The following is a 230,686-nucleotide window of genomic DNA, read 5'->3' as shown; positions in this document are numbered from 1 at the left end:
GCGCGGACGCGCGGTCGCGCGTGTAGCCCGTGGTGGCGGGTCCGTCGCCGAGGACACGGGCGATCCGCCGGCCGGACGCGGCGGCGAGGGCCCAGTCCACCTGCGCGCGCGGCTCCGTCGACCTCCCCATGGCGATCAGCGGCACCCGCAGCCGCGCAGCGCTGCGGTCACGGCGTCCATCGCCGGACGGGCCACGTCGACCGGCGTCCCGGAGGACATCAGAGTGAAGGTGAGGACGGCACCGTCGCGCGTGGCCACGTACCCGGCGAGCGTGGAAACGCCCGAGAGGCTTCCGGTCTTGGCCCGCACGTAGCCCGCGCCGGGCCGGTTGACGGTGACGTACCGGTCGGCGAGGGTGCCGGTGGCGCCGGCGACGGGCAGCAGGTCGAGCAGGGGGCGCAGTTGCGGCTTGCCGGTGCCGGCCGCGGCGGTGAGGATCCCGTCGAGCACCCGGGCGGGGATGCGGTTGAAGGTGGACAGGCCGTCGACGTCGGAGAGCTCGACGCCGGTCAGGTCGAATCCCGCGGTGCGGAGCGTGTCGATCACGGCGCGCGTGGAGCCGTCGAAGGACAGGGGCTGCCCCGCGGCGGCGGCGACCTCGCGGCCGATGCTCTCGGCGAGGACGTTGTCCGAGTGCACCAGCGCATCGTGCAGGCGGACGCTCAGCGGCGCGCTCTGCACGGCGGCGAGCCGGGTGGCGCCCTGCGGCGCGGTGCCCGCGGAGACGGCTGTGGGCGGCAGGCCGAGCGCGGACGCCAGCGCGCGGCCCGCGGCGAGCGCGGGATCGGGAACGCGCGGCGAGTAGTCCTCGCCGGGCCGGATACGACCCGAGTCCACGATGAGGGACTGGAGCGGCGTGATGTCGCCCCCGGCGATGTCGGCGCGGTCCCAGCCGCGGCCGAAATCGGTGCCGGTGAACAGGGAGGTGTCGACCACGACGTGCGTGATCGCCGTGCCGGACCGGCGGAGCTGGGCGGCCAGGTCCTCGACCTTCGGTGCGTCGGTGAAGATCGACGCCGTGCCGGAGCGCAGGGTCGGATCGCCCGCGCCGACGAGGACCGCCTCACCCGGGGCCGAACCGGCGACGACCGTGGTGGTGATCCGCTTGTCGGCGGGCAGGGTCAGCAGCGCGGCGGCCGCGGTGAGGACCTTGGTGGTGGAGGCGGGAGTGCGGGGCCGCGCGGCGTCGCGCTGCCAGAGCACGGTCCCGGTGGTGGCATCGGCGATCACGCCGGTCAGGTCGCCCAGATCCGGGTTGCGCAGTGCGGCGGCGATCTGCGTGGTCACACCGGCCGAGCTGGGCTGATTCGATGCCGTCACCGCACCGATCGCAGGGCTGTAGGCGGCCTCTGCGGGGCGGGGCGGGACGTGCTCGGAGAGGTCCTGCCGGTCCCGGTAGACCCCCCACCCGAGAGCAGCGGCGACGGTGCCGACGACGACGAGCGCCAGCACGATCACGGTGACCGCGAGGCGCGTGAGGGTTCGTCGGATCCGCGAGCGTCGCACCGTACCAGCCTAACGGCATCCCGACACGGGTATCCTCGGCGTGCATGGTTGAGCGCAGCGAAGGGAAACAATGAGCGTGGAATTCGAGGTCACCGTCGAGATCGCGAAGGGCTCGCGGAACAAGTACGAGGTGGACCACAAGACGGGTCGCCTCAAGCTGGACCGCTACCTCTACACGGCGTTCGGCTACCCCACCGACTACGGCTACATCGAGGACACCCTCGGCGAGGACGGCGATCCGCTCGACGCGCTGGTCCTGCTGCAGGAGTCGGTGGTCCCCGGGGCGCTCGTCGACTGCCGCGCGATCGGCATGTTCAAGATGGAGGACGAGAAGGGCGGCGACGACAAGGTTCTCGTCGTGCCCGCCGGCGATCCCCGCTGGGATTCGGTGCAGGACATCAGCGACATCGACAAGTTCGAGCTGGACGCCATCGAGCACTTCTTCGTGCACTACAAGGACCTCGAGCCCGGCAAGTTCGTCAAGGGTTCGACCTGGGTGGGCAAGAAGGAGGCCGAGGAGGAGATCGCTCGGTCCGTGGCCCGCGCCGAGACGGCCGGTTCCGACGCGCACTGACGACTGAACCGACGAAGCGGCGGCGAGGATCACCTCGCCGCCGCTTCGCGCGTTCTCGGACTACAACTTCGCTGCTAGTCGCTTGACGACGTCCTCGAACGCCGCTCGGTCGACGGTGCCGTCGGGCCCGGGGTTGGCGTTGACCATCGCCATCACGCCGCCCTTGGTGAAGTACGCCGACGAGGCGTGCACCGTGTCGTTGCCCGCGACGCGGGCGATCTCGAAGACGAAGCCGGTGGCTCCCTGGACGCCCGCGGGAAGCTCCGCGCGCGTGGTGGTCTGCTTCATCGTCCCGTTGAGCGTGACCGCGGCGCACTCGCCGATCCCGGCCGCCTCGAACGTGGCCGGTTTCACGTCGGACGGCAGCAGGGTGATGCTGTAGATGCCGGTGGCTCCCTTGCCCACGGTCTGCTGCACGCCGGACTTGATCGTCTCGGCGACCTCCTGCTGAGCCTTGATGTTCTTGTCCTTACAGGCGGCCGGATCCACCTGGATGTTCTCGAACTGCTGCACCGACTGCAGCGCCGCCATCAGCGCGGCGTCCGAGGCCACCTCTTTCACGCTGTAGCCCGCCGGGAGGTCGGCCTGGGTGAGCGCCTTCGCCGCGTCGACGGGGGCCGCGTCCGCCGCGGGCGACGACGGGGCGGCATCGCCTCCGCCGCCACCGCACGCGGTGAGCGCGAGGCCCACCGCGGCGGTCGCCGCGAGGATGCTCAAGGAGCGGTTCAGGTCATTGCGGCGCAACGGCTTTCTCCTGCCGATAGGAGGACGGGGATCGGGCTAGACCTTACCGAACCCCCGGAGGAATGACGTCGTGAACTCGGAATAACCTCCATTGAGGATGGCTTTCCGTGCTGCCGCTGCGAGGCCGACGAAGAAGTGCTCGTTGTGCAACGTGCACAGCGTGACCGCGAGGCCCTCGTTCGCCGCGAACAGGTGGTGCACGTACGCCCGGGTGAACTCGTCCACCCGGTTCCCACCGAGCAGGCCCGGCCCCGCCGGGTCCAGGGGCCGGAAGTCCGCTCGCAGGGACGGATCCGTGACATCCAGGACGCCCGTCGAGGTGAACACGCGCCCCTCCGCGCCCGCGCGCGCCGGGGCGGTCCCATCGACCAGGTCGACTCCCGCCTCGATCGCCGCCAGTAGCTCCGCCGGGCCGTCGACCGCCGCCACGTACCGAGGACGGTCCGCCTCCAGCTCACCGACCGCGGCCCTCAGCGCCGCCGGGTTCTCCACGCCTTCGAGCCGGTAACCGCCGAATCCGAGGCCGCCGGCGCGACGGTCCTCGTCGGCCAGGCGCCGCACCGCGCGGGCGGCGGACCGTCGAACCTCCGGATCCGGACCGCCGGCCACGACGGCCCACAGCGAGACGGCGTCGTGCCGATCAGCGGTCTGCCAACCGTGCTCGGCCAGGGCGCGCCGCGCCCACCGCTCCGTTCGGCCCGGATCCGTGGGGTCGGCCAGGGCGAACGCGACGTCGAAGCCCATCCGGTGCGCCAGGCGCACCGCTTCCTCGGCGTCCCAGCGGCGCGGGGAACCATCGAGCCGGCTCCGGAAGGCGATGCCCTCGTCGGTGATCCGCGTCTTGGGCTGTGCCGCGATCGCGGCCACACCGGTGTCCGCGACGATCGGCGCCGGCCAGGCCATCGCCCGACCGATACCGCCGATCCCCTCGATCACGTCCGGTCCGGGCTGCAGGTACAACTCGTGCAGGTCGACGGTCAGCGCCTGCGTCCCCAGGTCCGTCAGCTCCCGCGGCGTGAGTCCTGCGATCGCGCCCCGCCCCGCGACCGGAACGAACGCCGGCGTGGCGATCTCGCCCCGCGGCAGCACCAATCGACCGGCGCGCGCCCCGGCGGGCGCCGTGCCCTCGACGGTGAACCGCACCGGATCCGTGATGCCCGAAGCGCGCAACCGCGTACTTCCCGCGATCGCCCGGTACCCCGTTCGCAGCTCCGCGAGCTCCGCTGCGAGGGAGGCGTTCTGAGCCCGCAGCTCGTCGATCTCCGTGCGCGAGGGCGTCGGGGGCGCGACCGGGAGAAGGGGCGTCGGCGTCGGCTCCGGGGCCGACCCTCCGGGCCGGACGGGGACGGTCGGCGGCTCGGTCACGGTCTCCTCCTTCGGCGCCGTACCGGCCACGGACGCCGCGGCGGCGGTGATCTCGGCGGCCTCCATCGTCGCCGATGCGGCCGCCGACGGCGACTCGGCGCCCGCGGCGGCCTGCTCGATCGCGGGAGCGGCGCGCAGCGGCACGGACTTCCAGAACAGCACCAGCACCAGGCCGATCGCGGCGAGGACGGTCACGAACAGGAAGACCACGTCCATCGAGTCGGCGAATCCGGCCTTGAGCGGGTGCACCAGAGTCGCGGGGAGCTGCTCCAGGACCGACGTGTTGTCCATGACTCCGCTCACCGTGCGGGGGTCGCCGTGCACCAGCCCCGTGGCGAAGTCCTGCGCCTGCTGTCCGTCGTGGCCCGCGGCGGCGTGCTGGACGGCGGCGGTGTAGTTCGGATCCGACGAGGCGTCACTGAGCCGCCCCTTCATCTTCTGCGGCATCTGCGCGAACAGGACCGAGAGGAACACCGCGACGCCGAGCGTCGCGCCGATCTGGCGGAAGAAGGTCGCGGCGGCGGTCGAGACGCCCATGTCACGCGGCGGCAGGATGTTCTGCAGCGCCAGCGTGAGCGGTTGCATGAGATTGCCCAGGCCGAAGCCGATCACGGCCGCACCACCCATGACCCAGCCGATCTGCACATCGGCGGTGATGTAGTGCATGCCGAACATGCCCGCGGTGAGCAGGACCGCGCCGATGATCGGATAGATCCGGTACTTGCCGGTGCGGGAGATCATCTGGCCCGCGAGGATCGAGCCCGTCATCATGCCCGCGACCATCGGCAGCATCAGGAAGCCCGCCTTCATCGGGCTGGCGCCGTGGACCACCTGGAAGTACTGCGGCAGCAGGGAGATCCCGCCGAACATGGCGGCGCCCACCACCATCGAGATGACGATGCCCTGCGCGAAGATGGTGTTCGTGAAGATGCGCAGCGGGATGATCGCGTCCTCGCCCATGACCTTCTCGATCACGATGAAGGCGACGATGCCGGCCGCACCGATGCCGTAGCAGATCAGGGCGTTGGTGGAGCCCCAGCCCCACTTCTGGCCCTGCTCGGCGACGATGAGCAGCGGCACCAGGCCCACCGCGAGGGCGACCGCGCCGAACCAGTCGATCCGCACGCCCGTGCGCCGGGTGTGCGGCAGCCGCAGTACGCGGTACACCACTGCCAGCGCGATGATGCCGATCGGCACGTTGACGAGGAACACCCAGCGCCAGCCGGAGATGCCGAGGATGTGGTCGGCGCCGGAGAACAGGCCGCCGAGAACCGGTCCCAGGACCGAGCTCGAGCCGAACACCGCGAGGAAGTAGCCCTGGTACTTGGCTCGCTCGCGGGGCGGCACGATGTCGCCGATGATGGTGAGCGCCAGGGACATCAGGCCGCCGGCGCCGAGCCCCTGCACGGCGCGGAACGCGGCCAGCTCGTACATGGACGTCGAGGTACTGCACAGCAGCGAGCCGATCACGAACACCGTGATGGCGAACATGAAGAAGGGCTTGCGGCCGTAGATGTCCGAGAGCTTGCCGTAGAGCGGCGTGACGATCGTCGAGGTGATGAGGTACGCCGTGGTGACCCACGCCTGGAGCTGGTAGCCGTTGAGGTCGTCGGCGATGGTCCGGATCGCGGTGGACACGATGGTCTGGTCGAGCGCCGCGAGGAACATCCCGATCATCAGGCCGGACAGGATGTAGAGGATCTGCTTGTGGGTCAGCGACGGCGCCGGGGTCTCGACGGCATCCGCCGTCATCGTGGTCACTCGCCACCCCGCATGAGCTTGAGCGCCTGCTCGAACTGCAGCAGGGCGCGGTTGCCGAGGACCACGAACTGGTCGATCTCCTCATCGGTCCACTCCTCCATGAGCGGGCGCAGCTTCTCGTTGCGCTGCTCGCGGATGAACGCGACCTTGGCCTCGCCCGCCTCCGTGGCGGACACCAGCGCGGCGCGCCGGTCCGAGGGGTCGGCGGTGCGCTCGGCATAGCCCAGGTTGGTCAGCGTCGTCACGTATCGGCTGGCCGTCGACGGGTCCGTGTGGATCTGCTCGGCCAACGCCGACGATCGCATCGGCCCGCCCTTCACCAGCGCGAACAGCGCGGTGTACGCGGCCAGCTCCACGCCGTCCGGCGCGACCGCGTGCCGGGTCATCACCGCGTGCCGCTCCTTCAGCCGGGTCAGTTCGGCGATCACGCCGACGATCCCCTCGATCCGCTCTGCCCGTTCCTCGTCCGTCATCACGCCTCCGCCGATCCGGTCCGATCACGTCGCCGTGTTCGGACATGCAAAACTACGTGCAGCCTACAATTATTAGTAGGCCTAGTCGACTCGGGCGAAGCGGCCTAACCGGCCGATGTCATGACGATTCTGGCACCCGTGAGCGCGACGAGTGCGGGGAAGTCGGTGCGGAAGATCGTGTCGTGCGTCCCCGCCGCGGCGTACAGGTCCGGATAGTCGCGCAGCGACTCGTCGATCACGGTCACCAGTGGCTCCGGGTGCCCGACGGGCGACACACCGCCGATCACCTGCCCCGTGGCCGCGGCCACGTCGTCCGGCTTCGCACGCGAGATACGGCCCACGCCGAGCCGCTCCGCCAGACCTGCGGTGTCCACGCGGTGCCGACCGCTCGAGAGCACCAGCAGCGGCGCACCGTCGGCGAGGAAGATCAGGCTGTTCGCGATCGCTCCCACCTCGCAGCCCAGGGCGGCTGCCGCCTCGGCGGCGGTCTTGGCACCGTCGGGCACGTGCCGGACGGTGTCGGGGTGGCCCGCCGCGGCCAGGGCCGCGCGGACGGTCTCGGTGCGGGCGGAGTACGGCTCGGTCACGCCGATCAGTATGCCGCGATCGGCCGGGACCGCGCCTACGCGGCGAGGAGGGTGGCGATGAGGTCCTTGGTGCGGGCGCCGCCGACGGGCCGCAGAACCACGGCATCCGCCACCTCGGCCGCGTAGACGTCCTCGATGAGTGAGCGCAGGCCCGACGGGGTGCCCACGTACGTGATGCCCTGCTCCGCCGCAGCATGGTCGGGGGCGTAGCTGGCGCGGGCGTCCGCGGCGCGTTCGTCGATGACGACGTCGACCTCGAGCGCCACCGCGCCGGGCTCCCGCCCCGCGCGCTCATCCTCGGCGCGCAGGTAGCCGCGCTGGCGCTGCGCGAGGCGCAGGTCCGCGGCGCGTACCCGGGTCAGTGCCGCGGCACCGGGCTCACCGTCGACGGTGACCAGCAGTGCGGGACGGGAGACGGTCATGGTTCCTCCAGATTCACTTCGTCCGTGCGGACAGGTCTTCGAGGGCACGCACCAGGCGGCGGACGTCGTTCTCGCCGGTGCCGAGACCGATGCTCGCTCGGACGGCACCGTCCGGGCATCCCAACCGATCAACGACGGGGTGGGCGCAGAACTTCCCGTCCCGCACGCCGATCCCGTAGTCGTCGGACAGGAACTCCGCGACCTCGCGCGGCGTACGGCCGGCCACGGTGAACGCGACGATGCCGACCCGCTCGGTGGAGTCGGCCCAGATCTTCAGCGTGCGGACCCCGTCGATGCCCTCGAGCGAGGTCAGCAGGAGGTCGGTGAGGAAGCGCTCGTGCCGGGCGACTGCGTCCTCGCCGAAGCTCGCGATCGCCTCGCACGCGGCGCCGATCGCGACCGCGCCCAGTACGTTCGGCGATCCGGCCTCGTGCCGTGCGGGGCCCGTGTGCCACGCCACCTCGACCGACTTCGAGACGGGCGTCCCGATCACCTGATAGCTGGCACCTCCGCCGCAGCGGAAGGGCTCGGCCTCGTCGAACCAGTCGGCGCGACCGACGATCACACCGGAACCGAAGGGCGCGTACAGCTTGTGTCCGGAGAACACGAGGTAGTCGACACCGCTCTCGCGCAGGGAGATCCGACGGTGCGGGACCAGCTGCGCACCGTCGACGGCGATCCGTGCGCCGTGCCGGTGCGCGAGCGCCGCGAGCCTGCGAATGGGCAGTATCTCCCCAGTGACGTTGGACGCCCCGGTCACGCTGACCAGCGCTGCCGGGCGGCGGCTCAGTTCCTTCTCGAGCACCTCCAGGGTGCCCTCCACGGACAGCGGCGCGGAGACCACACGGGCCCCGATCCGCTTCCAGGGCAGCAGGTTCGCGTGGTGCTCGCAATCGAGGACCACGACCTCGCCCGGCACGCAGCTCGCCAGCAGGTTGATCGAATCGGTGGTGTTGCCGGTGAAGATCACGTGGTCGTCGGCGCGCGCCCCGACGAAGTCGGCGACGATCTCGCGGGCCCGCTCGTAGCGGGAGGTCGAACGCTGCGACAGGTAGCCGGCGCCGCGGTGCACGCTCGCGTACTCGCCGAGCGCGCGCTGCACCGCCTCCTGCACCTCGGCCAGGGCCGGGGCGCTCGCCGCGTAGTCGAGGTTGGCGTAGCGGACGGTCGCACCGTCGCTGACCGGGACGTACTCGTCCGCGCCGGTCACCCGGGCCAGCGGGCCCAGCGGCAGCGGCGTGCTGCGGGCGGCGGTGAGAGGCGACGTGACGGTCGGGGTGAGGCAGACGGTGCGCTCGGTGGTCGCGATGCTCATGACAGAAGTCCTTCGGTATGAGGACGCGCGACACCGACCTCAGCCGTGCCGCGAATCCGCGCTTGCCGTGCACGGTTCGGCACGACCAGGTCGTCACCCGGAGCACCCCACCGCGGAGGAGGGTTGCCGACCAGCGAGCCGGGGCTTGTCACTGGCACTCATGACCTGCATCGAGAATGCCCCGGGACAAGCCCCGGCGTCAAGGTTGGAATCACGGCGACGCGAAACCCAGCACTACTGGCCCTTCACGTTGACGATCTGGCGGAGGACGGCACGGACCGTCACCAGCTGCTCCGCGTCGGCCATGACGCGATCGATCGGCTTGTAGGCCTGCGGGATCTCGTCGATGAAGTCGGCGCTGTCACGGAACTCGATGCCCGCCATGGCCTCCCGCAGCTGCTCGTGCGTGAACGCCTTCCGCGCCGCGGACCGGGAGTACTCCCTGCCCGCGCCGTGCGGCGAGCTGTTCAGCGACGGCGGGTATCCCTTGCCCTCGACGATGTACGACGCCGTTCCCATGGAGCCCGGAATGAGGCCGAGCTTGCCCTCGGAGGCCTCGATCGCGCCCTTACGGGACACCCACACCTCCTTGCCGAAGTGGGTCTCGCGCTGGGTGAAGTTGTGGTGACAGTTGATCCGCTCCGCCTCGACCACGGGCGTTCCCACCCACTCGCCGAGCTGGCGGATCACCCCGTCCATCATCTCCTCACGGTTGAGCAGCGCGAAGTGCTGAGCCCACTTCAGCTCGGCGATGTACCTGCGGAACTCGCGCGTGCCCTCGACGAGGTACGCGAGATCCGGATCCGGCAGCTCGATCCACCACTGCTTGCACAGGCGGGCCGCCACCGCGATGTGGTGCTGGGCGATCTTGTTGCCCACGCCACGGGATCCGGAGTGCAGGAAGGCCCACACCACGTCATCATTATCTAGGCTAACTTCGATGAAGTGGTTGCCGGATCCGAGCGTTCCGAGCTGCAGCCGCCAGTTCCCCGCGTACTGCCCGGGGTCGAACTCCGCACGCTCGGCGAGCGACTCGAGCTCGGCGATGCGGGGCTCCGCCGTGGCCACGACCTTCTTGTTGTAGCGGCCGGCCGACAACGGGATCGCGCGCTCGATCGCCTCACGGACCGTCGAACGATCCTCGGGCAGATCGTTCTTCGTGAACTGCGTGCGGACCGCGATCATGCCGCAGCCGATGTCGACGCCGACCGCCGCGGGAACCACGGCGCCGAGGCTCGGGATGACCGAACCGACGGTGGCGCCCTTCCCGAGGTGGGCATCGGGCATCAGCGCGATGTGCGGGTAGATGAACGGCAGCTTCGCCGTGGTGATCGCCTGCTCGCGGGTCTTCTCGTCCAGGATGGACGCCCACGAGACCAGGGACTTGTTGATCTTCTCCATGTCTTTCTCGTCTCGATGTGATGGTCACCGGTCCGAGAAGCCATGCGTGTCCTGCATGGCACCGGGCCGGCGGTGGAACGACGGCCCGGGTTGCCGCAGGTTATGCGGGCACACCGAACCGGCGGCAGTAGCACTGCCGCAGCGATTCGGGGAATTTCCGCATATCCATGGGGGACACGCTATTCGACTGCACCTCCGCGGTCCACCGAGTTTCCGGACCACCTCCGCGACTGAGAATCGTTCCCGCGAGGTCAGCGGCGCAGGGCACCGTACTCGCGCGGCGGCGAAATCTTCCCGCGATCACCGTGGCGATCGCGGGAGGCCGGCAGGGTCGCGGGAGTGCACCCGCCGCTGAAGGCCGGGTGATGGCGCTCAAGAATGCACACATCCGGTGAGGCATGCACCCGGAAATCCCTGCGCTGGAAGCCAATCGGTGAACATCCCGGCGATGCGATCCCGCTCCGCTGTCGTCGGCAGAATCAGGTCGGCGCCGCCGTCGTACGGGTGATGCACCCATGTGGCGGCGGGCACGGTGATCATGACGCCGCTGACCACCTCATCGGCGACGAGCCGCAGCAGCCGGGGCAGCTCGGGCCCGTCGCGGCGCACCACCGAGAGGTAGTGGTGGGTCCAGATCCGGTACTCCTCGTCCTCGTCGTCCTCGGTGAAGCTGCGCCACAGGCGCGGCCGAGGGAGCAGCTCGACGAGGGCGGCGGACCGTCGAACCGGCCGGGCGGCAGAGGAGTACGAGGACGTGACCACCCACAGGTCATCCGCACCTGCCCGCAGTTCGTCGAGTTCTGCCAGGTAGCGGGTGAGCATCACGGCGTACTCGGCCTCGGTGTCCGGGTACTGCTTGCTCTCCGGCAGGCTGTGCAGCCGCACCCACCGCTCATGGCACGTCGCCCGAAGCCAGTGTGCGTACGGCAGTTCGGTGCCCGTGTTCCGCGTCCAGGCCGCGTCGAACGCGGCGACCTCCGACGGAGTGGGGCGCCGGACGGCCCCGGGTTCACTCATCGGGTCCGCTCCAGTCGACGTCTTCGATCGCCGGCAGCTGGAGCGGGCCGCTGCCGTAGGAGTAGATCTCGAGGCTCGCGAGATAGCCGTCGAGCAGGAACACGATCATTCCGCCCAACGGTACGTCCCCGTCGCCGGGGATCTCTGCGCCCACCGGGAGCGGACTCGGCGCGGCGGCGGGCGACAACACACGGTCCGCCACAAGATCGACCGTGCCGCAGCCGCACGAACAGGACAGCTCCGGGTTCACGCGGAGGGTCGAAAGCTGGGCGCGGAGCTCATCGACGCCGGGATAGTCGTAGGACAGAAAGCCGTCGAGGATCGCCCGCTCACGATCGGTGAGCGGGCGCAGGCTCGTCGGCGCGGGCGGTTCCATGACCTGAACGGTAGATCGCGTCGCGATTGCGACGCCAGTGAATTCCGCGGCGGTCACAGTCAACCCGCTTGCCCGCCCGTGCACCGCGCCGTAGTCTCCCGACATGCCGCCCATTCACCGCGGCGTCGCGTCCCTGCAGATCACCGGCGACTCCCTCGACCCCTTGATCGTCACCCGGATGCTCGGCGCCACTCCCACGATGTCCTACGCGTGCGGTGATTCGGTGACCACCGGCCGAGTCACGCGGACTGCACGATTCGGCATGTGGGCCCTCCAGGCGGGCGCCACGGAGCCCGCCGACCTCGACATCCAGGTCGCCCAGCTCCTCGGCGCGGTCACCACCGACCTCTCCGTCTGGAGCGAACTGTCCGATCGGTACGCCATCCGAGTGTTCTGCGGCTGGTTCATGCGGGGCGGAAACGAAGGACTGTCCATCACACCGACCACGCTCGCCGCACTCGCCGACCGCGGAATCACCCTCGACCTCGATATCTACGGTTCCCCGCATCGAATCGGCGACCCCGCTTGAGTCCTCTGGAGCGCAGATCGGCTTGCCCCGAGCGCATCTAGGATGGGCGCATGGCACTGCTGGAGGTCATCGCACTCGACGCGCGGGACGCGGCCGCGGCGGAGGAGGGCGGGGCGGATCGGGTGGAGCTCGTCGCCGACATGGCGGCGGACGGGCTGAGCCCCTCGCCCGGCACCATCGCAGCGGTCCTCGCAGCCGTGGACATCCCTGTCCGCGTGATGATTCGACTCACCGACGGCTTCGCACCCGGGAACCTCGGCGAGCTGGTGCGGCGCACCATCGACCTGAGAACCGCAGGGGCGAAGGAGTTCGTGCTCGGATTCCTCTCCCCCGACGGAACCCTCGACCTCGAGGCGACCGGGCGGATCGTGGAGGCGATCGACGGGGCGCCGTGGACCTTCCACCGAGCGATCGATCACTGCGCGGACCGCACCGCCCTCCGCGCGGCCGTCGCGGATCTTCCCGGACTCGACACGATCCTCACCGCGGGCGCACACTCCGGCGTGGACGACGGTATCGACACCCTCGTCACCGAAACCGGAGGGCCCCAGCGGATTCTGGTGGGCGGAGGACTGCGCCTCGATCACCTGCCGCGGCTGCTGGCGGCCGGCATCGACGCCTTCCATATCGGCTCCGCCGCGCGGCCTCACGGATGGGGTGAGCCGGCGTCGGCTGAAGCCGTCACCCGGTGGCGGGCGGCGCTGGATGTGCGGTCATCCGTCTGAACGATCATGAGTACGGATGACCACACATTTCGGCGGACTCAGCCCAGGGCGCGATCCAGGTCGGCGATGAGGTCGGCGACGTTCTCGAGGCCCACCGACAGCCGCAGCATCGAATCGGTGAGGCCGATCTTCGCGCGGCCCTCCGGGCCCGTTGCGCGGTGCGTCGTGGTCGCGGGATGGGTGATCAGCGACTTGGCGTCGCCGAAGTTGTTGGAGATGTCGATGATCTGCAGCCGGTTGAGGAACTCGAACGCGCGGGCCTTGCCGGCCGCGGAGGCCGAATCCGCCAGCTCGAGCGTGATCACCGTGCCGCCGGCCTTCATCTGCCGCTTCGCGAGCTCGTGCTGCGGGTGCGAGGGCACGAACGGGAAGAGCACCTTCGACACCCGGGGATCGGCGTCGAGGAACTCGGCGACCTTCTGCGTGTTCGCGCTGACGCGCTCGGCCCGCAGGTCCAGCGTCTCCAGCGCCTTGAGCAGCACCCACGCGTTGAACGGCGCCATCGCGGGGCCGGTGTGCCGCATCAGCTGCTTCACCGGACCGTCGATGTAGTCCTCGCGACCGAGGATCGCGCCGCCCATGACGCGCCCCTGGCCGTCCATCGTCTTGGTCGACGAGTGCACGACCACGTCGGCGCCCATGCCGAACGAGTCCTGATAGCCGACGGGCGTGAAGCCGGCGTCGAGCACGACCTGCGCGCCGGCGGCGTGCGCGAGATCGGCGACGGCCCGCACGTCGACGAGGCCCTGCATCGGGTTCGCCGGGGTCTCGAAGAAGACGGCCTGGGTGGGGACGCTGAGCGCCTCCTCCCACTGGGAGAGGTCCTCACCGTCCACGAAGACGGTCTCGATGCCCCACCGCGGCAGGATCTCGTTGCACACCACGTAGCAGGAGCCGAAGAGCGATCGCGCCGCCACCAGCCGGTCGCCGGCCTTGAGCAGGGCGCCGAGCGCGGTGAACACCGCGGACATGCCGGACGCCGTCGCGAAGCACGCCTCGGCGCCCTCCAGGAGACGGAGACGCTCCTGGAACATGGCCACCGTCGGATTGCCGTACCGCGAGTAGACGAACCGGTCGATGTCACCGTTGAAGGCCGCCTCGGCCGCCTCGGCGCTCTCGTAGGTGTAGCCCGAGTTGAGGAACAGCGCCTCGGACGTCTCCTCGTAGTTCGTGCGCAGGACGCCGCCTCGGACGGCGTAGGTCTCGGGCGAAAGACCCGCGGGCAGGTCGCTGAACTCCATGCCCGAAGTCTAGAACTGCCGCCAGGGCAGCCCTTCGGCGCGCCATCCGGCGGCGCCGCGATGTCCGAATGCGTCGACCGCGCCCTCGAATCCGTCGAGCACGTTGTAGGCGCGCGCGACACCGGCTGCGGTTGCGGTCTCCGCGGCGCCGATCGAGCGGTGGCCGGAGCGGCAGAGGAAGACCACGGGCGCGTCGTCGGTGATGCCCTTGGCGCGCAACTCGTCGACGAACCGCGGGTTGAGCGCACCGTCGGGATAGCGCTGCCATTCGACGAGCACCGGATGGCGCCCGACCTGCGAGAGCTCAGGGATGCCGACGTAATTCCACTCCGCTTCGGTGCGGCAGTCGACGAGGATCGCGGCCGGATCCTGTTGCAACAACTCCCAGGCCTCGCGGGGCGTCACGTCTCCGGCGTAGGTCATGAGCACTTCTTCCACGTGCCGTCCTCGCGGACGAACTTCGCCTGCTCGGTGCGCTCGCCGGCCTTCTCGTACCGGACGGTGAGCTGCGCGGTCGCGGCGTCGCCGGTGACGGTGAGGTCCTTGACGTCCTTCTCGTCGAGCTTCGCCTCGCCGTCCTTCTCGACGGCGGCCTTGCGCGCGTCGACGAACCCGGCCTCCTTCGGGAAGTCGGCGGCGGCGCGGTCCTTGGCGCAGGTGTTGGCGACGAGGTCCGAGTAGCGGCCCTTGTTCAGCGCCCCGTAGTACTGACCGATGGTGCGCTGCACCTTCGCCTCGTCGCTGAGCGGGTCGGGCCGGATGGCGTTCCAGCCGATGATGCCGCCGATCACCAGAACCGCGACCACCAGAGCGATCAGGAACGGGGTGGCCGTGGTGCCGCGTGCGGGTGCCGGATCGGCGGGGCTCTTGTCTGCGCTCACTGAAGTCTCTACCCTCTGCTACTAGAACGTGTTCCAGTGCCTGGCCGGGTGAAATGAACCACCCGCACTAGGAACGGTCGATAAGTCCGCACTAACCTGGTGGGGACTTCAACCGCGTATGCAGACAAAGGTAGCCGACTTCACATGACCGAACAGAACCGACCGTTGCGCGTAGCGATCGTGGGCGCGGGCCCCGCAGGCATCTATGCGGCGGACGCCCTCATGAAGTCCGACGAGGCGAAGGACCCGGGCGTCAGCATCGATCTCTTCGAGAAGATGCCCGCACCGTTCGGCCTGATCCGATACGGCGTCGCCCCTGATCACCCGCGCATCAAGGGCATCATCACCGCCCTGCACAAGGTGCTCGACAAGCCGCAGGTCCGGCTGCTCGGCAACCTCGACTTCGGCAAGGACTTCACGCTCGAGGACGTGCGCCGCCACTACGACGCGGTCATCTTCTCCACCGGCGCCGTGGCCGACCGCAACCTGGAGATCCCCGGCATCGACCTGGAGGGCAGCTACGGCGCCGCCGAGTTCGTGGCCTGGTACGACGGGCATCCGGACTTCTCCCGCGAGTGGCCGCTGACCGAGGAGAAGGTCGCCGTCCTGGGCGTCGGCAACGTGGGTCTGGACGTGGCCCGCGTGCTGGCCAAGACCGCCGACGAGCTGCTCCCGACGGAGATCCCGCCGAACGTCTACGAGGGCCTCAAGGTCAACAAGGCCAAGGAGGTGCACGTCTTCGGACGCCGCGGCCCCGCACAGGTGAAGTTCACGCCGCTCGAGCTCAAGGAGCTCGACCATTCGCAGACCATCGAGGTCGTCGTGAACCCCGAGGACATCGAGTACGACGAGGGCTCGGCGAAGGCCCGCCGCGAGTCGAAGATCACCGACCAGGTGGCCACGATCCTCGAGAACTACGCGATCCGCGAGCCGAACAACCGCCCGCACAAGCTGTTCATCCACCTGTTCGAGTCGCCGGTCGAGATCCTGGGCGAGAACGGCAAGGTCACGGGCCTGCGCACCGAGCGCACCGAGTTGGACGGCACGGGCAACGTGCGCGGCACCGGGAAGTTCACCGACTGGGAGATCGGTTCGGTCTACCGGGCCGTCGGCTACCTCTCGAACGACCTGCCGGAGATCCCCTTCGACGACCAGGCCGGTGTCATTCCGAACGAGGCCGGCCGCGTCGTCGACGCTGGTCAGCACATCACCGGCGTCTACACGACGGGGTGGATCAAGCGCGGTCCGGTCGGCCTCATCGGCCACACCAAGGGCGACGCCAACGAGACCATCGCCTGCCTGCTCGAGGACTTCCACGCCGGCAAGCTGAACGCCCCGTCGGACCCGTCGACCGAGGGCGTCACGAACTGGCTGGACGACCACGACACGCCGTACACCACCTGGGACGGCTGGTACCGCCTCGACGAGCACGAGCGCAGCCTCGGCGAGGCCGAGGGCCGCGAGCGCGTGAAGGTCGTCGAGCGCGACGACATGCTCGCCGCTTCGGAGCCGGGCAAGGTCGCGCAGGACTAGTCCGGATCCTTCCTACGACGGTGCCGCCGTCCCGATTTTTCGGGGCGGCGGCACTTTTCGCTCACGATGATTCTAATTCGGATGTTCCGCGACGACCGTCCCCGCAGGCGCGACCCGCTCGCCCTCGACGACGGCGGACGCCGATCGCGTCCCCGACGCCGTCGCGGTGACGGTGGTGGTGCTGGTCGTCGTCTTGGTCGTCGTGGTCGTGCTGGTGGTCGTCTTGGTCCGCGTGACGGTCACGGTCACCGTGCGCGCGACCTGCTCGCCCGCCGCGCAGCCGGTGCGCACCGATGCGCCCGTGCAGTCGGCTCCGGCAGGAGCCGCCGTCAGTACCGCTCCGACGGACAGTAGTCCGGCACACACGCCGAGCCCCGCTACAGCTCTCTTCATCATCGTGTCCTCCTCGTATCGATCCGGTTCACGGCCGATTCACTCCCACATGAATCCGTACGGTCCGTGCGTGCAGGTCTGCAGGCCGGTCGGTCCGACCCGCTGGGCTCCGACGGCGGTGCACCGCTCACCGTCCGGAGAGGCCGGCTTGACCGTCCAGATCCCGCCCGAGCAGGTGAGCCGTTGCAAGGGAGCAGTCTCACCGATGGTGCAGGATTTCCCCGGGGTCGGCGGGGTGAAGTCCCGCTGCCAGGTCCCGAAACGGCACTCGTAACCGGGCTTGGTCTCGAACATCCGACACTCGGGCTGCGACGGGTCCGCACTCGCCGAGCCCACCGTGACGAACAGCGGCAGAGCCAAAGCAGCCGCTGCGGCCGTGGCAGAGATACGAGACGTCCGAATCCTCCGATTCTGCCTGCGCAACATCGTAGGCGATGTTTCCTCCGCTACCGGCACACTCGGACGGACTCCGCGCCGACATGAGGCGTGTTCGATAGTGCCCGCCCAGCGGGCACAATCGACCGCAGGGAAGCGGCCACGGAGTACTACTCCCGCGCCCAGTCCCAGACCGGCCAGAGCGCGCGACCGAGGGCCTCACCGCGCTCAGTGAGTTCGTACTGCTTGTCGGGAAGCTTGCGGGCGATGCCCTTCTCGACGAGGTTCGCGAGCCGCGTCGCGAGCACGCTGGAGCTGCAATTGCCCATGCGCCTACGCAATTCGAGGAAGCCGAGCGATCCCGGCTCGAGCTCCCAGACGATGCGCAGCACCCAGCGCTGACCGAGAAGCTCCATGGCCGCGAGCACCTCGGGCTCCGATTCCTCGCGCCGCTGGGGCACCACATCGCGCACTGACACGACCTGAGCCTACTTGCGCTTCTGAATTCGAAGCGTCATGCTGACTGCAGTTCGAAATCAGAAGCATGGAGGTCGACGATGGCTGTTGTGGTCGTGACGGGCGCATCCCGCGGATCGGGTGCGGAGACGGCGGTGGCGCTCGGCGCCCGCGGACACGACGTGGTCGTGAACTACCGCGAGAAGGCACGCCGAGCGGAGCAGGTCTGCCAGCGGGTCCGCGCCGCGGGCGGGCGCGCGATCGCGGTCGGTGCCGATGTCACGGCCGAGCACGGCCCATCCGCGCTGTTCGACGCCGCGATCGCCGAGTTCGGGCGATTCGACGCGGTGGTCCTCAACGCGTCCGGCGGACTGGAACTGGGCGCGGACGAGGGCTACGCGATGCGCCTGAACCGGGACGCGCAGGTCGCGGCCGCGCGGGCGGCCTCGGAGCGTCTCTCCCCCGGCGGCCGCGTGGTCTTCGTGACGAGCCATCAGGCGCACTTCTCCCGGACGCACGCCGTGCCCGAGGGCTACGAGCCCATCGCGGCGAGCAAGCTCGCGGGAGAGCAGGCGCTGCGCGAGTTGGCGGCGACGAGTGGCCTCGACCTCCGCGTCGTCTCGGGCGACATGATCGACGGCACCATCGTGGTCCGCCTCCTCGAGCGCCGCGATCCCGCTGCGGTGCAGGCTCGGCGCGCGCACGGACCACTCCCCACGATCGACGAGTTCGCGGCGGCGATCGCCGATGCCGTCGAGTCCGAGGCACCGTCGGGCGGGACGACGTACGTGGGCGGCGCAGACTACTTAGGGTAGCCTCATTTCATGGGTAGAGGAGTGACCGGCCTGATCCTCAAGGCCATGCGGGCGGACGACTACGTGTTCACGGTCCTCGGAGCGGAGGCCGTCAGCGAGCACTACCACCGCGTCCGCTTCGACGGCGGCGAGTTCCTGCAGCGCAACCCCTGGTTCCCGACCATGTGGGTACGACTCTGGATCCCGAAGAGCGGCACCGCGACCACCGACGAGGACGCGGGCGACCTCGCGCAGCGCGGCTACACGATCATCGAACCGGAAGGTTCGGAGTTCACCATCGAGTTCGCGATCCACGACGGTCCCGCGCCGCGCTGGGCCCTCGACGCCGCGCCCGGCGATCGCATCGCGGCCACCATGATGGGCGCCGATCTGACGATCCCCGAGCACCCGGCACCGTCGGAGTACATCCTCGTGGGCGATGCCGCGTCGATCCCGGCGATCAACAGCATCCTGGGCACTGCGGCGGTTCCGTGCCGCGTCTTCCTCGAGTATCAGCACGACGGTGAGCGCGACCTTCCGGTGCACGCCGACCACGTCACGTGGATCGCGCGGGAGAACCGCGGCGCCGCACTGGTATCAGCGGTCCTCGCGGCCGGGCTCCCCTCCGATGCATTCCTCTTCGTCGTCGCCGAGACGAGGGCGACACGTGAGATCACCCGGACCGCGAAGCGGGACCTCGGCCTCGCCAAGGACCGGATCAAGTCGCAGGCGTACTGGCTCGACCGCGGATAACCACTGGCGCCGCATCCCGACGCGGACCTAGGGTGCACTGGTGAGTTCTTCAGCAGCAGCAGCAGCCGCCGCAGCCGCGGCGGCAGTGGTGGACCGCGGCCGCGCGTAGCGGCGGCGAAGCAGTCCCCCATCACATCCGCTTCACCGCCCCAGCACTTTCCGCTGGGCGGCGATCAACGCTGCCCGGGTGATCCTCGACCCGGAGACCTTTCATGTCCACCCATCGTGGCGGCCGTCATGAGCACGGCCAGAACTTCCTCACCGACCGCGAGGTCGTCGGCACCGTCGTCGACCTCGCCCGCCTCAGCACCGGACCGATCGTCGAGATCGGCCCCGGCGCAGGCGCTCTCACAGTCCCGCTGGCCGGACTCGGGAGTCCGCTGATAGCCGTCGAGATCGACGAGCGGTACGCGCATCGGGTTCGCCGGACGGTACCGCCGGCCAGTGTCGTGCACGGCGACTTCCTGCACTACCGACTACCCGGCCAGCCGCACGCGGTGGTGGGCAACCTGCCCTTCCACCTCACCACGGCGGTCCTGCGCAAACTGCTCCACGCGCCGCACTGGACCGACGCCGTCCTCATCGTGCAATGGGAGGTGGCACGGCGCAGGGCCGGTGTCGGCGGCACGACGATGATGACCGCCCAATGGCTGCCCTGGTACGAATTCCGTCTCGTACGAAGGATTCCCGCCACCGCGTTCGCGCCACGTCCCAGCGTGGACGCCGGGTTGCTCACGATCACGCGCCGGCTCGCGCCGCTGCTCGTGGACGGGCGACGACGCGAGTACGCGGCGTTCGTCCACGCCGTGTTCACAGGGCCTGGCCACGGCCTTCCGGAGATCCTCGCCGGGGTGGCGCGGCGGCACCGTCGGGCGGAGGCACGGAGGTGGGCAGCCGGACGCGGCCTCCGCGGAACCCCACTCCCCCGCGACCTCCGCGGAGAGGACTGGGTGGACGCCTTCGAGCGGTTCGCCTAGTCCTGCGGACGCTGCGGCGGCAGCCCCAGAGAGGTGGGTGGATTGTGGTCGTACTCCTCCGTCTCCGGCGGGTTCTGCTGCGCGGGCGGCTGATTCGAGGGCTGACGGGAGGCCGGCTGGATCGGTCGCGGGGCGGCGGGGCGTTGCCCCGTCGGCTCGGGGCGGCCGCCCGGTGCGCCCTGTTTCGGCGGCACGGGCGGCGCGGGCGGCGCGGGCGGCGCCGGACGAGCGGCGGCACCGGGCGGAATCACCGGCGAGGCGGCGGTGGGCGGAGCCGGCGGGACGGGATCCTGAGCGGGCGGCGCCTGCTGCGACGCGGGCTTGCCCAGCGAGGGCCGCTGCCCGGGGGCCTGCTGCGGCGGCGCGACCCGCGGCGGCTGCGCAGGCCCCTGCGACACCGGCCGCTGCATCGGCATCGCGCGGGTGGACAGGTCCTCCGGCTGCTGTGGTCGCTGGATCGGCACGGCGGTGGTCTCGGGCGCGCCCTGCTCCAGCGGGTCGGTGCTGTCCACGACGACGACACGCCCCGCGGCCTCCGCGGCGTTCGCCCGGGCGACCTCGACGGTGTCCGCGGTCGCGACCGCGACGCCGAGCCGGCGCTTCGCGTAGCCCTGCGGCTTGCCGAACAGGCGCAGGTCGCTCTCCGGCACGTCGAGGGCGCGGGCGACGCTGTCGAAGGCGACGGAGCTGCTGTCCTTCGTGCCGTAGATGACCGCGGACGCGGCGGGCGACATCAGCGAGGTGTCCACGGGCAGCCCGAGGATCGCGCGGGCGTGCAGCTCGAACTCCGAGAGCCGCTGCGAGCCGAGGGTCACGAGGCCGGTGTCGTGCGGGCGCGGCGAGACCTCCGAGAAGTACACGTCGTCGCCCTTCACGAACAGCTCCACGCCGAACACGCCGCGGCCACCGGTGCCGCCGTCGCCGAGCGCCGTGGCGATCCGGCCCGCGACCGAGGTCGCAGCGTCGTACGCGGACTGGCTCATCGCCTGCGGCTGCCACGACTCGATGTAGTCACCGTCGGACTGCCGGTGCCCGATGGGCTCGCAGAACCGAGTCACCACCTTGCCGCGCTCCGCGTCGTAGACGCGCACCGTGAGCAGCGTGATCTCGTAATCGAAGTCGACGAAGCCCTCGACGATGACCCGCTCGTTGCGCACCCGGGCGCCCTCGACCGCGTACTCCCACGCCGCCTCGAGCTCCTCCGCCGATCGGACCACGGACTGCCCCTTGCCCGAGCTGGACATCACGGGCTTGATCACGCACGGGAAGCCGACCTCGCGGGTTCCGGCGCGCACCTCCTCGAGCGAGGACGCGAAGGCGTAGGGCGAGCACGGCAGGCCCAGCTCCTCCGCGGCGAGCTTGCGGATCCCCTCCCGGTTCAGCGTCAGCGAGACCGCCCGCGCGGTGGGGATGACCTCGGTCAGGCCCGCCTCCTCGGCCGCGACGAGCGCGTCGGTGGCGAGCGCCTCGATCTCGGGGACCACGAAGTCGGGCTTCTCCTCCTCGATCACCCGGCGGACGGCCGCGGCATCGGTCATGTCGATGACGTGGCTGCGGTGCGCGACCTGCATCGCGGGCGCGTCGGCGTAGCGGTCGACGGCGATCGTCTCGACGCCGAGGCGCTGGAAGGCGATCACGACTTCCTTGCCCAACTCGCCCGATCCCAGCAGCAGTGCCTTGGTGGCGCCGGGGGTGAGCGCCGTGCCGATCCGCGGGTTGCCACCGGTCTCGCTGAGGTTCGTCATAGCGTCCATCATGGCAAACCCGCACGCCCTTCGGTGCGGCCGCCGACCCGTCGATTCGTGTTTGTTTCCGATCGTTCTGTGGTGGTGAGCGTTTCATTCGTTCTCACCCGAGCCGCGAGCAACCGTGCCAGTGTTCGGACGCATGAAAGCACTCGTGATCAGGAGCGCTGTCGTCGCCGCCACCGGTGGGCTCATCTTCGGCTTCGACACGGCGGTGATCTCCGGCGCCGAGAAGCAGATCCAGGAGCAGTTCTACCTGTCCGACCCGGCCCTCGGCTTCACCGTGACCACCGCGCTCATCGGCACCATCGTCGGCGCACTCGTCACCGGCAGGCTCGCGGACGTCTTCGGACGCAAGAAGGTGCTGTACGCGATCGGCGTGCTGTACGTCGTCAGCGCCATCGGGTGCGCGCTCGCGCCCACGTCGTCGGTGGAGATTCTCCAGGCGTTCCGGTTCCTCGGCGGCCTCGGCATCGGCGCTTCGAGCGTGTGCGCCCCGATCTACACGGCCGAGATCGCTCCACCGAAGTTCCGCGGCAGGCTCGTCGGACTGGTGCAGTTCAACATCGTGCTGGGCATCCTGGTGGCGTACGCGTCGAACGCCGTCATCCGCACCATCCTGGGCGACGACGCGAACGCGTGGCGCTGGATGCTCGGCGTGATGCTGGTTCCGGCAGTGTTGTTCCTGGTCATGCTCCCGACGGTGCCGGAGACGCCCCGATGGCTCGCCGGACACGGGGACCTCACCGCGGCGCGGGCCACCTCCGAGCGACTGTGCTCGACGACGGCCGAAGCCGACGCGCAGATGGCGGAGATCGAGGAGTCGCTGGCCGCCGAACAGGGACAGGCGAGGACGCGGTTCTACACGCGCGGTCACCGGAAAGTGATCCTGCTGGCCGTCGCGATCGCCTTCTTCAACCAGATGTCCGGCATCAACGCGATCCTCTACTACGCGCCGCGCGTGATGCAGGACGCCGGCGCGAGCACGAACGCCGCGTACCTGATGTCCGTCGCGGTCGGCGTGATGAACCTGATCGCGACGATGGCCGCACTCACCGTGATCGACCGGCTCGGCCGTCGCCGGCTGATGCTCATCGGCTCGGTGGGGTATCTGATCTCCCTCGGTTTCATGGCCGCCGTGATGTTCTACTACGAGAGCGGCGACCGCTCGTTCGACAGCACGTCGTCGATCCTGGTCCTGCTGGGACTGATGGTCTTCATCGCCTCACACGCCTTCGGCCAGGGTGCCGTGATCTGGGTGTTCCTGTCGGAGATCTTCCCCAACAGCATCCGCGGGCGCGGGCAGGCGCTCGGCAGCCTCACGCACTGGGTGTGGGCCGCCATCACGAGTTTCGCCTTCCCGCCGATCATCGGGGCGTTCGGCGGCGGCGTCGCCTTCTCCATCTTCTTCGGGTTCATGGTGCTGCAGTTGCTCTGGGTGATAAAGGTTATGCCCGAGACCAAGGGCATTCCGCTCGAGGAGATGGCCGAACGGCTGGGGCTCGAGACGGAGACCGTGGGAGCCACCGATCCGCTTGCCCCGAAAGGACATTGAGATGACCGACCGCACGCTGTGCCTGGGCGAGGCCCTCGTCGACGTCGTGCTGCGCGACGGTGCCGACCCGACCGAGCACGTCGGCGGGAGCCTGTTCAACGTGGCGTGCGGTCTGGCCTCGCTCGGCGACCCGACATCGATCCTGTCGTGGTGGGGCCGCGACGTGCGCGGCCACCGCATCGCCGAGACCGCCGCGCGGGCCGGCATCGACGTGGTGGCCGGCACCGACGGCGCCGCCAACACGCCGCTCGCCTACGCGCACCTCGACGCAGAGGGACGCGCCACCTACGAATTCGACCTGACCTGGGACGTCGGTCCTGTCGGCGACGATCTGGAGCGCTACGGGCACCTGCACACGGGCAGCTTCGCCGCCACGCTCACGCCCGGCGCCGACCGCGTGCACGAGGTGGCCGGGCGGATCCGCGAGCACGCCACCGTCTCGTACGACCCCAACATCCGTCCCGCGCTGATGGGCACACCTGCGGAGGTGCTGCCGCGAGTGACCGAGATGATCGCGATGTCCGACGTGGTCAAGGCCAGCGACGAGGACATCGCCTGGCTGCACCCCGAGGAGCCGGTCGAGGACGTCATGCGCCGTTGGATCGCGGCGGGGCCCGCGATGGTCGTGGTGACCCGCGGGCCGTGGGGCGCGTACGCCCTCCTCGTGGGGAACCGCGACATGCTGCACGTGGACCAGCTGACCGTCGAGGTCGGCGATACCGTCGGGGCCGGCGACTCCTTCATGGCAGGGCTGGTCTCCGGCCTCCTGGACGCCGGGTACCTCGGCTCGCGGTACGCCGCCCGACGGCTCCGGGCCGCCCAGTGGAGCGACGTCCAGCCCGCATTGCACCGCGCCGTGATCACCTCCGCTCTCACCGTGAGCCGCGCCGGCGCCTACGCACCGTCGATGGGCGAAGTGCGGGCCGTGCGGGCGAAGGATCCCTCGCTGCGCTGAGCTTGTGCGCGCGGCACAGGACACAGGCGGCGCGTCATGTGTAGATCCGATTAGCCATGCGCGTCACGCAAACCCCTCAGCCTGAAGAGCCCCCTGAACCAGGACTACCTGGGTATGCGATTCCCGCATAGCCTTTTCGACTGACACCCGCCCCTCAAGGGCAGACACGGAACCGGCCGATCTCGCAGGCGATTGACACCAGATCCCCAGCGGAGCCGCTCATGATCGGATCCACGCGCGGTCGGTAGGACCGCACCGAACCGGAACGAGCACCCCATGACCGAGCCCACCACCCCGTCGCAGCCCGAGAACGGCGCCCCTGCCCAGGCCACCGCCCCGATCCCGGAACTCTCCGCGCCCGCGCCGGCAGCCGCGCCCGAGCCGGCGAAGCCACGCGCGCGAGTCGGCGCCGCGAAGGCGCTCGCGATCGCGGGCATCGTGTTCGGCCTGATCGGACTGACCGGCGTGAGCTTCACCGCCGGGTTCTGGGCCGGACACGACGGAGGCCACCACCGCGGGCACTCGATGCACCAGGGCGGCGGACAGCCGGGAAAGGAGGGCCGGACCGAGCACCGGATGCCGGGGCAGCGCGGTGAGAACGGCTCCCGGCCCACGCGCGAGGCCCAGCCACCGTCGGCCCCGAACTCCGCAGCGTCGACCGCGACGCCCGCGCCGACCCCCTAGCAGGGCCGGCGGGCGCCGGTATCAGACGATCGCGTGCCGGACGATCGTCTCGTCACGCCCCGGGCCGACACCGATGCAGGAGATGCGGGCCCCGGAGAGCTCCTCGAGCCGGAGCACGTAGTTCTGCGCGTTCTGCGGCAGGTCCTCGAACGTGCGGCACTCGGAGATGTCCTCCCACCAGCCCGGCATCGTCTCGTAGATCGGCGTGGCGTGGTGGAAATCGGTCTGGTTGGGCGGCATCTCGTCGTACCGCACACCGTCGATCTCGTAGGCCACGCAGATCGGCACGTTCTCGATGGAGCTGAGCACGTCGAGCTTGGTGAGGAAGTAGTCGGTGATGCCGTTGACGCGGGTCGCGTAGCGGGCGATCACGGCGTCGAACCAGCCGCAGCGACGCGCGCGCCCGGTGGTCACGCCGACCTCGCCGCCGTGCTTGGCGAGGTACTCGCCCCACTCGTCGAACAGCTCCGTCGGGAACGGGCCCGAGCCGACGCGCGTGGTGTACGCCTTGAGGATGCCCAGCACCGTCGTGATGCGGGTGGGGCCGATGCCCGAGCCCACTGATGCGCCACCCGACGTCGGGTTCGACGAGGTCACGTACGGGTACGTGCCGTGGTCGACGTCGAGGAGCGTGCCCTGCGAGCCCTCGAGCAGGATCGTCTCGCCGCGCTCGAGCGCGAGGTTGAGCTCGAGGCGCGTGTCGGCGATGCGGTGCTTGAAACTCTCCGCGAGCTCCAGCGTCTCGTCGACCACCTGGCGCGCGTCCAGCGCACGCCGGTTGTAGATCTTGGTGAGCACCTGGTTCTTGAACTCCAGGGCCGCCTCGACCTTCTGCGTGAGGATCGACTCGTCCAGCACGTCCTGCGCGCGGACGCCGACACGGGCGATCTTGTCCTGGTAGCAGGGGCCGATGCCGCGGCCGGTGGTGCCGATCTTCTTGTTGCCGAGGAAGCGCTCGGTGACCTTGTCGATCGCGACGTGGTACGGCATGAGCAGGTGCGCGTCGGCCGAGAGCAGCAGGTTCGACGTGTCGACGTCGCGGGCCTCGAGGCCGTCGAGCTCGGCGAGCAGGACCGACGGGTCCACCACGACGCCGTTGCCGATCACGTTCTTCACGCCCGGGGTGAGGATGCCCGACGGGATGAGATGCAGTGCGAACTTGTCACCGTTCGGGAGGACGACGGTGTGGCCGGCGTTGTTGCCGCCCTGGTAGCGAACCACCCACTGGAGCTTCTCGCCCAGCAGATCCGTCGCCTTACCCTTGCCTTCGTCGCCCCACTGGGCGCCGATCAGAACGATCGCGGGCATGACAATTCCCCTTCCGGCTCGGTACTCACCGTCAAGAATCACCTGGATAACGTCGAGCCGTGCCGCAACCTTACAGTAGGACCGGTGAGCTCCGTGACCCAGAGCACCGTCGTGGTGCGCGCCCCCGATGTCCGCATCCCGGGCAGCCTCCGCGACCTCGAAACGATCACCGTCGACCTCGACTCCGCGAAGGCGGAACTGAAGCAGAAGCTGACGTTTCCCCGACGGATCGTGGTCGCAGGTCCCGATGACCTGCTCGCGGCGGTGATCGCCCGGCTGATGGCATCGGAACGGCTCGACGTCGAGGTGGCGTACACGCCCACCGAGAACTCGCACGCCTCGGCGATCTACCCGCCCGGCGACCCCCTGACCGGCACTCCACGCTCCGTGCCGCTGATCCGCGACGACCGCGGGTTCGTGCTCGTCGGCAAGGCGAAGATCACCGGACCCGACGGCGGGCCCCTGACCGGGGAGACCTTCGTCGACTCGGAGAAGCTGTTCACGGGCCAGGCGAAGGCAGTGATCGTCGAGCCGACCGGCGAGGGCGACGGCGTGCGTGCCCGGCTCGGAAAGGGTCTGCGGCGCAAGTGGCTCACCGGCCGCGCCGCACAGACCGGCGGGCTCGAGCTGGTGGTGACCCGCGACGGCCGCACGGACCCCAGCGTCGTGACCCGCGCGACCTTCTACCGCAACACGGACGACTGGCTGCTCATCAGCTGACGGGGATCAGTCGCCGCGCCTCAGCCGTCGGCGGGCGGCTCGGCGCGCAGGCGCTCGGTGTGGGCCACCTGGTGCGCAGCGGCGACGCGCATGAAGCGCACGACGGTGGCCAGTTCGTCGGTTGTGAACCGGTCCAGCACGTCGGCACAGGCCGACGCGAGCATGGGCTCCATCGTCGCGTTCACGCGGTCGGTCAGTCTCGGCGTGGCGCGCACCAACACCTTGCGCCCGTCGTCGGGATGCGGGTGACGGGTCACGTACGCGCGCCGGGACAATCGGTCGATCATCGTGGTGACGCTCCCGGTGGTGAACCCCAGCGCATCAGCGATCTCCCGAGGCGTGACACCGTCCGCGCCGAACACCATCTCCAAGCAGGCCAGTTCGCTCGCGCTGACCCCCAGGATCCGAGCCGATTCACGGTCGAAACCCGCCACCGAGGCCTGATAGGCCTGTACCGCCGGTCCGACCTCGGCGTCGATATCGCTTGACATTCAAGCTACCCCTTCGCATGATTGCTTGATAATCAAGCTACATCGATCTGTGGAGAACACCATGAAGGCTCTCATCATCGGCGGCGGCGTCGCGGGCCCCGTCGCGGCAATGGCACTCGCGCGCGTCGGCGTCGACGCCGAGGTCTTCGAGAGGGACGAGCAGGGCGCGGAGCAGCGCGGATCGTGGGTGACCTTCCAGGCCAACGGCATGGACGCACTCCGGTCCATCGACGCCGACGGTCCACTGCACGACATCGGGTACCCCGTCGACGACATCGGTTTCGTCAACGGCAAGGGCCGCCCGCTCGGCACCATCCCACTCGCGGCACGCCGCGCCGACGGCCTGACGTCGCGCATGATGCCGCGCGCGGCGCTGTACACCGCGATGGCCGAGGAGGCCCGCCGTCGTGGCGTCGACGTGCGATTCGGCTCCCGACTGATCGCCGCCACCGTCGACGGAGCGGGAGTGACAGCCGAGTTCGAGGACGGCACCACCGCGCGCGGCGACATCCTGATCGGCGCGGACGGGATCCACTCCACGGTCCGCCGCCTCATCGATCCCTACGCACGGGCACCGCGGTACGTGCCGGTGCTCAACGTCGGCGGATACATCCCGGACTTCCACGTCGACGTCCCGGAGCGGGAGTTCCGCATGCAGTTCGGGATCCGCTGCTTCTTCGCGTGGATGCCGACGCCCGACGGCGGCACCGTCTGGTTCGCGAATCCACCCGCCCCCGTCGAGCCCGAACAGGGCGTCCTGTCGTCGATGACCGACGCCGAGTGGCGGGCGCGCCTGCACGAGCTCATGGACGGCGATGCCGGGCCGGCGCCGAAGATCATCGAAGCGGCGCAGGGGCCGCTCATCGGATGGGCCACCTACGACCTGCCCGTGGTCGACCACTGGCACGACGGCACCGGGCGGATGGTGGTGATCGGTGACGCCGCGCACGCCACCTCGCCGGCCGCAGGGCAGGGCGCGTCGATGGCCCTCGAGGACGCGGTGATCCTCGCTCAGTGCGTGCGCGACCGCGCCACGACGACCGAGGCCTTCGCCGCCTTCGAGGGACTGCGCCGCGCGCGCACCGAGCGGATCGTCGCCGAGGGACGTCGCGCGTCGAACTCGAAGGCCGCCGGCCCGGTGGGGCGAATGGTCCGCGACCTGATGCTGCCGCTGATGTTCCGCCGCGCCGCCAAGGACGGCGGGAGGTCGCTGATGTGGCTGCAGGGCCATCACATCGACTTCGCCACCCCTGTCTGACCCCGGGCTACTCGGGCGGCTTCGCTGTGTCCTTCCGCTTCTGCACGTCGTGCATCTGCGCGACCGCCGAGGTCCGCGACAGGCCCGCGACCTGCAGCAGGTCGACGATGGTCGAGCGCAGCTGGCCGTAGATCATCACCTCGTTGAGCGAGTCGCTGTCGGCCATGTCGTCGTGCATCGGCAGCTTGTTCGCGCGCCGCGCCGCCGAGCGCAGGACCCGCGCCGCCTCGGCCTGGTCGGGCTGCGCGCCCGGCTCGGCCAGCACCACGTCGCGCAGGATCTTGAAGGACTCCGCCAGCCGGCCGATCTCCCTGACCAGGTCAGCGTCGATCCGCTCGCCGTTCTGATTCGACGCCACCGCCCGGCGCGACATCACCCGCACGTTGCGGACCGCGTTGTCGAGCGGATCGGCGATGGCCTGCAGCTTGTCCATCCGCGGCCGGGAGCTCCAGAACATCGGCGAGACCTTCGTGATCTCCAGGCCGCCCGCCAGGTCCGCCGAGAGCTGGTCCAGGTCCGGTTGGGTCGCACGGGCCGTCTCCAGGGCCCACTCCAGCGACGAGATGTCGCGGTCGGTCAGGCCCGCGGCGATCGAGGCCACGACCCGCCGCATCGTGTCCAGCACCTTCGCGGCGTCCTTGCGGGGTCGCCGCGCCGGGCTGTTCGGGATGATCGCGGCGATCACCACACCGACCAGGCCGCCGATGAGCGCATCCAGCATGCGGGTCCAGCCGCCCGTCGACCCCGGCGGGATGAGCGTCGCGACGAGCACCGCCGACGACGCCGCCTGCATCGGCACCAGCGGCCCCCGGTCGGCCAGGAGTGCGACCGACATCGCGATGGCGACGACCAGGCCCAACTGCCAGGGCCCGGTGCCGATCGCGCTGATCAGCAGGTCACCGACGCCGATGCCGAGGGTGACACCACCGACCAGTTCCAGGGAGCGCCGCAGTCGCTGCTGCAGCGAGAGCCCCAGCGAGATGATCGCCGCGATCGGCGCGAAGAACGGCGAGACGTGCCCGATCAGGTCGTTCGCGATGAACCACGCGATCGCCGCGGCGACCGCGCACTGCAGGACCGGCAGTTTCGCGTTCCAGAGGCGCTTGGTCCGGCGCTGGAGCGTCTGCGGCAGCGCGTTGTGCCGCCGCAGCAGGCGCCTACGCGCCGAGTCCGAGAGCGCCCGCGGCTTCGGGGTCACAATCGTTCACCAGGTCGAGGCAGCGCAGGTACTCGTCTTCCTCACCGATCGTCTGCGCGGCTCGGGCCAGCGCGGCGACGGCGCGGAGGAAGCCGCGGTTGTTCTCGTGGCTGTAGGGCACCGGGCCGAAACCGCGCCAGCCCTGACGGCGCAGCTGGTCCAGTCCGCGGTGGTAGCCGGTGCGGGCGTAGGCGTAGGCGGTGACCGCCTGGCCCGCGTCGAGCGCGGCCTCCGCGAGGGTCGCCCACGCCAGCGACGAGGTCGGGAAGTCCGCAGCCACCTCGGCGGCCGCACGTCCCTGATTCAGCTGGAGTTCCGGCTCCTCGTCGAGGTCGAGCAGAACCGGGGGCGGACCGAGCAGATCTCCGAACGACGTCATGCGCTCCAGTGTTCCACGCGGCGAGCACCTGAGGTCCGGGACGTGCATCGCCGCGGCCGCGGCCCGATCCGTCCAGCTGCGGACGGCTAGTCTGTCAGGTGATCCGTGTGCGGCGCGCCGCCGCGGGTGCAGCCGAGCAGACGAACGAGGGGATGGCGGGATCTATGGCGCGGGATGACAACCGGGGGCCCCTGTCGAGACTGCGCGACCTGCGCGGACGGCTCGCGTCCTGGCCCGCGGCACCGCTGCACGACCACGACGACACCGCCGGCACACTCGGCAGCGCACCCGCCGACGCCGTGACGCCCTCCCATTCCGACTCCCTCGCGCAGCTCGTCGGCGCCGCACCGTCGACCGCCCCCAGTGAGGCGGAGACCACCGCGCTCCCTATCGACGGTGCCGCCCCCGCCCCGGAGGGAGGCACTCCGTCCGGGGCGGAGACCCGGGTGCTGCCCGTCGCCGGCCGCCCGGGCACCGAACCGGCCGACGGTTCCGACGACGCCCCGACGAAGGACCGGGCCTCGGAGGACGAGGTCCCCGAGGACGCCGCCTCCGAGGCGGACGCGAGCGGCGGAGCCGCCGCGTCGCCCTTGCGCACGGTGGGGCCCGTGGTGACCACGCCGCCCATCCCCGAGGGCGCCGACGCCGAGACGACCGTCCTGCCCGTCACCGCACGGCCCAGCGCCGCGAAGACCACCGCGTTCGCCGTACCCGAGAGCGCCGCGGTGGAGCAGGCCGACGACACGCCGGCCGATGAGGCCGTGACCGAGGGCGTCGCCATCGAGGCCGAGGCCGCAGCTTCGACGGCCGACGAGGTCGAGAACGCCGAGGCTGAGACTGCCGGCGAGCCGCAGACCGACGACGCGGACGATGCAGGCGATGCGGAAGCCGTCAGCACGGACGCCGCGGTCGCGGAGCCCGCCGAGGCGGAGAGCACCGAGGCACCGGTCTGTGAGGACGTCGATGCAGGGGCACCGGAGGGTCCGACGGCGGAGTCGACGGAGTCGGAGGACGCGGAGCCGGAGGACGCGTCGGCCGACATCGACGGCGAGAACGCCGCCGAGGACCAGGCGGACGACGCATCAGCGTCGCAGGACGCCGAGGACGAAGCCCACGTCGGCGCTGCCGGCGCCGGTGTCGCCGCGGCTGCGGTCGCCGCGGGAGCCGTCGGCATCGTGGCCGCCTCGACCGATGAGGCCGGGGAATCGGACTCGGAAACCGTTGACGAGGACGCGGATTCCACAGCTCCCGACGATGAGCCCTCCGACGATGAGCCCGACGCCGCGCAGGACACCGACGAGGCCGCGACCGTCGACGAAGACGCCGTCGAGGAGGACGCCGACGAGCCGGACGACAGTGCCGAGTCGAACAACGAGGACGATCTCGAGGCGGACGACACCGATGCCGACCTCGCGGGCGAGGCGGACGACGGCGCACCGTCGGGCGACTCCCCGGAGAGCGAGGCTCCGGCGGACGAGGCTCCGGCGGACGAAGCTCCGGCGGACGAGGTGGCACCGTCGCCGCTGCGCACCGTCGGACTGGTGAAGACCGACGCCCCCGAGCCCGAGACGACCACCGACGAGGACGACGCGTCCACGACGGTGCTGCCCGTCGCGTCGCGCCCGGACCAGGCGGTCATCGACACCGAGCAGAACGAGCTGCCGGACGCGACACCCGCGACCGAGGTGCTGCCGCTCGCGCCGCTGCCGTCCCCGCCCGCTCCCCCGGCCGCGCCGAACGCAGCCGCCGTCGCCGCCCCGGAGACGCCGGTCACCCGGCAGTCGCCGGAGTACATCGCCCCGGCCGGACCGCAGACGACTCCCCCGCGGGGTGGTGAGCCCACGGGCGGCGGAAAGCTGAAATGGATCATCGCGGCCGCCGTCGTGGTGATCGCAGCGGTCGTGGCGGTCGTCCTGCTCGTGGTTCCGAAGTCGGGTTCGGGTTCGGACGCGTCGGGCGATCCCCGGCAGGCGGCGGCCAACGCGACCACCTCGTTCGTCGGGGCCGTGAACCGGGGCGACCTGACCGCGCTGCGCGAGCAGACCTGTGGCGGCGCCAAGACCTATTACGACGGCATCGGCGACGGCCAGTGGCAGCGCGTCTACGACAACGCCAAGGCCGACGGCCTGCTCCCGGAGCTCGACGGCCTGCAGGCCGTGGACGTGCGTGGCGACCGCGCAGAGGTCCAGGTCGAGGTGCATTACGCCGGGAACCCCAGCGCGAAGGTCAACCACACGCTGTCGCTGGAGAAGGACGGGGACGCCTGGAAGGTGTGCACCCGCGTCGGAACGCGATGACCTCGCCGTCCGAGGAGCCCACGCTCCGGAACGGGAAGCCGCTCAAGCCGGCCTCGGCACCGTCGGAGCCCAAGCTCGCATACTCCGAGGTCACGAATCCGCCTGCGCCGCGGACCGATCGGATCGCGCGCGGCGCCGGGCGGGTCACCCCGCCTCGTCGCACCGCCACGCCGCCGATGGCGGCCCCGCACCAGATGGCGCCCCGGCCGCACCATCAGCACGGCCACCCGCAGCAGAGGCCGTCGGTCCCGGTGCCCCCGGCGCAGGCCCACCGCGCGGCGCCGCCGCCGGGGCGCGCGCATTCCCCTGCCCCAGCGGGTCACCGGTCCGCCGGACAGCAGCAGGCGATGGGCCCCGCGCCCGCACCGGCCCCGAAACGCACGGGGCCGCGGCTCACCGGCCCGGAGTGGGCGGCGGCCGCGGCCATGATCGTGCTGGTCCTCGCGGTGATCCTGGGACTGGCCCTGGCCTGAGGCCGGGCCGCCCTGCGGCTACCTCGTGCTGGTGGACTTTCCGGCGGAGTGCAGGTCGTTGCACGCCTCCACCACCCGCTCAGCCATCGACGCCTCGGCCTTCTTCAAATACGCGCGAGGGTCATAGGTCTTCTTGTTCCCGACCTCCCCATCGACCTTGAGCACACCGTCGAAATTGCTGAACATGTGCCCGGCCACCGGACGGGTGAACGCGTACTGCGTATCGGTGTCGACATTCATCTTCACCACCCCGTACGACAGAGACTCCTCGATCTCCGACTTCAGCGAACCCGAACCACCATGGAAGACGAACGAGAACGGCTTGCTCCCCGCCGGCAACCCCAACTTCTCCGACGCCACCTTCTGCCCGTCCCCGAGCACCGACGGCCGCAACTTCACATTCCCCGGCTTGTACACACCATGAACGTTGCCGAACGTCGCCGCCAGCAGATAGCCCTCGGTGCCCAGCGCATCGACCGTCTTCGCGAAATCCTCATCCGAGGTGAACAGCTTGTCGTTGATCTCGTTCTCGACACCGTCCTCCTCACCACCGACCACACCGATCTCGATCTCCAGGACGATGTTCGCCGCCTTGCACTTCGCCAGCAGCTCCTGCGCGATCTCCAGGTTCTCCTCCAGCGGGATCGCCGAACCGTCCCACATGTGCGACTGGAACAACGGATTCTCGCCGCGAGCCACCCGCTCGGCGGAGATCTCCAGCAGCGGCCGCACCAGGCCATCGAGCTTGTCCTTCGGGCAATGATCCGTATGCAGGGCCACCGTCACGTCGTACTGCGCCGCCACCACATGCGCGAACTCCGCCAACGCCACCGCGCCCACGACCATGTCCTTGACACCCAGGCCCGAACCGAACTCCGTACCACCGGTGGAGAACTGAATGATCCCGTCACTACCGGCATCAGCGAAACCCTTGATCGCCGCGTTGATCGTCTCGCTGGAGGTGCAGTTGATCGCCGGGTAGGCGAAACCGCCTTCGCGAGCACGATCAAGCATCTCGCGGTAGGCCTCGGGGGTTGCGATGGGCATTGTGTGTCCTCCTGAGCGGTTCTGCGTTTCCAGGTGAAAGACTATCGCCCATGGAGCTTGCAGTTGGGCTGGTCGCTCTGGTGGCCACCGTTCTCGTGGTCAGTGCACTGTGCGACCGGTTCGGTCTGGCCGCGCCGCTCGTGCTCACGGTCGTGGGCATCGGCGTGTCCTTCGTCCCGCAGATCCCCGATGTCCCGCTGCATCCCGACGTCGTGCTGCTGGGTCTGCTGCCGCCGCTGCTCTACGCGGCCGCGTCGAAGGCCTCGCTGGTCGACTTCAAGGAGAACATCCGCCCGATCGGCATGCTGTCGGTCGGGCTCGTGCTGTTCACCGCTGCCGCGGTCGGTGCGGTGGCCTCCTGGCTGCTCGACATCCCGTTCGCCGCGGGGCTCGCGCTCGGCGCGATCGTCGGGCCGCCGGACGCGGTCGCCGCCACCGCTGTCGGGCGTCGGATCGGCCTGCCGCGACGGGTGACCACGCTCCTCGAGGGCGAATCCCTGTTCAACGACGCGACCTCGATCGTGCTGCTCCGCACCGCGATCGCGGCGATCGCGGGCACCGTCGGATTCTGGCAGGTCCTCGGCTCGTTCGCGCTGAGCGCTGTGGGCGGTGTGGTCGTCGGCGTCGTCATCGCACTGATCCTGCGTTTCCTGTTGCGCCGCCTCATCGACCCCGTACTGACCACCGGCATCACCCTGATCAGCCCGTGGCTCGCCTACCTCCCCGCCGAGCACATCCACGGCTCGGGCGTGGTCGCCGTGGTCGTCGCCGGGCTGATCGTCGCCTACAAAGCGCCCACCGACCAGACCGCGATCGGCCGCATGTCCGCGCGGATCAACTGGAACACCCTCCAGTTCCTGCTGGAGAACTCCGTGTTCCTCCTCATCGGCCTGCAGATGCGCACGATCTTCGAGGGAGCCGCGAACTCCTCGGTCGGCTGGCCGCTGATCATCACGACCTGCGCGGCCGTCATGGCGACGGTGATCGTCGCGCGGGTGGTGTGGTGCGCTCCGTCCGCCCTCATCTCGATCCGGGTGGGCGAGCGGAGCGAACGCCTGTCGGCGGGCGAGATGACGGTGCTCTCGTGGGCCGGCATGCGCGGCGTGGTGACCCTGGCCGCCGCGTTCATCCTCCCGGCCGACTGTCCGGACCGGGAGGTCCTCGTGTTCGCCGCCATGGTCGTCGTGGCGGGCAGCCTGCTGATCCAGGGTTCGACGTTGCCGGGGCTGGCCAAGCTGCTCAAGGTCCGGGGGCCGAACGCCCGTACCGACGCGCTGCAGCAGGCGGTGGTCATGCGGGCCGCGATCACGGCCGGGATCGAACGCCTGGACACGATCGCCGCGAGCCCGCAGAACACCGTCCCCGCGCCGGTGATCGACCGGATCCGCGACCTCGCGATCACCCGCGAGCGGTCGTTCTGGGAGCGCCTCGGCCCGGAGTCGAACAACACCCCCGCGGCACAGGTCCGCGAGATCCGGCTGCAGATGATCGAAGCGGAGCGCGACGAGGTGCTGCGGCTGCGCGACACCGGCCAGGGCGACCACGAGGTCCTCGAGCAGGTCCTCAGCAACCTCGACGTCGAGGAGGCGATGCTCACGGTGTCCGCGGTCCGCAGCGAGCGCGTCGCGGTGGCGGAACTCCTCACCCCGCCGTGGTCGCACGAGGAGTGTGACCATCTCCGCGTCTCCGATGCCTTCGCCGACCCGGTACCGCTGAGCGAGACCTGCCTCGAGTGCATCGCCGACGGGGACAACCCCGTCGCCCTCCGACTCTGCCTGACCTGCGGGCACGTCGGATGCTGCGACTCGTCCGAGGGGAAGCACGCGACCGCGCACCACGAGACGACGAACCACCCCGTGATCCGCAGCTTCGAGTCCGGGGAATCCTGGCGATGGTGCTACATCGACGAACTGTTGAAGTAGAACCGGCGTCCGGGCCGGTATTCTGGTCGTCGTGCCTCTCAACGACCTGACTCTGGCCGCCTCGACCACCATGCAGGCGTTCGCCCTCAAGGACATCACCGACCCCATCGCCGTCCTCAACGCCTTCGGCAGCATCGCCTTGATCGGCCTGCTGCTGGTGGTGTTCATCGAGTCGGGCGTCCTCTTCCCGGTCCTCCCGGGCGACTCGCTGCTGTTCGTCGCGGGCCTCCTCGCGGCGGCCGGTACGGCCAGTGCCGCGGCCCAGGACGTGCAGTACGAGGGTTCGGCGATGTCGCTGCCGGTACTGCTCGTCGCGACGCCGATAGCGGCTGTTCTCGGCGCGATCGTCGGCTACTTCATCGGCCGTTTCGGCGGCGAGAAGTTCTTCACGCCCGACGCCCGCTTCCTCAAGACCAAGTACCTCGACGAGTCGCACGCGTTCTTCGAGAAGTACGGCCCCGCCACGCTCGTGCTGGCGCGGTTCGTCCCGTTCGTCCGCACGTTCGCCCCCATCGCAGCCGGCGCGGCCAAGATGACCTTCGCGAAGTTCATCATGTGGACGATCATCGGTGCGGTGGTCTGGGCCGACGGTATCCTGCTGCTCGGCGTGTGGCTCGGCAAGATCACCTGGGTCCGCCAGCACATCGACATCATCTTCATCGTGATCGTCCTGGTCTCGGTACTCCCGATCGCCCTGGGCGCCGTGAAGAAGTACCTCGCGGGCCGCCGCACCGACGCGGCCGCATAGGCCCCAGCAGTGCTCGAATTCGTCCAGAGCGCCGGGCCGGTGATGATCTGGCTCGTCGTGGCCGGATTCGTCTTCTGCGAGTGCGCGTTCATCATCGGACTGTTCCTCCCGGGCGACTCCCTGCTCCTCACCGCCGGCCTCGCGATGGCCACGACGGGGCACTCCTCGATGTCGGTGTGGGGCCTCGCGGTGGCGGCGTTCCTCGCGGCGATCGCCGGCAACCACGTGGGCTACCGGATCGGCGTGAAGATGGGCGATCACGTGCTCGCCAAGAAGGACGGGCGCTACCTCAACGCGCACAACCTGCACCGCGTCAAGGAGCTGATGGACAAGCACGGCTTCTTCTCGGTGCTCATCGCCCGCTGGATCCCGTGGGTCCGGACCCTGTGCCCGCTGGTGGCCGGTGCCGTCGGGATGGACAAGCGCAAGTTCACCTTCGCGTCGGTCCTCGGCTCGCTGATCTGGGCACCCTTCCTCCTGCTCGTGGGCTACTACGCGTCCTCCGCGCTCAAGGACTACAAGTTCGTCCTGGACTGGGCCCTGCGCGGGATGATCGTCATGCTCGTCGTCGGCACGATCATCGGGATCGTCGGCTACCGGCGGGAGATGTCCAAGCAGAACGTCACCGTCGATCTGGAGGACTGATGGCCCCGCTCGCACGTCCGGTGGCCCGACGGTGACCGTGCTGACCGCCCGCGACCTGTCCGTCGCGTACGCCGACCGGACCCTGTTCACCGGCCTCGACCTCGTGATCGCCCCGGGCGAGGTGGTCGGGCTGGTCGGCGCGAACGGCGCAGGGAAGTCGACCCTGCTCACACTCCTCGCCGGCGTCGGCGCGGACGGCGGACCGGACGTCTCCGGCACCGTCGACCTCTCGCCGGCCGACGCGTCCGTGGGGTACCTCGCCCAGGAGCACGAACGCCGGCCCGGGGAGACGGTGGCGCACTTCGTCGGTCGGCGCACGGGCGTCGCGGCGGCGCAGGAGGCGATGGACGCGGCCGCTCTCGCCCTCGCTTCCCTGTCCGATACGGCTCCGGACTCGGATCCGTTCACGCCCGCGCTGGACCGGTGGCTCGCGCTCGGCGGCGCGGACCTGGACCAGCGGCTGGCCGCGATCCTCGACGAGGTGGGACTCGCCGACGCGGACGCCGAGATGACGGGGCTCTCGGGAGGGCAGGCCGCCCGCGCGGGGCTGGCCGCGGTGCTGGCGTCCCGGTACGACGTGCTGCTCCTGGACGAGCCGACCAACGACCTGGACCTCGCGGGTCTCGAACTGCTGGAGCGCTTCGTCACGGAGAGCTCAGGCACGACGGCGATGGTTCTCGTCTCGCACGACCGGGAGTTCCTCGCGCGCACCGTGACGACGGTCGTGGAGCTGGACCTCGCACAACAGCAGATCGGCGTCTACGGCGGCGGATACGAGGCCTACCTCACCGAGCGCGAGGTCGCACGCCGGCACGCCCGCGAGGAGTACGACGAGTACGCCGGGAAGCTGTCGGGTCTGCAGGACCGCGCGCAGATGCAGCGGAACTGGATGGAGCACGGCGTGCGGAATGCGCGCCGGAAGATGAAGAACGGCGACCCCGACAAGGCCGGCCGGAAGGCGCGCCTCGAGTCCACGGAGAAGCAGGCCTCGAAGGCGCGGCAGACCGAGCGCGCCATCGAACGACTCGAGGCGGTCGATGAGCCTCGCAAGGAGTGGGAGCTGCGGATGTCGATCCTCGCGGCCCCGCGGAGCGGAACGGTCGTGGTGACGGCGTCGGGCGCGTGCGTCGAGTACCCGAGGCTCACCGTCGGGCCCGTGAGCGTGAGCGTCGAGTACGGCGACCGGATCCTGCTGACCGGCCCGAACGGTGCCGGCAAATCGACGCTCCTCGGGCTCCTGCTCGGACGGATCGCGCCGTCCGCCGGGACGGTGGCGCTCGGGTCCGGCGTCGAGGTGGGCGAGGTCGACCAGGCTCGCGGTCGTTTCCTGTCCGACGGTCCGCTGCTGGACACCTTCTGCGCCGAGGTGCCGGACACGCCGCCCGCCGACGTCCGGACGCTGCTGGCCAAGTTCGGGCTGCGCGGGCACCACGTGCTGCGCCCGGCATCGTCGCTCTCCCCGGGTGAGCGGACCCGCGCCGCATTGGCGCTGCTGCAGGCCCGCGGGGTGAACCTGCTCGTCCTCGACGAGCCGACGAACCACCTCGACCTGCCCGCGATCGAGCAGTTGGAGCAGGCGGTCGAGTCCTTCGACGGCACGGTGATCCTGGTGACCCACGACCGCCGGATGCTCCACACCGTGCGCGCGACGCGGCGCTGGCGGATGGACGGCGGAGTCTTCAGCGAGGACTGAGGACATCGTTCGGGCGACTCGGCGCGTGCGCGGGACGCACCTGAAGTGCCGGGTCAGCGCTTACCGTCGGGTGGTGGCTCGTGGTGAGCGCTGCCGATGTCGTAGCTGGACGGCGGCACGTTCCGCCATTCGTCCTCTTCTCCGAGCGTCCACTTGCGGAAGCCCGGGGTGAAGCCGCCTGACCATTCGCCGCGCTTCTGCCGTCTGCGAACGACGACCATGAGAACGATCGGAACAAAGGTCACCGCGACAGCGACGACGACGATGACTACAGCTCCCGCATCCACGTGTTCAGTATGAAGCATCGCTGATACGGTTCGCTCATGACGGAGGAAATACCGGATGACGGTCGGCTCTACATCACGACGGACGCCCAGCAACTGATCCGAGCGATCAAGAACGCATCGTTCCTGATCTTCGTCGGCCTGATCGCGCTCGGGATCATGCTCTGGCAACCGTGGGCGTCGCCGACGATCGAGAACGTCCAGAGGGGCGGGATCGCGTACACGTGCGTCACGTACAAGACGACGGCCGACTGCAATTAGGACTGACGGGTTCAGGAATCTTCACGGTTCGCGACGGACGTCAGTTCCGCGCCAGCCCCGCCGCGGCCTCCACCGCCAATCCATCCTCCGATCTGCACGGCGGAGTCTTCAGCGAGGACTGAGGGCCGCTCCTGAATTGCACAAATGAGACGGACATCGGGTGATCTCGGTTTCATCGTTGCTGGTAGTGGTGGTCGTGTGAGGTGGATTGGATTCGTTACACGAGCTGACGAATCAGATCAGAGGTGGCGAGTTGGGTCCATGCGCTGATGAAGGACGCGGATGACGTCCACGCCGTCGATGCGCTGCCGGTAGTAGATCAGGTGACTACCGATCCCGTAGCGGCGATAGCCGTCGCGGACATCGTCGCACCGCCGACCACGATCCGGCTCCGTCGCGATGCGTTCGAATGCGGCACGGATCTCGGTGAGGTAGGTCTCCGCTTGGTCGATGTCCCACCGCTCGACGGTGAAGTCCCAGATGGTGGACAGGTCACGTTGCGCGGCCGGCGTGAGCCGATACCTGTTCACTCCTTCTTGGCCGCGATGAACGCGTCGAAGTCGAAGTCCTCGGCCGGTCCACTCTCCTCGCCCGCGACCAGCGCAGCGCGAAGCACGGACATCTGCGTCTCCTGGTCTTCCAGCAGACGCAGGCCGGCGCGCACGACTTCGCTCGCGGACCGGTAGCGCCCTGTCGACACCTCTCGCGCGAGGAAGTCGACGAAATGATCGTCGAGGCTGATCGAGGTGTTCGTCGCCATGTCGGCCATCATACCAATCATTGGTATGAGACTGAGCTCAACTGCGTGCCAGAGCCGCGGCCGCTTCCATGGCCATCCACCCGCCGATCTGCACGGACAGGTCGCGCTCGGGGGTGCTGCTGCCGCGAACGGTGCCACCCGTGAAGTGGGCGGGGGTGTCCGTGGAGCCCGGGATCCGGGCGTCGCGGGTCCAGTCCGCGGAGAAGATGACACGCCCGTCGATCTCGCGGGTGCCGTGCCACGCGGCCTCTGCCGAGGCGAAGACGATCTCAGCCGCGGCCTCGCGGGCATCGTCGGCCCCCGGGCCGCGCAGCTGCAGCGCAGCGAGCGCGAGGTAGCGGATGAGGATGCCGTTGAACAGGCCCCCGTCGCCCCCGCCACCGCCGGTCACGACGCCGCGAGAGGTCATGTGCTCGGCGACAGCGGCGATGAGCGCGGCGGCACGCTCGGCGTGCCGCGGCGCCAGGTCGGACGAGAGCTCCGTGTCCAGACCGATCGTGACGCCCTGGTTGTACGAGTACTTCTCCGGATAGCGCTTCCCGCCCTCGGGGTCGGCGTAGTCACCGTCGACCCCGTCGTCGATCAGGCCGGTGTCCGGGTCGAGGAGCCTGCGGTGCAGCCAGTCCGAGGTCTCCTCGGCTCGCTCGAACCGGCCCATCCGGGCGAGGAAGATACCCGCCGGACCGTTGGCCGGCGCGTTGAGGAACAGCCCCTTCGTGCGCCAGGTGACACCGCCGCCCGCCTCGGGCACCCACGCGTCGTACAGCTCGTCGCGCAGCACTCGCAGCCGTCGCGAGGCGTTCAGGCCCGCGTGCCGCTGCGCCCGCTCCAGCGCGAGCCCCATCCAAGCCATGTCGTCGTAATAGGAGTTGGTGACGCGCAACAGGTTCCGCAGACGGTGCCCGCGGGCGATCCGCAGCACCAGTTTCCGGGTCGACGGTGCGCCGTCCCGCACGTAGGCGTCCACGGCCACGTCGAGCAGGTGGGCCTGCCACCAGTAGTTCCAGCTGACGAACAGCGCGTCCCGCCGCGAGGCTGGGTAGGCGGGCGTGCCGAGGCGCGTCGCGGGGATCCCCCAGACGGGCCGCAGGTGCCGCTCGACCACCGCAGCCTGCGCCGCAGCGGCGCGCTGATTCCACTCGACCACCGTCATGGTGACATCACATCACGCACCACCGACGTGTGCACGTCCGCGCAGGTCAGACGAGCCAATCGGGGTCCGCCACACCCCACTCAGCGGCCACACGGACCTGGTCAGGTCTGACCAATCCAGGTATGATGCGCGTATGGGCAGCGCCGAGTTCAACATCTACGCCGCGAAGACGCAGTTCTCGCGGCTGGTCGCGCGTGCCGAGCAAGGAGACAAGATGACCATCACACGAAACGGCAAGCCGGTCGCCCGGATCGTGCCCTATTTCCCGGACCATCCCGCGCGGCGTCCCGGGGCATGGGCAGGGGTCGAGATCGCTGACGACTTCGACGACCTCACCGACCAGGAACTGAAGGACTGGTACGGCGAGTGAGACTCCTCGTCGATACCCGTGTCCTCCTGTGGTGGCTCGCCGACAGCCAGAAGTTGTCTGCAACGCACCGGTCGCTGATCCAAGAGGAGAAGAACACAGCCCTCGTGTCGTCGGTCGCAGTGGCAGAGGTAGCCATCAAGTCGTCACTCGGCAAGTTGAATGCACCGAAGATGACCGAGGAGTTCCTCATCGACGAGGGCTTCACGTTGCTGCCCCTGGATGTCCGCCATGCCGCCGTTCTTCGTGACCTCCCCTGGCACCATCGCGATCCGTTCGACCGGATGCTGGTCGCCCAGTGCATCGTCGAGCAGGTTCCGATCTTGACGGTCGACGATCGGATCCGCGCCTACGACGTCGACACCGCCTAGTACTCACCAGGCGGCGTCGAGGTCCGCGTGCTCGCGGATCCAGGCGTGCATGGCGATGCCCGCCGCCACACCCACGTTGATCGAGCGGGTCGAGCCGAACTGAGCGATGGACACCGTCGAATCCGCGACGTGCCGCGCGCCCCCGGATACTCCCGGGCCCTCCTGCCCGAAGAGGAGGAGGCACCGTCGGGGCAGGGACGCGCGTTCCAGCGGCACGGAGCCGGGCAGGTTGTCGACGGCGACGATGGGCAGGCCCGCGGCGGCGCACCAGGCCGCGAGCGCCTCGGTGTCGGCGTGGTGGTGCAGGTGCTGGTAGCGGTCGGTGACCATGGCGCCCCTGCGGTTCCACCGCTTGCGCCCGACGATGTGCACCGCCTGCGCACCGAAGGCGTTCGCGGTCCGTACGACGGTGCCGATGTTGGCGTCGTGCCCCAGGTTCTCGATCGCCACGTGGAACGGGTGCCGGCGGGCGTCGAGGTCGGCGACGATCGCCTCCCGCGTCCAGTACCGATACGCGTCGACCACGTTGCGACGGTCGCCCTCGGCGAGCAGCTCCGGGTCGTAGTGGGGATCGACGGGGGCCGGAACGCCGGGATTCTCCTCGGCCCACGGCCCCAGCCCGACGGTGTGCGGTCCGGGCAGGCCCGTCACCCACTCGGTCGGCCCGAGCGCTTCGTCCTGCCCGAGCCCGTCCGGGCCGGGCTCGGAGGTCACAGTCCCAGGTCGGCGAGGCCGAGCACCGAGCGGTACTCGAGGCCCTCCGCGGCGATGACGTCGGCGGCGCCGGTCGCGCGGTCGACGACGGTCGCGACGCCGATCACCTCGGCGCCGATCTCCCGGAGCGCGCGCACCGCCGTGAGCGGCGAGTTGCCGGTGGTCGTGGTGTCCTCGACGACGAGGACGCGCTTGCCCACCACATCAGGCCCCTCGACCTGGCGCTGCATGCCGTGCGCCTTCGCGGCCTTGCGGACCACGAACGCGTCGATCGGGCGGCCTGGCGCGTGCATCACTGCGGTCGCGACGGGGTCCGCGCCCAGGGTCAGCCCGCCGACGGCGGCGTAGTCCCAGTCCGCGGTGAGCTCGCGCAGGAGCGCACCGATGAGCGGCGAGGCCTCGTGGTGCAGTGTGGCGCGACGCAGGTCCACGTAGTAGTCCGCCTCGCGGCCGCTCGACAACGTGACCTTGCCGTGGACCACGGCGAGCTCGCGGACCAGCTCGGCGAGCCGCGCCTTGTCGGTCACCGTCGGCCCTCCGAACGGACGGGCTCCGGCTGACCCGGGTCGCGCGGACCACCTGAGGCGAGCACGCGGGCGTGGCCCTCCGGCGGGAGGACGCGCAGCAGGTCGCCGAAACGGCGGACGGCCTCGAGCGCCTCGTCGAGGTCCTCGGGGTCGTCGGTGGTCGGCATCGCCGCCAGCGTCCACTCCCCCTCGTTCCACAGCGACTCGATGTGCTCGGGCACCTGCTCGGCGAAGGTGATCATCCGGCGGTCGGCGACGCGGCGCGCGACCTCGGCGTTGTTCGTGTACAGCACCCGCGGGCCCAGCGAGCCCAGGGGCTCCATGCCCGGCTCGGTGGGCGGGAGCGCGTTCCCGGGCCGCAGGTCCAGCAGCGCGCCGGACGACGCGCCGCGGTTGACGGCCGCGACCGTGAGCACGTCCTGCAGGTCGAAGACGTAGGCGGCGGCCCCGAAGTAGGCGCCGTGGGCCACGTCGATGATCGCGGGATCGCCGGCGACGGCCATGCCGCCGCGGTGGAACTCGTCGTGCAGCGACGGGTCCGCCGCCTTGTAGACGAACTCCCGCGACGCGGCCCAATCGGCGCGCTCGGAGTGCATGTTGGGCGAGTGGGTGCGCTCATACCAGATGAGCGCGGCTGCGAGCGCCGCGCACACCACCGCGAGGATCAGGAACACTACGTACGACATCGACACCTACAGTAGCGGGTCGACCGGGGAGTTCACCCGACCGACGGGGTACCGGCGACGGAGATCTGGCCGGAGTAGATCGCGAGTGCCGCCCTGCCGTCGGCACTCACCTGAATCATCACGACGTCACCGACCTCTATGTCGGTCAGTCTGCTGCCGTGCGTCGTGGTCACCTGGGTGGTGGGGCCGGTCTTCAGCGCGACGGTCTGCCCGCCCGGCGCGGAACGCACGGTGATGGCGTCGTCGGCGACGGTGAGGACTGCGCCGATCACCTCACGACCGGGCGTGATGGCCACGGTCTTCGGGTCGCTCACCGGGACGCCGGCGGACTGCGCGGCCGGCAGGACGCGCCGGGAACCGCCCAGCTCGGACGACACGTGCAGCGCGTACGCGATGCCCGCCCCGACCACGCCGATACCGAGGAGGCACAGCAGGACAGCGGGCCACGGGCTGCGGGCGCGGGCGTCACCACCCACGGCGACCACCTCCCTCACGTCCGTTCCGTACCACCGCGGCGCCTCGACGACACCATGCGCGAACCTATTCGGCGTGTCTGAGACGCGCCTGTGAATGTGGCGAGCGAATCTCTATGACCCCCGCTAGCGTTGTCGGCGTGGGACATCTGTGGCCGCCGCGCGACCTCACCGAGGGTGAGGCGCCGGACGCGCGCTTCACCCTCGCCAACGAGCGCACCTTCCTCGCCTGGATCCGGACCTCGCTGGGACTCGTCGCCGCGGCGGTGGGCCTGGAGGCGTTCGCACCGTCAGTCGCACCGGACGCGGTGCGGACGCCGCTGGTGGTCGTGCTCCTGGTCGTCGCGGCGGGGCTGGCCGGGTACGCGTTCCGACGGTGGCTGTCCGTGGAGGGCGCGATGCGCACCGGCCGCGACCTGCGCGGATCGCCCGCGACGATCGTGCTGGCGGCCCTGATCGTGCTCGCCGGGGTCGTGCTGGCCGTCGCGATGCTGGTGACGTGAGCGAGGGCGGGGCGGGTGCACCGTCGGGTCTGGCGGCCGAGCGGACCCGACTGGCGCGCGTACGGACCGTCGTCGCGGTGCTGATGACCTCGGCGATCGTCGGCAGGGCGACGGTGCCCGCGCGACCGGCGGCGGCGCTGCTGTGCCTGGTGGTGGCTGTGGTCGCGGTGGTGATGCTGCGGTTGCGGCCGCCGGTGTCGCACGGGGTGTTGGTGGGGTGCGTGGTGACGCTCGCGGCGGTCGGGTTCGTCGGGTTCTGAATCCATTGCGGCTTCCGGCGACGACACACCGGTGACCCCGCCGGAATCCGCAGAAGAATCCGGCGATCGCCGGTCGCCGTCAGCTCACGCCACGTCGCGAACCCGGATCCCGACGGTGCCGTCGGCGCCCCGTCGGATCCTGGAACCGGTGACCGTGAGCCACCCGAGGATTCCGTACTTCTTCGCGATCTTCGATGCGGCTGCGGAGCCGTCGAAGACCTCGCCGGTCCCGGCGACCTCGGGCCCGAAGGTCTGCTTGCCGCGGGTGTCGCACGCCTGGACCAGGACCGACGGGTTGCGCCGCAGCCGCTTGACCTTCCAGGAATCGGCGACGGTCCACACCACGAGGTCGGCGCCGTCGCGCACGGCCCAGATCGGGGTGGCGACGGGCGTGCCGTCCTTGCGGAAGGTGGTCAGCAGGACGTACTTGGCGTCCGCGACATCAGCAACGCTGCTCATGCGCCCAGCGTAACCGGCCAGGCCGCCGGCACGCTGCGCGCGATCCAACCCGCGATCGCGGCGTTGACCTCGGCGGGCTTCTCCTCGCCCATCCAGTGCCCGGAGTCGACGATCACCTCGGTGAGGTCGGTGCACGCCTCCCGCATCGGGTCGGCGAGCCGGGTCCCGACGGTGTTCAGGATCGCGTCGTAGCGGCCGTGCAGGAACAACGCGGGCTTGTCGATGCGGCCGCCGTCCAGTTCCTCCCTCGCGTAGTCGGCGTCGGCCCTGCCGTTGACGTACCAGGAGTTCGGGCCGGCCATGCCGCCCCGCTCGAAGGCCGCGACGTAGACGGCGTGGTCCTCGGCGGTCAGCACTGCGGGGTCGAGCGGCAGCTGCGGCACCGGGCCGCCGCCGAACCAGCCGCCGTTGCGGCTGACCAGAGCGGTGGGCGCCGGCCCCTCGAGATGCCGGGGCTCACCGCTTCGGAACAGCGCCGCGATCAGACCGGGCAGGTCGCTCTCGAACTGGTCGGTCACCTCGTCGAAGGCCCTGAGGTAGTGCACCTGGTAGTCCCACTGGCCGTACGGGTACTCGTCGGCGGGGTACTTGTCGCGATCGATCAGGTCGAGCATCGACGGCCCGCTCGCCGGCAGGTGCGGCACGTTGAGCGAGGCCACGGCGTCGACGACCTCGGGGTGATGGGTCGCGATGTTCCAGACCACCGGCCCGCCCCAGTCGTGCCCGATCCAGATCGCGCGGCTCCGGCCCAGCGCGGCGAGCAACTCCAGCATGTCGGCCACCGCCTCCTCCCGACGGTAGGCCGTCTTCTCCGGGTGCACCGTCGACGATCCGTAGCCGCGCATGTCCGGCGCGACGCACCGGAGGCCCAGCGCCCCCAGCGCGCGGAGCTGGTGCCGCCAGGAGTATCCGAGCTCGGGCCAGCCGTGCACGAAGACCAGCAGCGGACCGTCGACCGGTCCGGACGCGAGGTACGCGGTGGTGTGGCGCGGGGTCCGGGCGATGTGCGGGGTGAGCGCGGTCATGAATACAGACTGACACGCGGCGCGACTCCTTGCCCCGGCGCGGCCCGCGGCCCACTATCGAGGTATGCCCCACGTGATCGTCCAGAACTGCTGCAACGACGGGTCGTGCGTTCCGGAGTGTCCGGTGGACTGCATCCACCCCACGCCCGACGAGCCGGAGTACGCGACCGCGGAGATGCTCTACATCGACCCGGACGTGTGCATCGACTGCGGCGCCTGCATCGACGCGTGCCCGGTGGGCGCGATCACCACCGACTACGAGCTGACGACGGAGATGGCGCCGTTCGAGGCGATGAACGCCGAGTACTACCGGGCGGTGGGGTCGGCGGCGGACCGCGATCACCCGTACGCCGACCCGCGACTCGGCCGCAAACGCCCCGCCTCGGACGCCGCGACGCTGCGGATCGCCGTGGTCGGCGCCGGCGCGGCGGGACACTACGTGGTGAGCGAGCTGCAGAGCCGGATCGACGTCCGCGCCGAGATCGACGTGTACGAACGCCTGTCGGAGCCGGGCGGGCTGGTCCGGTTCGGCGTCGCGCCCGACCACGCCGACACCAAGAAGGTCCAGGAGCAGTTCGCGAAATCCCGTGCACAGAAGGGCGTCACGACCCACCTCGGGGTGCGGGTCGGCGAGGAGGTCTCGCACGAGGATCTGGCTCGCACCCACCACGCCGTGGTCTACGCGGTGGGGTCGCTGCACGGCCGCACATTGGGCCTGCCGGGAGCGGATCTGCCGGGCGTGACCGCCGCCGCCGACTTCGTGGCCTGGTACAACGGCCATCCCGATTTCGCCGGTCTCGCTGTCGATCTCACGCGCGAGCGGGTCGTGGTGCTGGGCAACGGGAACGTCGCACTGGACGTCGCGCGGATCCTCACCGCCGACCCCGAGACCTTCGCCGACACCGACATGACCGACGATTCCCTTGCTGCCCTGAGGGGTTCGCGGGTGCGGGAGGTCGTGGTGCTCGGCCGGCGCGGTCCGGAGCACGCCGCGTTCACGTCGCCGGAGCTGGTGGGGCTCGCCCGCACCGTGCCGGTGGTCGTCGAACCCGGGGACCTCGTCGAGCCCTCCGACGATGCCGTCGACGAGCAGACGCGGTTCTATCGCACGCAGAAACTGGCTCTGCTGCACGCTCTTCCGCCTGCTTCGGCGGGGTCCGGCGAGCGCAGGGTGGTGCTCCGGTTCGGCACGCCGCCCACCGGTATCACCTCCTCCGACGGTGCGCTGTCCGTCGCCTTCGACGACCACGGCGCGCCGGGGAGCCTCGACTGCGGCATGGTGCTGGCGTCGATCGGGCTGCGGGGCACCTCCGTGCCGGGTGTGCCCTACGACGAGGCGCGCGGGGTCATCCCCAACACGGACGGTCGCGTCCTCGGCCCCGACGGTGCCGCCCTCCCCGGCGTGTACACGGCGGGGTGGAGCAGGCGCGGCGCGACCGGCGTGATCGGAACGAACCGCTTCGACGCCCGCGGCACCGTCGACGCCCTGGTGACGGACTTCCACGCCGGGGCCCTCCCCGCTCCTCCGGCCTGACCCGGTCCGGGCACACGAAAGCGGGCGCGACCGAGGTGGTCGCGCCCGCTTGTCCGGGTCGAACGGGGTCGTACTAGCCGACGATGAGGCGGTCACCGTCGGGCGAGAGGGTGACCTGCACCGTGTCGCCGTCGCGGACATCGCCTGCGAGCAAGGCCTTGGCGAGCTGATCGCCGATTGCCTGCTGCACCAGCCGACGCAGCGGCCGCGCGCCGTAGAGCGGGTCGAAACCGTGCTCCGCGAGCCAGCTCCGCGCATCGTCGGAGACCTCGAGCTCGAGGCGACGCTGGGACAGTCGCTTGCGCAGCTGGTCCAGCTGGATGTCGACGATGCCGCCGAGCTGATCCGGGCTCAGGGCGTCGAAGATCAGCACGTCGTCGAGCCGGTTGATGAACTCCGGCTTGAACTTCGCGCGCACCGCGGCCATCACCTGCTCGGGCGTGCCGCCCGCGCCCAGGTTGGACGTGAGGATCAGGATCGTGTTGCGGAAGTCCACCGTGCGACCCTGACCGTCGGTGAGCCGGCCCTCGTCGAGCACCTGCAGCAGCACGTCGAAGACGTCCGGGTGCGCCTTCTCGACCTCGTCGAACAGCACCACCGTGTAGGGGCGGCGCCGCACGGCCTCGGTCAGCTGGCCGCCGGCCTCGTAGCCGACGTATCCGGGGGGCGCGCCGACGAGCCGTGCGACGGAGTGCTTCTCGCCGTACTCGGACATGTCGATGCGAACCATGGCGCGCTCGTCGTCGAAGAGGAACTCCGCGAGCCCCTTCGCCAGCTCCGTCTTACCCACGCCCGTGGGGCCGAGGAACAGGAACGAGCCGGTGGGCCGGTTCGGGTCGGCGACGCCGGCACGAGTGCGGCGCACCGCATCCGAGACGGCCTCGACCGCCGCGGTCTGGCCGATGACGCGCTTGCCGATCTCGGACTCCATGCGCAGCAGCTTCGCGGTCTCACCCTCGAGCATGCGACCGGCGGGGATGCCGGTCCAGGCGGAGACCACGTCGGCCACGTCGTCGGGGCCGACCTCCTCCTTGAGCATGACCTCGCCGTCGGACGCGGCACCCGACTTGGCCACCGCATCGTCGAGTTCCTTCTCCAGCGCAGGGATCTGGCCGTAGCGCAGCTCCGCGGCCCGGCCGAGGTCGCCGTCGCGCTCGGCGCGCTCCGACTCGCCCTTGAGGGTCTCGAGCTGCTCCTTGAGCGCGCGCACCGAGTCGATGGCGCCCTTCTCGTTCTGCCAGCGCGAGTTCAGCTGGGCCAGCTTCTCCTTGTGGTCGGCGAGCTCGCCGCGCAGCTTCTCCAGGCGGTCCTTCGACGCGGCGTCGGACTCCTTGGACAGCGCCATCTCCTCGATCTCGAGGCGACGGACCAGTCGCTCCTCGGCGTCGATCTCCTCGGGGCGCGAGTCGATCTCCATCCGCAGGCGCGAGGCGGCCTCATCGACGAGGTCGATCGCCTTGTCCGGCAAGAACCGCGACGTGATGTAGCGGTCCGACAGGGACGCGGCGGCGACCAGCGCGGAGTCGGTGATGCGCACGCCGTGGTGCACCTCGTAGCGCTCCTTGAGGCCGCGCAGAATCCCGACGGTGTCCTCCACGCTCGGCTCGCCGACCAGCACCTGCTGGAACCGGCGCTCGAGCGCGGCGTCCTTCTCGATGTACTGGCGGTACTCGTCGAGCGTGGTGGCGCCGACGAGTCGCAGTTCGCCGCGGGCCAGCATCGGCTTGATCATGTTGCCCGCGTCCATGGCGGAATCGCCGGTGGCACCGGCACCCACGATGGTGTGCAGCTCGTCGATGAAGGTGATGATCTGCCCGGCCGAGTCCTTGATCTCGTCGAGCACGGCCTTGAGCCGCTCCTCGAACTCGCCGCGGTACTTGGCGCCGGCGACCATCGCACCCAGGTCGAGGGAGACGACGGTCTTGTCGCGCAAGGACTCCGGCACGTCGCCGGTGACGACGCGCTGCGCCAGCCCTTCGACGATGGCCGTCTTGCCGACGCCGGGCTCGCCGATCAGCACCGGGTTGTTCTTGGTACGCCGGCTCAGCACCTGGACGACGCGACGGATCTCGTTGTCGCGCCCGATGACCGGGTCGAGCTTGCCCTCGCGGGCCCGCGCGGTGAGGTCGGTCGAGTACTTCTCGAGCGCCTGATACTGGCCCTCGGGATCCTGGGAGGTGACCTTCGCGCTGCCGCGGACGGCGGTGAAGGCGTCGCGGATCGCCTGCGGGTTCGCGCCCGCGTTGCCGAGCACCTGTGCTGCCTCGCCGCCGGCCTCCGCGAGGCCGTAGAGGACGTGCTCGGTGGAGACGAACTGGTCGCCCATCTCGGTCGCGAGCTTCTGCGCGGCACTGATGGACGCGATCGACTCACGGCTGAGCTGCGGCGTGGAGCTGGACCCGCTGGCCTTCGGCTTACGGTCGACGATCTCCTGCGCACGGTTGCGCACGGTAACGGGATCGACGCCGACCGCCTTGAGCAGCGGCGCGGCGATCCCATCGGTCTGGTCGAGCAACGCCACCAGCAGGTGCGCCGGAGAGATCTCCGGGTTACCCGCGGACGACGCCGCCTGCAGGGCCGAGGTCAGCGCGGCCTGCGTCTTGGTGGTGGGGTTGAACGAATCCACTTACTGGACCTCCTGCGGTCGTGACGGAACTTGTCGTGCAACCTGAGCGCTCTCCACTCAAGTATGCCTACTGACATGTTCAACCGCCACAGTCTTGAGTCTGTTCCGCTCAACCCGCAATTCGACGGTGACCCGCACCACATTCACGCTACGTCGCCGGCGTCTCGCCACTCACGCGGTTGTGCGCGGCTACCCGTTCATCCTCGTCTGCACCCGAGGGCGCGCAGCCTCGATCCCCTGATCGACAGCGCTCGCGACCACTTCCGTCGCGCAGGCGGCCAGGGCAGCCACCGCGCCAACCATCACCATCCACAGACCCCAGCCGGTCGATGTTGTCGAACCCAGCCAACTGCTCGACTGGTCCACCACGTCCGGATTGACCATGACATACAGCCCGCCCGCGACGCCGACAGCGCCGAGTACTGCTCCTACGACTGCGACTACACGCCGTGCGGTGACCGCGAGGGCTACTCCCACAAGGGCGATCAGACTTCCGACGACCACAGCGGCGATTCCCATATCGGTTATCCCCAGATACCAATCTCCGTTGGACAGAAGCTTCCAGGCTCCACCGGGCTGGACGACATCCGAGTACGTCTTGCCGAGCCCCGGCGTTCGGTCCGTATACACCGATCCCTCGCGATTGAATGTCGTTACCACCCAAGGGCCGAAAGTACCTGCAACCACCGCCAAGCCTGAGATGGCAGCAATGGCGCCCACGATCCGCGTCGAAGTGGCTTTCGAACGCGACTTGTTGGGAGGCCTCCCTGTTGACGGATCGTCACTGTGAAGCACCGGGCGAATGACCGTGCGGTCCGGCGCAATCATCGTCGGATCAATGGGAGCCACGCTTCCGGCCGCTTCCACAAGCGCGGCAGCCAGCTCGGCGGCAAAGGCCTCGCTCGACGGATACCGGTCCGCCGACGACTTCGCCATCCCCCGCGCGATCACTGCATCGACCCGCGCACTCAACTCCGGCCGGGCCACCCGCACACTCGGTACCGGCGCCGTCACATGCGCGACGATCACTGCGCCGGCATTGGTGTTCGTGAACGGAACCGACCCGGTCAACAGGTGAAAGGCAGTCGCCGCCAAGGAGTACTGATCAGACCGCGCATCCACCGGCTGCCCCTGCAACTGCTCCGGCGAGGCGTAGCTGATGGTTCCGAGCGTCATCCCGGTCCCGGTCAGCTCGGAGTTCTCCGCGCCCAACCGCGCGATCCCGAAATCGGTCAGCAGCACCCGGCCGGTGGTACTCACCATGATGTTCGCCGGCTTCACATCCCGATGGATCAGCCCCTGCGCACCGGCGAAGTCCAGCGCCGAAGCCACGTCGCCCACCACCCGTGCGACCTCCCCGACCGGCATCGGCCCGCGGCGCACCACCTCGCCGAGGTCTACCCCGTCGACGAGGTCCAGCGCGATCCACAATCGGCCGTCGGTCTCGCCCCGATCGTGCACCGCCACGATGTTCTGATGGCTCAGCGACGCAGCAAGGTCGGCCTCCCGCTCGAACCGCGCCCGGAACTGCGCATCGTCAGCCAGATTCGGCGCCAGCACCTTCAAAGCCTCACGCCGCGGCAGCCGGGGATGCCGCGCGACGTAGACCTCACCCATGCCGCCCGCACCGAGACGCCGCTCGATCGTGTATCCGGCGAAGACTTCCCCTGGTTCCAGCATCGTTCCCTCCCAGGATGAACGATAGCAACGGATCTACGCCAGGGCGGCGACGCGCTCCGCGAGCTTCTGATGGGTCGCGGCATCGGGGTGGCCGTCGGCGCTGGACCCGTAGACCCAGCCCTCGCTGAGGGGCGAGATGACGGACACCGTCGGATCGACGGACCGGGCGGCGCCCACGATGGCGGCTTCGGTGGCGCGGGCGTCGGGGCCGCTGCCGCGGACCGTCGGGAACACCGTGATCAGCGCGACCTTGGCGTTCGGCGCCTGCCGGCGGACCGTCGTGATGACCTGCCGCACCTGGGCGTCGATCGCGGACGTCGAGGCGCCCACGTCATTGGACCCCGCCTGCACCACGACGAGCGACGGATCATGCGCGGGCAGGTTCGCGGCCTGCGTGAGCCCGGCGATCGCACCGTCGTTGTACCCGGCGCCGCTGCGCGCGCTGAGGTACACCGAGCGGCCGGCGATGGCGCTGATCATCCGCGGATAGGCCACGACACCGGCCACCTCGTACCCCGTCGAGATCGACGCGCCGATCACCACGATCGGGCGCCCGTCGGAGCCCTGTGTGGCGGGCACAGCGGCGACCGGCGCCGCACCCACGGACGCCACGAGGGCTCCGATCCCGACGATGACCCCCAAACGCGACACGCTCATGCCGACATCGTGACACAACACTCGCCACATGCATAACTTCCGCAACTCTTGTTACGTAGCGGATCCGATCCGCCGCCGCGACCCGAGCACTCGGCCACCAGCCGTCCGCGCGACGACGGCGCCGTGCCGGAGCAGACCCCGCCAGACGCTCGGGCGAGCGGCGAGCACCGTCGAACGCGTCCGGTCCCGCCCGGGCACCCCGGCGATCCGCGCAGCGAGCCAGTCCAGGCTCGGCGTCACGGACAGCACCAGGGCGGTGAGGTGCTCGGACGCGCCGTCGCGCAGGTAGTCGACGACGGCCCCCTGCTCCCGGTAGCTCGCGACCAGTCCGTCGACGTCGTCGACGGAGATGATCGGGTCGCGGACGGCCTGGACCACCAGCAAGGGGCACGACGGTGCCTCCCGCCCGGGTTCGATGTCGGCGAACATCGCCGCCTGCGCGGGCCGTGCCAGGAACTCCTCGAGGGGCATAGTCAGGACCGATCCGACGTCGAACCCGCGGAACCGGGCAACCGCCCCGATCGTGCTGAACTCCGCAGCGCTCGCGAGCAGTTCCCGCGCTTGCGGAGTGCTGTGCGCGTCGAGGTCGGCCCGGAAGTCCGGGTAGGCGCGATAGAGGCCCGCGACGACGGCGAGCGCGAGGCCGCCGAACGGACCGCCCGCGAGCCGCAGGAAGGTGTTGCGCAGATTGCCGACGGGACTCCCCGCGACGGCGCCGGCCAGCGGTACTTCCGGCGCGTAGGAGGGCTGCAACTCCGCGGCCCAGGCGGTGGCGAGGCCGCCGCCGGAATAGCCGAACAGCACCGTCGGATCCTGGGGGCTGATGCCGAAGGGCGCGAAGGCGCGGGCCGCACGGATCCCGTCGAGCGTGCAGTACCCGGACTCGCGGGGCACGCCCCAGTTCCCGGACGTGCCCTCGTGATCGGGAACGACGACCGCCCAGCCGCGGGCGAGCGCCATTCCGACGACGAGCAGCTCCCAGCGGGTCGCCGAACCGTACGCGCGGGCGCCGCGGCGCAGCGCGTACGACGGGAAACTGCGCGGCGAGAGCGAGTCGATCGCGCACTGGAAGGACAGCAGCGGCCGCGGACCGTCGGCGGCACCGGCCGGGAGGATCAGCGTGGCGATGGAGGTCTGCGGCGCACCGTCGTGGTCGGCGGTGCGGTACTGGACCTGCCAGGCGCGGTGCGGGATCCGCACGCCGCCGAACACGCCCAGCTCGACGCGGCGGCTCCGTAGGATCGCGCCGGGCGCCGCGTCCGCGAAACCCGCGACCGGAACGAGGAAGGGGTCGCCCTCGGGAAGAGGCGGTCGCGGGATCCTGGGCGTCATCGCCTCAGGCTAATGCCGAATTCAGGCGAGTGCAAAAACTCGCTCGGCGAGGCGCTCGTGCGCGGCGATGCCGGGGTGCCCGTCGGCGGACGCACGGTAGCGCCACCCCTCGTTCAGCGGCGAGATGACAGCGACGGACGGGTCGACCGCCCGCGCGGCGCCGACGATCGCGGCGTCGGTACTGCGGGCCGCGGCGCCGTTGTGGATGGACGGGAACACGGTGACCACGGCGATCCTGGCGCCGGGCGCCTGCCGGCGCACCGTCGACACGACCTGCCGCACCTGCCCCGCGACGACGCCGGGCGACGCGCCGACGTCGTTGGTGCCGGCCTGCAACACGACCAGCGACGGGTTGGTGCGCGGGAGGTCGGCGGCGCGGGTGAGTTGGGCCATGGATCCGTCCGCGTAGCCTGCGCCGCTGCGGGCACTGACCAGGACGGGACGGTCCGAGATGGCCCGGACCTGACGCGGGTAGGCGTCGACGCTCGGGACCTCCTTGCCGGCCGAGACCGACGCGCCGATCACGACGACCGGGCGACGGTCCGCGGCCGACTGGATGCGCGGCGCGGTCCGGCCGCCGGCAGGGGCGGCGCGGGGCGCCAAGCGGCCCGCGGGCTTCGCCAGGGCGACGGGCTTCGCGAGCGCGATGCGCTGCGTGGCCACCGGCTGCGCGCCATTCGTGTTCACGGAGCCGCCCTGCCCTGCGCCGGGGTCCGCCGACGCGGCCGCGATCGCGAACGGGGCGAACGCGATGCCTGCGCCGAGCGCGACGCCGTATCCGAATCGACGCAGGTGACGACGGTTCCGCGGTGCGGCCATGGCGGCGGGCCCTTCTCTTGAGCTCGGTGGATCGTGGTGGCGATCCGGCTCGCGGCTCGCACAGGACGAACCCGCGGCGTGATGCCGCGGGCTCCTGCAAGGAATGTACTCGATCGCCGGCGACCCGGCCCGCCTCGACGCGTGTGATCCGCGTCCGACTCCCGGCATGCGCCTGCACGTAGAATGGTCGGGTCAGGTACGGGTTCCAACGGGCAGGAGCGGACGCGAGGTGGGTTCGCATTCACGGCACGGTCTGGCGCAGATCGCCGCCGACATCCGCCCGGAGGCCGACGAGTTCACCAAGAACCTGTTCGCCCGGCTCTTCGCGATGGATCCGTCGCTGCGCGACCTGTTCCCCGCCAGCATGACGGCGCACCGGGCCGTGTTCCACCGGGTGCTCGACCATGTCTTCACCGCGATTCCGAAGACCGAGGGCCACGACGAACTCATCGAGTTCCTCGCGCAACTCGGCCGCGACCACCGCAAGTACGGGCTCACCGAGGCGAACTACGACACGATGACCGACGCGCTCATCGCGGAGGTGCACGCGGTCTACCGTCCGCACGGCGGGCTGGATCCCGAGGACGCCGAGGTGCTCGAGCAGGGCGTGCGGCTGCTGACCGGCGTGATGCGCGGCGGCGCGCACTCCGATCCCACGCCCGCCCGCCGCACGGGCCGCGTCGTCGAGGTGCTCCGACCGCACCCGGGGCTCGCCGTCGTGCGGCTCGTGACCGACGAGCCCCTCCTGTTCCGGCCCGGCCAGTACGTGGAGACGCAGATCCCTCAGGTCCCGCGGCAGTGGCGCCCGCTCTCGATCGCCGTACCGCCGAACACGCAGGGGCAGGTCGAGTTCCACATCCGGTCGGTCAACGGCGGGTACGTCTCGAGCACCGTCTTCGCCGAGACCCGCGTCGGGGACCTGTGGCTCTTCGGGCAGGTCCACGGGCTTCTCCGGCCCGACGGTGACCGTCCGGTCACCATGATCGCCGGGGGCACGGGCCTCGCACCGATGAAGTCGATCCTGCTGGCCATGGGCATGAACGCCGACAACCCCGACGTGCACCTCCTGCTGGGGGCGCGATCGCCGGGGCTGCTCTACGACTCGGATTCGTTGGCGCCGCTCGCCGCCACGAATCCGTGGCTGAAGGTGACGCAGGTGACCGATGCGCGGCGGGATCCCTGGTGGCTCAAGCGCCCCGCCACCGCGTACCGCAGCCTGCCGCTGCGGCACGGCTCGCTGGTCGACGCGATGGCCGACCTCGACCTCACCGGACGACAGGTGTTGATCGCCGGCCCGAAGGGCCTGCTGCGCGCCGCGCGCGAGGCCGCGATCTCCCGCGGCGCCGCCCCGGAGGATGTGCTGCACGACCCGCTGTGAACACCGTCGGTCCGCGCTCCCCGCTGGGGCCTCGCCTCCCCGCCCCCAGCTCACCTCCCCGCTACTGCAACAAGGGGGAGGTCCGCTCCCTGCTGGGAGCGCGGTGGAGACTAGCGGCGGCGGGTGCGGGGTTGCCAGACCACCATGGCGCTCGACTTCGGCACGTGCACCAGCTCGGTGCCGGTGCGGTGCGAGGTCTCGACCTGAGCGGTGAGCTCTTCCACGCGGCGCTGCAGCGCGTCGACCTGGTTGGTGAGGTCGATGATCCTCTTGATGCCGGCGAGGTTCACGCCCTCGTCCTGCGAGAGTCGCTGCACCTCGCGTAGCAGATCGACATCCCGCGTGGAGTAGCGCCGCCCCCCGCCCGCCGACCGCTCGGGCGTGACGAGCCCGAGCCGGTCGTACGTGCGGAGGGTCTGCGCGTGCATCCCCGCGAGCTGCGCAGCCACCGAGATCATGAACACGTGCGCGTCCGGATCTTCGGGGAACCGCTTGTCGCCGTTCATCGTCACGCCCCCGGGCCGCTCGCGCCGCCCGCTGCACCGGCCCAGCCGCTGCGCGGATCGAATCCGCTCGCGCGCTCGGCCTCGGTGTAGGCCCGCAGCGCCTCCTGGGCCCGCTCGTCGAGCGACGGCGGGACCGCCACCTGCACCTTGACGAGCAGGTCACCGTGACCGCCGGCCCGCTTGGGCACACCCCGACCACGCACCCGCAGGGTGCGGCCGTCGGTGGTTCCCGCCGGGATCTTCACGCCGACGGACTGGGTCAGCGTCGGCACCGTGACGGTGGCGCCCAGCGCCAGCTCCGAGAAGCTGACGGGCAGGGTGACCAGGAGGTCGTCGCCGTTGCGGCTGAAGACCTCGTCGGCCTTCACCTGCACGGTCACGAACAGATCACCCGACGGTGCCCCGCGCATCCCCGCCTGCCCCTGGCCGGCCAGGCGGATGCGTTGGCCGTCCTTGACGCCGGGCGGGATCTTGACGTTCACCGTGCGGGTGCGCACAGTGACGCCGGTGCCGTTGCAGTCGGTGCACGGGTCGTCGATCACCGAGCCGGTGCCGCGGCAGTCCGGGCACGGCTCGGAGAAGCTGAACGCCCCCTGGTTCCGGCTCACGAGTCCGGAACCGTTGCAGGACTGACACACCCGCGGGCTGGTTCCCGGCTTGGCGCCGGAACCGTGGCACGTGGTGCACGGCGACGGCGAGGTCAGCGTGATCGGCGTGGTCACGCCGAGCGTCGCGTCCCGGAAACCGAGCGTGATCTCCGACTCGAGATCGCTGCCCCGACGGGGCCGCGTGGCCTGGGGGCCGGGGCCGCCCTGCGCCGCGCCGCCGCGGTTGAAGAGGCCCTCGAAGATGTCTCCGAAGCCTCCGCCACCGCCGCCACCGCCGTTGCCGGAGGCGGCACCGTCGAAGATGTCCGAGAAGGAGAACCCTCCCGAACCGCCCCCGGCGTTGCCGAAGCCGCCGGAGCCGAAACCACCTGCGCCGCCGCCGTAGCCGCCCGAACCGCCGGAGCCGAAGCGACCGGCGCCGAACAGGCGTCGCGTCTCGTCGTACTCCTTGCGCTTGGCCGGGTCGGAGAGCACGGCGTGCGCCTCCGAGACCCGCTTGAAGCGCTCCTCGGCCTGCGTGTTGCCCGGATTCGCATCCGGATGCAGCTCACGGGCGAGCTTGCGGTAGGCCTTCTTGATCTCGTCGGCGCTCGCGCTGGAGCTGACGCCCAGCTCCTTGTAGAAGTCCTGTTCGACCCATTCCCTCTGTGCCACTGGGCATCACCTCCTTTCTATGAGTCGCCCTGAGCGGACTCACCCGGCGCATCGGCCGGACGGTCCGTCACAGCGACCATGGCGTTACGGATCACCTTGCCATCGATCTGATATCCCTGGCGCAGCACCGCTCCCAGAACGGGATCGGCACCGTCGCCCTCGTGCTGCACGGCCTCGTGGATCGACGGATCGAACTCGTCGCCCTCGGCGCCGAAGGGCTCGAGACCGAGCCCCTTGAGCACACCGTCGAGCTTGTCGGACACGGACTTCAGCGGTCCGGCCTCGAGGTCGCCGTGACCTCGCGCCCGATCCAGATCGTCCAGAACCACGAGCAGCTCACCCACGACGAAGGCCTTGCCCGCGGCACGGGCGTCGACGACCTCGCGCGCGGTGCGCTTGCGGTAGTTGGCGAACTCCGCCGAGACGCGCTGCAGATCGGCGGTGAGTTCCGCCTCCTTGCTCGACGGCGCCCCGTCCACGACCTCGGCCTGCGCCGCGTCGTCCGGCCCGGCCGGGGCCGCGGCGGATTCCTCCGCCACGGCCTCGGGGGTCACCTCGTCCGGTTCCACCGGATTCTCGGGGCTCGTCATTACTTGGCGTCCTTCGGATCCTCGTCGACGACCTCGGCGTCCACGACACCGTCGTCCTGCTGAGCGCCGGCCTCGGCACCGTCGGCACCGGCCTCGGCACCGGCCGCGGCGTAGATGGCCTGGCCCAGAGCCTGCGACTCGGTCGACAGCTTCTCGACGGCGGCCTTGACGGCGGCGATGTCGGTGCCCTGGAGCGCCTCGTTCGCCTCCTTGATCGCGGCCTCGACCTTCTCCTTGTTCTCGGCCGGAACCTTGTCGGCGTTCTCGGACAGGAACTTCTCGGTCTGATTGACCAGCGACTCGGCCTGGTTGCGGGTCTCCGCCTCCTCGCGACGAGCCTTGTCCTCCGCGGCGTGCGCCTCGGCGTCCTTGATCATCCGGTCGATCTCCTCCTGCGACAGGCCACTGCCGTCGGAGATCTTGATGGTGTTCTCCTTGCCCGTGCCCTTGTCCTTCGCGGTCACGTGCACGATGCCGTTGGCGTCGATGTCGAAGGTGACCTCGATCTGCGGCACACCGCGCGGAGCCGGCGCGATGCCGGTCAGCTCGAAGCTGCCGAGCAGCTTGTTGTGCGCAGCGATCTCACGCTCACCCTGGAAGACCTGGATCTGCACCGACGGCTGGTTGTCGTCGGCCGTGGTGAAGGTCTCGGAGCGCTTGGTGGGGATCGTGGTGTTGCGCTCGATGAGCTTGGTCATCACGCCGCCCTTGGTCTCGATGCCGAGGGACAGCGGGGTGACGTCGAGCAGCAGCACGTCCTTGACCTCGCCGCGCAGCACGCCGGCCTGCAGGGCGGCGCCGACGGCGACGACCTCGTCCGGGTTGACGCCCTTGTTGGGCTCCTGGCCGCCGGTGAGCTCCTTGACCAGCTCGGTGACGGCGGGCATACGGGTGGAACCACCGACGAGCACGACGTGGTCGATGTCGCCCACAGCGATGCCGGCGTCCTTGATGACGGCCTGGAAGGGCTTGCGGGTGCGCTCCAGCAGATCGTTGGTGATCTTCTGGAACTCGCTACGGCTCAGGTTCTCGTCGAGGAACAGCGGGTTCTTGTCGGCGTCCACCGTGATGTAGGGCAGGTTGATCGAGGTGCTCTGGCCCGAGCTCAGCTCGATCTTCGCCTTCTCGGCGGCCTCGCGCAGACGCTGCATGGCCATCTTGTCCTTGGTCAGGTCGATGCCGTGCTGCGCCTTGAACTTCTCGACGAGCCAGTCGACGATGCGCTGATCCCAGTCGTCACCGCCGAGGTTGTTGTCGCCCGAGGTCGCGCGGACCTCGACGACACCGTCGCCGATCTCCAGCAGCGAGACGTCGAAGGTGCCGCCACCGAGGTCGAAGACCAGGATGGTCTGCTCCTTCTCGCCCTTGTCCAGGCCGTACGCGAGCGCGGCGGCGGTGGGCTCGTTGACGATGCGGAGCACGTTCAGACCCGCGATCTGGCCGGCCTCCTTGGTGGCCTGGCGCTGCGCGTCGTTGAAGTACGCGGGCACGGTAACGACGGCGTCGGTGACGTCCTCGCCCAGGTACGCCTCGGCGTCGCGCTTGAGCTTCATCAGCGTGCGGGCGCTGATCTCCTGGCTGGTGTAGTCCTTGTCATCGATCTTCTGCGTCCACTCCGTACCGATGTGGCGCTTGACCGAGCGAATGGTGCGGTCGACGTTCGTGACGGCCTGGTTCTTGGCGGGCTGACCCACCAGGACCTCACCGTTGCGCGCGAAGGCCACCACGGACGGGGTGGTCCGCGAGCCCTCGGCGTTCGCGATCACGACAGCCTCGCCGCCCTCGAGGACAGCGACGCACGAGTTGGTGGTGCCGAGGTCGATGCCTACTGCACGTCCCATATTTGTTTGCCTCCTGGTTGCCGGCCGCGTGCGGCCGATGGTTACTTCCTACTGACAAGACTTCAGCGCCCCCGGCTCAAGGGGCGAACACGTCAGTTCTACCCCATTGAGCGAGGCACGCTCAAGTAGTACGTCATGTCCAACGGACGTCCGGACGGGAATGTTCCCCGTTTCGCGAGAAAGTTGAGCCTATTCCACTCAAGTTCTGTTTCTGCAGGTCACAGTGCTCGACGGTGCGCTGTGACCTCACTCACAGTCCGACGTGCCGGCCCGGCACGGTAGGAATCAGGAGGCGATCCGAGTAGTTCCACGCATCCGTGACCGCCCGTCGACGGGTGAACTGAACGGCATGACGATCACCGTGTGCACCGACCACCGCGACGCCCTTCGCACCCGCATCGCCCGCGTGGCGCTGTGCGCCTCCGGCGCGGCCTACGGGTGTTTCGTTCTGCTCGTCGTCGCGATCCTGGGCAACGACGTCGATGCCTTCGACGAATTGGCGGGCGTCGCCGCCCTCGCTGCACTCACGACGCCCCTCCTCGCCGCGATCGGCAGCGCCTGGGGCCGCGGCCCGTGCCGGATCGCGTGCACCACCGTCCTCGCGATGACCGGTCCCGTGGTGGCCATCGTCGTGATCACCGCGCTGGCCGCCGCATCGCACTGAACCGTCTTCGTCACCACAGCAGGCGCAGCATACCCACGCACTCGATGGATCCACACCCGCACCAGTCGGCTATGTCATGAAGGCACCGACGGCCACCACCACGTCTCCGCTCGATCGCGCCGGCCAGAGGTGACGTCGCGAGTCGGGCGCGACGTTCGTCCCCCACGCCACGCCGAGTCCCCGCTGATGCGTCCGCTCCCCCACCGAACGCCGTGCTTCTCGTGGGGGCTCGGCCGTCCCCCGCGCGGCGCCGACTCCCCCATCAGACGCCACACCTCCTCCATCAGAAGCCGCGTCCCCTATCGCACACCAGACCTCCCCCGTCAGAAGCCAAATCCCCCCACCCCAAGCCGAGCGTCCCCCACGAAACGCCGGATCTCCCGGCCCGCACCGATTCCCCCACCGGAAGCCCGTCGGGCGCGGAAGCGACCCGGGCGCACCGTCGGATCAGTAGCGTCGAGGGCGACCGCGTCCCAGAACCAGGAGATCCGATGTACCGACTGACCGTGCTCTACAACCAGCCGACCGACGCCGCGGCGTTCGACGCGTACTACACGGGCACGCACCTGCCGCTGGCCGCGAAGCTGCCCGGACTGCGGAGCGCAGCGGTGTCGAAGGGCGACACGCTCGACGGCAGCACCCCGGACATCTACCAGGTCGCCGAGCTGTACTTCGACAGCAAGGCCGACCTCCTGGCCGCGCTCGGCTCGGACATCGGCCGCGAGGTGGGCAAGGACGTCGCGAACTTCGCCACCGGCGGTGCCTCGATGGTGTTCACCGAGGTCACCGAGGTTTCGCTGTAGCCCGGACACGACAGCGGGCGGGCCGCCGAAGCGACCCGCCCGCGTACCGTCGGACCCGTTAGGCAGCGACCTGTGCGCCCTGCACAACCGGCTCGAGCGCCTGCGCGACGATCTCCGCCACGTCGATCATCGGCTTCACCTCGAGGGCGGCCAAGACCTCGGCCGGGACCTCGTCGAGGTCGGTCTCGTTGCGCTGGGGCACGAACACCGTCTTCAGGCCGTTGCGCTGCGCGGCCAGCAGCTTCTGCTTGACGCCGCCGATGGGCAGCACCCGGCCGTTCAGCGTGACCTCGCCGGTCATCCCGACATCGCTGCGCACGCGCCGCCCCGTCAGCACGGACACCAGCGCGGTGACCATCGTGACGCCCGCCGACGGCCCGTCCTTGGGGACGGCGCCGGCCGGGAAGTGGATGTGCACCGTGCCGTTCAGCGCGGCCGGGTCGATCCCGAAGTCGGCCGCGTGCGCCTGCACGTACGACAGCGCGATCTGCGCCGACTCCTTCATCACGTCGCCGAGCTGACCGGTGAGTTTGAGCTCCGGCCCGCCCTCGCCGGGCGTGTGCAGCGCCTCGATGAACAGGACGTCGCCGCCCATGCCCGTCACCGCGAGACCCGTTGCCACACCGGGCACCTCGGTCCGCTCGGCCGTCTCCGGGGTGAACCGGGGCCGGCCCAGGTAGCCGACGAGCGAGTCCACATCGACGACGGTGCGCTCGGCACCGTCGGACTGCTCGACCGCCACCTTGCGCAGGGCCTTGGCGAGCAGCCGCTCGAACTGCCGGACGCCGGGCTCGCGGGTGTAGTTCGCCGCGATCTCGCGCAGGGCGTCGTCGGTGACGGTCACCTCATCGACGGTCAGCGCCGCCTTGTCGAGCTGGCGCGGGACCAGGTAGTCCCGGGCGATGGCGACCTTGTCGTCCTCGGTGTAGCCGTCGATCGTGACGAGCTCCATGCGGTCGAGCAGCGCCGACGGGATGTTCTCGATCACGTTGGCGGTCGCGAGGAAGACCACGTCGGACAGGTCCAGGTCGAGGTCGAGGTAGTGGTCGCGGAAGGTGTGGTTCTGCGCCGGGTCGAGCACCTCGAGCAGCGCCGCCGCGGGATCGCCGCGGTAGTCGGAGCCCACCTTGTCGATCTCATCCAGCAGCACAACGGGATTCATCGATCCCGCCTCGCCGATCGCGCGGACGATCCGGCCCGGCAGCGCACCCACGTAGGTGCGACGGTGCCCGCGGATCTCCGCCTCGTCGCGCACGCCGCCCAGGGCCACGCGGACGAACTTGCGGCCCAGCGCGCGGGCCACGGACTCGCCGAGCGAGGTCTTGCCCACGCCGGGAGGGCCGGCGAGCACCATGACGGCGCCCGACCCGCGGCCGCCGACCACGGACATGCCGCGCTCGGCCCGCCGCGTGCGGACGGCCAGGTACTCGACGATGCGGTCCTTCACGTCGTCGAGGCCGTGGTGGTCGGCATCGAGGATCTCGCGCGCACCCTTGAGGTCGGTCACGTCCTCGGTCACCGTGTTCCACGGCAGGTCGAGGACCGTGTCGAGCCACGTCCGGATCCAGCCCGCCTCGGGGCTCTGGTCCGTGCCGCGCTCGAGCTTGCCGACCTCACGCAGCGCGGCCTCCCGCACCTTGTCGGGCAGGTCGGCGGCCTCGACGCGGGCGCGGTAGTCGTCCGAGCCCTCGGGCTCACCCTCGCCGAGCTCCTTGCGGATCGCGTTCAGCTGCTGGCGGAGCAGGAACTCCTTCTGCTGCTTCTCCATGCCCTCGCGGACATCGGAGGCGATCTTGTCGCTGACCTCGGTCTCGGCGAGATGCTCGCCGGTCCAGTCGATGAGCAGCTGCAACCGCTCGTCGACGTCGCCGGTCTCCAGCAGCTGCCGCTTCTGCTCGGTCGTCAGCCACGAGGAGTAGCCGGACGTGTCGGCCAGGGCCGCGGGATCGGTGAGCTTGTTGACCGCGTCGATGAGCTGCCACGCCTCGCGGCGCTGCAGCATCGCGAGCACGACCTTGCGGTACTCGGCGGCCAGTTCCTTGGTGCGCTCGGTGACGGGCGAGTCCTCGATGAGGTCGACCTCCACCCACAGCGCCGCGCCCGGGCCGGTGGTGCCCGACCCGATGTGGGCGCGCTGCTCACCGCGGAGCACCGCGACGAACTCGGACTGCCCCTGCACCCGTCCCACCTGCACGATCGACGCCACGACGCCGTGCGTGGGGTAGCCGTCGCCCTGCCGAGGGGCGATGAGGAGCTTGCCGCGCTCGCTGGCACGGCCGGCGTCCACAGCGGCCTGCGCGGCATCGTCGAGCGTGATCGGGACGACCATGCCGGGCAGCACCACGAGGTCGGGAACGAAGAGAACGGGCAGAGTCATCTGCTCAGACATGGGACCTCCAAAGTTCAGTCTGCCCCGCTCAACGTCGGCGGCCCGCCCGGTTGTTCCAGGCGTTCGCCGTGGGCGAACCCGTCGCCCGACAGCTACTTTCGCAGCATCCGCCGCCGCGACGCGCAGATGTGTGGTCATTCGTTCTCATGATCGTGAGAACGGATGACCACACATTTTCAGCGGATCAGGCCGCGACGGGCTCACGGACCGGGCGCGCCTCGTGCTCGACTGCGCTCCCCGATCTCACGCCGCCACCGGCTCGTGCACCGGGCGCGCCTCGTGCTCGACCCCTTCGTGCTCCCTTCCCACCTCGAAGCGCAGCAGCCGCAGCAGCCGCAGCGCGTTCGCCACGACGATGAGCGTCGAGCCCTCGTGGATGAAGACCACCGGGCCCATCGGCATCCCGAGGAAGGTCACGATCACCAGGAAGACGACGATGCCGAGCGCCGCGATGAGGTTCTGCCGGATGATGCGGCTGGTCCGCCGGCTCAGCCGGACCGCGAAGGGCAGGCGCCCCAGGTCGTCGCTCATCAGGGCGACATCGGCGGTCTCCAGTGCGACCGCGGAACCGGCTGCGCCCATGGCGATCCCGACGTCGGCCTGCGCCATCGCGGGCGCGTCGTTCACGCCGTCGCCGACCATGGCGCACCGTCGGGCCCGGTCGCCGCCGGACAGCTCCCGGACGTGCGAGACCTTGTCCTCGGGCAGCAGGCCGCCCAGCGCGCGGTCGACGCCGACCTCGCGCCCAACGGCCTCGGCGACCTGCTGATGGTCGCCGGAGATCATGACGATGTCGGTCATGCCGGACTCGCGTAGGCGGTCGAGCACCTGCCCGGCCTCCCGGCGGGGCGTGTCCATCACGCCGATCACCCCGAGGAAGCGGCCGCCGCGGCGGACGATCATGAGCGTGCGGCCGGCGGCCTGCAGGCGTTCGACGTCGGCGGCCACCGGATCGAGCGCGACACCGATGTCGGTGAAGAGTCGCTCGTTGCCGATCTCGACCGCCTCCCCCTCGACGACGGCGCGCACGCCGCGGCCGGTGACGGACTGCAGGTCCGTCGCGGAGAGAACGGTGCTGGTCCGGGCGGCGACGGCGTCCGCGACGGCGGCGGCCAGCGGGTGATCGGAGAGCCTCTCGACGGCCAGCGTGGTGGCGAGGAGATCGTCGAGCGGGGAGCCGGGAGCGGCGACGGTGTCCGTCACGCGCGGCTCGCCCCAGGTCAGCGTGCCGGTCTTGTCGAAGGCGATCGAGGTGACGCGGCCCAGCGTCTCGAGCGGCGCGCCGCCCTTGACCAGCACGCCGGCGCGGGCCGCGCGGGCCACTCCCGCGAGCACGGCCGACGGGGTGGCCAGAGCGAGCGCGCACGGGCTCGCGGCGACGAGCACGGCCATGGCGAGGTAGAAGGCGTCGTCGAAGGGCTTGCCGAGAGCGACGTACCCGACGACGAAGACGCCGATCACGAAGGCGATCACGGCCGGCACGTAGATCCGCTGGAACCTGTCGAGGAAGCGCTGCGTGGGCGACTTGGCCTGGTCGGTGGAGGCGACGAGCTCGACGACGCGGCTGAGCGTCGAATCCTTCGCGAGCGCCGTGACCCGTACGACGAGCGCGCCGGAGCCGTTCACGGTGCCGGCGAAGACGGTGTTCTCCGCACCCGCGCGGCCCGTGGCCGGTTCCTTCTCCACGGGCATGGACTCGCCGGTGACGGCGCTCTGGTCGATCGCGGACCGGCCGTCAATGACGACGCCGTCGGCGCTGACGCGGGCGTTCGGGCGGATCAGCACGAGGTCGCCGACGGTGAGGTCGTCCACCTGCCGGTCCACGAACTCACCGGCCGTGGTCGACGGTCCGCCGACGTGCACCAGCGCCGTACGGGGCGCGAGGCCGGCGAGCGCCTCGATCGACTTCGACGCCCGGGCCAGCGCGAACTCCTCCAGCGCGTGGCCGAGGCTGAACAGGAACAGCAGCACCGCGCCCTCGGCGAAGCGGCCGATCGAGGCGGCGCCGATCGCCGCGACGAGCATGAGGAAGTCGACCTCGAACTTCCCGGCCAGCGTGGACCTGATGGCCGAGCGGATGGTGAAGAAGCCGCCGAAGAAGTAGGTGGCGAGGAAGAGGGCGGTGCCGACGCCGGACAGCCCCAGGGCGTACTCGGCGATCATGCCCGCGGTGTAGGTGACGCCCGAGGCGATGGCGAAGCCGATCTCCCACCGCGCCGAGTGGCCGGAATCGTGGTCGTGTTCTGCGCTCATGGCTTCACCGTAGGTGATATATGCATACATTGCAATATATTGCTTCTAGGAGTTCCTAGACTCGACCCGTGCACATCGGAATCATCGGGGCGGGGCTGTCCGGGCTGTCGGCGGCGCTGCACCTGCTCGGGGCGGGCCATCGAGTCACCGTCGTGGAGCGGTCGCCGCAGGTCGGCGGGCGCGCGGGGACGGAGACCGTCCGCGGCCACCTCGTCGACCCGGGCGCGAGCGTGCTGACGATGCCGGAGCTGGTCTTCGACGCCCTCGCCGCCGCGGGGCTGGACCGCTTCGCTGCCGAGGACGAGCTGGACCTGCTCCCCGTCACGCCCGCGTACGCGGGCCGCTTCCCGGCGTTGGAGGGCCTGCCGGCCGGCGTCCTGCACGTACCCGACGACCTCGCCGTCGACGAGCACATGCGCTGGCAGGAGTCGATGTTCGACGCCGCCTACGAGCGGTTCATCGGCGGCGACGCCGCATGGTCCTCCTACGCGAACCCGCGCGACCTGGCCGCGCTCGGTCGGCTCGTGCGCCTCGGTGCGCTGCGGTCGATGCAACATCAGGTGGACCACCGCGTCGACGATCCGCGCGCCCGCCGCATGCTCACCTTCCAGGCGCTCTACGCCGGAGTCGCGCCGTCCGCCGCGCGGGCGGTCTACGCCGTGATCTCGCACATGGACGTCGGCCTGGGCGTCTGGTACCCGCGCGCCGGGATGGGCCGCGTCGCCTCGGTGATGGCCGAGCAGGTCGAGCGGGCCGGCGGCACCGTCTTCCTCGGGCACGAGGTGCTCGGCCTCGACGGGCGACGGGGCCTGGTCACGGGCCTGCGCGCCCGCCCGGTCCCGCGGCCGGACGGCAGCACCGGGCCCACCGGTCCGGTATCGGAGCCGGTGCGGCGGTTCGCGTTCGACGGGGTGGTGCTCACCGCCGACTCCCCGATCACCGACCGGCTCATCGCGCCGCTGGGCGGTCGCGCTCCGCGGCGGGTGCGGCTCTCGCCGTCGGCGGTCGTCGTGCACCTCGACGTCGATCCGGACCTGCAGGAGCACTGGCCCACGCAGGCGCACCACACGCTGGACTTCGGCGCCGCGTGGGAGCAGACCTTCGCGGAGATCACCGCGACGCGGGGACGCGGCCGCCTGATGAGCGACCCGTCGTACCTGATCACGCGGCCGTCTGTGACGACCGGCGAGGACTCCCCCGTGTCCGTCCTCGCCCCGTGCCCGAACCTGGAATCGGCTCCACTGGACTGGGATTCCATCGGCGCCGACTACGTGCGCGACGTGCTACGGACGCTCGCGGGCCGCGGCTACCGCGGCATCGACTCCGGGGAGATCCTCCGCGTGGACACCCCCGCGGACTGGGCGCGACAGGGCATGTCCGCCGGCACCCCGTTCGCCGCGGCGCACACTCTCACCCAGACCGGTCCACTGCGCCGCCCGCAACGCGTGCCGGGCATCGCCAACGCGGTACTCGCGGGTTCGATGACGCACCCCGGCGTCGGCGTGCCGCCCGCGCTCATCTCCGGTCGACTCGCCGCGGAGGCCCTCAGCGCCTCGTGACATCGGCGGATTTCTTCATCACGAGGGACGATTCGGCTTCGTGACGCCGAATTCCGCCGGTTTCACGACCGCCGCAGCCTGAACGAGGCGGCGAGGGCGGCCAGACAGACGAGCGCCGCGAGCGCCAGCGCCCCGGCCGGTGAACCGTGCGCCAGCACGGTGGCCACCGCGGCGGCGCCGAACGCCGAGCCCACTTGCCGCGTCGTGTTGAACACCCCCGACCCCGCCCCGACGAGGTCGCGCGGCAGTTCCGAGGTGGCGAGCAGCGACATCGGGCCCCACATCATCGCGCTGCCCACTCCGACGACGGCCGAGGGCACCATCAGCCACGCGGCCGCCAGTCCCGCGGCGATGACCGCCACGAAGATCCCGAGGCCGACGGCACAGACGGCCAGCCCCGCCGACAGCAGGCCACGGGGATCGCGACGCCGCAGCGATCGGCCCACCCGGGGCGCGAGTAGAGCGGAGACGAGCGCGGTCGGCGCGAGCAGGAACGCAGCGCCTCCCGGCGAGACACCGTGCTGCTGCTGGGCGTACAGCGTCGCGGGGAAGACATAGGCGGTCACCCACGCGCCCGCCAGCACATTCACGCCCGACGACGCCGCGAAACTCCGGATTCGGAACAGCCGCAGCGGAACCAGGGCGCCGTCGCCCCGGCGCCGCTGCCCCGCGAGGAACGCTGCCGCGACGATCGCGCCCACGCCGAGCGTGAGCCACGGCAATGCCCCGTTCCCGCCGACCTCCTGCAGCCCGTAGACGAGGCCGAACACTGCGACGGCGGACAGGGCGGCGCCGGGGAGGTCGAGCCGGCGGGCGGTCACCGTCGAACCCGGCACGAAGCGCAGGGTCATGACGATGCCCACGATGCCGAGGGGGACGTTGAGCCAGAACACCCACCGCCAGCTCGCGACATCACTGAGCACGCCGCCCAGAAGCGGGCCGGCCAGCGTGGCGATCCCGGTGATCGAACCCCACACACCGAGGGCGGCGCCGCGGGACTCCATCGGGAAGACGAGGGTGATGATCGCCATGACCTGTGGCGTCATGAGCGCCGCACCGAACCCCTGGACGACGCGCAGCGCCACCAGGGCGCCGATGGTCGGCGCGAATCCGCAGGCGAGGGAGGCCACGAGGAAGACGGAGAGGCCGAGCAGGTACATCCGGCGGTGGCCGAACCTGTCGCCGAGGCGCCCGCACACCAGCATCGGGACGGCGAAGGCGAGCAGGTACGCGGACGAGACCCACAGCACCGATCGGACATCGGTCCGCAGGCCCTCCATGAGGCGAACGGTGACGACGGACAGCGCCGTCGCGTCCACCAGGATCATGACGTAGCCGAGGGCGAGCGCGCCGAGCGCGGCCCACCGGTCGGCGGAGACGGACGGGGATACGGGCGTGGAGGTACGCAAAAGAGGGGACTCCTGACACGGGTGGCACGGATGGAGGCGTCCGTCGATGCGGCAGCGCGCGTCGACACGTGTCAAGAGATCATGCGCAGCAGCCTATCCCGCATGGTGCGCACCTGATCAAGTGATTTACCGGCCCCCGTCTCATCGACGGAGGCCGGCACGCCTACAGGCGCGGGTCCACCGGCTCCGACTCCTGCGCCAGCACAGCGAACACGGCCTGGTGCACGCGCCAGAGCGGCGCACCGTCGACGAGCGAGGCGAGAGCGTCGAGCCCGAGGGCGTGTTCCGCCAGCGCCATCTTCCGCTTGCGAGCGAGGTTCCGGTCACGCAGCACGTCGAGCGAGTCGAGGTAGTCCGGCCCGTAGATGATCCGCAGGTACTCGCGGCCGCGGACCTTCAGACCGGGCTGCACCTTCCGCCCGGCACCGTCGAGCGGCTTGACGACCATCCCCTCGCCGCCCGCCTCCGTCAGCTCGGTCCACCACCGTGTCGCCTCCGCACGGTCCGTCTCCGATCCGAGATCGACGATGCGGTGCCGAGTGGGCGTGAGGAACGGATCATCCAGCGCGCCAAGGGCCTCCATGTGCCACTCGTGCGACTCGGTGGCGAGCACTCGTCCCTCGGCCGCCAACACCTGGAAGGGTGCGACGGTGACGCCGTCGAGCCCGTCCGTCGGCCGGCAGTACCTGGCATAGGCATCGCGGAAGGCACCGGCGTTCACCATCCTCCGGTCCGTACGCGCGCGGAGCGGGGTCACGTCGAGACCGCGGGCGGCGGCACCGTCGAGCCCGGTGAGAGCCGCCGGGAGCGCGACGCGGGCGGCGGCGCCGACCGAGGCGTACTGCGAGCGGATCAGGCCGTCGGCCTTCACCGACCACGGCAGGAGCTCGCAGTCCAGCGCGAGCCAGTCGGTCTCCAGTCGGTCGAACAGCGGGTCCACGGCCCGGCGGAGGCGGTCCACCAACGGCTCGACGTCGTCGAAGAAGGAACGACCGGTGCGGGTGAACACGGCGCCCGTACTGCCGTCCGTGACGCCGAATCGGCGTGCGGCCGTGGCACCGTCCCGGGCGAGGACGGCGACCGCCCGCGAGCCCATGTGCTTCTCCTCACAGATCACCCGCCGCACGCCCCAGGCGGCGTAGTCCTCGAAGGCGCGACCCGGGTGCTCCAGGAAGCCCTCGCCGCGCGACACCGACGCCGGGGACATGGTGGCCGGCAGGTACACGAGCCAGCGCGGGTCGACCGCGAACCGGCTCATCACCTCCAGTGCGGCGGCGGCGTTCTCGGACTCGACCTTGATCCGGCCGCCCGTGCGGGTGGGCAGCCAGCGGGTGCCGCCGACGTCGTCGTAGCGCAGCACGGACGCGACCCGATCCTGCTCCGACTCCTGCGACTCCCGCGGTTCCGGCCGGACCGGCTCGTACCACTGGGATTCCGCGGGGACGGAGACGATCTTGCGCTCCGGATAGCGCAGCGCGGTGAGGGCGCCGCCGAACACGGCACCGGTGTCGAGGCAGAGCGTGTTGTTGACCCACGCCGGCTCGGTGACCGGCGTGTGCCCGTAGACGACGGTGGCGGCACCCCGGTAGTCGCGGGCCCACGGGTACCGCACGGGGTAGCCGAACTCGTCCGTCTCGCCGGTGGTGTCGCCGTACAGGGCGAAGGCACGCACCCGCCGCGAGGCCCGGCCGTGGTACTCCTCCTTGAGGCCCGCGTGCGCCACGACGAGCCGACCCCCGTCGAGGACGTAGTGGCTGAGCAGCCCGTCCATGAACCCCTGAGCCGCGGTGCGGAACTCCTCGGTCTCGGCGGCCAGCTGATCGAGCGACTCCTGCAGTCCGTGTGCCACGGTGACCTTCCGCCCCTGCAGCGCGCGTACCAGCTTCGCTTCGTGGTTCCCGCTGACGCACAGCGCGTTCCCCGCGGCCACCATGCCCATGACGAGGCGCAGCACGCCCGGGGTGTCGGGGCCGCGGTCGACGAGGTCGCCCACGAAGACCGCGGTGCGGCCCTCGGGGTGCTCGGCGCCGTCCGGGCGCACGTGCCAGCCGAGATCGGTGAGCAGCGTGCGCAGTTCGGTGGCGCAGCCGTGCACATCGCCGACGATGTCGAACGGGCCGGTGAGCTCGGTACGGTCGTTCCACGGCTTCTCGCGGATGATCGCGGCACCGTCGGCCTGCGCGACGTCCCGGAGGACGTGGACCCGGCGGAATCCCTCCTTCTTGATGCCCTTCATCGACCGGCGCAGCTCCCGCACCTGCCGGGTGATCACCTGCGGACCGAAGGTGCGGTCGGCCCGGATCCGGTTGCGCTCGACCGCGACCTCGTCGGGGAGGTCGAAGACGATCGCGTCGACGAGGACGTCGTGATCGCGCGCGAGCGCCACCAGGGACGCGCGCGCCGCCCGCTGCACGTTGGTGGCGTCGACCACTGTCAGCAGGCCGCGGCGCAGCCGGATCCCGACGAGGTGATGCAGCAGGTCGAAGGCGTCGGCGGTCGCGGCTTGATCGTTCTCATCGTCGGCGACGAGGCCGCGGCAGACATCACTGGAGACGATCTCTGTGGGGCGGAAGTGGTTGCGCGCGAACGTGGACTTCCCACTGCCGGAGGCACCGACGAGCAGCACGAGGCCGCGCGCGGGCACGGTGATCGGCGCGGATGCGGCGGTCGGGGCGGCATCGGTCGGCGAGGTCATCGGTCGGTCTCCTTCCGGGTGAAGACGGCCATCTGGGTGGGGGTTCCGCGGTCGGGGTCGATGTCGCCGATGCCCTCGTAGCGGACCACGTAGCCGTGCCGGGCGGCGACGCCGTCGGCCCACGAAGCGAATTCGGCGCGACTCCACTCGAACCGGTGGTCGGTGTGCCGCATCCCGGTCAGGTCCGGGTAGAGCGCGTTGTACTCGCGGTTGGGTGTCGTGACGATCACCGATCCTGGGCGGGCGGCGCCGAACACGACGTGCTCGAGCGCCCCCAGCCGGGACGGATCCACGTGCTCGATCACCTCCATGAGCACCGCGACGTCGAAGCCGGACAGGCGCTCGTCCTCGTAGGTCAGTGCCGCCTGGAACAGGTCGACCCGGGCGCGCTGGCGCTCGGTCATGCCGTCGAGGTGCAGCCGCTGCGCGGCGCGCTGCAGCGAGCGGACGGAGACATCGCAGCCCGCGACCCGCTCGATCCCCCGGGTCGCCAGCAGGCGTTCCACGAAAGCACCCGGCCCGCAGCCCAGGTCGACGACGCTGGCAGCACCACAGTCGACGATCACTCGATGCACCGCGTCGTGGCGCAGTGCGTTCAGCGGCCGGGGCGCGACCTCGTCGTCGGACGTCGCGGACGGCGCACCGTCGAGCTCCGCCAGGCGATCGAGGGCCTGCGCGGCGAGGCCCGGTCCCCGTCCGAGGTAACGGCGGGCGATGAGCTCCCGCTCGGGATGCGCAGCGAGCCAGCCCTCCCCGGACCGGAGCAGCTTGTCCACCTCATCGGGGCCCTGCCAGTAGTGCTTCGACTCGTCGAGGACGGGCAGCAGGACGTAGAGGTGATTGAGCGCGTCCGCGAGGCGGACCGTGCCGGTCAGCCGCAGTCGCACGTACCGGGAGTCGCCCCAGTCCGGGAAGGCGTCGTCGAGCGCGATCGGCTCGGCCTCGACCGACCAGCCCAGCGGCGCGAAGACGCGCTCGGCCACCGCCGGACCACCGCGGCAGGGCAGCACCGGGATCGCGATGTCGAGGTCGATCGCGGTGTCCGCCACCGCCTGCCGCGACCCGCCCTGCCCCTTGCGCGCGCTGCGGAAGACGTCGGCGAGGGTCGCGGCGAGCAGCGAGGACGCGGCGTACGGTCGGTCGTTCACGTACTGCCCCAGCGAGAAGTCCGGCGTCGCGCGACGACGTCGCGCGAGCGCGATCGGATCCACCTCCAGCAGCAGTGCGGCCGTACACCGCTCCTCCGACGCCTCGGGGTAGAACACCGTGGCCGTCCCGAAGGGCTGCGAGAACTCCTGCACCCGATCGGGATGCTTGTGCAGGAGGAATCCCAGGTCGGTCGCGGGGGTACGGGTCGTGGAAACGGTCAGGTACACCCGTCCATTCTGCGCTGTCGCGGAGCGGCGGCCAAGCGATATTCAGTTGAGCGCACCGTCGGGCGTACCTATCGTCGCAGCATGACCGATCGGAAGAATGTCGAGTACGGGGACCGCGACGTGGCGCTGCAGGGCGAGATCCTGCGCACCGTCGTGGGTTCCGGCGTGCACGGCATCGCGATCGCGGGCACCGACGACCACGACGAGCTCGGCGTGTACGTCGAGCCGCCCGAGTCCCTGCTCGGCGTCGAGGAGCACCGTCCGGACTACATCTGGCGGACGCAGCCCGAGGGCGTGCGCAGCGGGCCCGGCGACACCGACCTGGTCATGTACTCGCTGCGGAAGTACCTGCGGCTGGCCGTCAAGGGCAACCCGACGGTGCTCCTGCCGCTGTACGCGCCCGAGGAATCGGTGATCACGGCGACCGATCTCGGGCGATCGCTCCGGGAGCTGCGCGCGGCGTTCCTCTCCCGACAGGCGGTGGAGCGGTTCCTCGGCTACATGCACTCCCAGCACGAGCGGATGCTAGGCCGGGCGAACGGCGTGCCGAACCGGCCCGAGCTGGTCGAGCGGTACGGGTGGGACGTGAAGTACGGCAGCCACGCACTGCGGCTCGCGTATCAGGGGTACGAGATCGCCCGCTTCGGGACGCTCACCCTGCCGATGCCGGCCGAGCAGCGCGAGCACGTGCTGGCCGTGAAGCGGGGCGAGGTCCCGCGCGCCGCGGCCTCCGCGGCGATCGGGGTGCTCGAGCGGCAGGTCCGCGAGCTGCTCAACCGCGGCACCCCGCTGCCCGAGCAAGCCGATACCGGCCGGATCACCGCGTGGGCGGTGGCCACGCAGCGCGCTCACTGGGAGTGGTGAGTTCCGCGCTCCACCCGTGGTGGATTGTGCCCGCCCAGCGGGCACAATCCACCACACCGCTCAGAGGAGGGCGTCGATCTGATTCATCGCCTCGGTCATCCCCTCCGCCATGCCCATCTCCAGCACCCGCTCGAGCTGCTCGAGCGTGCGGTGGACGGCGACCAGTTCCATCCGCGTCGATCCTCCCGCGGCCGTGAGGACGACCGTGTTCACGGAGTAGTCCTCGGGGTCGACGGGCTCGCCGTCGTCTCCGGCGAAACCGTCACGGAAGGTGAAGGTCGACGGTGCCGCCGTGGAGTCGGTCGACCACCAGCCTGCGGCCCTCGTCCCGTCCGGACCGGTCATGTAGTAGCGCGACTCACCGCCGGGCCGTAGCTCGTGGCGGACGAAGGTGGCCGGCCAGGTGGGCGGGCCCCACCACTTCTCCAGCAGCCGCGGGTCCTCCCAGAGCTGCCAGACCTTCTCGGGCGAGGCGGCGAACTCCGCCTCCAGGGTGAACGTCAGCGCGTCGCGATCGGCGCCGGTGGTGAGCACGGGCATGGCGGAACTCCTTGGTCGAGTCAGTCGATCGGTTCAGTCCGTGGCGGCTCGAGCAGCGCATCCATCCGCGCGACCCGGCCCCGCCAGAGGTCCTCGTAGCCGCGCAGCAGGCGGGCGCCGCGCGCGATGGTCTCGATGTCGGGCCGGACCAGGGCCTCGCGGCCTCGTCGCACCTTCGTGACCAGGCCCGCCCGCTCCAGCACCGCCACATGTTTCTGCACCGCCGCGAAGCTCATGTCGTAGCCGCGGGCGAGCTCCGACACGGAACTCTCCCGCTCGATCACCCGGACGACGATGTCGCGCCGGGTGCGATCCGCGAGGGCGTGGAAGAGGCGGTCCACCTCGTCCGGCGCCAGTTCATCTACAACCATCACGTTGTACGTTACGGCCGTCACAGTCGCCGCGCAAGCAGTTCTGCACCCGTGCAGGAAAGTGATAGATTTCGTGCCGGGCGCTCTCACCGCAGGATGGCGCCCGATTGACACCAGGGTGTTGAATGTCAAGACACCCGCGGAAGGAGTCACACCGATGAGTTCGCGCGCCAAGGCTGCACAGCACGAGCCCGCCGAGGTCGAGATCCATGCTCGCAACGTGAGCTTCGACTGGGAGAACGTCCCGCTCGAATGGATCCCCGGCGAGCCCGTGGCCAGCGACATCGTCAGCAGCATCCTGCACTCCGTGCTCCCCGAGGGAGAGCGCTGGTTCTGCGAGGTCTACACCGAGGCGCTGCCCTTCGTGAAGGACGAGAACCTCGCCCGCACGATGCGCGGCTTCATCGGCCAGGAGGCCATGCACGCCGAGTCGCACGACCGCGCGCTGTCCGAGTACCTGGAGCGGTGCGGCATCGACACGAAGCCGGTGGCCCGGCAGTTCGAGTACATCTTCCGCAAGATCCTCGCACCGCGGACCTACCACTCCGATCGCGCCCAGTACAACGACATGGTGCAGCGGCTGTGGCTGATCGCGGCCGTCGAGCACTACACCGCGATCCTCGGCGTGTTCGCCCTCAACAACGCGTGGGACGAGTTCAACGTCGACCCGACGATGGCCGACATCTGTCGCTGGCACGGCGCCGAGGAGGTCGAGCACCGGTCCGTCGCGCACGACGTGGCGAACTACTTCGACCCCAGCTACTTCCACCGCTGCCGCGCGATGATCGTGGGCATCGTCTTCCTCATCCTCGCGCTGCACCGCACGTCGGGCTACATGCTGCGCAAGGACCCGAACTTCAGCTACTCCTACCCGCGGCTGTGGTGGGAGTACCTCAAGGGCTCGCACAAGAACATCCTGCCGAAGCTGCGGGACGTCGTGAAGTTCACGCTCATCTACTTCAAGCCCAACTTCGACCCGGCCTCGATCGGCTCGACGGCGCAGGCCGTGGCCTACCTCGCCACCTCGCCGGCCGCCCGGGCGGCGAACGGATGACCGGGGATCGCAAGGCCCCGTCTGTCTTCCGGCCCTGGGGCGAGCCCGTCACGGAGGTGCCCCCGCACCTGTACGGCCGCTGGAAGCACGACCCGCTGCTGCGCTTCGCCAACGCCTTCTTCGGCGTGACCATCCCCGCGTTCGCGCATCTGATGAAGCCGCGGAACCTGGCCGAGCCGAGCACCTCCCGCGACCTGCGAGTGGTCTCCCGCGAGATCGTCGCGCACGACAAGGACGTCGTCGCACTGACCCTCGTCTCCGCCGACGACTCCCCGCTCCCCCGCTGGACGCCCGGCGCCCACCTGGACCTCCTGCTCCCGTCGGGCCGCATGCGCGAGTACTCCCTGTGCGGCGACCCCGCGGACTCCGACACCTACCGCATCGCCGTGCGCCGGATCCCCGGCGGCGGAGGCGGTTCCGTCGAGGTGCACGAGACCCTGCACGTCGGTTCGACGGTGACCGTCAAGGGACCCCGCAACGGCATGCCCATGGCCGTGCCCGGCCACGGATCGTCCGCCGAGCACCTGCGGTTCGTCGCCGGCGGCATCGGCATCACGCCGATCCTGCCGATGATGATCGCCGCCGAGCGCCTCGGCCTGAGCTGGTCGATGCTGTACACCGGACGCTCCACCGACACCATCCCGTTCATCGCCGAGGTGGCGACGTTCGGCGACAAGGTCGAGGTCCGCACCGACGACGAGCACGGCATCCCCACCGCCGACATCCTCATCGGCGACACCCCCGGCCCCACCGCGCTGTACGCGTGCGGACCGATTCCGATGCTCGAATCGCTGCGCGTCGGCCTGATCGGCCGCACGGACGTCGAGCTGCACTACGAGCGGTTCTCCGCGCCGCCCGTCGTCGACGGTAAGCCGTTCACCGCAACGCTGTCCGCTTCCGACATCACGCTCGACGTGGCCGCGGACGAGACGCTGCTGGCCGCGATCCTCAAGGCCAAGCCCGACGCCCCGTACTCCTGCAAGCAGGGCTTCTGCGGCACCTGCCGGATGACGGTGACCGAGGGCACCGTCGACCACCGCGACAAGACCCTGACGCCCTTCGAGCGGGAACAGGGCCAGATGCTGACCTGTGTCTCGCGCGCGGCGGGCTCGCACCTGACCATCGATCTGTAAGGCGTACACCATGACTGACCAGCACCGGTTCGACGTGACCAGCTCCGACGGACTCACCCTGGCCGGGTTCCGTTACGGCACCCATGATCCCGCCCTCCCCACCGTGGTGGCGATCCACGGCTACCCCGACAACCACCACGTGTGGGACGGTGTGGCGGCGGCGCTCGACGGCCGTGCGAACGTGTACACCTACGACGTGCGCGGCGCGGGCGAGTCGGAGGCGCCGGCGGGCAAGGCCGGATACCGGTTCGATCGCCTGATCTCCGACGTCTCGCGCGTGATCGACGCGGTGCGCGAGGTGAGCGGCGACCGGTCGAAGGTGCACCTGATCGGCCACGACTGGGGCTCCATCCAGGGCTGGCACGCCGTCGTCGACCCCGCGGTGGCGGACAAGACCGCCTCGTACACATCGGTTTCCGGGCCGAACCTCAACCACGCGGGCGAGTACCTGCAGGGTGTCAAGGGTTTCAAGGACGTGCCGGCGCGGCTGCGCCAGGCGGCCGGCTCGACCTACATTCCGTTCTTCCTCGCCCCCGGACTCGCCGATTCGCTGTACAAGCGCGGCTGGGGCCAGAAGCTGATCGAGACGCTGGAGAAGCGCGGCACCGGCGGCAGGGTCGCCGAGGGATACGTCCGCAGCGAGCGCGACTTCACCAACGGCTTGAACCTGTACCGCGCCAACATGCCCGGCCCGTTCCTCAAGCCCGCCGAGGCGACGACCTCCGTACCCGTCCAGGTGGTGACGCCCGAGGGCGACCTGTTCGTGACGCCGCCACTGCAGCTGGCCGGCCTGGACAAGTCGCCGAAGTCGCGGCACGTGTCGGTGCCCGGCGGACACTGGGTGGTGGCACAGAACCCCGGACCGCTGGCGGATGCGACCTTCGAGTGGATCGAGTCGAACCGATGATCTCGCGGATCCCGGTGCGCGGCCGGTGGGTGCGCGTGCGCACGTCCGGCGACGCGTCGCTGCCCACTGTGGTTCTGCTGCACGGCATCACGCGCAGCCTGGAGGACTGGGACCCGACCTTCGAGGCCCTCGCCGGCGAGTTCCGTCTGATCGCTCCGGACCTGTCCGGGTACGGATGGTCCGCCCCGCATCCCGACGGTGCCGGGCTCGCCGCCCTGGGCCGCGGCGTGGGTGAGCTGCTGGACGCGCTCGAGGTGACCGGCCCCGTGCACGTGGCGGGCAACTCGCTGGGCGGCGCGGTCACGATGACCCTGCTGGCGCAGCGGCCCGAACTGGTGGCGTCGATGACCCTGGTCGACCCGGCCGGCTTCGGCTCCGAGGTGACCCCGCTGCTGCGCGTGCTGGGAATCCCGGTGCTGGGCAAGATCATCGCGACCACCGCGAGTCGGCCGGGCGCGATCGTGCAGGAGCGATTGATCTTCGCCGACAAGTCCTACGCGACCCGCGCGCGGATCGACCACGCGATGGCGATCGCCCACGAGACCGACGCGGGCCTGACCGCATGGAAGACCGCGGACGAGCTGGGGTCCGTGCGGCACGGCATCCTGCCGGGCTGGCGCGACGAGCTGCACACGACGATCGCGAAGACGCCGCGACCCACGATGGTGCTGTGGGGCGATGCCGATCGCGTGCTCCCGCCCTCGCAGTTGGAGAACGCGCGCTCGCTGATGCCGCACGCGGAGACGCACCTGATCCCGGGCGTCGGCCACATGCCACAGCTCGAGTGCGCGACCGAGTTCGCGGCGCTGCTCACGGACTTCCTGCAGCGCAACGCCATTGCGGACCTGCCGCGGGCCGCGTCGCAGTAGCCGCAGCGCTTGCGCGACCCTGCGGACGATGCGGACATCGCGGGCGGCGCGGGCGGCGACCGCAGGCGACGTGTGTCGCGCGCGGAGCCTATGCACTTCTCGCACACCAGCATCGTCGCAGCTCAAGAGTGTAATCGAAGTTCCCGTCGATGCGTCCCGCACATGCCCCGACGGTCTGTGCGGCGCACCCGGCGAGACCATCCTCGGGCTCACCGATCGGACCGCAGTCCACCGATCACTTCTGATTCTTCATAGCGTTGCAGCGCTATGAAGAATCAGAAGTGACAGCGGGACGTGGGACCACGTGAATCAGCGGGCGGGCGCGGCTCCGAGCGCGGCGGCGGCCGCGGTGAACGCGCGCCATTCCTCGCGGAGGCGGGTGAGTTCTTCGCGGCCGGCGTCCGTGAGTTCGTAGACCTTGCGGGCGGGGCCGGACTCGCTCTGCTCCCACTCGGCGGCGATGAATCCGTCGTTCTCCATCTTCACCAGCGCCGGATACAACTGGGCCCCCTTGATCGGCTGCAGCCCCGCATCGACCAGCGCCGCGGAGACGCCGTAGCCGTGCCGCGGCGCCGACTCGAGCACGCCGAGGATCAAGAGCGGCAACGTCGCCCGTTGCCACGCAGCGGTGCTCATCCGGCCACCTTCCGCGTCCGCTCCCGCCATGCCCGCGGGCCGCTCGTGAGGACGCCGATCGCGAGCATCACGCTCAGAGCGATGTTCAACGCCCTCGCACTCCCCTCGGCGTCGACCGCCATGAACGCTGCGAAGAGTGCGAGGACGAGGTAGAAGGCCGGCATCCGCCACCAGTATCGACCCGATGCACCGGAGGCATCACCCGCGAGACGTCGCGCCATCGCACCGGGCGCCCCGAAATCGTCGAACGCGGTGGTCGTCAGCTCCGCCCGCAGGTTGCGCTCGTAGTCCGCCGCATCCTTCCAGTGAACCCCCTTGGCACGCAGGGCCCCTCGGAATCGCTCGAACCACTCGTCGTCGGTCCATGCGCTCTGCGGCGTCCGTGCCGGCACGAGCCGCCAGGCCACGACCGCGAGCACACTCGGGAGCAGGAACGAGATCGCGACCAACCACCTGGGCGCTCCCGCGATCAGTACAGAGTCCGACCCGACCACTCCGGTGACGACGCCGCCGGCGGCTACGGCCGCGAGTGCACCCACGGCGAAGCGCGTCGCCGAACGCACCCGCCCGGCGGTGTAGAACGCCACCGCCGCAGAACCCGCGACCATGCACGCCACCACGGCGACCCCGAGTACGAGCGGACCGAGGCCCACGTCGACGGGGCCTGCACCGTCGAACAGGAACATCCCGCCCACACCGATTCCCATCATCAGCAGGATCACCGCAGACAGGGCGAAGACATCACGCATGCCCAGCCCTTCCGCCGCCTCCGCATCGGCGTCCGGACTCCCGTACTCGATCGCATCGGCCCGGGCGAGCTCCACGGGATCGCCGAACAACTCGTCAGCGGAGACTCCGGCCGCGGCGATGGAGTCGACGAGCTCGTTCTGCCGAGCGACGACGAGCTCACGATCGACGCCGTCCTGCCACGCGAGGGTGACGACGTAACGCTTGCCCCACTTCTCGTCCCGCTCAGCGAAGTCCTTCGCTTCCATCTCGACTCCTACCTAGATCGAATTTGTATCTAGATATAGCAGTCGGGACGACGACGGACAACACCGCCGACAGCGAGGGTATGCACGAAATGAATAGTCTCCAGGCGCAAAACACGACCTGACCAGGCGTGACGCGAGATATGCAGAAGATGAATACCCCGCGGAGTGACTACATCGTCACTGCGGGGCGACGACCGAGCGGGCGAGCACCGTCGCCTTCGCCGTCGTGGGGACGCGAACGCGGCCGGAGCGGGCACCGTCGAGCCCGGCGGACCGGAGACGGCGGACGAGCTCCCCGTAGAGGTCGGCGGCGGCGCGGACGCCGCGCTGGACGTCGCGCGGGAGCCGCGCGATCCCGGCGCGACCGGCGGCGAGGTCGGCGGCGGCGTCGTCGAGGGCGTCGTCGAAGGCCTGCTGCGTGAGCTCGGGCAGGTAGGCGCGGCCGAGGCGGAGCTCGTCGTCGGTGAGGTCGCGCAGGAAGTTGACCTTCTGGAAGGCCGCCCCGAGTCGCGCGGCGTCCGGCGCCAGGCGCTCGTAGTCCGACCCGGCGCCGGGAGCGGAGCGAGCGGGCCGACTCGAGGCGGGCACGCCATACAGGTAGGCGCGCAGGCACATCAGCCCGACCACCTCGGCGGACCCGTGGATGTACGCGGCCAGCGACTCCGGCGTGTGCGGCGCGGGGGTCAGGTCCGCGCGCATGGACGCGAAGAAGGGCCTGGTCAGCTCGGTGCCGAAACCGGTCGCACGGGCGGTCGCGGCGAAGGCGTGCACCACGAGGTTCGCGCTGAACCCGTCCGAGATCGCGGCCTCGACCGACGCCTCGAGCGCGTCGAGGTGGGCCCGCGGATCGGTGGGGCAGGCACCGTCGACGATCTCGTCCGCCACCCGGACCAGCCCGTAGATGGACATGATGTGATCACGCACGCGGCGCGGCATCATCCGCGTGGCGAGCGAGAACGACGTCGAGTACTCGCGGATCACCACGGCGGAAGCCGCGACCGCGGCGTGGAGGTACCGCTCGCTCGAATCCATGCCCTCCAGTGTCCCGACCGCGTCGGCGGACCTGTCAGGGCACCCCGATACGGTGGGGGCATGCGCGTCGCCACCTGGAATGTGAACTCGGTCAAGCAGCGGCACGGGCGGCTGCTGGAGTGGCTGGACTCGCGCCGGCCCGACGTCGTCTGTCTGCAGGAACTGAAGATGACCGACGACGCCTTCGCCACACTGATCGGCCCGGACCTGGAAGAACGCGGCTACGAGTTCGCCACCGCGGGACAGCCGGCGTGGAACGGCTCGGCGCTGCTGTCGAAGGTGGGCCTGCAGGACGTCGTCGTCGGGATCCCGGGCGCGCCCGAGTACGAGGGCATCGTCGAGGGCCGCGCGATCTCGGGCGTCTGCGGCGCCGGAGACGGCGACCCCGGCATCCGCGTGCACTCGCTGTACACGCCGAACGGCCGCGAGATCGACTCCGACCACTACGCCTACAAGCTCGAGTGGCTCGCCGCGCTCGTCGCGCAGGTGAAGGCCGATACCGTCCCCCAACTGGTCTGCGGCGACATGAACATCGCGCCCACCGACGAGGACGTCTTCGACCCGGCGGCCTTCGCCGGCCACACGCACGTCACCCCGCCGGAGCGCGACGCGATCGCCGCCCTCGAGGCCCTCGGCCTGCGCGATGTGGTCCGCGAACGCTGGCCGCACGAGCAGGTCTTCTCCTACTGGGACTACCGCGCCGGCATGTTCAACAAGAACCTCGGCATGCGGATCGACCTGATCCTGGCCAGCGGCACCGTCGCCGACCGGACCGCGGCCGCGTGGATCGACCGGCAGGCCCGCAAGGGCAAGGGGCCGTCGGACCACGCCCCCGTCATGCTCGACCTGGACACCGCTCCCGACGGTGACATCGGTCCGATGGTGCCGCCACCGTCGGCCGGGCGGGTGAGCCCGAAGGGCGCGAAGCTTCCCCAGGCCAAGAACTGAACCTTTTGCAACCGCAACGTGACTCTCGCTACACTCCTGCACCGACAGGCGGAACGAGGGAGTGCATGTGGACGCGGTTGCAGGCAGCATCAGCAGACGGCACGCCCTTCGCGCCGCCGGTGTGGGGACCGCGGGCGCGGGCATCGCCGCGCTGACCGGCCGGTTGGGCACCGGCCTGGCCTCCGCCGAACCCGGCGTCCGCAGCACCGCCACCCCGGACTCCCGCACGACGTGGGACCCGGAGTGCGACGCACTCATGAAGTCCGTGCTCGAGCGCGGCGACGTCGACCGGACGAACCGCGCCCTCGCGCAGTGGACGACGAACTCGCAGCCCGTCCCCGACGGCATGCCGTCGGACGTGCGGGACTTCATCGAGGAGGCACGCAAGCTCCCCGAATGGCTCGACGCCCGCCTGATGAAGGGCGCCGACACCTTCTACACCACCCGTAGCTTCTATCTCTCGACGATCATCGGGCTCTGCGGCGGGATCATGATGTCGGTGATCCCGCGCGAATCGCGGGCCGTCTACTGGTCGGCCGGCGGCGCGGACATGAAGGACCGCATCGCCAAGACCTATCGCCTGGTGTACGACCAGATCGCCGTCGGCGCCTACGGCCCCAACGGACGGGCCGCCACCACCGCGGTGAAGGTCCGTCTCACACACGGCGCCGTGCGGCACCTACTGCCGCAGTCGCCGCACTGGAAGAAGGTCGCCGACCAGCCCAAGCCCATCTCGCAGGCCGACATGATGGTCACCTGGCACACCCTCGCCACCATGGGCATGCGGATCATGCGGAACTGGGGCGTCCACCTGCCGCAGGACGAGGTCGACGGGCTGCTGCACTCCTGGCAGGTCAACGGGCACATGCTGGGTATTCGCGACGATTACATCCCGTCGAGCTGGGACCAGGCCGAGCGCCAGGCGCAGAAGGACCTCGACACGATCATGGGTCCGACCCCCGAAGGGGTCAAGATCGCCAACATGTTGGTGGACCTCGGTCGCGACCTCGACGGACGAATCGTGTCGCGGCCGGCGATCGAGGCGTTCACCCGCTACTCCCTCGGCGACAAGCTGACGGACTGGATGCAGCTGCCGCCGCAGCCGCTGTACCAGGGCCTGCTCACCGCCACCTGGCCCACCTACGTGGCCATCCGCGAGGGAGGGCTCACGCAGGCCGCCCTCCCTCCCGAGCTGTACCACCAGATGGACCAGCTCGCGAACACCTTCGAACTCGTGTACCTGGGCGGCTTCCGGCCGATCAACATCGCCATCCCCACGGGCAACAACCCGAATTACGGTAAGCCGCAGTACAAGTGACTACTCCTCGGTGCTGAGCACCTCGGCGACGAATCCGTTCACACGGGTCCGCAGGTCAGCGAGGTTCTGCTCGCGGATCATCTCCACATCGGTGCCCTTGTGGAACGCGGGCGGTAGCTTGCGCGCGTTCGCGGCGCAACTGAAGTCCTCGCACACGAGCATGCCGATGGTGTCGCCCTTGCGACCGGCGGCACCGCCCCGTCGGACGGTGTAGAGGACCGCCTGGCTCGTGATGTTCACGTCGCGGCACCACGAGCACATGGCCTTCGCGGCGGGCTTCTTCTCGGCCTGGGTGAGGATGACGGTGACCAGCTCGGCACCGTCGGGTCCGGTGGTGGGGACGGCGACGTAGGCGCGCCGCGGGATCTTCCTGTCGCGCCACCCGAGGTACTCGAGCTTGCCGAAGTCGAGGTCGTCGAAGTCGGCCGGGAAGGTCACGCGCTTGATCTCGCTCTTGGTGGCGCCGCGGAAGGCGTCGATGATCTGCTGCTGGGATACGGGATCCATGATTGAACCGTTCTGTGATCCCCGGGCGGTGCGCGGGGGTGAGGTGTGTAGGCAGAGCTGCGCGGCCGGTCCGGTGGATCGGCTGCGGGGCGGGATCATCTGCCGTGGCGCAGGGCGCCGGACACTCCTCCTCGGTTCATGCACTCCACCCTACGCGCGCTGTCACGCGAATTTCGCCGCCAGCTCCGCCCATGTCCGATCCAGCTCGCCGGCGGGGAACCGGCCGTCGATCTCGAGGATCGCCATGCCGTGCGCCGCGGCCCACAACGCCTGCGCCGCATGCGGATCGCCTGTGACCTCGAAGAAGGGTGCGCCCGACCACTCCTCCAGTCCGTCCGGGAGCGCGCCCCGGTCCAGTGGCCCGACGGTGGCGAGTCGGTACAGGTTCGGGGTGGCCCGCGCGACGGAGCGGTAGTCGCGAATCAGCTCTGCCACGCCGGTGACGGGGCGGAGTGCGGCGCCCGACTCGGCGAGCGCGACACCGACGAGGACGGCCTTGAGCGCGTCCTTGTTCGCGAAGTGCTTGTACAGCGACGGTGCGCGGATCCCGATCTCTTCGGCGAGGTCGCGCATCGTCACACGATCCCAGCCGTCGCGTTCCAGTAGGACGCGGGCGGCCGCCACGATCTGCCGGGCGCGAGGGGTCGCGGCGCGCAGCGGGTCCAGCTCGTCGGGGATCACCGGGCGATCGTAGCCAGCACCCGTTCCCGCAGCGCGCGGTTCATGGCGTCGAAGCCGTCGGCGACGTCGATCGACGAGCCGACCACGGGCACCAGCACTCCGCGGAACCGCTCGCCCTGGATGAATCGGGTCCCGGTCGGCGTGGTCTCCAGACGGAAGGAGTGCTCGCCGTCGAGCAGCCGGGGCAGCAGAACCCTCCCCAACCAGCGCAGTTCGCGCTCCGGATCCACCGCCAACACCTCGGGCCGGAAGCCCGTCTCGGAGCCCCGGTCCCGGATCCGGACGTCGAGGTCGCGGCCGACCTCGAGACCGTCCGGCGCAGCGGCGCGGATCACGAACGGATTCCACTGCGGGTAGGCCTCGAAGTCGATCAGCACCCGCCACACCTCTGCGGGCGACGCCTCGATCTCGACCGACCGCTCGACGGTCCGGTCCCGGTACAGCACGGCCGCGAGTACTCCCACCAGCACCATCACTGCGACCACCGACAGAATCCACTTCATGACGCCTCCCAGGCTAACATTGTTAGCCTCATTGTAAGCTAACGTCGTTAGCCGCACAACCGCCGACCCGGCATTGACCACGCGGCCGACCGAACCTAATGTGACCGGCGAGTCACTTCTACGAACGCGGCGAGAGGAGCAGCGCATGACCACCTCGGTCACCGGACCCGCGCGCTCCGGCAGCCGCGGCGTCCCCCGCGAGGTCCGCGCCGCAGCGATCCTGGAGGCCGCCGCCCAGGAGTTCGGGGAGGCCGGATACGCCGGCGCCCAACTCACGACGATCGCGGCGCGCGCCGACGTGTCGAAAGCCCTCGTACTGGCCTACTTCTCGTCGAAGGAGAAGCTGTACATCGCCTGCGTCGAGAAGGCCGGCCCGATCGTCTTCGACGCGGTGACCGGCGCGGTCGCCTCGCCGAACTCCCCAGAACCGCACATGTCCCTGTTCGGCCGGTCCGCGAGCGCCGTCCTCACCTCACTGTTCACCGCCCTCGAGGGCCGCACCGGATACTGGGCGCTCCTGTACGACCGCACGCTCCCCGTCGGCGCCGGACGCGACGCCGCCCGCGCCCAGCGGCACCGACTGCGGGAACAATCGGCGCGCGCCGTCGCCGATGTGCTGCGCGCCGCGGGTCTGACCGATCCCCGGGACAGCTCCGCCGCCGTCCTGATCTGGGAATCGATGGTCTCCGCGTCCATGCACTGGTGGAGTCTCGATCCCGGTATGTCCGCCGCCGAGGTGTCCGCCACCTCCGCGCGCATCCTCGCCGCCCTGTCGTTCCCGGCACCGTCGACCACCCCCGAAACGGAGATGTCATGAGCCGCAAGATTTCCACCCTGTTGTCCCGCGCCGTGGTCGACGCGGCGCTCCCGCTGCTCGACAGCAGGATCGAGGCGTCGAGGCGTCCCTTCGACCAGCCCGAGATCCTGCGGCCGCACGTGACGTCCAAGGTGTGGTCGACCACGCACTACGGGGTGTTCGTACCGGACCTGCCCGAGCCCTACCGGTACGTGAACACGATGACGCTCATCGGCGCGCCCGGCGCGGAGCTCTTCGACCAGGATCATTTGGCGGCTGCGGACGCCCGCAACACCACGACGGTGCTCTCCTCGACCGCGTACGCCGACCAGCACTTCTACCGCGCGTACGACGCGTCGACGGAGTGCAGTTTCGCCCGCGACGGCTCCGCACTCCGGTGGGGCGACGAGCTCGCGATCGACATCGACCTGCCGCGGGTGACGGTGCGCGGGCGCTACCCGGGATTCGGCGTCGACCTGGAGCTCGAGGTCACCGACCAGGTCTCCTACTTCGTCAAGACGCCCGTCTACGACCACCTCAGCCTGACGGCGCCGTACACCGGCACCGTCGACGGCGATCGGGTCGAGGGTGTCGGCACGTTCGAGTACGCGCGGATGCGCACGCACCAGTCACTGCTCGGCCGACCGATCCCCGGCCCGCTCAAGCTGCCGATCGACTTCTTCACGTACCAGATCATCGACATCGACCCCACGACGCAGATCCTTCTCACCGACGTCCGCGCCCGCGGCAGCATCGCGTGCCGCCTCGCGCACGTGCGCCGGCTCGGCGCGCCGGCGGAGGTCTACGAGGACGTGCGGATGGAGGTGCTCGAGTCCCGCGAGGTGGTCGACGAACGGGGCCGGGCGATGACGGTGCCCGTCCTCCTCCGGTGGACGGTGCGCGACGGCGATGCCGAGGTGCTGACCGTGGACGGTTCGGTGGACAGCACGCTGCGCTACGGGCACGGACGCGGCTACGTGGGCGCGTACACCTACATCGGGTCCTACCGCGAGGAGCCCGTCGCCGGCAGCGCGTACCTGGAATGGATCGACACGCGCGACTGAGCGCGGATCGGCGCGTCAGCCCCGCAGGGTGTCGCCCGCCGGACCCGACGGCATCCCGCTGCCGGGGCACATACCTTTCCGACAAGCCATGCACGCGAAGCATGGCTGCAAAACCGCAGGTCAGTGGCAGTTTTCGGCGATCGAGTCATGCGCGGAGCGCATGGCAGCGCCGCAGCACCCGGGCTCAGCGCCCCGTGCCGCCGCAGTAGGAGCCGAAGTACGAGGCGCTCCAGAGCTGCAGCGCAACGGTGCCGCCGATGAGGAGGACCAGCATCGCGACGCCGAAGACTCGCAGACCACGTGTCGTCCCATAGACCATCCCGCCGCCCGCAGCGGCGCCGAGGATCAACGAACAGCCCAGCCACAGCAGCCCGACGATGTTGATGCCGATTCGACCGCTGACACCGACCCCGATGCCGCAGACCTCGGCGGCGACGAGGTGCATCCGCACCCACGACCAGTAACCGATCGCTCCGGAGCCCGCGAGCACCACGATGAAGGTGGCGACTCGGGCAAGAGTCCCGAGCACGGCGCGCCGGCTCGCGTATTCGCCATTGTTCGAGAGGCCGCCACGCCGGGGGTCGACTGACATCCGACCAATGTAGCGAAGCGCACTGGGAGATGCGTTTAACGCATCAGCGCCCGCGAGCGATGTCCAGCGCGGCCTTCGGGCGGGACAGGAGGTACTCGCGGGCGAGATTGCGGACCCAGGCGCGGCGGGTGCAGCCGCACTCGGCGCGGACGGCGTCGGCGTCGAGGCCGAGGTGCCGGGCGAGGGCGGCGGCCCGTCGGGCATGGAAGAACTGGGAGACGAGCAGGACACGTTCCACCCCGAACTCGTCCCGCGCGCGCCGACAGGCGAGGTAGGTGTCGAGGCCGGCACCGTCCGTGAGCAGGGCCGATTCGGGGACGCCCCGGTCGAGCAGCCATCCCGTCATCACGGCGATCTCGTCGCCGGACATGCCGCCCTGATTGCCGGAGACCAGGATCTTCTCGGCCTTCCCCAGCCGGTACAACTGCAGCGACGCCTCGAGCCTGCCCTCGACGAACGAGCCCGGGCGGCCACCGAGTACGGACGCACCGAAGGCGATCGCGACGGGGGCCGACGGGGCGTCGGCCGGGAGGTGGAGGGGCCCGGTTCCCGTGATGCCCGTCACGACGGATCGCAACCGCCCGGCCGGGCGGGCGTTCGACGATGCGACAGAACTCATGACCACACCTTACCGACCAGGTAGTTAGGTCATCCTTCGCGCGAAGGCACCAGGTCCGCGATCTACCGTTATGCCAGACGCAGTGGTTTCGCGCTTATATTACTCGCGAGTAACATGAGTGCTACCCAGCCCGCGAGGCAGAAAGGTGCACGACGTGGACCAGACGTATTTGGCCGCCGCCGAGTCCGACATCACCCCGCTGAACATCACCCTCGGCACGATCGGCGCGATCGCCTTCGTGCTCGGCTGGGCGATCTTCTTCCGAGGCGCGCTCCGCATGGTGCGGATCATCGCCCAGGGACAGTCGGCCAAGGACCGCTGGCTCCCCTTCATCCCGCGTGCCGCGGAGGTCGTGGTCGAGTTCCTCGCCCACACCAAGATGATCAAGAACCGCACGGTGGGCATCGCCCACTGGTTCGTCATGGTCGGCTTCCTGCTCGGCATGGTGCTGTGGTTCGAGGCTCTGCCGCAGACCTTCGACCCGTCGTTCCACTGGCCCGTCATCGGCGCGTGGCCGGTGTACCACCTCGTGGACGAGATCCTCGGCATCGCGACCTTCGTCGGCATCCTGGTGCTGATCGTGGTCCGGCAGGTCAAGCACCCGCGGAACCCCGCGCTCTTCTCGCGCTTCGCCGGCAGCAAGTTCCTGCCCGCTTACACGATCGAGGCCATCGTCCTGTTCGAGGGCCTCGGCATGATCATGGTCAAGGCCGGCAAGATCGCCATGACCGGCGAGTCCGACCCCGTCACCGACTTCTTCACCCGCCACGTCGCCGAGCTGCTCCCCGCGAGCCCGGCGATGGTCACGGTCTTCGCCTTCATCAAGCTGATGTCGGGCGTGACCTTCCTGATCTGCGTCGGCAGCAACCTCACCTGGGGCGTCGCGTGGCACCGGTTCTCGGCGTTCTTCAACATCTACTTCAAGCGCGAGCTGGGCAGCCGCCGCGCACTGGGCGCCGCCAAGCCGATGGTCTCCAACGGCAAGGTCCTGACCATGGAGAACACCGACCCGGACGTCGACAACCTCGGCGCCGGCAAGATCGAGGACTTCTCCTGGAAGGGCTGGCTGGACTTCACGACCTGCACCGAGTGCGGTCGTTGCCAGAGCCAGTGCCCCGCATGGAACACCGGCAAGCCGCTGAGCCCGAAGCTGCTCATCATGGGCCTGCGCGACCACGGCTACGCCAAGGCGCCGTACCTCCTGGCCGGGGGCCGCACGGACCCGGCCGGCGAGCAGATCGGCCTGGTCGGCAAGGACGGCACCGTCGACGAGGCCGCGCTCGAGAAGATCCCCGCGGAGGCCCGCGCCGAGGCCGAGCGCTCGCTGGTCGGCCCCGCAGGTGAGGACGGCGCCCTGGGCGGCGTCATCGACCCCGAGGTCCTGTGGTCCTGCACCACCTGCGGCGCCTGCGTCGAGCAGTGCCCCGTCGACATCGAGCACGTCGACCACATCGTCGACATGCGCCGCTACCAGGTGCTGATCGAGTCGGAGTTCCCGCACGAACTCGCCGGCCTGTTCAAGAACCTCGAGAACAAGGGCAACCCCTGGGGCCAGAACCCCAGCCAGCGCACCGCGTGGATCGACGAGATGGACATCGAGATCCCGGTCTACGGCCAGGACGTCGAGTCCTTCGAGGGCTTCGAATACCTCTTCTGGGTCGGCTGCGCCGGCGCCTTCGAGGACCGCGCGAAGAAGACCACCAAGGCCGTCGCCGAGCTCCTCGACGTGGCCGCCGTGAACTTCCTGGTCCTGGGCCAGGGTGAGACCTGTACCGGCGACTCCGCGCGCCGCGCGGGCAACGAGTTCCTGTTCCAGATGCTGGCGCAGCAGAACATCGAGCAGCTCGACGAGGTCTTCGAGGGCGTGCCCGCGAAGCAGCGCAAGATCGTCGTGACCTGCGCCCACTGCTTCAACGCGCTCGGCAACGAGTACCCGCAGGTCGGCGGCGACTACGAGGTCGTCCACCACACGCAGCTGCTCAACAAGCTGGTCCGCGAGAAGCGCCTCGTGCCCGTGGCGCCCCCGAGCGAGGACGTGACCTACCACGACCCCTGCTATCTCGGTCGCCACAACCAGGTCTACGAGGCCCCGCGTGAGCTCATCGGCGCCTCCGGCGCCACGCTCAAGGAGATGCCGCGGCACCTCGAGCGGTCCATGTGCTGTGGCGCCGGCGGCGCGCGCATGTGGATGGAGGAGCAGCTCGGCAAGCGCATCAACATCGACCGCGTCGACGAGGCCCTGAACACGCTGTCCTCGACGCCCGCCGAGACCCCGAAGAAGATCGCCACCGGCTGCCCGTTCTGCCGCGTGATGCTCTCCGACGGCGTGACCGCCCAGACCGCGGACAACGAGGCCGCAGCGCCCGAGGTCGTCGACGTCGCCCAGATGCTCCTGGAGTCGGTCCGGCGCGGCCTCCCCGAGGGCATCGTCGTCGGCAATCCGAACCGCAAGGTGTCCGACGGTGCCACCGCCCTCGCCGAGGCACCTGCCGCTGCTCCGGCGGCCGCACCTGCCGCGGCTGCTCCTGCTGTGGCCCCGGCCGCGCCCGCGGAGAAGAAGGACGCCAAGCCCGCAGTCGGCCTCGGCCTCGCGGGTGGCGGCAAGCGCCCCGGCGGCCCGAAGAAGCCGGGTGCGCCCAAGCCTGCTGCGGCTCCGGCTGCTGACGCCGCTCCCGCGGCCGAGGCCCCCTCGTCCCCGGCGGCACCCGCGAAGCCCTCGGTCGGACTGGGTATGGCCGGCGGCGCCAAGCGACCCGGCGCGAAGAAGCCCGGCGGAGCCGCTCCGGCAGCTGCACCTGCTGCTCCCGCGGCCGAGACCGCTCCGGCGGCCGAGGCACCGGCAGCGCCGACCGCGCCCGCGAAGCCCGCGGTCGGGCTCGGCATGGCCGGCGGCGCCAAGCGACCGGGCGCGAAGAAGCCCGGCGCGCCGAAGCCTGCAGCGGCCCCGGCGGAGGCCCCCGCGGCCGCCGCTCCCGCGACCGAAGCACCCCCGGCTCCGGCCGAGGACCGCACGCTGGCCACGGCCGGAGAATCGAAGGCCGCAGGATTCGGCATCGCCGCCGGCGCCAAGCGACCGGGCGCCAAGAAGCCCGGCGCACCCAAGGCCGCGGCACCCGCCGCTCCCGTCGCCGCGGAGGCCCCCGCCGCTGCCGAGGCTCCTGCAGCTCCGGTCGCTGAGGCACCGGCCGCCCCGGCCGCGGAAGCCCCTGCGACGTCCGCGGCTCCGGCCGTGGACCGCACGCTGAAGACCGCGGGCGAGTCCAAGGCCGCGGGGTTCGGCATCGCCGCCGGCGCCAAGCGCCCGGGCGCCAAGAAGCCCGGCGCACCCCGCGCCGCGGCACCTGCTCCGGCCGAGCCCACCCCGGCACCCGAGGCCCCCGCGGCCCCGGCACCCGCCGAGGAGGCTCCCGCGGACAGCGCACCGTCGGTCCCGGAAACCGCAGTTCAGGAAGCCCCCGCAAGCCCGGCACCGTCGGGCGGGAACGACCGGACGCTGACGACGGAGGGCGAGTCGAAGGCCAAGGGCTTCGGGATCGCGGCGGGCGCGAAGCGTCCCGGCGGCCGGAAGTGATCGACTCCGAGCGAATCGCTATCAACCGATAGGGCAGGATGGTCCCGTGCCTGAGTACGTGAGTTACGAGGAGTTCGGGCGGCGCTTCTTCGAGATCGCCGTGAACGAGGAGCGCGTCGGCTCCGCGTTCGCCGACATCGCCGGCGGCGATTTCACCGTGGGCCCGATCCCGTCGGGCCCCGGTGGGATGGCCAAGGTGTGGGCGCAGGTGGAGATCGACGAGCCGCAGCTCACCCGCCAGGTGGGCGAGCTCATCACCTTCACGGTGAAGATCCCGCTGCGCATCGGCCTGCTCATCGACCTCAAGGTCGACCGGATCCGCTACGACGTGGCCGGCCTGATCACGCTGCCGCTCACTGTGCGGGCAGCCGCGCCGCTGGAGCTGCGCATCGAGGTCGACCCGCCCAGGCCCAAGGACGTGTGGGTCGACGTCGAGTCGCGGACGATCCGCGGCTCGATCGTGCGCGTCGTGGCCAGCGTGGACGCGGAGATCCGGCGGTTCATCGCGCAGTACGTGGCCGAGGAGATCGACAAGCCCGAGGTCAAGAAGGCGCGGATCATCAACGTCTCCGAGGAGCTGGGACGCGCCTTCCACAACCTCGGCGACGAGGAGGACCCGCAGGCCGCGGCCGGCTCCGCACCCGTTGCCGAGGTCGTCGAGGTGGTGGAGGTCGTCGAGGTGGTCGAACCCACCGAGATCCTCCCCGCGCCGCCGGCCACACCCGACCAGTAGTCGGGGAATCCCCCGATTCCCGCGCGGGAGTCGTTGTCGCCGTCCGCGTCGGGAAATCCGCGGATCAGCCGGCGGCGCCGTCGACGATGTTCTGGATCGCCGCGCCGTACGCGGCCACCAGCTCGTCGGCGGTCGGCTCCCGGAACAGCGGCGCGGCCACCAGGTAGCGCAGGAAGGCCAGCCCGAACATCGTGCTGGCCACCACGCGCGCCGTCGCGATGTCGATCCCCGCGTGCTTCGTCAGCGTCGGGATCATCACCGACGACAGGAACTCGCCGAAGGTGTTGGCCGCGCCCTCGTCCGCGCTGATCGCGCCGCGCAGCAGCGCCCGGAAGGCATCCGTCGTCTCGGGCCCCTCCCACACGGTGAGCGCGGCCCGGACCAGACGCTCCCCCACTCCCTCCCGCGGACCGTCGAGGGCGGCGGTGAAGATCTCCTCCGGATCGACGGGCATGCTCATCACGCCCCGGAAGAGCCCCTTCTTATTGCCGTAGTAGTACGAGACCAGCGCGACGTCGACACCGGCGCGCGCCGCGATGGCGCGGATCGTGGTGCGGTCGTAGCCCACCTCGGCGAAGAGCTCCCGCGCCGCCTCGAGGATGTCCGTCTTGGCGGTACTCGTGCCCGCCCGTCTGCCCGTGGCCATGCGGCCAGCCTAACAGTATTTCAACGCGCGTTGACTTCTACGCCCACACAGTCGTAGTCCCGGTTTCATCACACGTTGAATTACTCGGAGGTGCTCCACCATGAGCAAGTCCCACGCCAAGCTCGCCGCGGCGTTCGCCGGGCTGGCCATCGCCATCCCACTCATCGTCCTGCTGTTCACCTGGCCCGCATCGCACGGCAAGCCGCACGACCTGCCGATCGGCGTCGCCGGGCCCGCGGCCGTCGCGCAGCAAGTCGAGCAGCGCCTCGACGCCCAGCAGCCCGGCGGTTTCCAGGTGCACTCCTACGGCACCGAAGCCGACCTGGTGCAGGCCACGAAGGACCGGAAGGTCTACGGGGGCGTCGTCCCCGGGACCCTCGGCAGCGAGACGAAGGTCGTCGTCGCGAGCGGCGGCTCGCCCGTCGTCGCGCAGATGCTGCCCCAGATGACCACCGCGATGGCCCAGGGCCAGAAGGTGCAGACCGTCGAGGTCGCGGCGCTGTCCGCCGACGATCCCCGCGGTGCCGGCTTCGGCTCGATCGTGATGCCCGTCTTCCTCTCCGGCATGGTGCTGGCGCTGGCGACCGTGATGATCGGCGGCCACCCGAAGATCGTCGCCGTCGCGCTGCCCGTGGGCGCTGCCGTGGTCGGCGCGGCCGCCGTGGGCGCGGCCATGTCGATCGGCGTCCTGCCCGGCGGGTTCTGGGGCCAGTGGCTCGCCATGAGCGCGGGCATGCTCGCCATCGGCGCCACGGTCGCCGGCCTGGTCTCGCTGCTCGGCACCACGGGCATCGGACCGGCGGCGCTGCTGTTCATGCTGGTCGGGATGCCGCTGGCCGGGATCGCGGCACCGCCGGAGTTCCTGCCGCACATCTGGGGCGTGCTCGGCCAGTGCCTGCCCATCGGCGCTACGGGCACGGCCCTGCGCAGCGCGGCCTTCTTCGCCGACGGTGCCGTGGTCGGCGCCGGAGCCGGCGCGGCTTTCGCTGTGCTCGGCGCGTGGATCGCGGTGGGGTACGCCCTGCTCGTGATCGGCGCGGCGAAGCACCGGGCCCGGGCCGGCGCACCGTCGGACAAGGGCGAGGTGACGGAAAAGGATTTGCCGGAACCTGCGACGATATAGCCCATGAGCCGACCGCATGTGCCCCACATCCGCACCGAACTCAAGCCGCTCGAGCAGTCCGCCAAGCTGCAGAACGTGCTGTACGAGATCCGTGGACCCGTGGTGGCACAGGCGGCTCGGCTCGAGGCGCAGGGGCACCGCATCCTCAAGCTGAACATCGGGAACCCGGCGACCTTCGGTTTCGAGGCGCCGGATTCCATCGTCCGCGACATGATCCACGCGCTGCCCACCTCCCAGGGCTACAGCGAGTCGCAGGGCATCGCCTCCGCGCGACGGGCCGTGGTGACCCGCTACGAGGAGGTCCCGGACTTCCCTTACTTCGACATCGGCGACGTGTACCTCGGCAACGGGGTCTCCGAGCTCATCACCATGACGCTGCAGGCGCTGCTCAACAACGGCGACGAGGTGCTCATCCCCGCGCCGGACTACCCGCTGTGGACCGCCATGACCAGCCTCTCCGGCGGGACGCCCGTGCACTACCTGTGCGACGAGGACAACGGCTGGAATCCGTCGGTCGAGGACATCGAGGCGAAGATCACGCCGCGCACCAAGGCCATCGTCGTGATCAACCCGAACAACCCCACCGGTGCCGTCTACTCGCGCGAGACGCTGCAGCAGATCGTCGAGGTGGCGCGCAAGCACTCGCTCCTCGTCCTCGCCGACGAGATCTACGACCGGATCCTCTACGACGGCGCGCAGCACATCTCCATCGCCGAGCTCGCCCCGGATCTGCTGGTGTGCACGTTCAACGGCCTGTCCAAGGCGTACCGGGTGTGCGGCTACCGCGCCGGCTGGATGGTGCTGACCGGCCCGAAGGAGCACGCATCGGGCTTCATCGAGGGGCTCACGCTGCTCGCCTCGACGCGGCTGTGCCCCAACGTTCCCGCCCAGCACGCGATCCAAGTGGCGCTCGGCGGCTACCAGTCGATCAACGACCTGATCCTGCCCGGCGGGCGACTGCTGGAGCAGCGCGACGTCGCCCACGAGAAGCTCAACGCGATCGACGGCGTCAGCTGTGTGAAGCCGAAGGGCGCGCTCTACGCCTTCCCGAAACTCGACCCGAACGTGCACGAGATCCGCGACGACGAGCAGATGGTCCTCGACCTGCTCAACCAGGAGAAGATCCTGCTGGTCCAGGGCACCGGCTTCAACTGGCCGACACCGGACCACCTGCGCGTTGTGACGCTCCCGTGGGCCCGTGACCTGGCCGAGGCTCTCGATCGGTTCGGCAACTTCCTGAGTTCGTACAAGCAGAAGTAGGGTGGCGGCGTGACAGCCGACCACGACCACGACCACGACGACGTGCATGAGGCCGCCGCGCACGTGCACAGCCATTCGCTGGCCAACATCTCGCTGGGCAAATGGGCCTCGCGGATCGTGGTCGGCCTGCTCGCGGTCATCGGGGTCGCCGTCCTCGCCGGGCTGATCGTGCTGTGGCCGTCGCACCTACGGGTCAGCGTGCCCGGCGGCCCGCAGGCGCCGAACCTGTCGAAGGGCGTCGTCGCGGAGCAGATGGTCGGCGACTGCGACTTCACACCGTCCGGGAACGGGCAGGTCAGCGAGACGCAGCCGCATCCGCTCCTCAACGCCGACGGTGGTTGCCTCAACAGCTCGGTGCAGATCACCAGCGGCCCGGACTCGGGCAAGTGGACGATGTTCTCGATCGGCACGCAGCGCACCAACGTGTCCGCGGTGCCGGGCCAGAGCTCGTCGGGGCAGCCGTCCGGCATCGACCTCACGCGTCCGGCCACCCCGGGCACCGGGCAGCCCGACCTGTCGCCGGGCACCAAGATCCTCATCAGCGCCAACGGCGGTGGTGTGGCGGGGTCGCCCTCGAACTACGCCTTCTACGACTACTCGCGCGGCGTATCGCTGTGGGTGTGGGGCCTGGTGTTCGCGGCGGTCGTCATCGCGGTCGCGCAGTGGCGCGGCCTGCGCGCACTCATCGGGCTCGCGCTGTCGGGCGCGGTGATCGTGCTGTTCGCCCTGCCCTCGATCCTGGACGGCAACTCCGCCGTGTGGGTCGCGATGGTGGCCTCCGCGGTGATCCTCTACGTGGTGCTCTACCTGGCACACGGGGTGTCGCTGAGAACCTCGGCGGCGCTACTGGGCACGCTGTGCGCGCTGGCCGTGTGCGGCGTGCTCGCGTGGCTCGCAACCCTGACCACGCAGGTCACGGGCCTGAGCAATGAGGACTCGACGAACCTGCAGGCGTACGCGACCACCGTGTCCATCTCCGGCGTCCTGCTGGCCGGCTTCATCATCGGCGCCCTGGGCGTGCTCAACGACGTGACCATCACCCAGGCCTCGGCGACCTTCGAGCTGGCGAATCTCTCGCCCAAGTCCTCGCGGCGCCGGACCTTCCTCGCGGCCATGCGCGTCGGCCGCGACCACATCGCCTCGACCGTGTACACGCTGGTGTTCGCCTACGTCGGCACCGCGCTGCCGCTGCTCCTGCTGTTCTCCATCGCGGGCCGGCCGCTGGGTCAGGTACTCACGTCCGATTCCGTGGCGATCGAGTTGGTCCGCGCGTTCGTCGGCGGCATCGGCCTGGCGCTGTCCGTGCCGCTGACCACCGCGATCGCGGTGCTGCTGGCGAAGCCGAAGCGGGCCGCCATCAGCGCGGAGGCCGCCAAGCGGTACACCGAGAGCCACCCCGACACCGACCCGTCGGAGATCCGCGTCCGGGATCGTCGCGCCGCCCGATCGACGGCGTCGGCCACGGAGAACCCCGGCGGGGCGACCGGGACGGTCCGGGCCGCCGAGGCGGATCCGGACGACGGCGGACCATCGAGCCCCGAGACGGGTCACCTGCCCGTTCGACGTCCCTCGGACCCGGCGGTCCGCCCGCAGCCCGGTCCGGCGCAGAACCCGACCCGGCAGGTTCCGGTGCAGAGCCCGGCTCCGCGCCCCGTTCAGCAGCAGGCGCCCGAGACGCAGGGGCCCGGGCGTCGGCGGCTGCCGGACGAGCCGATCCCCGCTCCTCCGCGCCCGCAGCCGCGGCCACCGGTGCTGCCGGACCCGCCGCAGGGCGCACCGTCGGAGCCCCGGCGCCGGGGCCGGCACTCTGCGGACTGATCACGAAAAGTGCGGTCATTCGTCTCAAGAATCCTTGAGACGAATGACCGCACTTTTTGCCGGGATCAGCTCTGGAAGTTCAGGTACGCCTTCGACGGTGTCGGACCGCGCTGGCCCTGGTACTTCGAGCCCACGGCCGAGCTGCCGTAGGGGTTCTCCGCGGGGCTGGTGAGGCGGAACAGGCACAACTGGCCGATCTTCATGCCCGGCCACAGCGTGATCGGCAGGTTCGCGACATTGGACAGCTCCAGCGTGATGTGGCCGGAGAAGCCCGGGTCGATGAAACCGGCGGTCGAGTGGGTGAGCAGGCCCAGGCGGCCGAGTGAGGACTTGCCCTCGAGGCGGCCGGCCAGGTCGTCGGGCAGGGAGCAGACCTCGAGCGTGGAGCCGAGGACGAACTCGCCGGGGTGCAGCACGAAGGGCTCCCCCTCCGCGGGCTCGACCAGCGTGGTCAGCTCGTCCTGCCGCTGTTTGGGGTCGATGTGCGTGTAGCGGGTGTTGTTGAAGACCCGGAACAGGCCGTCGAGCCGCACGTCCACGCTGGACGGCTGCACCATCTGCGGGTCGAACGGGTCGATCCCCAGGCGGCCGGATTCCACGTGGGCGCGGATGTCGCGATCGGAGAGCAGCACGGGGTTCAGCGTAGGGCAGGGCGGCGGTGCGCGAGAGTGCACCCCGGATCGGGGATACTGCCTCTTCGTGACCGACACTCCCCTCCGCCGCGGACTCACCGCGCGGCACATCCGGTTCATCGCCCTCGGCTCGGCGATCGGGACGGGCCTGTTCTACGGCTCCGCCGCCGCGATCCAGGCGGCCGGCCCTGCTGTTCTGCTCGCCTACCTGATCGGCGGCGTGGTGATCTACCTCGTGCTGCGGGCCCTCGGCGAGATGGCGGTGCGCCGGCCGCAGGGCTCGTTCGGCGACTACGCCTCGTCGGCGCTCGGCCCGCGGGCGGGATTCATCACCGGCTGGATGTACGTCTTCGAGATGGTCTTCGTGTGCATCGCGGACGTCACGGCGTTCGCGGTCTACATGGGAACGTGGTTCCCGCACGTGCCGAAGTGGATCTGGGTGCTCGCGGTGATCTTCTTCATCGCCGCGCTGAACCTGATGCGGGTGCGCGTGTTCGGCGAGGTCGAGTTCTGGCTGACGCTGGTGAAGATCGCGGCGATCGTCGCCATGATCGCCGGCGGCGTCGCGGTGCTGATCTTCGGCTTCGGCATGCACGACACCGAGCAGGGCGTGAGCAACCTGTACGCGCACGGCGGCTTCTTCGCGACCGGCTTCGGCGGCTTCCTGAGCTGCTTCGTGCTGGTGGTGTTCGCCTTCGGGGGCTCGGAGATCATCGGCCTCACCGCGGCGGAGGCCGAGGACCCGGAGCGGACGATCCCGAAGGCGATCAACACGGTGCCGGTGCGGATCGGGTTGTTCTACGTCCTCGCGCTGGCGGTGATCATGGCCGTCATCCCGTGGACGCAGATCAGCAGCGAGTCCAGCCCGTTCGTACAGATCTTCCAGGCCCTCGGCGTGGCGCCCGCGGCGCACGTGCTCAACGTCGTGGTGATCACCGCCGCCCTGTCGGCGATCAACAGCGACATCTTCGGTGCCGGCCGGATGATGTTCGGCATGGCCCAGCAGGGTCAGGCTCCCGCGATCATGCGGCGCACGACCGCGAACGGCGTGCCCTGGATGACCGTGGTGATCATGACCGGCGCGCTGCTCGTGGGTGTGCTGCTCAACTACCTGATCCCCGAGAACGTCTTCGTGGTGATCGCCTCGATCGCCACCTTCGCGACGGTCTTCGTGTGGCTGATGATCCTCGCCTCCCAGTACCGCCAGCGGGTCTCGCTCCCCGCCGAGGAGGTCGCGCAGCTGCGGTTCCCCGTGCCGCTGTGGCCCTACGGGCAGTTGTTCGCCATCGGATTCCTGCTGTTCGTGACGGTGCTCATGGCCTTCGAGCACGACACCCTCGTCGCGCTCGTAGTGGGCTTCGCGTGGCTCGCGGCACTGCTCGTCGCGTACCGCCTGTGGGTGGCCCCGCGCACGTCCGCGAAGCCCTGACCGGCCCCCTGGTCCGACGGTGCGCCGTGCTAGTGTTGCCGGTACGCGCGGCTCCGTCGTCCGACGGTGCCGCTGCTGCCGATGTAGTTCAATGGTAGAACTCCTGCTTCCCAAGCAGGTAGCGCGGGTTCGATTCCCGTCATCGGCTCCACACGGAATCCCCCTGCGCAGCAGGGGGATTCCGTGTTTCACAGGCCGTTCTGCGCCACTCGCGGCTATTCGCCCGGGTGGCCGTCGAAGAACGGCCGCACCTCGACCCGCCCGCCGTGCAACAGCACTGGAGCACCCTTGGCGTGCTCGACCGCGGCGTCGAGCGATCCCGCCGCGATCTTGAGGTAACCGCGCACCACGTCTCCCTCGTCGACCAGCGGACCAGTCGTGACCCGCCCGTCGGCGTGGATCACACGGCCGTCGGTCTGCAGGGCACCGCTCGCATCGAGCAGCCAACCGTCACGCCGCCCCTCAGCCCAGAGCTCCTCCCACCTGCGGTTGAATCCCTGGACCTCGTCGGTCGACAGCGTGTCGAAGGTATCCCTGTGGCTCCGAAAGACCGCCAAATACTCCGCCATGCACCTGCTCCTCAGCTCGGATGGACGCGACACCTCGCCGCCTGACCAGGCTAGGAACTGAACCGTCGTTGAGGTCAAGCGACGGATCCGCCGACGACCCCGACCACCGCGGCGGCGGGAAGGTCAGGCACCGACCGGTTCTGCGGTTTCCGTCCGCGCCTTCTGGTCGGCGTACAGCAGGGTGTTCGCCACGATGAGGAACGGCAGCACAGCGATCTGGCCGAGCACCCAACCGCTGGTCGCGAAGAGCAGGCTCGCGAGGCTCTGGGCGGCTACGTCACCGTCTGCGGGCCGGGTCGCGTTGGCGGCCAGCGAGAACGGCAGGCCGACCAGGGTCGAGACCACCGTGACCACCAGGTACGTGCAGATCACCCGGCGCCAGAGCCGCCAGTAGCCGGTGCGCTGCAGGGCTGCGGCGCGCCACAGCGCGTCGACGGGCCGCAGCTTCTCGATCACGAGCATCGGCCCCGCGATCACCAGCGTCGGGAGCACCGCGAGCACGGTGAGCCCCGCGAGCGTGAAGAGCACCGTCGTCGTGAACCGCGCGACGTCGGGCCCCGCCCGGACCGCGAGACCGATCGCGGCCGCGGCCGCGAAGACGATCGGCGTGAGGATGACGACGACGTCGAGCACGCCGAGCCCGACCGCCGCGGCGAGCCGCGGGCGCGCGTCCACCCACGCGCGCCGCAGGGACGTCGTGCGGTCCGTGGCGTACCGGTGGGCCACGATGGACCCGATCGCCGTGACGCCGACACTGGCGAGCATCCAGATCAGCGTCACCAGCATCGTGCTCGCCGGGTAGACGCCGAGCGTCACGACCACCTGCCGGATGTCGCGGTCCGCGTCGGGCGCGACCCGTTCACCGCTGAGCAGCGGCAGCCGCGCAAGGACGCCGAGGCCGGCGATGGTGCCGATCGACACTGCGGCCAACCCCAGCGTGGGTCGGGGATTCGCGCGGATGACGCCCACCGAGGATCGGTAGATCTCCCTCAGTCGGCGGGGCGGGCCGGCGTTCAGTCCTTGTCCTCGGGCGCGTCGGACGGGTTGCGCGCGTCCAGTTCCTTCGCGCGGCGACGCTGCTGTTCGGCCCGCTCGCGGCACTGCCGGAGGAAGTCGTCGTCATCATCGGCGTACTGCGCGATGTGGCGTCCCGGGCGTTCGTACTCGGGGAACCCCGAGGTGCGCGACGGTGCGCCGCCCCGATCTCCGCCGCCCACGGGCCGGCCCATGAGGAACCAGATCAACGAACCCGCGAAGGGGATGATGATCACGATGATCAGCCAACCCATCTTGGGCAGGTGGCGCACCCGGAACTCGTCCGCGGCGATCACGTCGATGAGTGCCGCGACCCACAGCAGCATCACGATCGCACCGAAGTACGGCATCTCGAACCCCCACCCATAGGAAAACGGATAACTGATGCTACCGCGAACCCCACGCGGTCTCGACATATTGTGTCACCGTGACTGATCTCAGCTGGCCCGCGACCCGTCTGCTCAGTATCGGGAAGCGTTCCGGCGCCGTCCGCGGGCACCTCGAGTTGACGCAGACGCACCTGCGGTTCCGCCCGGCCGGGCTCGCCTCGAAGCTCGACGGGACGCCGTTCGCGGTCCAGTTCCGGCACATCGTGGGCGCCGGCATCGTCGAGGACGTGGTGGGGCTGTTCAAGCGGACGCGGCAGCGACTGTGCGTGACCCTCGGTGACGGATCGGAGCAGTTCTTCGAGGTGGGCAGGCCGGACGAGGTCGCCGAGGCCGTCCGCAGCCGGCTCGGAGGCCGCGCATGATCGCCGTCATCGGGGGCACGGGGCTCTACCGCTTCCTGTCCGGCGCGACGGAGGAGGTCACCGTCGACACCCCGTACGGGCCGACGAGCGCCCCGGTGACCCTGGGCGAGATCGCCGGGCGCGAGGTGGCGTTCCTGCCGCGGCACGGCCGCAACCACGAGTATTCGCCGCACACCGTGCCGTACCGCGCGAACCTGTGGGCACTGCGCCGGCTCGGGGCGACGAAGGTGCTCGCGCCGTGCGCCGTCGGCAGTCTCGACCCGGCGGCCGGGCCCGGGACGATCACCGTCCCGGACCAGCTCGTGGACCGCACGTCCGGACGGACGTCGACCTTCTTCGACGGGCACGGCGTGCACGTGAGCTTCGCCGATCCGTACTGCCCCGTCCTGCGGGCCGCCGCCGCGCCGGGAGCCGACCGCGCCTCGGGGACCATGGTGGTCATCGAGGGCCCGCGCTTCTCGACGCGCGCGGAGAGTCGCTGGTACGCGGCGCAGGGCTGGGACCTGGTGAACATGACCGGACTGCCCGAGGCCGCCCTGGCCCGGGAGTTGAAGCTCTGCTATGCCTCGATCGCGCTGGTCACCGACCTGGACGCGGGCATCGAGGCCGGCGAGGGCGTGCACACCGAGGACGTGCTCGCGCAGTTCCGCGCGAACCTTCCGCGCCTGACGGACGTGCTCGCGCGGACCATCGCCACCGTCGACCCGGCCGCCCCGTGCGAGTGCGCCCGGGGCGATCACGACCTCCCCGACGGCCTCGACGCCGGTCCGGTCTGGATCTGACGGAGCCTCCCGGGTCCGACGGTGCCCGCCGCGTCGCCGCCGGAAGCTGCAGGAGTTCCGCGTTCAGCCCTCGGCGAGGATCTTCGCCCGCGCCGTGGCGCGCTCGTCGGCGTCGATGACGCCGCGGGCGGCGAGGTCGTCGATCTCCGCGAGGCGCTGCTCGATCGAACGGTCCGCGCCGAGGGCCCGACTCTGCAACGCCTGGATGCGCAGCTCGGTGTCCAGGGTCGTGAGGTCGACACCTCTCGCCTTCGCAGCGCGGTTGTTCCGCACAGCACCCACCGCGATCGCCACGAAGACACTGACGATGGCCAGGCCGAGCAGCCCGAAGAAGATCGGGAAGGCCGCCTCCATGAAGGCCGAGAAGCCGTCCTGCTGAGGCTCGGGAGTGGTCGGGACCATGGGCCGAGCCTAGCGCAGAATGCAGAATCCGCACGACCCTATTCGGCCGTGCGGATTCTGTCGTGCGTGCGGTTACGCCGAGCCGAGGTACTTCTCGGTGTCGCGCTGCAGCCACTTCACGATGAGGCCGGCCGGGAAGGCGCTGAGGCCGATCACGCGGTCGCCGCCGACGGGCTCGATGAGCAGCGTCCAGGTGAACACGGAGCCGCCGTCGGGGTGCGCCTCGACGCGGTACTTCTCCGCCAACCGGGACAGCCCCGGCGCGGTGGCGGACTGCACGTAGAAGGCCTTCTCGCACAGCGTCTCCGACTCCTCCCAGGAGTAGAAGAGCTCGTCGGCGCTGACGCCCGGGCCGAGGTGCACCCGGCGGGTGGAACCCGCGGCGAAGGGCCGCGGGCTGGTCCACTCGATCTTGCGGATCCCCGTGCACCAGTGCAGGGGCCGGTCCGAGGTCAGTTCACCCCAGACCCAGTCGACGGGGCGCGCCGAGCGCACGGAGAACTCGTACACGCCGGGCCGGCCGGCCTGCAGTTCGGCGGGCAGGACGGGCTTGAGAGCGGGCATGGGGCCTCCTCGGCCTCGTGGTGACGGGTCAGACGGTGTGCGCGTCCGCGACGTTCAGCGCCTCGTCGATGATGGCGAGGCCCTCGCGGGCCTCCTCGGCGGAGACATTGCACGGCGGGACGACGTGGATCCGGTTGTAGTTGGCGAAGGGCAGCAGGCCACCCTTCTTGAGCGCGCCGACGGTCTCGTTCATCGCCGGGCTGCTGCCGCCGTAGGGCGCCAGCGGCTCGCGGGTCTCCTTGTCGCGCACCAGCTCGATGGCGAAGAAGACGCCCTCGCCACGCACATCGCCGACGGACGGGTGCTTGGCCTTGAACTCCTCCAGCGTGGGCCGGATGATCTCCTCGCCGATCTTCGCGGCGTTCTCGACCATGCCCTCCTCGGCCATCGCATTGATGGTCGCGACCGCCGCGGCGGTGGCCAGCGGGTGGCCGGAGTAGGTCAGGCCGCCCGGGTAGGGCTTGTCGGCGAAGGTGGCGGCGATCTCACCGCTGATCGCGACGCCGCCCAGCGGCACGTAACCGCTGTTCGAGCCCTTGGCGAAGGTCAGCAGGTCGGGGACGACGGGCCCGGCGGCGGTGGTGGCGTGCTCGATGGCGAACCACTTCCCGGCGCGACCGAAGCCGGACATCACCTCGTCGGCGATCATGACGATCCCGTACTTCGTGCACAGCTCGCGGACGCCGGCGAGGTAGCCGGGCGGCGGGACCATGATGCCGGGCGTGCCGGGGATGGCCTCGAGGATGATCGCGGCGATGGTGTTGGGGCCCTCGAGCACGATGGTGCGCTCCAGGTGCTCGAGCGCGCGCTGCGACTCCTGCTCCTCGGTCTCCGCGTAGAAGGACGAGCGGTAGAGGAACGGACCGTCGAAGTGCGCGACGGACTCGCCGCCGAAGTCGCTCGCGAAGCGACGGGTGTCGCCGGTGACGTTGATCGCGAGCTCGGTGCCGCCGTGGTAGCTGCGGTAGCGGCTGAGCACCTTGCGGCGGCCGGTGTGCACGCGGGCCATGCGGATCGCGTGCTCGACGGCGTCGGCGCCGCCGTTGGTGAAGAACACCTTGTTCAGGTCGCCCGGGGTGCGCTCGGCGATGAGCCGCGCTGCCTCGCTGCGGGATTCGTTCACGTGCTGCGGCGCGATCGTGCAGATCTTCGCCGCCTGCTCCGCGATGGCCGCGACGACCTTCGGGTGCTGGTGGCCGATGTTCGTGTTGACCATCTGCGAGCTGAAGTCGAGGAGCTTGCGCCCCTCGCCGTCCCACACGTACGAGCCCTCGCTCGCGATGACGGTCATGGGGGTGATCTGGGCCTGCGCGGACCAGGAGTGGAAGACGTGCGCGCGGTCGAGCTCGTAGGCGCGGGCTCCGGCCGCGATGGCGTCGTTGAGGGCCCGGCCGTCGGGCAGCGTGTCGGTCATGATTCATTCTCCAAAGTTCAAGACGGCGATATCCGCTGGTCTGCGCTGGTCACCTGGTACGTGTCGCGGTACTGCGAACGATACTCGGCCCGCCGAACACCGCTGACGGGCCGGGTCTTTCACCCGGCCCCGGACGCCGGCCTCGGCTACCGTCGAAGGCATCATGAGCATCGATCTCGACGCCCTCCTGACGGACGACGACCCGGCACCGTCGACCGCCCTGGCCGGGCATCCCGTGAACGCCGCGCTGGCCCGCGTGCTCGACGACGTGCGTCGGTCCGACCCGCCCGGCGCGGTGGCCGACTACATCCCACAGCTCGCCCACGTCGACCCCGATCGGTTCGGCATCGCGACGGTGTCCGTGGCCGGGCACTCCTACGGTGCGGGCGATCACCGGACGCCCTTCACGATCCAGTCGATCTCGAAGCCCTTCGTCTACGCGCTGGCGCTGCAGACGCTCGGGATCGAGGCGGTGGGCGAGCGGATCGGCGTGGAGCCCAGCGGCGAGGCGTTCAACGGGATCAGCTTCGACGCGCAGGGCCGCCCCGAGAACCCCCTGATCAACGCCGGAGCGATCGTGTGCACCTCGCTCATCCCCGCCGCCGACGGCGCCGAGCGGTTCGCGGCGATCCGGGCCGGGCTGTCGCGCTTCGCCGGCCGGGAGCTCGAGCTCGACGACGCCGTGTATCTGTCCGAGGCCGCCACCGGCTTCCGCAACCTCGCGCTCGCCGCCCTCGCCCGGTCCACCGATGCGCTGCGCACCACCGTCGAGGACGCGCTGGATCCGTACTTCCGGCAGTGCTCGCTGCTGGTCGACGCGCACGACGTGGCCGTCATGGGCGCCACCCTCGCCAGCGGCGGCGTCAACCCGGTCACGGGCGAGCGGGTGATCTCCGAGCCCGTCGCCCGGCAGGTGCTGTCGGTCATGGCCGGCTGCGGCATGTACGACCGGTCCGGGGCGTGGCTGTGCACCGTCGGGATCCCCGCCAAGTCCGGCGTGGGCGGCGGCATCGTCGCGGCCAGCCCGGGCGAGTACGGCATCGGCGTGTTCAGCCCGCCGCTCGACGACGCCGGCAACTCCAGCCGCGGCGTCGCGGCGTTGCAGCAGCTCTCGGACGAGTTCGGGCTGCACATGCTCTCGCGGCCGCTCACGGCGGTGACCGCCCTCGCCGGCATCGACGTCGACCCGGCGTCCGGCCGCGTCACCCTCCGGCTGCGCGGCGAGGTCGACTTCGTGGCCACCGAGCAACTCGTGCACGAGATCCTCAGCACCGGCCAGGTGCGGATCGGGACGGCGGTCACCGTCGACCTGACGAACGCGACGCGCCTCGCCCCGGTGGCCCGGTACCTGCTCACGCAGATGCAGCACGACCTCGGCTACGGCGTGCGGGTCGAGATCCTCGACCCCTCCGGGCTACTGGGCTGAGACCAGCAGTTCGCCGTCGGCGGGGACGCCCGGGTACCGGGTCCCGACGGTGCCGGGCGTCAGTCCGGGGAGCAGCTCACGGTCGGGCCGTTCGACGGTGACCCCGCGCAGCCGCAGCGGCAGGCCCTGGGCCGTGGCCGCGGACGCGCGGTCCATGAGCTGGGCGTGGACGTGCGGCACCGTCGTGTTGCCGGAGTTGCCGCACTCCCCGATCCGCTCCCCCGCGCGCACCGCCTGTCCCACGCGGACGCACGCGGAGCCGCGGCGCAGGTGCGCGACGAGGGCGAAGGCACCGTCGGCGTCGGACCTGATGACGACGTGGTTGCCGATCACCCAGCCCGGGCCCCCGTACGAGCGGATCAGGCCCTCGAGGAACATGTAGACGAGCGCGGGCTTCGAGGTGCGGCAGCGGTGGTCGCGGCGCCAGTCGGACACGCGGACCACCTCGCCGCTCACCATCGCGTGCACGACCTCCCCGAACCCGGCGACATCCTCCGGGCGCGCGAATCCTGCTCCCCAATCGAGCTTTCCGCCGTCGGGGACGAGCGCGAGGTCGACCGCGTAGGCCTGGCCGTAGTCGCGGACGCCGTGACTGGGCACCTTCGTCGACGGGCTGTTCAGCGCCACCCACCGCCCTCGGACCGGCGGTTCGACGGTGCGCGACGGATCGTCCGGCGGCTCGGCGGGGCGGACGAGGCCGAGCAGCACGCCGGTCGCGACGACGAGCGCGATCACACCCAGCAGCCACCCCGGGGCGTCGAGGAGGCTCGCCACGACGAACGCCGGCACCCCGACCATGATCAGCGTCGAGCGCAGGCGGTACGCCCCGCGCAGCAGCGATCCGAGCACACCCACCTCCTGTGGATTGAAATTCCGTACTTTCAAACTATCGGATCGGTGTGGTGCCGTCCAGTGCCCGTCGGCGCCTCAGCTCACGGACACGGAGATCCGGTGCCAGCCGGTGGCACCGTCGGGGGCGACCGGCGCCTCCGCCTCGGTCTGGACCTGTCCGTTCGCGTCCGTGGCGCGGACCTCGAGGGTGTGCTCGCCGCGGGCCAGCGGGAGGGACGCCCGCCACTGCCGCCACGTGTCCGGCCCGACGGTGTCCGCGAGCTCGGCCTGCACCCACGGTCCGGAATCCGCACGGACCTCGACCTTGCCGATCCCGGTGTGCTGCGCCCAGGCGACGCCCGCCACCGTCACCGATCCGGCGGACGCCGACCCCCGCGGGACGTCGATGCGCGACTGCACCTTGACCGGGCCCCGCGCGGACCAGCCGCGCGGCGTCCAATAGCCCTGATCGGCGGCGAAGGTCGTGACCGTGAGCGAGGTCACCCACTTGGTCGCCGAGACGTATCCGTAGAGGCCGGGGACGACCAGCCGCGCGGGGAAGCCGTGGGCCACGGGCAGGGGCTCGCCGTTCATGCCGATCGCGAGCAACGACGTGCGGGCGGGGTCGCGGAGCACCTCGAGCGGCGTGCCCGCGGTGAAGCCGTCATGGCTGCGCGAGAGCACCATGTCGGCACCGGCCCGCGGTTTCGCCCGCTCCAGGAGCGCACCGATCGGGTAGCCGAGCCACAGGGCGTTGCCGATGAGGTCGCCGCCGACCTCGTTGCTGACGCACGCGAGCGTGACGTGGTGCTCCTGCATCGGCAGCGCGAGCAACTCGTCCCAGCTGAGCGTGAAGGGCTCGTCCACCAGGCCGTGGACCTCGAGCGACCAGTGCGCCGGGTCGATCTGCGGCACGCGGAGCGCGGTGTCGATGCGGTAGAAGTCGGCGGCGGGCGTGACGTAGGGCGTGAGGCCGGCGATCCGCAGGTCGGCGCCTGCAGGGACCGACGGTGCCGGGGTGCGCGGCACGGGCAGGCGCAGCGTCTCCCGAGCCGCCTTGACGGCGGTCGCCCCGGCCGACAGGAGGCGGGCGCCCACGAGGGCGAGCACCGTCGTTCCGGCGGCCGCACCCGCCACTACGAGGAATCCGCGCCGGTCCATGGCGCCGGCACCGTCCGCGCCCCGGTCCGGTACGCCGGCGGCGTCCGAACGCCGAGCCGGCTCGGCGGCACCGCCCGAGCTCCACGCGGGGGCCAGCCGCTGCGTCGCGAGGCGCAGCACCAGTACCGCCGCGCCGATGCCGACGAGGCTCGGCACGGCCCACAGCGCCGTCGCGTCCGGGCGCAGAACCGCCGTGACCGCCCCGACGATCCCGACCGCGCCGATCAACACCGCGCCCCACGGCGGGCGCCGGAGTTCCAGCAGGCCCGCGGCCGCCGCTCCCACGGCGAGCACGACGCCCATCGTCCCGAGCAGCACCGCCTTGTCCGCGGTGCCGAACCACTCGACGGCGAAGTCCTTGAGCCATCGCGGCGCCGCGTCGATGACAGCCGCGCCGCCCGCGAACACCGTGCTCGCGCCGGGCGCGATCACCGCGGCCACGAGTTCCGCCACCGCCAGCCCGACGGCGCCCGCCAACACACCCGCGAGCGCGGCCGCCCACGCCGGCGCTCGACGCGCAGCCGGGCTCGCGGCAGGTCTCTCGGTCGTCCGGGTCACGAGTCCAGCGTGGCACTTCGCGACCCCGTCCGGGGCGATCGTCCGGACAGCTCACCGATCCGTAAGAATTCGTGGCAGAGGCCTCCCAGCACCAGTGCGATATGTTCAGCAACATGGGCTGGAACATCGATATGCTGCATATCGCCGCATCGGGGCCCCACGCGAGCGATCTTGTCCGCCTGGGTGAGGAGCGCCGCGTCGATCCTGCCGGGGACTACGACGAGCGGGCGTGGGCACACGTGTCCGCGGCCGGGGTCACCGTCGTATCGCGGAGGTTCTTCGACTCGGATGTGGTCGAGATGTTGGCCGGGACGCGAACGGCCGTCACACATCTCGCCATCGGCAGCACCGGCGGCGTTTACCTGTTGGAGGCCTACCGCGACGGCTCGCGCGTGCGCCGGCTCATCGAGATCGATACCGGCGAAGGCGACGAGGACTTCGGCGAACCGCTCCCCGGAGAGGAGTCGGTCGACGAGGAGTACACGGAGGACAAGTTCTTCGCCCTCTTCAGCGCCATCACCGGCGTCGAGGACCTCGGATTCCTCACGAACGCCGAGTTGACCCTCGTCGAGTCCCCGCAGCTGGTGCTGGACTTCGGATAACCCGAGAACGACGAGGGCCGCCGCAGCCCACCGGCTGCGACGGCCCCGTCGAACTCGAGAGGTGCGTCAGGCGCGCGCGTCGACCACCGTGTAGGTGCCGTCGGCGTACTCGGCGCGGATGAGCTTCTTGTCGAACTTGCCGACCGAGGTCTTCGGGACCTCGGTGACGAAGGCCCAACGCTCCGGGATCTGCCACTTGGGCAGCTTGTCCTCGAGGAAAGCGCGCTGCGCGGCGACGTCGGCGTCGCCCGCGTCCTTGACGACCGCGAGCACGAAGGGACGCTCGTCCCACTTCTCGTCGGGCACGCCGACGACGGCGGCCTCGGCGATCGTCGGGTTGCTCATGACCGTGTTCTCCAGCTCGACGGAGCTGATCCACTCGCCGCCGGTCTTGATCATGTCCTTCGTGCGGTCGCGGATGGTCATGAAACCGTCCGGGCTGATCGACGCGACGTCGCCCGTGCGGAGCCAGCCGTCGTGGAACTTCGACGGGTCGGAGACATTGCCCTCGGGCGCGTAGTACGCACCGGTGATCCACGGTCCGCGAACCTCGAGCTCGCCGGAAGCCTCACCGTCCCAGGGCTGTTCGTTGCCCTCGTCGTCGATGAGCCGGGCCTGCACGGACGCGGGGAAGCGGCCCTGCGTGACGCGGTAGGCGAACTCGTCCTCCTCGGAGACGCCGAAGGGCGGGCGCGAGACCGAGCCGAGCGGCGAGGTCTCCGTCATGCCCCAGGCGTGCACGATCCGGGTCCCGAACTGATCGAACGCACGGATCATGGACGGCGGCACGGCCGCGCCACCGACGACGACCTCGCGCAGGTGCGAGATGTCCTGCGGCTTGGCCGCGAGCTGCGCGGCGACGCCGGCCCAGATGGTGGGCACGGCGGCGGCGAAGGTGGCCTTCGTGGCGTCGAGGATCTGCAGCAGCGGCTCGGGCTGCAGGAAGCGATCGGGCATGATCAGCGTGATGCCGCCCATCATCGCGGCGTAGGGCAGGCCCCAGCTCATGACGTGGAACATCGGCACGATCGCGAGCACGGAGTCGGCGTTGCCGAGCGCCATGCCCGAGCTCGAGTTGACCTGCATCGAATGCAGCCAGATGCTCCGGTGGCTGTAGACGACGCCCTTCGGGTCACCCGTGGTGCCCGAGGTGTAGCACATCACGGCCGCGTCGCGCTCCGAGATCTCGGGCCAGTCGAAGGTGGTGGCCTCACCCGCGATGAGCTCGTCGAAGCCGTGCACGGTGATGCCCGCGGGCGCCTCGAGAGCCTCCTTCGGGCCGTTCGCGACGATGACGTGCTGCACGTTCGGGGTGCCGGCGAGGTACTTGCCGAGCAGTGGCGCGACCGAGGCGTCGACGAGGATGACCTTGTCGTCGGCCTGGTTGATGATGAACACCGCCTGCTCCGGCGAGAGGCGCAGGTTCAGCGTGTGGAGCACGGCGCCCATCGCGGGTACGGCGGCGTAGGCCACCTGGTGCTCGTTGTTGTTCCACATGAACGTGGCGACGCGGTCGCCGCGCTGCACGCCCAGCTTGGTCAGCGCGTGCGCGAGCTGCGCAGCCTTGTCACCGACCTCGGCGAAGGAGATGTCGCGCAGGCCCTCGCCCGTCCAGGTGGTGATCTTGGCCTCGGGGAAGACGCGGCGGCTGTACTCGACGAGACGAGCGATCGTCAGCTCGCCGTCCTGCATCGTCGTCTGAATCACGGTGGTGGAGACTCCTTCTCGGATGGGGAATGCAGCCGGGGGGTGCTACTGACTGGTGATCTGGTTGATCAGGCGCACGACCGACCTCGGTGCGAGTTTACTCGAATTGGACAGCAGTGTGGTCAAGGTTCCGACGGAATAGTGGACCCGCGGCAGGAAGGGCACCCGGATCGACGGGTGCACGGAGTGCCACACCTGCTCGGCCACCTCTTCCGGGGTGATGTTCACGCCGAGGGTCCGCGTGCTCTTGGCGTCGGTCTCGGCGAGCGCCGTCTTCGCCCACAGCGGCCAGATCGCGACGACCCGGATGCCGTGCTTCTCCCACTCCAGCTCCAGCGCCTCAGTGAAGCCGGCGACGTAGAATTTGGCGGCACTGTAGGTCGCGATGCCCGGCTGGCCGTAGATCGCCGAGGCGGAGCTGATGTTCACCAGGTGTGCACCCGGCTGGTCCTTCAGGTAGGGGAGCGCGGCTTTCGCGCCGTAGGTGACGCCGAGCGCGTCGATGTCGATCTGCAGCTTGATCTGTTGCGGCGTGATCTCGTCGAGGTCGCCACTGAACAGGACGCCCGCGTTGTTGTCGAGAACCGTCAGGCCGCCGCCGGTGTGCTGCGTGAAGTCCGCGAGCGCGGCCTCCCACTGGTCGTAGTCGGTGACGTCGAGCGTGCCGGTCACGATCTCCGGATGCGCCGACCTCAGGTCGGCGAGGGCGACCTCGTTGACGTCGTAGACGCCCACCGTCCACCCCTCTGACAGGAAGCGCAGGGCCGTGGCGCGGCCGATGCCCGAGGCACCGCCGGAGATGAAGATGGAAGGCATGACCCCAAACCTACCCGCTGGTCAGGCGGCGGTAAAGACTCTACTGAACATCACTCAATTAGCGGCGTGAGCGGCGACCATGAGCCGGACCCGCTCGACGAGCGCATCGAGCTGAGCCTCGGTCACCGTCGCATGGCCACCGGTGAGGGCGGCGTTGTAGTAGAGACCGTCACCGAGGAGGAGCACCGCGCGGGCGGTCGCCTCGTCCGGAACCTGCTCGCGGAGCGTGCGCAGCCACTGATCCTGCATGCCGCGGGCCGCCTGCTGGGCGCGCGCGTTCGCCCCCTGGCTGAGGCGGAAGACCGCGACGATCGCGCGGTCGAGCGGGGTGTCGGCGAAGACGGACGTGCGCACGTAGTACTCGACCGCGCCCTCCGGGGCCGCGGCCATGAGCTCGACGTCCTCCGCGACGAGCCGGTCGAGCCGGGCCACCAGCCCCTCGACCAGGGCGTCCTTGGATCCGAAGTGGTACAGGAGCCCGCCCTTACTCACGCCGGCGTCGGCGGCGACGGCCTCGAGGGTCGCGGCCCGCTCACCCTGCTCGATCAGGATGCGGACGAAGGACTCCAGCAGCTTGGCGCGCGCGGTCGGTGGGGGTGGCACACATCGATTCTAGGTCCCGCACGATCGACGACGCTCGTTTCTATACCGTCCGGCTGGTACAGTAACGAGGATCGACCCGCCGAATCCCCAGGAAGTGCTCCATGACCGCCGTCGTCTTCCCCGCCACGCCCGCGCCCCCACGCGCCACGGTGCGCGATTGGGGCGCGCTCGCGGTCCTCATGCTGCCGGTGCTGCTGGTCTCCATCGACGGCACCGTGCTCGGCTTCGCGCTACCGTCGATCGCCGCGACGCTCGGCCCCACCGCGGCCCAGCAGTTGTGGATCATCGACGTCTACCCGCTGGTGCTGGCCGGCCTGCTGGTCTCGATGGGCAGCCTCGGTGACCGGTTCGGACGCCGGCGGCTGCTGCTCCTCGGCGCGACCGGGTTCGCCGCGATGTCGGTGGTGGCCGCCTACTCCCCCACCGCGGTCGCACTCATCGCCGCCCGCGCCGGCCTCGGCTTCTTCGGCGCCATGCTCATGCCGTCGACGCTCTCGTTGCTGCGCAACATCTTCGCCGATCCGCAGCAGCGGCGGCTGGCCATCGCGGTGTGGGCGTCCTTCTTCGCCGCCGGCGCGGCGCTGGGCCCGATCGTGGGCGGCTTCCTCCTCGAGCACTTCTGGTGGGGCTCGGTGTTCCTCATGGCCGTGCCGGTGCTGATCCCGCTGCTCGTGCTGGCCCCGATCTTCGTGCCCGAGTCGCGCGACCCGAACCCGGGCCGCATCGACCCGGTGTCGATCGCACTGTCGCTGCTCGCGCTCACCCCGATCGTGTACGCCGTCAAGAGCCTCGCCAAGGGTGGCGACGTGCTGTCGGTCGTCCTGCCGCTCGCCGTGGGCGTGGTCGCGACCGCGCTGTTCATCCGCCGCCAGCTCCACCGTCCGGACCCCATGCTCGACGTCCGGCTGTTCACGAACCGCCGCTTCTCCGGCGCCGTCGCCGTGAATCTGCTCAGCGTGTTCTCGCTGGTCGGCTTCATGTTCTTCGTCAGCCAGCACCTGCAGCTGGTGGTCGGGATGAGCCCGATGGACGCCGGCTGGGCACTGGTCCCGGGCCTGATCACCATGATGGTCGCCGGGCTGTACGTGGTGCGCGCCGTGCGATGGATCGCGCCGTCGACCGTGGTGGTCTGGGGCATGCTCGCCTCCGCCGCGGCGTACGCCGTGGTCGCCGCGTTCGCCTCGCCCGAGTCGACGCTCGCCGTGCTCATCGCGTTCGCGATGCTCGGCGTGGGAATCGGTGCCGCGGAGACGCTCTCGAACGACATGATCGTCTCGTCGGTCCCCGCGGAGAAGGCCGGCGCGGCGTCGGCGGTGTCCGAGACGGCGTACGAGCTGGGCTCCGTACTGGGCACCGCGGTGCTCGGCTCGATCCTCGCCGGTGCGTACGCCGCCAATCTCGTGCTCCCCGCGGGGGTGACCGGCGCGCAGGCGGACACCGCCGCCGAAACACTGGCCGGAGCGCACCACACGGCCGCGCAGCTGCCCGCGGATACCGCTGCGGCGCTGATCGACTCGGCCGGTCATGCGTTCGACGCCGGCGTCACGGTGACGTCCGCGATCGGCGTGGGGCTCATGCTGGTCGCGGCCTGGATCGCGCACCGCACACTGCGCGAGCCCTCCTCGTCGGCCGAGCGCACCGCGGCGCAGTAGTCGCGCAGCCGCGACGCCGCGACGCTCGCGACCTCCGCGTGGGCCGCGAGCGTCGCGCCCGCCCGCGCGGCGAAGTCCGCGACGCCCGGCGGCCCGGCCCGCGCGGTCCACGCGCGGGCCGCCGCGCGGAGCCGATCCGCCTCCTCCTCCCAGCGCGCCGCGGCCCGGCGCAGCGCCTCCAGATCCACTGCGTCTGGATCGATGTCACCGGGCACGATCGCTCCCTCCTGTCAACACCGCCGCGAACGCGTCGAGCGATCGTGATCCCTCCGCGAAGTAGCCGGAGTGCGCCGCCAGGCCGAACCCCCGCGCACCGTCGACCGGTAGCGGCGTGGCGCCGAAGGACGGCGCCGACGGGTCCGCTCCCAGCCCCACCTCGACCCCCAGCAGCCTGCGCACGGACCCCAATACGCCGTCGGTGCGACCGATGAGCGGCACGGGATCGTCCGGGTGCCGTGCCACGAACACCGGCACACCCAGTTCCGCCGTGGATCCCACCGACCCGACGCCCGGCGAGCCCACCAGCACCATCGCGTCGACGGTGCCCGCGAGCGCCCCGTCCGCCCCGGCGAGCGCAGTCGTCGTGGAACCGTAGCTGTGGCCGAACACCACGACCCGCGCGTCCGCGACCGCGCGCAGCGCCGCGATGTCCCGCAGGTCGTCCTGCAGCCGGAACGCGCCCTGCCTGGCAGCGGCCCGGTTGCGCACCTCGAACGGGCTCGCCCTGCCCGACGGTGCGTCGTACCCGATCCAGGCCACCGTCGCCGTCGACCGGGCCGGGTCCGCACGGGCCGCCGCGTCGTACAGATGCACCGCGTTCGCGCTCACGTCCCCGATCGACGCCGCGGTGGTGCCCATCCCCGGCACCACGACCCCCACGTTCTGCGCGGTGTCGAGGTCGCCGATGGCGACGACCGCGATGCCGTCCCCGCCGAACGCCGTGGGGTCGTAGTCGAAGAGCTGCACGGTCCGCCCCGTCCGGTCCAGCTCCGCGAGCCGCGCGGACAGCCGCTCGAGCATCTCGAGCTCGGCCCGTTCGGCGCGGCTCCGCCGCTTCCCGCGAAGGGCCCGCAGGTCGGCTGCGAGCCGCGCCCGGTTCTCCTCGTCGCGCCGCGCGGCGGACCTCGGGCGGCCCGGTCGCGGAACGGGCAACGACGGTGCGCCGAGAGCCACCTGGTCGATCTCCGCCCGGCCCGGCCCCCACCGCTCACCACCCTCCGACTCCGGTGACCGGGCCGCGTCCGCACCGTCGAGCGCCGGCGCCGCGGGCAGATCGATCGCGGCGAGGCGCTCCGCGAGTCCTCCTCCGCCCGCATGGATCTCGCGCTCGGCGAGCTCGATCGCCACCGCCAACTCGCGAAGCGCCCCGCCCTCGCGCGCCGCCCACCCCGCGTACGCATCGGCGGCCGTCCCCCGCCACGCCGTCTCCCCGATGACCACCATGGCGTCACGCTAGGCGCACCGTCGGACCCGGTGGCCGCGCGAAGGCGCCCGAACCGGCCCGTCATCCACAGGACCGCGGTCCTCCACACGGGCGGGTACGACGGCGGCCGGCGACGCCGGGCAGAACGGGTGCGGGAAGGCATCCGCACCCGATTCGCCCGCAGCGCCCGCGCGAGGAGGGCAATACGCCGGGTGCATACCCATCCCCCGAAACATCGCTCCTACCTGGGGATACAACAGGTATGCGCGCGGCGCATCACCTCGCGGAGCAACACCGCCCACTCCGAACAGCAGCACCGTCGAAGCACTACTCTGGACGCATGCGAATCGGTGCCCATGTCCGCAGTGACACCCACCCCGTCGAGACGGCCGAGAAGCTCGGCGTGGACGTGATCCAGATGTTCGTGCAGGATCCGCAGTCCTTCGACAAACCGCAACCGCACCCGCAGACGGAGGCGCTGAAGGCGTCGCCGCTGGAGATCGTGGTGCACTCCGCGTACCGGATCAACGTCGCCAGCCTCAACAACCGGCTGCGCATGCCCAGCCGCAATGCCGTCGCCCTGCAGGCGCAGGCGGCCGCGGACCTCGGCGCGTTCGGGCTCGTCGTGCACGGCGGTCACCTCCGCGAGGGCGAGGCGCTCGAGGAGGGGATCGCGAACTGGCGCAAGCTGTTCACGCGCCAGGCGGAGAAGGGCGGCTTCGGCGTACCCATCCTCATCGAGAACACCGCCGGCGGCGAGGGCGCGATCGCCCGCCAGCTCGAGGCCATCGACCGGCTGTGGGACGCCGTCGGCGACCAGGGCGCGGGGTTCTGCCTCGACACCTGCCACGCGTGGGCCGGCGGCGAGGACCTGCTGGGCATCGTCGAACGGGTCATGGCGATCACGGGGCGCATCGACCTGGTGCACCTCAACAACTCCCGCGACGAGTTCGACTCCGCGCGGGACCGCCACGCCAACCTGCAGGACGGCACCATCGACCCCGACCTGCTCGCCGATGTGGCCCGCGCCGCCGGCGCCCCGATCATCCTCGAGACCCCCGCCGACGGTCTCGCCGACGACGTCGCCTACCTCAAGGAGGCGCTCGCGTGAACTCCACCGACTGGGATGATCGCTACCGCTCCAGCGAACTGGTCTGGGGCGCCCCGCCGGACCCGTGGATCGTCGAGCAGGTCACGATCCTGCCGCCCGGCCGCGCCCTCGACGTGGGCACCGGCGAGGGGCGACACGCGCTGTGGCTCGCGACCCGCGCCTGGGACGTGACGGCGATCGACTACTCGCGCGTCGGCCTCGACAAGGCGGCCACCGTGGCGGCCCGGTCGCCGCGCACCGTCCGCGCCCGGCTGCACTGGACCCCGCTCGACATCACGGCCGAGGAGATCCCGGACCGGCCCTACGACCTCGTGGTGTGGGCGTACGTGCATCCCGACCCCGAGCACCGGGCGGCGGCGATCGCCCGCGCCGCGGCGGCCCTCGCGCCCGGCGGACTGCTCCTGCTGCTCGCGCACGAGAAGGCGGATTCGCACCCCGGCCTGCCCGTCTTCGGCGCCGCAGAGGTCTCCGAGGCACTACCCGAGGACATGGTGGTGGAGCACGTGGAATGGCGGGAGAGTGATCCGTACCACGGCACCGGCACTGACCTGGCCGTTCGCGCGCGCCGACGACGGGCCGACGCGATCGAGCCCGCGTAGTGCTTGCACTTGTTCGCACGCGGCGCGCGCGTTATTCTATAGATATTACCGAGCGGTAACTTACCGGCAGGTAACAGTCCGACAGCCTGATCTGAGAAGGTGGAACAGCCCCATGGGCCATTACAAGAGCAACGTCCGCGACATCGAGTTCAACCTCTTCGAGGATCTCGGCGTCGGCGAGGTGCTGGCTTCCGGTGCGTACGGCGACCTCGACGAGGACACCGCCAAGGAGATGCTGCGCGAGGCGGCCCGTCAGGCCGAGGGCCCCATCGCCGAGTCCTTCGCCGAGGCCGACCGCAACCCGCCGGTCTTCGACCCGGCCACCCACGAGGTGAAGATCAACGAGGCCTTCAAGAAGTCGCAGGCGCAGTTCGCCGACGGTGGCTGGGCGTACCTCGGCCTCGACGACGAGCTGGGTGGCACCGACGTGCCCCGCTCGCTGTACTGGGGCATCGGCGAGATGTTCCTCGGCGCCAACCCGCCCGTCTTCATGTTCGCCGCCGGCCCCGGCTTCGCGCAGATCCTGCACGACGAGGGCACCGACGAGCAGAAGAAGTGGGCGAAGATCGCCGCCGAGCGCAACTGGAACGCCACCATGGTGCTCACCGAGCCGGACGCCGGCTCGGACGTGGGCGCCGGCCGCACCAAGGCCATCAAGCAGGAGGACGGCTCCTGGCACATCGAGGGCGTGAAGCGCTTCATCACCTCGGCGGTCATGGACGGCATGTTCGAGTCCACCTTCCACCTGGTGCTCGCCCGCCCCGAGGGCGGCGCGCCGGGCACCAAGGGCCTGGGCCTGTACTTCGTGCCGAAGCACCACTTCGACGAGCAGGGCAACCTCGGCGAGGAGAACGGCGTCTACGTCACCGGCGTCGAGCACAAGATGGGTATCAAGACCTCCACCACCTGCGAGGTCACCTTCGGTGGCCACGGCAAGCCCGCCAAGGGCTGGCTCGTGGGCGAGGAGATCAAGGGCATCGCGCAGATGTTCAAGGTCATCGAACACGCCCGCATGATGGTCGGCACCAAGGCCATCGGAACCCTCTCGACCGGCTACCTCAACGCGCTCGACTACGCCAAGCAGCGCGTCCAGGGCGCCGACCTGACCCAGATGGCCGACAAGACCGCGCCGCGCGTGACCATCACGCACCACCCGGACGTGCGCCGCTCGCTGCTCACGCAGAAGGCCTACGCCGAGGGCCTGCGCGCCGTGTACCTGTACACCGCCGCGCACCAGGACGTCCGCACCGCGACCCCCGTGTCGGGCGCCGACGAGGAGATGGCGTTCAAGGTCAACGACCTGCTGCTCCCGATCGTCAAGGGCGTCGGCTCCGAGCGTGCCTTCACGCTGCTCGGCACCGAGTCGCTGCAGACCTTCGGCGGCTCCGGCTTCCTGCAGGACTACCCGATCGAGCAGTACGTCCGCGACTCGAAGATCGACTCGCTCTACGAGGGCACCACCGCCATCCAGGCGCAGGACTTCTTCTTCCGCAAGATCCTCCGTGACCGCGGCGCCGCGCTCGGCCACCTCGCCGGCCAGATCACCGCGTTCATCGAGGCCAACGCCGGTGGCGCCTTCGCCGCCGATGTCGCCCTGCTCAAGACCGCCGCCGAGGACGTGCAGGCCATGGCCGCCACGCTCACCGGTTTCGCGCTCGCCTCGCAGCAGGAGCCCTCGGAGCTGTACAAGGTGGGCCTCGGCTCCGTGCGCTTCCTGATGGCCTTCGGCGACCTGATGATCGGCTGGCGCCTGCTGCACCAGGCCGTCATCGCGCAGGCCGCGATCGACGGCGGCGCCTCCGGTGCCGACAAGTCCTTCTACGAGGGCAAGGTCGGCGTCGCGAAGTTCTTCGCCGCCAACATGCTGCCGCTGCTGACCTCCGTCAAGGACGTCGTCGCGGCCGTCGACAACCAGGCGATGGACCTCGACGAGGCCGCGTTCTGATCGTCGCTCCGTAACACCGAGCACCTCGAGGGCGCTCCGACCACCGGTCGGGGCGCCCTCTCCCGTTCCCGGGTCCAACGGTGCGCCGCCCGCGCCCCGGCGCGCACCGTCGTCAGGTGCGGCACCGTCGGACCCGGCCCGTAGGATCACTACCGACCTGCGCCGACGACCTCCGGAGTGCCCCGCATGGACGATGAACAGCCGATCGACGTACAGCTGACGGCGCAGGACCTCGGTGTCGACGGGGAGCACGGGCCACTGTTCCGCGGCATCGACCTGGAGTTCGACCGCGGCCTGCACGCCGTGCAGATGCCGGCCGGGCCGGACCAGAACGCACTGCTCCTGACGCTGGCCGGGCGCCTCAAGCCCACGCACGGCACCGTCGACGCCCTGGGCGCGAGGAGCCCCGGCGCGATCCGCAAGAAGTGCGCCGTCGCGGCGTTCGAGGGCATCGACGACCTGGACGAGTCGGTCACCGTCGAGACCGTGCTGGCCGAACAGCGGCGCTGGCTCGCGCCCTGGTACTCGATGGTGCCGCTGAGCGCCGGGCGGCTGGAGATGGACCGCGTGTTCGGCGACCTCGACCGTCCCGGGCCGCGGACCCGCATCGTCGAGCTGACGGACCTGCAGCTGTTCCTGCTGCGGATCACCCTGGCCCTGCTCAGCAATCACCCGATCCTCATCGTCGGCGACCTCGAGCAGGTCCGCGACAACCCCGGTCGCGCCGACGCCGTGCAGCGGCTGGGGGCGATCGCCGAGCAGTACACCGTGATCGTCGGGGTGACCAACCCCCTCGGCGGCATCGCGCCCCAGCACACCCTGCACGACCGACGCGCCCTGACCCGGAAGGACTGATTCTCTTGTCCGAGAAGAAGAGCCGCCTCATTCCCATCGTCGCCGGACTGGCCTTCGGTTCCGAGATCAAGCGCTTCGGCCGCAGCCGGCTGACGCGCGCGGCGATCGTCGTGATCATGCTGCTGCCGCTCGTCTACGGCGCGCTGTACCTGTGGGCGTTCTGGGACCCCTTCGGCCACGTCAACAAGATGCCGGTCGCGCTCGTCAACGCCGACAAGGGCACCGAGGTCAAGGGCCAGAAGATCAACGCGGGCGCCGAGGTGGAGAAGTCGCTCGCGGACGACAAGAGCCTCGACTGGCACATCGTCTCCCCGGCGGAGGCCGCGAAGGGCGTCAAGGACGGCACCTACTACTTCATGCTCGAGCTACCGGAGAACTTCTCCTCCGCCATCGCCTCGCCCATGTCCGGCAAGCCGGAGAAAGCACAGCTGCGCGCGGTCTACAACGACGCCAACAACTACGTCAGCTCGACCATCGGCCAGTCGGCGATGGCGCAGGTCCTCAACGCGGTGTCCACGCGGATCTCCGGGCAGGCCGTCAATCAGGTCCTGTCGATGGTCATCTCCGCTGGCGCGGGCATCGAACAGGCCGCCGACGGTGCCGGCAAACTCGCGGACGGTCTCGACACCGCCGACGACGGTGTCAAACAGCTCGCCACGGGCCTGACCACTGCGAAGACCGGCTCGGCGCAGCTGCGGACCGGCTCGCAGCAGCTCTCCGACGGCATCAACCAGGCCACCGACCCGATCCTCGCCCTCACGAGGGCGTTGTCCGGGTTGGGCGGGAACACCGCGCAGCTCCAGCAGAGCGCCACCGCCCTCGCCGACGCCGCCGACAAGGCCGGGGTGTTCATCAAGACGCAGGACACGATGCTGGCCGGCATCGACGCCGCCATCAAGCAGCTCACCGCGAGCCCCGATCCGGCTGCCCGACAGGCCGCGGAGGGCCTGCGGGCGGTGCGGGCCCAACTCGCGCAGGCCTCGGTGCCCGCCACCGCGAAGCAGCAGGTCGTCGCCGCATCGTCCGCCGCCGCCACCCTCACCGAGCAGCTCCGCACCCCCGGCAGTCCCCTGGCGACGATGCTCGGGCAGGTGGGCGCCACCGGCACCGACCTCACCGCGAAGATCACGCAGCTGCGCTCCGGCGCGGCGCAGCTCGCCGCCGGGAACGCCACGCTCGACGACGGCATCACCCAGCTGTCCGACGGTGCCGCCAAGCTCTCGGACGGGACGGGGCAGTTGCGCACCGGCAGCCGCGAGCTGGCGACCAAGCTGCACGAGGGCGCCGGCTCCGTCCCGAAGTGGACGGACCAGCAGGCCTCCCAGGTCGCCGAGACGATCGGCGGGCCGGTCCAGCTGGACGCGTCGCACGAGAACCGCGCGCCGAACTTCGGCTCGGGCATGGCGCCCTTCTTCCTCACGTTGGCGCTGTTCTTCGGCGCACTGGTCCTGTGGATGGTGTTCCGTCCCTTGCAGAACCGCGCGATCGCCGCAGAGGTGCTGGCGATCCGTGTGGTGATGGCCAGTTACCTCCCGGCCGCCGCGATCGGCCTGTGCCAGGCGGTGATCCTGTACTGCGTGGTGCGGTTCGCGCTGGGTCTGGAAGTCGCGCATCCGATCGCGATGGTGTTCTTCATGATGGGCGTCTCGCTCGCCTTCATCGCGTTCACCCAGGCGGTGAACGCACTGGTCGGGCCGGCGGTCGGACGCGTTCTCATCATGGCGCTGCTCATGCTGCAGTTGGTGAGCTCCGGCGGCATGTATCCGGTGGAGACCACCGCCAGACCCTTCCAGGTGCTACACAAGTACGACCCGATGACCTACGGCGTCAACGGCCTTCGGCAACTCGTGCTCGGCGGCATCGACCACCGGCTCTGGGTCGCCATCGGGGTGATGCTGTTCATCTGGGTCGCGTCGATCACCGTCTCGTGTCTGTCCGCGCGGCGCAACCGACTGTGGAACCTCGACCGGCTCATGCCCGCGATCAAGATCTGAACCGCTTATCGACACCGCTCCCCGCTCCCAGCAATTCCCCGCCCTCACCGGTTTGCGGGCGGTCGCGGCGTTCGCCGTGTGCGTCACCCACGCCGCGTTCTGGGCGGGCGACTACACCCCCGACCTCTGGGGAGCCGCCTATTCCCGGCTGCAGGCCGCGGTGCCGGTGTTCTTCGCCCTGTCCGGGTTCCTGCTGGTGCGGCCGTGGGTCGCGGCGGCACGGTCGACGGTGCGCGGCGGTGCTGCCGGGCGCGACGGTGCTGTCGGGCGCGACGGTGTTTCCGGGCGACGGGGTGGCGGGCGCGACGGGGCGGGCACTGCTGGGCCCGACCTGCGGCGGTACGCGGTCCATCGCGCGTGGCGGATCCTGCCCGCCTACTGGACCGTGGTCACCGTCGTCTACGTGATCTACCTGTGGCGGCCCGACGGTTCCACCCACGGCCAGGGCTGGGTCGGGTATGTGCGGCACATGACCTTCACCCAGATCTACGGGGTCGGGTACGTGCACACGGGGCTCTCGCAGATGTGGAGCATGTGCGTCGAGTTCGCGTTCTACCTGGTGCTGCCGCTGCTGGGGGCGGCGATCGTCCGCTGCGGGCCGCGGGCGTGGATCGTGCCCGCGGCGATGGTGGCGCTGTCCGTCGGGTGGCTGGTGCTGGTCATCGAGACGAACGTGTTCGGCAAGACCACCCGCACCTGGCCGCCCGCGTACGCCGCAGCCTTCGCCGCCGGGATCATCGTCGCGCTGGTGATCGACCGGGTGCGGGCGGCGTCGTGGGAGCGGTGGGCGCGATGGGGTCTGCTGCTGGCTGCGGCGGCGGCCTTCGCGGTGCTGCTCACCCCGGCCGCCGGCCCGCTCGACCTGAGGTTGCCCACGACCGCGCAGGGCGTGACGAAGTACCTGCTCGAGGCGCTGATCGGCGGACTGCTGGTGGCGGCCTTCGCCGTCGGCCGGCCGGGTGTGCTCGGCTCGCGGCCGATGGTGTGGCTGGGATCGATCAGCTACGAGTACTTCCTGATCCACGTGATCGCGATGGACGTCGTCGTAATCAACGTGCTGCACTACTCGCTGTTCCAGGGCTCGACGTGGACGATCGTCGCGGTGACCTCTCTGGTGACCGTGCCGCTGGCCTGGGTGCTCAGCCGCGCGGTGGAAAGACTGCGGGCCCGGGCGTCCGCGCGGTAGGTCTTCGGAAGACAGGCAACCGGTCCGACAAGGTATGCGCGCGACGCATACCCCGCATTTTCTCAGGTCAGAGCCCATTTATCCTGAAGAGGGGTATGCGTCTCCTGCATACCCTCGCGTGGCGCACGCGGCGCGCCGCAGCCCTTTCTCGGGATGGACCGCGGTAGGGCCGCTCAGAATGTCGGGTCCTGCGCGATCACGGGGCGCGTGGCCGACGCCTCTCCCTCACCGGAGCCCGACATCCTGAGCCGCCACGACACGGGAACGAATCGGCGGGCGGCCGAGGTGGAGGGACGGCGACGAACAGGCGCCACGCGATGGCCATGGGGTATGCACCGAATGCATACCCCACACTGAACAATACGGCCCTGACCTGCGAATTCACCCCTATACGCCGCGCGTATACCCCTTCGGGAAAACACTCATCACTCCGCAGGCGACGGAATCCACCGCACCAATCATCGGCGAAGCGCGCTCGTCGTCGCATCGATCAGCTCGCGGCGGCGGGCGGACGGCGCGTCCCAGAGCTTCCCGGTCAACGATTCGAGCGCCGCGACCTTGGGCTCCAGCTCCCCCAACACCGCCGCGCGCTCCTCTCCGGACAGCTGCGCCGCGGCGATGATCTCGTCGTCGAGGCCGAAGACGGCGTCGTCGAGCGCGGCGAGGTCGGACTCGGGCCCGTGTACGGCCGAGTCCGCGGGCGGCGGGACCGCGGGGGCGACGGCGCCGCGATGCACGTCGGCGATCGCGTAGCGGACCCGCTGGTGCAGAAGCGCCTCCGGCGCAGTCGAATCGACCCATTCGGCCGGCGCGCGACCGGGTCGGCCGGGAACGAGATCGGAGGACCGGGCGAAGGTCCGGATGCGCTTGTTGGAGTCGCGGACGAACCAGAGGACTCCGACCAGCGTGAGCACCGCGACCACCGCGATCACGAGGACTATCACGACACCGACGCTCATGCCGTCCTCCGGGAGATCTGCGTACGCCGCTGCTCGATGATGAGACAACGATCCTCGACGTACAGCAGCCCGGCGGATTCCGCGATCTCGCGGGCCTCCGCCGAGCGGATCCGCAACTGCAACCACAGCGCGGTCGCACCCGCGGCCACGGCCTGCCGGGCGATGTCCGGTGTGAACTCCGAGGGCCGGAACACATCGACCAGCCCGACCTGTTCAGGGACGTCCGCCAGTGTGCGGTACACCTTTTCGCCCAGGATCTCGTCGGGGTGCGGGTTCACCGGGATGATGCGCCAGCCTCGGTGCTGCATGTAGGCGGGCACGTCGTGCGCCGCCTTCGCCGGATCCGCGCTGGCCCCGACCACCGTGATGGTGTCGTAGTCGCGAAGGATCTTCTCGACCACGTCGTCCGTCGTGCTCATACCCACCACTGTAGGCGGCCGGGGCCCGCTACATCAGCCCTCGATGATGGCGGTGATGCCCTGGCCGCCGGCGGCGCAGATGGAGATCAGCGCACGACCGCCGCCGTTCTCCTTGATCTGCTTCGCAGCGGAGGCCACGATGCGGCCGCCGGTCGCGGCGAACGGGTGGCCGGCCGCCAGCGACGAGCCGTTCACGTTGAGCTTGGACCGGTCGATCGAGCCGAGCGGCTTGTCGAGACCCAGGCGGTCCTTGCAGTACTCGGGCGACTCCCAGGCCTGCAGCGTCGCGAGCACCACGGAGGCGAAGGCCTCGTGGATCTCGTAGAAGTCGAAGTCCTGCAGCGTGAGGCCGTTGCGCGCCAACAGCTTCGGCACCGCGTAGGTCGGCGCCATGAGCAGGCCGTCCTTGCCACCGACGTAGTCCACGGCGGAGTACTCGACGTCCTTGAGGTACGCGAGCACCGGAAGACCGCGCTCGGCGGCCCACTCGTCGGAGGACAGCAGCACCGTCGACGCGCCGTCCGTGAGGGGCGTCGAGTTGCCGGCCGTCATGGTCGCGTCGCCCAGCGAGACGCCGAAGACGGGCTTGAGCGTCGAGAGCTTCTCGACGGTGCTGCCGGGGCGCAGGTTGTCGTCGCGGGTGAGGCCGAGGTACGGGGTGATCAGGTCCTCGAAGAAGCCGCGGTCGTACGCGGCGGCCATGTTCGTGTGGCTGAGGTAGGCCAGCTCGTCCTGCTCGGCGCGCGAGACGCCGAACTCCTTGGACGTGATGGCGGCGTGCTCGCCCATCGACATGCCGGTGCGCGGCTCGCCGTTGCGCGGAATGTCGATGCCCAGGTTGGCCGGGAGCTTGCCGACCAGCTTGAGGCGGTCGACGGTGCTCGACGCTCGGTTGAGCTCGAGCATCACCTTGCGCATGCCCTCGGAGACGCCGATCGGCGCGTCGGAGGTGGTGTCGACGCCGCCGCCGATGGCCGCGTCGTAGCGGCCGAGCTGGATGCCCTGGGCCGCGGCGTTGATCGCCTGCAGGCCGGTGGCGCAGGCCTGCTGCACGTCGAAGGCGGGGGTGTACGGCGAGAGCGGGCTGCCGAGCACCGACTCGCGGATCAGGTTGAAGTCGCGGCTGTGCTTGAGCACGGCGCCGCCGACGACCGCGCCCAGCTGCTCGCCCTGCAGGTTGAACCGGCTCACGAGACCATTGAGCGCGGCGGTGAACATGTCCTGGTTGCTGGCCTTCGCGTACGCGCGGTCCGAGCGGGCGAAGGGGATCCGGTTTCCGCCGAGGATGGCGACCGGGCGGGTTTCGATGTTTGCCACGGGTTTCTCCCTGTGATCGAGGGTTGCTACTACCGAGTATTCTTACTCTGGAGTAAGTTGCTTGTCGATAGCCTATCGGAACCCCACACGGATGAGGTACCTCACATGCCTGATGCACCCAGCACGGACTTCTACGCGGCCTTCGTGAAGTCGGGCCCCGGCTCCTTCCTGGCCAGCCGCCTCGGCCTGCCGCAGCCGCCGGTCCTGCGTCGCTACCAGGCCGGCAAGCCCGCGCTCGCCGGCCCCGTCCTCCTCGGCGGCAAGGGCCGCCTCGTCGAGCCCGTCCGCGAGCTGCTCGCGGACTACGACCTCGTCGTCAACAACGGCGGCGCCCGCGGCGCCGAGAAGCTGGGCGGCGCGGTCTTCGACGCCACCGGCATCACCTCGATCGACGAGCTGGTCGGCCTGTACGAGTTCTTCGCCCCGCAGATGCGCTCGCTGGGCAACAGCGCCCGCCTCGTGGTGCTCGGCACCACGCCGGAGCTGGTCGAGGATCTGGACGAGCACATCGTCCAGCGCGCCCTCGAGGGCTTCACCCGCTCGGTCGCCAAGGAGCTGCGCGACGGTGCCACCGCCCAGCTCGTGTACGTCCACCCGGACGCCGCGACCGGCGCCTCGGGTCTGGCCTCGACGCTGCGCTTCCTCCTGTCCGGCAAGTCGGCCTACGTCGACGCGCAGGTCATCCGCGTCACCGACAAGGACGCGACCGCCCCCGCAGACTGGGACAAGCCGCTCGCCGGCAAGGTCGCCCTGGTCACCGGCGCCGCCCGCGGCATCGGCGCGACCATCGCCGAGGTTCTCTCGCGCGACGGTGCGCACGTCATCGCCGCCGACATCCCCGCCGCCGGTGAGGCGCTGTGCGCGGTCGCGAACAAGGTCGGCGGCACCGCGCTGCCGCTCGACGTGACCGCCGAGGACGCGGGTAAGAAGATCGCCGAGCTGGTGAAGTCGCGCCACAACGGCCTCGACATCATCGTCAACAATGCCGGCATCACCCGCGACAAGCTGCTCGCCAACATGGACGAGGGCCGCTGGAACTCGGTCATGGCCGTCAACCTCAAGGCCCCGAAGCAGCTGGTCGACGCCCTGCTCGCCGAGGACGCACTGAACGAGGGCGGCGCGGTCGTCGACGTCTCCTCGATCGCCGGGATCGCCGGTAACCGTGGCCAGACCAATTACGGCGCGACCAAGGCCGGCGTCATCGGCCTCGTCGACGCCTACACCCCGGTGCTCGCGAAGAAGAACATCACCATCAACGCGGTGGCCCCCGGCTTCATCGAGACCGCGATGACCGCGGCGATCCCACTGGCCACGCGCCAGGCCGGCCGTCTGATGAACTCGCTGCAGCAGGGCGGCCAGACCGTTGACGTCGCGGAGACCATCTCCTACTTCGCGGCGCCGTCCTCGGCCGCCGTGACCGGCAACGTCGTGCGCGTCTGCGGTCAGAGCCTGCTGGGAGCCTGACATGGCCAAGAACGTGACCGTGCTGCAGGCGCCGCCGTCGAGCCTGTCCGTGCTCACCCGCGGGCTGCGCGGCATCCTGCCGGTCGTCGGCAAGCAGGGCCCCCTCAAGCCCGAGACCGCCCTGCCGGACCGGACCGTCGAGCTCACCGTCGACGTCGATCCCGCGCGGGTCGGCGAGTACTGCGAGGTCGTGGGGCTGCGCAACACCGGCGAGGTGCCGGTGATGTACCTCTACGTGCTGTCCTTCCCGCTCATCATGGATCTGTTCCTGGCCGACGACTTCCCCGCCGCCGCAGTGGGTTCCGTGCACGTGGAGAACACGCTGACGCGGCGGCGCCGCGTGGTGCCGGGCGAGTCGCTGACGCTGCGGACGTCGGTGGGCAACCTGCGGGAGCACCGCAAAGGCATGCTCATCGACTTCACGACGGAGTTCACCGATGCGTCCGGCGCATCGGTCGCGTCCGAGGTGTCGACGATGCTCATCCAGCAGCGCACGTCGCTGTCGGGTGGCGACGGTGCGCGCGGCAGCGCACCCAAGGAGGGCCGCCCCGGCGCCCCCGACGCGCTGCTGTCCGTGAACGGCTCGCTGATCCGGCAGTACGCGGGCGTGAGCGGCGACCGGAACCCGATCCACATGTCGCCCCTGGGCGGCAAGGCCTTCGGCTTCCCGTCGTCGATCGCGCACGGCGCCTGGACCGCCGCGGCGATGCTGCGCGTGGTCGAGGGACACATCCCCGACGCGGTGGTGCACCACGTGCGCTTCGGCAAGCCGGTGATCCTGCCGGCGCGGATCGGCCTGTACGTCTCGCGTGACGAGGCCACCGGCGGGACCGAGATCGTGGCGAAGGACCTCAAGAAGGGCTTCCCGCACGTGACGGCCACCGTCACTCCGCTGTAGTCCGCTGTTCGACGGTGCCGAGCGAGCCCGCTCGCTCGCTCCCGGCGCTCACGGTGCCCCGCCCGGCTTCGGCCAGGCGGGGCACTGTGCGTTCCGGGGGGGGCAGGAGGTCCGGGGGGGATCGGCTGGGCCGGCGCGTAGGGGGTGATCAGGCGGGCGCGAAAGAGTCATGTGTCGTTCCGACAACCTATGCGCCCGACGCATGTCCTGAAACACTGCAGGTCAAACATCATTTCGACGATCAGAGTCATGCGCTCAACGCATACCCCGCTCACCCGTCGGCGGCCGCCCCGTCGAGATAGCGCCGCAGTGCATCGCGCCGGACCGCGATGCACTCGACGCACCTGCACATGCGTTCCCACTCGTCCTCAACGGCCCGCTTGGCGTCCGGATCGAGATGAGCTGCAGAGATGCCGCCCGCGTCGGACGCGGCATCGATGATGTCGGCGACCAGCCGCACTGGAACCCCCGCAGACACGAGATCGCGGATGTCCCCGGCTCTTTCGGCGAGCTCGACGGCGTAGTCCCGGTAGCCGTTGGCCGATCGGTCCGGGACGAGGAGGCCCGCCTCCTCGTAGTGCCGGAGACTGCGCTCGGTGATCCCCGTCAGCCTCGCGAACTCACCGATCTTCACTTCCACCCCTTCGGTCTTGACCTTGACGCTAGCCGGAATGTTCAACGATCGCCGCATGACGATCACAGCGATTCACGACCGCATTATCGGCGACGACGACGGCACACCCGTTCTCCTCATCCACGGTTTCACTGTCGACCACCGGATTCTGCTCCCCCTGGACGACGTATTCGCACGTTCGTCGCATTCGTGGCGGAGACACTACATCGACCTGCCCGGCTTCGGCGCCAGCCCCGCCGGACCTGAGGTCGACGGTGCGGACGCCCTCGGTAGGGCCGTCGAGGACTACATCGGCGAGCGTTTCGGCACAGAGCCTTTCGCTGTCGTGGGCAACTCGCTCGGCGGTGCCCTCGCTCGGCGCATCGCGTGCTCGATGCCGGACCGGATCCTCGGGATGTGCCTCATCGTCCCCTCCGTGGTCCCGCTCGCAGAACGCGACCGCCCGGCGCCCAGCCGATTCGACGAGGACACGTCGCTGTTGGAGGAACTGTCCGGCGAGGACCGCGCAGCGTACGCGGAGATGGCCGTCGACCTGACGCGGGACAACTGGGAACGGTATCGCGATGCCGTCCTGCCGGGTCTGCGGACCTACGACCGCACTGTCGCGGCGCGGATCTGGGCCGACTTCTCCTTCGCCGCCGAGCCCGAGACACTTCTCTCGGAACCACTGAGCGCACCGTCTTTGCTCGTCACTGCGCGCCAGGACTCCGTCGTCGGTTTCGTCGACCAGCTCCGCCTACTGGAGCACTACGACCGAATGTCGATGCTCCTCATCGATCGCGCGGGCCATAACGTGCACATCGACCGTCCGGCGCCGGTGCGGGCGGCGGTCGGCGATTGGATCGATCGCATGGCGCCCGAGCGCGGATCCGCTCCGCGCCTATGACACTCCAGCCTCCGGCCCCGTCCAGCCCTCGCAAGCTCTCGATCGACGAGGGTATGCGCGCAACGCATAGCCTGGCTCCGCAAAATGCACTCTGACATGCGATTTCATGGGGCATGCGCGGGGCGCATGACTACTGGGAACGACCACAGGTCCTACGCGGTCCCCGCGCGCCCTGCCCCGCCCGCGCTCGGCCGAGCCCGAGCGCACCGTCGGCGAACTACTCCGGGCGCTCGCCGCGGATGCCGCCCCAGAGGAACGAGGTCATGATCTCGACGGCCCGGTCGAGCTCGACCTTTCCGGTGGCCAGACGGTCCGCGATCGCCTCACCGGAGCCGACCAGGGCCACGGCGTAGAGCTCGAAATCGGTGTCGTCGGGGGCGTACTTCGCCGCCTCGCGGAGCAGCACCGCCGTCATCTCGACCACCCGCTCGCGACTGGTCTCCGACAGCGCCGCGAACGCGGCCTGACCCGTGGCCTCCCGGTACATCACCCGCCACGCGTCGCGGTTCTGGTCGACGTACTGGAGGAAACCGGCGATCACCGAGCGCAGGCGCTGCAGCGGCGGGAGCGTGGGGCTCGCGTCGAACTCGATGCTGCGCATGAACTTGCCCGCCTCGCGGGTCACGCAGGCGCCGAACAGCTCGTCCTTGGACCCGTAGTACAGGTACAGCATCGGCTTGCTGATCTGCGCTTCACGGGCCACGGCGTCCATGGACGTCTCGTAGAACCCGTTGCGCGAGAACACCTTGATGGCGGCGTCCAGCATCTGCTGCTCGCGCACCGCGCGGGGCAGACGCTTCGTTCCACCGGCCATCGGCATCCTCCTTACTCTCGAGTCAGATAATAGCCCACAAAGTTACCCGCAAGTAAGTTCCGGGAGAATCCGCGGACTTCAGCAGGTGACGACGTGCTTGGCGCGGGCCACGCGGAGCACGGAGGCGTCCAACTGTTGACGCGTGAGCTTCCCCGACTTCACGGCGGCCTCCACCGCGTCCAGCGCGGCACCGAGCTGGTCGGTCGAGATCCACAGCGCGATGTCCGCCCCGGCGAGGAGCGCCTTCGTCACCGCCTGCGGCACGCTGAACTCGTTGGTGATCGCCTTCATGCCGGACAGGTCGTCGGTGAAGATCGGGCCGTCGAAGGGCTTGGCACCGTAGCCGGTTCCGCCGCGCAGCAGGTGCATGGTCGCGGGGCTCAGGCTGGTGGGCAGGCCCGGCTCGGTCAGCCCGGGCACCGTCAGGTGGCCCACCATGATCCCCGCGTCGCCGGACGCGGCCGCCGCGCGGAACGGGAGGAGGTCCTTGGTCTTGAGCTTGCTCAGCGGCGGCACGCTGACGCCGCCCTGATGCGAGTCGCCGGACGAGCTGCCATGGCCCGGGAAGTGCTTGAACACCGGGTACACGCCGCCGTCGCGCAGGCCGGCCGCGAAGGCCTGGGAGTACTTCGTGACCACGGCGGGATCGTTGGAGTACGACCGGTCACCGATGACGGAGTCGTCGGGCTGCGCGGAGACATCGGCGTCGGGCGCGAAGTCGACCGAGATGCCCATCGACTTCATGAGCTTGCCGACCCGCGCGCCCTCGGCCCGCGCCTGCGCGACGGTCATCGTGCGCGCCAGCTCCCGCGCCGAGACGAGGTTCGCGCCGGGCACCCGGGAGACGCGGCCGCCCTCCTCGTCGACGGACACCATCGCCGGCACCTTGCCCGCCTTCGCCACCGATTGCAGTGTGCCGCTGGAGAACACGCCCTTGTCGGTCCAACTACCGATGAACACCCCGCCCACGCCCTGCTGCACGGCACGGCGGGCGTCGGCGGCGTCCTTCACCCCGACCATGAGCAACTGCCCGACCTTCTCGCGCACCGTCATCTTCGCGAGGAAGTCCGTCCCACAGGACGCGGGGCGTCCCGGGCCCGACGGTGCCGCGGAGGCCGTCGAGCTCGCCGCCTGCGCGGCCGTCGCGGTCGTCGACGGCGCGTCGGGCGTGGAGGTGCCGCACGCGGCGACCGTGGCCGCGGCGATCACCACGATCGTGAGATTCCGGTTCAGTCGCATCGGGATCAGTGTGTCAGATCGGCCGTCAGCCCTTCGCGACCTTGTCGATCGAGGCGACGAGGAGCTTGTCGAACAGCGCGCGGTCGGGCGTGCTGTCCATCGACATCACGACCACGGAGACGGCGTACGACCCGACCCGCGCGATGCCGACGACGGACCGCTGCTTCGTGCTCTGCCCCGCGACCTGCGAGGTGGCGGTCTGCTCGATCACGACGAGGTCGTCCGCCGGGGTCTTCGGCGCGTCGGAGACGACGGTCGTCTCCATCTGCGTGCGCACCTTCTGGCCCTGCACCGACATCTCCGCGGTGACCGACTTGCACGCGCCCCGGTAGGAATCGCGCAGCTTCGCCACATCGGGCTTCTGTGCGATGACCGACTCGCTCGCCACGCCGGTCCCGACGGTGCCGACCGCCATGCCCAGCTGGGAGACGTTCAGGTTCTTCGCCGCGTCGACGACGGCCGTGCCGGACCCGCACGACGCCGGGGTGATGGTGGCGCCGTTGGCGGCGCCCGACAATTGGTCGACGGACTGCTGGAGCTGCGCCTGCCCGACGGGCACGGCCGTGATGCCGGCCGGCAGCTCGGCGGCGGTGAGCGCGAGGTCCTTCGCGGGCTTCGCGGCGGCCGCGGCCGTCTCCGCCGCGGTGGCGGAATGGCCGCTGTGGTCCGTCGTCTCGGCCGAGCCGCCGCCGCAGCCGGCGACGAGTGCGGCGGCGGCCAGTGCGGTGGTCGCGACGCCGGTGAGGCGGATGAGCTTCGTCATGATTTCTCCCGATTTCTGCAGGTCCTGCGCCCGCTGAGCGTGCCCGAGCACGCCCAGCGGACGTACCGTTCACCGGTGAGTATCGCTGTTCCCGCCTCCGCGTGGCTCCACGACTGGCACTTCGACGCCCTGGGTGTCGCGGCGGTCCTCCTGGCCGCGGCCTATCTGTGGGCCGCGCGGGGCGGGCCGGTGCCGTTCGTGCGCCGGGTCGCGTTCACGGTCGTCGGGTGCGCGGCGGCCGTGGCGATCGCGTGCGGACCGATCACGGAGTACGCGCCGCACCTGTTCTGGGTGCGGGCGCTGCAGATCACGCTGCTGCTGTACGTGGTGCCGCTGGGCCTGGCGTCGGGGATGCCGGTCACAGTCTTCGGCGGCCTCCTGTCCCCCGCCCGACGGTCCGCCGCGCTCCGGGCCCTGCGCAGCCCGCTCGCACGGGTCCTCGGGCACCCCGCCGTGGGCTCCGGCCTGTTGTTGGTGACGCCGTGGGTGCTGCTGTTCTCCGGCTGGAACCTCGCGGCGATGCGGAATCCCGCGCTCGACCTGCTCACGCGCTGCCTGCTCGTCGGCGCCGGTTTCGTGTACTTCTACACCCGGGTCCAGGCGGACCCCGTGCCGCGGCGCTACCCGCAGGGCCTGTCGCTGCTGATCACGCTGGTCGAATCGCTGGCCGACGGGGTACTCGGGATCGTCGTGTGGCTCGGACCGCTGCTGTACACCGCGCATTACGCCGCACTGGGTTTCAGCGAGGACTCGATGCGGCTGTCGCAGACCGTCGGGGCGGGCATGCTGTGGCTGCTCGCGGACCTGTTCGGCCTGCCCTTCCTGGTGATCCTCATGTTCGCGCTGCGCCGCGAGGACGCCGCCCGGCAGGTCCGGGTGGACGCGGCCGAGGACGCCCGGGACGCGGCGCGCGCCGACGACGAGCAGGCGGGCGGGGGCGCACCGTCGAACGGACTGTGGTGGGAATCCGACCCCGAACTGGCCAGCCGGTACCACCGCTGACACGCCCGTACTTGCATCTTGCAACTCAACGGTTTCGGCGTAATCTGGAGGTATCAGACAACCGCGAACATCGAGGTGATCCGCATGACTGTCTCCGTCAAGGTTCTGATCGCGTACGACGGCTCGGAGTCCTCCCAGCGCGCCGTGAAGTACGCCAGCAAGGTGCTCGCCCAGGGGCGTGACGCGGAGGCGATCGTGGTCACCGCATGGGAGTCCACGATCCATCAGGCCGCCCGTCTCTCCGCGATGTCGGGCGTCGCCGGGGCCGGGGCCGCCGAGACCGCCCTGACCCGCGAGAGCGACATCGTCCACGACGAGGCGCGCAAGACCAACCAGGAGGGCGTCGACCTCGCGGCCGCCTCCGGGTTCGCCGCCCGGGGTGAGCTGGTCGAGGTGTCCACCACGGTCTGGGCCGCACTGATCGCCGCGTCGGACACCGACGACGTCGACGTGATCGTGTCCGGCAGCCGCGGCATCTCCGGCATCAAGGCGCTGTGGCACTCGTCGGTCTCGGAGCACGTCCTGCGCGGCTGCCAACGGCCCGTGATGATCGTGCCCTCGGGCTGCGCGGACCTGTAGTCGCCGCCCGCGACCATGCCCGCACGCCGCGTGCGTCCGCGGCGTGCGTCCGCTCGACCTGTAGACTCGCCCGCATGGACCGCACCTCGATCATCGCCAGCGCCACCGCCGCGCTCGCCGGCATCGTCGTCGCCGTGGCCCTCGCACTGGTGAGCGGCGCGGCCGTCGGCCAGACGACGCCGTCCACCGACATCAACAGCGTGTCGAAGGACAAGGGCTTCCTGCAGGGCTCGTCGAACTACGGCGAGCGCGACGACTCGGGTGCCAACAAGTAGCCCCCAGCATTCCGACGAACCCCTGACCCGCCGCGCAGGCGCGTGGGCGTTCGTCGTCCTGCTCGCGCTGAGCTTCCTCAGCGCCCCCGGCAAGGTCGTCGCCGACACCAAGCTCGACCTCACCGCGAACCCCCTCGGCTTCCTGGCCCGGGCGGCGAACATCTGGTCCAGCCAGTCGCCGCTGGGCCAGGTGCAGAACCAGGCCTACGGGTACTTCTTCCCGCACGGCGCCTTCTTCGCCCTCGGCCAGCTCCTGCACGTCCCGCCGTGGATCACGCAGCGGTTGTGGTGGGCGCTGCTGCTGTTCGCCGGGTTCTGGGGGATCGTCCGGCTCACGGAGGCGCTGGCCACCGGGTCGCGCGGCAGCCGGATCGTGGCCGCGTCCGCGTTCGTACTCGCACCGCAGGTACTCACCACACTCGGTGCGATCAGCTCCGAGACCGCGCCGGTGATGCTCGCGCCGTGGGTGCTGCTGCCGCTGGTGCAGATGCTCACGGGCGCGGACGTCCCCCTGCGGAACCTGGCCGCGAGATCCGCGGTCGCGGTCGCGCTGATGGGCGCGGTCAACGCCGTGGCCACCGGCTTCGCGTGCGCGGTGGCCGCGGTGTGGTGGCTGCTGCACGTGCGCTTCGGCCGCGGGACCGGCCCGTTCTGGCGGTTCAGTGCCTGGTGGGCGGTGTGCGTCGCGCTGGCCACCACCTGGTGGATCGTGCCGCTGCTCATCATGGGCCGGGTCAGCCCGCCGTTCCTCGAGTTCATCGAGTCCTCCCGCGCCACCACGCAGTGGGCGTCGCTGCCGGAGGTCCTCCGCGGCACCACGTCGTGGAGCCCCTTCATCTCCGACGAACGCGCGGCCGGCGCGATGCTGACCACCGCCCCCGCCGCCGTGGTCGTCACGGGCCTGCTCGCCGCCGCCGGCATCGCGGGGCTCACCATGCGCGGCATGCCCAAGCGCGGCGTCTGGGCGACGGTGTTGCTGATCGGGTTGGCCGGCATCGGCGCGGGCTACGCGAGCGGGTTGGGCTCGCCCTTCGCAGAACCGGTGCGCGTCTTCCTCGACAGTGTCGGCGCACCGCTGCGCAATGTCTACAAACTCGAACCCTTCCTGCGGTTGCCACTCGTCCTGGGCCTGACGCACCTGCTCGCGCGGGCGCCGCTACCGGGCACCGTCGGGCTCGCGCGCGTGCGGCGGGCACTGGCGCACCCCGAGCACGACCGGCTCGCCGCGGGCGCGCTCGCGGTCGTCGTGGTGCTGGCGCTCGCGGGCGGCATGGCCTGGACCGGCAAGCTCGCGCCCCGCGGCCCCTACGACAAGATCCCCGACTACTGGTCGCAGGCGGCCGGCTGGCTGTCCTCGCACGCCGCCGGGACCGCGCCGGGGCAGGCCCGGGCCGAGCGCGCCCTGGTCGTGCCGGGCGCGCCCTTCGGCGCGCAGTTGTGGGGCCTCACGCGCGACGAGCCGATCCAGCCCCTCGCGGAAACCCCGTGGGCCGTGCGCGACGCGATCCCGCTCAACCCGCCCGGCGCGATCCGTGCCCTCGACTCGGTGCAGCGCCTGTTCAGCGCGGGAACCCCGTCACCGGGGCTCGCGGCCACGCTGCGCCGGCAGGGCATCTCCTACCTGGTGCTGCGGGCCGACCTCGACCCCGACACCTCCCGCTCGGCGCGCCCGGCGCTGGCCCGCGCGGCGATCGAGGGCTCGCCCGGGATCACGCAGGTCGCCACGTTCGGGCCCGAGGTCGCGCCGCCGACCGTCGAGAAGGTGGTCGTCGACTCGGGACTCCGGCCGCCCCTGCCCGCCATCACGATCTACCGGGTCGACGGTGCCGTTCCCACCGGCCCGTACGTCACCGACCTGGCGTCGATGCCGCGGGTCGCCGGCGGTCCGGAGTCGCTGCTCACGCTGCAGGCCGACGCCGCGACCGCGGGCCGGCGCGAGCTGGGCTCAGCGCTGCTCGCCTCGGACGCCGCCGCGGCCGGCCTGCCCGACGGTCCGCTGACAGTCACGGACACGCCGAAGAACCGCGAGACCGACTACGGCCGGGTCGACGACCACAGCTCCGCGATCCGCACCGCCGACGACGCTCGTCGCACGCTCAACCGGTTGCCGGACTACCCCGTCGCGGGCGCGGGCCCAGTCGACGGGGCCTGGGATCCCGACGGCGGCGGCGCGAGCATCACGGCGTCGAGCTCGGCGGCCGACGCGACGCAGCTCGGCACGGTGCTCCCCGGCGCCGGACCGGCCGCGGCGGTCGACGGCGACAAGAACACGTCCTGGGTGTCGTCGGGCCTGGACCACGCGCTGGGCCAGTGGCTGCAGTTCACGCTGCCGGAGGCGCGCGGCGACCTCTCGGTGACGGTCACCGTCGGGCGGGCGCTCGGCCCCGCGGTCACACGGCTGCTGATCTCGACCGAGGCGGGCACCGTCTACTCCGATCCGGTCACGGCGAACACCCCGATCACGCTGGTCGCGCCGTCCGAGCCGACGCGCTGGGTTCGGATCACCGCCGCCGACACCACCGATCACACCTGGGGCAACCAGTTCGCGGTCTCCGAGGCGCAGCTCACCGACGCCCGGACCGGTCGCGCGGTCCCCGCCCGTCACGACGTGGTCCTGCCACGGTCCGGCCCCGCGGAGCGCTGGGTCTTCGGGCAGGACACGATGGGCCGCTCCGGCTGCGTCGTCACACCCGGCGAGAAGGGCGCGCCGGGCCCGGTGCAGTGCGCCGACATCGCGATCGGACCCGAGGAGCCCGGCCGGCTGCGGCGCACCGTCGACGGTCCCGGCGCCCCGGCCGTTCTGCCCGCGTTGACGGTGCGAGCTCGGCCCGGTCAGGCGCTGTCGACGCTGCTCGCGAATCCGGCGGCGCCGTCGGCGTACGCGGAGTCGGCGGTCGGCGACGGCCGGGGCAGTTCCGCCGCGGTGACGGACGGCGACCCGAACACCACCTGGACCGCCCCGCAGTCGGTCACGCAGGCCACCTCGCCGAAGCCGGTCCTGCGGTTGCGGCTGCCGTCGGCGCAGCTGGTCGCGGGCCTGACGCTGACGATGCCCCGCGGCGAGGCGCCCACCCGGCCGACGCGGGTCGGCATCGACCTGGGCACGGGCCGGCAGGTGCGCGAGGTGCCGGCGGGCGATTCCGTCACGGTGAATGTCGATCCCGCCGTGACCGATTCGATCTCGATCTCCCTGCTCGACTGGGACGAGCGGCTCAACGTCAACGCCCTCGGATTCCCGGAGAAGATGCCGCCCGGTCTGGCCGATGTCCAGGCCGTCGGGCCCGACGGTGCGCCCGTTCCCGGCTCCGAGCCCGCCCCCGCGGACCGCCCGATCTCGGTGCCGTGCGAGACCGGACCGACGGTCCGGATCGGCGACCGGGACGTCCGGTTCCGGCTCGAGGCGAGCGCCCGCGAGCTGCGCGACGGTACGCCGGTCCGCGCGATCGCCTGCGATACCGCTCCGCTGCCTCTGCCGGGCGGTCGGACGCAGGTCGTCGCGACGCCCGGGCTCGCGTTCAGTGTGGAGACGCTGACCCTGGACACGCCTGCATCGGCGTCCGCCGCGGATTCGGCCCGCGATGCGCCGCGGGACGAGAGCGTGAAGGTGCAGAGCTGGACCCCCGACCGTCGCGTCGTGACGGTCAGCAGCGCGGCCGCCGACCAGGTCCTCGTCGTGCCCGAGAGCCGGAACCCCGGCTGGGCCGCGACCGGGCCGGACGGGAAGCCGCTGCGCGCGGTGACCGTCAACGGGTGGCAGCAGGGCTGGGTGGTTCCCGCGGGGACCGATGGCGCTGTGACACTGCGGTTCTCTCTGAACGCGCCGTACCGCATCGGGCTGTTCGGCGGGCTGCTCCTGCTCGTGATCCTCGCCGCGCTGGCGCTGGTTCCGGGTTCCCGACCCGGCGCCTCCGCCGCCGTACGTGCCTGGCAGCCGGGGCCGCTCGCCGGTGTCGGTGTGGGCGCGGCGGCGTTCGTGCTGAGCGGCTGGCCCGGTCTGGCGCTGTGGGCGGTCGCCGGCGTGGCGACGTGGGTGATCTCGTCGCTGCACGTGAGCCCCGAGCGCCGCGCCGCCCTGCGCGTCTTCGGCTCGGCGGGTTTCGTGCTCGCCGCGATGCTGCTCCTGGCCACGGGCCCCTGGCACGCCGATGCCGGCTACGTCGGCCACGGGCCCTGGCCCCAGGGCCTCGCCCTCGTCGGCGTGTTGCTGATGGCCTGGTCGACGGTGCCACCCCTCCGCCTGCCGGGCCGTCGTCGCGACCGATCCGGTGAGGCGGGGCCGGCGGGCGCAGCAGGGACGGCGGGGACGGCGGGGACGGCGGTCAAGCCCCGCTCCGCCGAGGAGCAGTAGTCGGTCGAGAAAGGTATGCGCTGCACGCATACCCCACGTTTACGCAGCTCAGATGAGGTTTTGGGAGCGAAGGGTTATGCGGTTCGCGCATACCCCGATCGGGCGCTCCACCGCGACAGCCATCGCCGACCACCCACGCCCGACCCGCGTGAGCCCGCGAGCTGAAGGCTGGGAACGTAAGCCAGGAGCCGGCAGCCGGGAACGTGAGCCGGGAGCCGGGAACGTGAGCAGGGGAGCCACGGGCCGGCAACGTGGGCCAGGAGCCGCGGGCCGCGGGCCGGCAACGTAGCGCTGGGAGCGTGGAGTGCGGGCCACGGACCACAAGACCACAGACCGCTCGAGAACACGCGTCGCGAGCAACGCGCCCACCTCGCAGCCCACCGGGGGTATGCGCAGCACGCATACCCCCAGCCGAAAAATATGCGCCTGACCTGCACATACTTGGGTATGCACGATGCGCATACCCTTTTCGGAACGACACTGCCCTCGCCCCAGCCCGGCACCTGCGGCGCCCCGACCCAACCCGCCCAGCCCGGCCCCGCCTGACCTGACTCCGGCCTGTCCTCGATCCGGACCGGTGTTAGACCCCGGCCTCGGTCTCGACCGCGCTCCCGACCGCGCCGTCCACCGCGCCCTGGGACCCGACTGTGGCGGCGGACCGTCGGGCCTCATGACGGGCCAGCCAGCGGCGGGCCGGCTCCTCCACCCAGGCGTAGCTCAGCGCCGCTACGGCGATCGAGAAGACGAGGGTCAGCAGCGTGACCGCCACCATGTTCCCGTGGAAGGGCATGATCGCGAACAGCGGGAAGATCGCGGTCAGCACCACGAGGTGCCAGATGAAGATCCCGTACGACCAGCGCCCCAGCGCCAGCATCGGCCCCGACGCCAGCCATCGCGACGGCGCCCCCACGGGTGCGAGCACGAGCGGTGCCAGCAGCAGGAGGGCCAGCACACCACCCAGGCCCATCCGGACCGCGAACTGCCAGGACTCGGGGGTGTCCAGCGTCACCGGGCCGCCGAGTGGCGTGCAGATCACCCCGAACACGACGAGGGCTGCCGGCCAGCAGATCCGCCGCCGCGCGAGCCGCCGCGCCCCCGCGTACCGCGACACCGGAGCACAGACCATCTCCGCGAGCACCATGCCCGCCACGAACCACGGGACGTAGGAGGGCAGCCAGTTGTGGTGGTTCACTCCCGGGGGCAACGCCAGCGCGGCGCCGACCCACGCCCAGGACAGCGACGCCGCCGCCACCGCCAGCAGGACCGGCACGCGCCATGGCGCCCGCGCTCCGCGCACCCGCACCAGTGCCACCGCAGCGAGCGGCAGCACCAGGTAGAACAGCATCTCCACCGACAGCGACCACATCTGGGTCAGCCCGTCGGTGAGCGAATAGGGCACGAAGACCTGCGTCAGCGTGAGGTTGGCGAACCAGGTGGATCCGGACGGCGGGTCAGCCCGCGGCAGCAGCGCCAGCGCCACCACCGCGACCACCAGATACGCCGGCATGATCCGCACGAGTCGCGACCGGTAGTACCGCCCCGTCGCAGGCCCGGCACCGTCGGACCACGCGGCCCGCGCATGCGCGCGCCACAGCAGGAATCCCGACAGCCCGAAGAACAGCGCGACCGCCATGTCGAACCGGCCCCACACCCGGCCCATCACCGAATGTCCCACCTGACCGGTCTGGAAGGCGGTGTGGGTGAGCATGACGGCGACCGCCGCGACCGCCCGCATTCCTTCGAGCGCGGGCACGAAACCGGCCGCGCCCGCAGTCTTTGCAGTCGCGAAATCGCTGGTACCGGCTGTGCTCATCGTCCACAGAATCTACCCGTGATTCCGGCCCGCCCCGCGCGCGCGACCGGTGTCCCGCCGGTCGCACCTGTAGGCTCGGGTACTTGTAGACGGGTGCGCCGGTGCGTGCCCTCGCAGCGAACCGGCGCGTGCGACCACGCATGCGCCCCGTAGAAGATGTGAGGAGACACTTCGATGGCGGTAGGCCGTAGCAGGCTGGCGCGCGTTATCGGTCCGATCCTGATCTTCGTGGGCGCACTCCTGATCACGTCCGCGATCGCCGGACCGGTCTACGTGGCCGGCAAGCTGACCACGATTCCGCTGAACCTGGACATCACCACGGTGGCGAGGTCGGAGAAGCCTGCGGACTCACAGGCGGACGCGCAGTTCCCCGCGCGCCAGCTGGACCTGTGCTCGTTCAACAAGCCGAAGGCCGTGATCAACGACGTCTCGGTGACCACGCAGACCCGCACGCTCGTGACCTCGCCGTCGGACAAGAGCACGATGACCGTCCAGTCCGGCATGTCCATGGTGGTCCCCTCGATCAAGACCAAGGGCGAGCCCCGGCACCCCGAGCTGACCGGCGCCGCGAAGAACGAGCGCCCCTGCGACGACGGCCTGGTGCAGGCGTGGCTGGACCGCGTATCGCTGGACCGCGAGACGGGCAAGCCCACCGACAAGATCTCCGAGGCCACCTACTCGCCCGGCGAGAGCGCTCCCGCGGTGAAGATCGGCGATCGTCAGGGCCTGCAGTACCGCTTCCCCGCGGACACGACGCAGGACGGCCAGTACTCGTTCTTCGACCTCATCACGCGCAAGAACGTGGGCCTGAAGTTCGTCGAGGAGAAGGAGGTCAGCGGGACCAACACGCTGCACTTCCAGGGCACCCAGGACTGGGTCGACCTCTCGACCATCCGCGACGGCAGCGACGCGACCCTCGGCACGGTGCTCACCAAGACCGCCGGCTGGTGGGGCATCGAGGGACCGGGCGTCGACGCCAAGGACGACATCACCCTCAACCGCTGGGCCAAGACCGCGGTCGACCTGTGGGTGGACCCGAAGTCGGGCATCATCGTCGACCAGTCGCTGCATTACACGCAGCAGTTCCGCACCCCCGCGCAGGTCTCACCGAACACGGCGAAGGCGATCCGCGACTTCCGCCTCGAGGTCTTCAACGCCCAGCAGCGCTGGGTCGATGCGACGGTCCGCTCGCAGGCGGAGGCCGCGAAGTCGGCGCAGAACAGGATCGCGGTCGCGAAGTACGTGGTGCCGGTCGCCGGCGGTGTGCTCGGCGTGATCGCCCTGGGGCTCGGCGCGTTCGCGCTGGTCCTGGGCCGTCGGGCCGCTCCTGCGGCGGGCGGGCGCACCGGGGGCGGAAGCTACGACGGTGCCGCCCCGAGCGCCCCGCTCGACGACGAGCCCACCGCGCACTTCGGTGACGATCCGACGACGCCGCTGGGCGCCGACGCGGACCCGGCCACGGAGGCCTTCAGCGCTCAGCCGCGGCCGGACGAGTCCCGGACCGAGGCGATCGACTTCCGGAAACGGGACGACCAGCGCTGATCGCCACAACAGCACCGACCACCATCACCGCCGCGAGCGCACCCAGCGCCGCGGCGGTGATCATTTCCGCGGGGGTCCGCGGCCACGTCAGCAGGACGGCCGCCTCGACCGCGAGCACCGCCCACGCGTAGCCGGCCATGCGGGTGCGCTCGATCGCGATCGCGTACAGCAGCAGCCCCTGCAGCAGCGCGATGAGCGCGCCCTGCGCGGCGAACAGCCACAGCAGCCCCTGCACGGGCCGGTACTCCGCGCCGGCGAGCAGCGTGGCGAGCGGCGCGCAGATCGCGGCCCCGGCCACGCACACCAGTCCGAGCCCGATCAGCAGAGCGAGCACGGTGCGCAGTGCGCCCCGGGCCCGTTCGGGCGTGGCGAGCTGCGGATAGAACACGACTCCCACCGCCTGCGGCAGCCAGAACGCGACCTTCGCGGCCACCGCGCCCAGCGCGTAGGTGCCGCCGGCGGCCGCTCCCAGCACGGGCCGCGCGAGCAGCAGGTCCAGCGACGCGAACACCGCGAGCACCAGCTGCACCGAGCTGGCGCCCAGAACGGCCCGCACGCCGGCGACGGGATCGAGTGAGGGCGCACCGTCGGACCCGGGCGGCGAGCCGGCGAGCACCCGGCCGAGCCCGGCCGCGACGAGAGCGCCCACGGTCGTGCCGAGCAGTGCGGGGCCGGGGCCCACCAGCAGCCCCGGAATGCTGAACGCCAGCTTCCCCAGGCCCGCGACGGCCAGCAGGACGGCGAGTCGTCCGAACCGCCGCTCCCCCTGCAGGACGCCCTGTTCGACGGCGAGCAGCACCAGCGCGGGTGCGGCGGCGAGTGCGGCGGCGGCCGTGATCGCCCGGGTGTGCAGGCCCGCGGCCGCGAGCGGCACCGCGACCCCGGCGAGCAGCGTCGCGCCGACCGCGATCACGTACCCGAGGCGGCGCATCTGCGCGGCGCCCGCGCCGCGCACCACCTGGCGCGCGACCACCGTCTGCAGTGCCAGCGCCGGCACCGCGAGCACCAGCACGAGCTGCAACAGCGCGGCGAACTCGCCGTAGCCGGACGGCCCGAGCCAGCGGCTCGCCGGCAGGTGCACGAGGTACGAGCAGAGGTTCGCCAGCATCGAGCCGACCGTCACCCACGCCAAACCGCTCACCCGCACATTCTGTCAGTAGGGTGGCGGAGATGAGATCGCGCGACGCTGCCCTCGCCGCCTGGTCGGCCGCGCTCGCGTTCGTGATCCTGGGCCCGCTGGCGGTGGGCGGGCGGTATCTGCTGCTCCGCGACGCGGTCTCCACGCCGCGCTCGCACCTCACCGACGCCGCGCTCGGCCTCGGCGGCAACGCCGCTCGCGCGACCCCGCAGGACTGGTTGCTGGCGCTCGGCTCGCAGGTCGTCGACGGTGGCCTGCTGGTCACGGCCCTGCTGTTCGTCGCGCTCACCGCGGCGGGGTGGGGCTTCGGGCGCTGCGCGCTCGCGATACTGAGTGCCGTGGGCCGCGACGCCGGCCTCGGCGCGGGCCTGGCCGGGGCGACGGTGGGGCTGTGGAACCCGTTCGTCGCCGAGCGCCTGCTGCAGGGGCACTGGAGTCTGCTGGCCGGCTACGCGGCGATCGGGTGGATGATCGTAGCCGGACTGCGGCTGTCCGGCCGGCGGCAGCTCGGCGCCTTCGCCGCCTGCCTCGCCGCGGGCGGCCTCACGCCGACGGGCGCCGTGTTCGCGCTGATCGCGGGCCTCGTGACGGCGCCGCGGCGCTGGGCGTGGCAGTTGGGCCTGTTCGTCTGTGCGGCGGCGCCGTGGGTGTATCCCTCGCTGGTGTCGGGCGACGGTGTCCGCGCCGACCCGGCGAGCGTCGCCGTGTTCGCCGCACGGGCCGAGCCCGGACTGGGCACGCTGGGGTCGTTGCTCGGGCTCGGGGGGATCTGGAACCGCCAGTCCGTGCCCGACGGTGCGCCGTGGCTCTGGACCGTCCTCGCCATCGTCCTGCTGGTGGGCGGGCTGATCGTGCTTCGCGCCCGCCTGTTCTCGCCGCCGCTGGGCCGGATCGCGCTGCTCGCACTGTGTGCGGTGGTCCTGCCCGCGCTCGCGGCGACCGGGCCGGGAGTATCGGTGCTCGGGGCCGTGGTGCAGGCGATCCCGGGGAGCGGGCTGCTGCGCGACGGGCAGAAGTGGGTGGCGCTCGCGGTGCCGCTCGTCGCGACCTGCGCCGCGGCCCTGGTGTCCGCGCTGCCGGCCACGGCCCGCACCGCGGGGGCGGTCGCGGTCGCCGCGCTGCCGATCGCGGTCCTGCCGGGGCTCGCGTGGGGCGTCGGCGGGGCGCTCGCGCCGGTGACCTACCCGGCGTCCTGGCGCACCGTCGCCGATGCCGTGCCGGCGGACCGCGGGGCGGTCGCCGTGCTGCCGCCGGGGATGTTCCGGACGTACGCCTACGGGCCCGCGGCGCCGGTACTCGACCCGGCGCCGCGGATGCTGCGCGCGCCCGTCCTGCAGACCGGTGAACTGCGGGTGGGCGGCCGGTCGGTGGATCGCGTGCCGGGCGTCGCGGCCGACGCCGAGGACGCGCTCGCCTCTGGCGGCGACGCCCTCGCGGGCCGGCTGGCGCAGCTCGGCATCGGGTGGGTGCTCGTGGAGGCGGTGTCCGGCGACGACGGAGCGGTGTTCCCGACGGTGCCCCTGCCGGGCCTGGCACTCGTCGTCGACACGCCCGAGCTGCGGCTCTATCGCGTGCCGGGCGAGATCGCGACCGCGGGCGCGTCGCCGCCGGAGCGCGCCGGAGCGTGGGCCGCGCACCTGCTGTGGGCCGCGGTACTACTGGGCGGCGCAGCTGCGGCCTCCCCGATCCGACGGTCCGCCGCCCGCGCCGTGGCCGCCGACTCCGACGACGACGGCTGAGCGCCCGGACATTCTGTACACCGTTCGGTCTTTTTGCGATTCCGCTTGCAGCTTCATGTCCGTTATTTCTTCATGTAATTAGCGCAGCGCATGATGCGCTATTCGTGGCGAAATGAGAACCCTTCACCGATGTCGGCTATCTCACTGTTCCCAGGTCTTTTGTGCCGCTATCCACTTCGGGATCATGATTCGCATGATCTCGGGTTTCTCGGAACAGTGGCAGTGCCCGGCGGGCGAGTGGGCCGTATGGGCTCCCGACGCGACCACGAGGGCGGCGATGAAGACCGCACCTGAACAGGGCGTGAGCACGTCCTTCATTCAGGCCGACCACCTGCGCAGCGGCATCGACGGCGAGGCGTGCACGCGCCGGCTCGTGTTCACCACATTCACGATTCACGATGTATTCGACGAATCGTTGATCAATGTGGTGTTCACCGATTTCGTCCGTGCGCACGACGTCTTCCACACCTCCTTTCCGGTGTCGACGCAGCCCGATCCGCACGGCCGAACCCTCACGCCGGAGCAGATCGGACTCGCTATCACCGCCTCGTCGAATTCCCGTCCGGGCGTCACCGTGAAGGATCATCTGCTGGAGTCCGTGCCGGAGCTGCACGACTGGGCGGCCTTCGCCTTCGCCGTCACGGGCGTCGAGCGGGCCCGGCCCGACTCCCCCGCGCCGCGCTTCGACGTGGTGGTCTGCTCGGACCACATGTTCACCGACGGTGTCTCGCAGGCCGTCAGCTTCTTCGAGCTCCTGACGCGGTACACGGCCGCCCGCGCCGGCCGGCCGTTCACCGCGGTACCGGTGCGGCCGTACAGCGAGTTCACGCGGGAGCAGCGCACGTTGGCGGCGACCCTCACGCCGACCCATCCGGACGTGGTGCAGTGGCGCGAAACGCTCCGCCGCTCCGGCGGGATGCCGCGCTTCCCACTCCCCCTGGGCCTGGCCGAGGGCGAGGCGGCGCCGGGGCGGATCGCCGTGCACGGCTCGTTCATCGACGCCGAGCGGACGGCGCGGTTCGCCGCGGCGGCCAAGCGCGCGGGCGCGAACATGAGCAGCGCCCTCCTGGCCGTGCTCGGCCAGGTGCACCACAACCTCACCGGCGACGAGCTGTTCACGATGCTCATCCCCCGCGCCGACCGGTCCGGCACCGGTGACGCGATGGCCGTCGGCTGGTACGTCACCCTGGTCCCCGTGCAGTTCTCGGCACGCGGCGACTTCGACGAGGTGGCCCGCAACGCGCACGGGGCCGTCGCCGTGGCCAGGCAGCTCGAGCGCACGCCGGTGTTCCCCGTCATCGACCTGCTCGCCGACGACCCGGACTTCCCGGTGGAGCACGGCTTCACCTCGCCGATGCTCTCCTACATCGACGTCACTCGGGTTCCCGGCGCGGAACTGGCTCGGCAGCACGACTTCTCGGTGTTCGCCAATGCCACGCCCTCACGCGAGGTGTTCGTGTGGCTCAACCGGGACGAGTCGGGGCTGGACTTCAACGCGATGCACCCCGACACCGTGCAGGCCGCCCGCTCCGTCGACACGGTGTTCCGGCTGCTCCGCGACCGCATCGTGGAGGTCGCCGAGCGCAGCCCCGCGCTCACCGCTGTGTGACGACCGGCCCCAGCCGCGGCGATCCGCCCGGGCTCACCGTCCGGCGCTCGGGCCCGTCGGGACGCAGCGCCGAGCGCAGGTCCGCCGAGAATCCCCCGACGCGCGAGACCAGCTCCGCCTGGAGCGCAGCCCGCCCGCGACGATCGAGCGGCGGCACCGCGCCGAGCGGGGCGACGCCGAAGGCGATCCAGGAGGCCGCGGGATCGACGGCGACGGACGTGACCACCAGCTGCGCCCGGCTGGCCGGGTCGGCACCGGCGGGCCGGGGACCGAAGGGCACGGGCACAACGACGGGCAGGGCGAGGCCGCGGGGCTCGCGGCGCCGCGGGTAGCCGAGGAGGCGTTCGGCCTGCGGCACCGTCAGCCCGACGAGTTCCTCCGTCCGGATCCGTCCGCCCGATCCCTCGCGACGCGCGGACGGGACGATCGCCACGAGGACCAGCACCGCGAGGACGCCGAGCAGGGCCTGCACCAGCCGTCCACCCGTGGCCGCGAGCACGGTGGACGCCGCGGCGAATCCGCAGGCCAGGAGGTGCATCGCGAGCTGCTGCTGGAGCGACCGCGCGATCGTGACGAGGCCCACGAGCAGGATCGCCAGCGCGAGCGCGGCCATGTCCCACCGGCGGACCGACAGTGCTACGAGCAGGCCAGCGCCGAAGACGAGCCGGTAGGCGATCCACCATCCGCTCGCCCGCGGGCCCATCACCACTCTGGTCATGCAAAGACGATACAACCCAGGTTTGGCTGTGGATACGGATCAGTGCCCGCGGCGGATCCACTCCTCGAGCTGTGGGGATTCCGCACCCAGTGTCGTGCCGTCGCCGTGGCCGGTGTTCACGACCGTCTCCGGCGGCAACGCGAACAGGCGGTCGCGGATCGACTCGATGATCACCGAGAAGTCGCTGAAGGACCGGCCGGTGGCGCCCGGACCGCCCGCGAACAGCGTGTCGCCGCTGAACAGCCGCCCCGCCTCGGGCAGGTACAGGCACACCGATCCGGGCGAATGCCCCGGTGCGTGGATCACCTGGATCTCGGTGCCGCCCACAGCGATCCGGGTGTCGTCCGCGAGGTCCTGGTGGCCGACGCCCGGGTGGGTCATGGCCCACAGCACGTCGTCGCCGGGGTGCAGCAGGATCGGCGCGTCGAGCCGCTCCGAGAGCTCCGGCGCGACGGTCACGTGGTCGTTGTGCCCATGGGTGCAGACGATTCCGCGCACCGTCCGACCGTCGACGGCGCCCACGATCGGGTCCGCCGAGTGCGCGGCGTCGATCACGACGACCTCGCTGTCGTCGCCGACGAGCCACACGTTGTTGTCGACGTCCCAGTTCCCGCCGTCGAGGCTGAACGTGCCGGAGGTGACGACCCGTTCGACCCGCAGCGTCACAGCACCACCACCGAGCGCAGCACCTCGCCGCGGTGCATGGTCTCGAAGGCCAGCTCCACCTCGTCGAGCGCGATCCGCTCGGTGACGAACTTCTCCAACGGGAGACGTCCCTGCCGGTAGAGGTCCACCAGCTGCGGGAAGTCCCGCTCCGGCAGGCAGTCGCCGTACCACGACGACTTCAACGCCCCACCGCGCGAGAAGAAGTCGATGAGGGGCATGTCCAGGGTCATGTCCGGCGTCGGCACGCCCACCAGGACGACGGTGCCCGCCAGGTCGCGGGCGTAGAAGGCCTGCTTCCAGGTCTCGGGGCGGCCCACGGCATCGATCACCACGTCGGCGCCGAAGCCGTCGGTGAGTTCCTGGATCGCCTCCACGGCATCGACCTCCGCGGCGTTCACAGTGTGGGTGGCGCCGAGCTCGCGGGCCAGTTCGAGCTTGCGCGGATCGCGGTCGACGGCGATGATCGTGCGCGCCCCCACCAGCCGGGCACCCGCGATCGCCGCGTCTCCCACACCGCCGCAACCGATCACGGACACGGTGTCGCCGCGGGAGACGGCTCCGGTGTTCACTGCGGCGCCGAGGCCCGCCATGACACCGCACCCGAGCAGGCCCACCACGGCCGGGTCGGCCTCGGGATCGACCTTGGTGCACTGTCCCTGATGCACGAGCGTCTTGTCCGCGAACGCGCCGATACCGAGGGCCGGCGAGAGCTCGGTGCCGTCCTCGAGGGTCATCTTCTGCGTGGCGTTGAAGGTGTCGAAGCAGTACTGCGGTTTCCCGCGCTTGCAGGCGCGGCACTGCCCGCACACGGCCCGCCAGTTGAGGACCACGAAATCGCCGGGCGCGACGTGATCGACACCCGCACCGACGGTTTCGACGACACCCGCCGCCTCGTGCCCCAGCAGGAAGGGGAACTCGTCGTTGATGCCGCCCTCGCGGTAGTGCAGGTCGGTGTGGCAGACGCCGCATGCCTGGATCGCGACCACCACCTCGCCGGGCCCCGGGTCCGGAATCACGATCGGGACGAGCTCAACGGGCTTCCCCTGGGTGCGGGCGATGATTCCTCTGACGGTCTGCGGCATCAGTGCACCTTATCCATCCAGTCGTCCGGGACGCGACCCTCGGGCCCGGGTACGGGCTGGGACGCGGGATGGGCCTGCGGATCGGCCAACCGCGGACCGTCGTAGTAGCCCTGCGTGGCGTAGTCCCAGAACCAGTCCTCACCGGGCTCGAAGCTCTGCACGATCGGGTGCCCTGCCTCGCGGGCGTGGGCGCTGCCGTGCTGCGACGGCGACGAGTCGCAACACCCGACGTGCCCGCATTGGGCGCAGCGGCGCAAGTGGAACCACCAGCCGCCGGTGGCATCGCACTCGACGCAGCCGGTGCCGCTGGGCGGAACGCTCGGATCGATGGGATCGCTCATGACTCGTCCTTCTCCTCGGGGTCGGCCGGCGCGCGTTGCGGACCGGCGATGGGCAGTTTCACGGTGAACACGGTGGCGCCCGGCTCGGACGTCACCGAGAGGTTCCCCTGGTGCTTGTTGACCACGATGCGCCATGAGATGTCCAGTCCCAGACCGGTTCCCTCGCCGATGCCCTTGGTGGTGAAGAAGGGCTCGAAGATGCGTCCCACCACGTCGCGCGGGATGCCGGAGCCGGTGTCACCGATCTCCACCACGGCGCACTCGTCCTCCCGCCGGGTGCGGATCGTCAGGGTTCCGTTGCCGTCCATGGCCTGGATCGCGTTGTCGATGAGGTTGGTCCACACCTGGTTCAGCTCGGCGCCGTACCCGCTGACCTCCGGCAGCGTGCAGTCGTACTCCTTGACCACGGTGATGCCCTTGCCCAGTTTCTTGCCCATGATCACCAGCGTGCTGTCGAGCAGCTCGTGCAGGTTCAACTCCTGGAAGGGCGCACGATCCATCTGCGAGTACTGCTTCGCGGCGGCGACCAGCGTGGAGATCCGGGTCGTGGAGTCGGTGATCTCGTTGAGCAGCTGCTCCGTCTCCACCGTGTAGAACAGCCACTTCAGCGCGCCCGGCAGCATCTCGGGCCCCACCTCGGCGAGCACGCCCTCGAACCAGTCCTCGTCGGCCCCGGCGGCCACGAACGCGGGCGCGAGCGTGAAGGCGTCCGCGACGTCGTGGTCCTCGAGCCAGTCGGTGATCTCGTCCTCCCGGTCCGAGGCCTCGAGCGGGCTGAGCGACGGGGACTTCGCCACCAGTTCGACGGCCTGCCGCTGCAGGTCGACGAGGTCGACCAGCTGCTCGTGCCGCCAGGTGCCGTTCGCGATGTGCGCCAACTTGTCCCGCATGCCGGCGATCCGTTGCCGCAGCTCGTCGGCCGCACGGACCGCCGCACCGGCGGGGTTGTTCAGCTCGTGGGTGAGCCCCGCGGAGAGCGAGCCGAGCGCGAGCAGCCGCTCCCGCTCGCCGATCATCTGCTGCTGCCGCTTGCCGCCGTAGAACACGCCCTCCAGCAGGTGCAGCGCCATCGGGAACCACTGGTGCATCAGCTCGTTGAAGTCGGCGGAGGGCAGCACGAAGAAGCGCACGGGCGTGATCGCCCGCATCGACGCGTTGTACTTGCCGCCCATCTTCTCGCCGAGGAAGCTGGCCCAGGCCCCGGCGTACACGCCGCGCTGGTCCGTGCGGGTCGTCTCCACCGGCAGGCCGCCCACCGTCTGGCTCAGGGCGATCGTGCCGGAGAGCAGGACGAACAGCAGCTCAGCGGTGTCTCCCTCGCCGTACACCACGCCCTGCGGGTAGTCCTCGATACGGCCCCGCTCGCAGAGCCATTCGAGCTGCTCGTCGGAGAGCTTCTCGAAGAGGAACAGCGTGCGCAGCTCGTCCACCAGGCAGGGGTGATCGCTCGGGGCGCCGCCCACCCGCGCGGTCAGGCCCGCCGGTGTGTTCCCACTGGTCTCGGTCATGAGTCGATGCCCTCCAGATAGCGGTGGACGAACATGACCGCCATCGCGCCCTCGCCCACCGCTGAGGCGACGCGCTTGGCGGATTCGGACCGGACATCGCCCGCCACGAACACGCCCGGCACACTGGATTCGAGATGGAACGGGGGCCGGTCCAGTTCCCAGACCGACGGGGCGTCCTCGGGACGCAGGTCGGGCCCCGTCAGGACGAAGCCCTTGCCGTCCCGCTCGACGATGCCGTCGAGCCAGTCCGTGCGCGGCTCGGCACCGATGAACACGAACAGGAAGTCCGCGGGCACCGTCTCCTCGGTGCCGGCTGCGCGATCTCGCAGTGTCAGAGTCTCCAGGTGCTCCTCTCCCTGCGCCTCGATCACCTCGACGCCGGTGCGCACGTGCACGTTCTCGATCGCCGCGAGCTGCTGGATCAGGTAGTAGGACATGGACGCCTCGAGCGAGGCCCCGCGCACCAGCAGCGTCACCGAGCAGGCGTTGCGCGAAAGGTAGGCCGCGGCCTGGCCGGCGGAGTTCGCCCCGCCGACGATGAAGACGTGCTGGTCGGCGCACGCGGGGGCCTCTGTGAGCGCCGACCCGTAGTAGACGCCGGCGCCCGTGAGCCGGTCCAGGCCGGGCGCGTCGAGCCGCCGGTACGACACGCCCGTCGCGAGGATGACGGTGTGCGCCCCCACGGACGTCCCGTCGGCGAACCGCACCGTGCGCCCCGCTCCCGCGATCTCCAGCGCGGTGACATCGGAGGTGGTGATCACCTCGGCGCCGAACTTGCCCGCCTGCAGGCGCGCGCGCTCAGTGAGCTGCCCGCCGGACACCCCGTCGGGGAAGCCCAGGTAGTTCTCGATCCGCGAGCTCTGCCCGGCCTGCCCGCCGGTGGAGTGCCGCTCGACGAGCACCGTCCGCAGCCCCTCCGACGCGCCGTACACGGCCGCGCCCAGGCCGGCGGGGCCGCCGCCCACGATGACGAGGTCGTAGAAGTCCTCCGACGGTGCCGTGGACAGTCCCACGTGCTGCGCCAGTTCGCTGTCCGACGGTGCCGTCAGCACCGTCCCGTCCGCCGCCGCCACCAACGGCAGGTCCTGCCCGTCGCTGCCCGCGGCGGCCAGCAGCCGCTGCCCCTCCGGCGATTCGGAGGTGTACCACCGGTAGGGGATCTGGTTGCGCGCGAGGAACTCCCGCACCTCGGAGGAACGCGAGGACCACCGGTGGCCGACGACCTTCGTCTCCGGCACGGGCCGGTAGTCGCTGCGCGCCCACGCCTCCAGTTCGGCGTCGATCACCGGGTACAGCTTCTCCTCCGGCGGGTCCCACGGCTTGAGCAGGTAGTGGTCCAGGTCGACGACGTTGATGGCCTCGATCGCCGCACCCGTGTCCGCGTACGCGGTGAGCAGCAGGCGCCGCGCGCCCGGGTAGACGTCCATCGCGGACTCCAGGAACTCCAGCCCCGTCATTCCAGGCATGCGGTAGTCGGCGAGGATCGCCGCCACGACGTCGCCGCGCAGCTTGAGCTCGCGCAGCGCGTCGAGCGCCTGCTGCCCGCTCTCCGCGCGCACGATCCGGTAGTCGCCGCCGTACTTGCGCCGCAGGTCACGGGCCACGGCGCGGGACACGCTGGGATCGTCGTCGACGGTCAGGATCGCGGGGCGCCGTTTCTCGGGTTCGGTCACCGTTTCAGATTACGACGGTGGCCGCCTCCGCGTCGGTGAGTGCAGCTGTGAGCGAACACATCGCGTCCGGTCCGTATCCACGAGGGCGACACGTCCTGCTTCACCATCGATTCACGCTAGCGGATACGCTGTCCCGCTGTCCCCGCCCGATTCGTTTCGACCCCACCGAAACGCCACACCCCCGAATCGTTCGGTCCCCACCAGAACGCCCGGCGTTGTGGTGGGGAGCGAACGGATTGGGGGGGACGACCCCATCGACGACGATCCCCGCGATACCGATCCCCTCCGATCTTCGGTGCGTGTCGGCGAGGACACGCCGATCAGCCGGCGCAGTCTTCCACCAAAGCTCGAAGAATCCGACGTCAACGCGGCAACGACGGCCGAGGGGTATGCGTGCGACGCATGGCATCCGCCTCAGAAATGCCCGTGACCTGCAGATATTCAGCCATGCGCCGCACGCATGGCTTTCGCGATCGACTACCACCGCCGGCTGATCCGGCCCGCGTCTACTCACCCGAGCTGCGCACGCCCACGCCGCGACGGCAGCCCGCCGATCCAGCGAGCGCGAGCCTCAGACCAACCCGCCCACACGCTCTCCCGCCATGGACGCGGACAGCACCCGGGCGACACCGTCGGCGGTGGCGGGCCAGGAGAACTCGCCCGCCCGCTCCTGCGCCTTCGCCCCGAGCTTCTCGCGGAGCAGCGCATCGCTGAGCAGCAGGTGCACCGACTCCGTCAGCCCCGCGAGGTCGCGGACCAGGAGGCCGGTGGCACCGTCGACCACCGAATCGGTGAGCCCGCGCGACGATACGTACCCCACCGTGGGGACCGCGTGCTGCGCCGCCTCGATCACCGTGATGCCCCAGCCCTCCTTACGGGAGGGCATGACGTGCACCCAGGCTCGCGACAACAGCCGGTGCTTGCGCTCCTCGGTGACGTGGCCGTGGAAAGTCACCCGGTCCAGCACGCCGAGCCTCGCCGCGTAGGCGTACAGCTCGGAATCCCACCAGCCGCTACCGATCACGTCGAGATGCAGGTCGGGGTCGCGATGGCGGAGGCGGGCTAGCACATCGAGGGCGTCCTCGATCTGCTTGTGCGGCACCAGCCGCGACAGCACAACGATCCTCGGCGACGGCGAGGGCACGTCGGACACTCCGGACGGCACATCGTCGATCCCGTTGCGCACCACGGCGACCCGCTCCGTACCCACGCCGAGCAGCGCCAGCTCCTCCGCCGACGGCAGCGACACGGTGAGGTACTGCGACGCGCGATGCACCCACGGCGAGAGGCGCGACTCGATGAACCAACCGACCCGCGCGACGAGCCGACCCGCCACCGGCCACTGCTCGCGATGGCAGTGGTGCACGAGCACCGTCACCGGCACGCCGGCCACGATCCGCGCGAAGAAGGGAATGCCGTTCTGGGTGTCGATCACCGCGTCGGGGCGGATGCCGCGCAACGGGCCGCGCCCGAACCGCGCAGCCACGATCGCCACCAGCGCCAGCGGATACACCGTGAACCGGCCGCCGCCGCGGGAGATGCGCACGCCGCGCACGGTCTCCGAGCGGGCCGCCCCTGGGTACATCGCGGTGCGCAGCGTTACCCGCACGCCGCGCGCGGCCAACTCCTCGCCGACGCGCTCGAGGTACAGCTCACTGCCGCCGCCCTGGGGGTGGCGGGTGTCACGCCAACACAGCAGGAGGACCTCACGCACGCGTTCTAGGGTACCGTCCGGTCACGTGTACCCCGCTACCTGGAAGAACGCCACGGCACGGCTGCGGCGGCGCGCCACCCTGCGCCGCTCCGTCGGGCTGCTCTCGGACTTCCGGTTCGAGCAGTCGGAGCCCGCGCGCTTCTACGGCTCGCTCGCCCGCGACACCGTCGACCTGACCGGCGACCTGTTCGGGGACCTCGACGGCGCTCTCGTCCTCGACGTGGGCGGCGGCCCCGGCTACTTCGAGGACGCGTTCGCCGAGCACGGCGCCGTCTACGTCCCCGTCGAACCCGACCCGTCCGAGGCCCACGCCGCCGGCATCACCTCCTCGCGGGGCGTCCGGGGCTCCGGGCTCGCGCTCCCGATCGCCGACGGTGCCGTCGACGTCTGCCTCTCGTCGAACGTCGCAGAGCACGTGCGCGATTGGCGGACGATGGGCGACGAGATGCTCCGGGTGACCCGTCCGGGCGGCATGGTGATCCTGAGCTACACGGTCTGGTACGGGCCCTTCGGCGGCCACGAGATGGGGCTGAGCCACTACCTCGGCGGCGAGCGCGCCGCTCGCAGGTACACGCGTCGGCACGGGCACCCGCCCAAGAACCTCTACGGCACATCGCTGTTCAAGGTCGGCGCCGCAGACGGCCTCGCCTGGGCCCGCACCGTCGACGGTGCCGAGCTCGTGGCCGCCTTCCCGCGGTACCACCCGTCGTGGGCGTGGTGGATGGTCCGGGTGCCGGTCCTGCGCGAACTGCTCGTCTCGAACCTGGTGCTGGTGTTCCGCAGGCCCTGATACCTGTTCGACGGTGCGCCGCAACGGGTCCGGCCCCCGACCGCGGATCGCGCGGGAGGGGGCCGGAACGGGGAGACGGCGGATCAAGCAGCTGCGCCCGTGTCCGCCGAGTCGGCCGACGAGGAGCCGGTTGACGAGGAATCCGTCGACGTCGAGGAGTCGGTCGACGCCGGATCCGTCTTGGCGGCGTCGGCCGACGAGGAGTCGGTCGTCTTCGGATCCGTCTTCGAGGCGTCCTCGGTCTTCGGATCCGTCTTCGCAGCGTCCTCGGTCTTCGGATCCGTCTTCGCAGCGTCCTCCGTCTTCGGATCCGTCTTCGCAGCGTCCTCCGTCTTCGGATCCGTCTTCGCGGCATCCTCGGTCTTCGGATCCGTCTTCGCGGCATCCTCGGTCTTCGGATCCGTCTTCGCGGTGTCCTCGACCTTGGGCTCGTCGACACGGTGCTTGCCGACGTAGCCGTCCGCGGCCTTCGCGGCGTCGGCGTCTTTCGCCTTGGCAGCGGCCGCATCGGCATCCTTAGCCTTGGCGGCAGCAGCATCGGCGTCCTTCGCCTTCGCGGCAGCGGCCTCGTCCTCGGTCGCGGCACCGGCGGCGGCGTCCGCCACGGCGGGGGCGGCGAGGAGCGAGGCGACCTGCGCCGCAGGCGCGTCCTTGCCCTTCGCGGTGTCGGCAAGCGACTTCGCGGTATCGGTACCGGCGAGACCGGCCAACCCCTTGGTCAGGTTGCCGAACAGGTCGGTCAGCCCGCCGCCGTTGATGACGGAGGAGGCCAGCGACACCGGCAGCGAGATCACCGTGGTGATGAGCGAGATGACCGGCTTGAGCAGGCCGAGTCCCAGGTTCACCACGGGCGAGACGATGGTGTTGGTCACGAGCGAGATCGGCCCGGCGATGAGTGGACCGACGAACGGGATGTTCGCCACCAGAGTCGGGATCAGCTGCGCGCCACCGGAGACGACGCCGCCGACGATGCCGGTGAGCAGGTCGGGCAGCTTCGCCAGGCCGCCCGGGGTGCCGAGACTGGCGATGACGAGCGATACGACGCGACCGATCAGTTGGCCGTCCATGATGCCGAGCAGCTTCTCGTCCGGCAGGCCGTTGACGATGTCCTTGAGCTTGCCCGTCGGGATCGCGCTCACCAGCTGGATCAGCTTCTCGGTGGGCAGGCCCGCGACGATGGGGCCGAGCTTCTCGACGGGGATGCCGTTGACGATCTCGCCGAGCGTCTTGTCGTCGAGGCCGGAGACGACCTTGATCAGCTTGTCGGTCGGGATGCCGGCGACCAGCTTGGTGAGCTTATCGGCGGACAGGCCCGCGACCACGGGGCCGAGAACGTCGAGCGGGATGAGGTCGACGATCTTGCCGAGCCGGTCGGCACCGAGGCCGGAGACGACCTCGGCGAGCTTCTCGTCCGAGATGTAGCCGACGAGCTTGGTCAGCTTCTCCGTGTCCAGTGCGGCCACCGCGGGGCCGATCTTCGCGGGGTCGACCTTGCCGATGACCTCGGTCAGCACGGCGGGATCGAGTCCCTCGACCAGCTTGGCGATGGTGTCGGTCGGCAGGCCCTTGACGACGGTCGTCAGCTTGTCGACGGGGATCTGCTTGACGAGCTCGGTCAGCTTGTCGGCGGGCAGGCTCGCGACCACGGGGCCGAGGATCTCGTTGGGGATGCCGCCGACGAGGTCCTTGAGCTTCTGCTGATCGAGCCCCGAGACGATCGTGACGAGGCGATCGGTCGGCAGCGCGCCGACGATCTTCGTGAGCGTGGCGTCATCGAGGCTCTTGACGACGTTGATGAGCTTGTCCTGCGGGATGCTCTTCACCACGGCGTTGAGCTTGTCCTGCGACAGCCCCGAGACGATGGTGTTGAGCTTGCCCTGCGGCAGGCCGTTGACGATCTCGGTGAGCTTCGCCTCGTTGAGGTTGTTCATGATCGCCACGACGGCGGACGACGGCATCGCCTCGAGGATCCGCGCCGTCTTGTCCGCCGGGATCCGCTCCATGATGGCGGCCACCTTGTCCGGCGGCACCTGCGCGAGGACGCGCGCGAGCTTGTTCGGGTCCGCGGACGACAGCTCGGAGACGAGGAGCGCGTCGGGCAGGAGATCGATCAGGCCGACCGTCTCGATGTCCACGCGCAGCGGCGCTGCGGCGGCGGGCACGGCGAGCACCTGCGCCGGGCTCACCGCGTGCGGCAGGGTCAGGCTCCCGGCGGGGAGGGTGGTCAGTGCCACTGAACCGGCGAGCACGGTGGCCGCCATCGCTTTGGTCACCACCCCCGTCCGGCTCCAGCTGAATGTCGCGCCGGGGCGCATGAGGGCGCTGTCGCGCAGGGCTGCTTCACGCATGGTTCTTCTCCTGGGGAGGTCTCAGTCGTAACGGCCGCGCGCCTTGAGGGTGGGGCGCCGCGGCGTGGCTGAGGAGCGATCGCCCATCGACAATGGAACTTACGTTGTCTTCAGCCACCGCGAAGGCTAGCCACAGGAACTAGCTACCGATGGGTAGTTACTTCGTTTTGAGATTCAACCGAGACCGAACCGTGACAGAGCCGGTTGGCCGACTAAATACGCAGGTCACACCACATAAAGAGAGCGGCGCGTCAGTCCGATTAACACCGTTTCCCGGCATGCGACCGATCTCCCCAGGCCACAACAGGCGCTGTATCCGTGTCATCTAAACAAGTGAACGATGTGACCTGTACCACTTGCTGCAGAAGGAGGGGGGGTTCGCTCGTTTTCACCCAGGAAGGCGAATTTCGCCCAGCTTCTCAGGGTTGCGGATGATGTAGACGCCCGTCACGGTGTCGCCGACGACCTCCACGCAGAGGACGAGGTCGACCGCCCCGTCGAACGCCACGACGATCGCCGGCATGCCGTTGAAGACCCCGAACCGCATGCCCATCTCGCCCATCGTCGTGCCCTTGCGGAGCAGCCCGGTCACGAGCCGCGCGACTCGATCCGCGCCGTGCACCGGCCGGCGCGCCGCCGACACCACGCCGCCGCCGTCGCCGAGGAAGACCACCTCCGGCGCGAGCACGTCCATGAGCCCCTGGACGTCACCGGTCGCCGCCGCGACGAGGAAGCGCTCCGCGACGCCCTGCGCGAGCGCCGGTTCCGCCACCGCACGCGGGCGCCGCGCCTGCACGTGCCCGCGGGCGCGGTGCGCGATCTGGCGCGCCGCCGCCTCCGACCGGTCCACCGCCGCGGCGATCTCCGGATAGCCGAAGTCGAACACCTCCCGCAGCACGAACACCGCGCGCTCGACGGGCGTGAGCGATTCGAGCACGAGCAGCATGGCCGTGGTCACCGCCTCCCCCGTCAGCACGTGCTCCGCGGGCCCGTCGCCCGACGGTGCCTCCAGGGGCTCCGGCAGCCACGGCCCGACGTACTCCTCACGCCGCCGCGACGCGGCACGCAACGCGTTGAGCGCCTGCCGCGTCACGATCCGCGCCAGGTAGGCCCGCGGATTCTCGATACCCGCGATGTCGACCTCCCGCCACCGCAGATAGCTCTCCTGCAGCACGTCCTCCGAATCGGCGACACTGCCGAGGATCTCGTACGCCACCGAGAACAACAGCGGTCGGTGCTCGGCGAACAGATCCGCGGCGGACGCGTCGCCCCCGTCGGTGGTCTCACCGGTCATCGCGGCGCCGGCAGCCACGCGTAGCGAGCGGTGTGCGCGGCGCCGCGCGCCATCCGGCAGACCTGCTCCTTGACGACGGCGGCAGCGGCGCCGCCGAAGTGGATGCGCGTGGGGGTGTCGTCGCGCCGGGCCGCCTGGATCACCGCACGCTTCCGGCCGATCGAGACGTTCTGGCCGGTGTATCCCATCGAGTACCGCCGGGCGGACTTCCCGGCGAGCTCACGCGCCAGGTTGTCCGCACCGTGCGCGCCCTGGGGCAGCGCCGTCTGACAGCTGAGCCGCTGCCCGGGAACCGCGGCGCCGTCGCCGACCGCGACGATCCGTGGATCCGAGACGCTGCGAAGGAACTCGTCGACGAGCACCCTGCCGGCTTCGTCCACGGCGACCCCGCTACGCGCCGCCAGGTCGCTGACCTGCGTCGCGATCGCCCACAGCACGAGGCCGTCGACGGCACCGTCGAACCTGCCCCGTTCGATCACGACGCCCAGCCGGTCCAGCTCGCGCCGGACGCGGGCCCGCGCGCCGGGACCGAGCGACGCCCCGACCTCGCCCTCACTGAGCAGCCGGACCCGCAGGTCGGGCCGGGATTCGGCGACCTCGGCCGCGGTCTCGATCCCGGTCAGGCCACCGCCCACGACGGTGACGGCGGCACCGTCGGGCAACGCGGCGAGCGCCGAGCGCGCCTGTTCCGCGGTCTCGAGCGCGCCCACGGCGTACGTGCCCGACGGTGCCGTCGGCGCCCCGCCCGCGGCGTAGACGAGGCGGTCGAAGGGCAGCGACGTTCCGTCGGCCAGAACGACGGTGCCGTCTCCGATCGTGTCGACCGATCCCACGATCAGCCGAATGCGTGGATCGAGCATCTCGGCGAGCGGCGTGAGGGCCGTCCCGCTGCCTGCGACGTGCTCGTGCAGCCGCACCCGCTCGACGAAGTCGGCGCGTGGGTTGACCACTGTCACATCGACATCCGACTTCCTGGTCAGCCGGTTGGCGGCGATGGTGCCCGCGTAGCCCGCGCCGATCACGACGACCTTCATGATTGCCTCCTCATGCGATGAACTCATCTTCCGCATATGGGACACCGGCCGTCCGGGATCTGTGACAGCGCTCCCGGATCAGCCCTCGGCGATGGCCGCGAGCGGCGGGGTGCGGGCCGCGCGGATGGCGGGCAGGATCGCGGCACCGACGCCGACGAACGCCGACGCCACGAGCATCACGATCACCGTCGACCACGGCACCACGACCGAGCCGAGCCCCTGGTCGCGGAGGGCGTGCACGAGCGAGACGCCCAGCAGCACCCCGAGCACGAGCCCGAGGGCCGCGCCGAAGATCGCGATCAGCATCGACTCGAGATAGATCGACCGGCGCACCTGTGCACGGATCAGACCGATCGCGCGGAGCATGCCGATCTCCCGGCGCCGCTCCACCACGGACAGCGCGAGCGTGTTGACGATGCCCAGGATCGCGATCACCACGGCCAGCCCGAGAAGCCCGTACAGCACGCCCATCAACGCCGTGATCGCCTGCCCCGCTTGATCCTTGAGGTCCTGCTCGTCGTCGACGTTGACCACCAGTAGCGGCTTGACCGCCTCCCGCAACCGCTCCTTGAGGTCGCTCACGGGCGTACCGTCGGCGGCGTTGACGAACACCGACTGCGGGGTGACGATCGGCGCCGTGGCCCCACTCGCGGGCGGGTACAGCGTGTTCATGTCCGCCGCGGTGATCACGGGGCCGGACAGCATGCCGCCCTTCGCCTCGTAGATCCCGGTGACGGTGAGGGTGGTCTTCGCGCCGCCGACCGCGGACATCGGCTCGACCTTCGCGCCGACCTCCCAGCCCCGCTCGCGGGCCGTCTTGTCGTCGACGAGGATCCCGCCCGCCTTGAGCGTCATGTCGCCCGACACGCGGGTCAGGTTGAAGACGGAGGTCACGGCACCGTCGACCGCGAGGGTGCTCTCCCGATCGCCCCCGATCCGCACCGGCACCCCGTACAGCACCGTCTTCTCGCCGATCCCCGGGACGTCCTTGATCGCGGACAGCGCGGCGGGCGGCATGCCCAGCTGCGGCGCCTGCAGCACGAGGTCTGAGCGGATGCCCTGGTCCACCTGCGCGTCGATCGACTTCTGCATCGACGCGCCGAGCGTGCCGATGACGCCGACCAGCGCGACGCCGATCACCAGCGCGAAGGCCGTCGCCGTGGTGCGCTGCGGGTTCCGCATCACGTTGGTGCGGCCGAGTCGTCCCGCCGGGCCGAAGGGCGCGGCGATCACCTTGCCGATGCCGCCGAGCAGCGGTGCGACCAACGCGGGGCCGCCGATGACCACGGCGAGGATCAGGCCGAAGCCGGCGATGCCGACGACGATCGCGGCGCCCGCGCCCACCTCGGTGGTCGCGACGAACAACAGCGCCATCGAGCAGAGCAGCAGTGCCGCGCCGATCGCGCCGCGCACCATGACCGATTGCGCGGAGCCGCCGTCCTGCGCACGCATGGCGGCGACGGGCGGCACGCGGGAGGCGCGCACCGCGGGGATCAGGGCGGAGACCACCGTCACGACGGTGCCGACGACCATCACCGTGATCACCACCGCGGGGCTGACGGCGAGACCGCCGTCGGGGAAGCCCGCGCCCGCAGCCGTCACGCCGGCCCGCAGCAGCAGCGCGAGGCCGATACCCACGGCCAGGCCGAGAGCGCTGCCGACGATGCCGACGACGAGCGCCTCGAGCACCACGGAGTTGCGCACCTGGCTGCGGCCGGCGCCGATCGCGCGGAGCAGCGCCAGTTCCTTGAGGCGCTGCGCGACCAGCATCGAGAAGGTGTTGTAGATGATGAAGACGCCGACGAGCAGGCCGATCAGACCGAACGCGACGAGGAAGTAGTTGAGGAAGCTGAGCCCCTGGTTGATCGTGTCCTCGAACTGCTGCCGCACCTCCGCGCCGGTCTGCACGTTCAGGTCGGGTAGGCGCTGGGCGAGCGCGTCGCGCAGCTGCTCGGGCGTCGTCCCGGACGCGGCGCCGACCTCGATGTACGGGGCGGTGGCGCCGTCGCCGAACAGCTTCTGCGCCTCGTCCTTCGCGAACAGCGCCCCGAGGTAGCCGCCGGAGTCGGTGGAGATCGTGTACACCCCGACGATCGTCACGTCGATCGGGCCGGGCGAGTGCGGGGCGACCACCGTGGTCTTCGCGCCCACCGGCAGGTCGAGCCGCTCGGAGGCGGACTCGTTGAGCACCATCTCGTTCGGGCCCGACGGTGCCCTGCCCGAGGTGAGCTTCAGGCCGTCCGGGTCGAGGTTCTCGCCGGGCGGCAGGTAGGCGCCGCCGACCTGCGGGGCGCCGGTGGGCGAGACGACCTCACCCTTGCCGTCGCGCAGGGCGATGGTGCCGGTGATCGCCGGGACCACCACACGCACACCGGGGACCGCCTTGATCTGGTCGACGACCGACAGCGGCACGCCCGGCCCGGCGGGTCCGAACCCGCCCTGTCCCTGGGCGTTCTTCGGCGACACGCGCGCATCGACGCCGACGGCGATCTTGTCGGAGATCCCGTCGAAGGCCTTCGACAGCGTGCCCGTGAACACCATCGACCCGGCGATGAACGACGTGCCGAGCAGCACGGAGAGCACCGTCAGGACCAGGCGCCCCTTGTTCGCCATGAGGTTCCGCAGCGCGACGCGCCGCATCGGATTCGCCATCAGCGGGCGACGAGCTCGTCGAGGTGGATCAGCTTCTCCGCCACGCGTTCCGCCGTCGGACGACGCACCTCATCGACGATCCGGCCGTCGGCGAGGAAGACCACCCGGTCCGCGTAGGCCGCGGCGCGCGGGTCGTGGGTCACGATCACCACGGTCTGGCCGAAGTCGTTCACCGCGGCGCGCAGGATCGAGAGCACCTCGGCGCCGGAGCGCGAGTCGAGGTTGCCCGTGGGCTCGTCGCCGAAGATGATCTCCGGCCGGCCCACCAGAGCGCGGGCGCAGGCGACGCGCTGCTGCTGCCCGCCGGACAGCTCGGTGGGGCGGTGCCCCAGCCGCGGACGCAGGCCCAGCCGATCGACGACGGTGTCCAGCCACTGCTGGTCCGGCTTGCGGCCCGCGATGTCCAGCGGCAGCGTGATGTTCTCGATCGCCGTGAGCGTGGGCACCAGGTTGAACGCCTGGAAGACGAAGCCGATCCGGTCGCGACGCAGCTGGGTGATCTGCTTGTCGTTCAGCGACGTGAGCTCGGTGCCGCCCACCAGCACCGATCCGCCGGTCGCCGCGTCCAGGCCCGCGAGGCAGTGCATGAGCGTGGACTTGCCGGAGCCCGAGGGCCCCATGATCGCGGTGAACTCTCCGGCCAGGAAGTCGACGGTGACGCCGGCGAGGGCGTGCACCACGTTGTCGCCCTCGCCGTACACCTTGGTGAGATTCGCGGCCCGCGCCGCGACCCCGGTGACGGGGATGTTCGCCGTCGGGATCTCCTGGGCACCGGGAATCTGTGTCATACAGACGAGAATGCCAGAAATGTGTCACCTGTGACATCGGGAAGAACCCCTGGATCCATCCGTCCGATTGCGGACGGAATCCGTCCTGTGATCCCCCTACCGTGGCCTCGGGCGCCACCGGGCGCCCGCCGGATCACTCACCACGAGGAGACACCCATGCAACTCGCCGCCACCCGTATCTTCACCGACGACGTCGACGCACTCGTCACGTTCTACGAGCGCGTCACCGGCCTCGATATCGCCCGCGTGCACCCGCTGTTCGCCGAACTGCGCACGCCGTCCGGCACGCTCGCGATCGCCAGCACCCGCACCGTCCCCGCGCTGGGCGAGGGCGTCGCCGCGGCCCGCCAGAACCGCAGCGTCGCCCTCGACTTCCATGTCGAGGACGTCGACGCCCTGTACGGCACCCTCACGGACCTCGCCGACGCGGTGGTCCTGCCGCCCACGGTGATGCCGTGGGGCAACAAGTCCCTCCTGCTCCGCGACCCGGACGGCAACCTGGTGAACCTGTTCACCCCGCCCGCCGCGGGCCGGACCGCTCCCGAGGACACGGGCGCCTGACCTTCGGGGATGATGGACCGATGCGTCTCGAACCCCGCATCCTCATGCACCTGTCCGGCGTCCTCGACCTGCGCGACGGGAAGTTCTTCGGCAGCTGCTTCGGCCACCGCGTGCCCGACGACCTGCTCGCCGCCGTCACGGTGCACGGCGCCGCGACCAACCGAGCGACCGCCGGGTTTGCCTCGCCCTCGCGGTCGCAGTCGGCGATGCCCGTGGAGCTCGAGCACTGGGACGGCGTGCCGCCCGACGACGGCGTCTGGGACACGGTGCTGCGCACGCAGCTCTGCGTCGACACCTCGGGGTCGGTCGAGTGGTTCTCCCCCGGCCCCGAGCACGACGGTGCCGCCCCGGACGACGTGATCGAGTTCCCCATGGCGCGCGGCTTCTACGAGGTCGAGGCCGCGGCGCGGCACGCCGGCGAGGGCGCCGACACGTGGCGACTGCGGTTCTGGTCCTCCGACGAGTACGGCCCCGACCTCAAGGAGATCCGCGAGATCGCGCTCCTCGCGCGCTGACCGCCGCTACCGTGGTCGGCACGGGGATCGGGGGATCCTCGTGGTTCGGGGGGACCATGACCAGATCCGCGTCGACGACGCAACCGTCGCTGCACGCACTGCAGGCGTTCCGGGCGGGGATCTCCGCGCTCGGCATCCGGTTCGGCGAGTTCGAGGCCGCCGCGCGCGACACGGCGCTGGCCCGGCGCGCCTTCGAGGCCGCCACCACCGCCGACCCCGCGATGGCCGACGCCTGGCTCGGCCGCGCGGCCGCGGGCGAGTCCACCGCGGAGGTGCTCGCTGCCCTGCACCGAACCGCCGACGCGATCGGCGCCGCGGCGCGGCGGGTCGGCCTGCCACCGGGCGCACTGTCCACCGTCTTCAGTACCGGCCTGTACGTGGATCATCCGCTGCGCGACGCCGCGACCGCGCACGTCGCGTACGCCGCGCGGCTCCTCGCCGACGGCGCGCCCGACGAGGCCGTCCGGGTCCTCGACGCCGCGCCGCGGTGCCCCGTCGAGCGGTATCAGCGCGCCGTGACGGCGGCCCGGACCCGACGGTGGCCCGACGTCCTGACCGCACTCGACGGGCACGCCGGCTGGGGCGACCCCGTACTCGGCGCCGCGGCGGCCACCATCGCGGGATCCGCTGCGGCGCAACTGGGCCGGTTCGCGGAGGCCACCCGGCTGCTCACCGTCGCGGCCGAGGGGCCGGTGCCCGGCGCCGCCGCCGCGGCCCGCTACTGCCACGCCCTGGTCCTGCGCGAGCAGGGCGAGGAGGACCGCGCCCGGGAGCTGCTGGAGCGGGCGGCACCGTCGTACCCGCCCGCGGAGGCGGCGCTCCGCGACCCGGGCCACCGCCTGGTCCTGGAGAACCCGGCCGCACTCGAGGACGCCGCCGGCGCCGCGCCGGACGACGGCGCCGACCTGCTCGCCGAGGCGGCGGCCGAACTGGACCGGCAGGTGGGGCTGCGGGAGGTCAAGGAGCAGGTCGCGCGCCTGCGCACCACGATGCAGCTGGCCCGCGTCCGCGCGGATCGCGGGCTCGCCAGCGGCAGCCGGTCGCTGCACCTCGCGTTCACCGGACCGCCCGGCACGGGCAAGACGACGGTGGCGCGGATCGTCGCCCGGATGTACCGAGGACTGGGCCTGCTCGCGAGCGACACCGTGGTCGAGTGCTCGCGGCGCGACCTCGTCGGCCAGTACCTGGGCGCCACGGCGCAGAAGACCTCCGCGGTGATCGACTCCGCGCTCGACGGCGTCCTGTTCATCGACGAGGCGTACACGCTCGTGCAGGAGGGGCTCACCGGTGGCGACGCGTTCGGCCAGGAGGCCATCGACACCCTGCTCGCCCGGATGGAGAACGACCGGGACCGGTTGGTAGTCATCGTGGCGGGCTACGACGCGGAGATCGACCGGTTCCTGGGCTCGAACGAGGGCCTGGCGTCGCGGTTCGCGCGCCGCATCCGGTTCCCGGGCTACACGCCCGGCGAGCTCGCGGAGATCGGCGCGGCGCTCGCGCGCTCCCGCGACGCCGTGCTCACGGGCGACGCGGCGGCCGTCCTCGAAGCCTGCTGCGCGGGCGTCGTCGACCGATTGGACCGCCTGGGCAACGGTCGGTTCGTGCGCAACGTGATCGAGGCGGCCGAGGAGGAGCGGGAGCTGCGGCTCGCCGATTCAGGGATCGACCTGGCCGACATCGACGAGGCTGCGCTCATGCGGATCGAGGCCACGGACATGGCGCGCGCCCTCGACGGCGTGCTGGGCGCGGGCGCCCCGGCGATCTCCTAGCTCGAGCTCGCGACGTTCGCCGCGTACTCGTCGCTGCTGGACGGCCCGGTGCCGGTCATCATGACCTCGTCGGCCAGCCTGTCGGCGGCCTCCAGGTCGATACCGGTCTCGCGCTGGCTGTGGACGATGAAGATCTCCGCGTCGAGCGAGGGCTCACCGTCGGCGTAGACCATGCACTCGACCACGACGAGGTCCGTCTCGGCCTTGACGATGTGCGAGGTCAGACGCAGGCCGAGGCTGAGGACGTCGCCGACGTGCAGCGGACGCAGGTACCGGAAGGACTGGCCGGCGTGCATGATCGCCGACAGGTTGCACCCGGGTATCACCTTGGCGACGAGCGCCGAGGCGCCCTGCAGCATGGGCGCGCCGAGCATCGTGGCCGGCACCGCAACATCGTCGGGCAGCACGCGACTGGCGGCGTACGGGACGTCCCAGCTGCGGATGGCGCGCGCGAACGACCGCACCGATTCCGCGCCGATCTCATAGGCATCGGGGAACCAGATCTCCCACTCGTCGGCGACGGCCACGTCTCTCTCCTTGAACTCCAGCCCTCGTTTCAACCTTGGAGGGACGTATCAGAATAGCCTGCGCCTACGTGCTATCTCAAACCAACGACACCCTTATGACAACACGGCGTGTCACGTGGCCCACGCCTCGGTGACAGGAGGCGTCCGGACTACTAGCGTCGAGGTCATGTGGAGGACGAACTCGCTGCGCGTCGCCGTCGTCGGCGCGGGCATCGGCGGCCTGGCGGCGGCCTCGGGCCTCCAGCGCGCCGGCGCGGAGGTGATCGTCCTCGAGCAGGCCGCGCGCTTCCTCCCCCGCGGGTCCGGGCTGTCGCTGTTCTCGAACGGTTTCGCGGCTCTGCGCTCGCTCGGCCTGGAGGAGCCCGTGCGGGCCGTCCTGGCCGAGGGTCCGCCGTCCGTCCCGATCGGCACCATGCGGGCGGACGGGACGATGCTCGCCGCGTTCGCGCCCGCCACCGTCGCCGACCTTCGCGTGATCGACCGCACGGACCTGCACCGGGCCCTGCTCAGCGGCCTGGCCCCCGACACCGTGCGGCCCGGTATCCGCGTGGAAGGGCTCAGCTCCGGCACCCTCGACCTCGGACCGAGCGGCCTCCTGGAGGACGCGCACGTCATCGTCGGCGCGGACGGCATCCGCAGCCGCGTCCGGGGCAGCCACGCGGGCGACCCCGGCGCGGCCTACTGCGGGTACGGGGCGTGGCGCGGAATCACCGACACCCCCGTCGTGCTGCCCGACGGTGGCGAGACCTTCGGCCGGGGCGAACGATTCGGGTACATGCCACTGCGCGACGGCAGGGTCTACTGGTTCGCCGTGCGGCCCTCGCAGGCTGACGACCTGCCCGAGCCCGGCGAGCTGCACGAACGCTACGGCGCGTGGCACGATCCGATTCCCGAGATCCTCGCCGCCACGGATCTCTCGCGGGCCGGGTACCAGCCCACCGAGCGGCTCGCGCACCCGCTGCGCACCTACTCGCGCGGCCAGGCGACGCTGGTCGGCGACGCGGCACACGCCATGCCTCCCACCCTCGGACAGGGCGCGAACCTGGCGCTCGAGGATGCCGCGGTGCTGGTATCACTGTTGCGGCCGCTGGCGAGCGACCCCGATCCCCGCGAGGTCCCCGCGCGGCTGAGCGCCTACGACAAGGCGCGACGGCCCCGCACCCAGCGCATCGCGCGGCAGGCCCACCTGCTGGGCGCCGCCGGCCAATGGGATTCCCCAGGTGTGGCTTTCGCGCGGGACCTGGCCCTGCGCCTGGCCCCCGATCGCCTGCTCGACCGCGCCTTCCGCCTGCCCCAACGCTGGTCGCCCCCGGACTGAACGAGCGCACGCCATTTGGCATCCACCGCACGGCGTGACGTCCCTCTCCTCGATCGGTGCATATCGCCGTCGAGGCGCATAATGTCCGTATGTCATTCGATGATCGAAGTGTCGAATCGCTGGTCGGCCGCGCGGTCGGCGACCCCCTCGCGCCGTTCGCTCTGCGACCCGAGAAGCACCACGTGTTCGCTCCGCGCGGAGATGCGTTCGTGGCGTACGCGATCCGGCTCGGCGTGGTCGTCGCCGGCGGCGACCCCGTCGGCCTCACTGCGGAGGCCCGCGCGGCGGCGATCGACGAGTTCGTGCGCCGCGCCGGGCACCGCCCGATCGCGGTGCTGGGCGCCGGCGAGGCCTACCGTCCACGCTGGGAGGCGAACGGCCTGCGGGCCGTACCCATCGGACGGGACGTGGTCATCGACGCGTGCTCCTTCGACCTCGTCGGTCGACGGTTCCGCAACCTGCGCCAAGCGGTCTCGCGCACCCGCAACGCGGGGGTCACCGTCGAGATCGTGCGGGAGGGCGACGTGACCGACCTGGACCGGCAGGCCGTCCGCCGGATGGAGGCCCTCGCCGGGCACGACCCGAGCCGGGGCTTCTCGATGATCCTCGGGCGCATGCTCGACGGTGCCCGTCCCGACGGCGTGTTCGCGCTCGCCCGGAGGCCGGACGGCACCGTCTGCGCCGCGCACCGGTACCTCCCCGCCGGGCCGGACGACCTGTCGCTGGACCTGCCTCTGCGAGCCCGGAATTCGCCGAACGGGGTGGACGAGCGGCTCACGCTGGAGACCGTCGCGTGGGCGCGGGATCACGGCTACAAGCGGGTCTCGCTGGCCTTCGCACCGTTCCCCGACCTGTTCGCCGACGACTCCGCGACGCTGCGGAACCACCCGCGGCTCAAGGCCGCCGCGCGGCGCGCGGTGCACGCCTTCGACCCGCTGCTCCACGTCGAGCGGCTCTACCGGTACCTGCGTAAATACCGCTCGTTCGACCAGGAGCGCGCCGTCATGCTCCGCCCGCACCAGGTCGCACGGGTTGCGGCGGCGCTGATCCTGCTCGAGTTCGGCCGTTACGGCCGCGACGCCCGGCTCTGAGTCGCCGGCGCGATCAGGCGGCGGCGCGTCCCGCGACGAAGGCCTGCACGCACCGCTCGATGTCGTCGGCGGTGTGGGCAGCGGAGAGCTGGACGCGGATCCGGGCCGCGCCCTGCGGCACCACCGGGTAGCTGAACGCGGTGACGTACACGCCGTGCTCGAGCATCGCATCGGCCACCCGCGCCGCGAGGGCGGCGTCGCCGAACATGACGGGGATGATGGCGTGCTCGCCGTCGAGCAGCTCGAAGCCCTCCTCCGTCATCCGGCGGCGGAACAGGGAGGCGTTGTCCACGAGCCGGTTCCGCAGTTCAGCCGAGTCGCGGACCAGCTCCAGCGCCCGCAGCGTGGCCGCGACGATCGCGGGCGCGAGCGAGTTCGAGAACAGGTAGGGCCGGGCCTTCTGCCGCAGCATCGCCACGATCTCGGAGCGGCCGGAGACGTAGCCACCGGACGCGCCGCCGAGCGCTTTGCCGAAGGTGCCGGTGTAGACGTCGACGCGGTCGCCCACGCCGGCGTGCTCGGGAGTGCCGGCGCCGGTGCCGCCCATGAACCCGACGGCGTGCGAGTCGTCGACCATCACGAGCGCGCCGAAACGCTCCGCCAGGTCGCAGATCTCACGCAACGGCGCGAGGTAGCCGTCCATGGAGAAGACGCCGTCGGTGACCACGATGATCCTCCGCGCGGGCGCGTCGCCGGTGGTGGCCTCAGTCAGCTTGGCCTCGAGGTCCGCCATGTCGCGATTGGCGTAGCGATAACGCCGCGCCTTGGACAGCCGGATCCCGTCGATGATCGACGCGTGGTTGAGCGCGTCCGAGACGATCGCGTCCTCGGGACCGAACAGCGACTCGAAGACGCCGCCGTTGGCGTCGAAGCAGCTGGAGAAGAGGATCGTGTCCTCGGTGCCGAGGAACGCGGAGACCGCGGCCTCCAGCTCGAGGTGCAGATCCTGTGTGCCGCAGATGAACCGCACGGAGGCCATGCCGAAGCCGCGGTCGTCCATCGCCTGCTTGGCGGCGGCGATCACGTCCGGGTGGTCCGCGAGGCCGAGGTAGTTGTTGGCGCAGAAGTTGAGCACGTCCACGGCGGGCTCGCCGAGGCGACCCGCGGCGATGCGGCCCGACTGCGGCGAGTCGATGTGCCGCTCGTTCTTGAACGTGCCCGCGGCGCGGATCTCGTCGAGCTCACTGCGGAGCTGATCACGCATCGTCGAATACATGTGGGGTCCTTCCGGATCGGATCATGGTGCGGGCTGGTCGGTACGGATCGGAGATCAGGGCGACGCGGTCAGACCCCGGTCCAGTCGAGCACCACCTTGCCGCCGGTGCCGGCGCGGGCGGTCTCGAAGGCGCGCTCCCACTGCGCGGCGGGCAGCACGTCGGTGACCAGCGATTCGATCCCGGCGCGGAGGGCGTGGTTCGACGAGAGCATCGCGCTCATCGCGTACCAGGTCTCGTACATCTCGCGGCCGTAGATCCCGGTGAGCGTGAGCATGTGCGTGACCACCTTGCCCCAGTCGATGTCGATCGCGCCGCTGGGCAGCCCCAGCATCGCGATCCGGCCGCCGTGGTTCATGTTGTCGATCATCTCCGGGAGCGCCGTGGGATGCCCGGACATCTCGAACCCGACGTCGAAGCCCTCGGTGAGCCCGAGCTCGCGCTGCGCATCGGCGATCCGCTGCCGCGAGACGTCCACCGCCAGATCGGCACCCAGCGAGCGGGCCAGTGCCAGGCGGGGTTCGGAGACATCGGTGATCGCGATCCGGTTCGCGCCGGCGTGCCGCGCCACACCGATCGCCATCAGACCGATCGGCCCGGCGCCGGTGATGAGCACGTCCTCGCCCACGAGCGGGAAGCTCAGCGCCGTGTGCACGGCGTTGCCGAGTGGGTCGAAGACCGCGCCCAGCTCGGGCGTGATCGCGGGATCGCGGTGCACCCACACGTTGGTCTCGGGGATCACCACGTACTCGGCGAAGGCACCGTCGCGCTGCACGCCGACGGACCGGGTGCGGATGCACATCTGCCGCCGACCGGCGCGACAGTTGCGGCACACGCCGCAGACGACGTGTCCCTCCCCGGACACCCGGTCCCCGACGAGGACCTCCCGGACTCCGGCGCCCACGGCGACGACCTCGCCGTAGAACTCGTGCCCCGGGATGAGCGGCGCGGCAACGGCACCGTCGGCCCAGGCGTCCCAGCCGAGGATGTGCAGATCCGTCCCGCAGATCCCCGTCGCCATGACGCGGATCTTGACCTCGTCCGGACCGGCCTCCGGCTCCGGACGGTCGACGAATTCCAGTCCGGGGCCGCGCGCGGACTTGAACAGTGCCTTCATGGGTTCCATTGCACAGCGAGCGAGGATGAAGAACAATGACCATCTACTGATCCGATAGTTAAGGATTCACTTCATGGATATTCGGCAGCTGCGGGTGCTGCGCGAGCTGGGCGATCTCGGGAGCGTGCGCGCGGTGGCCGATGCCATGCTGATCACCCCGTCGGCGGTGTCGCAGCAGCTCGCGCTACTGCAACGCAGCGTGGACGTGCCTCTGACGCGCCGCGAGGGCCGCAACCTCGTGCTCACCGACGCCGGGCGGGTCCTCGCCGACGCGGGCGCGTCCGTGATCCGAGCGATGGCCGACGCGCGCGCCGCCATCGGCGCCTTCCACGACGACCCGGCGGGCACGGTCGCGCTCAGTGCCTTCCACAGCGCCGGCCACGCGGTGTTCTCACGGCTCGTCGACCGCCTGCCGCCGGGCACCGACGGAGTGCCGCACCTGCGCCTGTCGGACGAGGACGTCTCCCAGCAGGAGTTCCCTGCGCTCACCGCACGGTACGACCTCGTGCTCGCCCATCGGATGACGAACGGGCCCGCGTGGCCGCAGGATCGGGTGTCGGTGCTCCCGATGATCGAAGAGGCGCTCGACGTGGCGCTCCCCGCCGAGCACCCGCTCGCCGCCCGCGACGCCCTGCTGCCCGCGGATGTCGCGGACGAGCCGTGGGTCACCAGCCGCGCCGGCTACTCCCCCGCCGACGTGCTGGCCGCGGTGGTCGCTGTGACCGGCCGTCCGGCGCAGGTGGTGCACCGGATCAACGACTAGTCCGCCGTCGCCGCACTCGTGGCCGCCGGCGGCGTGATCGGGCTGCTGCCCCGGTACACCGCGCGGCAGGCGCTCGCGCCCGGCCTGGTGCTGCGGCCGCTGCGCGGCGTCGCCGCCGTCCGCACGATCGACGTGCTCGCCCGCCCCGAAGCGCTGCGCCGCCGATCGGTGATGACGGTGGCGGACACCTTGCGCGACATCCTCTCCGAGCTCACCGCGCCCCGGGCGTCCTGACGGGGCCCGGGGCACCGTCGGTCAGAGGATCGGGAGCGCGTCCAGCAGCGAGCCGACCAGGCCACCACCGGACGAGCCGCCCGACTCCGAGCCCGCGGACACGCTCGGGATCGAGGGTGATGCCGCTCCCGCGCCGGACGTCGAACCGGAGCCGGAGGTCGAGCCCGAGCCCGAGGTGGACGCGCCGCCGCCCGCCGTTCCCGTGCCGGATTCCGTGGCCGCACCGGCGGTTCGCGCACCGACCGACGCTCCGGACGTCTCGCGGTCCGAGCCGGGCGACGACGCCGCCCCGCTCGCCGCGTCCGCTCCTGCGGTGGTCCGGACGGTCGTGTCCGGTGCGGAACCGGAGCCCGACGGTGCGCCCTCGGCGGCGCCCGTGGTGCCGGCGGGAACCGCCCTGTTCGCTCCGCCCGACGGTGCCGTCGCCCGGCCCGTTCCACCCGCGTTCGCGCCGGGCGCGCCGCCGGTCCCGTTCGTGCCACCGGTCGCGTTCGTGCCACCAGTGCCGTTCACGCCGGCAACGCGTGGTGCTACGGCACCCGTCCCGCGGCCGTCCGCCGAACCCGCACCCCCCGAGCCGGAACCGGTCCCGTTCGCGGAGTTCGCGCCTGTCGAACCGCCCACACGGTTCGCACCGCCGCCGTTCGCACCGCCGCCGTTCGCACCGCCGCCGTTCGCACCGCCGCCGTTCGGGCCTCCGGCGGTCGGGCCGCCGACGCGGGCCGGAGCGGCCTGTGCCGGGGCGCCGCCCTGGCCGGCACCCCTCGGCGTGCCTGCGCCCGGCGCGCCGGAACCGCCTTGCGGCGCGATGTTTCCGCCGCCGGCAGTGCCCGCTCCGCCGCCACGGCCCGCGACACCGGCCCCGGCCCCGGCTCCGGTCGCACGTCCGGCACCCGTGGTGCGCCCCGCGCCCGCGGTACCGCTGCCGGCGGCCGTGCCGCCGTTCGCGTTCCCGGCGCCCGGTACACCCGGCTGCACCGGAGCGGGGGGCTTCGCCGGGTCGCCACCGGCCTGCGCGGCGCCCGCACCGAGCCAGATCGAGCCCACCGCCACGGCGGCGGCCGCCGACGCGGTCATCCGCGTCACCGATACCGCGGTCCGATTGTTCCTACGATGCCGCCCTTGATACCTGGACATGAACTCTCCCGTTCTCCATTCGCGCAACGACCATTCCTTCGGGCGGGCGAGTATCGGAATGCGGACACGACCGATCGCCGCAACTCCCCGCGGAGCGCGGCGCATGCTTGAGATGCCTTGAAGACAAACGGAACTCGGAGGTGCTTTCTCCGCCTACAGAACTCGACCCACCTCTGAGGAAACACGAGTCACAGGAGGTTATCCAGGAAACCGGGGTAACGATAACGACACGATGCGAACGCGACCACAACCCGGAAAGGGCACGTTCTGCAACGTTGTTCCGCACCGTGAAGTGCGATCTATTTCGCATCAGTAATTTTTCGATCACATCGGACAACCGCGCTCATCACGCGGTCGCGAACACCGGATCGACCGCTTGCCGCAGCCGTCGCGACCGCACCCGGGCGCAGTGTCCTTTGCCATCGCCGCACCGATCGCGGCCGCCCGCCGGACAGCACTGCGCCCCCGCCGAGAACAGCGAGGGCGCAGTGCGTGTCGCGGAGCGACCGGGGGCTCAGCCCAGACGCTGCTTGAGCGCGTCCAGCTCGTCCTTCAGCCCGGTGGGCAGCTTCTCACCGACGAAGCCGAACCACTCGTCGATCGACGGCAGCTCACCGCGCCACTCGTCGACGTTGACGGCGAGGGCCTCGGCGACATCCTCGACCGGCGTGTCCAGACCGGTGAGGTCCAGCTCCTCCGGCGTCGCGACGATACCGATCGGCGTCTCCTTGCCCGCGGCGTTGCCCTCGATGCGATCGACGATCCACTTGAGCACGCGGCTGTTCTCACCGAATCCGGGCCACAGGAAGCGCTTGTCCTCACCACGACGGAACCAGTTGACGTAGAACACCTTCGGCAGCTTGGACTCGTCGGCCTGCTTGCCGATCTCGAGCCAGTGCTCGAAGTAGTCGCCCACGTTGTAGCCCAGGAAGGGCAGCATCGCCATCGGATCGCGGCGGACGGTGCCCACCTTGCCCTCGGCGGCGGCGGTCTGCTCGGAGCCCACGGTGGCACCCATGAACACGCCGTGCTTCCAGTCCCGGGCCTGGGTGACCAGGGGCACCGTCGTCTTGCGGCGGCCACCGAAGAGGATGGCCGAGATCGGCACGCCCTGCGGATCATCCCACTCGGGGGCGATCGACGGGCACTGCGACATCGGAGTGGTGTAGCGCGAGTTCGGGTGCGCTGCGACGGTGACCGCACCGTCCTCGTTCTCGGCCGAGCTGGACTCCCAGTCCTGGCCCTTCCAGTCCGTGAGGTGCTGCGGGGCTGCGGACATGCCCTCCCACCAGACATCGCCACCGTCGGTCTTGGCGACGTTGGTGAAGATGGTGTTGCCGGCCTCGATCGTCTTCATGGCGTTCGGGTTCGAGTCCTTCGACGTACCCGGGGCGACGCCGAAGAAGCCGAACTCCGGGTTCACCGCGTAGAGGCGGCCGTCCTTGCCGAAGCGCATCCAGGCGATGTCGTCACCGACGGTCTCCGCGCGCCAGCCCGGGAGGGTGGGCTGGATCATCGCGAGGTTGGTCTTGCCGCAGGCCGACGGGAACGCGGCGGCGACGAAGTAGACCTTGTCCTCCGGCGAGATCAGCTTCAGGATGAGCATGTGCTCGGCGAGCCAGCCCTCGTCGTGCGCCATGGCCGAGGCGATGCGCAGCGCGTAGCACTTCTTGCCCAGCAGCGCGTTGCCGCCGTAGCCCGATCCGTACGACCAGATCTCGCGGGTCTCGGGGAAGTGGGTGATGTACTTGGTCTCGCTGCAGGGCCACGGCACGTCGGCCTCGCCCGGCGCGAGCGGCGCGCCCACGGAGTGGATGCCCTTGACGAAGAAGCCCTCGTCACCGAGCTTGTCGAGGACGGACTGGCCCATGCGGGTCATGATCTTCATCGAGACGACCACGTACTCGCTGTCGGTGAGCTCGACGCCCAGCTTCGGATCGTCGGCACCCAGCGGGCCCATGCAGAAGGGCACCACGTACATGGTGCGGCCCTGCATGCAGCCGCGGTAGAGATCCGTCATGGTGGCGCGCATCTCGGCGGGGCGCATCCAGTTGTTCGTGGGGCCGGCGGCCTCCTTGGTCTCCGAACAGATGTAGGTGCGCGACTCCACGCGCGCCACGTCCGCCGGATCCGAGAGCGCGAGGAAGGAGTTGGGCTTCTTGTCCTCGTTCAGCTTGGTGAACGTGCCGGCCGCCACCATCTCGGACGTGAGACGATCCCACTCCTCATCGGAGCCGTCGGCCCACACCACGCGGTCGGGCTGCGTGAGCTCGGCGACCTCTCGCACCCACTCGATGAGCTGCGCGTGCTTCGTGGGGAGATCCCCCTCGAGACCGGGAATGGTGGCTGACGTCATATGTGTCATCTCCGAGAGTCGCATCCGAACCTTTGGACCAGTGTCACACATCGGGCAAGGTCACAGCATCGAGGGTGACGTGCTTCATCTCACATCACACGACCGGTGATACGCCGCCGGCCACTCCCTCCCGCCTCACCCCACGTCGCCGCGGTCCATCAGGCGCCAGGCCCCGCCGGAGAACCGCCACGTCTCGAAGGTGCCGTCCGTCCGGACCCGGTGGTACACATCGGCCAGGCCGTCGGCGTCGAGATCGGTGAACACCGCGGTGCCGGACGCGTCCGTCAGCGTGCCGGTATCGACCAGCCCGTCGCCGTCGGTGTCGAGGGCGTGCACGTCGAACCACCCGCCCTCGGTGTGCACCCACAGCCCGCCGGGCGAGGGCGCTTCGGCGGGCACGGCACCGTCGAACAGCTCGGGCCCGAACGCTCCCCCACCCGAGGGCCCGAACAGACCGAAATCATGGTCCATATGAATTAGACGCACCTGCTCCGGGATCGGTTCCCGATCCGCGTCCCGCGCCGGGGTCGGTCGCCGGACCGCGCGCGATCCGCAGAGCGGCATCGGCCTCCGCGGCCACGAGGGCTGCCGCCAGCTCCACGTCGACCTGCTGCCGGAAGACCGCCGACGCCGCGTCCGCCCGGTTCCGGCGCTCCGACCGCGCGGCGGTCCGGCGACGCACCCGCAGCAGCCACACCGCCGCCGCCAGCCCGACCGCGAGGCTGATCGGCAGAGCCAGCCAGCGCGCCCCGCCCAACGCCTCCAGTGGTGCGGCCGCGGCCCGGCCGATCCCCAGCCCCGCCGACGCCCCCAGCACGAGGACCGCGGCGTCCTCGGGGCCGCGGCGGCGCGCGGGCGCGGACGGCGGATCGGCGCGGGGCAACGACGGGGCCGCGGGCTCCGGCACCGCGGGCCAGCCCGCGAAGGTCCCGCGGTAGACGGCGCGCAGCTGCTCGCGCAACGACCGCTCCAGCTCCGCGACCACGCCGTCGAGACGCGCGCGGACCTCGCCGTGGTCGTCGAGATCCTCGCCGTCGTCCCCATGCCTGCGGAAGCCCTCCGCCGACGCCGCGAGCAGGCTCGCCCGCAGCCGTGCGACCGTCGCGCGCAGGTACGCGGAGCGGTCCGCGCGCTCCAGGGCCGGATTCGACGGTGCCACCCCCACCCGGGGCGGGCGGTGCACCGGCGGAGCGGGATGCTCCAGCGCCGCCTGCAATGCGCCGAAGCCGGTGCCCGAGTCCGGCTGGACGGCGAGCACGTCGGCGCCGAGGCGACGCGCCGAGGCGTCCGTCGTCTCCGCCGCATCCGGGTACACCTCCGCGCCGGTCGCGACGAGCACCGTCGGCAGGCCGGCCCGCAGCCGTCCGAGCGCGACGACGTCGACGGCGTCTGCCGGGACGCAGGCGTCGAGTACGTACACGGCCGCGTCGTACGGATCGCGGTGCTCGCCGAGCGGGGTCAGCGCACCGTCGGCGCCGACGGCCGCCGCATCGCCGCCCAGCCGGGCCGCCACGGCGACCGCACCCGCCGGGTCCTGCCCGGCCACCAGGATCGTCACGACGCGCGCCCGAGCCGGTCGAGCAGGATCCGCTCGGCCGTGTCCCGTCGAACGCAGTCCGTCACGGCGACGGTGCGCAGCCGGTCCTCGAACTCGGCTTCCCGGCGTTCCTCGTGGCCGTCGAACGCGGCGGCGAGCGGCGCCAGCAGGGCGTCGACTCCGCTCAGGTCGCGCAGGCCCGCGAGAAGCTCGTCGTCGGGCATCGACGGTGACCCGCGCAGCGCACCGATCGCGCAGGCCAGGCCGTAGCCGCCGAGCCGGGAGAGCAGCCCGGCGTCCGCGCCGAGCGCCTCCCGGGCCGCGACGGCGGACCCCGGCAGCGCCAGGTCGGACTCCGCGAGGCCGCGAACCGCGGGCAGGTCGACGGGGTCGACATCGTCGAGCAGCGCCATCACCGGGATCACCGGGCCGCCCAGCACCTCGGCGAGGCGTTCGGCGTAGGCGTCGGCGGCGCGCCACGAACCCGCAGCGTCGGCCCGCGTCCAGGCCACGACCGGCGGCGGGCCGGACGATCCCGCCGTCAGATCGTCGAGCGCGGCCCGGTCGGTGGCGCGCAGGCCACCCGCGAAGCAGTACAGGACCGCGTCGGCGGCACCGTCGGACAGTACGACCGAGCGGGCGCGCAGGGCCGCGCCGAGCACCGTCTTGCCGACGCCCTCGCGGCCGAGCACGCGGACGCACGGCGGCCCCGTGCGCACCGTCGGTTCCGCGGGCACGCTCCGTACAGTCGAATCCCCCATGAGAGCCCCCACTCCCGGCCGGCGCCCCCGCGCCGGCCCCTATCGGGAGGGTACGAGCGCGTCGTCGTCCGCGGCGGGCGAATCACCCGATTGGTGCCGGCCACCGGACACGAACGCCGCGAAGACCGCGCCGACCACGCAGATCGCCGCGGTCACCAGGAAGACCTCACCGAACATGTGCGCGTACGCCTCCTGCGTCTGTCGGGCGACCGCGCGCACCGTCTGCGTGAAGTCGCCCTGCGGGACGACCGGCGGCATGGCGTTGACGATCGAGTTCAGGCGGTAGAAACCGAAGGTGGTCAGCGCGGCGACGCCGATGAGCATGCCGCTCATCCGGGCGACCACGAGCAGCGCGGACGCGATCCCGGCCTGCGAGAGCGGCACCGCGCGCAGCGCCGCCGACGACAGCGGGCCGATCACCACGCCGAGCCCGAAGCCGGCGATCGCCAGCGAGGTGTCCAGCGCGGGCAGGAAGCCCAGGTAGTGGGCGGAGAGCACGTCGGTGGGCCAGGTCGCGATGAGCAGGTAGCCGCCCGTCGCGACCATCAGCCCGACCACCGACACGAGGCGGTCGCCCACACGCGTCGCGAGGAGGCCGCCGAGGACGGCGCCCACGGGCAGCGCCAGCAGGAACCGCACCAGGGTGAGCACCGCGGCCACCCCGTCGCGCTCCAGGACCGCGCGGGCGTAGATCTCGACGTCGACCAGCGTGACCATGAGCGCCGCACCCGCGCACACCGACGCGGCGCACGAGGCCAGGAACGGGCGCACCCGCATGCCGGCGGCCGCGATGAGCTTGGTGCGCGCGAACCTCTCCCACACGCCGAACAGCACGAAGGCGACCGCGGCACCCAGGAGCAGCCACAGCCCGTTCGGCGGCAGGACGTGCTCGCCGTCGGGCTCGGGGTTGTAGAGACCGATCACCGACAGGCCCAGCGCGACGGCGAGCAGCAGCCCGCCGACCACATCGACCTTCTCCTTCGACACGGCGCGCTTGGGCACCGTGACCTGCAGGAGCAGCATCGCGATGAGCGCCAGCGGCACGTTGACCCAGAACACCACCCGCCACGCGTCGTCGTGGGGCACCGACGCGACGTGGTTGTGCACCAGCGTCACCACGCCCACGCCGACCACGGGGCCGAGGACGCTCCCCAGTTCCTGTGCGGCGCCCACCCAGCCGAGCACGGCGGCCCGTCGGCGCGCGGACCAGAGGTCGGCCGCCAGCGCGAGCGTCACGGGGAGCAGCGCGCCGCTCGCGACGCCCTGGACCACGCGGCCCGCGAGGACCTCGGGGACGGTGTCCGCGAACGCCGTGATGATCGACCCGACGATGAACAGCCCGAGGCTGGCCTGCAGCACCAATCGACGCCCGAACCGGTCGGAGAGGCGGCCGAGAAGAGGCATGGCAGCGATGTACCCCAGGAGGTACCAGGTGATGATGGGCGTGGCCAGCTGGATCTTGTTGATCGGGATCTCGACGCTGCGCATGATGTCCTCGAGCACCGAGACCACCACGTAGGTGTCCAGCGCGCCGAGGAGCACCGCCAGGCCCGCGGCGCCGATGGCAACGCCGCGCCCCCGGACCGCGCCGGACGCCTCCGACGGAGCCGTGAGCGTCACTTCGCGGTCTTCGGGTCCAGCAGGGTGACCTTCTTGCCCCAGTCCGAGAGCGTCACGCTGAGCGTCCCGTTGTCGAAGCCGACGTTGGCACGCACGAGGTTGTTCGGCGCGGCCTCTTGGACCCAGAAGGTCAGCGGCCGATCGCCGAGGGCGGCCTTCGGGACGATGCCGGCGAGCGCGGTGCCCGGGATGATGCCGGAGATCCGGATGGCATCGGTGCCGCCGATCTGCTCGCGGCCCTCGACCTTGGGCTCACGGACCGACGACAGGAGCTTGGCGATGCCCTTCTCGGGGTCCAGGATGGCCGAGGCGTCGTAGATGTCGGCGGCCAGGCCCATGTCCTGATACGCCTGCCCCGAACCGAACTGCGCCCACAGGTGCGCGTCGACCACGACGAACTTGGCCTTGACCTGGGTGCCGTTGAAGGTGACCTCGGCATCGCCCTGGCCGGAGACCTTGGGCTCGTTGGTGAGGTACGCGGCGACGCTCTTGACGGGAAGGTTCGGCACCGTGCCGTCGACCGAGAGGTCCAGCTGCACGTCGTGCAGGGCGCGGGCGGACGCCGACGAGGCGTCGATGATGGTCTTCGCGTCGGGCAGCGGGGCGTCGGACTGCTTCGCGTCGCTGCTCTTCGAGCACGCGGCGACGAGGCCGAACGCGGCGAGGAGGGCCACCATCAGGGTGGCCAGACGGAGCGCCGTGTGGCGACTGTTACGCACGATCATGCGGCCAATGCTAGGTCACATCCGCAAAGCTGGGACGATGGAGAGCGTGCCCCAGTCCCAGGATCCCCGCGCCGAGCACCGTCGGCTGTACCCGCGAGTAACCAGTTTCCGCTCCCGCCGCGCCTCCCTCACCCCCGCTCAGCAGCTGGCGATGGACACCGGCTGGGACACCCTGGGCCGGGACATCCCGCCCGCCCGGCCCGTCGAGGCGTTCCCGGCGGAGACCCCGGGCCCACGTCCCGGTGCCACCGTCGCCTCCCCCGTCCCGGACACGCAGCCCGACCGGACCTTCCCGGCACCGTCGCACCCCCTGGACGCGGCGGCGTGGTTCGGGCGCGAGGCCCCGCTCGTCGTCGAGATCGGGTCGGGCACCGGAACGTCGACCTGGGCCATGGCACAGGCCGAGCCCGACCTGGACGTGGTCGCGGTGGAGGTCTACCTGCCCGGCATCGCCCAGCTGGTGGGAGCCGTGCAACGCGCGGACCTGACGAACGTGCGGGTCGTGCGGGGCGACGGTGTCGCGATGCTCGAGGACATGGTCGCCCCGGGCTCGCTCACGGGCGTGCGCGTGTACTTCCCGGACCCGTGGCCCAAGGCCCGTCATCACAAGCGCCGGCTGCTCTCCGGGCGCATGTTCGCGCTCATCGCGGATCGCCTGCGTGTCGGAGGGATTCTGCACGTGGCCACTGATCATGCAGACTATGCAGAGGCGATTGCGGAGACCGCACCCTCGGAGCCGCTCCTGCGGCCCGTGGCACTGCCCCCGCGCCTCGCCGACGCCGGCCTGCCGATCTCCGTCGACCGCCCGGTGACCAAGTTCCAGGACAAGGCCGCGCAGGTGGGCCGCGAGATCCACGAGTTCGTCTGGGAGCGCGTGGAGGAAGGAGAGGTGCCGTGACGAGTCCGACCGACGAGTCCGTCGTGACCGCCGATCCGGCCCGGCGCGTCCTGCTGGTCTGGGACGCGCCCAACCTGGACATGGGGCTCGGCTCCATTCTGGGCGGCCGGCCCACCGCGGCGCACCGCCCGCGCTTCGACGCCCTCGGCCGCTGGCTACTGGAGTTCACGGCCGCCTTGGAAGACGGCGCATCGGATCCGGATGTTCGATTCGAGCCCGAGGCCACCGTCTTCACCAACATCGCGCCCGGCACCGCCGACGTGGTCCGGCCCTGGGTCGAGGCCCTGCGGAACGTGGGCTACGCGGTGTTCGCCAAGCCGAAGGTCGACGACGACAGCGATGTCGACGACGACATGCTCGATCACATCGACGTCCGGCGGTACTCGCCGGGCCTCGGCGGGCTCGTCGTCGCCTCCGCGGACGGCCAGGCCTTCCGCGAGCCGCTCGAGGAGATCGCCGCAACCGGGGTCCCGGTCAAGGTACTCGGGTTCCGCGAGCACGCCGCCTGGGCGTTGGCTTCCCCTACTCTGGACTTCGTCGATCTCGAAGACATCTCCGGGGTGTTCCGGGAGCCGCTGCCACGCGTGAGCCTCGACGCGCTGCCCGACGAGGGTGCGTGGCTGCAGCCGTTCCGCCCCCTGTCTTCGCTACTTTCGAGCCGGGCCTAGCCCTAGAACCGGCCACCGGAAAGGATTTTTCGCTTGTTCGCAGCGATAGGACGCTTCAGTTACGCGTTCCGATACACGATCATCGCGGTCCTGTTCGTGACCATCGCCACCACCGGCGTCTGGGGCTTCCTCGGGCTCGGGGCGAAGACCAAGATGAACGGTCTCTACGACGAGAACAGCGACTCGGTGGCGGCGGCACAGGTCACGGACCTGGCCAACGGCCGCGAGATGCAGCCCGACATCCTGGTGCTCATCAAGCCCGCCGAGGGCAAGAAGATCACCGACCCGGACGTCGAGAAGGCCGTCGAGCAGACCCGCCAGGACATCCTCGCGAAGTACGCCACCGGCGACGACTCGAAGTTGAACCCGACGAACGAGAAGGAACCGCAGGCGAGCTCGCTGAGCTACACGATGTTCGCCCCCGGCGGCCCGCAGGCGAACGACGCGCTGTTCAAGAAGTTCACCCGCACCGACGCCAAGGGCGGCACGTGGGGCTTCTTCACTCTGCCCATGCGCTCTGCGGACGACACGCAGCGCGGCAAGGACTGGGTGTCCATCCAGCAGCCGCTGATGGCGATGCTGCAGTCCGACGCGAACAAGGCGGTCTTCTCCGCCCAGGTCGGCGGTCTGGTCCCGGTGACCTCGGAGGTCACGGAGGGCGTCCAGAAGGACCAGCAGAAGGCCGAGATCATCGCGCTGCCGCTGGTCGCGATCGTGCTGTTCTTCGTCTACGGCGGCGTCGTCGCCGCGGTGCTCCCGATGATCATCGGTGTGCTCACCATCGGCGCGGCGATGGCCGTCGCCTCCGTGATGGCGGACTTCACGGACGTCAACCTGTTCGTCGGGCCCATCATCTCGCTGATCGGCCTGGGCATCGCCCACGACTACGGCCTGTTCATGGTGTCCAGATTCAGAGAGGAACTGGACGAGGGCTACGACACACCGACGGCGGTCAAACGCACGGTGATGACGGCCGGCAGAACGGTCATCATGTCGTCGCTGCTCATCGTCGCCGCGCTCGCCTGTCTGTACATCTCGCCGCTGGGCCTGCTGACCTCGATGGCCACCGGCGCGCTGCTCGGCGTGTTCATCGCCGCGCTCCTGTCGCTGACGCTGCTCCCGGCGATGCTCGCGGTGCTCGGCCCGAAGGTCTTCGCGTTGAGCTTCCACTGGTTCCTCACCATCTTCGACAAGTGGAACCTGCCGCTCATCGGCGGCGTCATCCACTGGGCGGCGGAGAAGACGGGCCGCGCGAAGACGAAGGCCAACATCGAGGCCGGCATGTGGGGCAAGGTGACCGACGCGGTCATGAAGCGCCCGAAGACCGCCATCGTCGGCGTCGTCACGCTGCTGCTCGCGATCTGCATCCCGATCGTCGGCCTCCAGTTCGGCGGCATCTCGCAGACCTACCTGCCGCCCGACAACAAGACCCGCATGGCGCAGGACCAGTTCCAGGAGCTGTTCCCGGACAACACCGGGCAGCCCGTCAAGATCGTCTTCACCAACGCCAGCGACGCCCAGATCAAGCAGGTGCTCGACGAGGCGAACAAGATCCCCGGCTTCACCCACTCGAACCCCGCGGACCCGAACTCCGCGCGGTTCAGCGCCGCCGGCGACGCGGTGTCCACCGCCAAGGGCACCTCGGACAAGCTGGTCGTGCGCGGCCAGGAGGTCTCCATCCGGACCTCGAACGGCAGCATGCAGGACCCCAACGACACCGCGGCGGTCGGCGAGGCCCTGACCGCGTTGCGCGGCATCACGATGGACGGTGCCGACGCGAGCAAGGGCGTCGGGTTCCTCGTGGGCGGCATGCCGATCCTGCAGCAGGATTCGATCAACTCGATGTTGGACCTGTTGCCGGCCCTGATGCTGCTGCTGGTCCTGGTCACCACGATCGCGATGTTCCTGGCCTTCGGCTCGCTGACGCTGCCGATCAAGGCCGTGCTCATGTCGCTGCTGTCCCTGGGCTCCACGCTCGGCTTCCTCACCTGGATGTTCGTGGACGGTCACGGCGGCGACCTGTTCAACTTCACCGGCGGGCCCATGATGGCGCCCGTGCTGGTGCTGGTGATCGCGGTGGTCTTCGGTCTCAGTACGGACTACGAGGTCTTCGTGATCTCCCGCATGATCGAGGAACGCGCTGCCGGCGCCACGACCAAGCAGGCGATCCGCGCCGGTACGGCGAACACGGGCCGCATCATCACGGCGGCCGCGATCCTGCTCGCCTGCGTCGCGGCGGCGTTCGCCACGTCCGACCTGGTGATGCTCAAGTACGTGTCCTTCGGTCTGATGTTCGCGCTGCTCGTCGACGCGACCGTGGTCCGCATGGTGCTCGTCCCCGCCGTGATGAAGCTGCTCGGCGACGACTCCTGGTGGGCGCCGAACTGGATGCGCAAGATCCAGGAGGCCGTCGGCCTGGGCGAGACCTCGCTGCCCGCCGAGACCCGCGACGGCCGCCCGCTGTCGTCGGTCCGGCCCGCGACCGCGGGCCCCGGCAAGGCCGCGCCGCAGGTCGTGGCGGCGGGTGTTCCGGTCGTGGCGGGCTCGGTGTCGAGCCCGACCGAGCACGCGATCCCGCCCGGCGCGGGCATACCGCCGACCGACCGACCGGCCCGCCCGACCCCGATGGGCCCCGGCCCGCGGCGTCCCGGACCGCCGCCCGGATTCTCCGGCCGGATCGAGCTGCCACCGCGCCCGTCGGCGCCCACGCAGCGTCCGCCGCACGATCCGCGCAGCTACCAGCAGCCGCTCCCCGGGCGCCGTCAGGGCCCGCCGCCCGGGCAGTTCGGCCCCGGTGGTCCCGGTGGCCCGCGGCCCAGCGGCCAGATGCCGCGCCCGCAGGGCCAGCGCCCCGGCGGTCCGCCCGCGGGTGGCCAGCAGGGCCAGCGCCCGCCGTACCCGCCGCGCCCGCAGGGGCCGGGTGGGCCGCAGGGTCCGCGCCCCGGCGGCCCCCGCGACACCGGGCCCCAGCCCGGCCGGGACCAGGAGCGCTAGCAGTTCGACGGTGCCCCGCAGGATTCGATCCTGCGGGGCACCGTCGTATCCGGGGCCGCGAGGCGCGCGATGTCGGCGCACCGTCGTTCCCTTCGGCCGGAGGTCCGAGAACGGCATGGTGATGGAGCGCCGTGCACGAGTAGGCTCCGTGTCCATGGCGGGGAGCGACCAGGACCTGGAGATCGCCGGGTACCGGGTGATCGAGCGGCTGGGCGCCGGCGGCATGGGCGAGGTCTACCTCGTCGCCCACCCGCGGCTCCCCCGGAGCGACGCGCTCAAGCTGCTCGACGGTGCCGTCTCCGCCAGCCCGGAGTTCCAGGCGCGGTTCATCCACGAGGCGGACCTACTGGCGCCGCTGTCGCACCCCAACATCGTGCACCTCTACGACCGCGGGCAGCTCGACGACGGCCGGCTGTGGCTGACCATGGAGTACCTCCAGGGCACCGACGCCAAACAGCTGCTGCGCGAGCAGGGACCGCTGGCGCTGGGCCTGGTCTCGGAGATCGTGAGCGGCGTCGCGGGCGCGCTCGACTACGCCTATCAGGATTTCGCCATCACCCACCGCGACGTCAAACCCGCCAACGTCCTGGTGCGGCTACGGGCGGGGCGGGCCGCCGCGGTCAAGCTCGTGGACTTCGGGATCGCCAAGGCCTCCACGGAGGCCACCTCGTTGACGGTGACCGGCACGACCGTCGGGACGCTGGGCTACCTGTCCCCCGAGGCGATCGGCGGCCTCGACCTGGACAACCGCACCGACCTGTACTCGCTGGCGACCGCCGCGTTCGAACTGCTCACGGGCGCAGCGCCGTTCACCGGCACGACCATCGCCGCCGTCATGGGCGCCCACCTCTACCAGCCGGTGCCGGCGGTGCACGAGCGCGGACCGGGCCTCCCGCCGGAGCTGGACGCCGTCTTCCAGCGCGCGCTCGCCAAGGACCCCGGCGACCGGTTCGCGACGAGCGGCGAGTTCGCCGAGGCGCTCGCCGCGATCGCCGCCGCCTCCCCCGCGGCGCGCGCCGCGGCCCCGACCGTCGCGGACGACGACCCGGGCTACGCCGCGACGATGCTCCGCCCCGCCGAACCCGCCGCCGACGACGCCCCGACCACCGTCGCCCCGTCGGCCGCACCCACGGCACCGTCGGGTCGCGCACCGGTCGAGCTGCGGCGCGGCGAGACCGTGGACCTGCCGCACGCCGCGGAGCTGCTGCTACGGGTCGAGACGCCGCGCGTCCGAGCCGGCAGCGACCTGTTCGCACTGATCGTGGACGGCGACGAGCGGGTCCTCAGCGAGCAGCACATGGTGTTCTACAACAATCCGCGCGACCCCGACGGCATCGCGGCGCTCGCGCCCGGCGACGAGGCCGGCCTCGCCCTCGCTCCGCACGCGCTCCCGCCGGGTGCGCGGATCGTGGTCGCCGTCGCCACCGACGCGCCCGAACCCACCCGCCCGACGGTGCCGGCCGTCACCGTCGGGTGCGCCGACGGGACGTGGACGGTGCCGGCGGCCGGCGAACCGGGGCTGCGCGCGTCCGTCCTGTTCGAGGTGTACCACCGCGACACCCCGTCCGGAGACCGGGTGCTCCGGCTGCGCGCCGTGGCGCAGGGGTGGACCGACGGGGTGGCGGCTCTTGTCCGGAGCTACGGCGTCGAGGTCGACGAGGGCTGATCCGAGTCCGGATCGGCCTTCGGCTCCGACCCCGTGGGCGCCCGTCCGGCGGCACCGTCGGCCCGGGGTACTGAACCGGCCTGCCGGGGCTCCGCCTGCCGGGCCTCGTCCGCGGCGGCACGCTTGGCGGCCTGGCGCATCTCGAGGGCGTCTCCGACGGCGTCGCCGATCTCCCGAGCGACGTCCGCGACGGCGGTGGTGATGATGGTCGCGATGCGGCCGACGCGGATGGAGGTCGACTCGACGGCCTCCTGCGCCGCGTCCTTGCGCCGCTCGATCTTGCCCACTGCGACTCCTCCGTTGCGGTCCGGTGCGTCCGGCCTAGACCGACACCATCTCACGCTCGACGGCGCGCTGCCAGCCCGCCGCGGCCAGCGCCTTCGACGCGGCGTCCTCGTGACGGGCGCGCTCGATGGTCACGGCCAGGTCCGGCTCCTGCTTGGTCCAGCTGTTCGGCAGCGAGAGCTTGGCGATCTTCTTCCACGTCGACGTGAGCTGGCTGCGCAGCGAACCCGTGTTGTAGGGCAGGCCGAACTCCTCGCACGTCGCGCGCACCTCGGCGGCGACCTCCGGGTAGCGGTTCGCGGGGATGTCGGGGAAGAGGTGGTGCTCGATCTGGAAGCTGAGGTTGCCGCTCATGACGTGGAAGAGCTTGCCGCCGTCGATGTTCGCGGAACCGAGCATCTGCCGCACGTACCACTCGCCGCGGGTCTCCTCGGCCGTCTCCTCCTTGGTGAAGGTCTGCACGCCCGACGGGAAGTGGCCGCAGAAGATGATCGAGTACGACCAGATGTTGCGGATCAGGTTCGCCGAGGCGTTGCCCAGGAAGGTGAGCGGGAACAGCGGGCCGGTGAGCAGCGGGAAGATCACGTAGTCCTTGAGCACCTGCTTGCCGGCCTTGCGGCGCATGCCCGCCACGAGTTCCTTGATGTCGGACCACTTGCGGTTGCCCTTGACGATGTTCTCGGCCTCGAGGTCGTGCAGCATGACGCCCCACTGGAACAGCACCATCAACGCACTCGCGTAGGCGAGGTTGCCGAGGTAGTAGGGGTGCCACTTCTGCTCGGGCGCCATCCGCAGGATGCCGTAACCGATGTCGCGGTCCATGTCGAGGACGTTGGTGAAGGTGTGGTGCAGGTAGTTGTGGCTGTGCTTCCACTGATCGCCCGGGCACACGTTGTCCCACTCGAACTCGCGCGAGTTCAGGCCCGGCTCACGCATCCAGTCGTACTGGCCGTGCATGACGTTGTGGCCGATCTCCATGTTGTCCAGGATCTTCGACACGCCCAGCGCGCCGACGGCGACCGGCCACAGCGGCGGCAGGTACATCATCGCGCGGCCGGCGATCTCGAGCCCGCGCTGGTAGCGGACGATCTTGTAGATGTACTCGCGGTCCTTCTCGCCGAGGTCGGCGAGGACGCGGGCACGGATGGCGTCGAAGCGCTCGCCGATGATCTCGACCTGCTCGGCGGTGAGGGTGATCTGTTCGGTCATGATTTCTCCCCTGGGTCTGTGGTGCGGTGGCTAGAGCGCGATCTCGACGTCGCCGACGGGCGCGCTGATGCAGAGCTGGATGTGCTGGTCGGGTTCGGTGTCGGTCTCACCGGTGAGGACGTTGGTGGTGCAGCCGGACTTGCGCACGGCGGTGCAGGAGAAGCAGATGCCCATCCGGCAGCCGCTCTCGGGGAACAGGCCGGAGGACTCGGCCTGGTCGAGGATGGTGCGGCCGTCGTTGTCGACCTCGGTGCCCGCTTCCGTGAAGCGCAGGGTTCCGGTCGCCTCGCCCGACGGTGCCGACACCACCGGCGGGGTGAACTCCTCGACGCGGAGGTCGACGCCGGCGTCGGTGTACAGCTGTTTCGCGGCGTCCAGCAACGACGCGGGACCGCACGCGAGGCCGACGTCGCCGTAGCCCTCGAGCTGCCCGATGTGTTCGGCACCGAGGTGCCGGCCGCCCGCGCGGGTGTACACGTAGGTCACCGACACGTTGCCGAACCGGGCGAGCCGCTCCAGTTCCGCGCGGTACGGGTTGTCCGCCGAGTCGCGGCAGAAGTGCAGGAGCGCGACCTCGCCGTCGTAGTTCTCGTCGATGAGCGTGCGCAGGATCGAGAGTACGGGTGTGATGCCGCTGCCGCCGCTGATGAGGCGGATGCTTGCGGGGCGGTCGCCGGGTGTTCCGGGCAGGACGAAGGTGCCGCCGGCCGGCGTGAGGCCGAGCACGTCGCCCACGGCGAGGTTCTCGCGGAGGTGCTTGCTGACGTGCCCGTCGGCGTCGGCGGTCACGGTGAACTCGAGGTCGCCGTCGTGGTGCTGCGAGCTCGCGGGCGAGAAGCAGCGTGTCTGACGGACGCCGTCGATCACGACGCTGACCTGGATGAACTGGCCGGCCTGGAAGCCCTCGAACTGGCGAGTGGGGGTCACACTGAAGGTGACGGTGCGGTCGGTGCGGCGACTGACGGCCGTGACGCGACCGCGGATCTCCGTCCAGGTGACCATCGGGTCGACGAGCTCGAGGTAGCGATCCACGGCGTGCGGGGTCAGCACGGCCTCGATGACGTTGCCGGCGAATCGGGTGAAGCGGCTCATGGCTGTGTTTCTCCGTTCAGTGCACGCTTGTACACTCACAGTATGCACGCAGACGTCCGCTCCCCGTCAAGGAGTTGTTCCGTGACCTCGGCCACAGCCTCCGCGACACCGTCCCGACGCAGGGGCGATAGACTCGAACCCATGCCCAGACCGACCCCGCGCGCCGTCGAACGGCACACCCCGGGGCCGTCGCGGGCGGAGGCCAAGGAACGCACGCGGCAGGCCCTTCTCGACGAGGCGCTGGCCCTGGCCGGTGAACGCTCGTTCGCGAGCCTGTCGCTGCGCGAGGTGGCGAAGGCCGCGGGCGTGGTGCCCACTGCCTTCTACCGTCACTTCGCCTCCATGGACGATCTCGGCGTCACCCTGGTCGAGGACGCCATGCGCGTGTTGCGTCGTATGCTCCGCGAGGGCCGGCGCGAGGGCGTCGCGCCGAGCGGCGCCGAGGCCGTCCGGATCGTCGCGAAGCAGGCCCGCGCCAACGACGCGGAGTTCCAGTTCCTGGTGCGTGAGCGTTACGGCGGTTCCCCCGAGCTGCAGCGGGCGATCGACGTCGAGCTGCGGCTGTTCGCCAAGGAGCTCACGCACGACCTGTCGCGGATCCCGCCGCTCAGCGAGTGGAGCGTCGAGGACCTCGACATGGTGGCGGACCTCTACGTGACGATCATGCTGGGTTTCGTCGCCGAGCTCGTGCGCATCGACGCGCGCAACAACCGCGACGAGGCCGAGCTCATCGACCGGACGTCCCGGCAGCTCACCGTCGTGGCCCTGGGCCTGGCCTCGTACCACCCGGCCGAGCGGTAGCGCACCGTCGCGCTGCGTTCCGGGCGCCCCCCGATTCGTCACACCCCCACCCCTTGGTCGACCGCTCCCCCTGATTCGTCGTAACCCCACCGGAACACCGGTCGTTCGGGTGGGGTTACGACGAATCGGGGGGCTCAAATCGCTCAGAAATCGCCGACGGTGCGCGACGATCGAAGCATGACCTCTCCCCAGACGCGCAGCGAGCACGACCTGCTCGGCGACATCGACGTTCCGGCCGACGCGTACTACGGCGCCCACACCGCCCGGGCACTGCTGAACTTCCCGATCACCGGTATCCCCATCGCCACCCACACCCACCTGGTGAACGCGTTGGCTGCGGTGAAACAGGCTGCGGCGTCGGCGAATCGCGAGCTCGGGCTGCTCGACGAGGAGAAGGCACGGGCGATCGTCGCCGCGTGCGAGCGGATCCGCGGCGGCGAGCTGCACGAGTGGTTCCTGGTCGACACCATCGCGGGCGGCGCCGGCACCTCGACCAACATGAACGCCAACGAGGTGATCGCCAACGCCGCCCTCGAGCACCTGGGCCGGCCCCGCGGCGAGTACACGACCCTGCACCCGCTCGACCACGTGAACCTCGGCCAGAGCACCAACGACGTCTACCCGACCGCCGTCAAGATCGCCCTGATCACGCAGTTGCGCGAGCTCCAGGAGGCGCTCACCGAGCTGCGCGGCGCGTTCGGCGCCAAGTCCGGGGAGTTCGCGGGGATCGTGAAGATGGGCCGGACCCAGCTGCAGGACGCGGTCCCCATGACGCTCGGGCAGGAGTTCGGCGCCTTCGCGACCACCCTCGGCGAGGACATCGTGCGCCTGCAGGAGGCCACGCGGCTGCTGCACGAGCTCAACATCGGCGGCACCGCCATCGGCACCGCGCTGAACTCCCATCCGGGCTACCGGGCGCGGGTGATCGAGCGGCTGCGCGAGGTCACGGGTGTCTACGAACTGATCGGCGCCACCGACCTCATCGAGGCGACGGCCGATGTCGGCGTCTTCGTCCAACTGAGCGGCGTGCTCAAGCGGATCGCGGTGAAACTGTCGAAGACCTGCAACGACCTGCGGCTGCTGTCCTCGGGTCCGCGCGCCGGGCTCAACGAGATCCACCTGCCGGCCGTGCAGGCCGGGTCGTCGATCATGCCCGGCAAGGTCAATCCCGTGATCCCTGAGGTGGTGAACCAGATCGCGTACGAGGTGATCGGCCACGACGTCACGATCACCATGGCCGCCGAGGGCGGGCAATTGCAGCTCAACGCCTTCGAGCCGATCATCGCCCGGTCGCTCGTGGAGTCGATCTCGCACCTCACGCGCGGGGCGCGGGTGCTCGGCGAGCGCTGCGTCGCCGGCATCACCGCCAACCGCGACCGGCTCGAGCGGATGGTCGCCGAGTCCATCGGTGTGGTCACGGCGCTGAGCCCCACGATCGGCTACGCCGCCGCGACCTCCGTCGCCGCCGAGGCCCTCGAGTCCGGGCGGGGAGTCGTCGAGATCGTCCGCGAGCGCGGCCTGCTCGACGATGCCGTGCTCGACTCCCTGCTCACCCCCGAGTACCTCACGGGCCATCCGCCGCTCGCACTCTCCCCGCAGTCCGACGGCGCCTGACGGTCCGGTCCGGCACGCGCCGCCGGCGGGTGCCGCTTTCTCAGCCGGCCCCACCGGCCCGATCCGCGCGGCCCGGGGGCGGTCGTAGCGACACGAACGCGACGATCCCCCCGATCACACAGAGCGCGGCGGAGACCAGCATCGCCCGGGCGAAGCCGCTCGCGAGGGAGGCTCCGCTCGGGTCGGTGATGCCCACCGCGAGCGGCAGGACGGCCACGGCGAGCAGGCCGGCGAACCGCGAGATCGCGTTGTTGGCACCGGAAGCGGCCCCGACGTACTCGGCGGGCACCGCGTCGAGCACCGTCGACGTGAGCGGCGCGACCGTCATCGCCATGCCCGACCCGAACACCAGGACGCCGGGCAGCACCCCGCCCCAGTAGCCCGCGCCCGGCACGACCCGCACCAGGAGGGCGAGGCCGGCCCCGGCGACCATCGGTCCGACGGTCATCAGCGCGCGGGGGCCGGTCCGCTGCGCGAGCGCGCCGATCCGCCCCGACAGGAGCGCCATGACGGCGGTGAAGGGAACGAACGCGAGACCGGCCTCCAGGGCTGAGTAGCCGAGGTTCGTCTGCAGGTGCAGCGACAGCAGGAACAGCGCGCCGCCCAGCCCGGTGTAGACGGCGAGGGTGACGATGTTCGTTCCGCTGAACCGCGCCGATCGGAACAGGTGCATCGGAACGAGCGGGTCCGCCGCGCGGTGTTCGACGACGGGGAACGCGGCGAGGGCCGACACCCCGATGGCGAGGGCGAGCAGGACGATCGGCGTCCAGCCCTGCACCGGGGCCTCGATCATCGCGAAGGTCGCGCCGCCCAGGCCGATCGTGATGCAGGTCGCGCCGGCCACGTCGAGCCCGCCCCGCACCCGCGTCGGACGGATCCGCGGCACGTGGCGAACGGTCAGGGCCAGGGCCGCCGCTGCGAGCGGCACGTTGATCAGGAACACCCAGCGCCACGACGCCGAGTCGACGAGCCATCCCCCGACGAACGGCCCGATCGCGGACGAGACGCCGCTCAGCCCGGCCCACACGCCGATCGCCCGCCCCCGGTCCTCGGCGCGGATCACGGTGTCGATCAGCGCGAGGCTGTTGGGCACCAGGAGCGCGCCGCCGATGCCCTGCACCACGCGCGCCGCGATCAGGATCTCGCCGGTGGGGGCGAACCCGCACGCGATCGACGCGAGCGTGAACACCGCCAGGCCGGACAGGAAGACGGTGCGCCGGTCGTACCTGTCGCCGAGTGCGCCGCCCAGCAGGAGCAACGCACTGAGGGTGAGCAGGTACCCGTCGAGCACCCACTGCAGCATCGACAGTCCGCCGCCGAGGTCCCGCCCGATCGCGGGCAGCGCCACGTTGACCACCGAGCCGTCGAGGAAGGCGACGCCGGAGCCGAGGACCGCGGCGGCCACCAGCCACCGGCCGGGCGGCGATGCCAGTGCCAGCCGCTGGGTCGGGCCACCCGCGTCACCGGACACGACGGCGTGGTCCGGGGCGGATCTCCTTCGGCGCAACCTCACGCACAACCACCTCTCCGGGAGCCGAACCGCGGCCCGACGAGCGGACCACGTCCATGGTCGCATCAGTCGACGGACCGCACCATCGGCTCTGTCCGCCACTGCACGATGTTCGTCGCGGCGTAGGGTCCGGGGCATGACGGGACCAGGTCCGGGTGGCCGGGGCGGTATGCGGGCTATCGACGAGGATGCGGTGCGGGTGCAGAACGCCGCGGCTCCCGATGTGGCCCACCTCGGACGGCGGATCGTCGCCCTGTTCGCGCCGTACAGAGCGCAGATCATCATCACGTGCGCGCTCGTGATGATCACCGCCGCGATCGGCGTCGTTCCCCCGCTGTTGGTGGAGCGGGTGTTCGACGACGCCCTCTTCCCGAAGGCCGGCACCCCGTCGATGTCCCTGCTGATGTGGCTGGTGCTGGGCATGATCGGCCTGTACCTCGTCGCAGCGCTCCTCAACGTCCTCCAAGCGTGGTTCACCGCGACCATCGGCAATCGCATCACCGGCGATCTGCGGGTTCAGCTCTTCGAGCACCTCCAGTCGATGGAGCTGGGGTTCTTCACCCGCACCAAGACCGGGGTCATCCAGTCACGTCTGCAGAACGACGTGGGTGGCGTGTCCGGAGTGCTGACCTCCACCGTCACATCGATTCTCGGCAACGTGGTGACGGTGATCGCGTCGCTGGTGGCCATGGTGCTCATCGACTGGCGACTGACGCTCGTGTCCGTCGCGATCATGCCGATCCTGACCCTGGTGCAGCGGCGCGTCGGGCGGGTCCGCGCGAAGATCGCCGGCCGAACGCAGGAATCGCTGTCGGAGCTGACGGCGATCACGCAGGAGACGCTGAGCATCTCCGGCGTCCTGCTGTCCAAATCGTTCAACCGGCAGCGCACCGAATCCGTTCGCTACCAGCGGGAGAACGCCAACCAGATCGACCTGCAGGTACAGCAGGCGATGAGCGGTCAGACCTTCTTCGCGGTCGTTCAGGTGCTCATGTCGTCCGTGCCCGCGGTGATCTACCTGATCGCGGGATTCCTGCTCACCGGCGATCAGGGTGGCGGGATCACGGCGGGCGCGATCGTCGCCTTCACGACTGTCCAGGCGCGCTTGCTGCAACCCCTGGTATCACTGATGCGCGTCGCGCTCGATGTCCAGACCTCCCGGGCACTGTTCGCGCGGATCTTCGAGTATCTCGACCTGGTCCCCCAGATCGAAGACGACCCGGACGCGATCGACGCCTCGAACGCGCCCGGGCCCCGCGGGAGCATCGCCCTCGAGGAGGTCACCTTCCGGTTCCCGGACGCTGCGGACGACAGCCGACCCACCTTGGACGACATCAGCTTCCGGGTCGAGCCCGGGCAGCACGTCGCGCTGGTGGGACCGTCGGGATCCGGTAAGTCCACGATCCTCTACCTGATCCCACGTCTCTACGACGCCACGTCGGGGGCGGTCCGATTCGACGGCGCGGACGTCACCACGCTCACTGCGGCGTCGATCATCGACGAGGTCGGCATCGTCGCTCAGGAGACCTACCTGTTCCACGCCACCATCGCCGACAACCTGCGCTACGCGAAGCCCGATGCCACCGACGAGGAACTCCGGCAGGCGTGCATCGCCGCCAACATCGACCACATCATCACCGGCTTCGAGCAGGGCTACGACACCATGGTCGGGGAACGCGGGTACCGGCTCTCCGGTGGCGAGAAACAACGCATCGCGATCGCACGGGTACTCCTCAAGGATCCCCCGGTCTTGCTGCTCGACGAGGCGACGTCCGCGCTGGACACGGTGTCGGAACGCGTGGTCCAGGAGGCGCTCGACACCGTCGCCCACGGCCGCACGACGATTACTGTCGCGCACCGCCTTTCCACCATCGTCGACTCGGACGTCATCCTCGTCGTCGACGCCGGCCGGATCGTCGAATCCGGCACGCACACCGAGCTCATGGCGCGGAACGGCCTGTACACCGAGCTCGCCGAGCAGCAACTCGCGGCAGCGCGCATCGACGGCGCCAGCTCCCGCGACCAGGCTCCCCTGCCCGGCCGCCGCGCGGACCGATGCCCCGAGTTCGACGACCTCGCGCATGCTGTTGCGGAGCTCATCACGCCCATTCTCGATGCCCGAGCACCCGTCCGTCCGGTGGGTTCCGAATCCGAGTGGCCGCCCGCGATCCAGTAGTCGGCTGTGCGAGACCGCCCTTGATCTATACCCCCTAGGGGTATATCGTCGGCGTCATGGAACACGACCACGGCGCCGGCACCACGCACGCCGCACACGACATGACGGCGCACACGGGGCACGACATGCCCGGGCACGACATGGCAGCCATGCCCGGGATGGACCACTCCGGCCACGGTGGCCATGCAGGCCACGGCGACCACGTCGCGCAGTTCCGGCGACTGTTCCGGATCATGTTGGTGCTCGCCGTTCCGACGGTCGCGCTGTCGGACATGTTCGCGATGATCCTGGGCTACTCACTCCCGGACGTACCCGGTCTGCGGTGGGTCTCGCCGGCGCTCGGCACCGTCATGTACGTGTGGGGCGGCAAGCCCTTCCTGACGGGGGCCGTCTCGGAGATCAAGGCCCGCAAGCCCGGCATGATGCTGCTGATCGGGCTGGCGATCACCGTCGCCTTCGTCGCGTCCTGGGGCGCCTCGCTGAGCATCCTCGACCACCAGCTCGACTTCTGGTGGGAGCTGGCGCTTCTCATTGTGATCATGCTGCTGGGCCACTGGATCGAGATGCGCTCGCTCGCGCAGACCACCTCCGCGCTGGACTCGCTCGCCGCGCTCCTGCCGGACGAGGCGGAGCGGGTCGACGGGGCCACCATCGTCACCGTCGCACCGTCGGAGCTGCGCGTGGGCGATGTCGTGGTGGTGCGCCCGGGCGGCTCGGTCCCCGCGGACGGCGTCGTCGTGGACGGTACTGCGGCGCTGGACGAGTCGATGATCACCGGCGAGTCGCGCACCGTCGAGCGGACCCTCGGCGATCCCGTTACGGCGGGCACCGTCGCCACCGATTCCGGTCTGCGCGTGCGGGTCACGGCGATCGGCGACGACACCGCCCTCGCCGGCATCGGCCGGCTGGTCGCCCAGGCGCAGAACTCGACCTCCCGCGCCCAGCGGCTGGCCGACCGCGCCGCGGGCTGGCTGTTCTGGTTCGCGCTGGGCGCGGCCGCGATCACGGCGGCCGTGTGGTCGGCGCTGGGGATGCCCGACGACGCCGTGGTCCGCACCATCACGGTGCTGGTGATCGCGTGCCCCCACGCACTGGGTCTGGCGATTCCGCTGGTGGTCAGCATCGCCACCGAGCGCGCGGCGAAGGGCGGTGTGCTGGTGAAGGATCGGCTGGCACTCGAGAGCATGCGCACCGTCGACGCCGTGCTGTTCGACAAGACCGGCACCCTCACGCGGGGCGAGCCGACCGTCACCGAGATCAGTGCGGTGTCGGGCGACGACGACGCCGTCCTCACCCTCGCCGCCGCGGCGGAGGCCGATAGCGAGCACCCGCTGGCCCGCGCGATCATCCGCGCCGCCGCGGACCGCGGCCTGACGGTGCCCGCCGCCACCGACTTCAGCAGCTCTCCGGCCGTGGGCGTCACGGCGACGGTCGACCGTGCGACGATCCGCGTCGGCGGCCCGCACCTGCTCGCCGAGGAAGGCGCGCAGGAACTTCCGGTCGCGAACGCCTGGCGCGCGCACGGCGCGATCATCCTGCACGTGCTCCGCGACGGCGACGTGCTCGGCGCGCTGGCGTTGGCGGACGAGGTGCGGCCGGAGTCCCGCGAGGCCGTCGACGCGCTGCACGCCCTCGGGATCCAGGTGGTCATGATCACCGGCGACGCGGAAGCCGTGGCCCGCACCGTCGCCGACGACCTCGGGATCGACCGCGTCTTCGCCGGCGTGCGCCCGGAGGACAAGGCGGCCACGGTCGCCGAGCTGCAGCACGAGGGCCGGCGGGTCGCGATGGTCGGCGACGGCGTCAACGACGCGCCGGCGCTGGCGCAGGCGGACGTGGGCCTGGCCATCGGCGCGGGCACCGACGTGGCGATCGCCTCCGCGGGCGTCATCCTCGCGAGCGACGACCCCCGGTCCGTGCTGTCGGTGATCGAGCTGTCGCGGGCCTCGTACCGCAAGATGCAGCAGAACCTGTGGTGGGCGGCGGGATACAACCTGATCTCGGTCCCGCTCGCCGCCGGAGTGCTCGCACCGATCGGTTTCGTGCTGCCCATGTCGGTGGGCGCGATCCTGATGTCGCTCTCGACGGTGGTGGTGGCGCTCAACGCGCAGCTCCTCCGCCGCCTGGACCTGCGTCCGCAGGCTGTGACCGCGAAGCTCGTGGGGACCCGACCCGCTCGGCCGTGACGCCGGTGCACACGCGAGACGATCGCTATGGTGGCGGCAACGCCCCGCACCGCGGGCACCGACGTGAAAGGGCCGATCGTGGCCAAGACGACGCAGCAACCACCTGAGTTCGCGGACACGGCGCCCTACACGGTCGACTACGTGCACGACTGCCCTGCGCCGGTGGAGGCGGCGTTCGAGGTCTTCAAGGACAACCGCGGCGGCACCCGCTGGCTGGGCTGGTTCGTCACGGCGGTCACGCCCACGTCGGACCCCGAGCACGGCGTGGGGTCGACGCGCACCGTCACCTTCCTCTACGGCCTCGGCAGCCTCGAGGAACGATTCGTGGCCTGGGAGGAGAACCGCCTGTGGTCGTTCACCGCCACCTCGTTCCGGCCGCGCTTCTTCTCCAGCTTCATGGAGCGGGTCACGTTCGAGGCGGTGGACGAAACCCGCTGCCGGATCCACTACCGCGCCGGCATCGACTTCACCGCGCTGGGCAGACCCTTCGCCCGCCCGGCGATCGCCTTCCTCAACCGCGCGATCGTTCCGACCCTGGAACGGATGAGTGCTCTGGCGGTCGAGCAGTTGCGGTGATGAACCGGCGTCAGATGCAGAAGGGTCGCAATCTGCGTGGCGGACAGGCCCTTCGTCACCAGGCGCGGCACCTCGACCACGCGACTCTCGGTTCCTGACCGATTCGGACAACCGCGCGTCGGTACCCGGCCGCCACATCCGCGACCGACGCACATCACCTACAGATCCGGCGGCTTCTGCCCCTGAGGAATCCCTCCTGGAGGTAGCCACCCACGGAATCGAGCACGGATCGATCCGTGCAGACTCGGAGGTCTCACAGCCCCCAGATGACCGAGACGCTGGACGCCGAACATCTTGCTGGACGGCCTGATCGGCGCCTCTGCCGTCATTGTCCGAACCGGTCAAGATCGGAGAGTCCGATGATCGCGATGGGCCGTTGCTTTGCGCGCCAGCACATCCCGCCTCTGCGCACCCGCTCGCGCGCCGCCGCGCCGCCGCACCCGCTTCAATCCAGCCCGTTCTCCAACGCGTAGCGGGCCAGCTCCACACGGTTACCCAGCTGGAGCTTGCGGAGCGTGGCCTGCACGTGGTTCTCGACGGTGCGGTGGCTCAGGTGCAGCCGGGTGGCGATCTGCTTGGCGGACAGGCCCTTCGCCACCAGGCGCAGCACCTCCGTCTCGCGCGGCGTGAGCGCCGCGGCGGGCGTCGGCTCCGGCGCCGCGGCCATCCGCCGGAACTCCCCCAGCACCAGCCCCGCGAGGCCGGGCGTGAAGACCGGTTGCCCGGCCGCAGTGGCGTGCACGGCTGCGACCAGCTCGTCGGCGGAGGCGCTCTTGACGAGGTAGCCGCAGGCCCCGGCCTTCACGGCCTCGACAACGTCGTCGCGCTCGTCCGACGCGGACAGGATCAGCACCTGGGCCTTCGGTGCCGCGGCCAGCACCAGCGCGGTACCCGCGGCGCCGTCGCCGTCGGGCAGCGACATGTCCATCAGCACGACCCGCGGCTGCACCGCACCGGCGATCCGCCCCGCGGCGGCCACCGAGTCCGCCGTCCCCGCGACGACGAATCCGCGGGCCTCGAGGTCGCGCGCGACCGCGTCGCGCCACATCGGGTGGTCGTCCACCACCAGTACGGAGATGTCCGCGTTCGCGGCTACGTCCGGGGTATCCATAGCTCCCATTCCACTCCCTCGTCCACGCCGGTCGTCAACTCCGCGCGCCCACCCAGCTCACGCATCCGTCCGACGATCGACTCCGCCACCCCCAGTCTGCCCTCGGCGCGCGCGGCGTCGAGGCGCCCCGGCGCGATGCCTGCACCGTCGTCGCGCACGGTCACCAGGACCGCGTCGCCCACATCCTCGAGCAGCAGGAAGGACCGCGCCCCGGGACCGGCGTGCCGGAGGGTGTTCTCCAGAGCGTTCCGGACCGCCGCGGTCACCTCCGCCGCGGTCGAGGCGGGCAGCGTCACCGCCCCGCCGGGCTCGGCGAGGGTCACGGTCGACGACGCCAGCGGCCGCAGCAGCTCCCGCAGGTCCACCAGGTCGCCGTCGCCGGCTGTCCCCGGTTCGACGGTGCCGCCCGGCGTCTCGGCGATCAGGCGGCGCAGCGCCCGCTCCTGCTGCGCCGCGAGCTCGCCCAGCGCGCCCAGCTCCGTCCCGGGGCCGCCGAGGGCGGCGCACCGTCGGGCCAGGAAGGCGAGGGCCTGCAGCACCCCGTCGTGCACCTCCCGGGCGAGGCGCTCCCGGGCGCGGGCCTCCGCGGCGACGCGCTCGGCCTCGCGCAGCTGCTCCTGCGAGCGAATGGCCACGCGCGCGGCCACGCCGATCCCCAGGCCCACCGCCATGAAGACGGGATAGTTGGCGTCGCGGAGGATCGTCTCGGGGAAGGTGCCGCGGTAGATCGCGTTGATCGCGGCGATGACGATGCCGCCGATCACGCCCGCGACCGGCCCGGACAGGATCGCTGCGGAGACCACGGGATTGGTGAGCCACAGTGTGGTCGGGAGGGTCTGGTTGTGCGCGGTGAACGCCGGCGACGCCACCCAGACGGTGCCCAGCGCCAGGACCGCGGCGACCGCGAACTCGGCGAGCACGAACCACCGGTGCCGCCCGAATCCACGCACGTAGCCGAATCCGGCGACCAGGCTCACCACTACGACGGCGCCGATCATCACCCAGCTCCAGCCCACGTGCCGGTACCGGTCCGCCTCGTCGATCTGCCGGCCGACGGCGTAGAGCACCGACAGTGCCCGGAACCACTGCGCGCCGCGCCACAGCGGCGCGCGGGGATCCCCGCCGTCGGACGTGGCCCCGTCGGCGGACTCGGCGCGCCGTAGACGGGTAGCGAGGCCTTGCATGTGCCCACGTTAACCGGTGAGTAGGCTGGCGCCGATGAGCGAAGGTGAATCGGCCGACCGGGCGGATCGCCCGGACCCGGCCGCGGCGCCGGGAGCGGACGTCGACGGTCCGACCGGGGCGGACACGCCCGACGACGCCGCAGCGGCGATCACGGCCGATGCCGAGGGCGGCAAACGGCCGGTGCTGAACCGGCGGCGCTGGAAGTGGGTGCGGCGCACCCTGCTGGTGATCCTCGCGATCGTCCTCGGCGTCGAGGCGTATCTGTTCTGGCCGACAGTGTCGAAGTCGGTCCGCGAGCTCAAGCACATCCGGTGGGAGTGGGTCGTCGCCTGCGTCATCGCGGTGTTCTTCTCGATGGACTCGTTCGCCCAGGTCACGCGTACCCTGCTGCGGTCCGCGGGCGTGCCCGTGACGCAGCGGCAGGCGCTGAGCCTGCAGATGGCGTCCAACTCGGTCTCGCAGTCGCTGCCCGGTGGGCAGGTGCTCGCGCCGACGCTGGTCTACCGGCGCACCCGCATGTGGGGCGCCTCGCCGGTGATCGCGACCTGGCAGATCGTGATGAGCGGCCTGCTCATGTCGGCGGGGCTCGCCGTCCTCGGACTCGCGGGCGGCCTGCTGGCCGGCGCCAAGACCAGCCCCTACTCCGTGGTGTTCTCCGTCGCGATGCTCGTGGTCTTCATCGTGCTGGTGCAGTACGTGGCCTCGCACCCGGACGGCCTCTACGTCGTCGGGGCGCGGCTCATCCGCTGGATCAACGACCTGCGCAACAAGCCGGAGGACACCTGGCTCGCCCGCTGGAAGGAGATCCTCGACCAGCTGCAGGCCGTGAAGCTGAGCCGCCGCTACGGCGCCGAGGCCTTCGGGTGGTCCCTGTTCAACTGGGTCGCCGACGTGGCCTGCCTCGCGTTCGCCTGCTACGCCGTCGGCGACGCGCCCGGCCTCGCCGCGCTCGCCGGCGCCTACGCCGCGTCGAAGCTGGTCAACACCGTCAGCCCCATCCCGGGCGGCCTCGGGCTGGTCGAGGCGGCGCTGGTCCCCGCGCTCGTGCTGGCGGGGATGCCCGCCAGCTCGGCACTGACGGCGACCCTGCTGTACCGGCTGGTCAGCTACGTCCTCGTCGTGGTGGTCGGCTGGATCGTGATCGTCGTCGGATACCGCAGCTACCGCGCCACCCTGGACGTCGACCCCGACGCGGCCGGCGGCAGCGGCAAGCCCGGCAGCACCCGGCCCGCGCAGGACGCCGATCGCACGGTCGAAGCCCCCGAGGGCGACAGCGGACCGTCGACCAGCCCGAGTTAGCACCCCCACCTGCCCTTTTAGCGCGCTGCAACCGGCTCTCAAGGACGACGGGGCATCGTCGTCCCTGTGAGCGGACGACCCGCACGCTCACATCGCCCCGGAGTGGAGGGGGGCGAGGGGGTCAGGCCCGGTCGGGGCGCGTCTGGGAGGACCGCGCCCCGACCGCGTGCCGAGCACCGTCTACCGTGGTCACATGCGCATTCCGGCCATCGCCGTCCTCGACGTCGTCTTCGTGCTGCTGTTCGTCGTGATCGGGCGGTTCAACCACAACGAGGCGTTCTCGCCGGCCGGGTTCGCCGAGACCGCGTGGCCCTTCCTGCTGGCCCTCGCCGTGGGCTGGGCCTTCACCTACGTGCTGGCCGCCCTGCGCGGCCACGAGCCCGGGCGCGCGCAGACCTTCTACCCGGGGCGCGTCTTCCCCGCGGGCGTCATCATCTGGATCTCGACGGTGGCCTTCGGCATGACCGCCCGGGGCCTGCTCACGTCGAAGGGCGTCGAGGTCAGCTTCGTCATCGTCGCCACCATCGCGCTCGGCCTGTTCCTGCTCGGCTGGCGCGCCGTCGCGCAGCTCGTGATCGCCCGCCGCGCGAAGGCCTGAGCTACTTCAGGTACGCCCCGGCCACCTGCAGCGATCCGCTGCCGGAGCGGTCGCCAGTGACCATGATCGCGAAGGCCTGATCGCCGCGGTAGCCGATGAACCAGCCGGGGCCCTCCGGCCCGTTGGTGCCGACGAGGCCCTTCGCCTTGGTCGCGACGAGGTCGCCGCCGTCGCCGGACGGCGAGACCGTGGCGTCCATCTTGGCGCGCACGGCTTTGAGGATCTTCTCGTCGACGTCACCGATAGGAGCGCTGGGCTTCGCGGTCTGGCCCTGCACCACGAACGGCGCGGTGGTCTTCCCCTTCGCGATGGCCGCGGCGAAGATCGCCATGCCGAACGGCGTGGCCTTGACGGTGTCGGCACCGAGCTCCGCGGGTCCGCGCCCGCCTGCCCCCGGCAGTTCCGCGGTCACCGTCTTCACGCCGGTCATGGCGAAATCGGTGCCCATGCCGAGCGGCGCGAGCAGCTTGCCCTGCTTGCCGGTGTCCTTGCCCGCGGCGGCGTTGACCTCGCTGTACAGCGGCTCGAGGACCGGCCCCGTGGTCGACAGCCCGGTGAGGGCCCAGTCGGTCGAGACAGCGCTGGCCTGCGTGTTCTGCGCGGCGGCGAGCACGGCCCCCGTCGAGACCGAGACCACGACCATCGCGGCGGGCTGGCCCAGTTGCACAACCGCGTTCTCGACGTCGAGCTGGACCTTGGGATCCATGGCGGTGCGCAGGTCCGGTCCGGGCGGCCCCTGGTAGCCGACGATCTTGGTGGGCGGCTTGCCGTTCGTGAGCAGCTGCACCTCCCAACCCGCGGTCGCGTCCCGGTTCGCCTGCCACGCGCCCTTGATCCCGTCGAAGAGGGGCGAGAACAGTTGTCGGTTCGAGATGAGCAGGTCCTGGGCCTGGGTGTCCTGCAGGCCGGGCACGGCGGTCAGCTTGTCTCCGAGCACGCCGAAGTCGTCGTCGCGCAGGTCGAGGACGGGCACGGGCTTCCCCGGATCCGCCTTGGCCTTCGCGGCGAGCGACTCGGGGGTGACCAGCGGCGCGACGGGCGAGACGATCTTCGCGACCCTCGTCAGGCTGTCGGTGAGGTTCTTGGTCTTGTTCGGGTCGACGGTGAGGCGATGGACGGTGCCGGCGAACATCAGGTCCGACTTGTCCGCGGCGAACACCCTGGGTGCCTTGGCGTCGGTGCGGATCTGCCGGATCGAGGTGTCCGGGGTGAGCCCGGGCGCGAGCACCGCCGGGTCCCAGGAGATCCGCCAGCCGATGGACAGCTGCGACGCGCTGCCCTTGGTGGTGTAGTCCCAGTCCCGCCCGTCACCGAAGTTCCAGTGCGTCTTGACGTCGAAGGTCGCGCTGCCGCCGGAGTAGCGCTGCACGTTGGCCGTGGTCACCTTCACGGACTGCGCGTTCATGTCGCGCAGGGTGCGGCCGATGACACCACCCGCCGCGTCGGGCGACGACGTGACGGCCGCCGCGGCGACGGCCTTGCCCTCCCCGATCGCCGAGGTGTAGCTGTCGAGCATCTTCTGCACCTCGGCCACGGCGCTGTCGCCGCACGCGGCGAGCCCGCCGCCGACGCCGAGGAGCAGGACGGAGACCAGTGCGGCGGTGCCGTGGCGTGCCCGACCGCTCCGTCTCACGTCGCCTCCCTCGTGGTGAACGGCCCAGCGCCATCCCTGACGGCGGAGCTTACCTTTCCGAACATGGCATCCTTGGGATATGGATCTGGTGGTGCGTTCCGCGGACCGGGCAGCGTCGTCGATGCCCGGCGTCCGGTCGCGTCACTGCTTCTCCTTCGGAGATCACTACGATCCCGACAATACCCACCACGGAATCCTGCTGGCCTGCAACGCGGAGCAGGTCCGGGCGGGCACGGGCTTCGACACGCACCCCCACCGCGCCGTCGAGATCGTCACCTGGGTGCTGTCCGGCTCGCTCGTCCACCAGGACAGTGAGGGACACGCCGGGCTGGTCCACCCGGGTCTCGCGCAGCGCATGAGTGCCGGGACCGGGGTGCTGCACTCCGAGCGCAACGACCGCGCCGTCGAGGGCGCCGATGTCCGGTTCGTCCAGATGTGGGTCCTGCCGGACGAGCCGGGCGGCGCACCGTCGTACGAGCAGCGCGACACGACGGCCGAACTGGCCGCGGGCGGGCTGGTTCCGGTCGCGTCGGGCGACCCCGCGCAGGACGCGGCCGTCCGGATCGGGAACCGCGGCGCCACCCTGTTCGCGGCGCGCCTGGCGCCGGGCGGCACCGTCGACCTTCCGGACGCGCCCTTCGGGCACCTCTACCTCGCCGACGGGGCCGCTGACATCGAGGGCCCGGGACTGCTGTCCGACGGTGACTCACTGCGCACCGTCGGGGACGGACGGCGCGTGACCGCCGGGCCCGACGGTGCCGAACTCCTGTTCTGGCGCATGCTCACCCGCCTGGGCGGCTGACCCGGCCCCGACGGTCCGCCGGGGCCGCCCCGCGACCTAGGGCAGCGGTCGGTCCGAGGGCACCACGAGGTAGCTGGGCCGGTTCGGGTCGATCACCACGTGCTGCGGCGAGAACTTGGTCTCCGAGGTGACCGGGCCCAGCGTGATGGCCTTGATGAGGTTCAGCGCGAACACGTCCACCCGGAGGCGATGGCCGGGCTTGAGGATCGCGCTGACCGCGTGCGTGGCGATGTCGAGCTCCACGACCTGCCCCGGCTTGACCAGCTGCCGCTGGTTGATGTCGAGCTGGTAGTAGGGCGCGGTGTAGTCGCCGGCGGCGGTCTTGAGGCTGCGGGAGTCATCGATCTGCCGCAGCGAGGTGGTGAGCTGCCCGGAACTGATCACCTCGGACCGGCCGTCGGGCGAGACATCGGTGACGTTCACCGACCAGTACGCGTCCCGCTGGTCCTGCGTGGTCGTGAGGTGCAGGTTGATCGGGCCCGAGATCACGGTCGACTTCCCGACGGGCCTACTCGTGAAGGTCAGCCCGTTCATCTCCGCGACGCGGTTGTCGGCGGCGCAGCCCTGGAAGACCAGGAGGCCGAACATCGCCTGCCCGGTGTCGTTCGAGCACAGCGTGCTGAGGCCGGGGCCGACGGTGCGCCGCGCCGCGAGCTTCGGCTTCGCGGTCTGCAGGCTGTTGTCGGACAGCGAGCCCGGCGCCGTGCCGGAGGTGAGGCTCGACAGGTACATGCGCTGGTACTGCTGGTTCGGCTCCGGGAAGCTGTCGCCCTGCCACCAGCCGCCGCCCTTGCGGTGCACGGTGACCGGCGCGTAGTTGTCGATGCCGTTGTCGGCGTCCTTGAGCCACTTGTCGAACCACGCCTTCTGCAGCACGTCGGCGCGGGTCGGCTGGTTCACGCCGCCCAGGTCATGGGTGACGGTGACGTGGTAGGCGTCGCCGATGATCACCTTCTTCTTCGACAGCGGCAGGCTGCTGAGCTCGGACGGCAGGCGCCATTCGGTGTTCGTGAACAGGTCGTGCCAGCCGCCGAACGCGAAGGTGGGCGTGGTGATCTTGTTCAGCGGCGTCCGGAAGGCCTGCCGCAGCGGCGAGTTCTTGTCGATCAGCTCCTTGGTCTTCGGGTCGAGGCCGTCGACGCTCGGCGAGAAGACGCCGGAGAGCAGCTGCGGCACGAAGACCGCGGGGTTCTCGATGCGCTGCTGCAGCCACTTCCAATCGAAGGTGCCGTTCAGCAGCGAGCGGATGTCCGGGATGAACTTGAGGACGTTGACCAGCGCGAGCCAGGGGCCGAGGAAGCCGACGCCCAGGCCGCCGCCGGGGGCGATGATGTCGGCGGTCAGGTCCGCGCCCGGCACCACCGGGAACAGCGCCTGTAGGCCCTTCGGGTTCCGCGCCGCCACCTGGAGCTGGTTGATGCCCGAGTAGGACACGCCGGTCATGCCCATCCGGCCGTTGGCCCACTTCTGCTTGCGGACCCAGTCCAGGACCTCGACGGTGTCCTGCTGCTCGCGCTCGGCGAAGACCTGCCACACGCCCTGGGAGTTGCCGGTTCCGCGGACATCGACGACGACCTGGGTGTAGCCGTTCTGCACCAGCTTCGGGTCCAAGCCGGTGAAGGAGCTGACCATGCCGCCGTTGAGCACATCACGCAGGTCGTTGACGCCGGCGATCGGGGTGCCGGCGAAGTTGAACAGGTTCAGCAGCTGGATCAGCGCGGGAGAGAGCACCGGGACGTTCATCGCGAGCGTCGCGATGGCGCTGACGAACTTGGTGTACGGCGTCATGTTGACGATCGTCGGGGTCTTCGTGTCGATCGCCCGGCCCGATGCATCGGCGGGGCGGAAGACGTTGGCCTTGAGCACCGTGCCGTCGGACATCGTGACCGGCACGTCCCACTCGATGGCCATCTTGGGGTACTTCGTGGGGCCGTCGTGATCGGCGATCCACTCGGGGTTGATCATCCCGGCGACGCCGGGGCCGGGCTTCCACGGCTCCGCACTCGCCTTCGCGTTCAGTCCGGGGACGGTCACCACGGTCGCCACGAGGACGAACACCGTGAGGAGGGCGGCGAGAACCAGTCGCAGGCGCGGACGCGTCAGCCTCATACGAGAATCTCCTTGAACATAGCTCCACCGCACAGGCCAGCCCCGTTTGCGGTATGCATCACACGGCACCGTATCGCTGTGCGGCGTCACACGGAATACTGACGAGTAAGTTCTCCCACCATGTGAGATCACTGAGGAGGAGCTGGCAGGATGGGAAGGTGACCTCCACTCCCGCCCTGGACCTCAGCCATGTCGACCCCGCCGTCCGCGTGCAGGACGATCTGTTCGGCCACGTCAACGGTCAGTGGCTGGACAGCCACGAGATCCCCGCGGACCGCTCGACCGACGGTGCCTTCTACGCCCTCCGCGACGCCGCGGAGCAGCACGTGCGCGACATCGTCGAGGAGTGCGCCGCCGCCCCGGCCGACGGCGCCGGCGACGCCCGCAAGATCGGCGACCTCTACGCGAGCTTCATGGACACCGCCGCCGTCGCCGCTGCCGGGCTGACGCCGCTGACCGACGAGCTGACCGAGATCCGCTGGGTGCAGTCACCGTCGGACCTGGTCACGGTGCTCGGGCGCCTGCAGCGAACGGGCCTGCGCGGCGTGCTCGGCTACTACGTGGACACCGATGCCAAGCGGTCCGACCGCTACCTGGTCAACCTGGTGCAATCCGGCATCTCGCTGCCCGACGAGGCGTACTACCGCGAGGAGCAGTACGCGCCGGTGCGGGAGAAGTTCGTCGCCCACGTCGCCGCGACCTTCCGCCTGGCGACCGGCGCGCTCGAGGGCGTCGTCGCCCCGGGCGAGGAGGACGCGGCCGCCGCGCAGGTGCTCGACCTGGAGACGGCGATCGCCGCCGGGCACTGGAACGTGGTGGACCGTCGCGACGCCGACAAGGGCTACAACCTGCGGACCTTCGCCGAGCTGGACGCCGAGGCGCCCGGCCTGCGTCTCACGGACTGGGTCGCCGCGGTCGCAGGTTCGGCCGACTCCCCGGTGTTCGCGGAGGTGAACGTCCGCCAGCCCTCGTACGCCACACACGTGGCCGACCTGATCACCGATCGGCCGGTCGAGCAGTGGCGCGCCTGGCTGGCGTGGAGCCTGCTGCACGCGCGCAGCCCGTTCCTCACGGACGACCTGGTCGATGAGCACTTCGCCTTCTACGGCACCACGCTCACCGGTACGCCGGAGATCCGCGAGCGCTGGAAGCGCGGCGTCACGCTGGTCGAGCAGTACCTGGGCTTCGCGGTCGGCGAGCTGTACACGGCGCAGCACTTCCCGGCCGATTCCAAGGAGCGGATGCAGGCGCTGGTGGCGGACCTGGTCGAGGCGTACCGTCGCCGGATCTCCGAGCTGCCGTGGATGACCCCCGCCACGCGCGAGCGGGCGTTGGAGAAGCTGGGCAAGTTCACCCCGAAGATCGGCTACCCGGACGCGGCGCGCGATTACGCGGCGCTGGAGATCCGCCGCGACGACCTCATCGGCAACCTGCGCCGCGGCGAGGCCTTCGAGCACGACCGGGAGTTCGCGAAGATCGGCGCGCCCGTGGATCGCGACGAGTGGTTCATGACCCCGCAGACGGTGAACGCCTACTACAACCCCGGTATGAACGAGATCGTCTTCCCTGCGGCGATCCTGCAGCCGCCGTTCTTCGCCCCGGACGCCGACGACGCCGTCAACTACGGCGGGATCGGCGCGGTGATCGGGCACGAGATCGGCCACGGCTTCGACGATCAGGGAGCCAAGTACGACGGTGACGGCAACCTCGAGGACTGGTGGACCGACTCCGACCGCGCGGAGTTCGGCAAGCGCACGACGGCTCTGATCGAGCAGTACGACGCGCTGGTGCCGAGGGAACTGGCCGGTGAGCCGGACGGGTCCGCGCATCACGTCAACGGCGGCTTCACGGTCGGCGAGAACATCGGCGATCTCGGCGGGTTGGGCATCGCACTCGTCGCGTACGGCATCGCCCGGGAACGGGCCGGCGGCACCGTCGACGATGCCGACACGGAGATTGACGGACTGAACGGTCTACAGCGCGTCTTCTACAGCTGGGGCGAGATCTGGCGGGGCAAGTCACGACCCGAGGAGGCCGTCAGACGACTGGCCATCGACCCGCACTCGCCGGCCGAATTCCGTTGCAATGCCATTGTGTCCAACCTCGACGAGTTCTACACGGCCTTCGGCGTCTCTGCCGGGGATCGCCTGTTTCTGGACCCCGAGCGTCGGGTCTCGATATGGTAACTGTCGATCAGTAATAGCCCTACCGTTGTCCCGTCCAGCAACCGGCGGATACCCACGTTGTAACCCCGTGCCCCACCGGCACGGAGAACGGGTGGCCGTGCCTTCACGCAAACAGACCACTGAACAGCTCCCCTCGATCCTCGGCATCGTGCACGAAACGCCGCCCGCCGAGGAGGTGGTCCTCGAGGAACTGAGCCTCAGCGAGCGGATGGGCGAGATCGCGAGGTTGCTGCGCGAGCAGTCCGGTGATTCGGAGTCCCTTCTCACCGCGGCGACCCAGTTCGCCGTGGAGCAGGTGCCGGGAGCGGACTTCGCGAGCGTGACCCTCGTCGATCCCAAGGGCGGGATCTCCCATCCGGTGGTGATCGGCGACGAGGCGCAACGGGTCGCCGATGTCCAGCGCGACCTGCAGGAGGGGCCCAGCGTGGGGGCCACCTTCGAATCGACGACGATCCTCATCGACGACACCTCCGCCGAGGACCGCTGGCCCCGATTCGCACTCGCGGCGCAGACCGCGGGTGTGGGCTCGATCCTCTCGTTCTGCCTGTACGTCCAGAACGACGCCTACGGCACACTCGATCTGATGGCGCGCGAACCTCACTCGTTCGACGCCGAGTCCGTGTCCATCGGTTCCCTGTTCGCGGTGCACGCGGCGGTCGCCTTCTCCGCCGTGCGCGAGAAGGAGCAGATCCGCGCCGCCCTCACCACCCGCGACGTGATCGGCCAGGCCAAGGGCATGATCATGGAGCGCTACAAGCTCGACTCCGACGCAGCCTTCAGGTTGTTGGCCCGGCTCTCGCAGGACAGCAACGTTCGGCTCGCGGAGGTCGCGGAGCAGGTCATCGAGGCCGGTCCGGAGTAGCGGACCCGACGGTGCGCCCGCCCGTTCCGGAGCGCACGCTCCGGCGGCGGGCGCTCCGCGGGCTACGGGCTGAGCTCCGACGGCTGGCGCGCCGGCGGCTGGCGCTGGCACTCCGAGCTGCGGGCGGCCGCTACGGGAGCGCGCCCGGAGACCCATCGGCCGGACGTACCGCGTGGACGTCGACCCGGGAACGCCGAGGTGGCCGGGGGACCCAGAGGTGCCATGCCGATCCGCAAAGCCATGCGTGACACGCATACCTCACATAACCGCAGGTCAAAGGGCTTTTCATGCGACCGAGCCATGCGCCGCACGCATGGCTCGCGCCTGCCGCTGCTGATCCATGGGGAATCACCGTGCGCTTCGGTCCCCGACCTCGCGGCCACCGCAGGGACCCCCGATTCCGGTTCGTCCCCCGCGCCACACCGAGCCGCGACCCAAACGTCCGCTCCCCCACCGAACGCCGGTCGTCCGACGAGGGGTCAGCCGTCCCCCACGCCGCGCCGTCGCCCCCCACGCCACGCCGCCGTCCCGCGCGCCACGCGGCCGCCCCCAAGGCCACGCCGAGCCGCGACCCATGCGCCGGACGCATGGCTTCGACCGAAAATATCGCTCTGACCTGCAAAATATGCAACCATGCGCCGCACGCATGGCTTGGCGAACGGGCACCCGCCTTCTCAACGCGGCCCGCACCGTCGAACCCGGACACCGCGCCGCACCGCCGCCAACCGGGCACGGCGCACCGTCGACCCCGGAAACGAAAGGTCCGGCATCACCTGTGGGGTGATGCCGGACCTCTCAGTTGGAGCGAGTGCTCGACGCGGACCTACTCGTAGGTCTCGCCGGCCTCGGCCTTGGCGACCAGCGAGGCGGGCGGCGTGAACTGCTCGCCGTACTTGCCGGCCAGGAACTTCGCCTGCTCGACGAAGGCCTTCGGACCGGTGAGGCCCTCGGCGGGCGTGCCCGGGCGGCCCTCGTAGCCGTTGATGTACTGCATGACGCCACCGGTCCACGCGGGGAAGCCGATGCCGAAGATCGAGCCGATGTTGGCGTCGGCGACGGACGTGAGCACGCCCTCGTCGAAGCAACGCACGGTCTCGATGGACTCGATGAAGAGCATGCGCTCCTGGAGCTCTGCGAAGTCCGGCTTCACGGAGCCCGACTTGAAGTGCTCCTGGAAGCCCTGCCAGAGGCCGGTCCGCTTGCCCTCGGCGTAGTCGTAGAAGCCCGCGCCGTCCTTCTTGGAGGTGCGACCGTTCTCGACCATCCAGTCCACGACGGCGAATGCGCCGTGCTGCGGGACGTCCTTGCCCTCGGCCTTGAGAGCCGTCTCGGTGGCGAGGCGGATCTTCTGCATCAGGGTGAGCGTCAGCTCGTCCGTCAGCTGCAGCGGCGCGGCCGGGTAGCCGGCCTGCTGGCCCGCCTGCTCCAGGTACACCGGGTCGACGCCCTCACCGATGGCCGCGAGGGCCTCGTTGATGAACGTGCCGATGACGCGCGAGGTGAAGAAGCCGCGGCTGTCGTGGACGACGATCGGGGTCTTCTTGATCTGCAGGGTGTAGTCGATCACCTTGGCCAGCACGGCGTCGGAGGTCTTCTCGCCCTTGATGATCTCCACCAGCGGCATCTTGTCGACGGGGCTGAAGAAGTGGATGCCGATGAAGTCCTCGGAGCGCTTGACGCCCTCGGCGAGGATGGTGATCGGCAGCGTCGAGGTGTTGGAGCCGAGGATGGCGTCGGGCTCGACGATGTCCTCGATCTCCTGGAACACCTTGTTCTTGACCTCGACCGACTCGAACGCGGCCTCGATCACGAGGTCGACGCCCGCGAAGTCCTGCGGGTCGACGGTCGGCGTGATGCGGGCGAGCAGCGCGTCGGACTTCTCCTGCGTGGTGCGGCCCTTGGCCAGCGCCTTCGCCTCGAGCTGCTCCGAGTACGCCTTGCCGCGCTTGGCCGCGTCGATGTCGATGTCCTTGAGGACGACCTCGATGCCGGCCTTGGCCGAGACGTACGCGATGGCCGCGCCCATCATGCCGGCGCCGATGACGCCGACCTTCTTGGCCTGGTACTTCTCGAAGCCGTCGGGCCGCGAGCCGCCGCCGTTGATGTGCTGCAGGTCGAAGAAGAACGCCTTGATCATGTTCTTCGACACCTGGCCGGTGGCCAGCTTGGTGAAGTAGCGCGACTCGATCTCGAGGGCGGTGTCGAAGTCGACGTAGGTGCCCTCGAACGCGGCGGCCATGATGGCCTCCGGCGCCGGCATCGGCGCACCCTTGAGCTGCTTGCGCAGGTTGGCCGGGAACGCGGGGGCGTTCGGTGCCAGGGTCTTGTCGATCGGGGAGCCGCCGGGAATGCGGTGGCCCTTGACGTCCCACGGCTGCGCCGAGGCCTCGGGGTTGGCCTTGATCCACGCCTTCGCGGCGGGGATCAGCTCGTCGACGGTGCCGACCAGCTCGTTGACCAGGCCCGTCGCCTGGGCCTTGGCCGGAGCCATCTGCTGGCCCTGGAGCAGCACGCCCATGAGCGCGCCCTGCAGCCCCAGCATCCGGACGGTGCGGACCACGCCGCCGCCGCCGGGGAGCAGGCCGAGGCTGACCTCGGGGAGGCCGATCTTGCTGCCGCGCACGTCCGCCGCGATGCGGTGGTTGGTCGCGAGGGCGATCTCGAGGCCGCCGCCGAGCGCGGCACCGTTGATCGCGGCGACCACGGGCTTGGGCAGCTTCTCGAGGCGGCGGAGATCCTTCTTGATCTCCTGCACCTCGTCGAAGACCTTCTGCGCGTCGGCCTTCGTGGCCTTGCGGATCTCGGTCAGGTTGCCACCGGCGAAGAAGGTCTTCTTCGCGGAGGTGAGCACGATTCCGGTGATCGACTCGACCTCGGCCTCGAGGCGGTCGACGGTGGCGCGCATGGACGTGCCGTACAGCTCGTTCATGGTGTTCGCCGAGCTGGTGGGATCGTCCATCGTCAGGACGACGATGCCGTCGGCATCCTGCTCCCAGCGGATCATGTTGTCAGACATGTGTTTTTCAGTCTCCTGTTGTTCCGGCGGGCGTCAGATGCGCTCGATGATGGTGGCCGAGCCCATGCCGCCGGCGATGCACAGCGTGATGAGGCCGTAGCGGCCGCCCGTGCGCTCCAGCTCGTCGAGCACGGTGCCCACCAGCATGGCGCCGGTGGCGCCGAGGGGGTGGCCCAGCGCGATGGCGCCGCCGTTGACGTTGACCTGCTCGCGATCGAGCTTGAAGTCCTTCATCCACTTGAGGACGACCGAGGCGAAGGCCTCGTTCAGCTCCCACACGTCGATGTCGTCCTTCGTCAGGCCGGCCTTCGCCAGGACCTTCTCGGTGGCCGGCGTCGGGCCGGTCAGCATGATCGTGGGGTCGGCACCGGTCGACGCGGTGGCGACGATGCGGCCGCGGGGGGTCAGGCCGGCCTTCTTGCCGCCGGCCTCGTTGCCCACCAGGACGAGCGCGGCACCGTCGACGATGCCCGAGCTGTTGCCACCGGTGTGGACGTGGTTGATCTTCTCGACCGTGTTGTAGCGCTGCAGCGCGACGGCGTCGAAACCGCCCATCTCACCGACGACGGTGAAGGCGGGGCGCAGCTTGCCGAGGTCGGCGGCGGTGGTGCCGGGACGACGGTGCTCGTCGTTGTCGAGCACGACGAGGCCGTTCTGATCCTTGACCGGGACAACGGACTTCGCGAAGCGGCCCTCGTCCCACGCCTTCGCGGCGAGGTCCTGCGACTGCGCCGAGTACTCGTCGACATCGTCGCGGGAGAAGCCCTCGATGGTGGCGATCAGGTCGGCGCCGATGCCCTGCGGGGCGATGTAGTTGTCGTAGCTGTACTGCGCGTCGTAGAACAGGGCGCCGAAGTCGGAGCCCATCGGGACGCGGGACATCGACTCGACACCACCGGCGAGGACCAGGTCGTCACCGAGGCCGGAGCCGACCTTCTGGCCGGCGATGTTGGTGGCCTCGAGGCCCGAGGCGCAGAAGCGGTTGATCTGCACGCCCGCGACGGTGTCCGGCAGGCCGGCCACGATGGAGGCGGTGCGGGCGATGTCGGCGCCCTGCTCGCCCACGGGCGAGACCACGCCGAGCACGATGTCGTCAATCGACGCGGGATCGAGATTCTCGTTGCGGTCCTTGATCTCGTCGATCAGGCCGACCACGAGGTCGGTGGGCTTGATCGCGGTCAGCGAGCCGTTCTTGAGCTTGCCACGGGGCGTACGGATCGCCTCGTAGATGAATGCGTCAGACACTTCGGTCTTCCGTCCTTTCACTTCAGTGTTCACCGACCCCACGGACGCCCGTGGAGGCTGTCACCCCTACAGGCTAACCGTCTGTAGCTTAATTGGAAAGAGATGCATGTAGACGGCTACATCACACTCGGATCGTGGGCTATCGTGGCGTTAACCATGGCTACCCCGAACACACGCCTGCGCGCCGCCGAACGGCGTCGACAACTCGTCGACGTCGCCACCGGCCTGTTCCTCGACCGCGGGTACGGGAACGTCTCGGTGTCGGACATCGCGCGCGCCGCGGGGATCAGCGGCCCCAGCGTCTACCGGCACTTCCCGGACAAGGAGTCGATCCTCGCCGCCGCCATGCGCTCGGCGGTGGACGAGATGTCGGCCACCACCGAGCGGGTCCTGGCCCGCCCCGGTGCCACCTTCGACGACCTCTCCTCGGCGGTCTTCGCCATGGCCGTCTCGGCCCCCGGGCCGCTCGCCCTGTGGCGATGGAACCGGCGCCACCTCACCGCGGAGCAGGCGCGGGAGATGATCGCCGCGAGCGAGTCCGTCCTCGGCTCCTGGACCGAGGTACTGCGCCGCGACCATCCCGAGATCACCGACGACGACGCCCGCGTCCTGTCCTGGGCCGTCCTCGCCGTCGGCGGATCCGTGCCGCCGAGCCGCGGCCGCATCGGCATCCGCCGCTACCGCGCCGATCTCGAGACGATCGCACAGCGCGTGCTGCGCGCGGCACCGTCGAAGGCCCCGGTCCTGCCCGCCCCGCCCGCGCGTCGCGCCCCCGTGCTGCGCAGCGACGAGATCCTCGACGCCGCGTCCGAGCTCTTCTTCTCCCGCGGATACAGCACCGTGAGTATGGACGACATCGGTGCGGCCGTTGGCATTTCGGGTCCCAGCGTGTACGGGCACTTCCCTTCGAAGGGGTCCATCCTGGTGGGCGTCGTGGGCCGCGCACGCGCCGCGCTCGAGATCGGCGTCATCGGTGCGGCCGGGGTGTCCGACGGTGACCCCGCCGTCGAGTTGCGCTCGCTGGTCCGGTCCTACGCCGCGAACCTCGTGACCTCCACCGACCTCGCGGTCGCGTTCACCGTCGGCCGCGAGGTGGTCATCGAGTCGGGCGGCGAGGCGCTGCTCGCCGCGCAGAAGGCGTACGTGGCGCGCTGGGTGGCGCTCCTCTCGGCCGCGTCCGACGGCGCAAGGTCCGACGGCGCTGGGTCCGACGGATCCGACGGTGCGCTCGACCCCGCGGGTGCCCGGATCGCCGTGGGCGCCGCGATGACGATCGCCAACGACTTCGCCCGCACCCGCCGCCTGCGCCGACGCCCCCGGTTCTACGACGAACTCGTCTTCCTCGTCGACACCGCCCTCGGCCTCTGATCGGCTACCCGGCCGGTTCTCCCTGTCGGCGAACCGACGGCGAACGCCGAGGTTCCGGTCATCACGCGATCGATCAGTCGGCGCCTGATACGATTTGTCCGAGTTTCGCCCCTTCCGTGGAGACGCACGGATGGCCGCGGTTCGCGTCGCGGCGGGCGTGCCGCGGCGACGACGGGCAGGGGTAAGGCGTATGGGTGGCTTGGTACTGCTCGAGCCCGAAGTCGCCCCCAGCTTCCCGGGCTGGGTGGAGAGCGGCGCCCGCGACTACATCAGCGGCGTGTTCAGCGGACTCCGGGCGACCCTCGGGCGGGGCACTCCGGCGCTGCCCCAGGCGGCTGTCACCCCCTACTCCATCCCCGACGGGGATCTGGGCATCCCCGCGTACGGCGAGACCAAAGTCGTCAACGACGCGATCAAGACCACGTACGACGCCGCGACGCAGGCGATGGCCGCCACCGTCGGGAAGTCGGCGACGCTGACGGTCCTCGCCCGCAATGCCGTCACCTCCGCGGTCGAACTCTTCAACGGGATCGCCATGACCCTCGTCGAGGACGACTACATGGGGCTCTACGGCGCCGCAGGGCTGGCCATCGAACAGGCGCGCAACGCCGTCGCGCAACTCCTCGCCCTCCAATCCCAGCCGGGCGGACTCCAGGTCTACCCCTCGTGGTTCGTCGGCCCGATCCCGCCGGGTGCCATCCGCGCACCCGCGCCGGGCGGCCCGCGTGTCGTCCCGGACACGGTCTCGCCCGAAACCCCCTACGACTGGGCGAGCGCCGCGGTGACGGCAGCGACCGGAGGCGGCGAAGCAGGTGCGACGAAGATCGTCGAGCACGCGACTCCGGGCCGGCACGGCATCCCCTTGGGCGGAGCGTCCGCCCCGAGCGTGGCCGCCGCGGGAAGGTTCCTCGCCCGGGCGAATTTCGTGACCGGTGCCGCGGCAACGGTGTACGGCGGGATCAACGACTACCAGAACGGGAAGACCTCGGGGACGCAAGCGATCACCCAGACGGCGGGCTCGCTGGGTGGCGGCATCGCCGGGGGCGCACTCGCTGGGGCCGCGGTCGGCTCCTTCGCCGGCCCGGTGGGAACGGCGGTCGGCGCAGGGATCGGTGCGGTGATCGGCAGCGAAGTGGGTAAGGGCTTGGGCAAGATGGTCGGCGGATGGTTCGACTGACCGACCACGACACGGCGGCTCCGGGTACCGCCGCGCGGACTACCGCCGAGGAGCGATGATGTTCGGCAGGTTCCGATCACGGCACGGCAGGCCGTGGAGGTGGTCGCAACGACCTGTGATCGATCCGTCGTGGACACTGTTCTTCAAGGAGCGGCTCGTCGCCTTCGTCTTCGTGGGACTCGGTTTCGCCGTGGGCGTGCCGATCGGCCGACTGATCGCCGCCTTCCTGCTCTGATCCGTCCACGGAAGAAAGGCACTCCGACGATGTTCCGCTCCACCCTGCGGGAATTCGCGCTCTACGGTGTGATCATCGGGCTGATCGCCGGCATCTGGGTCGGCATCATCACGTACTGACACCGGCCGCGCGCGGGCGCGACTGATCGCGGTCGCCGTGCGGAGTCGGGTCGACGCCTACCACCCGTTGACGTGCAGCACCGTGTCCAGCGGGGCGCGCTTGGCGAGCTTGAAGTCGGTGCCCTTCGTGTACGCGACGGGCATGAGCACGCCCTGGCGGACGCTCGCCGGGATGCCCAGCGCCTCGGCGATCTCACGCTCGTACTCGAGATGCAGAGAGGTCCAGGCGGATCCGAGGCCACGCTCGCGGAGGGCGAGCGCGAGGCTCCAGGCTGCGGGGAGCAGCGACCCCCACAGCCCGGCCTGGTTGCCGGCGGGCAGCTCGCCACCGGGCACGTGGATCGCGCCGATCACCAGCGCGGGCACCTGCTCCATGATCTCCGCCAGGTAGGTCGCCGACGAGGCGACCTTCTCCGCGGTCTCGAGATCCTTCGGCGGCTTCGCGGCCCGCGCCGCAGCACCGGCCTCGGCATAGGCGAAGTAGGAGGTGCGGTAGTACTCGGCGACGACCTTCTTGAGCTCGGGGTCCGTCAGCACGATCCAGTGCCAGCCCTGCGCGTTGCTGCCCGACGGAGCCTGCAACGCCACCTCCAACGCGTCGGTGATCACGCCGAGCGGGACCTCCCGCTCCAGGTCGAGACGCTTGCGCACGGACCGGGTGGTGGTCAGTACCTCATCGGCGGACAGATCGAGATGCGGGAAGTCGAGGGCCATGCCCCACTCTAACGAGCGCGGCTCGGGGGCGCAGTCCCGCGCTTGGCGCGATCGAGCGTGGCCAGCGACTTCTTGGCGGCCGCCAGTTCGGCCTGCAGCGCTGCGACCTTGTCCGCCGCCGCGTCACGGGCCGTCGACAGCACCTCGTCGACGGCGGCCCGCGCCTCCTTGTCACCGAGGCCCGCAAGGGCCTTGTGCACGGCGGGCAGGGCGATCTCCGACGCACCGGCCGGCTTCTGCGCGTTCCGCGTCACCTTGAGCGAGGCGGTGTTGTCGGAACCGACGTGCAGCGTGATCGTCACCGACCGCGCCGCTTTGGGCGCGGGGGTCCCGGGGCGCGTGCCCGACGGTACCGCCGAGCCCGACGCGGGGGCAGCGGCCTTCTTCGGCGCCCGCTTGACCGGCTTCGGCTGCTTCGTCGAGCGCAGTTCCCGTGCCTCGTAGGGCAACTGGTCGTCCACGCCGGTCGGCTTCACCGTCACGGTGGCACCGTCGACCTCGACGACCCGAGCCGACGCACCAGCGGCGAGGCCGAGGCTGGGGACGGCCTCGATCAGGTACACGAGCGGCTTGCGCCCCTCGGCGAGCGCCGCGGCGTAGCGGGTGAGGTCGTCCTCGGTGAGCGTCTGCTCGGCCATCTACTTGATCCCCTTCGAAATCGCCGGAAGTACCGTCGACTCCACCGTATCGATCGCGAGCGGTCCGCCGTAGAGAAGTGCGTCGACGCCGTTCGTCTTGTCCACGATGATGATCGGTACGCCGTAGATCAAGGACGAGGGAACGCCGTCGAATCCGCCGTTGCCCGCGGAGGGGTCGGTACGGGCGACTATCGTGCGATCGACGTCGCTGGAGCTGACCGCCTTGTAGTAGTCCGACGAACCCAGCGTGATCCAGCCGGACCCGGATCCCGAGACCGGCGTCTGCATCGAGAAGCCGAGCAGTCCGAGCAGCTGGAAGGGATTGCTCGAGCTGGTCGCGATGCGAGCGGAGGCGCCGTCGTAGTGCACCACGTCCAGCTTCTTGCCGTTGAAATCCGGGTGCGCGGAACGCAGCTCGGTGATCTTGGCCTCGTAGGTCTTCTTCACCGCATCCGCGCGGCCCTTGGCCCCCAGTGCCTCGGCGATGAAGGCGAGCTGCTCCTGCCAGGTCCAGCCGCCGCGGCCCTGCTCGGGCACGGCGATCGCACGGCCGCCGGCGAGCGACTTGAGGTCCTTGACCGTCGCGGCGGCCGCGGGGTCCGTGTCGATGATGAGGTCGGGCTTGGCCTTCTCGATCACCGACTTGTCCGGATTGGACGACGTGCCGGCGGTCTGCACCTTCGCCAACGCCGGCACCCAGGAGGGCAGCTCCGACTTCGGGCCGTTCGCACCGGCGACGACATCGAAGCCCAACGCCGACACCAGTTCCGCGTCGCCCGCGCCGAGGGCGACGATGCGCTGCGGCCGGTCGTCGAGCTTGGTCTCGCCGTTGACATCGGTCACGGTACGCGCGCTCCACGTGTCGAGCGCCGGCCCGGTGTCCTTGTCGCCGCCGAGGAACACGAACGCCAGTACCGCGACGAGGACCACGACGAGGGCCGCGGCTCCGCCGATCAGCAGCGGCTTGCGACTCCTGCGCTGTGGCGCAGCACCTGGCATCGACGGGCTACTCGGCCCCATGAGCCCCGTCGGCCCGTTCGGGCCGTACCCGGGCGGCCCGGCGAACCCGGGCAGCGTTCCCGGCGCCGGCGCGGGCCGGTTGAAGCCTGTTGCCAACGCCGGATTCGACGGCGTGCCCTGCCAGTTCGTGCCCACCGGCGCGGTGGGCGGCGCCATGCCCGAGGCGCCGGACATGCGGCGCGCGGCGGCGGCCAGTGCGTCGGCGAACTCGCCGGCGGTGGAGTACCGGTCCGCCGGGTTCTTCGCCATCGCCCGGCCGAGCACGTGGTCGATCTCGGGCGAGAGGTCGGGCCGCTTGAGCCGGATGCTCGGCGGGTTCTGGCTGATGTGCGCCAGCATGAGCTGGCCGGAGACGGTGGTGGTGAACGGCGGGGCACCGGTCAGCAGGACCACGGCCGCGCACGCCAGCGAGTAGATGTCGGCGCGGTGGTCGATGGGGTTGCCCAGCAGCGCCTCGGGGGCGGTGTAGGCCAGCGTGCCGACCACGGTTCCGGCCTGGGTGTGCTGCCCGACCTCGGTCTGCGCCGCGCCGATACCGAAGTCGGCGAGCTTGACCTGCTCGCCGCGCCGGCCCCGGTCCACGAGGAAGTTGGCGGGTTTGACGTCCCGGTGCAGGATCCCGTGCTGGTGCGCGTAGTCCAGCGCGTCGGCGACCTGCTCGATCGCCGCGACCGCGCGGTCCAGGCTGAAGGGTCCCTCGCGCTGCACGGTCTCGGCGAGGTTGCCGCCCTCGACCAGCTCCATCGCGATCCACAGGTGCCCGTCGGACTCCCCGCGGTCGTACACGTCCACGATGTGCGGGTGCTTGAGCCCTGCGATGAGGTCGGCCTCGCGATCGAACCGCGCCCGCACCGACGGATCCGCCGACAGCTGGCTCTGCAGGACCTTCAGCGCGACGGACCGGGGCAGCGTGCGGTGCCGGACCCGGTAGACGGTGCCCATGCCACCGGTACCGAGCACCGACTCGATCACGTACCCCGCGATCGATTCACCAGGTTGGGCGACCACGAACACCTCCACTCACGCACGTCTACAGCGTGATGAATCTACCGCGCTGCAGGTTGCGAGCCGCTTAACGCGAGGTTGGCGGCTCGTCCGACGACGAATCGCGCTCCCGAGCCGCCCACCGCGGCGCGTTCTCGGGCACGACGGGGCGTCGCGACGGGACCCCCGTGTCCGAATCGTCCGCACCGCGGACCCATCGGCGGGCGCCCTGCTGCCGCTGCGCGGCGGGCGCGCGTTCGTCCGGCCCGGGCCCGACGCGGCGGGAGGGTGCGGGGCGGTCGTCGTTACCGGGCCGCCGCGGCTCGTCGGGGACGCCCTGCGGTGCCACCGGTACCGCTGCCGGCGGAGCCGGCATGGTCCGCACGGGAGCCGGACCAGCGGGCCTGATGACCCGATTCGCACTCGACACCTCGGGACGGCCCTGGGCCCCGCGGCGGCCGGGAGCGGGCTGTGCCCTCGTCGCGCAGTAGCGCAGCTCCTCCTCCGTGGGGTTGAAGACGACGTCGAAGGGCTCGCGCCGACCGATCCTGACCGCCACCTTCGACGGGGAGATCTGCTCCACCGTGAGGTCGGCGTTGTTCCCCAAGGGCCGAGTCCTCGTTCTGCGCAGGGCGAGCACCGTGCGCTCGGGCAGCGCGTCGATGTCGACCCCGTCGAAGACCGTGATGTCCGGCGACCGCCGAGCCTCCCCGTCGGCGATGCGGAACCGGCTCGGATCCGCCAGCGTCTGGGCGAGCGCCGCCCATTCCGCGGGACGGTCGGTGTGCACGGCCACCGACGCGCCCGCACCCACCGACCTCAGGAGCACGAGTTGCAGCGTGGGCAGGTCGGTCGCGAACTCCACCTGCAGTGTCTCCGGAACCGGTGAGGCGTCGTAGAGCGGGAGCGCGATGGCATCGGATCCGGAGATCCCCCACACCGGTCCCGTCGGCCCGAACGGGATGTCGACGGCGCCGAGCTCCGCGAGTGGCGTGGACGGCAGATCGACGACGCTCGACCCCCCGCCCGGCAGCGTCGCCCGCGTCAGTGCGAGCTGCCGGCCGGGCCACCGTGTCAGGGCGTCGTCGAGGTCGTCGACGATGGGCACTGCTGTCTCGTACCGCACGAGGCCACTGATCTCGGCAGGAGCCTGCGGCGAGGACCTCCGCAGACGCAGCACCACCGAGGTGCTCTCGCTGTCGAGGCTCCACCAGCGGTCGAGTTTCGCGGTCGACGTGCGCGCCGGATCGACGACATAGGTGGTGGTGTGCGCCTCGTCGTGGTCGACGTGGGTCCACCGCTCGACTCCCAGAAGCGGGTCGTGCCCGAAGTTCATCACCGGGCCCAATGTCACGAGCTCGTCCCCGGGCAGCACCCGGCATCGGATCCGCCGCTCCTGCAGCCGCTGCTCGAGCCTGCGGGTCGCGGCCATCAGCGCCTTCGGTCCCGCGACTCGCGAGGGCCCGCGGCGCACGATACCCGCCAGGTTCCGCCGGGTGTTGACGCGCAGCACGAGCCACGTCGAGCGCTCCGCCAGCGCCGAGTAGAACCGCACGCCCTGCGCGTAGGACGCACGGTACGCGGGCCCGGGAGGAACGCGCCGTCCCGACGAGACCACATCGATATCGACGTCGAGTCCGTACTGCGTCATCATCGACGCCAACAGGTCCAACGGCACCGTGCTGGCGGCGAACGCCTGCCCGTCCCGCAGCCGTGTCTCCGCCAGGTCCGCACTGAGCTCGATCGCGGAGACCAGTTCGAATCCGTCGCCACGACGCACGCCGCATCCCTCGACGTCGATGACCCGGCCGGCGAGCCCCTGCCCGCCGTGGCGACGGCGGCGCAGGTAGCGCAGCCGCGCGCCGACCCGCTCGGTGAGCCCCTGGCCGCGGAAGGCGACGAACGCCGGCACCGCCGCCACGACCACGACCGCCGCCACCGCCCAGTGCGGCCACCGTCCGGCGAACACGACGACGAAGGCGGCCGCCGAGATCGCCCAGACGAGGGACCGACGGAGCGTGACGCTCAGGCCGAGGAGCCTGCGACGCCGCGCGATCTCGGGATGCGAGGGCGGCTTCGCCGACGCCGCCGCGTCGAGGTTCTCCGCCATCATCGACCACCCCCGCTCCTGCGGCCACGGAACGGCCGCACCGCGGCGATCACGGCGGCGAGCACGGCGACGGCGCCGAGGACGCCTCCGACGACCAGCGTCGCGGTGCGACGCGGCCGAGTGTCGGGGCCCGGCGCGGGTGGCGGAACCACGAGCCTCGCAGCGGACTGTGGGTCGATATCCGCACCGGCGGCGGGTAACGACGCCGTGAGAGCGGCGACCGGGTCGATGAGGCCTGCACCGACCTTGTTGTCGACACCACGCGCCGGGTTGTGCGCGGTGGCGACGATCCGGAACGCGACGTCTTTGGCCCGCAACTGCGGGAAGCGGGAACGGACCAACGCCGCCGTTCCGGCCACGTACGCGGCCGCGAACTCGGGTCCGGCGAAGGCCGTCAAGGTCTTGTCCGAGCGCAGTCCGTTGATCGCTCCGTCGCCTCCCCGCGAGCTGAGCGAGACCAATCCGGAGCCGGGTGCGGCGACGTCGGTCCAGGGGCCGGCGAGCGAGCCCGGCAGCGGGACGCCCTCGGCGGAGACGGCGCCCACTGACAGGACCTGCCCGTCGAACCAGTTCGGGGTCGCCACGGTGGTCACGCCGCGCCAGCCGCGAGGATCGTCGGGCTGTCCGGGGTTCGGGTCCGGATTGGCCTTGCAGCTGTTGGACGAACCGGTTCCGCCCTGTCGGTCGGTGCTACCCGCGCCGGCGATCACCAGCGCGTCCTTGGCCTGCAGTGCGTAGGCCACCGCCCCACCGATCTCCCGCTGACTGAATATCGAGTCCGATGCCATGCAGACCGGCTCGGGGACCACGATGACTTTCGCACCCCGGTTCGCTGCATGCACGATCGCGCGGGCGATGTTGCGTCCGGTCATCGCCGACCGGGACTGGTTGGGGTCCTGGTTGTCGGCCGCGGTGTTCTGCGGCGAGAATCCCGCCGAATCGACGCGGATCGACATGATCCGCGCGTCGGGCGCGACGCCGGAGAAGCCGTCGCCGGCCCACGGCTGCGCACCGATGATGCCGGCGACGAGAGTGCCCGTCGAATCGCAGTCCACCAGCCCGTTGTCACCGGTCACGACGTAGTCACCGCCGCCGTCGAGACCGCGCAGCCGCGGCTGCGGCCGCACTCCGGTGCTGAGGACCGCGACGGTGACCCCCGCTCCCGAGGAGAACCGACGCGCCTCGTCGAGCCGCAGCGTGTTCGACGGTGCGGGCGCCGCAGACAGGTTGGACGCGGGCAGGACCGACGGCTCGACGCAGCGCGGGTTGTTGCTTCGCAGCGGCTTCTCCGGGCCCGTCGTATCCGCAGGTGCCGCACCGATGTCGGCCGTCGGCGGAATCACAGCGGAGGCGATGCCCGGCACGCTCAGCAGAGTCAGGGCCACGGTGCTCACCACGGCCGCAGCACAAGCCGGCTTCGACGGAGGAAACACGGCCCTACCTCAGGAACGACAGATCGAGTTCACGCATGACCGCGAACAGGCGGGTGGTCCACAATGCGACCAGGACGACGGCGAAGATCGCCAGCTTCTCGCCCAGCTCGATCCGGCCCATCAGCCGCGCCGACAACGGTCGTCCGCGTCCACCCGCATCCGCCGACGTCCGGTCGGCGAGGGCGAGGCCCGCCGCGGCGAACGCGACGAGAACGGCGCCACCGACGAGGATCACGACGACGCGTGCGATGTCGGATTCCACGGACGACAGCATGGTCACGGCGAGGCCCGCTGCGACGACGAAACCCGCCACGAAGAAGACCGTCGCGTGCACCCGGTCGTCGAGCGTGCGGCCGCGGAGCGTACAGATCACCGAGACGAGGGCCGCAACGGCCACCCCGCCCCAGTAGTAGTGGTGGTGCGGCACGACGATGGTCAACGCCGATACCACCAGGATGACCGCGACCGCGATGTAGAAGCCGGTGAGCAGCTTCGCCGCAGTGCGGGAGGCGACCTCGAGCGCGACGTTCTCGTCGTCACGGGCGAGTTCCGTGGTGCTCTCGTCCTCGAAAGTGTCCACGTGATAGGCCGCTCCGAGCTCGGTGCGGTCGATGTCCTCGCCCGGCGGCGGCAGGGGATCGGGCCGAACCCTGGCCAGATTCAATGCCCAGCCCTGCGCCCAGTTCGCCAGGAGCAGCCCAGAGATGACGCCGATGGCGGGTACCGCCGGCCGTTCGAGGGGCGTGAAGACGAACACCGCGCTCGCGATCGCCGTGACCGCGGCCAGCGTCCCCAGAGCCGCGAGGGCCGCGGCACCCAACCCCGTGCTCCGCCCCAGGATCACCGACCCCGCGAAGGCGAAGACCGCTCCCACGAGCACGTTGGCCGCGGTGAAGGCCCCGTCGACTCCCCCGTCCGGCGGTACCAACACGAAGCCCGCCGTGAACAGCAACGGGACGGTGAGCAGTTGCAGGGTGTACGCCAGTTGCGGCGCGTGCCAGCGCCGATCGGCGGACACGGTGGCGACGACGGCCACCGCGGCCACCCCACCGGCGACGGGGAACCACCACAGTGCGCTGGAACGGCCCCACCATGCGATCAGGACCTCTGCCGAGACGACGAGGGCGGCGAGCACGAGCGCGATCAAGCCGAGGGCCCTGGCCGTCCCCGCGCCGAAGCGCTGGAACCGTTGTCGGCAGAACTCCTGAATCGCGTCCGCGGTGCTCTCGATCAGCGGCCGGAAAGTCTGGTTGGAGAAGGTCTCGGCGAGAATCAGCCGATCGCCGTCGAGTACGCCCTCCTCCACGAGCGTCCGGTCGCGGGAGAGGGCCGTGCCGCCCTCCCGCGCGAACGTCCACGCGCCGGCGGTGGAGAAGTCGTGGTCGGGGAACACCGTCGCCAGCCCGGGGATCACCGAGTCCATCACGACGGACAGCCGGCGGCGGGCCACCAGACTGCGCTCCACCGAGTTCTCGCCGACCTCCACGAGAACGCGGACCTGCTCGGGCACCGCGGACTGCGGCGCCGCACCACCGTCCGGGCCGCCCGGAGGGCCGACCGGACTCACCGGGAACACCACGGCTCAGCGTCCCTCGGCGACACGGGGATGCAGCTCGGCCAGCTTCACCGCGGCCGGCGGTTCGTAGCCCGAGTTGAAACCGTCCGCCAGATCCGCCGCGAGCTCCTCCAACGCCCGAACCGTCTGCTTGTTCAGCAGCTCCAGGTCGATCGGCACGTCCGCGTCCAAGTGCGGGTCGTACGGGATCTCATGCACGCGAAGCTTCTGGCCGGCCCGGAACAACTCTTCGAACTGCTCGACGGACACGCTGCCCTTCCGCTTGGTGTGGTTGATCACCACGATCGTGTTCGCGAGCAGGCCGTGCCAACCGTGGTGCCGCAGCCAATCGATCGTGGCAGCCGCCTTCCGCACGCCACGGGTGGTCGCGGACGCGGGCAGGATCAGGGCGGAGGATATCTCCAGGACGCCGGCACCGGTCGGCGTCTGCAGCCCACGGCCCGCGTCCACCAGCGCCAGGCTGTAGTGCGGCCGGAAGATCGAGTACAGATCGAGCACGTCGTCGTAGTCGGCGACGTCGTCGCCGTTGAATCGCCAGGGACTGGGCAGCACGTGCAGGTTCGTGGCGGTCACCGCGAGGTGCTTGTCGACCTGATTCCGGTCCGACAGGTCCGTCTGCTGAATCAGGGTCCGCGCCGTCGAACCACCCTGGTGCCACGCCGTCACCTGGTCCAGATCGCCACCGTCGGGATCGAGGTCCAGCGCGACCACATTGTCCGCCCGCGTCCGCTCGAGGATCTGGCCGAGCGCACCCACCAGCAGCGTTCCACCCGCGGAGTCGCTGAACACGCCGGTCACGTGGAACTTGTTCTTGGCCACGCGGATGCGGTGCACGAGCTCCGACTGTGCCTGATCCCGGGCGCTGGGCCCGATGTCGATGCCCATCCGCCTGACCCAGGCGCGCCAACCGTCGACCCGGACCGCGGCCTCGGCGGCGGGGCGGATCTGGCGGTTGAACGACGACGACGCGGTCGCCATCGGCGCCGACGGCGCCTGCTCGGCCGGCCGGCCCGCCGAGCTCGCCGTGGCGTGCTGTGCGCCGGGCCGTTGCAGTGCCGGATTGAAGGCGGTCGGCACGGGCGGGCGGTTCACCTGCGCCGCAGGGTGATGCTGCGCCTGGAACTGTCCCGCGGGCGGGGCGGCGTGCAATCCGGGCTGCTGAACGAACGGAGCCTGCTGCGATGCGGGCCTCGCGCCGGGCCGCGCGAACGCGGGCTCAGCGGGAGCGACCCGCGCCGGTGCAGCCGCGGCCGCCTGCCCGGGTCCGGCGGGCCCGGCCGGACCGGGTGTCGGCTGCGCCTCGTCCGCCGCACTCTGGCGCGCCTCGAAGGTGATCACGTCCGTCGTCTCGGCGTCGACCGCCGGCGCGGGCCCGGCATCGTCGAGTCCGGGCAACGCGGGTTCCTGCCAGGTCGACGCAGCGGAAGGGGCATCAGCGGCGGCGGATGCCGCCGGACCGTCCACCGGCACCACCGGGACGGCGGGCTCGAATCCGATCGTCGGAAGGACGACCACGTCGCCCGAGCTCTTACTGTCGTCTCCAGACGACGAATGGATGTTCAACGGCGCTTCGCCCATTGGTAGACCTCCCCGGCATCCCGGTCGAAATTGCTTGCAATAGTAATCGATGACCTGACGGCGACCTGCAGGCAGCCGTTCGGAGCAGGCCCGCTCAGTCGGTCGGGTCGAGCCATCCTCGAGCACCACCGCGCTCGACGAGTTCGACGAGCCCCGCCGCGAACCTCTTACGGGTGCCCGGGCTGATCGTGACGTCCTGCTCCCCGTGGGCGCCCCGAGCGGTGACCGAGAGCACTCGGCCCGCGGTCGTGTCCATCACTCCCAGCGCCCAGTCCGCCCGCACCCGCACCCCTGATTCGGACACCCGCTGGTAGATGAGTTCGGCGCGGCGGCCACTGTACCGCGACGCCTCGACGAGCACGTCGAGCGTGGATTCCGGCACATCGAACTCGCGTAGCCGACCCCGGAACTCCCGCTCGGCACGACGATCCTCGACGCTCGGATCGAAGGTGGCGACGATGCCGGCCAGCTCGGCAGCGCCGAGGGTGATCGACTCGATATCGGCGGGCTCAGCCGCCCCGAGCACTCGCCACAGGGGTTCGACCACGGTGGTGTCGAACGCGTCGCGGTCCGCCATGAACCCCTGGATCGTGACCTCGTCGTCGTACCGGAAGGCGACGACGACCTGCTCGCCGCACCGCACCACCGCACCGCGGAGGACCGAATCGCCTTCGAACACACGGAGATCGATCCCCGCGTCGGGCGCCTGCAACGCATGCAGCCACCGTCGAACGAACGGGTCGACGCCGCCGTCCTCCCCCACCAGTCCCGCTGCGAGCAGGCCCGGCAGGACCGCAAGGTCGACGGTCCGCTGATCGTCGGGCCGATAGACGTTCGGGTGCACGGCCAGCACCACCGGACCGAGCTCCGTGACATCGGAGAGCCGCATCAGCAGCAGCAGTTCGTCGACCGTCACGCCGAACGCGGACAACCGATGGGCGGATCGTTGACGCGACACAAGCGCTCCTCCCACGCGCACAGCCGCCCGCCGACGCACGGGCGTCGGCGGGCGGCTGTGGAATCACACCGTGTAGAAACCGGCGGCCTGCGTCTGCCCACCCTGATGGATCGCAGCAGCGGTCGAGATGTTCACACCACACTTCTGCAACGCGAGCGACAGATTCTCATTGGCCTTCAAACACACCTCATGAACATGCTGATAGCTCTCCTGATCCACACCCACCCAGTTACCCGCATTCAGATTCGCGGTGTTATTGGCCGTGAGCTCAGCAATATTCGCATCCGCCACCGCCGCAGCCTTACCGAAACTCGCCGACGTGGTGTCATAGCTCGCGTAGTTGACCAGAATCCGGTCGACACTCATGGAAGTTCTCCTCTACTATTCGCAGTCGATCAGGTCAGACAGTGGCATAGCCGGTGAACAACGAACCACCATCACCATCGGTATTAGCGATCAAACCACCATTCCGATTCAGCGCCTCAGCGATCGTCTCCAACTTCTGCTGCTCCGAATTACACACGGCGATCAACTCATCCATATGCGCAACAGCCTTGTTCGTCGTATCACCCGCATTCGCGGCACGATACGCCTCAGCAGTAGTA

208 protein-coding genes, 1 tRNA gene, 2 pseudogenes and 1 riboswitch (1 of these 212 cut by a window edge) are annotated in these 230,686 nt (G+C 70.6%); of the genes and pseudogenes, 88 read left to right on the top strand and 123 right to left on the bottom strand.

What is annotated here, in order from left to right; all coding sequences use genetic code 11:
• On the bottom strand, positions 1-130 hold the beginning of the coding sequence (locus tag AXK61_RS07230) for a zinc-dependent metalloprotease (RefSeq protein ID WP_068575270.1). The gene continues 965 nt to the left of window position 1, outside the view; 130 of the gene's 1,095 nt are visible here — the first part of the coding sequence; it begins with the start codon at positions 128-130; the stop codon falls past the left edge of the window.
• A 5-nt stretch (positions 131-135) separates the two neighbouring features.
• Positions 136-1,506 carry a D-alanyl-D-alanine carboxypeptidase/D-alanyl-D-alanine endopeptidase gene (dacB, locus tag AXK61_RS07225; protein WP_068574066.1) on the bottom strand — a complete coding sequence of 457 codons (1,371 nt, stop codon included), beginning with the start codon at positions 1,504-1,506 and terminating at the stop codon, positions 136-138.
• Positions 1,507-1,582: 76 nt separating this feature from the next.
• Here dacB and AXK61_RS07220 point away from each other — a divergent pair, with 76 nt between their 5' ends.
• A complete protein-coding gene (locus AXK61_RS07220; RefSeq protein WP_068575268.1) occupies positions 1,583-2,080 on the top strand; it encodes an inorganic diphosphatase in 498 nt (165 codons plus the stop codon).
• A 60-nt stretch (positions 2,081-2,140) separates the two neighbouring features.
• Here the strand turns inward: AXK61_RS07220 and AXK61_RS07215 are convergent, their stop codons facing one another.
• From AXK61_RS07215 to AXK61_RS07175, 10 genes and pseudogenes are all read right to left on the bottom strand, one after another.
• The gene (locus AXK61_RS07215; protein ID WP_068574064.1) at positions 2,141-2,824 is read right to left on the bottom strand and encodes a hypothetical protein; all 684 of its coding nucleotides are present in this window, start codon (positions 2,822-2,824) and stop codon (positions 2,141-2,143) included.
• A 36-nt stretch (positions 2,825-2,860) separates the two neighbouring features.
• Positions 2,861-4,255 (bottom strand): tRNA-ribosyltransferase family protein, encoded by a 1,395-nt coding sequence (locus tag AXK61_RS25660; protein ID WP_231855470.1) that lies wholly within the window; start codon positions 4,253-4,255, stop codon positions 2,861-2,863.
• A 33-nt stretch (positions 4,256-4,288) separates the two neighbouring features.
• Positions 4,289-5,941: pseudogene (locus tag AXK61_RS25655) on the bottom strand (MDR family MFS transporter); the annotation flags it as partial.
• A 5-nt stretch (positions 5,942-5,946) separates the two neighbouring features.
• Positions 5,947-6,423 carry a MarR family winged helix-turn-helix transcriptional regulator gene (locus AXK61_RS07205; protein WP_068574062.1) on the bottom strand — a complete coding sequence of 159 codons (477 nt, stop codon included), beginning with the start codon at positions 6,421-6,423 and terminating at the stop codon, positions 5,947-5,949.
• 104 nt (positions 6,424-6,527) lie between these two features.
• Complete coding sequence (locus AXK61_RS07200) at positions 6,528-7,010, bottom strand: YbaK/EbsC family protein (RefSeq protein WP_068744480.1); 483 nt, start codon at positions 7,008-7,010, stop codon at positions 6,528-6,530.
• A gap of 35 nt (positions 7,011-7,045) precedes the next feature.
• Positions 7,046-7,432 (bottom strand): hypothetical protein, encoded by a 387-nt coding sequence (locus AXK61_RS07195; RefSeq protein WP_068744478.1) that lies wholly within the window; start codon positions 7,430-7,432, stop codon positions 7,046-7,048.
• A 13-nt stretch (positions 7,433-7,445) separates the two neighbouring features.
• Positions 7,446-8,747, bottom strand: coding sequence for an aminotransferase class V-fold PLP-dependent enzyme (locus tag AXK61_RS07190; RefSeq protein ID WP_082778158.1), 1,302 nt, complete (start codon positions 8,745-8,747; stop codon positions 7,446-7,448).
• Between the two features lie 53 nt (positions 8,748-8,800).
• A riboswitch (SAM riboswitch) is annotated at positions 8,801-8,913 on the bottom strand.
• 68 nt (positions 8,914-8,981) lie between these two features.
• Positions 8,982-10,148: an RtcB family protein gene (locus AXK61_RS07185; protein WP_068744476.1), complete on the bottom strand. Its 1,167-nt coding sequence runs from the start codon at positions 10,146-10,148 to the stop codon at positions 8,982-8,984.
• Positions 10,149-10,520: 372 nt separating this feature from the next.
• Positions 10,521-11,165, bottom strand: a complete 645-nt coding sequence (locus tag AXK61_RS07180; RefSeq protein WP_082789258.1) for a DUF3885 domain-containing protein — start codon at positions 11,163-11,165, stop codon at positions 10,521-10,523.
• Positions 11,158-11,541: a hypothetical protein gene (locus tag AXK61_RS07175; RefSeq protein WP_068574052.1), complete on the bottom strand. Its 384-nt coding sequence runs from the start codon at positions 11,539-11,541 to the stop codon at positions 11,158-11,160. The genes AXK61_RS07180 and AXK61_RS07175 overlap by 8 nt, the downstream gene beginning before the upstream one ends.
• Before the next feature lie 103 nt (positions 11,542-11,644).
• On the opposite strand from AXK61_RS07175, the gene AXK61_RS07170 reads away from it, so the two are divergent.
• Both AXK61_RS07170 and AXK61_RS07165 read left to right on the top strand, forming a co-directional pair.
• Positions 11,645-12,070: a DUF4279 domain-containing protein gene (locus tag AXK61_RS07170; RefSeq protein WP_068574050.1), complete on the top strand. Its 426-nt coding sequence runs from the start codon at positions 11,645-11,647 to the stop codon at positions 12,068-12,070.
• Positions 12,071-12,120: 50 nt separating this feature from the next.
• Positions 12,121-12,795, top strand: a complete 675-nt coding sequence (locus AXK61_RS07165) for a copper homeostasis protein CutC (RefSeq protein ID WP_068744474.1) — start codon at positions 12,121-12,123, stop codon at positions 12,793-12,795.
• 38 nt (positions 12,796-12,833) lie between these two features.
• Here the strand turns inward: AXK61_RS07165 and AXK61_RS07160 are convergent, their stop codons facing one another.
• The 3 genes from AXK61_RS07160 to AXK61_RS07150 are packed head-to-tail and all read right to left on the bottom strand — an operon-like array spanning position 12,834 to position 14,917.
• Entirely contained in the window at positions 12,834-14,036 is a 1,203-nt protein-coding gene (locus tag AXK61_RS07160; RefSeq protein WP_068574046.1) for an O-succinylhomoserine sulfhydrylase, read from the bottom strand.
• A gap of 9 nt (positions 14,037-14,045) precedes the next feature.
• Positions 14,046-14,459: a rhodanese-like domain-containing protein gene (locus AXK61_RS07155; protein ID WP_068574044.1), complete on the bottom strand. Its 414-nt coding sequence runs from the start codon at positions 14,457-14,459 to the stop codon at positions 14,046-14,048.
• Positions 14,456-14,917, bottom strand: coding sequence for an Rv0361 family membrane protein (locus AXK61_RS07150; protein WP_068574042.1), 462 nt, complete (start codon positions 14,915-14,917; stop codon positions 14,456-14,458). The genes AXK61_RS07155 and AXK61_RS07150 overlap by 4 nt, the downstream gene beginning before the upstream one ends.
• A gap of 144 nt (positions 14,918-15,061) precedes the next feature.
• Between AXK61_RS07150 and AXK61_RS07145 the strand changes: the two genes are divergently transcribed.
• Positions 15,062-16,450, top strand: a complete 1,389-nt coding sequence (locus AXK61_RS07145) for an FAD-dependent oxidoreductase (RefSeq protein WP_068574040.1) — start codon at positions 15,062-15,064, stop codon at positions 16,448-16,450.
• A 72-nt stretch (positions 16,451-16,522) separates the two neighbouring features.
• Here the strand turns inward: AXK61_RS07145 and AXK61_RS07140 are convergent, their stop codons facing one another.
• From AXK61_RS07140 to AXK61_RS07130, 3 genes are all read right to left on the bottom strand, one after another.
• Positions 16,523-16,846 (bottom strand): hypothetical protein, encoded by a 324-nt coding sequence (locus tag AXK61_RS07140; protein WP_156485596.1) that lies wholly within the window; start codon positions 16,844-16,846, stop codon positions 16,523-16,525.
• Positions 16,847-16,882: 36 nt separating this feature from the next.
• Positions 16,883-17,032, bottom strand: a complete 150-nt coding sequence (locus AXK61_RS25335) for a hypothetical protein (protein ID WP_197466765.1) — start codon at positions 17,030-17,032, stop codon at positions 16,883-16,885.
• 356 nt (positions 17,033-17,388) lie between these two features.
• Positions 17,389-17,697, bottom strand: a complete 309-nt coding sequence (locus AXK61_RS07130) for a winged helix-turn-helix transcriptional regulator (RefSeq protein WP_068574034.1) — start codon at positions 17,695-17,697, stop codon at positions 17,389-17,391.
• Positions 17,698-17,775: 78 nt separating this feature from the next.
• Between AXK61_RS07130 and AXK61_RS07125 the strand changes: the two genes are divergently transcribed.
• The 3 genes from AXK61_RS07125 (at position 17,776) to erm (ending at position 20,198) form a co-directional block, all read left to right on the top strand.
• Positions 17,776-18,489: an SDR family oxidoreductase gene (locus AXK61_RS07125; RefSeq protein WP_068574032.1), complete on the top strand. Its 714-nt coding sequence runs from the start codon at positions 17,776-17,778 to the stop codon at positions 18,487-18,489.
• A gap of 9 nt (positions 18,490-18,498) precedes the next feature.
• Positions 18,499-19,221 (top strand): siderophore-interacting protein, encoded by a 723-nt coding sequence (locus AXK61_RS07120; RefSeq protein ID WP_068574031.1) that lies wholly within the window; start codon positions 18,499-18,501, stop codon positions 19,219-19,221.
• A 212-nt stretch (positions 19,222-19,433) separates the two neighbouring features.
• Positions 19,434-20,198 carry a 23S ribosomal RNA methyltransferase Erm gene (gene erm / locus AXK61_RS07115; protein ID WP_068744471.1) on the top strand — a complete coding sequence of 255 codons (765 nt, stop codon included), beginning with the start codon at positions 19,434-19,436 and terminating at the stop codon, positions 20,196-20,198.
• On the opposite strand, the gene purT is transcribed toward erm, so the two are convergent.
• Positions 20,195-21,952: a formate-dependent phosphoribosylglycinamide formyltransferase gene (gene purT / locus AXK61_RS07110; RefSeq protein ID WP_414929991.1), complete on the bottom strand. Its 1,758-nt coding sequence runs from the start codon at positions 21,950-21,952 to the stop codon at positions 20,195-20,197. The genes erm and purT overlap by 4 nt on opposite strands.
• Positions 21,953-22,085: 133 nt before the next feature.
• Between purT and AXK61_RS07105 the strand changes: the two genes are divergently transcribed.
• The 3 genes from AXK61_RS07105 to AXK61_RS07095 all read left to right on the top strand — a co-directional run bounded on the left by AXK61_RS07105 (position 22,086) and on the right by AXK61_RS07095 (position 25,137).
• On the top strand, positions 22,086-23,498 hold the full coding sequence (locus tag AXK61_RS07105; protein WP_068575266.1) for a sugar porter family MFS transporter: 1,413 nt from the start codon (positions 22,086-22,088) through the stop codon (positions 23,496-23,498).
• 1 nt (position 23,499) lies between these two features.
• Positions 23,500-24,453: a carbohydrate kinase family protein gene (locus AXK61_RS07100; protein WP_068574025.1), complete on the top strand. Its 954-nt coding sequence runs from the start codon at positions 23,500-23,502 to the stop codon at positions 24,451-24,453.
• Between the two features lie 276 nt (positions 24,454-24,729).
• Positions 24,730-25,137, top strand: a complete 408-nt coding sequence (locus AXK61_RS07095; protein WP_068574023.1) for a hypothetical protein — start codon at positions 24,730-24,732, stop codon at positions 25,135-25,137.
• Between the two features lie 21 nt (positions 25,138-25,158).
• On the opposite strand, the gene AXK61_RS07090 is transcribed toward AXK61_RS07095, so the two are convergent.
• Positions 25,159-26,445 carry an adenylosuccinate synthase gene (locus AXK61_RS07090; protein WP_068574021.1) on the bottom strand — a complete coding sequence of 429 codons (1,287 nt, stop codon included), beginning with the start codon at positions 26,443-26,445 and terminating at the stop codon, positions 25,159-25,161.
• An 84-nt stretch (positions 26,446-26,529) separates the two neighbouring features.
• On the opposite strand from AXK61_RS07090, the gene AXK61_RS07085 reads away from it, so the two are divergent.
• Complete coding sequence (locus tag AXK61_RS07085; RefSeq protein ID WP_068574019.1) at positions 26,530-27,165, top strand: hypothetical protein; 636 nt, start codon at positions 26,530-26,532, stop codon at positions 27,163-27,165.
• 20 nt (positions 27,166-27,185) lie between these two features.
• Here the strand turns inward: AXK61_RS07085 and AXK61_RS07080 are convergent, their stop codons facing one another.
• Positions 27,186-27,656, bottom strand: a complete 471-nt coding sequence (locus AXK61_RS07080; protein WP_068574017.1) for a MarR family winged helix-turn-helix transcriptional regulator — start codon at positions 27,654-27,656, stop codon at positions 27,186-27,188.
• A gap of 61 nt (positions 27,657-27,717) precedes the next feature.
• On the opposite strand from AXK61_RS07080, the gene AXK61_RS07075 reads away from it, so the two are divergent.
• On the top strand, positions 27,718-28,914 hold the full coding sequence (locus AXK61_RS07075; RefSeq protein ID WP_068575265.1) for an FAD-dependent oxidoreductase: 1,197 nt from the start codon (positions 27,718-27,720) through the stop codon (positions 28,912-28,914).
• Positions 28,915-28,921: 7 nt separating this feature from the next.
• Here the strand turns inward: AXK61_RS07075 and AXK61_RS07070 are convergent, their stop codons facing one another.
• A complete protein-coding gene (locus AXK61_RS07070; RefSeq protein WP_082789257.1) occupies positions 28,922-30,112 on the bottom strand; it encodes an FUSC family protein in 1,191 nt (396 codons plus the stop codon).
• Positions 30,072-30,491 carry a DUF3151 domain-containing protein gene (locus AXK61_RS07065; RefSeq protein WP_068574014.1) on the bottom strand — a complete coding sequence of 140 codons (420 nt, stop codon included), beginning with the start codon at positions 30,489-30,491 and terminating at the stop codon, positions 30,072-30,074. The genes AXK61_RS07070 and AXK61_RS07065 overlap by 41 nt, the downstream gene beginning before the upstream one ends.
• Positions 30,492-30,589: 98 nt before the next feature.
• Between AXK61_RS07065 and AXK61_RS07060 the strand changes: the two genes are divergently transcribed.
• Together AXK61_RS07060 and AXK61_RS07055 are read left to right on the top strand one after the other, a co-directional pair.
• A complete protein-coding gene (locus AXK61_RS07060) occupies positions 30,590-32,788 on the top strand; it encodes an Rv0361 family membrane protein (RefSeq protein WP_156485595.1) in 2,199 nt (732 codons plus the stop codon).
• Positions 32,785-33,261 (top strand): hypothetical protein, encoded by a 477-nt coding sequence (locus AXK61_RS07055; protein ID WP_156485594.1) that lies wholly within the window; start codon positions 32,785-32,787, stop codon positions 33,259-33,261. The genes AXK61_RS07060 and AXK61_RS07055 overlap by 4 nt, the downstream gene beginning before the upstream one ends.
• An 18-nt stretch (positions 33,262-33,279) precedes the next feature.
• Here the strand turns inward: AXK61_RS07055 and fbaA are convergent, their stop codons facing one another.
• Entirely contained in the window at positions 33,280-34,308 is a 1,029-nt protein-coding gene (gene fbaA / locus AXK61_RS07050) for a class II fructose-bisphosphate aldolase (protein WP_068744464.1), read from the bottom strand.
• Between the two features lie 50 nt (positions 34,309-34,358).
• Here fbaA and AXK61_RS07045 point away from each other — a divergent pair, with 50 nt between their 5' ends.
• Genes AXK61_RS07045 through AXK61_RS07030 form a run of 4 tightly spaced genes read left to right on the top strand, consistent with a single transcriptional unit; the run spans position 34,359 to position 39,316 of the window.
• Positions 34,359-36,230 carry a Na+/H+ antiporter gene (locus AXK61_RS07045; RefSeq protein WP_068744462.1) on the top strand — a complete coding sequence of 624 codons (1,872 nt, stop codon included), beginning with the start codon at positions 34,359-34,361 and terminating at the stop codon, positions 36,228-36,230.
• Between the two features lie 46 nt (positions 36,231-36,276).
• Complete coding sequence (locus AXK61_RS07040; protein ID WP_068744524.1) at positions 36,277-36,978, top strand: DedA family protein; 702 nt, start codon at positions 36,277-36,279, stop codon at positions 36,976-36,978.
• Positions 36,979-36,987: 9 nt separating this feature from the next.
• A complete protein-coding gene (locus AXK61_RS07035; RefSeq protein WP_068744460.1) occupies positions 36,988-37,623 on the top strand; it encodes a DedA family protein in 636 nt (211 codons plus the stop codon).
• Positions 37,624-37,654: 31 nt separating this feature from the next.
• Positions 37,655-39,316, top strand: a complete 1,662-nt coding sequence (locus tag AXK61_RS07030; RefSeq protein WP_068744458.1) for an ABC-F family ATP-binding cassette domain-containing protein — start codon at positions 37,655-37,657, stop codon at positions 39,314-39,316.
• Between the two features lie 53 nt (positions 39,317-39,369).
• Here the strand turns inward: AXK61_RS07030 and AXK61_RS24865 are convergent, their stop codons facing one another.
• On the bottom strand, positions 39,370-39,603 hold the full coding sequence (locus AXK61_RS24865) for a hypothetical protein (RefSeq protein ID WP_156485592.1): 234 nt from the start codon (positions 39,601-39,603) through the stop codon (positions 39,370-39,372).
• 36 nt (positions 39,604-39,639) lie between these two features.
• On the opposite strand from AXK61_RS24865, the gene AXK61_RS07025 reads away from it, so the two are divergent.
• Complete coding sequence (locus AXK61_RS07025) at positions 39,640-39,861, top strand: hypothetical protein (RefSeq protein ID WP_068573999.1); 222 nt, start codon at positions 39,640-39,642, stop codon at positions 39,859-39,861.
• Positions 39,862-40,100: 239 nt separating this feature from the next.
• Here the strand turns inward: AXK61_RS07025 and AXK61_RS07020 are convergent, their stop codons facing one another.
• The 3 genes from AXK61_RS07020 to AXK61_RS07010 are packed head-to-tail and all read right to left on the bottom strand — an operon-like array spanning position 40,101 to position 41,774.
• On the bottom strand, positions 40,101-40,391 hold the full coding sequence (locus tag AXK61_RS07020; RefSeq protein ID WP_068744457.1) for a type II toxin-antitoxin system RelE/ParE family toxin: 291 nt from the start codon (positions 40,389-40,391) through the stop codon (positions 40,101-40,103).
• Positions 40,388-40,621, bottom strand: a complete 234-nt coding sequence (locus AXK61_RS07015; RefSeq protein WP_068575263.1) for a type II toxin-antitoxin system ParD family antitoxin — start codon at positions 40,619-40,621, stop codon at positions 40,388-40,390. The genes AXK61_RS07020 and AXK61_RS07015 overlap by 4 nt, the downstream gene beginning before the upstream one ends.
• Positions 40,622-40,658: 37 nt before the next feature.
• Positions 40,659-41,774, bottom strand: coding sequence for a glycoside hydrolase family 76 protein (locus AXK61_RS07010; protein ID WP_068573994.1), 1,116 nt, complete (start codon positions 41,772-41,774; stop codon positions 40,659-40,661).
• A 133-nt stretch (positions 41,775-41,907) separates the two neighbouring features.
• On the opposite strand from AXK61_RS07010, the gene AXK61_RS07005 reads away from it, so the two are divergent.
• Both AXK61_RS07005 and AXK61_RS07000 read left to right on the top strand, forming a co-directional pair.
• Positions 41,908-42,144, top strand: coding sequence for a type II toxin-antitoxin system Phd/YefM family antitoxin (locus tag AXK61_RS07005; protein WP_068573992.1), 237 nt, complete (start codon positions 41,908-41,910; stop codon positions 42,142-42,144).
• Positions 42,141-42,512, top strand: a complete 372-nt coding sequence (locus AXK61_RS07000; protein ID WP_068573990.1) for a type II toxin-antitoxin system VapC family toxin — start codon at positions 42,141-42,143, stop codon at positions 42,510-42,512. Before AXK61_RS07005 ends, AXK61_RS07000 begins: the two co-directional genes overlap by 4 nt.
• 3 nt (positions 42,513-42,515) lie before the next feature.
• Here AXK61_RS07000 and AXK61_RS06995 read toward each other — a convergent pair whose 3' ends face one another.
• The 4 genes from AXK61_RS06995 to AXK61_RS06980 are packed head-to-tail and all read right to left on the bottom strand — an operon-like array spanning position 42,516 to position 44,933.
• The gene (locus AXK61_RS06995) at positions 42,516-43,226 is read right to left on the bottom strand and encodes a TrmH family RNA methyltransferase (RefSeq protein WP_068744455.1); all 711 of its coding nucleotides are present in this window, start codon (positions 43,224-43,226) and stop codon (positions 42,516-42,518) included.
• Complete coding sequence (gene pyrE / locus AXK61_RS06990; RefSeq protein WP_068744454.1) at positions 43,223-43,753, bottom strand: orotate phosphoribosyltransferase; 531 nt, start codon at positions 43,751-43,753, stop codon at positions 43,223-43,225. The genes AXK61_RS06995 and pyrE overlap by 4 nt, the downstream gene beginning before the upstream one ends.
• Positions 43,750-44,439, bottom strand: a complete 690-nt coding sequence (locus tag AXK61_RS06985) for a type III secretion system chaperone family protein (RefSeq protein WP_156485591.1) — start codon at positions 44,437-44,439, stop codon at positions 43,750-43,752. The genes pyrE and AXK61_RS06985 overlap by 4 nt, the downstream gene beginning before the upstream one ends.
• Positions 44,440-44,471: 32 nt before the next feature.
• Positions 44,472-44,933: a hypothetical protein gene (locus tag AXK61_RS06980; protein WP_156485590.1), complete on the bottom strand. Its 462-nt coding sequence runs from the start codon at positions 44,931-44,933 to the stop codon at positions 44,472-44,474.
• A gap of 95 nt (positions 44,934-45,028) precedes the next feature.
• Between AXK61_RS06980 and AXK61_RS06975 the strand changes: the two genes are divergently transcribed.
• Positions 45,029-45,415, top strand: coding sequence for a YidH family protein (locus AXK61_RS06975; RefSeq protein ID WP_068744448.1), 387 nt, complete (start codon positions 45,029-45,031; stop codon positions 45,413-45,415).
• Entirely contained in the window at positions 45,412-45,675 is a 264-nt protein-coding gene (locus tag AXK61_RS06970; RefSeq protein WP_068744446.1) for a DUF202 domain-containing protein, read from the top strand. Before AXK61_RS06975 ends, AXK61_RS06970 begins: the two co-directional genes overlap by 4 nt.
• An 84-nt stretch (positions 45,676-45,759) precedes the next feature.
• On the opposite strand, the gene AXK61_RS06965 is transcribed toward AXK61_RS06970, so the two are convergent.
• Together AXK61_RS06965 and AXK61_RS06960 are read right to left on the bottom strand one after the other, a co-directional pair.
• The gene (locus AXK61_RS06965) at positions 45,760-46,134 is read right to left on the bottom strand and encodes a PPOX class F420-dependent oxidoreductase (RefSeq protein ID WP_068744444.1); all 375 of its coding nucleotides are present in this window, start codon (positions 46,132-46,134) and stop codon (positions 45,760-45,762) included.
• Positions 46,131-47,159 carry an alpha/beta hydrolase gene (locus tag AXK61_RS06960; protein ID WP_068744441.1) on the bottom strand — a complete coding sequence of 343 codons (1,029 nt, stop codon included), beginning with the start codon at positions 47,157-47,159 and terminating at the stop codon, positions 46,131-46,133. The genes AXK61_RS06965 and AXK61_RS06960 overlap by 4 nt, the downstream gene beginning before the upstream one ends.
• A gap of 64 nt (positions 47,160-47,223) precedes the next feature.
• On the opposite strand from AXK61_RS06960, the gene AXK61_RS06955 reads away from it, so the two are divergent.
• Positions 47,224-48,693, top strand: a complete 1,470-nt coding sequence (locus tag AXK61_RS06955; RefSeq protein ID WP_068744439.1) for an FAD-dependent oxidoreductase — start codon at positions 47,224-47,226, stop codon at positions 48,691-48,693.
• A 73-nt stretch (positions 48,694-48,766) separates the two neighbouring features.
• Here the strand turns inward: AXK61_RS06955 and clpB are convergent, their stop codons facing one another.
• The 5 genes from clpB to AXK61_RS06930 all read right to left on the bottom strand — a co-directional run bounded on the left by clpB (position 48,767) and on the right by AXK61_RS06930 (position 55,807).
• Positions 48,767-51,319: an ATP-dependent chaperone ClpB gene (gene clpB / locus AXK61_RS06950; protein ID WP_068744437.1), complete on the bottom strand. Its 2,553-nt coding sequence runs from the start codon at positions 51,317-51,319 to the stop codon at positions 48,767-48,769.
• Positions 51,320-51,508: 189 nt separating this feature from the next.
• Entirely contained in the window at positions 51,509-52,999 is a 1,491-nt protein-coding gene (locus AXK61_RS06945) for a serine/threonine-protein kinase (RefSeq protein WP_068573965.1), read from the bottom strand.
• A 33-nt stretch (positions 53,000-53,032) separates the two neighbouring features.
• Positions 53,033-53,656, bottom strand: coding sequence for an SGNH/GDSL hydrolase family protein (locus tag AXK61_RS06940; protein WP_068744435.1), 624 nt, complete (start codon positions 53,654-53,656; stop codon positions 53,033-53,035).
• A gap of 51 nt (positions 53,657-53,707) precedes the next feature.
• On the bottom strand, positions 53,708-54,988 hold the full coding sequence (locus AXK61_RS06935) for a lipase family protein (protein WP_082789255.1): 1,281 nt from the start codon (positions 54,986-54,988) through the stop codon (positions 53,708-53,710).
• 21 nt (positions 54,989-55,009) lie between these two features.
• Positions 55,010-55,807 (bottom strand): SGNH/GDSL hydrolase family protein, encoded by a 798-nt coding sequence (locus AXK61_RS06930; protein WP_068744432.1) that lies wholly within the window; start codon positions 55,805-55,807, stop codon positions 55,010-55,012.
• Between the two features lie 229 nt (positions 55,808-56,036).
• On the opposite strand from AXK61_RS06930, the gene AXK61_RS06925 reads away from it, so the two are divergent.
• Positions 56,037-57,185 (top strand): FAD-binding oxidoreductase, encoded by a 1,149-nt coding sequence (locus tag AXK61_RS06925; protein WP_068744430.1) that lies wholly within the window; start codon positions 56,037-56,039, stop codon positions 57,183-57,185.
• 110 nt (positions 57,186-57,295) lie between these two features.
• Here AXK61_RS06925 and AXK61_RS06920 read toward each other — a convergent pair whose 3' ends face one another.
• From AXK61_RS06920 to dnaK, 4 genes are read right to left on the bottom strand one after another with little or no spacing between them, the layout of a single operon-like run.
• On the bottom strand, positions 57,296-57,691 hold the full coding sequence (locus AXK61_RS06920) for a heat shock protein transcriptional repressor HspR (protein WP_068744429.1): 396 nt from the start codon (positions 57,689-57,691) through the stop codon (positions 57,296-57,298).
• Positions 57,692-57,693: 2 nt separating this feature from the next.
• Positions 57,694-58,953: a molecular chaperone DnaJ gene (gene dnaJ, locus AXK61_RS06915; protein WP_068573954.1), complete on the bottom strand. Its 1,260-nt coding sequence runs from the start codon at positions 58,951-58,953 to the stop codon at positions 57,694-57,696.
• A gap of 17 nt (positions 58,954-58,970) precedes the next feature.
• Positions 58,971-59,543 carry a nucleotide exchange factor GrpE gene (gene grpE, locus AXK61_RS06910; RefSeq protein ID WP_068573952.1) on the bottom strand — a complete coding sequence of 191 codons (573 nt, stop codon included), beginning with the start codon at positions 59,541-59,543 and terminating at the stop codon, positions 58,971-58,973.
• Entirely contained in the window at positions 59,543-61,384 is a 1,842-nt protein-coding gene (dnaK, locus tag AXK61_RS06905) for a molecular chaperone DnaK (protein ID WP_068573951.1), read from the bottom strand. Before dnaK ends, grpE begins: the two co-directional genes overlap by 1 nt.
• 349 nt (positions 61,385-61,733) lie before the next feature.
• Between dnaK and AXK61_RS06900 the strand changes: the two genes are divergently transcribed.
• Positions 61,734-62,048, top strand: a complete 315-nt coding sequence (locus AXK61_RS06900) for a hypothetical protein (RefSeq protein ID WP_068744427.1) — start codon at positions 61,734-61,736, stop codon at positions 62,046-62,048.
• Between the two features lie 491 nt (positions 62,049-62,539).
• Positions 62,540-62,851 carry an EthD family reductase gene (locus AXK61_RS06895; protein ID WP_068573947.1) on the top strand — a complete coding sequence of 104 codons (312 nt, stop codon included), beginning with the start codon at positions 62,540-62,542 and terminating at the stop codon, positions 62,849-62,851.
• 58 nt (positions 62,852-62,909) lie between these two features.
• Here AXK61_RS06895 and lon read toward each other — a convergent pair whose 3' ends face one another.
• Together lon and AXK61_RS06885 are read right to left on the bottom strand one after the other, a co-directional pair.
• Positions 62,910-65,240, bottom strand: coding sequence for an endopeptidase La (lon, locus tag AXK61_RS06890; RefSeq protein ID WP_068744424.1), 2,331 nt, complete (start codon positions 65,238-65,240; stop codon positions 62,910-62,912).
• 243 nt (positions 65,241-65,483) lie between these two features.
• Positions 65,484-67,493 carry a heavy metal translocating P-type ATPase gene (locus AXK61_RS06885; protein WP_068744422.1) on the bottom strand — a complete coding sequence of 670 codons (2,010 nt, stop codon included), beginning with the start codon at positions 67,491-67,493 and terminating at the stop codon, positions 65,484-65,486.
• Positions 67,494-67,561: 68 nt separating this feature from the next.
• Here AXK61_RS06885 and crtI point away from each other — a divergent pair, with 68 nt between their 5' ends.
• Positions 67,562-69,052 carry a phytoene desaturase family protein gene (gene crtI / locus AXK61_RS06880; RefSeq protein ID WP_156485589.1) on the top strand — a complete coding sequence of 497 codons (1,491 nt, stop codon included), beginning with the start codon at positions 67,562-67,564 and terminating at the stop codon, positions 69,050-69,052.
• 62 nt (positions 69,053-69,114) lie between these two features.
• Here the strand turns inward: crtI and AXK61_RS06875 are convergent, their stop codons facing one another.
• From AXK61_RS06875 to AXK61_RS06865, 3 genes are all read right to left on the bottom strand, one after another.
• Positions 69,115-70,461 (bottom strand): DHA2 family efflux MFS transporter permease subunit, encoded by a 1,347-nt coding sequence (locus tag AXK61_RS06875; protein ID WP_068744419.1) that lies wholly within the window; start codon positions 70,459-70,461, stop codon positions 69,115-69,117.
• A 163-nt stretch (positions 70,462-70,624) separates the two neighbouring features.
• The gene (locus AXK61_RS06870) at positions 70,625-73,156 is read right to left on the bottom strand and encodes a polynucleotide kinase-phosphatase (protein ID WP_068744417.1); all 2,532 of its coding nucleotides are present in this window, start codon (positions 73,154-73,156) and stop codon (positions 70,625-70,627) included.
• Complete coding sequence (locus AXK61_RS06865; protein WP_068573935.1) at positions 73,153-74,532, bottom strand: 3' terminal RNA ribose 2'-O-methyltransferase Hen1; 1,380 nt, start codon at positions 74,530-74,532, stop codon at positions 73,153-73,155. Before AXK61_RS06865 ends, AXK61_RS06870 begins: the two co-directional genes overlap by 4 nt.
• An 81-nt stretch (positions 74,533-74,613) precedes the next feature.
• Between AXK61_RS06865 and AXK61_RS06860 the strand changes: the two genes are divergently transcribed.
• Entirely contained in the window at positions 74,614-75,396 is a 783-nt protein-coding gene (locus AXK61_RS06860) for a nucleotidyltransferase domain-containing protein (RefSeq protein ID WP_068744415.1), read from the top strand.
• 60 nt (positions 75,397-75,456) lie between these two features.
• On the opposite strand, the gene AXK61_RS06855 is transcribed toward AXK61_RS06860, so the two are convergent.
• On the bottom strand, positions 75,457-75,936 hold the full coding sequence (locus AXK61_RS06855) for an SRPBCC family protein (RefSeq protein ID WP_068573931.1): 480 nt from the start codon (positions 75,934-75,936) through the stop codon (positions 75,457-75,459).
• A gap of 20 nt (positions 75,937-75,956) precedes the next feature.
• A complete protein-coding gene (locus AXK61_RS06850) occupies positions 75,957-76,307 on the bottom strand; it encodes an ArsR/SmtB family transcription factor (RefSeq protein ID WP_068573929.1) in 351 nt (116 codons plus the stop codon).
• 157 nt (positions 76,308-76,464) lie between these two features.
• On the opposite strand from AXK61_RS06850, the gene AXK61_RS06845 reads away from it, so the two are divergent.
• From AXK61_RS06845 to AXK61_RS06830, 4 genes are read left to right on the top strand one after another with little or no spacing between them, the layout of a single operon-like run.
• Complete coding sequence (locus AXK61_RS06845) at positions 76,465-77,361, top strand: metal-dependent hydrolase (protein WP_068573927.1); 897 nt, start codon at positions 76,465-76,467, stop codon at positions 77,359-77,361.
• Positions 77,358-78,494: a PDR/VanB family oxidoreductase gene (locus tag AXK61_RS06840; RefSeq protein WP_068573925.1), complete on the top strand. Its 1,137-nt coding sequence runs from the start codon at positions 77,358-77,360 to the stop codon at positions 78,492-78,494. Before AXK61_RS06845 ends, AXK61_RS06840 begins: the two co-directional genes overlap by 4 nt.
• Positions 78,495-78,504: 10 nt before the next feature.
• Positions 78,505-79,401 carry an alpha/beta fold hydrolase gene (locus AXK61_RS06835; protein WP_068573923.1) on the top strand — a complete coding sequence of 299 codons (897 nt, stop codon included), beginning with the start codon at positions 78,505-78,507 and terminating at the stop codon, positions 79,399-79,401.
• A complete protein-coding gene (locus tag AXK61_RS06830; protein ID WP_068573921.1) occupies positions 79,398-80,270 on the top strand; it encodes an alpha/beta fold hydrolase in 873 nt (290 codons plus the stop codon). Before AXK61_RS06835 ends, AXK61_RS06830 begins: the two co-directional genes overlap by 4 nt.
• A gap of 309 nt (positions 80,271-80,579) precedes the next feature.
• On the opposite strand, the gene AXK61_RS06825 is transcribed toward AXK61_RS06830, so the two are convergent.
• The 3 genes from AXK61_RS06825 to AXK61_RS06815 form a co-directional block, all read right to left on the bottom strand.
• Complete coding sequence (locus AXK61_RS06825; protein WP_068575262.1) at positions 80,580-80,906, bottom strand: PadR family transcriptional regulator; 327 nt, start codon at positions 80,904-80,906, stop codon at positions 80,580-80,582.
• Positions 80,903-81,901: a hypothetical protein gene (locus tag AXK61_RS06820; RefSeq protein ID WP_068573919.1), complete on the bottom strand. Its 999-nt coding sequence runs from the start codon at positions 81,899-81,901 to the stop codon at positions 80,903-80,905. The genes AXK61_RS06825 and AXK61_RS06820 overlap by 4 nt, the downstream gene beginning before the upstream one ends.
• A gap of 177 nt (positions 81,902-82,078) precedes the next feature.
• Complete coding sequence (locus AXK61_RS06815; protein ID WP_068744413.1) at positions 82,079-82,933, bottom strand: phytoene/squalene synthase family protein; 855 nt, start codon at positions 82,931-82,933, stop codon at positions 82,079-82,081.
• Between the two features lie 60 nt (positions 82,934-82,993).
• Between AXK61_RS06815 and AXK61_RS06810 the strand changes: the two genes are divergently transcribed.
• Both AXK61_RS06810 and AXK61_RS06805 read left to right on the top strand, forming a co-directional pair.
• Positions 82,994-83,881 (top strand): exodeoxyribonuclease III, encoded by an 888-nt coding sequence (locus tag AXK61_RS06810; protein ID WP_068744411.1) that lies wholly within the window; start codon positions 82,994-82,996, stop codon positions 83,879-83,881.
• A 67-nt stretch (positions 83,882-83,948) separates the two neighbouring features.
• Positions 83,949-85,199 (top strand): oxygenase MpaB family protein, encoded by a 1,251-nt coding sequence (locus AXK61_RS06805; protein WP_231855463.1) that lies wholly within the window; start codon positions 83,949-83,951, stop codon positions 85,197-85,199.
• On the opposite strand, the gene AXK61_RS06800 is transcribed toward AXK61_RS06805, so the two are convergent.
• From AXK61_RS06800 to AXK61_RS06790, 3 genes are all read right to left on the bottom strand, one after another.
• A complete protein-coding gene (locus AXK61_RS06800; protein WP_068573913.1) occupies positions 85,200-85,706 on the bottom strand; it encodes an FBP domain-containing protein in 507 nt (168 codons plus the stop codon).
• A 162-nt stretch (positions 85,707-85,868) separates the two neighbouring features.
• The gene (locus AXK61_RS06795; protein ID WP_231855462.1) at positions 85,869-86,387 is read right to left on the bottom strand and encodes a TetR/AcrR family transcriptional regulator; all 519 of its coding nucleotides are present in this window, start codon (positions 86,385-86,387) and stop codon (positions 85,869-85,871) included.
• Positions 86,384-86,890 (bottom strand): SRPBCC domain-containing protein, encoded by a 507-nt coding sequence (locus AXK61_RS06790; RefSeq protein ID WP_082789252.1) that lies wholly within the window; start codon positions 86,888-86,890, stop codon positions 86,384-86,386. Before AXK61_RS06790 ends, AXK61_RS06795 begins: the two co-directional genes overlap by 4 nt.
• 145 nt (positions 86,891-87,035) lie before the next feature.
• On the opposite strand from AXK61_RS06790, the gene AXK61_RS06785 reads away from it, so the two are divergent.
• Both AXK61_RS06785 and AXK61_RS06780 read left to right on the top strand, forming a co-directional pair.
• Positions 87,036-87,707 (top strand): TetR/AcrR family transcriptional regulator, encoded by a 672-nt coding sequence (locus AXK61_RS06785; RefSeq protein ID WP_068744409.1) that lies wholly within the window; start codon positions 87,036-87,038, stop codon positions 87,705-87,707.
• Entirely contained in the window at positions 87,704-88,750 is a 1,047-nt protein-coding gene (locus tag AXK61_RS06780) for a DUF6670 family protein (protein WP_068744407.1), read from the top strand. Before AXK61_RS06785 ends, AXK61_RS06780 begins: the two co-directional genes overlap by 4 nt.
• A gap of 184 nt (positions 88,751-88,934) precedes the next feature.
• Here AXK61_RS06780 and AXK61_RS06775 read toward each other — a convergent pair whose 3' ends face one another.
• Positions 88,935-89,342, bottom strand: a complete 408-nt coding sequence (locus AXK61_RS06775) for a hypothetical protein (RefSeq protein ID WP_156485588.1) — start codon at positions 89,340-89,342, stop codon at positions 88,935-88,937.
• Between the two features lie 43 nt (positions 89,343-89,385).
• Entirely contained in the window at positions 89,386-89,961 is a 576-nt protein-coding gene (locus tag AXK61_RS06770) for a SanA/YdcF family protein (protein WP_082789251.1), read from the bottom strand.
• A 190-nt stretch (positions 89,962-90,151) separates the two neighbouring features.
• Between AXK61_RS06770 and AXK61_RS06765 the strand changes: the two genes are divergently transcribed.
• Both AXK61_RS06765 and AXK61_RS06760 read left to right on the top strand, forming a co-directional pair.
• Positions 90,152-93,532 carry a (Fe-S)-binding protein gene (locus AXK61_RS06765; protein WP_068744514.1) on the top strand — a complete coding sequence of 1,127 codons (3,381 nt, stop codon included), beginning with the start codon at positions 90,152-90,154 and terminating at the stop codon, positions 93,530-93,532.
• Positions 93,533-93,578: 46 nt separating this feature from the next.
• Positions 93,579-94,265 (top strand): hypothetical protein, encoded by a 687-nt coding sequence (locus AXK61_RS06760; RefSeq protein ID WP_068573903.1) that lies wholly within the window; start codon positions 93,579-93,581, stop codon positions 94,263-94,265.
• Between the two features lie 64 nt (positions 94,266-94,329).
• Here the strand turns inward: AXK61_RS06760 and AXK61_RS06755 are convergent, their stop codons facing one another.
• Complete coding sequence (locus tag AXK61_RS06755) at positions 94,330-94,911, bottom strand: TetR/AcrR family transcriptional regulator (RefSeq protein WP_068573901.1); 582 nt, start codon at positions 94,909-94,911, stop codon at positions 94,330-94,332.
• A 100-nt stretch (positions 94,912-95,011) separates the two neighbouring features.
• Here AXK61_RS06755 and AXK61_RS06750 point away from each other — a divergent pair, with 100 nt between their 5' ends.
• The 3 genes from AXK61_RS06750 to AXK61_RS06740 are packed head-to-tail and all read left to right on the top strand — an operon-like array spanning position 95,012 to position 99,112.
• Positions 95,012-96,034, top strand: coding sequence for a hypothetical protein (locus AXK61_RS06750; protein WP_068573899.1), 1,023 nt, complete (start codon positions 95,012-95,014; stop codon positions 96,032-96,034).
• A gap of 3 nt (positions 96,035-96,037) precedes the next feature.
• Positions 96,038-97,294, top strand: coding sequence for a pyridoxal phosphate-dependent aminotransferase (locus tag AXK61_RS06745; protein WP_068744403.1), 1,257 nt, complete (start codon positions 96,038-96,040; stop codon positions 97,292-97,294).
• Between the two features lie 9 nt (positions 97,295-97,303).
• Entirely contained in the window at positions 97,304-99,112 is a 1,809-nt protein-coding gene (locus AXK61_RS06740; protein WP_068744401.1) for a YibE/F family protein, read from the top strand.
• A gap of 65 nt (positions 99,113-99,177) precedes the next feature.
• On the opposite strand, the gene dcd is transcribed toward AXK61_RS06740, so the two are convergent.
• Positions 99,178-99,744, bottom strand: coding sequence for a dCTP deaminase (gene dcd / locus AXK61_RS06735; RefSeq protein WP_068573895.1), 567 nt, complete (start codon positions 99,742-99,744; stop codon positions 99,178-99,180).
• A gap of 67 nt (positions 99,745-99,811) precedes the next feature.
• Here dcd and AXK61_RS06730 point away from each other — a divergent pair, with 67 nt between their 5' ends.
• Entirely contained in the window at positions 99,812-101,173 is a 1,362-nt protein-coding gene (locus tag AXK61_RS06730) for an amino acid permease (RefSeq protein ID WP_068573893.1), read from the top strand.
• 77 nt (positions 101,174-101,250) lie between these two features.
• Positions 101,251-101,324 (top strand) — tRNA-Gly (locus tag AXK61_RS06725).
• Positions 101,325-101,388: 64 nt separating this feature from the next.
• Here the strand turns inward: AXK61_RS06725 and AXK61_RS06720 are convergent.
• The 3 genes from AXK61_RS06720 to AXK61_RS06710 all read right to left on the bottom strand — a co-directional run bounded on the left by AXK61_RS06720 (position 101,389) and on the right by AXK61_RS06710 (position 103,127).
• The gene (locus AXK61_RS06720; RefSeq protein WP_068573891.1) at positions 101,389-101,742 is read right to left on the bottom strand and encodes a YciI family protein; all 354 of its coding nucleotides are present in this window, start codon (positions 101,740-101,742) and stop codon (positions 101,389-101,391) included.
• Positions 101,743-101,865: 123 nt separating this feature from the next.
• Positions 101,866-102,711 carry a hypothetical protein gene (locus AXK61_RS06715; protein ID WP_068744399.1) on the bottom strand — a complete coding sequence of 282 codons (846 nt, stop codon included), beginning with the start codon at positions 102,709-102,711 and terminating at the stop codon, positions 101,866-101,868.
• A 44-nt stretch (positions 102,712-102,755) separates the two neighbouring features.
• On the bottom strand, positions 102,756-103,127 hold the full coding sequence (locus AXK61_RS06710; protein ID WP_068744397.1) for a PLD nuclease N-terminal domain-containing protein: 372 nt from the start codon (positions 103,125-103,127) through the stop codon (positions 102,756-102,758).
• Between the two features lie 77 nt (positions 103,128-103,204).
• On the opposite strand from AXK61_RS06710, the gene AXK61_RS06705 reads away from it, so the two are divergent.
• Together AXK61_RS06705 and AXK61_RS06700 are read left to right on the top strand one after the other, a co-directional pair.
• Entirely contained in the window at positions 103,205-103,528 is a 324-nt protein-coding gene (locus tag AXK61_RS06705) for a hypothetical protein (protein ID WP_068744395.1), read from the top strand.
• Entirely contained in the window at positions 103,525-104,310 is a 786-nt protein-coding gene (locus tag AXK61_RS06700) for an S-methyl-5'-thioadenosine phosphorylase (protein WP_068744393.1), read from the top strand. Before AXK61_RS06705 ends, AXK61_RS06700 begins: the two co-directional genes overlap by 4 nt.
• A gap of 63 nt (positions 104,311-104,373) precedes the next feature.
• Here AXK61_RS06700 and AXK61_RS06695 read toward each other — a convergent pair whose 3' ends face one another.
• From AXK61_RS06695 to AXK61_RS06685, 3 genes are all read right to left on the bottom strand, one after another.
• The gene (locus AXK61_RS06695; protein WP_068744391.1) at positions 104,374-104,712 is read right to left on the bottom strand and encodes a hypothetical protein; all 339 of its coding nucleotides are present in this window, start codon (positions 104,710-104,712) and stop codon (positions 104,374-104,376) included.
• Between the two features lie 72 nt (positions 104,713-104,784).
• The gene (locus AXK61_RS06690) at positions 104,785-105,276 is read right to left on the bottom strand and encodes an SRPBCC family protein (protein ID WP_068744389.1); all 492 of its coding nucleotides are present in this window, start codon (positions 105,274-105,276) and stop codon (positions 104,785-104,787) included.
• Positions 105,277-105,304: 28 nt separating this feature from the next.
• A complete protein-coding gene (locus AXK61_RS06685) occupies positions 105,305-106,690 on the bottom strand; it encodes an aspartate aminotransferase family protein (protein WP_068744387.1) in 1,386 nt (461 codons plus the stop codon).
• A gap of 163 nt (positions 106,691-106,853) precedes the next feature.
• On the opposite strand from AXK61_RS06685, the gene glsA reads away from it, so the two are divergent.
• Positions 106,854-108,116 carry a glutaminase A gene (gene glsA / locus AXK61_RS06680; RefSeq protein WP_082778152.1) on the top strand — a complete coding sequence of 421 codons (1,263 nt, stop codon included), beginning with the start codon at positions 106,854-106,856 and terminating at the stop codon, positions 108,114-108,116.
• Here glsA and AXK61_RS06675 read toward each other — a convergent pair.
• A complete protein-coding gene (locus AXK61_RS06675; protein ID WP_197466764.1) occupies positions 108,105-108,965 on the bottom strand; it encodes a M23 family metallopeptidase in 861 nt (286 codons plus the stop codon). The two genes, glsA and AXK61_RS06675, sit on opposite strands and share 12 nt — an antisense overlap.
• A gap of 78 nt (positions 108,966-109,043) precedes the next feature.
• Positions 109,044-110,666, bottom strand: a complete 1,623-nt coding sequence (locus AXK61_RS06670) for a molybdopterin-dependent oxidoreductase (protein ID WP_068744386.1) — start codon at positions 110,664-110,666, stop codon at positions 109,044-109,046.
• A 113-nt stretch (positions 110,667-110,779) separates the two neighbouring features.
• On the opposite strand from AXK61_RS06670, the gene AXK61_RS06665 reads away from it, so the two are divergent.
• Positions 110,780-111,268: a hypothetical protein gene (locus AXK61_RS06665; protein ID WP_156485587.1), complete on the top strand. Its 489-nt coding sequence runs from the start codon at positions 110,780-110,782 to the stop codon at positions 111,266-111,268.
• 66 nt (positions 111,269-111,334) lie between these two features.
• On the opposite strand, the gene AXK61_RS06660 is transcribed toward AXK61_RS06665, so the two are convergent.
• From AXK61_RS06660 to AXK61_RS06650, 3 genes are read right to left on the bottom strand one after another with little or no spacing between them, the layout of a single operon-like run.
• Positions 111,335-112,975: a long-chain fatty acid--CoA ligase gene (locus AXK61_RS06660; protein WP_068573871.1), complete on the bottom strand. Its 1,641-nt coding sequence runs from the start codon at positions 112,973-112,975 to the stop codon at positions 111,335-111,337.
• 45 nt (positions 112,976-113,020) lie between these two features.
• Positions 113,021-113,791, bottom strand: coding sequence for an SDR family oxidoreductase (locus AXK61_RS06655; protein WP_068744382.1), 771 nt, complete (start codon positions 113,789-113,791; stop codon positions 113,021-113,023).
• Positions 113,792-113,845: 54 nt separating this feature from the next.
• Positions 113,846-114,394, bottom strand: coding sequence for a TetR/AcrR family transcriptional regulator (locus AXK61_RS06650; RefSeq protein ID WP_068573868.1), 549 nt, complete (start codon positions 114,392-114,394; stop codon positions 113,846-113,848).
• Positions 114,395-114,495: 101 nt separating this feature from the next.
• On the opposite strand from AXK61_RS06650, the gene AXK61_RS06645 reads away from it, so the two are divergent.
• Complete coding sequence (locus AXK61_RS06645; RefSeq protein ID WP_068744380.1) at positions 114,496-116,046, top strand: MFS transporter; 1,551 nt, start codon at positions 114,496-114,498, stop codon at positions 116,044-116,046.
• A gap of 204 nt (positions 116,047-116,250) precedes the next feature.
• Here the strand turns inward: AXK61_RS06645 and AXK61_RS06640 are convergent, their stop codons facing one another.
• Complete coding sequence (locus tag AXK61_RS06640) at positions 116,251-117,489, bottom strand: alpha/beta hydrolase (protein WP_068744378.1); 1,239 nt, start codon at positions 117,487-117,489, stop codon at positions 116,251-116,253.
• A 320-nt stretch (positions 117,490-117,809) separates the two neighbouring features.
• Here AXK61_RS06640 and AXK61_RS06635 point away from each other — a divergent pair, with 320 nt between their 5' ends.
• From AXK61_RS06635 to AXK61_RS06610, 6 genes are all read left to right on the top strand, one after another.
• Positions 117,810-118,580, top strand: a complete 771-nt coding sequence (locus tag AXK61_RS06635; RefSeq protein ID WP_068573862.1) for a deoxyribonuclease IV — start codon at positions 117,810-117,812, stop codon at positions 118,578-118,580.
• Positions 118,577-119,179: a class I SAM-dependent methyltransferase gene (locus AXK61_RS06630; RefSeq protein ID WP_068573860.1), complete on the top strand. Its 603-nt coding sequence runs from the start codon at positions 118,577-118,579 to the stop codon at positions 119,177-119,179. Before AXK61_RS06635 ends, AXK61_RS06630 begins: the two co-directional genes overlap by 4 nt.
• A 112-nt stretch (positions 119,180-119,291) precedes the next feature.
• On the top strand, positions 119,292-121,124 hold the full coding sequence (locus AXK61_RS06625) for an acyl-CoA dehydrogenase (protein ID WP_068573858.1): 1,833 nt from the start codon (positions 119,292-119,294) through the stop codon (positions 121,122-121,124).
• A 186-nt stretch (positions 121,125-121,310) separates the two neighbouring features.
• A complete protein-coding gene (locus tag AXK61_RS06620; RefSeq protein WP_068744376.1) occupies positions 121,311-121,979 on the top strand; it encodes a hypothetical protein in 669 nt (222 codons plus the stop codon).
• A 35-nt stretch (positions 121,980-122,014) separates the two neighbouring features.
• A complete protein-coding gene (locus tag AXK61_RS06615) occupies positions 122,015-123,973 on the top strand; it encodes a YhgE/Pip domain-containing protein (protein WP_068744511.1) in 1,959 nt (652 codons plus the stop codon).
• 52 nt (positions 123,974-124,025) lie between these two features.
• On the top strand, positions 124,026-125,159 hold the full coding sequence (locus tag AXK61_RS06610; protein WP_197466763.1) for an acyltransferase family protein: 1,134 nt from the start codon (positions 124,026-124,028) through the stop codon (positions 125,157-125,159).
• 458 nt (positions 125,160-125,617) lie between these two features.
• Here the strand turns inward: AXK61_RS06610 and AXK61_RS06605 are convergent, their stop codons facing one another.
• The 3 genes from AXK61_RS06605 to AXK61_RS06595 are packed head-to-tail and all read right to left on the bottom strand — an operon-like array spanning position 125,618 to position 127,854.
• Positions 125,618-126,118 (bottom strand): hypothetical protein, encoded by a 501-nt coding sequence (locus tag AXK61_RS06605; protein ID WP_068744372.1) that lies wholly within the window; start codon positions 126,116-126,118, stop codon positions 125,618-125,620.
• Complete coding sequence (locus tag AXK61_RS06600) at positions 126,115-126,537, bottom strand: CoA-binding protein (RefSeq protein ID WP_068744509.1); 423 nt, start codon at positions 126,535-126,537, stop codon at positions 126,115-126,117. Before AXK61_RS06600 ends, AXK61_RS06605 begins: the two co-directional genes overlap by 4 nt.
• A gap of 33 nt (positions 126,538-126,570) precedes the next feature.
• A complete protein-coding gene (locus AXK61_RS06595; protein WP_068573845.1) occupies positions 126,571-127,854 on the bottom strand; it encodes an acetyl-CoA C-acetyltransferase in 1,284 nt (427 codons plus the stop codon).
• A gap of 105 nt (positions 127,855-127,959) precedes the next feature.
• On the opposite strand from AXK61_RS06595, the gene AXK61_RS06590 reads away from it, so the two are divergent.
• Positions 127,960-129,318 (top strand): 3-oxoacyl-ACP reductase, encoded by a 1,359-nt coding sequence (locus AXK61_RS06590; protein ID WP_068573843.1) that lies wholly within the window; start codon positions 127,960-127,962, stop codon positions 129,316-129,318.
• Position 129,319: 1 nt separating this feature from the next.
• Positions 129,320-130,216, top strand: coding sequence for a MaoC/PaaZ C-terminal domain-containing protein (locus AXK61_RS06585; RefSeq protein WP_068744370.1), 897 nt, complete (start codon positions 129,320-129,322; stop codon positions 130,214-130,216).
• Positions 130,217-130,487: 271 nt separating this feature from the next.
• Here the strand turns inward: AXK61_RS06585 and AXK61_RS06580 are convergent, their stop codons facing one another.
• Complete coding sequence (locus AXK61_RS06580) at positions 130,488-130,907, bottom strand: MerR family DNA-binding transcriptional regulator (RefSeq protein ID WP_082789250.1); 420 nt, start codon at positions 130,905-130,907, stop codon at positions 130,488-130,490.
• On the opposite strand from AXK61_RS06580, the gene AXK61_RS06575 reads away from it, so the two are divergent.
• On the top strand, positions 130,906-131,736 hold the full coding sequence (locus AXK61_RS06575; RefSeq protein ID WP_068575255.1) for an alpha/beta fold hydrolase: 831 nt from the start codon (positions 130,906-130,908) through the stop codon (positions 131,734-131,736). The two genes, AXK61_RS06580 and AXK61_RS06575, sit on opposite strands and share 2 nt — an antisense overlap.
• 217 nt (positions 131,737-131,953) lie before the next feature.
• Here AXK61_RS06575 and AXK61_RS06570 read toward each other — a convergent pair whose 3' ends face one another.
• The 3 genes from AXK61_RS06570 to AXK61_RS06560 form a co-directional block, all read right to left on the bottom strand.
• Positions 131,954-132,550, bottom strand: a complete 597-nt coding sequence (locus AXK61_RS06570; RefSeq protein ID WP_068573837.1) for a TetR/AcrR family transcriptional regulator — start codon at positions 132,548-132,550, stop codon at positions 131,954-131,956.
• Positions 132,551-132,628: 78 nt separating this feature from the next.
• Positions 132,629-133,789, bottom strand: a complete 1,161-nt coding sequence (locus AXK61_RS06565; protein WP_068573835.1) for a glycoside hydrolase family 3 N-terminal domain-containing protein — start codon at positions 133,787-133,789, stop codon at positions 132,629-132,631.
• Positions 133,790-133,814: 25 nt separating this feature from the next.
• On the bottom strand, positions 133,815-134,552 hold the full coding sequence (locus AXK61_RS06560; RefSeq protein ID WP_068744507.1) for a hypothetical protein: 738 nt from the start codon (positions 134,550-134,552) through the stop codon (positions 133,815-133,817).
• Between the two features lie 75 nt (positions 134,553-134,627).
• On the opposite strand from AXK61_RS06560, the gene AXK61_RS06555 reads away from it, so the two are divergent.
• From AXK61_RS06555 to AXK61_RS06540, 4 genes are all read left to right on the top strand, one after another.
• Positions 134,628-135,554 carry a cytochrome c oxidase assembly protein gene (locus AXK61_RS06555; protein WP_068744505.1) on the top strand — a complete coding sequence of 309 codons (927 nt, stop codon included), beginning with the start codon at positions 134,628-134,630 and terminating at the stop codon, positions 135,552-135,554.
• An 84-nt stretch (positions 135,555-135,638) separates the two neighbouring features.
• On the top strand, positions 135,639-136,133 hold the full coding sequence (locus AXK61_RS06550; protein ID WP_068573829.1) for a universal stress protein: 495 nt from the start codon (positions 135,639-135,641) through the stop codon (positions 136,131-136,133).
• Positions 136,134-136,207: 74 nt separating this feature from the next.
• On the top strand, positions 136,208-136,408 hold the full coding sequence (locus AXK61_RS06545; protein WP_068573827.1) for a DUF2613 family protein: 201 nt from the start codon (positions 136,208-136,210) through the stop codon (positions 136,406-136,408).
• A complete protein-coding gene (locus tag AXK61_RS06540) occupies positions 136,395-140,756 on the top strand; it encodes an alpha-(1->3)-arabinofuranosyltransferase (protein ID WP_197466762.1) in 4,362 nt (1,453 codons plus the stop codon). The genes AXK61_RS06545 and AXK61_RS06540 overlap by 14 nt, the downstream gene beginning before the upstream one ends.
• 580 nt (positions 140,757-141,336) lie before the next feature.
• On the opposite strand, the gene AXK61_RS06535 is transcribed toward AXK61_RS06540, so the two are convergent.
• A complete protein-coding gene (locus AXK61_RS06535) occupies positions 141,337-142,569 on the bottom strand; it encodes an acyltransferase family protein (protein ID WP_082789249.1) in 1,233 nt (410 codons plus the stop codon).
• A 174-nt stretch (positions 142,570-142,743) separates the two neighbouring features.
• On the opposite strand from AXK61_RS06535, the gene AXK61_RS06530 reads away from it, so the two are divergent.
• Complete coding sequence (locus AXK61_RS06530; protein WP_068744367.1) at positions 142,744-144,111, top strand: PorA family protein; 1,368 nt, start codon at positions 142,744-142,746, stop codon at positions 144,109-144,111.
• On the opposite strand, the gene AXK61_RS06525 is transcribed toward AXK61_RS06530, so the two are convergent.
• Entirely contained in the window at positions 144,038-145,252 is a 1,215-nt protein-coding gene (locus AXK61_RS06525) for a lipopolysaccharide biosynthesis protein (RefSeq protein ID WP_068744365.1), read from the bottom strand. The genes AXK61_RS06530 and AXK61_RS06525 overlap by 74 nt on opposite strands.
• Before the next feature lie 29 nt (positions 145,253-145,281).
• On the opposite strand from AXK61_RS06525, the gene AXK61_RS06520 reads away from it, so the two are divergent.
• Both AXK61_RS06520 and AXK61_RS06515 read left to right on the top strand, forming a co-directional pair.
• Positions 145,282-146,988: a hypothetical protein gene (locus AXK61_RS06520; protein ID WP_068744363.1), complete on the top strand. Its 1,707-nt coding sequence runs from the start codon at positions 145,282-145,284 to the stop codon at positions 146,986-146,988.
• 193 nt (positions 146,989-147,181) lie between these two features.
• Positions 147,182-148,597 (top strand): condensation domain-containing protein, encoded by a 1,416-nt coding sequence (locus AXK61_RS06515; protein WP_068744360.1) that lies wholly within the window; start codon positions 147,182-147,184, stop codon positions 148,595-148,597.
• Here AXK61_RS06515 and AXK61_RS06510 read toward each other — a convergent pair.
• The 7 genes from AXK61_RS06510 to AXK61_RS06480 form a co-directional block, all read right to left on the bottom strand.
• On the bottom strand, positions 148,584-149,315 hold the full coding sequence (locus AXK61_RS06510; RefSeq protein WP_156485585.1) for a hypothetical protein: 732 nt from the start codon (positions 149,313-149,315) through the stop codon (positions 148,584-148,586). The genes AXK61_RS06515 and AXK61_RS06510 overlap by 14 nt on opposite strands.
• A 39-nt stretch (positions 149,316-149,354) precedes the next feature.
• Positions 149,355-149,981, bottom strand: coding sequence for an MBL fold metallo-hydrolase (locus AXK61_RS06505; RefSeq protein ID WP_068573818.1), 627 nt, complete (start codon positions 149,979-149,981; stop codon positions 149,355-149,357).
• A complete protein-coding gene (locus AXK61_RS06500; RefSeq protein WP_068573816.1) occupies positions 149,978-151,063 on the bottom strand; it encodes an S-(hydroxymethyl)mycothiol dehydrogenase in 1,086 nt (361 codons plus the stop codon). Before AXK61_RS06500 ends, AXK61_RS06505 begins: the two co-directional genes overlap by 4 nt.
• On the bottom strand, positions 151,063-151,404 hold the full coding sequence (locus AXK61_RS06495; RefSeq protein WP_068573814.1) for a UBP-type zinc finger domain-containing protein: 342 nt from the start codon (positions 151,402-151,404) through the stop codon (positions 151,063-151,065). The genes AXK61_RS06500 and AXK61_RS06495 overlap by 1 nt, the downstream gene beginning before the upstream one ends.
• Positions 151,401-152,912, bottom strand: a complete 1,512-nt coding sequence (locus tag AXK61_RS06490) for an ATP-binding protein (protein ID WP_082778146.1) — start codon at positions 152,910-152,912, stop codon at positions 151,401-151,403. The genes AXK61_RS06495 and AXK61_RS06490 overlap by 4 nt, the downstream gene beginning before the upstream one ends.
• Positions 152,909-154,585: an NAD(P)/FAD-dependent oxidoreductase gene (locus AXK61_RS06485; protein WP_068573812.1), complete on the bottom strand. Its 1,677-nt coding sequence runs from the start codon at positions 154,583-154,585 to the stop codon at positions 152,909-152,911. Before AXK61_RS06485 ends, AXK61_RS06490 begins: the two co-directional genes overlap by 4 nt.
• 571 nt (positions 154,586-155,156) lie before the next feature.
• Positions 155,157-156,299, bottom strand: a complete 1,143-nt coding sequence (locus AXK61_RS06480; RefSeq protein WP_068744354.1) for a glycosyltransferase family 4 protein — start codon at positions 156,297-156,299, stop codon at positions 155,157-155,159.
• Positions 156,300-156,324: 25 nt separating this feature from the next.
• Here AXK61_RS06480 and AXK61_RS06475 point away from each other — a divergent pair, with 25 nt between their 5' ends.
• Positions 156,325-157,089, top strand: a complete 765-nt coding sequence (locus AXK61_RS06475; protein ID WP_068744353.1) for a class I SAM-dependent methyltransferase — start codon at positions 156,325-156,327, stop codon at positions 157,087-157,089.
• 83 nt (positions 157,090-157,172) lie between these two features.
• On the opposite strand, the gene AXK61_RS06470 is transcribed toward AXK61_RS06475, so the two are convergent.
• From AXK61_RS06470 to AXK61_RS06450, 5 genes are all read right to left on the bottom strand, one after another.
• Entirely contained in the window at positions 157,173-159,437 is a 2,265-nt protein-coding gene (locus AXK61_RS06470) for a magnesium transporter MgtE N-terminal domain-containing protein (protein ID WP_082789248.1), read from the bottom strand.
• A gap of 388 nt (positions 159,438-159,825) precedes the next feature.
• Positions 159,826-160,731, bottom strand: a complete 906-nt coding sequence (locus tag AXK61_RS06465) for an RNA polymerase sigma-70 factor (protein ID WP_068575252.1) — start codon at positions 160,729-160,731, stop codon at positions 159,826-159,828.
• Complete coding sequence (locus tag AXK61_RS06460; protein WP_068744350.1) at positions 160,728-161,765, bottom strand: NAD(P)/FAD-dependent oxidoreductase; 1,038 nt, start codon at positions 161,763-161,765, stop codon at positions 160,728-160,730. Before AXK61_RS06460 ends, AXK61_RS06465 begins: the two co-directional genes overlap by 4 nt.
• A gap of 78 nt (positions 161,766-161,843) precedes the next feature.
• The gene (locus AXK61_RS06455) at positions 161,844-164,417 is read right to left on the bottom strand and encodes an ABC transporter permease (RefSeq protein WP_231855461.1); all 2,574 of its coding nucleotides are present in this window, start codon (positions 164,415-164,417) and stop codon (positions 161,844-161,846) included.
• Positions 164,417-165,205, bottom strand: coding sequence for an ABC transporter ATP-binding protein (locus AXK61_RS06450; RefSeq protein ID WP_068573801.1), 789 nt, complete (start codon positions 165,203-165,205; stop codon positions 164,417-164,419). Before AXK61_RS06450 ends, AXK61_RS06455 begins: the two co-directional genes overlap by 1 nt.
• Positions 165,206-165,361: 156 nt before the next feature.
• Here AXK61_RS06450 and AXK61_RS06445 point away from each other — a divergent pair, with 156 nt between their 5' ends.
• The 3 genes from AXK61_RS06445 to eccA are packed head-to-tail and all read left to right on the top strand — an operon-like array spanning position 165,362 to position 168,050.
• On the top strand, positions 165,362-165,766 hold the full coding sequence (locus tag AXK61_RS06445; protein ID WP_068744348.1) for a VOC family protein: 405 nt from the start codon (positions 165,362-165,364) through the stop codon (positions 165,764-165,766).
• 20 nt (positions 165,767-165,786) lie between these two features.
• Positions 165,787-166,281 (top strand): hypothetical protein, encoded by a 495-nt coding sequence (locus AXK61_RS06440; protein ID WP_068573797.1) that lies wholly within the window; start codon positions 165,787-165,789, stop codon positions 166,279-166,281.
• Positions 166,282-166,337: 56 nt separating this feature from the next.
• Positions 166,338-168,050, top strand: coding sequence for a type VII secretion AAA-ATPase EccA (eccA, locus tag AXK61_RS06435; protein ID WP_068744347.1), 1,713 nt, complete (start codon positions 166,338-166,340; stop codon positions 168,048-168,050).
• Here eccA and AXK61_RS06430 read toward each other — a convergent pair.
• A complete protein-coding gene (locus AXK61_RS06430; protein WP_068573795.1) occupies positions 168,047-168,577 on the bottom strand; it encodes an FAS1-like dehydratase domain-containing protein in 531 nt (176 codons plus the stop codon). The genes eccA and AXK61_RS06430 overlap by 4 nt on opposite strands.
• 166 nt (positions 168,578-168,743) lie before the next feature.
• Here AXK61_RS06430 and AXK61_RS06425 point away from each other — a divergent pair, with 166 nt between their 5' ends.
• Together AXK61_RS06425 and AXK61_RS06420 are read left to right on the top strand one after the other, a co-directional pair.
• Entirely contained in the window at positions 168,744-169,895 is a 1,152-nt protein-coding gene (locus AXK61_RS06425; protein ID WP_231855460.1) for an FAD-dependent monooxygenase, read from the top strand.
• Between the two features lie 89 nt (positions 169,896-169,984).
• Positions 169,985-170,986 (top strand): phosphatidylglycerol lysyltransferase domain-containing protein, encoded by a 1,002-nt coding sequence (locus AXK61_RS06420; RefSeq protein ID WP_068744345.1) that lies wholly within the window; start codon positions 169,985-169,987, stop codon positions 170,984-170,986.
• A gap of 13 nt (positions 170,987-170,999) precedes the next feature.
• On the opposite strand, the gene AXK61_RS06415 is transcribed toward AXK61_RS06420, so the two are convergent.
• The gene (locus tag AXK61_RS06415; RefSeq protein WP_068573790.1) at positions 171,000-172,202 is read right to left on the bottom strand and encodes a glycine C-acetyltransferase; all 1,203 of its coding nucleotides are present in this window, start codon (positions 172,200-172,202) and stop codon (positions 171,000-171,002) included.
• Positions 172,203-172,270: 68 nt separating this feature from the next.
• The gene (tdh, locus tag AXK61_RS06410) at positions 172,271-173,317 is read right to left on the bottom strand and encodes an L-threonine 3-dehydrogenase (RefSeq protein ID WP_068573788.1); all 1,047 of its coding nucleotides are present in this window, start codon (positions 173,315-173,317) and stop codon (positions 172,271-172,273) included.
• A 73-nt stretch (positions 173,318-173,390) separates the two neighbouring features.
• On the opposite strand from tdh, the pseudogene AXK61_RS06405 reads away from it, so the two are divergent.
• A pseudogene (locus AXK61_RS06405) lies at positions 173,391-174,314 on the top strand (LysR family transcriptional regulator).
• 21 nt (positions 174,315-174,335) lie between these two features.
• Here AXK61_RS06405 and AXK61_RS06400 read toward each other — a convergent pair.
• From AXK61_RS06400 to AXK61_RS06370, 7 genes are all read right to left on the bottom strand, one after another.
• Positions 174,336-175,391 carry a hypothetical protein gene (locus AXK61_RS06400; RefSeq protein WP_068744344.1) on the bottom strand — a complete coding sequence of 352 codons (1,056 nt, stop codon included), beginning with the start codon at positions 175,389-175,391 and terminating at the stop codon, positions 174,336-174,338.
• Between the two features lie 574 nt (positions 175,392-175,965).
• Entirely contained in the window at positions 175,966-177,807 is a 1,842-nt protein-coding gene (locus tag AXK61_RS06395) for a phosphoenolpyruvate carboxykinase (GTP) (RefSeq protein ID WP_068744342.1), read from the bottom strand.
• A 135-nt stretch (positions 177,808-177,942) separates the two neighbouring features.
• Complete coding sequence (locus AXK61_RS06390) at positions 177,943-178,278, bottom strand: DUF6802 family protein (protein WP_082789247.1); 336 nt, start codon at positions 178,276-178,278, stop codon at positions 177,943-177,945.
• Entirely contained in the window at positions 178,268-179,365 is a 1,098-nt protein-coding gene (locus AXK61_RS06385) for a hypothetical protein (RefSeq protein WP_068744340.1), read from the bottom strand. Before AXK61_RS06385 ends, AXK61_RS06390 begins: the two co-directional genes overlap by 11 nt.
• On the bottom strand, positions 179,362-180,081 hold the full coding sequence (locus AXK61_RS06380) for a hypothetical protein (RefSeq protein WP_068744338.1): 720 nt from the start codon (positions 180,079-180,081) through the stop codon (positions 179,362-179,364). Before AXK61_RS06380 ends, AXK61_RS06385 begins: the two co-directional genes overlap by 4 nt.
• 63 nt (positions 180,082-180,144) lie before the next feature.
• Positions 180,145-181,725, bottom strand: a complete 1,581-nt coding sequence (locus tag AXK61_RS06375) for an MFS transporter (protein ID WP_068744336.1) — start codon at positions 181,723-181,725, stop codon at positions 180,145-180,147.
• The gene (locus AXK61_RS06370) at positions 181,722-182,450 is read right to left on the bottom strand and encodes an LppX_LprAFG lipoprotein (RefSeq protein WP_068744334.1); all 729 of its coding nucleotides are present in this window, start codon (positions 182,448-182,450) and stop codon (positions 181,722-181,724) included. The genes AXK61_RS06375 and AXK61_RS06370 overlap by 4 nt, the downstream gene beginning before the upstream one ends.
• Positions 182,451-182,487: 37 nt before the next feature.
• Between AXK61_RS06370 and trmB the strand changes: the two genes are divergently transcribed.
• The 4 genes from trmB (at position 182,488) to AXK61_RS06350 (ending at position 188,676) form a co-directional block, all read left to right on the top strand.
• Positions 182,488-183,348 carry a tRNA (guanosine(46)-N7)-methyltransferase TrmB gene (gene trmB / locus AXK61_RS06365; protein ID WP_068744332.1) on the top strand — a complete coding sequence of 287 codons (861 nt, stop codon included), beginning with the start codon at positions 182,488-182,490 and terminating at the stop codon, positions 183,346-183,348.
• Positions 183,345-184,016 carry an NYN domain-containing protein gene (locus tag AXK61_RS06360; RefSeq protein ID WP_068744331.1) on the top strand — a complete coding sequence of 224 codons (672 nt, stop codon included), beginning with the start codon at positions 183,345-183,347 and terminating at the stop codon, positions 184,014-184,016. The genes trmB and AXK61_RS06360 overlap by 4 nt, the downstream gene beginning before the upstream one ends.
• Before the next feature lie 33 nt (positions 184,017-184,049).
• Positions 184,050-187,010 carry an MMPL family transporter gene (locus AXK61_RS25875; RefSeq protein WP_068744329.1) on the top strand — a complete coding sequence of 987 codons (2,961 nt, stop codon included), beginning with the start codon at positions 184,050-184,052 and terminating at the stop codon, positions 187,008-187,010.
• Positions 187,011-187,164: 154 nt separating this feature from the next.
• A complete protein-coding gene (locus AXK61_RS06350; protein WP_068744327.1) occupies positions 187,165-188,676 on the top strand; it encodes a protein kinase domain-containing protein in 1,512 nt (503 codons plus the stop codon).
• Here the strand turns inward: AXK61_RS06350 and AXK61_RS25645 are convergent.
• Genes AXK61_RS25645 through AXK61_RS06335 form a run of 3 tightly spaced genes read right to left on the bottom strand, consistent with a single transcriptional unit; the run spans position 188,649 to position 191,262 of the window.
• The gene (locus tag AXK61_RS25645) at positions 188,649-188,963 is read right to left on the bottom strand and encodes a hypothetical protein (RefSeq protein WP_231855459.1); all 315 of its coding nucleotides are present in this window, start codon (positions 188,961-188,963) and stop codon (positions 188,649-188,651) included. The two genes, AXK61_RS06350 and AXK61_RS25645, sit on opposite strands and share 28 nt — an antisense overlap.
• Positions 188,964-188,997: 34 nt before the next feature.
• A complete protein-coding gene (locus AXK61_RS06340) occupies positions 188,998-190,170 on the bottom strand; it encodes a fatty acid desaturase family protein (RefSeq protein ID WP_139058055.1) in 1,173 nt (390 codons plus the stop codon).
• Between the two features lie 30 nt (positions 190,171-190,200).
• Positions 190,201-191,262 carry a flavin reductase family protein gene (locus AXK61_RS06335; RefSeq protein ID WP_068744325.1) on the bottom strand — a complete coding sequence of 354 codons (1,062 nt, stop codon included), beginning with the start codon at positions 191,260-191,262 and terminating at the stop codon, positions 190,201-190,203.
• Positions 191,263-191,403: 141 nt separating this feature from the next.
• Here AXK61_RS06335 and AXK61_RS06330 point away from each other — a divergent pair, with 141 nt between their 5' ends.
• On the top strand, positions 191,404-192,063 hold the full coding sequence (locus AXK61_RS06330) for a TetR family transcriptional regulator (protein ID WP_068573757.1): 660 nt from the start codon (positions 191,404-191,406) through the stop codon (positions 192,061-192,063).
• 177 nt (positions 192,064-192,240) lie between these two features.
• Entirely contained in the window at positions 192,241-193,677 is a 1,437-nt protein-coding gene (locus AXK61_RS06325; RefSeq protein ID WP_068573755.1) for an aspartate ammonia-lyase, read from the top strand.
• Between the two features lie 40 nt (positions 193,678-193,717).
• Here the strand turns inward: AXK61_RS06325 and AXK61_RS06320 are convergent, their stop codons facing one another.
• A complete protein-coding gene (locus tag AXK61_RS06320) occupies positions 193,718-195,190 on the bottom strand; it encodes an MFS transporter (protein WP_231855458.1) in 1,473 nt (490 codons plus the stop codon).
• Between the two features lie 133 nt (positions 195,191-195,323).
• Between AXK61_RS06320 and AXK61_RS06315 the strand changes: the two genes are divergently transcribed.
• From AXK61_RS06315 to AXK61_RS06305, 3 genes are read left to right on the top strand one after another with little or no spacing between them, the layout of a single operon-like run.
• Positions 195,324-197,363 (top strand): ABC transporter ATP-binding protein, encoded by a 2,040-nt coding sequence (locus AXK61_RS06315; RefSeq protein ID WP_068573751.1) that lies wholly within the window; start codon positions 195,324-195,326, stop codon positions 197,361-197,363.
• 56 nt (positions 197,364-197,419) lie between these two features.
• Complete coding sequence (locus AXK61_RS06310) at positions 197,420-199,549, top strand: heavy metal translocating P-type ATPase (protein WP_082789245.1); 2,130 nt, start codon at positions 197,420-197,422, stop codon at positions 199,547-199,549.
• Positions 199,550-199,579: 30 nt separating this feature from the next.
• A complete protein-coding gene (locus tag AXK61_RS06305) occupies positions 199,580-200,125 on the top strand; it encodes an SRPBCC family protein (RefSeq protein WP_175400077.1) in 546 nt (181 codons plus the stop codon).
• Between the two features lie 445 nt (positions 200,126-200,570).
• Here AXK61_RS06305 and AXK61_RS06300 read toward each other — a convergent pair whose 3' ends face one another.
• A complete protein-coding gene (locus AXK61_RS06300) occupies positions 200,571-201,236 on the bottom strand; it encodes a response regulator (protein ID WP_068573747.1) in 666 nt (221 codons plus the stop codon).
• On the bottom strand, positions 201,218-202,420 hold the full coding sequence (gene macS, locus AXK61_RS06295) for a MacS family sensor histidine kinase (RefSeq protein WP_068573745.1): 1,203 nt from the start codon (positions 202,418-202,420) through the stop codon (positions 201,218-201,220). Before macS ends, AXK61_RS06300 begins: the two co-directional genes overlap by 19 nt.
• 34 nt (positions 202,421-202,454) lie before the next feature.
• Here macS and AXK61_RS06290 point away from each other — a divergent pair, with 34 nt between their 5' ends.
• On the top strand, positions 202,455-203,720 hold the full coding sequence (locus AXK61_RS06290) for a lysylphosphatidylglycerol synthase transmembrane domain-containing protein (RefSeq protein WP_082789244.1): 1,266 nt from the start codon (positions 202,455-202,457) through the stop codon (positions 203,718-203,720).
• 193 nt (positions 203,721-203,913) lie between these two features.
• Positions 203,914-204,318, top strand: coding sequence for a DUF3054 domain-containing protein (locus tag AXK61_RS06285; protein ID WP_068573743.1), 405 nt, complete (start codon positions 203,914-203,916; stop codon positions 204,316-204,318).
• A gap of 1 nt (position 204,319) precedes the next feature.
• On the opposite strand, the gene AXK61_RS06280 is transcribed toward AXK61_RS06285, so the two are convergent.
• Positions 204,320-205,951, bottom strand: a complete 1,632-nt coding sequence (locus AXK61_RS06280; protein WP_068744324.1) for an NTF2-like N-terminal transpeptidase domain-containing protein — start codon at positions 205,949-205,951, stop codon at positions 204,320-204,322.
• 79 nt (positions 205,952-206,030) lie between these two features.
• On the opposite strand from AXK61_RS06280, the gene AXK61_RS06275 reads away from it, so the two are divergent.
• Complete coding sequence (locus AXK61_RS06275; protein WP_068744322.1) at positions 206,031-206,753, top strand: pirin family protein; 723 nt, start codon at positions 206,031-206,033, stop codon at positions 206,751-206,753.
• Between the two features lie 36 nt (positions 206,754-206,789).
• On the opposite strand, the gene AXK61_RS06270 is transcribed toward AXK61_RS06275, so the two are convergent.
• Positions 206,790-208,862 carry a CocE/NonD family hydrolase gene (locus AXK61_RS06270; protein WP_068744321.1) on the bottom strand — a complete coding sequence of 691 codons (2,073 nt, stop codon included), beginning with the start codon at positions 208,860-208,862 and terminating at the stop codon, positions 206,790-206,792.
• Between the two features lie 158 nt (positions 208,863-209,020).
• Here AXK61_RS06270 and AXK61_RS06265 point away from each other — a divergent pair, with 158 nt between their 5' ends.
• Complete coding sequence (locus AXK61_RS06265) at positions 209,021-211,048, top strand: M13 family metallopeptidase (protein WP_068744319.1); 2,028 nt, start codon at positions 209,021-209,023, stop codon at positions 211,046-211,048.
• A 97-nt stretch (positions 211,049-211,145) separates the two neighbouring features.
• On the top strand, positions 211,146-211,910 hold the full coding sequence (locus tag AXK61_RS06260) for a GAF and ANTAR domain-containing protein (protein ID WP_331710552.1): 765 nt from the start codon (positions 211,146-211,148) through the stop codon (positions 211,908-211,910).
• Between the two features lie 823 nt (positions 211,911-212,733).
• On the opposite strand, the gene AXK61_RS06255 is transcribed toward AXK61_RS06260, so the two are convergent.
• Complete coding sequence (locus AXK61_RS06255; RefSeq protein WP_068744317.1) at positions 212,734-214,926, bottom strand: 3-hydroxyacyl-CoA dehydrogenase NAD-binding domain-containing protein; 2,193 nt, start codon at positions 214,924-214,926, stop codon at positions 212,734-212,736.
• Positions 214,927-214,959: 33 nt separating this feature from the next.
• Complete coding sequence (locus AXK61_RS06250; RefSeq protein ID WP_068573733.1) at positions 214,960-216,171, bottom strand: acetyl-CoA C-acetyltransferase; 1,212 nt, start codon at positions 216,169-216,171, stop codon at positions 214,960-214,962.
• A 156-nt stretch (positions 216,172-216,327) separates the two neighbouring features.
• On the opposite strand from AXK61_RS06250, the gene AXK61_RS06245 reads away from it, so the two are divergent.
• Positions 216,328-217,539, top strand: coding sequence for a TetR/AcrR family transcriptional regulator (locus AXK61_RS06245; protein ID WP_068744315.1), 1,212 nt, complete (start codon positions 216,328-216,330; stop codon positions 217,537-217,539).
• Between the two features lie 190 nt (positions 217,540-217,729).
• Positions 217,730-218,716, top strand: a complete 987-nt coding sequence (locus AXK61_RS06240; protein ID WP_068744314.1) for a hypothetical protein — start codon at positions 217,730-217,732, stop codon at positions 218,714-218,716.
• 411 nt (positions 218,717-219,127) lie between these two features.
• On the opposite strand, the gene AXK61_RS06235 is transcribed toward AXK61_RS06240, so the two are convergent.
• From AXK61_RS06235 to AXK61_RS24860, 10 genes are all read right to left on the bottom strand, one after another.
• On the bottom strand, positions 219,128-219,784 hold the full coding sequence (locus AXK61_RS06235; RefSeq protein WP_068744312.1) for a nitroreductase family protein: 657 nt from the start codon (positions 219,782-219,784) through the stop codon (positions 219,128-219,130).
• Between the two features lie 8 nt (positions 219,785-219,792).
• Positions 219,793-220,422: a hypothetical protein gene (locus AXK61_RS06230; RefSeq protein WP_068744310.1), complete on the bottom strand. Its 630-nt coding sequence runs from the start codon at positions 220,420-220,422 to the stop codon at positions 219,793-219,795.
• Entirely contained in the window at positions 220,423-222,450 is a 2,028-nt protein-coding gene (locus tag AXK61_RS06225) for a serine/threonine-protein kinase (RefSeq protein WP_068744492.1), read from the bottom strand.
• Between the two features lie 64 nt (positions 222,451-222,514).
• Positions 222,515-224,536 (bottom strand): type VII secretion protein EccE, encoded by a 2,022-nt coding sequence (gene eccE, locus AXK61_RS06220; RefSeq protein WP_068744308.1) that lies wholly within the window; start codon positions 224,534-224,536, stop codon positions 222,515-222,517.
• Positions 224,536-225,933 (bottom strand): type VII secretion-associated serine protease mycosin, encoded by a 1,398-nt coding sequence (gene mycP / locus AXK61_RS06215; protein ID WP_197466759.1) that lies wholly within the window; start codon positions 225,931-225,933, stop codon positions 224,536-224,538. The genes eccE and mycP overlap by 1 nt, the downstream gene beginning before the upstream one ends.
• A gap of 40 nt (positions 225,934-225,973) precedes the next feature.
• Positions 225,974-227,536: a type VII secretion integral membrane protein EccD gene (gene eccD / locus AXK61_RS06210; RefSeq protein ID WP_197466758.1), complete on the bottom strand. Its 1,563-nt coding sequence runs from the start codon at positions 227,534-227,536 to the stop codon at positions 225,974-225,976.
• A gap of 15 nt (positions 227,537-227,551) precedes the next feature.
• Positions 227,552-229,060 (bottom strand): hypothetical protein, encoded by a 1,509-nt coding sequence (locus tag AXK61_RS06205; RefSeq protein WP_068744303.1) that lies wholly within the window; start codon positions 229,058-229,060, stop codon positions 227,552-227,554.
• A gap of 157 nt (positions 229,061-229,217) precedes the next feature.
• The gene (locus AXK61_RS06200; protein ID WP_197466757.1) at positions 229,218-230,039 is read right to left on the bottom strand and encodes an ESX secretion-associated protein EspG; all 822 of its coding nucleotides are present in this window, start codon (positions 230,037-230,039) and stop codon (positions 229,218-229,220) included.
• Positions 230,040-230,144: 105 nt separating this feature from the next.
• Positions 230,145-230,447 (bottom strand): hypothetical protein, encoded by a 303-nt coding sequence (locus AXK61_RS06195; RefSeq protein WP_068744299.1) that lies wholly within the window; start codon positions 230,445-230,447, stop codon positions 230,145-230,147.
• 34 nt (positions 230,448-230,481) lie between these two features.
• The coding region (locus AXK61_RS24860) for a hypothetical protein (protein ID WP_231855457.1) at positions 230,482-230,686 on the bottom strand (205 nt) is incomplete at its 5' end.

This window comes from Tsukamurella pseudospumae (assembly GCF_001575205.1).
Lineage (GTDB): Bacteria > Actinomycetota > Actinomycetes > Mycobacteriales > Mycobacteriaceae > Tsukamurella > Tsukamurella pseudospumae.
The sequence above is the reverse complement of the archived record's forward strand: the minus strand, read 5'-3'. Positions and strand labels throughout refer to the sequence as shown.

Coding starts and splice junctions, on each gene's coding strand:
- AXK61_RS25660 (WP_231855470.1), bottom strand. CDS start 4,255: ATGGAGGCCGCCGAGATCACCGCCGCCGCGGCGTCCGTGGCCGGTACG.
- AXK61_RS07205 (WP_068574062.1), bottom strand. CDS start 6,423: ATGACGGACGAGGAACGGGCAGAGCGGATCGAGGGGATCGTCGGCGTG.
- AXK61_RS07195 (WP_068744478.1), bottom strand. CDS start 7,432: ATGACCGTCTCCCGTCCCGCACTGCTGGTCACCGTCGACGGTGAGCCC.
- AXK61_RS07190 (WP_082778158.1), bottom strand. CDS start 8,747: ATGAGCATCGCGACCACCGAGCGCACCGTCTGCCTCACCCCGACCGTC.
- AXK61_RS07185 (WP_068744476.1), bottom strand. CDS start 10,148: ATGGAGAAGATCAACAAGTCCCTGGTCTCGTGGGCGTCCATCCTGGAC.
- AXK61_RS07180 (WP_082789258.1), bottom strand. CDS start 11,165: ATGAGTGAACCCGGGGCCGTCCGGCGCCCCACTCCGTCGGAGGTCGCC.
- AXK61_RS07175 (WP_068574052.1), bottom strand. CDS start 11,541: ATGGAACCGCCCGCGCCGACGAGCCTGCGCCCGCTCACCGATCGTGAG.
- AXK61_RS07170 (WP_068574050.1), top strand. CDS start 11,645: ATGCCGCCCATTCACCGCGGCGTCGCGTCCCTGCAGATCACCGGCGAC.
- AXK61_RS07165 (WP_068744474.1), top strand. CDS start 12,121: ATGGCACTGCTGGAGGTCATCGCACTCGACGCGCGGGACGCGGCCGCG.
- AXK61_RS07160 (WP_068574046.1), bottom strand. CDS start 14,036: ATGGAGTTCAGCGACCTGCCCGCGGGTCTTTCGCCCGAGACCTACGCC.
- AXK61_RS07155 (WP_068574044.1), bottom strand. CDS start 14,459: ATGACCTACGCCGGAGACGTGACGCCCCGCGAGGCCTGGGAGTTGTTG.
- AXK61_RS07145 (WP_068574040.1), top strand. CDS start 15,062: ATGACCGAACAGAACCGACCGTTGCGCGTAGCGATCGTGGGCGCGGGC.
- AXK61_RS07140 (WP_156485596.1), bottom strand. CDS start 16,846: ATGATGAAGAGAGCTGTAGCGGGGCTCGGCGTGTGTGCCGGACTACTG.
- AXK61_RS07125 (WP_068574032.1), top strand. CDS start 17,776: ATGGCTGTTGTGGTCGTGACGGGCGCATCCCGCGGATCGGGTGCGGAG.
- AXK61_RS07120 (WP_068574031.1), top strand. CDS start 18,499: ATGGGTAGAGGAGTGACCGGCCTGATCCTCAAGGCCATGCGGGCGGAC.
- erm (WP_068744471.1), top strand. CDS start 19,434: ATGTCCACCCATCGTGGCGGCCGTCATGAGCACGGCCAGAACTTCCTC.
- purT (WP_414929991.1), bottom strand. CDS start 21,952: ATGGACGCTATGACGAACCTCAGCGAGACCGGTGGCAACCCGCGGATC.
- AXK61_RS07105 (WP_068575266.1), top strand. CDS start 22,086: ATGAAAGCACTCGTGATCAGGAGCGCTGTCGTCGCCGCCACCGGTGGG.
- AXK61_RS07100 (WP_068574025.1), top strand. CDS start 23,500: ATGACCGACCGCACGCTGTGCCTGGGCGAGGCCCTCGTCGACGTCGTG.
- AXK61_RS07095 (WP_068574023.1), top strand. CDS start 24,730: ATGACCGAGCCCACCACCCCGTCGCAGCCCGAGAACGGCGCCCCTGCC.
- AXK61_RS07090 (WP_068574021.1), bottom strand. CDS start 26,445: ATGCCCGCGATCGTTCTGATCGGCGCCCAGTGGGGCGACGAAGGCAAG.
- AXK61_RS07080 (WP_068574017.1), bottom strand. CDS start 27,656: ATGTCAAGCGATATCGACGCCGAGGTCGGACCGGCGGTACAGGCCTAT.
- AXK61_RS07075 (WP_068575265.1), top strand. CDS start 27,718: ATGAAGGCTCTCATCATCGGCGGCGGCGTCGCGGGCCCCGTCGCGGCA.
- AXK61_RS07065 (WP_068574014.1), bottom strand. CDS start 30,491: ATGACGTCGTTCGGAGATCTGCTCGGTCCGCCCCCGGTTCTGCTCGAC.
- AXK61_RS07055 (WP_156485594.1), top strand. CDS start 32,785: ATGACCTCGCCGTCCGAGGAGCCCACGCTCCGGAACGGGAAGCCGCTC.
- fbaA (WP_068744464.1), bottom strand. CDS start 34,308: ATGCCCATCGCAACCCCCGAGGCCTACCGCGAGATGCTTGATCGTGCT.
- AXK61_RS07045 (WP_068744462.1), top strand. CDS start 34,359: ATGGAGCTTGCAGTTGGGCTGGTCGCTCTGGTGGCCACCGTTCTCGTG.
- AXK61_RS07025 (WP_068573999.1), top strand. CDS start 39,640: ATGACGGAGGAAATACCGGATGACGGTCGGCTCTACATCACGACGGAC.
- AXK61_RS07015 (WP_068575263.1), bottom strand. CDS start 40,621: ATGGCGACGAACACCTCGATCAGCCTCGACGATCATTTCGTCGACTTC.
- AXK61_RS07010 (WP_068573994.1), bottom strand. CDS start 41,774: ATGACGGTGGTCGAGTGGAATCAGCGCGCCGCTGCGGCGCAGGCTGCG.
- AXK61_RS07005 (WP_068573992.1), top strand. CDS start 41,908: ATGGGCAGCGCCGAGTTCAACATCTACGCCGCGAAGACGCAGTTCTCG.
- AXK61_RS06985 (WP_156485591.1), bottom strand. CDS start 44,439: ATGTCGTACGTAGTGTTCCTGATCCTCGCGGTGGTGTGCGCGGCGCTC.
- AXK61_RS06975 (WP_068744448.1), top strand. CDS start 45,029: ATGACCCCCGCTAGCGTTGTCGGCGTGGGACATCTGTGGCCGCCGCGC.
- AXK61_RS06965 (WP_068744444.1), bottom strand. CDS start 46,134: ATGAGCAGCGTTGCTGATGTCGCGGACGCCAAGTACGTCCTGCTGACC.
- AXK61_RS06960 (WP_068744441.1), bottom strand. CDS start 47,159: ATGACCGCGCTCACCCCGCACATCGCCCGGACCCCGCGCCACACCACC.
- AXK61_RS06955 (WP_068744439.1), top strand. CDS start 47,224: ATGCCCCACGTGATCGTCCAGAACTGCTGCAACGACGGGTCGTGCGTT.
- AXK61_RS06945 (WP_068573965.1), bottom strand. CDS start 52,999: ATGCTGGAACCAGGGGAAGTCTTCGCCGGATACACGATCGAGCGGCGT.
- AXK61_RS06940 (WP_068744435.1), bottom strand. CDS start 53,656: ATGAGCGTGTCGCGTTTGGGGGTCATCGTCGGGATCGGAGCCCTCGTG.
- AXK61_RS06935 (WP_082789255.1), bottom strand. CDS start 54,988: ATGACGCCCAGGATCCCGCGACCGCCTCTTCCCGAGGGCGACCCCTTC.
- AXK61_RS06930 (WP_068744432.1), bottom strand. CDS start 55,807: ATGGCCGCACCGCGGAACCGTCGTCACCTGCGTCGATTCGGATACGGC.
- AXK61_RS06920 (WP_068744429.1), bottom strand. CDS start 57,691: ATGAACGGCGACAAGCGGTTCCCCGAAGATCCGGACGCGCACGTGTTC.
- grpE (WP_068573952.1), bottom strand. CDS start 59,543: ATGACGAGCCCCGAGAATCCGGTGGAACCGGACGAGGTGACCCCCGAG.
- dnaK (WP_068573951.1), bottom strand. CDS start 61,384: ATGGGACGTGCAGTAGGCATCGACCTCGGCACCACCAACTCGTGCGTC.
- AXK61_RS06900 (WP_068744427.1), top strand. CDS start 61,734: ATGACGATCACCGTGTGCACCGACCACCGCGACGCCCTTCGCACCCGC.
- AXK61_RS06895 (WP_068573947.1), top strand. CDS start 62,540: ATGTACCGACTGACCGTGCTCTACAACCAGCCGACCGACGCCGCGGCG.
- lon (WP_068744424.1), bottom strand. CDS start 65,240: ATGTCTGAGCAGATGACTCTGCCCGTTCTCTTCGTTCCCGACCTCGTG.
- AXK61_RS06885 (WP_068744422.1), bottom strand. CDS start 67,493: ATGAGCGCAGAACACGACCACGATTCCGGCCACTCGGCGCGGTGGGAG.
- AXK61_RS06870 (WP_068744417.1), bottom strand. CDS start 73,156: ATGACCTCGCCGACCGATGCCGCCCCGACCGCCGCATCCGCGCCGATC.
- AXK61_RS06860 (WP_068744415.1), top strand. CDS start 74,614: ATGACCGATCGGAAGAATGTCGAGTACGGGGACCGCGACGTGGCGCTG.
- AXK61_RS06855 (WP_068573931.1), bottom strand. CDS start 75,936: ATGCCCGTGCTCACCACCGGCGCCGATCGCGACGCGCTGACGTTCACC.
- AXK61_RS06850 (WP_068573929.1), bottom strand. CDS start 76,307: ATGGTTGTAGATGAACTGGCGCCGGACGAGGTGGACCGCCTCTTCCAC.
- AXK61_RS06845 (WP_068573927.1), top strand. CDS start 76,465: ATGAGTTCGCGCGCCAAGGCTGCACAGCACGAGCCCGCCGAGGTCGAG.
- AXK61_RS06840 (WP_068573925.1), top strand. CDS start 77,358: ATGACCGGGGATCGCAAGGCCCCGTCTGTCTTCCGGCCCTGGGGCGAG.
- AXK61_RS06835 (WP_068573923.1), top strand. CDS start 78,505: ATGACTGACCAGCACCGGTTCGACGTGACCAGCTCCGACGGACTCACC.
- AXK61_RS06830 (WP_068573921.1), top strand. CDS start 79,398: ATGATCTCGCGGATCCCGGTGCGCGGCCGGTGGGTGCGCGTGCGCACG.
- AXK61_RS06825 (WP_068575262.1), bottom strand. CDS start 80,906: ATGAGCACCGCTGCGTGGCAACGGGCGACGTTGCCGCTCTTGATCCTC.
- AXK61_RS06820 (WP_068573919.1), bottom strand. CDS start 81,901: ATGGAAGCGAAGGACTTCGCTGAGCGGGACGAGAAGTGGGGCAAGCGT.
- AXK61_RS06815 (WP_068744413.1), bottom strand. CDS start 82,933: ATGGATTCGAGCGAGCGGTACCTCCACGCCGCGGTCGCGGCTTCCGCC.
- AXK61_RS06810 (WP_068744411.1), top strand. CDS start 82,994: ATGCGCGTCGCCACCTGGAATGTGAACTCGGTCAAGCAGCGGCACGGG.
- AXK61_RS06800 (WP_068573913.1), bottom strand. CDS start 85,706: ATGGATCCCGTATCCCAGCAGCAGATCATCGACGCCTTCCGCGGCGCC.
- AXK61_RS06790 (WP_082789252.1), bottom strand. CDS start 86,890: ATGAAGTGGATTCTGTCGGTGGTCGCAGTGATGGTGCTGGTGGGAGTA.
- AXK61_RS06785 (WP_068744409.1), top strand. CDS start 87,036: ATGACCACCTCGGTCACCGGACCCGCGCGCTCCGGCAGCCGCGGCGTC.
- AXK61_RS06780 (WP_068744407.1), top strand. CDS start 87,704: ATGAGCCGCAAGATTTCCACCCTGTTGTCCCGCGCCGTGGTCGACGCG.
- AXK61_RS06775 (WP_156485588.1), bottom strand. CDS start 89,342: ATGTCAGTCGACCCCCGGCGTGGCGGCCTCTCGAACAATGGCGAATAC.
- AXK61_RS06770 (WP_082789251.1), bottom strand. CDS start 89,961: ATGAGTTCTGTCGCATCGTCGAACGCCCGCCCGGCCGGGCGGTTGCGA.
- AXK61_RS06755 (WP_068573901.1), bottom strand. CDS start 94,911: ATGGCCACGGGCAGACGGGCGGGCACGAGTACCGCCAAGACGGACATC.
- AXK61_RS06750 (WP_068573899.1), top strand. CDS start 95,012: ATGAGCAAGTCCCACGCCAAGCTCGCCGCGGCGTTCGCCGGGCTGGCC.
- AXK61_RS06745 (WP_068744403.1), top strand. CDS start 96,038: ATGAGCCGACCGCATGTGCCCCACATCCGCACCGAACTCAAGCCGCTC.
- AXK61_RS06720 (WP_068573891.1), bottom strand. CDS start 101,742: ATGGCGGAGTATTTGGCGGTCTTTCGGAGCCACAGGGATACCTTCGAC.
- AXK61_RS06710 (WP_068744397.1), bottom strand. CDS start 103,127: ATGCCGTACTTCGGTGCGATCGTGATGCTGCTGTGGGTCGCGGCACTC.
- AXK61_RS06700 (WP_068744393.1), top strand. CDS start 103,525: ATGATCGCCGTCATCGGGGGCACGGGGCTCTACCGCTTCCTGTCCGGC.
- AXK61_RS06695 (WP_068744391.1), bottom strand. CDS start 104,712: ATGGTCCCGACCACTCCCGAGCCTCAGCAGGACGGCTTCTCGGCCTTC.
- AXK61_RS06690 (WP_068744389.1), bottom strand. CDS start 105,276: ATGCCCGCTCTCAAGCCCGTCCTGCCCGCCGAACTGCAGGCCGGCCGG.
- AXK61_RS06685 (WP_068744387.1), bottom strand. CDS start 106,690: ATGACCGACACGCTGCCCGACGGCCGGGCCCTCAACGACGCCATCGCG.
- glsA (WP_082778152.1), top strand. CDS start 106,854: ATGAGCATCGATCTCGACGCCCTCCTGACGGACGACGACCCGGCACCG.
- AXK61_RS06665 (WP_156485587.1), top strand. CDS start 110,780: ATGGGCTGGAACATCGATATGCTGCATATCGCCGCATCGGGGCCCCAC.
- AXK61_RS06655 (WP_068744382.1), bottom strand. CDS start 113,791: ATGCCTTCCATCTTCATCTCCGGCGGTGCCTCGGGCATCGGCCGCGCC.
- AXK61_RS06645 (WP_068744380.1), top strand. CDS start 114,496: ATGACCGCCGTCGTCTTCCCCGCCACGCCCGCGCCCCCACGCGCCACG.
- AXK61_RS06640 (WP_068744378.1), bottom strand. CDS start 117,489: ATGGTGGTCATCGGGGAGACGGCGTGGCGGGGGACGGCCGCCGATGCG.
- AXK61_RS06635 (WP_068573862.1), top strand. CDS start 117,810: ATGCGAATCGGTGCCCATGTCCGCAGTGACACCCACCCCGTCGAGACG.
- AXK61_RS06625 (WP_068573858.1), top strand. CDS start 119,292: ATGGGCCATTACAAGAGCAACGTCCGCGACATCGAGTTCAACCTCTTC.
- AXK61_RS06620 (WP_068744376.1), top strand. CDS start 121,311: ATGGACGATGAACAGCCGATCGACGTACAGCTGACGGCGCAGGACCTC.
- AXK61_RS06605 (WP_068744372.1), bottom strand. CDS start 126,118: ATGAGCGTCGGTGTCGTGATAGTCCTCGTGATCGCGGTGGTCGCGGTG.
- AXK61_RS06600 (WP_068744509.1), bottom strand. CDS start 126,537: ATGAGCACGACGGACGACGTGGTCGAGAAGATCCTTCGCGACTACGAC.
- AXK61_RS06590 (WP_068573843.1), top strand. CDS start 127,960: ATGCCTGATGCACCCAGCACGGACTTCTACGCGGCCTTCGTGAAGTCG.
- AXK61_RS06585 (WP_068744370.1), top strand. CDS start 129,320: ATGGCCAAGAACGTGACCGTGCTGCAGGCGCCGCCGTCGAGCCTGTCC.
- AXK61_RS06575 (WP_068575255.1), top strand. CDS start 130,906: ATGACGATCACAGCGATTCACGACCGCATTATCGGCGACGACGACGGC.
- AXK61_RS06580 (WP_082789250.1), bottom strand. CDS start 130,907: ATGCGGCGATCGTTGAACATTCCGGCTAGCGTCAAGGTCAAGACCGAA.
- AXK61_RS06570 (WP_068573837.1), bottom strand. CDS start 132,550: ATGGCCGGTGGAACGAAGCGTCTGCCCCGCGCGGTGCGCGAGCAGCAG.
- AXK61_RS06565 (WP_068573835.1), bottom strand. CDS start 133,789: ATGCGACTGAACCGGAATCTCACGATCGTGGTGATCGCCGCGGCCACG.
- AXK61_RS06560 (WP_068744507.1), bottom strand. CDS start 134,552: ATGACGAAGCTCATCCGCCTCACCGGCGTCGCGACCACCGCACTGGCC.
- AXK61_RS06550 (WP_068573829.1), top strand. CDS start 135,639: ATGACTGTCTCCGTCAAGGTTCTGATCGCGTACGACGGCTCGGAGTCC.
- AXK61_RS06545 (WP_068573827.1), top strand. CDS start 136,208: ATGGACCGCACCTCGATCATCGCCAGCGCCACCGCCGCGCTCGCCGGC.
- AXK61_RS06535 (WP_082789249.1), bottom strand. CDS start 142,569: ATGAGCACAGCCGGTACCAGCGATTTCGCGACTGCAAAGACTGCGGGC.
- AXK61_RS06530 (WP_068744367.1), top strand. CDS start 142,744: ATGGCGGTAGGCCGTAGCAGGCTGGCGCGCGTTATCGGTCCGATCCTG.
- AXK61_RS06520 (WP_068744363.1), top strand. CDS start 145,282: ATGAGATCGCGCGACGCTGCCCTCGCCGCCTGGTCGGCCGCGCTCGCG.
- AXK61_RS06515 (WP_068744360.1), top strand. CDS start 147,182: ATGATCTCGGGTTTCTCGGAACAGTGGCAGTGCCCGGCGGGCGAGTGG.
- AXK61_RS06510 (WP_156485585.1), bottom strand. CDS start 149,315: ATGACCAGAGTGGTGATGGGCCCGCGGGCGAGCGGATGGTGGATCGCC.
- AXK61_RS06500 (WP_068573816.1), bottom strand. CDS start 151,063: ATGCCGCAGACCGTCAGAGGAATCATCGCCCGCACCCAGGGGAAGCCC.
- AXK61_RS06495 (WP_068573814.1), bottom strand. CDS start 151,404: ATGAGCGATCCCATCGATCCGAGCGTTCCGCCCAGCGGCACCGGCTGC.
- AXK61_RS06490 (WP_082778146.1), bottom strand. CDS start 152,912: ATGACCGAGACCAGTGGGAACACACCGGCGGGCCTGACCGCGCGGGTG.
- AXK61_RS06470 (WP_082789248.1), bottom strand. CDS start 159,437: ATGCGTGAAGCAGCCCTGCGCGACAGCGCCCTCATGCGCCCCGGCGCG.
- AXK61_RS06465 (WP_068575252.1), bottom strand. CDS start 160,731: ATGACCGGTGAGACCACCGACGGGGGCGACGCGTCCGCCGCGGATCTG.
- AXK61_RS06460 (WP_068744350.1), bottom strand. CDS start 161,765: ATGAAGGTCGTCGTGATCGGCGCGGGCTACGCGGGCACCATCGCCGCC.
- AXK61_RS06455 (WP_231855461.1), bottom strand. CDS start 164,417: ATGGCGAATCCGATGCGGCGCGTCGCGCTGCGGAACCTCATGGCGAAC.
- AXK61_RS06450 (WP_068573801.1), bottom strand. CDS start 165,205: ATGACACAGATTCCCGGTGCCCAGGAGATCCCGACGGCGAACATCCCC.
- AXK61_RS06445 (WP_068744348.1), top strand. CDS start 165,362: ATGCAACTCGCCGCCACCCGTATCTTCACCGACGACGTCGACGCACTC.
- AXK61_RS06440 (WP_068573797.1), top strand. CDS start 165,787: ATGCGTCTCGAACCCCGCATCCTCATGCACCTGTCCGGCGTCCTCGAC.
- eccA (WP_068744347.1), top strand. CDS start 166,338: ATGACCAGATCCGCGTCGACGACGCAACCGTCGCTGCACGCACTGCAG.
- AXK61_RS06425 (WP_231855460.1), top strand. CDS start 168,744: ATGTGGAGGACGAACTCGCTGCGCGTCGCCGTCGTCGGCGCGGGCATC.
- AXK61_RS06420 (WP_068744345.1), top strand. CDS start 169,985: ATGTCATTCGATGATCGAAGTGTCGAATCGCTGGTCGGCCGCGCGGTC.
- AXK61_RS06415 (WP_068573790.1), bottom strand. CDS start 172,202: ATGTATTCGACGATGCGTGATCAGCTCCGCAGTGAGCTCGACGAGATC.
- tdh (WP_068573788.1), bottom strand. CDS start 173,317: ATGAAGGCACTGTTCAAGTCCGCGCGCGGCCCCGGACTGGAATTCGTC.
- AXK61_RS06400 (WP_068744344.1), bottom strand. CDS start 175,391: ATGACCGCGTCGGCGGCCGCCGCCGTGGCGGTGGGCTCGATCTGGCTC.
- AXK61_RS06395 (WP_068744342.1), bottom strand. CDS start 177,807: ATGACGTCAGCCACCATTCCCGGTCTCGAGGGGGATCTCCCCACGAAG.
- AXK61_RS06390 (WP_082789247.1), bottom strand. CDS start 178,278: ATGGACCATGATTTCGGTCTGTTCGGGCCCTCGGGTGGGGGAGCGTTC.
- AXK61_RS06370 (WP_068744334.1), bottom strand. CDS start 182,450: ATGATCGTGCGTAACAGTCGCCACACGGCGCTCCGTCTGGCCACCCTG.
- trmB (WP_068744332.1), top strand. CDS start 182,488: ATGGAGAGCGTGCCCCAGTCCCAGGATCCCCGCGCCGAGCACCGTCGG.
- AXK61_RS06350 (WP_068744327.1), top strand. CDS start 187,165: ATGGCGGGGAGCGACCAGGACCTGGAGATCGCCGGGTACCGGGTGATC.
- AXK61_RS06340 (WP_139058055.1), bottom strand. CDS start 190,170: ATGACCGAACAGATCACCCTCACCGCCGAGCAGGTCGAGATCATCGGC.
- AXK61_RS06335 (WP_068744325.1), bottom strand. CDS start 191,262: ATGAGCCGCTTCACCCGATTCGCCGGCAACGTCATCGAGGCCGTGCTG.
- AXK61_RS06330 (WP_068573757.1), top strand. CDS start 191,404: ATGCCCAGACCGACCCCGCGCGCCGTCGAACGGCACACCCCGGGGCCG.
- AXK61_RS06325 (WP_068573755.1), top strand. CDS start 192,241: ATGACCTCTCCCCAGACGCGCAGCGAGCACGACCTGCTCGGCGACATC.
- AXK61_RS06315 (WP_068573751.1), top strand. CDS start 195,324: ATGACGGGACCAGGTCCGGGTGGCCGGGGCGGTATGCGGGCTATCGAC.
- AXK61_RS06310 (WP_082789245.1), top strand. CDS start 197,420: ATGGAACACGACCACGGCGCCGGCACCACGCACGCCGCACACGACATG.
- AXK61_RS06300 (WP_068573747.1), bottom strand. CDS start 201,236: ATGGATACCCCGGACGTAGCCGCGAACGCGGACATCTCCGTACTGGTG.
- macS (WP_068573745.1), bottom strand. CDS start 202,420: ATGCAAGGCCTCGCTACCCGTCTACGGCGCGCCGAGTCCGCCGACGGG.
- AXK61_RS06290 (WP_082789244.1), top strand. CDS start 202,455: ATGAGCGAAGGTGAATCGGCCGACCGGGCGGATCGCCCGGACCCGGCC.
- AXK61_RS06285 (WP_068573743.1), top strand. CDS start 203,914: ATGCGCATTCCGGCCATCGCCGTCCTCGACGTCGTCTTCGTGCTGCTG.
- AXK61_RS06275 (WP_068744322.1), top strand. CDS start 206,031: ATGGATCTGGTGGTGCGTTCCGCGGACCGGGCAGCGTCGTCGATGCCC.
- AXK61_RS06270 (WP_068744321.1), bottom strand. CDS start 208,862: ATGAGGCTGACGCGTCCGCGCCTGCGACTGGTTCTCGCCGCCCTCCTC.
- AXK61_RS06255 (WP_068744317.1), bottom strand. CDS start 214,926: ATGTCTGACAACATGATCCGCTGGGAGCAGGATGCCGACGGCATCGTC.
- AXK61_RS06245 (WP_068744315.1), top strand. CDS start 216,328: ATGGCTACCCCGAACACACGCCTGCGCGCCGCCGAACGGCGTCGACAA.
- AXK61_RS06240 (WP_068744314.1), top strand. CDS start 217,730: ATGGGTGGCTTGGTACTGCTCGAGCCCGAAGTCGCCCCCAGCTTCCCG.
- AXK61_RS06235 (WP_068744312.1), bottom strand. CDS start 219,784: ATGGCCCTCGACTTCCCGCATCTCGATCTGTCCGCCGATGAGGTACTG.
- AXK61_RS06230 (WP_068744310.1), bottom strand. CDS start 220,422: ATGGCCGAGCAGACGCTCACCGAGGACGACCTCACCCGCTACGCCGCG.
- eccE (WP_068744308.1), bottom strand. CDS start 224,536: ATGGCGGAGAACCTCGACGCGGCGGCGTCGGCGAAGCCGCCCTCGCAT.
- AXK61_RS06195 (WP_068744299.1), bottom strand. CDS start 230,447: ATGAGTGTCGACCGGATTCTGGTCAACTACGCGAGCTATGACACCACG.